Source organism: Paenibacillus lacisediminis (genome assembly GCF_046567315.2).
Genome location: NZ_JBKIAX020000006.1, coordinates 1 through 230,686, shown reverse-complemented (window position 1 = coordinate 230,686; position 230,686 = coordinate 1). Strand labels below are relative to the sequence as shown.

The 230,686-nt window shown below is 55.0% G+C and carries 189 protein-coding genes, 5 pseudogenes and 1 other annotated feature; of the genes and pseudogenes, 130 read left to right on the top strand and 64 right to left on the bottom strand.

Going from position 1 to position 230,686, the window contains the following annotated elements:
- Positions 1–236: 236 nt before the first annotated feature.
- Together ACLD72_RS14040 and ACLD72_RS14035 are read left to right on the top strand one after the other, a co-directional pair.
- Complete coding sequence (locus ACLD72_RS14040) at positions 237–938, top strand: response regulator transcription factor (RefSeq protein WP_410995514.1); 702 nt, start codon at positions 237–239, stop codon at positions 936–938.
- Entirely contained in the window at positions 931–2,022 is a 1,092-nt protein-coding gene (locus tag ACLD72_RS14035; RefSeq protein ID WP_410995515.1) for a sensor histidine kinase, read from the top strand. The genes ACLD72_RS14040 and ACLD72_RS14035 overlap by 8 nt, the downstream gene beginning before the upstream one ends.
- A 142-nt stretch (positions 2,023–2,164) precedes the next feature.
- Here the strand turns inward: ACLD72_RS14035 and ACLD72_RS14030 are convergent, their stop codons facing one another.
- On the bottom strand, positions 2,165–2,377 hold the full coding sequence (locus ACLD72_RS14030) for a hypothetical protein (protein WP_458475819.1): 213 nt from the start codon (positions 2,375–2,377) through the stop codon (positions 2,165–2,167).
- Positions 2,378–2,536: 159 nt separating this feature from the next.
- On the opposite strand from ACLD72_RS14030, the gene ACLD72_RS14025 reads away from it, so the two are divergent.
- The 10 genes and pseudogenes from ACLD72_RS14025 to ACLD72_RS13980 all read left to right on the top strand — a co-directional run bounded on the left by ACLD72_RS14025 (position 2,537) and on the right by ACLD72_RS13980 (position 12,348).
- The gene (locus tag ACLD72_RS14025) at positions 2,537–4,525 is read left to right on the top strand and encodes a BglG family transcription antiterminator (RefSeq protein ID WP_410995517.1); all 1,989 of its coding nucleotides are present in this window, start codon (positions 2,537–2,539) and stop codon (positions 4,523–4,525) included.
- Entirely contained in the window at positions 4,500–4,955 is a 456-nt protein-coding gene (locus tag ACLD72_RS14020; RefSeq protein ID WP_251596712.1) for a PTS sugar transporter subunit IIA, read from the top strand. The genes ACLD72_RS14025 and ACLD72_RS14020 overlap by 26 nt, the downstream gene beginning before the upstream one ends.
- Before the next feature lie 32 nt (positions 4,956–4,987).
- Positions 4,988–5,314, top strand: a complete 327-nt coding sequence (locus ACLD72_RS14015) for a PTS fructose transporter subunit IIB (RefSeq protein WP_128630515.1) — start codon at positions 4,988–4,990, stop codon at positions 5,312–5,314.
- Positions 5,315–5,509: 195 nt separating this feature from the next.
- The gene (locus ACLD72_RS14010; protein ID WP_410995518.1) at positions 5,510–6,610 is read left to right on the top strand and encodes a PTS fructose transporter subunit IIC; all 1,101 of its coding nucleotides are present in this window, start codon (positions 5,510–5,512) and stop codon (positions 6,608–6,610) included.
- A 48-nt stretch (positions 6,611–6,658) separates the two neighbouring features.
- Positions 6,659–7,540, top strand: coding sequence for a ketose-bisphosphate aldolase (locus ACLD72_RS14005; protein WP_410995519.1), 882 nt, complete (start codon positions 6,659–6,661; stop codon positions 7,538–7,540).
- Positions 7,541–7,697: 157 nt separating this feature from the next.
- Positions 7,698–7,806: pseudogene (locus ACLD72_RS14000) on the top strand (winged helix-turn-helix domain-containing protein); the annotation flags it as partial.
- 137 nt (positions 7,807–7,943) lie between these two features.
- Complete coding sequence (locus ACLD72_RS13995) at positions 7,944–8,861, top strand: carbohydrate ABC transporter permease (protein ID WP_410995520.1); 918 nt, start codon at positions 7,944–7,946, stop codon at positions 8,859–8,861.
- Between the two features lie 29 nt (positions 8,862–8,890).
- The gene (locus ACLD72_RS13990) at positions 8,891–9,763 is read left to right on the top strand and encodes a carbohydrate ABC transporter permease (protein ID WP_410995521.1); all 873 of its coding nucleotides are present in this window, start codon (positions 8,891–8,893) and stop codon (positions 9,761–9,763) included.
- 17 nt (positions 9,764–9,780) lie between these two features.
- Positions 9,781–10,941: an efflux RND transporter periplasmic adaptor subunit gene (locus ACLD72_RS13985; RefSeq protein ID WP_458475818.1), complete on the top strand. Its 1,161-nt coding sequence runs from the start codon at positions 9,781–9,783 to the stop codon at positions 10,939–10,941.
- Between the two features lie 72 nt (positions 10,942–11,013).
- The gene (locus tag ACLD72_RS13980; protein ID WP_410995523.1) at positions 11,014–12,348 is read left to right on the top strand and encodes an ABC transporter substrate-binding protein; all 1,335 of its coding nucleotides are present in this window, start codon (positions 11,014–11,016) and stop codon (positions 12,346–12,348) included.
- Between the two features lie 943 nt (positions 12,349–13,291).
- Here ACLD72_RS13980 and ACLD72_RS13975 read toward each other — a convergent pair.
- Together ACLD72_RS13975 and ACLD72_RS13970 are read right to left on the bottom strand one after the other, a co-directional pair.
- Entirely contained in the window at positions 13,292–14,134 is an 843-nt protein-coding gene (locus ACLD72_RS13975) for an aldo/keto reductase (protein WP_410995525.1), read from the bottom strand.
- On the bottom strand, positions 14,112–15,377 hold the full coding sequence (locus tag ACLD72_RS13970; protein ID WP_410995526.1) for an MFS transporter: 1,266 nt from the start codon (positions 15,375–15,377) through the stop codon (positions 14,112–14,114). Before ACLD72_RS13970 ends, ACLD72_RS13975 begins: the two co-directional genes overlap by 23 nt.
- Before the next feature lie 191 nt (positions 15,378–15,568).
- Between ACLD72_RS13970 and ACLD72_RS13965 the strand changes: the two genes are divergently transcribed.
- On the top strand, positions 15,569–15,940 hold the full coding sequence (locus ACLD72_RS13965) for a winged helix-turn-helix transcriptional regulator (RefSeq protein ID WP_128630506.1): 372 nt from the start codon (positions 15,569–15,571) through the stop codon (positions 15,938–15,940).
- Between the two features lie 482 nt (positions 15,941–16,422).
- Here the strand turns inward: ACLD72_RS13965 and ACLD72_RS13960 are convergent, their stop codons facing one another.
- The 5 genes from ACLD72_RS13960 to ACLD72_RS13940 all read right to left on the bottom strand — a co-directional run bounded on the left by ACLD72_RS13960 (position 16,423) and on the right by ACLD72_RS13940 (position 24,065).
- On the bottom strand, positions 16,423–18,309 hold the full coding sequence (locus tag ACLD72_RS13960; RefSeq protein ID WP_410995527.1) for an S-layer homology domain-containing protein: 1,887 nt from the start codon (positions 18,307–18,309) through the stop codon (positions 16,423–16,425).
- 468 nt (positions 18,310–18,777) lie between these two features.
- On the bottom strand, positions 18,778–20,181 hold the full coding sequence (locus tag ACLD72_RS13955) for an NAD-dependent malic enzyme (RefSeq protein WP_410995528.1): 1,404 nt from the start codon (positions 20,179–20,181) through the stop codon (positions 18,778–18,780).
- Between the two features lie 2 nt (positions 20,182–20,183).
- Positions 20,184–21,446 (bottom strand): Glu/Leu/Phe/Val family dehydrogenase, encoded by a 1,263-nt coding sequence (locus ACLD72_RS13950; protein ID WP_410995529.1) that lies wholly within the window; start codon positions 21,444–21,446, stop codon positions 20,184–20,186.
- Between the two features lie 101 nt (positions 21,447–21,547).
- Positions 21,548–23,125: an L-glutamate gamma-semialdehyde dehydrogenase gene (gene pruA, locus ACLD72_RS13945; protein ID WP_410995530.1), complete on the bottom strand. Its 1,578-nt coding sequence runs from the start codon at positions 23,123–23,125 to the stop codon at positions 21,548–21,550.
- Positions 23,126–23,150: 25 nt separating this feature from the next.
- The gene (locus ACLD72_RS13940) at positions 23,151–24,065 is read right to left on the bottom strand and encodes a proline dehydrogenase family protein (protein WP_410995531.1); all 915 of its coding nucleotides are present in this window, start codon (positions 24,063–24,065) and stop codon (positions 23,151–23,153) included.
- 257 nt (positions 24,066–24,322) lie between these two features.
- Between ACLD72_RS13940 and ACLD72_RS13935 the strand changes: the two genes are divergently transcribed.
- From ACLD72_RS13935 to ACLD72_RS13865, 15 genes are all read left to right on the top strand, one after another.
- Positions 24,323–26,209 (top strand): sigma-54 interaction domain-containing protein, encoded by a 1,887-nt coding sequence (locus tag ACLD72_RS13935; protein WP_410995532.1) that lies wholly within the window; start codon positions 24,323–24,325, stop codon positions 26,207–26,209.
- 863 nt (positions 26,210–27,072) lie between these two features.
- Positions 27,073–28,494 (top strand): hypothetical protein, encoded by a 1,422-nt coding sequence (locus ACLD72_RS13930; RefSeq protein ID WP_410995680.1) that lies wholly within the window; start codon positions 27,073–27,075, stop codon positions 28,492–28,494.
- Between the two features lie 105 nt (positions 28,495–28,599).
- Complete coding sequence (locus tag ACLD72_RS13925; RefSeq protein ID WP_410995533.1) at positions 28,600–28,737, top strand: hypothetical protein; 138 nt, start codon at positions 28,600–28,602, stop codon at positions 28,735–28,737.
- A 665-nt stretch (positions 28,738–29,402) separates the two neighbouring features.
- Entirely contained in the window at positions 29,403–30,863 is a 1,461-nt protein-coding gene (locus ACLD72_RS13920; protein WP_410995534.1) for an RCC1 domain-containing protein, read from the top strand.
- A 171-nt stretch (positions 30,864–31,034) separates the two neighbouring features.
- Positions 31,035–31,238: a hypothetical protein gene (locus ACLD72_RS13915; RefSeq protein ID WP_458475817.1), complete on the top strand. Its 204-nt coding sequence runs from the start codon at positions 31,035–31,037 to the stop codon at positions 31,236–31,238.
- Positions 31,239–31,302: 64 nt separating this feature from the next.
- Positions 31,303–32,043 (top strand): hypothetical protein, encoded by a 741-nt coding sequence (locus ACLD72_RS13910; RefSeq protein ID WP_410995681.1) that lies wholly within the window; start codon positions 31,303–31,305, stop codon positions 32,041–32,043.
- Between the two features lie 32 nt (positions 32,044–32,075).
- Positions 32,076–33,308, top strand: coding sequence for a glutathionylspermidine synthase family protein (locus ACLD72_RS13905; RefSeq protein ID WP_410995682.1), 1,233 nt, complete (start codon positions 32,076–32,078; stop codon positions 33,306–33,308).
- A 1-nt stretch (position 33,309) separates the two neighbouring features.
- Positions 33,310–33,954 carry a signal peptide protein gene (locus ACLD72_RS13900; protein WP_410995535.1) on the top strand — a complete coding sequence of 215 codons (645 nt, stop codon included), beginning with the start codon at positions 33,310–33,312 and terminating at the stop codon, positions 33,952–33,954.
- Positions 33,951–34,343, top strand: coding sequence for a DUF350 domain-containing protein (locus ACLD72_RS13895; RefSeq protein ID WP_410995536.1), 393 nt, complete (start codon positions 33,951–33,953; stop codon positions 34,341–34,343). Before ACLD72_RS13900 ends, ACLD72_RS13895 begins: the two co-directional genes overlap by 4 nt.
- Positions 34,344–34,575: 232 nt before the next feature.
- Entirely contained in the window at positions 34,576–35,955 is a 1,380-nt protein-coding gene (locus ACLD72_RS13890) for an ABC transporter substrate-binding protein (protein WP_410995537.1), read from the top strand.
- A gap of 74 nt (positions 35,956–36,029) precedes the next feature.
- Entirely contained in the window at positions 36,030–36,872 is an 843-nt protein-coding gene (locus ACLD72_RS13885) for a carbohydrate ABC transporter permease (RefSeq protein WP_251596502.1), read from the top strand.
- A complete protein-coding gene (locus tag ACLD72_RS13880; RefSeq protein ID WP_251596504.1) occupies positions 36,872–37,705 on the top strand; it encodes a carbohydrate ABC transporter permease in 834 nt (277 codons plus the stop codon). The genes ACLD72_RS13885 and ACLD72_RS13880 overlap by 1 nt, the downstream gene beginning before the upstream one ends.
- Positions 37,706–37,868: 163 nt before the next feature.
- On the top strand, positions 37,869–38,900 hold the full coding sequence (locus ACLD72_RS13875) for a LacI family DNA-binding transcriptional regulator (protein WP_251596506.1): 1,032 nt from the start codon (positions 37,869–37,871) through the stop codon (positions 38,898–38,900).
- A gap of 801 nt (positions 38,901–39,701) precedes the next feature.
- The gene (locus tag ACLD72_RS13870; protein WP_410995539.1) at positions 39,702–40,406 is read left to right on the top strand and encodes an N-acetylmannosamine-6-phosphate 2-epimerase; all 705 of its coding nucleotides are present in this window, start codon (positions 39,702–39,704) and stop codon (positions 40,404–40,406) included.
- The gene (locus ACLD72_RS13865; protein WP_410995540.1) at positions 40,393–41,328 is read left to right on the top strand and encodes an N-acetylglucosamine kinase; all 936 of its coding nucleotides are present in this window, start codon (positions 40,393–40,395) and stop codon (positions 41,326–41,328) included. Before ACLD72_RS13870 ends, ACLD72_RS13865 begins: the two co-directional genes overlap by 14 nt.
- A gap of 422 nt (positions 41,329–41,750) precedes the next feature.
- Here ACLD72_RS13865 and ACLD72_RS13860 read toward each other — a convergent pair whose 3' ends face one another.
- The 5 genes from ACLD72_RS13860 to ACLD72_RS13840 all read right to left on the bottom strand — a co-directional run bounded on the left by ACLD72_RS13860 (position 41,751) and on the right by ACLD72_RS13840 (position 46,029).
- On the bottom strand, positions 41,751–42,956 hold the full coding sequence (locus ACLD72_RS13860) for an MFS transporter (protein ID WP_410995683.1): 1,206 nt from the start codon (positions 42,954–42,956) through the stop codon (positions 41,751–41,753).
- A gap of 256 nt (positions 42,957–43,212) precedes the next feature.
- The gene (locus ACLD72_RS13855) at positions 43,213–44,196 is read right to left on the bottom strand and encodes an ABC transporter substrate-binding protein (RefSeq protein WP_410995541.1); all 984 of its coding nucleotides are present in this window, start codon (positions 44,194–44,196) and stop codon (positions 43,213–43,215) included.
- A 90-nt stretch (positions 44,197–44,286) separates the two neighbouring features.
- Positions 44,287–45,129 carry a helix-turn-helix domain-containing protein gene (locus ACLD72_RS13850; RefSeq protein WP_410995542.1) on the bottom strand — a complete coding sequence of 281 codons (843 nt, stop codon included), beginning with the start codon at positions 45,127–45,129 and terminating at the stop codon, positions 44,287–44,289.
- 210 nt (positions 45,130–45,339) lie between these two features.
- Positions 45,340–45,522, bottom strand: a complete 183-nt coding sequence (locus tag ACLD72_RS13845) for a DUF2524 domain-containing protein (protein WP_410995543.1) — start codon at positions 45,520–45,522, stop codon at positions 45,340–45,342.
- Positions 45,523–45,606: 84 nt separating this feature from the next.
- A complete protein-coding gene (locus ACLD72_RS13840; protein ID WP_458475816.1) occupies positions 45,607–46,029 on the bottom strand; it encodes a MarR family winged helix-turn-helix transcriptional regulator in 423 nt (140 codons plus the stop codon).
- Positions 46,030–46,397: 368 nt separating this feature from the next.
- Between ACLD72_RS13840 and ACLD72_RS13835 the strand changes: the two genes are divergently transcribed.
- Entirely contained in the window at positions 46,398–46,892 is a 495-nt protein-coding gene (locus ACLD72_RS13835; protein WP_410995545.1) for a glutathione peroxidase, read from the top strand.
- 350 nt (positions 46,893–47,242) lie between these two features.
- On the opposite strand, the gene phnE (ACLD72_RS13830) is transcribed toward ACLD72_RS13835, so the two are convergent.
- The 4 genes from phnE (ACLD72_RS13830) to ACLD72_RS13815 form a co-directional block, all read right to left on the bottom strand.
- Positions 47,243–48,049, bottom strand: coding sequence for a phosphonate ABC transporter, permease protein PhnE (gene phnE, locus ACLD72_RS13830; RefSeq protein WP_410995546.1), 807 nt, complete (start codon positions 48,047–48,049; stop codon positions 47,243–47,245).
- Positions 48,046–48,861, bottom strand: coding sequence for a phosphonate ABC transporter, permease protein PhnE (gene phnE, locus ACLD72_RS13825; RefSeq protein ID WP_410995547.1), 816 nt, complete (start codon positions 48,859–48,861; stop codon positions 48,046–48,048). The genes phnE (ACLD72_RS13830) and phnE (ACLD72_RS13825) overlap by 4 nt, the downstream gene beginning before the upstream one ends.
- Entirely contained in the window at positions 48,861–49,661 is an 801-nt protein-coding gene (gene phnC, locus ACLD72_RS13820; protein WP_410995548.1) for a phosphonate ABC transporter ATP-binding protein, read from the bottom strand. Before phnC ends, phnE (ACLD72_RS13825) begins: the two co-directional genes overlap by 1 nt.
- A 199-nt stretch (positions 49,662–49,860) precedes the next feature.
- A complete protein-coding gene (locus ACLD72_RS13815) occupies positions 49,861–50,850 on the bottom strand; it encodes a phosphate/phosphite/phosphonate ABC transporter substrate-binding protein (protein WP_458475815.1) in 990 nt (329 codons plus the stop codon).
- 179 nt (positions 50,851–51,029) lie between these two features.
- On the opposite strand from ACLD72_RS13815, the gene ACLD72_RS13810 reads away from it, so the two are divergent.
- The gene (locus ACLD72_RS13810) at positions 51,030–52,808 is read left to right on the top strand and encodes a bifunctional metallophosphatase/5'-nucleotidase (RefSeq protein ID WP_458475814.1); all 1,779 of its coding nucleotides are present in this window, start codon (positions 51,030–51,032) and stop codon (positions 52,806–52,808) included.
- Between the two features lie 14 nt (positions 52,809–52,822).
- On the opposite strand, the gene ACLD72_RS13805 is transcribed toward ACLD72_RS13810, so the two are convergent.
- Complete coding sequence (locus ACLD72_RS13805; RefSeq protein ID WP_410995551.1) at positions 52,823–53,773, bottom strand: hypothetical protein; 951 nt, start codon at positions 53,771–53,773, stop codon at positions 52,823–52,825.
- A 101-nt stretch (positions 53,774–53,874) separates the two neighbouring features.
- Here ACLD72_RS13805 and ACLD72_RS13800 point away from each other — a divergent pair, with 101 nt between their 5' ends.
- From ACLD72_RS13800 to ACLD72_RS13790, 3 genes are all read left to right on the top strand, one after another.
- Entirely contained in the window at positions 53,875–54,510 is a 636-nt protein-coding gene (locus ACLD72_RS13800; RefSeq protein WP_410995552.1) for a class I SAM-dependent methyltransferase, read from the top strand.
- A 92-nt stretch (positions 54,511–54,602) separates the two neighbouring features.
- The gene (locus ACLD72_RS13795; RefSeq protein WP_410995553.1) at positions 54,603–54,905 is read left to right on the top strand and encodes a hypothetical protein; all 303 of its coding nucleotides are present in this window, start codon (positions 54,603–54,605) and stop codon (positions 54,903–54,905) included.
- Between the two features lie 209 nt (positions 54,906–55,114).
- Positions 55,115–56,161, top strand: a complete 1,047-nt coding sequence (locus ACLD72_RS13790) for a 2,3-butanediol dehydrogenase (RefSeq protein WP_410995554.1) — start codon at positions 55,115–55,117, stop codon at positions 56,159–56,161.
- A 475-nt stretch (positions 56,162–56,636) separates the two neighbouring features.
- On the opposite strand, the gene ACLD72_RS13785 is transcribed toward ACLD72_RS13790, so the two are convergent.
- The 4 genes from ACLD72_RS13785 to ACLD72_RS13770 form a co-directional block, all read right to left on the bottom strand.
- Positions 56,637–57,230: a YkoP family protein gene (locus ACLD72_RS13785; protein WP_410995555.1), complete on the bottom strand. Its 594-nt coding sequence runs from the start codon at positions 57,228–57,230 to the stop codon at positions 56,637–56,639.
- A 35-nt stretch (positions 57,231–57,265) separates the two neighbouring features.
- Positions 57,266–57,802: a phosphatase PAP2 family protein gene (locus ACLD72_RS13780; RefSeq protein ID WP_410995556.1), complete on the bottom strand. Its 537-nt coding sequence runs from the start codon at positions 57,800–57,802 to the stop codon at positions 57,266–57,268.
- A gap of 138 nt (positions 57,803–57,940) precedes the next feature.
- Positions 57,941–59,155 (bottom strand): MFS transporter, encoded by a 1,215-nt coding sequence (locus tag ACLD72_RS13775; protein WP_410995557.1) that lies wholly within the window; start codon positions 59,153–59,155, stop codon positions 57,941–57,943.
- Positions 59,156–59,229: 74 nt separating this feature from the next.
- Entirely contained in the window at positions 59,230–60,363 is a 1,134-nt protein-coding gene (locus tag ACLD72_RS13770) for an MGDG synthase family glycosyltransferase (protein WP_410995558.1), read from the bottom strand.
- Positions 60,364–60,753: 390 nt separating this feature from the next.
- Between ACLD72_RS13770 and ACLD72_RS13765 the strand changes: the two genes are divergently transcribed.
- The 3 genes from ACLD72_RS13765 to rlmN all read left to right on the top strand — a co-directional run bounded on the left by ACLD72_RS13765 (position 60,754) and on the right by rlmN (position 65,906).
- Complete coding sequence (locus ACLD72_RS13765) at positions 60,754–63,324, top strand: DUF2339 domain-containing protein (protein ID WP_410995559.1); 2,571 nt, start codon at positions 60,754–60,756, stop codon at positions 63,322–63,324.
- A gap of 37 nt (positions 63,325–63,361) precedes the next feature.
- Complete coding sequence (locus ACLD72_RS13760) at positions 63,362–64,558, top strand: LL-diaminopimelate aminotransferase (RefSeq protein ID WP_410995560.1); 1,197 nt, start codon at positions 63,362–63,364, stop codon at positions 64,556–64,558.
- A gap of 289 nt (positions 64,559–64,847) precedes the next feature.
- Positions 64,848–65,906 carry a 23S rRNA (adenine(2503)-C(2))-methyltransferase RlmN gene (gene rlmN, locus ACLD72_RS13755; protein ID WP_410995561.1) on the top strand — a complete coding sequence of 353 codons (1,059 nt, stop codon included), beginning with the start codon at positions 64,848–64,850 and terminating at the stop codon, positions 65,904–65,906.
- A gap of 697 nt (positions 65,907–66,603) precedes the next feature.
- Here rlmN and ACLD72_RS13750 read toward each other — a convergent pair.
- On the bottom strand, positions 66,604–68,604 hold the full coding sequence (locus tag ACLD72_RS13750; protein ID WP_410995562.1) for a beta-galactosidase: 2,001 nt from the start codon (positions 68,602–68,604) through the stop codon (positions 66,604–66,606).
- 286 nt (positions 68,605–68,890) lie between these two features.
- Here ACLD72_RS13750 and ACLD72_RS13745 point away from each other — a divergent pair, with 286 nt between their 5' ends.
- The 9 genes and pseudogenes from ACLD72_RS13745 (at position 68,891) to ACLD72_RS13705 (ending at position 82,313) form a co-directional block, all read left to right on the top strand.
- Positions 68,891–69,823, top strand: a complete 933-nt coding sequence (locus tag ACLD72_RS13745; RefSeq protein ID WP_128635213.1) for an ABC transporter permease — start codon at positions 68,891–68,893, stop codon at positions 69,821–69,823.
- A gap of 15 nt (positions 69,824–69,838) precedes the next feature.
- Positions 69,839–70,720, top strand: a complete 882-nt coding sequence (locus ACLD72_RS13740) for a carbohydrate ABC transporter permease (protein WP_128630468.1) — start codon at positions 69,839–69,841, stop codon at positions 70,718–70,720.
- Positions 70,721–70,858: 138 nt separating this feature from the next.
- A complete protein-coding gene (locus ACLD72_RS13735) occupies positions 70,859–72,445 on the top strand; it encodes an extracellular solute-binding protein (RefSeq protein WP_410995563.1) in 1,587 nt (528 codons plus the stop codon).
- A 220-nt stretch (positions 72,446–72,665) separates the two neighbouring features.
- Positions 72,666–74,960, top strand: a complete 2,295-nt coding sequence (locus tag ACLD72_RS13730) for a helix-turn-helix domain-containing protein (RefSeq protein ID WP_458475813.1) — start codon at positions 72,666–72,668, stop codon at positions 74,958–74,960.
- 502 nt (positions 74,961–75,462) lie between these two features.
- Positions 75,463–78,570: an exo-rhamnogalacturonan lyase family protein gene (locus ACLD72_RS13725; RefSeq protein WP_458475812.1), complete on the top strand. Its 3,108-nt coding sequence runs from the start codon at positions 75,463–75,465 to the stop codon at positions 78,568–78,570.
- Between the two features lie 50 nt (positions 78,571–78,620).
- Entirely contained in the window at positions 78,621–79,424 is an 804-nt protein-coding gene (locus tag ACLD72_RS13720; RefSeq protein WP_410995684.1) for a polysaccharide deacetylase family protein, read from the top strand.
- 660 nt (positions 79,425–80,084) lie between these two features.
- Positions 80,085–81,350, top strand: coding sequence for a hypothetical protein (locus tag ACLD72_RS13715; protein WP_410995685.1), 1,266 nt, complete (start codon positions 80,085–80,087; stop codon positions 81,348–81,350).
- Positions 81,351–81,354: 4 nt separating this feature from the next.
- Positions 81,355–81,651 carry a hypothetical protein gene (locus ACLD72_RS13710; RefSeq protein WP_458475842.1) on the top strand — a complete coding sequence of 99 codons (297 nt, stop codon included), beginning with the start codon at positions 81,355–81,357 and terminating at the stop codon, positions 81,649–81,651.
- Between the two features lie 94 nt (positions 81,652–81,745).
- A pseudogene (locus tag ACLD72_RS13705) lies at positions 81,746–82,313 on the top strand (DUF1961 family protein).
- A gap of 12 nt (positions 82,314–82,325) precedes the next feature.
- Here the strand turns inward: ACLD72_RS13705 and ACLD72_RS13700 are convergent.
- Both ACLD72_RS13700 and ACLD72_RS13695 read right to left on the bottom strand, forming a co-directional pair.
- A complete protein-coding gene (locus ACLD72_RS13700) occupies positions 82,326–83,528 on the bottom strand; it encodes an MFS transporter (protein WP_410995566.1) in 1,203 nt (400 codons plus the stop codon).
- Positions 83,529–84,016: 488 nt separating this feature from the next.
- Positions 84,017–84,346 (bottom strand): hypothetical protein, encoded by a 330-nt coding sequence (locus tag ACLD72_RS13695; protein WP_410995567.1) that lies wholly within the window; start codon positions 84,344–84,346, stop codon positions 84,017–84,019.
- A gap of 439 nt (positions 84,347–84,785) precedes the next feature.
- On the opposite strand from ACLD72_RS13695, the gene ACLD72_RS13690 reads away from it, so the two are divergent.
- From ACLD72_RS13690 to ACLD72_RS13610, 17 genes and pseudogenes are all read left to right on the top strand, one after another.
- On the top strand, positions 84,786–85,943 hold the full coding sequence (locus tag ACLD72_RS13690; RefSeq protein ID WP_410995568.1) for an ROK family protein: 1,158 nt from the start codon (positions 84,786–84,788) through the stop codon (positions 85,941–85,943).
- Positions 85,944–85,977: 34 nt separating this feature from the next.
- Complete coding sequence (locus tag ACLD72_RS13685) at positions 85,978–86,982, top strand: asparaginase (protein WP_410995569.1); 1,005 nt, start codon at positions 85,978–85,980, stop codon at positions 86,980–86,982.
- Between the two features lie 56 nt (positions 86,983–87,038).
- Positions 87,039–88,676 (top strand): glutathione ABC transporter substrate-binding protein, encoded by a 1,638-nt coding sequence (locus ACLD72_RS13680; protein ID WP_410995570.1) that lies wholly within the window; start codon positions 87,039–87,041, stop codon positions 88,674–88,676.
- A 110-nt stretch (positions 88,677–88,786) separates the two neighbouring features.
- The gene (gene nikB / locus ACLD72_RS13675) at positions 88,787–89,713 is read left to right on the top strand and encodes a nickel ABC transporter permease (protein ID WP_410995571.1); all 927 of its coding nucleotides are present in this window, start codon (positions 88,787–88,789) and stop codon (positions 89,711–89,713) included.
- Between the two features lie 47 nt (positions 89,714–89,760).
- Complete coding sequence (locus tag ACLD72_RS13670) at positions 89,761–90,678, top strand: ABC transporter permease subunit (RefSeq protein ID WP_410995572.1); 918 nt, start codon at positions 89,761–89,763, stop codon at positions 90,676–90,678.
- Between the two features lie 15 nt (positions 90,679–90,693).
- Positions 90,694–91,704 (top strand): annotated as a pseudogene (locus ACLD72_RS13665) (ABC transporter ATP-binding protein); the annotation flags it as partial.
- 509 nt (positions 91,705–92,213) lie between these two features.
- Positions 92,214–93,200 (top strand): ABC transporter ATP-binding protein, encoded by a 987-nt coding sequence (locus tag ACLD72_RS13660; RefSeq protein ID WP_410995573.1) that lies wholly within the window; start codon positions 92,214–92,216, stop codon positions 93,198–93,200.
- Between the two features lie 383 nt (positions 93,201–93,583).
- Complete coding sequence (locus tag ACLD72_RS13655; RefSeq protein ID WP_458475811.1) at positions 93,584–95,395, top strand: M17 family metallopeptidase; 1,812 nt, start codon at positions 93,584–93,586, stop codon at positions 95,393–95,395.
- Between the two features lie 44 nt (positions 95,396–95,439).
- Positions 95,440–96,126, top strand: a complete 687-nt coding sequence (locus tag ACLD72_RS13650) for a copper homeostasis protein CutC (protein WP_410995575.1) — start codon at positions 95,440–95,442, stop codon at positions 96,124–96,126.
- Positions 96,127–96,151: 25 nt separating this feature from the next.
- Positions 96,152–97,129, top strand: a complete 978-nt coding sequence (locus ACLD72_RS13645) for an ROK family protein (protein ID WP_410995576.1) — start codon at positions 96,152–96,154, stop codon at positions 97,127–97,129.
- Between the two features lie 603 nt (positions 97,130–97,732).
- Entirely contained in the window at positions 97,733–99,202 is a 1,470-nt protein-coding gene (locus ACLD72_RS13640; protein WP_410995686.1) for an FAD-dependent oxidoreductase, read from the top strand.
- An 81-nt stretch (positions 99,203–99,283) separates the two neighbouring features.
- Positions 99,284–99,667 carry a cytochrome-c oxidase gene (locus ACLD72_RS13635; protein WP_410995577.1) on the top strand — a complete coding sequence of 128 codons (384 nt, stop codon included), beginning with the start codon at positions 99,284–99,286 and terminating at the stop codon, positions 99,665–99,667.
- Between the two features lie 419 nt (positions 99,668–100,086).
- Positions 100,087–100,545, top strand: a complete 459-nt coding sequence (locus ACLD72_RS13630; RefSeq protein ID WP_410995578.1) for a MarR family winged helix-turn-helix transcriptional regulator — start codon at positions 100,087–100,089, stop codon at positions 100,543–100,545.
- Positions 100,546–100,808: 263 nt separating this feature from the next.
- A complete protein-coding gene (locus ACLD72_RS13625; RefSeq protein ID WP_410995579.1) occupies positions 100,809–101,441 on the top strand; it encodes a nitroreductase family protein in 633 nt (210 codons plus the stop codon).
- 35 nt (positions 101,442–101,476) lie between these two features.
- On the top strand, positions 101,477–102,424 hold the full coding sequence (locus ACLD72_RS13620; RefSeq protein ID WP_410995580.1) for a ring-cleaving dioxygenase: 948 nt from the start codon (positions 101,477–101,479) through the stop codon (positions 102,422–102,424).
- Positions 102,424–103,041: an alpha/beta hydrolase gene (locus ACLD72_RS13615; RefSeq protein WP_410995581.1), complete on the top strand. Its 618-nt coding sequence runs from the start codon at positions 102,424–102,426 to the stop codon at positions 103,039–103,041. Before ACLD72_RS13620 ends, ACLD72_RS13615 begins: the two co-directional genes overlap by 1 nt.
- Before the next feature lie 429 nt (positions 103,042–103,470).
- Positions 103,471–103,746, top strand: coding sequence for a hypothetical protein (locus tag ACLD72_RS13610; protein WP_410995582.1), 276 nt, complete (start codon positions 103,471–103,473; stop codon positions 103,744–103,746).
- Between the two features lie 165 nt (positions 103,747–103,911).
- Here ACLD72_RS13610 and ACLD72_RS13605 read toward each other — a convergent pair whose 3' ends face one another.
- Both ACLD72_RS13605 and ACLD72_RS13600 read right to left on the bottom strand, forming a co-directional pair.
- Entirely contained in the window at positions 103,912–104,922 is a 1,011-nt protein-coding gene (locus ACLD72_RS13605; protein WP_458475810.1) for a DUF4179 domain-containing protein, read from the bottom strand.
- A gap of 124 nt (positions 104,923–105,046) precedes the next feature.
- A complete protein-coding gene (locus ACLD72_RS13600) occupies positions 105,047–105,649 on the bottom strand; it encodes an RNA polymerase sigma factor (RefSeq protein ID WP_410995584.1) in 603 nt (200 codons plus the stop codon).
- 240 nt (positions 105,650–105,889) lie between these two features.
- On the opposite strand from ACLD72_RS13600, the gene ACLD72_RS13595 reads away from it, so the two are divergent.
- From ACLD72_RS13595 to ACLD72_RS13565, 7 genes are all read left to right on the top strand, one after another.
- A complete protein-coding gene (locus ACLD72_RS13595) occupies positions 105,890–107,434 on the top strand; it encodes a response regulator (protein ID WP_410995585.1) in 1,545 nt (514 codons plus the stop codon).
- A gap of 16 nt (positions 107,435–107,450) precedes the next feature.
- Positions 107,451–109,262: a sensor histidine kinase gene (locus ACLD72_RS13590; RefSeq protein WP_410995586.1), complete on the top strand. Its 1,812-nt coding sequence runs from the start codon at positions 107,451–107,453 to the stop codon at positions 109,260–109,262.
- Positions 109,263–109,264: 2 nt separating this feature from the next.
- Positions 109,265–110,833, top strand: coding sequence for a response regulator (locus ACLD72_RS13585; RefSeq protein ID WP_410995587.1), 1,569 nt, complete (start codon positions 109,265–109,267; stop codon positions 110,831–110,833).
- A 127-nt stretch (positions 110,834–110,960) separates the two neighbouring features.
- Positions 110,961–112,649, top strand: coding sequence for an extracellular solute-binding protein (locus tag ACLD72_RS13580; protein ID WP_410995588.1), 1,689 nt, complete (start codon positions 110,961–110,963; stop codon positions 112,647–112,649).
- A gap of 17 nt (positions 112,650–112,666) precedes the next feature.
- The gene (locus tag ACLD72_RS13575) at positions 112,667–113,629 is read left to right on the top strand and encodes an ABC transporter permease (protein WP_410995589.1); all 963 of its coding nucleotides are present in this window, start codon (positions 112,667–112,669) and stop codon (positions 113,627–113,629) included.
- Between the two features lies 1 nt (position 113,630).
- On the top strand, positions 113,631–114,590 hold the full coding sequence (locus ACLD72_RS13570; protein ID WP_410995590.1) for a carbohydrate ABC transporter permease: 960 nt from the start codon (positions 113,631–113,633) through the stop codon (positions 114,588–114,590).
- Positions 114,591–114,943: 353 nt separating this feature from the next.
- Positions 114,944–115,963 (top strand): endo-1,4-beta-xylanase, encoded by a 1,020-nt coding sequence (locus ACLD72_RS13565; protein WP_410995591.1) that lies wholly within the window; start codon positions 114,944–114,946, stop codon positions 115,961–115,963.
- A gap of 246 nt (positions 115,964–116,209) precedes the next feature.
- Here the strand turns inward: ACLD72_RS13565 and ACLD72_RS13560 are convergent, their stop codons facing one another.
- Positions 116,210–117,445: an anthranilate phosphoribosyltransferase gene (locus tag ACLD72_RS13560; protein WP_410995592.1), complete on the bottom strand. Its 1,236-nt coding sequence runs from the start codon at positions 117,443–117,445 to the stop codon at positions 116,210–116,212.
- Between the two features lie 308 nt (positions 117,446–117,753).
- Entirely contained in the window at positions 117,754–118,359 is a 606-nt protein-coding gene (locus ACLD72_RS13555) for an ANTAR domain-containing response regulator (protein WP_410995593.1), read from the bottom strand.
- A gap of 461 nt (positions 118,360–118,820) precedes the next feature.
- On the opposite strand from ACLD72_RS13555, the gene nirB reads away from it, so the two are divergent.
- From nirB to ACLD72_RS13540, 3 genes are read left to right on the top strand one after another with little or no spacing between them, the layout of a single operon-like run.
- A complete protein-coding gene (nirB, locus tag ACLD72_RS13550) occupies positions 118,821–121,253 on the top strand; it encodes a nitrite reductase large subunit NirB (protein WP_410995594.1) in 2,433 nt (810 codons plus the stop codon).
- 16 nt (positions 121,254–121,269) lie between these two features.
- A complete protein-coding gene (gene nirD / locus ACLD72_RS13545; protein WP_410995595.1) occupies positions 121,270–121,584 on the top strand; it encodes a nitrite reductase small subunit NirD in 315 nt (104 codons plus the stop codon).
- A 15-nt stretch (positions 121,585–121,599) separates the two neighbouring features.
- Positions 121,600–122,508, top strand: coding sequence for a formate/nitrite transporter family protein (locus tag ACLD72_RS13540; protein WP_410995596.1), 909 nt, complete (start codon positions 121,600–121,602; stop codon positions 122,506–122,508).
- Between the two features lie 521 nt (positions 122,509–123,029).
- Here ACLD72_RS13540 and ACLD72_RS13535 read toward each other — a convergent pair.
- Complete coding sequence (locus tag ACLD72_RS13535) at positions 123,030–124,400, bottom strand: right-handed parallel beta-helix repeat-containing protein (protein WP_410995597.1); 1,371 nt, start codon at positions 124,398–124,400, stop codon at positions 123,030–123,032.
- Positions 124,401–124,990: 590 nt separating this feature from the next.
- Between ACLD72_RS13535 and ACLD72_RS13530 the strand changes: the two are divergent.
- Together ACLD72_RS13530 and ACLD72_RS13525 are read left to right on the top strand one after the other, a co-directional pair.
- Positions 124,991–125,917 (top strand): annotated as a pseudogene (locus tag ACLD72_RS13530) (endo-1,4-beta-xylanase); the annotation flags it as partial.
- Positions 125,894–126,406 (top strand): hypothetical protein, encoded by a 513-nt coding sequence (locus ACLD72_RS13525; RefSeq protein ID WP_410995687.1) that lies wholly within the window; start codon positions 125,894–125,896, stop codon positions 126,404–126,406. The pseudogene ACLD72_RS13530 and the gene ACLD72_RS13525, both read left to right, overlap by 24 nt.
- Before the next feature lie 301 nt (positions 126,407–126,707).
- Here ACLD72_RS13525 and ACLD72_RS13520 read toward each other — a convergent pair whose 3' ends face one another.
- Positions 126,708–127,355, bottom strand: a complete 648-nt coding sequence (locus tag ACLD72_RS13520; RefSeq protein WP_410995598.1) for a polysaccharide deacetylase family protein — start codon at positions 127,353–127,355, stop codon at positions 126,708–126,710.
- A gap of 471 nt (positions 127,356–127,826) precedes the next feature.
- On the opposite strand from ACLD72_RS13520, the gene ACLD72_RS13515 reads away from it, so the two are divergent.
- Positions 127,827–128,159, top strand: a complete 333-nt coding sequence (locus ACLD72_RS13515; RefSeq protein WP_410995599.1) for a DUF3139 domain-containing protein — start codon at positions 127,827–127,829, stop codon at positions 128,157–128,159.
- A 99-nt stretch (positions 128,160–128,258) separates the two neighbouring features.
- Here ACLD72_RS13515 and ACLD72_RS13510 read toward each other — a convergent pair whose 3' ends face one another.
- The 4 genes from ACLD72_RS13510 to ACLD72_RS13495 all read right to left on the bottom strand — a co-directional run bounded on the left by ACLD72_RS13510 (position 128,259) and on the right by ACLD72_RS13495 (position 131,923).
- Entirely contained in the window at positions 128,259–129,173 is a 915-nt protein-coding gene (locus tag ACLD72_RS13510) for a copper amine oxidase N-terminal domain-containing protein (RefSeq protein ID WP_458475809.1), read from the bottom strand.
- A gap of 104 nt (positions 129,174–129,277) precedes the next feature.
- Entirely contained in the window at positions 129,278–130,132 is an 855-nt protein-coding gene (locus ACLD72_RS13505) for an SDR family oxidoreductase (protein ID WP_410995601.1), read from the bottom strand.
- A gap of 13 nt (positions 130,133–130,145) precedes the next feature.
- Positions 130,146–131,228 (bottom strand): mannonate dehydratase, encoded by a 1,083-nt coding sequence (gene uxuA / locus ACLD72_RS13500; RefSeq protein WP_410995602.1) that lies wholly within the window; start codon positions 131,226–131,228, stop codon positions 130,146–130,148.
- 14 nt (positions 131,229–131,242) lie between these two features.
- Positions 131,243–131,923 (bottom strand): GntR family transcriptional regulator, encoded by a 681-nt coding sequence (locus ACLD72_RS13495; RefSeq protein WP_410995603.1) that lies wholly within the window; start codon positions 131,921–131,923, stop codon positions 131,243–131,245.
- Between the two features lie 989 nt (positions 131,924–132,912).
- Positions 132,913–133,176 (top strand) — a binding site (T-box leader).
- Positions 133,177–133,296: 120 nt separating this feature from the next.
- Between ACLD72_RS13495 and asd the strand changes: the two genes are divergently transcribed.
- The gene (gene asd / locus ACLD72_RS13490; protein WP_410995605.1) at positions 133,297–134,382 is read left to right on the top strand and encodes an aspartate-semialdehyde dehydrogenase; all 1,086 of its coding nucleotides are present in this window, start codon (positions 133,297–133,299) and stop codon (positions 134,380–134,382) included.
- A 125-nt stretch (positions 134,383–134,507) separates the two neighbouring features.
- On the opposite strand, the gene ACLD72_RS13485 is transcribed toward asd, so the two are convergent.
- The 3 genes from ACLD72_RS13485 to ACLD72_RS13475 form a co-directional block, all read right to left on the bottom strand.
- Positions 134,508–135,338, bottom strand: coding sequence for a carbohydrate ABC transporter permease (locus ACLD72_RS13485; RefSeq protein ID WP_410995606.1), 831 nt, complete (start codon positions 135,336–135,338; stop codon positions 134,508–134,510).
- Complete coding sequence (locus ACLD72_RS13480) at positions 135,338–136,210, bottom strand: carbohydrate ABC transporter permease (protein WP_410995607.1); 873 nt, start codon at positions 136,208–136,210, stop codon at positions 135,338–135,340. Before ACLD72_RS13480 ends, ACLD72_RS13485 begins: the two co-directional genes overlap by 1 nt.
- Before the next feature lie 78 nt (positions 136,211–136,288).
- Positions 136,289–137,617: an extracellular solute-binding protein gene (locus ACLD72_RS13475; protein WP_410995608.1), complete on the bottom strand. Its 1,329-nt coding sequence runs from the start codon at positions 137,615–137,617 to the stop codon at positions 136,289–136,291.
- Between the two features lie 164 nt (positions 137,618–137,781).
- Between ACLD72_RS13475 and ACLD72_RS13470 the strand changes: the two genes are divergently transcribed.
- Both ACLD72_RS13470 and ACLD72_RS13465 read left to right on the top strand, forming a co-directional pair.
- Positions 137,782–139,590, top strand: a complete 1,809-nt coding sequence (locus ACLD72_RS13470) for a sensor histidine kinase (RefSeq protein WP_410995609.1) — start codon at positions 137,782–137,784, stop codon at positions 139,588–139,590.
- A gap of 20 nt (positions 139,591–139,610) precedes the next feature.
- Positions 139,611–141,128: a response regulator gene (locus tag ACLD72_RS13465; protein ID WP_410995610.1), complete on the top strand. Its 1,518-nt coding sequence runs from the start codon at positions 139,611–139,613 to the stop codon at positions 141,126–141,128.
- On the opposite strand, the gene ACLD72_RS13460 is transcribed toward ACLD72_RS13465, so the two are convergent.
- The 5 genes and pseudogenes from ACLD72_RS13460 to ACLD72_RS13440 form a co-directional block, all read right to left on the bottom strand.
- A complete protein-coding gene (locus ACLD72_RS13460; RefSeq protein WP_410995611.1) occupies positions 141,095–142,117 on the bottom strand; it encodes an LLM class flavin-dependent oxidoreductase in 1,023 nt (340 codons plus the stop codon). The genes ACLD72_RS13465 and ACLD72_RS13460 overlap by 34 nt on opposite strands.
- Positions 142,118–142,415: 298 nt before the next feature.
- The gene (locus ACLD72_RS13455) at positions 142,416–143,423 is read right to left on the bottom strand and encodes a carbohydrate-binding protein (protein WP_410995612.1); all 1,008 of its coding nucleotides are present in this window, start codon (positions 143,421–143,423) and stop codon (positions 142,416–142,418) included.
- 367 nt (positions 143,424–143,790) lie between these two features.
- Positions 143,791–144,311 (bottom strand): annotated as a pseudogene (locus tag ACLD72_RS13450) (tRNA-dihydrouridine synthase); the annotation flags it as partial.
- A gap of 181 nt (positions 144,312–144,492) precedes the next feature.
- Positions 144,493–145,323, bottom strand: coding sequence for a carbohydrate ABC transporter permease (locus tag ACLD72_RS13445; protein WP_128630425.1), 831 nt, complete (start codon positions 145,321–145,323; stop codon positions 144,493–144,495).
- Positions 145,323–146,210: a carbohydrate ABC transporter permease gene (locus ACLD72_RS13440; protein ID WP_340922681.1), complete on the bottom strand. Its 888-nt coding sequence runs from the start codon at positions 146,208–146,210 to the stop codon at positions 145,323–145,325. The genes ACLD72_RS13445 and ACLD72_RS13440 overlap by 1 nt, the downstream gene beginning before the upstream one ends.
- 137 nt (positions 146,211–146,347) lie before the next feature.
- On the opposite strand from ACLD72_RS13440, the gene ACLD72_RS13435 reads away from it, so the two are divergent.
- From ACLD72_RS13435 to ACLD72_RS13420, 4 genes are all read left to right on the top strand, one after another.
- Positions 146,348–148,204 (top strand): cache domain-containing sensor histidine kinase, encoded by a 1,857-nt coding sequence (locus ACLD72_RS13435; protein ID WP_458475808.1) that lies wholly within the window; start codon positions 146,348–146,350, stop codon positions 148,202–148,204.
- On the top strand, positions 148,197–149,846 hold the full coding sequence (locus tag ACLD72_RS13430) for a response regulator (RefSeq protein ID WP_410995614.1): 1,650 nt from the start codon (positions 148,197–148,199) through the stop codon (positions 149,844–149,846). Before ACLD72_RS13435 ends, ACLD72_RS13430 begins: the two co-directional genes overlap by 8 nt.
- Before the next feature lie 149 nt (positions 149,847–149,995).
- A complete protein-coding gene (locus ACLD72_RS13425) occupies positions 149,996–151,321 on the top strand; it encodes an ABC transporter substrate-binding protein (RefSeq protein ID WP_410995615.1) in 1,326 nt (441 codons plus the stop codon).
- Positions 151,322–151,471: 150 nt separating this feature from the next.
- Positions 151,472–153,571, top strand: a complete 2,100-nt coding sequence (locus ACLD72_RS13420; RefSeq protein WP_410995616.1) for a glycoside hydrolase family 36 protein — start codon at positions 151,472–151,474, stop codon at positions 153,569–153,571.
- A 304-nt stretch (positions 153,572–153,875) separates the two neighbouring features.
- On the opposite strand, the gene ACLD72_RS13415 is transcribed toward ACLD72_RS13420, so the two are convergent.
- Positions 153,876–154,307 carry an SgcJ/EcaC family oxidoreductase gene (locus ACLD72_RS13415; RefSeq protein ID WP_410995617.1) on the bottom strand — a complete coding sequence of 144 codons (432 nt, stop codon included), beginning with the start codon at positions 154,305–154,307 and terminating at the stop codon, positions 153,876–153,878.
- A gap of 160 nt (positions 154,308–154,467) precedes the next feature.
- Between ACLD72_RS13415 and ACLD72_RS13410 the strand changes: the two genes are divergently transcribed.
- From ACLD72_RS13410 to ACLD72_RS13370, 9 genes are all read left to right on the top strand, one after another.
- The gene (locus ACLD72_RS13410; RefSeq protein ID WP_410995618.1) at positions 154,468–154,950 is read left to right on the top strand and encodes a MarR family transcriptional regulator; all 483 of its coding nucleotides are present in this window, start codon (positions 154,468–154,470) and stop codon (positions 154,948–154,950) included.
- Positions 154,951–155,056: 106 nt separating this feature from the next.
- Complete coding sequence (locus tag ACLD72_RS13405) at positions 155,057–155,506, top strand: SRPBCC family protein (protein ID WP_410995619.1); 450 nt, start codon at positions 155,057–155,059, stop codon at positions 155,504–155,506.
- A gap of 2 nt (positions 155,507–155,508) precedes the next feature.
- Positions 155,509–155,925: an ArsR/SmtB family transcription factor gene (locus ACLD72_RS13400; protein ID WP_410995620.1), complete on the top strand. Its 417-nt coding sequence runs from the start codon at positions 155,509–155,511 to the stop codon at positions 155,923–155,925.
- A 423-nt stretch (positions 155,926–156,348) separates the two neighbouring features.
- Positions 156,349–157,326, top strand: a complete 978-nt coding sequence (locus tag ACLD72_RS13395; protein ID WP_410995621.1) for an aldo/keto reductase — start codon at positions 156,349–156,351, stop codon at positions 157,324–157,326.
- A gap of 99 nt (positions 157,327–157,425) precedes the next feature.
- Positions 157,426–158,286: a GNAT family N-acetyltransferase gene (locus ACLD72_RS13390; RefSeq protein ID WP_410995622.1), complete on the top strand. Its 861-nt coding sequence runs from the start codon at positions 157,426–157,428 to the stop codon at positions 158,284–158,286.
- A gap of 72 nt (positions 158,287–158,358) precedes the next feature.
- Complete coding sequence (locus ACLD72_RS13385; RefSeq protein ID WP_410995623.1) at positions 158,359–158,928, top strand: TetR/AcrR family transcriptional regulator; 570 nt, start codon at positions 158,359–158,361, stop codon at positions 158,926–158,928.
- A 244-nt stretch (positions 158,929–159,172) separates the two neighbouring features.
- Entirely contained in the window at positions 159,173–160,654 is a 1,482-nt protein-coding gene (locus ACLD72_RS13380) for an MDR family MFS transporter (RefSeq protein WP_410995688.1), read from the top strand.
- 234 nt (positions 160,655–160,888) lie between these two features.
- The gene (locus ACLD72_RS13375; RefSeq protein WP_410995624.1) at positions 160,889–161,410 is read left to right on the top strand and encodes a hypothetical protein; all 522 of its coding nucleotides are present in this window, start codon (positions 160,889–160,891) and stop codon (positions 161,408–161,410) included.
- A gap of 209 nt (positions 161,411–161,619) precedes the next feature.
- On the top strand, positions 161,620–163,029 hold the full coding sequence (locus ACLD72_RS13370) for a diguanylate cyclase domain-containing protein (protein WP_410995625.1): 1,410 nt from the start codon (positions 161,620–161,622) through the stop codon (positions 163,027–163,029).
- A 491-nt stretch (positions 163,030–163,520) separates the two neighbouring features.
- Here the strand turns inward: ACLD72_RS13370 and ACLD72_RS13365 are convergent, their stop codons facing one another.
- Positions 163,521–164,030, bottom strand: a complete 510-nt coding sequence (locus tag ACLD72_RS13365; protein ID WP_251591705.1) for a hypothetical protein — start codon at positions 164,028–164,030, stop codon at positions 163,521–163,523.
- Positions 164,031–164,213: 183 nt separating this feature from the next.
- On the opposite strand from ACLD72_RS13365, the gene ACLD72_RS13360 reads away from it, so the two are divergent.
- The gene (locus ACLD72_RS13360; RefSeq protein WP_410995626.1) at positions 164,214–164,408 is read left to right on the top strand and encodes a hypothetical protein; all 195 of its coding nucleotides are present in this window, start codon (positions 164,214–164,216) and stop codon (positions 164,406–164,408) included.
- Between the two features lie 237 nt (positions 164,409–164,645).
- Here ACLD72_RS13360 and ACLD72_RS13355 read toward each other — a convergent pair whose 3' ends face one another.
- Both ACLD72_RS13355 and ACLD72_RS13350 read right to left on the bottom strand, forming a co-directional pair.
- Positions 164,646–164,828, bottom strand: coding sequence for a hypothetical protein (locus ACLD72_RS13355; RefSeq protein WP_410995627.1), 183 nt, complete (start codon positions 164,826–164,828; stop codon positions 164,646–164,648).
- A 596-nt stretch (positions 164,829–165,424) separates the two neighbouring features.
- Positions 165,425–165,553 carry a DUF4023 family protein gene (locus ACLD72_RS13350; RefSeq protein WP_251591710.1) on the bottom strand — a complete coding sequence of 43 codons (129 nt, stop codon included), beginning with the start codon at positions 165,551–165,553 and terminating at the stop codon, positions 165,425–165,427.
- Between the two features lie 222 nt (positions 165,554–165,775).
- Here ACLD72_RS13350 and ACLD72_RS13345 point away from each other — a divergent pair, with 222 nt between their 5' ends.
- Genes ACLD72_RS13345 through ACLD72_RS13330 form a run of 4 tightly spaced genes read left to right on the top strand, consistent with a single transcriptional unit; the run spans position 165,776 to position 169,495 of the window.
- Positions 165,776–166,735 carry an ABC transporter permease gene (locus ACLD72_RS13345; protein ID WP_410995628.1) on the top strand — a complete coding sequence of 320 codons (960 nt, stop codon included), beginning with the start codon at positions 165,776–165,778 and terminating at the stop codon, positions 166,733–166,735.
- A complete protein-coding gene (locus tag ACLD72_RS13340; RefSeq protein ID WP_410995629.1) occupies positions 166,719–167,672 on the top strand; it encodes an iron chelate uptake ABC transporter family permease subunit in 954 nt (317 codons plus the stop codon). The genes ACLD72_RS13345 and ACLD72_RS13340 overlap by 17 nt, the downstream gene beginning before the upstream one ends.
- Entirely contained in the window at positions 167,669–168,430 is a 762-nt protein-coding gene (locus tag ACLD72_RS13335) for an ABC transporter ATP-binding protein (protein ID WP_410995630.1), read from the top strand. The genes ACLD72_RS13340 and ACLD72_RS13335 overlap by 4 nt, the downstream gene beginning before the upstream one ends.
- A gap of 39 nt (positions 168,431–168,469) precedes the next feature.
- Positions 168,470–169,495 (top strand): siderophore ABC transporter substrate-binding protein, encoded by a 1,026-nt coding sequence (locus ACLD72_RS13330; RefSeq protein WP_410995689.1) that lies wholly within the window; start codon positions 168,470–168,472, stop codon positions 169,493–169,495.
- 45 nt (positions 169,496–169,540) lie between these two features.
- On the opposite strand, the gene ACLD72_RS13325 is transcribed toward ACLD72_RS13330, so the two are convergent.
- Both ACLD72_RS13325 and ACLD72_RS13320 read right to left on the bottom strand, forming a co-directional pair.
- On the bottom strand, positions 169,541–170,647 hold the full coding sequence (locus ACLD72_RS13325) for a serine hydrolase (protein ID WP_410995631.1): 1,107 nt from the start codon (positions 170,645–170,647) through the stop codon (positions 169,541–169,543).
- Between the two features lie 561 nt (positions 170,648–171,208).
- Positions 171,209–172,033, bottom strand: coding sequence for an aldo/keto reductase (locus ACLD72_RS13320; RefSeq protein ID WP_410995632.1), 825 nt, complete (start codon positions 172,031–172,033; stop codon positions 171,209–171,211).
- Positions 172,034–172,339: 306 nt separating this feature from the next.
- Here ACLD72_RS13320 and ACLD72_RS13315 point away from each other — a divergent pair, with 306 nt between their 5' ends.
- From ACLD72_RS13315 to ACLD72_RS13305, 3 genes are read left to right on the top strand one after another with little or no spacing between them, the layout of a single operon-like run.
- On the top strand, positions 172,340–173,128 hold the full coding sequence (locus tag ACLD72_RS13315; protein WP_410995690.1) for an ABC transporter ATP-binding protein: 789 nt from the start codon (positions 172,340–172,342) through the stop codon (positions 173,126–173,128).
- A gap of 2 nt (positions 173,129–173,130) precedes the next feature.
- The gene (locus ACLD72_RS13310; protein ID WP_410995633.1) at positions 173,131–174,807 is read left to right on the top strand and encodes a hypothetical protein; all 1,677 of its coding nucleotides are present in this window, start codon (positions 173,131–173,133) and stop codon (positions 174,805–174,807) included.
- Positions 174,804–175,178 (top strand): nitrous oxide-stimulated promoter family protein, encoded by a 375-nt coding sequence (locus ACLD72_RS13305; protein ID WP_410995634.1) that lies wholly within the window; start codon positions 174,804–174,806, stop codon positions 175,176–175,178. The genes ACLD72_RS13310 and ACLD72_RS13305 overlap by 4 nt, the downstream gene beginning before the upstream one ends.
- Positions 175,179–175,195: 17 nt before the next feature.
- Here the strand turns inward: ACLD72_RS13305 and ACLD72_RS13300 are convergent, their stop codons facing one another.
- Positions 175,196–176,191: an ABC transporter substrate-binding protein gene (locus ACLD72_RS13300; RefSeq protein ID WP_410995635.1), complete on the bottom strand. Its 996-nt coding sequence runs from the start codon at positions 176,189–176,191 to the stop codon at positions 175,196–175,198.
- A 301-nt stretch (positions 176,192–176,492) separates the two neighbouring features.
- On the opposite strand from ACLD72_RS13300, the gene ACLD72_RS13295 reads away from it, so the two are divergent.
- From ACLD72_RS13295 to cydC, 4 genes are read left to right on the top strand one after another with little or no spacing between them, the layout of a single operon-like run.
- The gene (locus ACLD72_RS13295; protein WP_410995636.1) at positions 176,493–177,899 is read left to right on the top strand and encodes a cytochrome ubiquinol oxidase subunit I; all 1,407 of its coding nucleotides are present in this window, start codon (positions 176,493–176,495) and stop codon (positions 177,897–177,899) included.
- Entirely contained in the window at positions 177,886–178,902 is a 1,017-nt protein-coding gene (gene cydB, locus ACLD72_RS13290; protein ID WP_410995637.1) for a cytochrome d ubiquinol oxidase subunit II, read from the top strand. The genes ACLD72_RS13295 and cydB overlap by 14 nt, the downstream gene beginning before the upstream one ends.
- Positions 178,902–180,638 (top strand): thiol reductant ABC exporter subunit CydD, encoded by a 1,737-nt coding sequence (gene cydD / locus ACLD72_RS13285; RefSeq protein WP_410995638.1) that lies wholly within the window; start codon positions 178,902–178,904, stop codon positions 180,636–180,638. The genes cydB and cydD overlap by 1 nt, the downstream gene beginning before the upstream one ends.
- On the top strand, positions 180,635–182,398 hold the full coding sequence (gene cydC / locus ACLD72_RS13280) for a thiol reductant ABC exporter subunit CydC (RefSeq protein WP_410995639.1): 1,764 nt from the start codon (positions 180,635–180,637) through the stop codon (positions 182,396–182,398). Before cydD ends, cydC begins: the two co-directional genes overlap by 4 nt.
- Positions 182,399–182,807: 409 nt before the next feature.
- On the opposite strand, the gene ACLD72_RS13275 is transcribed toward cydC, so the two are convergent.
- On the bottom strand, positions 182,808–183,710 hold the full coding sequence (locus ACLD72_RS13275; protein ID WP_458475807.1) for a transposase: 903 nt from the start codon (positions 183,708–183,710) through the stop codon (positions 182,808–182,810).
- Between the two features lie 630 nt (positions 183,711–184,340).
- On the opposite strand from ACLD72_RS13275, the gene ACLD72_RS13270 reads away from it, so the two are divergent.
- The 3 genes from ACLD72_RS13270 (at position 184,341) to ACLD72_RS13260 (ending at position 187,100) form a co-directional block, all read left to right on the top strand.
- Positions 184,341–185,249 carry a LysR family transcriptional regulator gene (locus tag ACLD72_RS13270; protein WP_251591724.1) on the top strand — a complete coding sequence of 303 codons (909 nt, stop codon included), beginning with the start codon at positions 184,341–184,343 and terminating at the stop codon, positions 185,247–185,249.
- A gap of 213 nt (positions 185,250–185,462) precedes the next feature.
- Complete coding sequence (locus tag ACLD72_RS13265) at positions 185,463–185,906, top strand: DUF1641 domain-containing protein (protein ID WP_410995640.1); 444 nt, start codon at positions 185,463–185,465, stop codon at positions 185,904–185,906.
- 15 nt (positions 185,907–185,921) lie between these two features.
- A complete protein-coding gene (locus ACLD72_RS13260) occupies positions 185,922–187,100 on the top strand; it encodes an NAD(P)/FAD-dependent oxidoreductase (RefSeq protein ID WP_251591727.1) in 1,179 nt (392 codons plus the stop codon).
- Between the two features lie 430 nt (positions 187,101–187,530).
- Here the strand turns inward: ACLD72_RS13260 and gdhA are convergent, their stop codons facing one another.
- From gdhA to ACLD72_RS13240, 4 genes are all read right to left on the bottom strand, one after another.
- The gene (gene gdhA, locus ACLD72_RS13255) at positions 187,531–188,904 is read right to left on the bottom strand and encodes an NADP-specific glutamate dehydrogenase (RefSeq protein WP_410995641.1); all 1,374 of its coding nucleotides are present in this window, start codon (positions 188,902–188,904) and stop codon (positions 187,531–187,533) included.
- Between the two features lie 301 nt (positions 188,905–189,205).
- A complete protein-coding gene (locus ACLD72_RS13250) occupies positions 189,206–189,856 on the bottom strand; it encodes a nitroreductase family protein (RefSeq protein WP_410995642.1) in 651 nt (216 codons plus the stop codon).
- Between the two features lie 238 nt (positions 189,857–190,094).
- Positions 190,095–190,775 (bottom strand): CidB/LrgB family autolysis modulator, encoded by a 681-nt coding sequence (locus ACLD72_RS13245; protein ID WP_128630392.1) that lies wholly within the window; start codon positions 190,773–190,775, stop codon positions 190,095–190,097.
- Positions 190,772–191,143: a CidA/LrgA family protein gene (locus ACLD72_RS13240; RefSeq protein WP_410995692.1), complete on the bottom strand. Its 372-nt coding sequence runs from the start codon at positions 191,141–191,143 to the stop codon at positions 190,772–190,774. The genes ACLD72_RS13245 and ACLD72_RS13240 overlap by 4 nt, the downstream gene beginning before the upstream one ends.
- 154 nt (positions 191,144–191,297) lie before the next feature.
- Between ACLD72_RS13240 and cidR the strand changes: the two genes are divergently transcribed.
- From cidR to ACLD72_RS13210, 6 genes are all read left to right on the top strand, one after another.
- Positions 191,298–192,191 (top strand): cidABC operon transcriptional activator CidR, encoded by an 894-nt coding sequence (cidR, locus tag ACLD72_RS13235; protein WP_410995643.1) that lies wholly within the window; start codon positions 191,298–191,300, stop codon positions 192,189–192,191.
- Between the two features lie 113 nt (positions 192,192–192,304).
- Positions 192,305–193,717 (top strand): amino acid permease, encoded by a 1,413-nt coding sequence (locus tag ACLD72_RS13230; protein WP_410995644.1) that lies wholly within the window; start codon positions 192,305–192,307, stop codon positions 193,715–193,717.
- Positions 193,718–193,861: 144 nt separating this feature from the next.
- Positions 193,862–194,620, top strand: a complete 759-nt coding sequence (pdaA, locus tag ACLD72_RS13225) for a delta-lactam-biosynthetic de-N-acetylase (protein WP_410995693.1) — start codon at positions 193,862–193,864, stop codon at positions 194,618–194,620.
- Between the two features lie 613 nt (positions 194,621–195,233).
- Complete coding sequence (locus tag ACLD72_RS13220; RefSeq protein ID WP_410995645.1) at positions 195,234–195,701, top strand: MarR family winged helix-turn-helix transcriptional regulator; 468 nt, start codon at positions 195,234–195,236, stop codon at positions 195,699–195,701.
- 24 nt (positions 195,702–195,725) lie between these two features.
- Positions 195,726–197,453, top strand: coding sequence for an ABC transporter ATP-binding protein (locus ACLD72_RS13215; protein ID WP_410995694.1), 1,728 nt, complete (start codon positions 195,726–195,728; stop codon positions 197,451–197,453).
- Positions 197,450–199,378, top strand: a complete 1,929-nt coding sequence (locus tag ACLD72_RS13210; RefSeq protein WP_410995646.1) for an ABC transporter ATP-binding protein — start codon at positions 197,450–197,452, stop codon at positions 199,376–199,378. The genes ACLD72_RS13215 and ACLD72_RS13210 overlap by 4 nt, the downstream gene beginning before the upstream one ends.
- Before the next feature lie 463 nt (positions 199,379–199,841).
- Here ACLD72_RS13210 and ACLD72_RS13205 read toward each other — a convergent pair whose 3' ends face one another.
- The 3 genes from ACLD72_RS13205 to ACLD72_RS13195 all read right to left on the bottom strand — a co-directional run bounded on the left by ACLD72_RS13205 (position 199,842) and on the right by ACLD72_RS13195 (position 203,602).
- Entirely contained in the window at positions 199,842–201,095 is a 1,254-nt protein-coding gene (locus ACLD72_RS13205; RefSeq protein WP_410995695.1) for an L-lactate MFS transporter, read from the bottom strand.
- A 123-nt stretch (positions 201,096–201,218) separates the two neighbouring features.
- Entirely contained in the window at positions 201,219–201,944 is a 726-nt protein-coding gene (locus ACLD72_RS13200) for a LytR/AlgR family response regulator transcription factor (protein ID WP_410995647.1), read from the bottom strand.
- Positions 201,941–203,602, bottom strand: a complete 1,662-nt coding sequence (locus ACLD72_RS13195) for a LytS/YhcK type 5TM receptor domain-containing protein (protein WP_410995696.1) — start codon at positions 203,600–203,602, stop codon at positions 201,941–201,943. Before ACLD72_RS13195 ends, ACLD72_RS13200 begins: the two co-directional genes overlap by 4 nt.
- 191 nt (positions 203,603–203,793) lie before the next feature.
- On the opposite strand from ACLD72_RS13195, the gene ACLD72_RS13190 reads away from it, so the two are divergent.
- Positions 203,794–204,246, top strand: coding sequence for a V4R domain-containing protein (locus ACLD72_RS13190; protein ID WP_410995648.1), 453 nt, complete (start codon positions 203,794–203,796; stop codon positions 204,244–204,246).
- A 348-nt stretch (positions 204,247–204,594) separates the two neighbouring features.
- Here ACLD72_RS13190 and ACLD72_RS13185 read toward each other — a convergent pair whose 3' ends face one another.
- The 6 genes from ACLD72_RS13185 to ACLD72_RS13160 form a co-directional block, all read right to left on the bottom strand.
- Positions 204,595–205,260, bottom strand: a complete 666-nt coding sequence (locus ACLD72_RS13185) for a DNA-3-methyladenine glycosylase family protein (protein ID WP_410995649.1) — start codon at positions 205,258–205,260, stop codon at positions 204,595–204,597.
- Between the two features lie 16 nt (positions 205,261–205,276).
- Positions 205,277–207,304, bottom strand: coding sequence for a ribosomal protection-like ABC-F family protein (gene abc-f, locus ACLD72_RS13180; protein WP_410995650.1), 2,028 nt, complete (start codon positions 207,302–207,304; stop codon positions 205,277–205,279).
- A 328-nt stretch (positions 207,305–207,632) separates the two neighbouring features.
- On the bottom strand, positions 207,633–208,589 hold the full coding sequence (locus ACLD72_RS13175; protein WP_410995651.1) for a DUF4097 family beta strand repeat-containing protein: 957 nt from the start codon (positions 208,587–208,589) through the stop codon (positions 207,633–207,635).
- On the bottom strand, positions 208,586–209,257 hold the full coding sequence (locus ACLD72_RS13170) for a DUF1700 domain-containing protein (protein ID WP_458475806.1): 672 nt from the start codon (positions 209,255–209,257) through the stop codon (positions 208,586–208,588). Before ACLD72_RS13170 ends, ACLD72_RS13175 begins: the two co-directional genes overlap by 4 nt.
- Positions 209,254–209,580 (bottom strand): PadR family transcriptional regulator, encoded by a 327-nt coding sequence (locus ACLD72_RS13165; RefSeq protein WP_128630376.1) that lies wholly within the window; start codon positions 209,578–209,580, stop codon positions 209,254–209,256. Before ACLD72_RS13165 ends, ACLD72_RS13170 begins: the two co-directional genes overlap by 4 nt.
- Positions 209,581–209,932: 352 nt before the next feature.
- On the bottom strand, positions 209,933–211,501 hold the full coding sequence (locus ACLD72_RS13160; protein WP_410995653.1) for an FAD-dependent oxidoreductase: 1,569 nt from the start codon (positions 211,499–211,501) through the stop codon (positions 209,933–209,935).
- A gap of 143 nt (positions 211,502–211,644) precedes the next feature.
- On the opposite strand from ACLD72_RS13160, the gene ACLD72_RS13155 reads away from it, so the two are divergent.
- The 17 genes from ACLD72_RS13155 to ACLD72_RS13075 all read left to right on the top strand — a co-directional run.
- Complete coding sequence (locus tag ACLD72_RS13155) at positions 211,645–212,040, top strand: Fur family transcriptional regulator (protein ID WP_251591748.1); 396 nt, start codon at positions 211,645–211,647, stop codon at positions 212,038–212,040.
- Positions 212,016–212,834: a winged helix-turn-helix domain-containing protein gene (locus ACLD72_RS13150; RefSeq protein ID WP_410995654.1), complete on the top strand. Its 819-nt coding sequence runs from the start codon at positions 212,016–212,018 to the stop codon at positions 212,832–212,834. The genes ACLD72_RS13155 and ACLD72_RS13150 overlap by 25 nt, the downstream gene beginning before the upstream one ends.
- 147 nt (positions 212,835–212,981) lie before the next feature.
- A complete protein-coding gene (locus ACLD72_RS13145) occupies positions 212,982–213,917 on the top strand; it encodes a sugar-binding transcriptional regulator (RefSeq protein WP_410995655.1) in 936 nt (311 codons plus the stop codon).
- 272 nt (positions 213,918–214,189) lie between these two features.
- Positions 214,190–214,855 carry a deoxyribose-phosphate aldolase gene (gene deoC / locus ACLD72_RS13140; RefSeq protein ID WP_410995656.1) on the top strand — a complete coding sequence of 222 codons (666 nt, stop codon included), beginning with the start codon at positions 214,190–214,192 and terminating at the stop codon, positions 214,853–214,855.
- 32 nt (positions 214,856–214,887) lie between these two features.
- Entirely contained in the window at positions 214,888–215,283 is a 396-nt protein-coding gene (locus ACLD72_RS13135) for a cytidine deaminase (RefSeq protein WP_410995657.1), read from the top strand.
- 269 nt (positions 215,284–215,552) lie between these two features.
- Positions 215,553–216,731, top strand: a complete 1,179-nt coding sequence (locus ACLD72_RS13130; protein WP_251591756.1) for a NupC/NupG family nucleoside CNT transporter — start codon at positions 215,553–215,555, stop codon at positions 216,729–216,731.
- Positions 216,732–216,764: 33 nt separating this feature from the next.
- Positions 216,765–217,946 (top strand): phosphopentomutase, encoded by a 1,182-nt coding sequence (deoB, locus tag ACLD72_RS13125; protein ID WP_410995658.1) that lies wholly within the window; start codon positions 216,765–216,767, stop codon positions 217,944–217,946.
- A gap of 90 nt (positions 217,947–218,036) precedes the next feature.
- On the top strand, positions 218,037–219,338 hold the full coding sequence (locus ACLD72_RS13120; protein WP_410995659.1) for a pyrimidine-nucleoside phosphorylase: 1,302 nt from the start codon (positions 218,037–218,039) through the stop codon (positions 219,336–219,338).
- 1,470 nt (positions 219,339–220,808) lie between these two features.
- Positions 220,809–222,059, top strand: coding sequence for a methyl-accepting chemotaxis protein (locus ACLD72_RS13115; RefSeq protein ID WP_410995660.1), 1,251 nt, complete (start codon positions 220,809–220,811; stop codon positions 222,057–222,059).
- A 175-nt stretch (positions 222,060–222,234) separates the two neighbouring features.
- A complete protein-coding gene (locus ACLD72_RS13110) occupies positions 222,235–223,731 on the top strand; it encodes a spore germination protein (protein ID WP_410995661.1) in 1,497 nt (498 codons plus the stop codon).
- Positions 223,732–223,736: 5 nt separating this feature from the next.
- Positions 223,737–224,936, top strand: a complete 1,200-nt coding sequence (locus tag ACLD72_RS13105; RefSeq protein ID WP_410995662.1) for a Ger(x)C family spore germination protein — start codon at positions 223,737–223,739, stop codon at positions 224,934–224,936.
- On the top strand, positions 224,929–225,141 hold the full coding sequence (locus ACLD72_RS13100; protein WP_251591763.1) for a hypothetical protein: 213 nt from the start codon (positions 224,929–224,931) through the stop codon (positions 225,139–225,141). Before ACLD72_RS13105 ends, ACLD72_RS13100 begins: the two co-directional genes overlap by 8 nt.
- Before the next feature lie 28 nt (positions 225,142–225,169).
- The gene (locus ACLD72_RS13095; protein WP_410995663.1) at positions 225,170–226,243 is read left to right on the top strand and encodes a GerAB/ArcD/ProY family transporter; all 1,074 of its coding nucleotides are present in this window, start codon (positions 225,170–225,172) and stop codon (positions 226,241–226,243) included.
- Positions 226,244–226,326: 83 nt separating this feature from the next.
- A complete protein-coding gene (locus tag ACLD72_RS13090; RefSeq protein WP_410995664.1) occupies positions 226,327–227,145 on the top strand; it encodes a uroporphyrinogen-III synthase in 819 nt (272 codons plus the stop codon).
- Between the two features lie 51 nt (positions 227,146–227,196).
- Positions 227,197–227,505, top strand: coding sequence for a phasin family protein (locus ACLD72_RS13085; protein WP_251591766.1), 309 nt, complete (start codon positions 227,197–227,199; stop codon positions 227,503–227,505).
- A gap of 3 nt (positions 227,506–227,508) precedes the next feature.
- Positions 227,509–229,182, top strand: coding sequence for an ABC1 kinase family protein (locus ACLD72_RS13080; protein ID WP_410995665.1), 1,674 nt, complete (start codon positions 227,509–227,511; stop codon positions 229,180–229,182).
- A 129-nt stretch (positions 229,183–229,311) separates the two neighbouring features.
- Positions 229,312–230,686 (top strand): DEAD/DEAH box helicase (locus tag ACLD72_RS13075; RefSeq protein WP_458475805.1); only part of this gene is annotated, 1,375 nt, incomplete at its 3' end.

Sequence of the window (230,686 nt, the reverse complement as noted above, 5' to 3'; positions counted from 1 at the left end):
ACATCAAGCCTATTTATCCAATTGAGCTTGGACGATGAAGGTGAATCGTGTAAGGCAGCATACAGTTCCACCCACAGCTTGCCTGCAGCGTGAACAGAATAAAGTTTGGATTCGTTCGGTCCTGGAAGCCCGCAGCCTCCAACACAGCCGTAAACGTTTCTGGAATATAAGAACGAACATTTGAAATCGTAGGCCGATCTCGGTTATGCTGTCCATGAAAAGGAGAGGGCCTAACGATGAAACCAATCACGATATTGATTGCGGATGACGAGGCGGAAATCGCCGATCTGATTGAGCTGCATCTGGCTAGAGAGGGCTACCGCTGCATCAAAGTTCCCGACGGGCAGCAGGCGGTTGACGCCGTGCGGACGCAGCCGGTCGATTTGGCGATTCTGGACATCATGATGCCGGGGCTCGACGGGTACGAAGCGACGCGGCAAATTCGCGAGCGGCATCATCTGCCGATTATTTTTCTGAGCGCCAAGGCCAGCGACCTCGATAAAATTACCGGGCTGGTTCGCGGCGCCGACGATTACATGACCAAACCGTTCAACCCGATGGAGCTGGTGGCCCGGGTGAACGCGCAGCTGCGCCGCTTCATGGAGCTCAACCCGTCGGCGGGTACGCAGGCGGGGACCCCTGTGCTGGAGGCCGGCGGGATCGTCATCCATCCCGAGGAGCGGACCGTATTCCTGTACGGCGAACGGGTCGAGCTGACGCCCAAGGAATTCGATATTTTATATATGCTGGCCAGCCATCCGAAAAAGGTGTTCAGTTCGGAGCATATTTTCCGGCAGGTGTGGGGCGAGGCTTATTACGAGGGCGGAAATACGGTGATGGTGCATATCCGAACCTTGCGCAAGAAGCTGGGGGAAGACCAGCACAAAAACAAGCTGATTAAAACCGTGTGGGGAGTAGGTTATACGTTCAATGGCTAAAACCAAATTCCGCAGTTTTCGCTTCCAGATGATCAAGTTGTTCGGGCTGAGTATGATCTTGTCTGCCGGCACTACTTTTCTAATTTACTTGGCGCTGCAGCAGTATTACCATACGTTGTTTCGAGAAAATCCGATGTTCGGAATCCGCGAAACGATCAGAGATATCGGCGATATTAACGTGTTCCTGATCATTTTTTTTCCGATCTCATTTTTCTACTTCTATCTGCTAACCCGTCGTTACGTCGCTTATTTCCGGGAAATTTCCCGGGGAATCAACCAGCTGGCCGGGGGCGATTTCAGCTACCGGGTCCATGTTCCGTCGGGCGATGAACTCGGGGATATCGCGCGGGACATCAACCTGGCCAGCGAAAAGCTGCAGCAGGCGGTGGAACGGGGCGATTTCGCCGAAACCAGCAAAGAGCAGCTGGTGCTCAACCTGGCCCATGATTTGCGAACGCCGCTGACCTCCGTAATCGGGTACCTGGACTTCATTCTACAGGGCAAGGATTTGACCGCTGAACAGATGAAGCATTACACCTCCATCGCCTATACCAAATCGCAGCGGCTGGAGAAGCTGATCGACGAGTTGTTCGAGATCACGCGAATGAACTACGGCAAGCTGAAGCTAACCCGGGGGCCGATTGACCTCGGCGAACTGCTGACCCAACTGGCTGAAGAACTGTACCCCCTATTCGAAAAAAACGAGCTGACCGTCCGCCTCGACCTCGCCCCGCAACTGACGATCTCCGGCGACGGGGACCTGCTGGCCCGCGTGTTCGAGAATCTGCTGTCCAACGCCGTCCGTTACGGCAAAGACGGCGGGTACATCGATATCCACGGCCGGATGGAAGAAAGGAACGCGGTCATCCGTGTCATCAATTACGGGGATTCCATTCCGCCGAACGAGCTGCCGCATCTGTTTGACATGTTTTTCACCGGCGACCGGGCGCGGACGCATCAGGAAGGCAGCACCGGCCTCGGCCTATTCATCGCCAAAAATATCATTGAACAGCATGAGGGCTCCATTTCAGCGCAAAGCGATGTCATCCGCACGCAGTTTGAAGTGCGCTTGCCGAAATTATGACTTAATGAGAGCACTAGCGTTGCATTAAATCTGACAAGATACATTTTCTAGCCACACCAATATTCTAACGGTTGGCACAAGCTTTATTTGTTCCAAAAACGTTGATTTCAAATTGTAACGGTTGCCACAGCGCTTATTTCGCTTAAATCCGGCTATTTTTCAAGCAAATTCGAACCACCTCCCCCAATGCCGGCCGCCGCTCGAAAATATGCCGCCATTCGTTCGTTCCCGAGTCATGCTCCCGCAGCAGCACCTCCGTCAGCTCCCGCACGCGGCGCAGCATGCGTTCGCTCCCCACCCGCTCCAGATGCTCCGGATTGACGCGCCCGTCGGCCCCGGGCGGAATGCAGACCACTTCGCCGATCGTTTCCGCCCAGTATGTCCTACTTAAATAACGAACGGTTTAGAGGAGCGGGGGGCGTATTAATTTGACCGTAATTTACGGACATGATTTAGTATTTCTCGTGATATCGAGGGGGTGTTATGATAAACGTGAGTTAAGGAGGTGATCCTCATGATAGCGCTATCAAGCAGGCAGAAAAGAATCATTAACTTACTCAGCCGGCAGCGGAACTACGTTACCGCCAAATGGATAGCCGACAGGCTCGACTTGTCGGAAAAGACGATTTACCGCGAGCTGCAGGCGGTGGAAGAAAGGCTGGAACGCGAGAGAATCGGGCTGAAAAAACAGCCGGGAAAAGGGTACATGCTGGAATTGCCGGTCATGCCCCGGAATAAGGGATACCAATTCGAAGATCCCCCTGAACCATCGGATCAGTCCACTGGGGCCAGGCGGATTCAAATTCTATCCGAACTGCTGAGCCAGGCGCCGAAAGAGACGTCCATCAGCAGGCTGGCGGCGGCGTATTACATCAGCAATGCCTCGATTGTCAACGATTTGAAATTTATTGAGGGCATGCTGGAACCCTTCCGGTTGCAGTTGGTCCGCAATCAGAAGGGGACGCACATCAGGGGAGCGGAGGAAGATATCCGCAAAGCTCTTATGTACCTCGTCAACGAACTGATCCTCACCTATCCCAAGGAAAGCGGCTGCGCCGAGCAAAACCGGATCGACCGCCAAACCTACCGGGAACTGGAGCGGCAGTTTGAACCGGGAGCCGTCAGGTTTGTGCAGGAGCTGCTGGAGAAAACCGAACACGACCTGAGTTATCCGATTGGCGATCCGTATTATATTAATATGCTGTCCCATTTGCTTATTTTGATCAAAAGGTTTGAAAAAGGTAAGCTTCTGACCGGCAAACCGGATGCCCGGCAAGATTCATCCTTGGACGAAAACGCTTTTAAAATCGCCGCTTCGATTATAAAGCACGTCGAGCAATACGTTGGCGGCAGTCTGCCGGAGGAGGAGACCTATTTTATTTATCAACATCTGATTTCGTCCGGAGCCGGGATATCCGCTTTTAGCCCTTCGGCCACCGAGCTTATCGTGCGGGAAAATCCCGATATCCCCCGGATCGCCGCCCGGTTGGTCGCTTGTTTTTCGACGTTGATCCAAACCGGTCTTACTGGGGATGAGCAGTTGCGAAGCGGGTTGATCGTGCATTTTAAACCGATGATGAATCGGCTAAAATATCGGATCTCCATTAAAAATCCGATGCTTGCCGAAATAAAGCGGGAGTTCCCGGCGGTGTTCGACATCACGGTAATGTCCATGGCTCTGATGTCCGCCGAGTGGCAAGGACGGGAGGTTAGCGAAGACGAACTCGGATATTTAACCTTATACTTCCAGAATTCCATCGAGCAGCAGGTGAAATGCAAGAAAGTTCTGCTGGTCTGCTCAAGCGGGATTGGAACTTCCCATCTGCTGAAAACCCGGATTTTGCGCACTTTTCCCGATTGGAAAATCGTCGATACCGTCTCTTCGGCCAAGGCGGCGGCATCCTGGAAGGACAAAGCCGACTTGATCATTTCCACCGTCAAGCTTAGTGAAACGGATGTGCCGGTGATTCTTGTAAGCGCTCTATTTGGTGAGGCTGACGTCAAGCTTGTTACCGTGCGGATTGTTCAGGAGGCTATAAAGGGGCGCCAAGCCGGCCCAGGCCGGAGTTTTCTGGCAGACGTTCTTGACGATGCCGACCTATTTATCGCAGGCCAGCCTCGAGACCAAGCGGTGCAGTATTTATGGAAACGTTTTAAAATCAGGCTGAATGGTCCGGCCGGATTGCAAGATCTGAACTGCCTTACACTGTCAAGCGGAGACCGATTGTATCTGGTGCCTTCCGGGAGGATCAAGCAACCCCGAATCGGCTTGGTCATCACGACAGGCGGAGAAGGGGAAATCGCCGCTTTGGACTGGATGATCGCTTGCCCGGGCGAAAAGGAGCTGATATGGGTTTTCCGCCAGTTGTATGATTGGTATCACGCGCAAGGCTTTGCCAACCGGCAAGGCATCATCATTAGTTCCGCACAGAAACGAAGGGTTCGCGGACAGTTGAATCTGAACAAGGAGGGGCATCATGGATATCGCCCAAATTCTCAATGAAAACCGGATCAATCTCCATTTGCGGGCCGCCACCAAGGACGAGGTGTTCCGCGAAATGAGCGGGATGCTGCTGCAGGAGGGGGTGTTGTCTTCGGTCGACGATTTTATCGCCGATGTGTACAAACGTGAAGAGGAAGGGCAGACCGGACTGGAAAACCATATCGCCATCCCGCACGGCAAATCCGAAGCCGTCCTGCAAACCGCGCTGGCGATCGGCAGAAGCGAACATCCGATTCCGTGGGAAACCCTTGACGGCAAGCCGGTGCATTGCGTCATTCTGTTTGCGGTGCGGATGACGGACAAAACGACCACCCATATCCGGCTGATGTCGCAGGTTGCATCCGCCTTGGCGGATGAAAAAGTGCTGGATGCGCTGCTGGTCGAACAAGATCCGCGGAAAATAATTTCTCTGTTTAAAGTTCAAGCTTGATTTCAGTAAATATCATCGCGGGAGGGGTATATATGAAAATCGTTGCGGTTGCCGCATGCACGGCCGGCATAGCCCATACGTACATCGCCAGGGAGAAGCTGATTAAAGGAGCGGCGGCAAGGGGGCACGACATTTTGGTGGAAACCCAGGGCACCATCGGCACGGAGAACGCGCTGACCGCTGAAGACATCGAGCAGGCGGATGTGGTGATTTTGGCGACGGATATCAAGATAGGAGGCGAAGAAAGGTTCAAAGGAAAACCGGTCGTTCGGGTCAAGACACAAACCGTTATCAAATCGCCAGTTCAGTTTATCGAGAAGGTGGAGCATTCGCTGGCCTCCAACCAAAACCCCGCATAAAAGGTAGTTCAAAAAGTCGTCTTTCCATGACGAAGCAGTTCAGGGAGAAGACTCGACGTCGAATTTGAATTCAGCCGGGCCTTCCGGTGCTCACGTACCCAAAACGTACGCTCCGCTCCTCAGTCCCTAGCTTCATCCAACCTTCTCGGTCCTGAAAACCAACTTTTTGAACTCGCACTAAAAGGAGGAACGACGATGACTAATAAAGGCAGCCATATCGGCCAAATCATCAAAAAACACCTGCTTACCGGGATATCCTATATGATTCCGCTGATCGTTGCCGCCGGCATTTGTATTGCGCTTGGACAACTGCTTGGAGGAACCGACGTAGCGGAGAAGACAGGGACCATTCCTTATTACCTCAACCAGCTTGGAGGTTTGGGCATGGGGCTGGTCGTCCCGTTGATCTGCGCGGCCATCGCCTACTCCATCTCCGATCGTCCGGGCGTCGCCCCCGGGCTGATCGTAGGTTACGTATGCTCGCAGATCCAAGCCGGTTTTATCGGTGGAATGGTTGGCGGTTTCCTGGTCGGCTATGTGGTGCTCGCCATTCGGAAATACGTCCGTTTGCCCGCATCCATGCAAGGGCTTATGCCGGTTATGGTGATACCGGTGCTGGCAACCATCCTATCGGGGCTGGCCATGTATTTGCTGATCGGGCAGCCCATCGTATGGGCGCAAAACGGTCTGACCCATATGCTTGAATCCATGCAGGGCGGGTCCAAATTCCTGCTTGGCGCGGTCCTGGGGGCGATGGCGACATTCGATTTCGGCGGACCGGTCAACAAAACGATGTCCCTGTTCGCGGACGGCTTACTCGTGCAAGGTGTCTACGGACCGGAAGCGGTTAAATTCGTCGGTTCGATAATTCCGCCGCTCGGCATCACGTTATCTTTCTTTCTCACCCGCAAGAAGTATACCCGTTCGGAAAAAGAAGCGCTGAAAGCAGCTTTTCCCATGGGAATTTGCATGATCACGGAAGGCGTTATTCCGATCGCAGCGCGGGATTTGTTCCGGGTGGTTCTCTCCTGCGTGATCAGTTCCGCCATTGCGGGCGGATTGATTATGACCTGGGGCGTGGAAGCTCCAGTTCCGCATGGGGGATTGTTCGTTGTGCCGCTGTTCACTCATCCCTGGCTGTTTACCGCCGCGCTTTTGATCGGAACGGTTCTTTGCGGAGTCGTCCTCTCTATGATCAAAAAAACGGTAACCGAGGCTGATGAAGAATTCGACGATACGCTTGGCGTAAGTGTGGATGATGACGACATCACGTTTACGCTGGAGAAAGCGCAGTAAAAAGAAGTTGGCTTTTTTGAAGAACATCTAAAAAGGAGCGAATGAGATATGTTGTTGACGATGAAAGAATTGTTGGCCGTAGCCAAAGAGAAACGGTTTGCCGTAGGTGCTTTTAATGTGGCGGACAGCAGCTTTTTGCGCGCGGTTATTGAAGAAGCGGAACATTCCCAGGCACCGGCGATCATTTCCATCCATCCCAGCGAGCTGGAGTTTTTGACGGATGAATTTTTCAGCTATGCGCGGGACCGCGCGGTCAAAAGTCCGATTCCGTTTGTCATCCATCTCGATCACGGCGGCTCGGTGGCTGAGGTGATGCGGGCCATCAAGTGCGGATTCACCTCCGTGATGATCGACGGTTCCCTGCTCCCCTACGAAGAGAACGTCAAATTGACCAAGCAGGTCGTGGAGCTTGCCCATACGGTCGGCGTCTCGGTGGAGGCGGAGCTGGGAACGATCGGGAGCACGGGCAATTCCGTCGAAGGCGGGGTAACGGAGGTAACGTATACCGATCCGGAGCAAGCGCGGGATTTTATTGCCCGGACGGGCGCGGATACATTGGCGGTAGCGATCGGGACCGCGCACGGCATCTATCCGAAGCACATCAAACCGAAGCTGCAGCTCGATATCCTGAAAGCCATCGCCGAGCGGATCGATATCCCGCTTGTGCTGCATGGAGGTTCCTCGAACCCGGATGAAGAAGTGGCGCAATCCGTGAAGCTAGGCATCTGCAAGGTCAACATTTCGAGCGACATGAAACACGCGTATTTCGCCAAGGCGCGGGAAATTTTGAGCCGTGAAGAATGGTGGGACCCCAACGTCATCTATCCGGACTGCATCAGCGCGGCCAAGGAAGTGATCCGCAACAAAATGCGCTTGTTCGATTCCATCGGCAAAAGCGAGCTTTACAACAAGCACCCCGTTCTCTTGTGACCAAAGAAAAACGCTTCTAAACCATCCGGTTGCCCATTTACTGCAATGGGGGCTGACCGAAGGCGATCGCAATCATCGTCTCGGCCAGCCTCTTTACCGCTATGCTGGCGTAAAAGAATGAACATTTGAAATCGCAGGCCGATCTCGGGTATGCTGGTTTGATATTTTGATGTTGCTGGCCAGCCACCCGAAGAAAGTGTTAAGTTCGGAGCATATTTTCAGGCAGGTGTGGGGCGAAGCTTATTTATGAAGGCGGAAACAAAGTAGGTTTTATGAAAGCAGATGCCCCACCCGGCTAAATTCAAGATTCGACATCAAATTAAGAAAAATTTAAGATTTACCCCACTTTTGATTTTAAAAGTCTGCCCTATGCTTAAAGGCATGAATGCAGGAGGACTGGAAGATGAAGAAGTGGGGGTTTTTGCGTGCGCCGAACGGCCTGACCCGGCTGGGCCTCGCCTGCCCGTTGCGCGGGGACGGGGCGGCGGCATGGTTGTTTCTGGCGCCGAGCGCGGCCGGGTTTGCGGTGTTTTATCTGATTCCGTTCGGGATGAGTCTGATGTATTCCTTCATGAACGGCACTTCCGGCGAAAGCTTCGTCGGCCTGGCGAATTACCGCGAGCTCCTGTCCAGCGATTCGTTCCGGAAAGCGGCGGCCAACACGTTTTATTTCAGTGCGCTTGGCGTCCCGCTGATGCTGGTGCTGTCGCTGGGACTGGCGCTGCTGTTGAACCGGCAAATCTATCTGCGAAAGTGGCTGCGCACCTCCTACGTCCTGCCGCTGGTGGTGCCGGTCGCTTCGGTCATCATCATCTGGCAGGTGGTGTTCGACTGGAACGGCGCTTTGAACTATGCGCTCAGCCATTTCGGGATCCAGCGTGTGGACTGGATGAAAACCGCCGCCGCCCGGTATGTAGTCATCGTCGTGTATTTGTGGAAGAACGTTGGCTACAACGTCATTTTGTTCCTGGCGGGCCTGCAGCAAATTCCGCAGGATTACTACGAAACCGCCCGGGTCGAAGGCGCCGGACCCTTTCGCCAGTTTTTGGGGATCACGCTCGTTTACTTAACGACGACGACGTTTTTCGTGGTCATCATATCGATCATCAATTCGTTTAAGGTGTTCCGGGAGACGTATTTGCTGGCGGGCGATTATCCGCATGACAGCATCTACATGCTGCAGCACTACATGAACAACATGTTTGTTTCGCTAAACATCCAGAAGCTGACGGCCGCGGCGGTGCTGATGGTCGCCGCCATCCTGGCGATCGTCCTGGTCTTGTTCGGGCTGGAGCGCCGCTACCGGAAGTTTATGGAATAGAGAACTTGTACGAATAGGAGGTGGACAGCGTGCAAGTGATCAAAGCGGTGCAAAAGGCTCTGCTGACGGCGTTCCTGGGGGTGATCGGCTTGCTGCTGCTGTTCCCGGTCGTCATTACGTTCACCAATTCGCTGATGACGGAACAGGAGCTGAAGATCAATTACGGGGTGATCGGAAAGCTCACGGAGGTGACTTCGACCGGTGCCGGAACCTTCGTCAATCTGAAATGGGTGCCGGACCAGGTCACCTTGGAGCAGTACGGCCGGCTGTTGGTGTATACCCCGAAATATTTGGTGATGTTTTGGAATTCCGCGGGACTGGTGCTGCCGATCATCGCCGGACAAACGGCGGTGGCGGCGATGGCCGCCTATGCGCTCTCCAAACTGCGGTTTCGCGGACGTGACGCGCTCTTCCTGGTCTATTTACTGTCGATGCTGATGCCCTTTCAGGTGACGCTGGTTCCCAACTATATCATGGCCGATAAGCTGGGGCTGCTGCACAGCCCGGGAGCGGTGATCCTGCCGGGCGTGTTCGCCGCGTTCGGGGTATTCATGCTGCGCCAGTTCATGCTGCATATCCCTTACACTTACATCGAAGCCGCCAAAATGGACGGCGCCGGCCATCCGCGGATATTCCTGACGCTGATTCTGCCGATGGTCAAACCGGGACTGGCAGCGCTGGTGGTCTTGCTGTTCGTCGATTATTGGAATATGGTCGAGCAGCCGCTGATCTTTTTGGACCCGCTCAAGCAGCCTTTATCGGTCTTTCTATCGAGATTAAGCGGAGAATGGGGGACGGCTTTTGCCGCATCCATGCTGTACATGTCTCCGATGGTGCTGTTGTTCCTCTACGCAGAGACGTATTTCATCGAAGGCGTGCAGTTATCCGGGATCAAGGGATAAGGGGGGGATGCAAAACGATGGAGTTAACGAAAGAGCAGGCTGATCGTAAACGGAAAAAACTGATTTTTACCGTCTTTATGCTGCTGATGGGGGGACTGCTGTTTTTCACGTTTTTCAGCAACACGCTCCAATCGGTGACCTTACCGAAGGTCCGGACGGTGCAGGCGGCGGCCGGGGGGCTTACATACAAGCTGGAGGGCAGCGGGATCTTGCAGCCGGCAAAGCAGGCGGAGCTGGCGAATCCGGCGGGCTGGAAGGTCCGGGAAGTGCTCGTGAAGGAAGGCGAGGCGGTTAAAAAAGGGCAGAAGCTTGTGCTTTACGACAGCGCCGCAGCCGAGCGTGAGCTTGAGGATGAGCTCGCAGAGCTAAAGAAGCAACGAATCGCGCTGCAAAACGTTCAGGATCAATTTATTCAGGCGACGGTTAGCGGAGACGAATCCGGCCTTCGTACGACTAAACGCGAGTTGGAAACGCGAAAGCTTGATCTCTCGGTGCAGGAGCGGAAAATCGCGGGGCTGCGGGAGCAGTTAAACCGGGAGCGGGAACTCTTGGCCCCGTTTGACGGGGTGATTAAGGAAGTGAATGCGGTGGAGGGCTTGGCCTCGGCGGGACTGCCGGATGTGGTGGTATCGAGCGGCAGCGCGGGATACCTGCTGGAGATTGCCGTCGACGGGCCGCTGATCGGCCGCCTCGGGACCAAGGTCGGGCAGAACATCGAGGTTGAGGTTGCCCAGGCCGCCGATCAGCCGGCGTACAGGCTGGAGGGCACGATCGAAGAAATGGCCGATGCGGGGTCGCGGAACTACGGTTCGCCGGAGAACGGTGCCGGAACGTTGGAGGCGGTGCCGCAAAAGCTGCTGCGCATCCATGTGGCCAATCCCGGCCTGAAAGGGGTTGAGCAGGCTTCGGTCAAGCTGGAGCAGGTTTCCTCCGACAAAGGCTGGGTGCTTCCGAACGAAGCGGTTCATCGCGACGGAGAAAAGCGGTTTATTTTCAAGGTGGAGGAACAGCTGGGCGCTTTGGGCAATGTGTTTGTGGCCCGCAAGGTGCCGATCGAAACGAGCGCCGTGAACGATGGGGAAACGATGATTCCGGCGGATCTCCTGTATGAAGGGGACCTGATTATCCTGGAAAGCAGCGAGCCGTTGCAGGACGGCAACCAGATTCGTTTGCAATAAATTTGATGAAAACCTGACTTTTTGAACACGGACTTTAAATAAAGATGCGAAGAGAACAAGGAGGTATATCCCATGAAAAAACGGTTGGCAATGACAGTAATTGGAGCTTTAATACTTTCGGTGGCGATGACCGCTTGCGGAGCCGGCAGTGGAGGGCCGGAGACGAGCGGAAAGAAAGAGCAGCCTGCCGAGGAAGGGGGCAAAACCCGGCTGACCTTATCGGTTCAGGAAATGACTCCCTTTTATGAAGCGTTGGAGCGTAAGTTTGAAGCGAAATACCCGGACATCGATTTGAACGTCCAGGCTTACAAGCAAGCCGGAGAAGAGAGTAAGCCCGGCGATTTGGAGGAGTACCGGAAGTCGATCAATACGGAGTTGCTCTCGGGGCAAGGAGCTGACGTGTTCGAGCTCGACAGCTTGCCGATGGGCGATTATGTCGGAAAGGGCCTGCTTTTGAACATGGATTCACTGTTGAGCCAGGATAAGACCTTGAAAACGGACGATGTGCAAATGAATGTGCTGGAGGCGATGAAGGAAAGCAGCGGCCTGTACGCTGTTCCGGCCGGCTTTAGCCTGAGAGCGTTTATCGGCGACGGCGAGGTGTTGAAAGACGCAGGCATCCAGGAGGAAACCTGGACCTGGCAGGATTTTGCCAATGTTGCGAAGACGTTGACGCAGGGCAAGGAAGGGATTTATGCAATGGCTGATTACCCGCCGGAGATGCTGACACAGGAAATGGTGGTCGACAGCTACGGGACGTACGTGGATTCGGCGGCGAAAAAAGCGAAGTTCGATTCGCCAGAATTCGTGGCGCTGCTGCAGCAAGTGAAAAAGATGTACGATGACGGCATCATGACCGGGGACACGGCAGAACTTGGCAAGCAGCTGTTCTATTCCGCCGTCTTGTTCGAACCGGCCGATGTAATCAACGTTACGCATACGTACTTCGACCACCCGCAGCTGCTGCAAAAGCCCCACAGCGCGGAGCAATCCGGCGCGATGCGGATCATTCCCCTTACCCAGCTTGGCATCCGTGCGAAGACGCCCGTCCGGGAGGAAGCCTGGAAGCTGGTGAGCTTCCTCCTGTCCGAAGAAGCGCAATCTATACGAGACCGCAGCGGATTTTCGCTGCTCAAATCGGTGAACGGGCAAAAGCTGGACGAGATCAAGCAGCAAATCGGGGAAGGCACCTACAAACTGCCTGACGGAAACGCCGTGAAGGCGGAGGATGAGGAATTCACCCGGTTCCAGCAGCTATTGGATCAGGTAGACCAATATTCGCAGCTCGACGGGAAGGTGATCGCCATCGTGGGCGAGGAATCGCTGGCGTTCTTTAGCGGGCAAAAATCCGCGGAGGAAGCGGCAAAATTGATTCAAAACCGCGCGACGACCTTTTTGAACGAATAAGCCGGCGCCTCCACGCAGAAAAATCCCGCGGCTGCGGATCGGCATTGCCCGACTCGCTGGTCCGCCACAGGTGCATAAGGAACTTACGATCGAACACGTGCTGAACGAACATTTGAGATCGCAGAAGACTCAAAACCGAAAAGGGCGTTTGACAAAACAATAGAAAAGCACGCAAACCACCAGGCTGCCGGAGAAACTCCAGCCACCGGCCAGCGAAAAACATAAGGGCGTAAAAGGGCGTTATTCCGGCGATATCCGTCCATTTGAGAGGAATAGAGGAAAATGATGTCGCTATTCTCTCCGGTCGCAAGTAAATGTACGCGTTCCGGGGCATGCATGGGAAAATAAGTACAAAAAATGCACGCTAATGAGGATGAACATGCCTAGTTCCGGATCATAAGCACATAAAGTTCCGCTATTTTGAAGGTCCAGCTGACGTTTCGCCGTTCCAGCAGCCGGCTTGGTGCGGCTGTAAAGCGCCGATTTCTAGGTTGGGCCAGTAAAATAGAGAAGTAAATGCCTGTTTCCTATCTAAATATTATTCCTTCATAAGCGGCAAGTCCGGCGGCAGTTTCGTCGGCTCGATGGGGATTTTACGGCTGATGCATCAGGAAATACGGTCGGACACGTCGAACAGCCGGACGTTGCTTGGTCCAGCGTCCAGATTGGAAAATGTCCAATTGAATTGGGATTTTACTGGAAAATATGGCGGTCTGATTGGATATTTTCCAATAGATGAGGATCAAGCAGGATGAAAAACAGGCGATAGAGTGAGATCTATTGGATATTTTCCAGTGAAAGCTCAAAATGGCGTTCGATATCTGCCAATCTATTGGATTTTTCCAATGGGAGGAAAGAAGGTCGTAAAAACGGGGGCTGACCGAAGGCGATTGTATCATCGCCTCGGCCAGCCCCAGATCCCTGGTGCAATAAATTCGCCGGTTTAAAAATCAAAGTTGTCCGGATCCGGTCCGACGCGAAGATTTTCGTTCAAAGCGCCGATCCGCTCCATATCCTCCGGGCTCAGCTCAAAGTCGAAGACGGCCGCGTTTTCGGCGATCCGGTGTTCCGTGGTCGATTTCGGAATCGTGACCACGCCGTTTTGCAAATCCCAGCGGATGATCACCTGGGCTACCGATTTGCCGTATTTCCCGGCGATTTCCCGCAGCGCCGGGTGATCCAGCAACTGGCCTTGCATCAGCGGCGACCAGGCCTCCATTTGAATGCCGTGCTCCCGGCAGAAAGCCTGCACCTCCGTTTGCGTCAGACGCGGATGGTATTCGACTTGGTTGACCATCGGCTTGATCTCCGCGTCCTGCATCAAGTCCTCCAGATGATGAACTTGGAAGTTGCTGACGCCGATCGCCTTCACTTTTCCCGCTTTGTACAGCGTCTCCAGCGCTCTCCAGGCTTCGTTGAATTTACCGGCCACCGGCCAGTGAATCAAGTATAAGTCGAGATATTCCAGCCCCAGCTTTTTCAGGCTTGTCTCATAAGCGGCTAGAGTCTTTTCATAACCGAGATCGGCGTTCCATACTTTCGAGGTGACGAACAATTCCTCCCGGGGGATTCCGGCTTCCTTCAAACCTTCGCGGATACCTTGGCCGACCCCCGCTTCATTCTCGTAGATGGCTGCGGTATCGATGCTGCGGTACCCGTGGGTGATGGAGAATTTGACCGCGTTTACCAATTCGGGGCCTTCCGCCACTTTAAATACGCCGAGGCCGAGCCAGGGCATGCTTATTCCGTTACGCAGCGTTGTTTTATCTTGCAGACTTGAAATCATTATGATTGAACCTCCCATTGTAATTGTTGTTGTGCTGTAATTGTTGTTGTGCGTGCGATTCGCGGTGATCCTTTCTTTCCAGGGCGCGGCTCCAGCCCGTCAGGACAACGGCGGCCGCCACCATAAGCGCTCCGATCCAGGAGGTATGGATCAAGCCGATAGAGTCGGTGATGACACCTCCCAGGTAAGATCCGATAGCGATGCCCGCATTAAAGGCGGCGATGTTGATCGCGGAAGCGACATCCACCGCCGACGGGACAAAACGTTCCGCCAGCATGACCACATAAACCTGCAGCCCGGGCACATTCATAAACGCGAGCAGGCCCATGAGCACGATCGTAATCAGACCGGCCGCCTTATATGGCGCCGTAAACATCAGGGCCAGCAGCACGACCGCCTGGATGATGAACATATAAAACAAGGCTTTGATCGGTTGGCGATTAGAAAGTTTCCCGCCGATCATGTTGCCGATCGCTATAGCAATGCCGTATACGAGCAAAATGACGGCGACGGTTCCTTCACGGAAACCGGTAATCTCCTGGAGAATCGGCGACAAGTAGGTAAAGACGACAAAGGTGCCTCCATAGCCTAGCGCGGTAATCAAAAACAACAGCAGCATCCGGCCGTTGGCCGCCAGCTTAAACTGGTCACGGAACTTGGCGGGCGCTCCTTTCCGCAGATCGGACGGAACCAGCATGCTGTTCGCGATAAAAGCCAGCAGGCCAACGGCTACGATCATGAAGAAGGCCGCGCGCCAACCGAACTGCTGGCCAATAAAGGTGCCTAGCGGCACCCCAGTGACCGTGGCGACGGTCAGACCGGTAAACATGATCGAGATGGCGCTGGCCCTGCGGTCCTCCGGTACCAGGTCGGCGGCGATCGTGGAGCCGATCGACATGAATACTCCGTGCGAGAACGCGGAGATCACGCGGGCCGCAAGCAGCATGCCGATGCCGGTAGCCGTGGCGGCCAGCGTATTGCCGATCATGAACACGATCATGATCCACAGCAACAGCGATTTGCGCGACATTCCTGATGTCACGGAAGTTAGGACGGGTGCTCCAATGGTGACGCCCAAAGCATATAAAGAAACGGTTAAGCCGGCGGTGGTCACGGATATGTGCATATCGTCCGCGATGAGCGGCAGCAAACCGACGCTGATGAACTCGGTCGTTCCGATCGCAAAAGCGCTCACCGCTAAAGCCAGCAACGCCAGCGTGCTCCGTTTTTTATCCAGAGTCATTTCTTTCCCTCCCCAAAGATGATGTTGCCATAAAGGATAAGCCTATCCAAAAGGTATACGGCGGACCCGGGCGGCAAATGTTATTATGGAATATAGCGTTGTTAATGAGAAGTACGCACTTTGAAGTAATATAGGTACCGTGTGGTAATATAGGTACTTTGATGTGCCTAAGGCTATAAGGAGAGATGGGAATGAAACAGAAAAAATACAACATCGCCGTGGAGGCCACGCTGGAGATCATCGGGGGAAAGTGGAAATGCGTCATTTTATGCCACCTGACCCACGGGCGCAAGCGCACCAGTGAATTGAAACGCCTGATGCCTGATATCACGCAAAAAATGCTCACCCAGCAATTGCGTGAACTGGAGGCGGACGGCATCATTCGACGGATCGTATATCACGAAATTCCGCCTCGTGTGGAATATGAGCTGAGTGAATACGGACAAAGCTTGCGGGGTATTTTGGACGCGCTCTGCGCCTGGGGCGAGCAGCATATTCACAAAGTTTACGGGAGTTACGAGGTATTAGAAGAGAACGTGCTGAACGAACATTTGAGATCGTAAAATAGCCCAGAACCAAAATGGCGCTTGCAAAACATCAGAAAAAACTGCAAACCACAAAACTGCCGGAGAACCTCAGCCAGCGAAAAACATAAGGGCGAAAAAAGGCGTTATTCCGGCGATATCCGTGTATTTGAAAGAAATAGAGGAAATTTATGCCGCTATTTTCCTCGGTCGTAAAGAAATGCCTGCGTTCTGGTCCATTCATAGGAAAATAAGTACAAAAAATGCCGCTAATGAGGATGAACATGCCTGGTTCCGGATCATAAGCACATAAAGTGTCGCTATTTTGCAGACTCAGTCGACGTTTCGTCGTTCCAGCAGCCCGACTCGGCTGTAAAGCCCCGATTTCTAGATTGAGCCTGTAAAATAGAGAAGTAATTGCCTGTTCTCTATCTAAAAATTAAATTCGGTGAAGCGGAAAGAGGGACAAGAGGCAGCATGGCAACCAGCATTGTCCCCCATTTGTGTTTGTCCGCCCCGCGTTAGAGGAGTTCACCTGGGATATCGATAAAGACAGGCTCTAACAGCTTCACGGGATTCCGGGCAAAATCCCAACCGCCGATTGCGGTGATGCGGAATCTGCCTGGGCTTTGGAGCTTCAGGTAATCAGCCGTGCTGGGGTTCAGCTCGATTCTGAATTCATGTCGGCTGAGCATCGTCACGGTGTAATCTCCGAAGGGATTCAAGTGCTCCGTGTCCTCATCCGTGAAATCGCCGCCGGCCGAGTAATCAAGCGTGATGCCGCCAAAGTCCGGCGAAACCGACAGATCCTCACTGAAGGTTAAGCTAATCGTTCCGTCTTCGTTATAAGTGCTGCCGGTTACGGTTGGCGGCGTTTCGTCAAACGTAATCTTAAGCTCTTGGCTGCCGAGCACGACGCCGTTCTCCCAAAGATTAAAGAACAGGGACGCTTCCGAATTTTCCGCCGCTTCCTTGGCAGGAATCATGATGATCCCGTCACTGCTTTGAATGATAGAAACGAGATCGGAGTATGTGCTCAGCGTGACCGTAGCGATCACGGCATTGGCGGACGGATCGATCACGTTAAAGACGCCCTTTTCCGGATCATATTCGAAGCTTCCGGCTGTTTCACCGCGCTTGATTTGCAAGAGGTCCTTGATATTCCGCTTGTTGTAGGAGTATTCCGCTCCTGCGGATTCGGATATATCCCCGGATGAGATTGTAACGGCGGCCTGATCCGGCAAAAGACCGCTGTTCAGATAAAGCGCGGCTCCCTCAACCAGCTTGATTTCAAGCGGCAGTTCTGGGGCGGCGGTCAATGACACCAACGCTGACGGGGCCGACACATTGCCGGCGGAGTCGACCGCGTAAACCTTATAATCCCCTTCCGTGAGGCCGGAGGTAGGGATTTCGGCCATGCCGTCGGCTGCGGAAACGGCCGCCCGGCTGGCGGCTGCTACGGAGACCAGGGCATCCAAATCTGCTTTGGTCAACGGATTTTTGGCGGCCGGGACAAGGTAAACGTAGCCGGCTTCGCTGGATTTGACGGCAACGGCTTGTCCGATCTTCACCGGTGAAGCGGATACAACCGTGACCTTGGGGGCGGTTGTATCCGGCCGGTTTGAACCACTGCTGCCGCCGCTGCTATTGCTGTTTCCGCGGCCGGCAATCAAAGTTCCGCCGCCGCTGTTCGTGCCGGTTGCCGCAGGAGTTGTTTCAGGCTGCTTGGATGCGTCCGTATCACCTTCGGAAGGTTTCGTGTCCGGGGAAGAATCCTCGTTTTTAAGAGTGTCCAGCGTTTCGATGAATTTGCTGGTGAGCGAAGCCACCTCTTGCCTTTGCGCGCTGCCGTCGGGTTTAAACGTGCCATTGGGATAGCCGGAGATGAGGCCCAATTCAACGGCTACTGCGACCGCATCCTTGGCGTAACCGGAAATGGAAGCCGCGTCGCTGAATTTCAGGTCCGCCGCTTTACCGGCCGCATCAACCCCAAGCGCCCGCACCAGAATAACCGCCAAATCCTGCCGCGATAAATTGTTGCCATTGCCGAAAACACCGTTACCGTAGCCGTTAATCAAACCGGCTTTAACCGCGGCTTCCACGGCACTATAGGCATAATTGGCTGCGGGCACGTCCTGGAAGGTGGCCGACGCCGGGGGCGCCGACACATCCAGTCCCAGCGCTTTGGCGAGGATGATGGCAAAATCCTGGCGCTCAATGGTTCCTGTCGGATCGAATTTCCCGTTGCCCTTGCCGTTCAAAATCCCGGACTCCGCAAGCTTCACGATCGCGTCTTTGGCATAGGAGCCATCGATGTCCGTGAAATTGGTTGCCGCATGGGCCGGCAGCGCGCAGGCGCTAAGCAGGGCTGCCGTGGTCATTACCTTGATATAAAGCTTTTTGCTCAAGAAAGTTCCCCCCCATCAACTTGTAATCTTTCATTTCCCCTCTGGCTGTCTGAAAATCTAGTTAAAGTAAATATATAATAGTTTAAAAAATATGTAATCAAAATTTTATGCATGCGAAAAAGCCCTGCCCCATGACTCACAAAACTATTCTAACGGATGCCACAACCGCTATTTGTCCCAGAAACGTTGATTTCAAAATCTAACGGTTGCCACGGCGCTTATTCCACTGAAACCCGGCTCATTTTGCTTAGATTCAGGCAAATAACGGCGATCACAACCGTTAGAATTCTGAAAAGGGCGTTTTTCGTAAAATAGCCGCTGCTACAACCGTTAGATTTCATGATCATTTCCCCAGGAAATCTGGAATGTATCTGGCTTTCTCAGATAAATAAAGTTGTGGCCGTCATAGTGTCGACAATGACCATTGCCGATACTCTGACGGCCACTTTTGCACCAACCGGCTCCCGCTTACCGGAAATCCGGCGGAATGCGCCGGGCCACTCCGGTCGACATCGCCGCGATCACGATCGCCTTGCGGACCAGGGGAACCACCTGGTCGTTGAAAATGCTTGGAATGATATATTGCTCATTCCGCTCCTCGTCCGTCACGGACGAGGCGATCGCCTCCGCCGCGGCCAGCTTCATCGCCTCGTTGATCCGTCTGGCCCGGCAGTCGAGCGCGCCGCGGAACAAGCCGGGGAAGACGAGCACGTTGTTGATCTGGTTCGGATAGTCGCTCCGTCCCGTGGCGACCACGGCCGCGTGCTTCAGCGCTTCCTCCGGCCTGATCTCCGGCTCCGGATTGGCCAGCGCAAACACGATCGGGCGCTCGTTCATCGCCCGGATATCGGCGCCGGCGAGCAGGCCGCCGGACGAGACGCCGATGAACACGTCGGCCCCGGGCAGAACGTCCTTCAGCGCGCCGGCGCGTGCCTCCACCTGCGGCTGCTCCGCCAGCCACTGCCACATCGGATGCTCGTATTTGCCCCCGAACACGATGGCCCCGGCTCTATCCACCGGAACAAGCCGGGTGACGCCCGCGGCGAGCAGCATTTTGCAGATAGACACGCCGGCCGCGCCGACGCCGCTCACAACAACCCGCACCTCGGACATCCGCTTGCCGACCACCTTCAGCGCGTTGATCAGGCCGGCGGTGACGACGACCGCGGTGCCGTGCTGATCGTCGTGAAACACCGGGATATCCAGCTCTTCCGCCAGCCGCCGCTCGATTTCAAAGCAGCGCGGGGAACTGATATCCTCGAGGTTAATCCCGCCGAAAATCGGAGCAACCGCTTTGATGGTGCGGATGATTTCCTCAGTGTCGCTCGTATCGAGGCATAACGGAAAAGCGTCCACCCCGGCCAATTGCTTGAACAGCATCGCTTTGCCCTCCATAACCGGAGCGGCGGCGTACGGACCGATGCCGCCAAGACCAAGCACGGCGGTGCCGTCCGTAATCACGGCGACGGTATTGCGTTTGATCGTCAGCGAAAACGCCTTGGCCGGGCTTTCGTGAATCGCCTTGCACACTTTGGCGACGCCGGGAGTGTACACCTGCGACAAATCGTCGCGGTTGCGGATCGGCAGCGTCGGCTTGATGGAGATTTTGCCGCCGAGGTGCATCAGGAACGTGCGGTCGGACACATTGATCAGCCGGACGCCGGGCAGCTTGCGCAGCGCGCCTACGATGGCGGCCTCATCACGGTCGCCCGTGTCCACGGTGATGTCGCGGATCGACGAGCCTTTGGCCGAAGAGATGACGTCGATCGACGTAATGTCCCCGCCGGCGTGGCTGACCGTTGCGGCGACATCGCCGAAGCTGGCGTGCTCATGGTCCAGCTCCAGCCGGATAATAATCAGCGTAGTTGCCATAGTTAGACCCATCCCCGCCATTTTACGGCCTCGGTCATTCTTTTCAGGCCAACGATATAAGCGGCCAGCCGCATATTGACGCCCCGCAGCCGCGAGGCCCGGTACACCGTCTCGAACGCGGCGGTCAGGAGGTCGGCCAGCTTTTTGTTGATTTCCTCCAGCGTCCAATAGTAACCTTGATTATTCTGCACCCATTCAAAATAGGACACGACCACGCCGCCGGCGCTGGCCAGCACGTCCGGCACGATCAGGACGCCGCGCTTTGTCAGGATTTCCGTCGCCGCATACGTCGTCGGACCGTTGGCCGCCTCCACCAGCAGCTTCGCTTTGATGTCGGGAGCGTTCTCTTCCGTGATTTGATTTTCGATCGCCGCCGGGATCAGGATATCGCAATCCTGCACCAGCAGCTCCCGGTTTGTAATTCGGCCTGGAAACAGGTGGGACACAGTTCCGAACGAGTCGCGCCGGTCCAGCAGTTCGAGGATATCGAGCCCGTCCGGGTTGTACAAAGCTCCGCGTGCGTCGGCGATTCCGACGATCACCGCCCCGGCGTCGTGCAGGAACTTGGCCAGGTAACCGCCGGCGTTGCCGAAGCCTTGGATAATGACGCGCGAGCCTTCGACGCTCATGCCGGCTTTTTTCACCGCTTCTTGCAGCACGATCGTCACACCGAGCGCCGTCGACGATTCTCTGCCCAGCGAGCCGCCCAGCACGACCGGTTTGCCGGTGATGAAGCTGGGCGAGTCGAACTCGCGGATGCGGCTGTATTCGTCGAGCATCCAGGCCATGACCTGCGAGTTGGTATAAACATCGGGCGCCGGAATATCCTTGGTCGGACCGACGATCTGGCTGATCGCCCGGACGTACCCCCGGCTGAGCCCCTCCAGCTCGCGCAGGGACATGGTGCGGGGGTCGCAGATGACCCCGCCTTTTCCGCCGCCGTACGGCAGGTTCACAATGCCGCATTTGATGCTCATCCACAGTGACAGGGCCTTGACCTCCTCCTCCGTGACGTCGGGATGAAACCGCACGCCCCCTTTGGTCGGACCGACCGCATCGTTATGCTGGGCGCGGTATCCGGTGAACACTTTGACCGAGCCATCGTCCATTTTGACGGGAACCCGCACCGTCAGCGTCCGCAGCGGTTCCTTCAGCAGTTCGTACATCGCCGCAGGCTCGTTCATCGTCTGCAGGGCAGTCCGGATCAACTGCTGCGTGCCAGTGAGCACGTTCCCGCTTTCCGCGTTAATGAGCTTCCCTTTCATGACGTCTATCCCCTTTTCATGTCCATATTTGCACTATATTCACATCGGCAATAGTATCGGCAATCGTATCGCTATTCATATCGGGAATCTTCGCAGCAGCGTTATTTTTTTCGCGAGGTCAGCTTGGCCTGCGTGAACAGCAGCAAATAATCGTACCCTCCCGCTTTCGAGTCGGTGCCGGACATGTTAAAGCCGCCGAACGGCTGGCCTCCCACCAGGGCTCCGGTGCACTTGCGGTTTACGTAAAGATTGCCGCAGTGCATCGTTTCCAGCGCTTCGGAGATCCGGTCTTCATCCCGTGAGAAAAAAGCTCCCGTCAAACCGAACTCGGTGTCATTAAACAGCCGGATCGCTTCCCGCCAGTCCTTCGCTTTGCCGATCGCCAGCACCGGCCCAAAGATCTCCTCCTGCATAATCCGGGCCTTGCCGTCCACGCCGGCAAAAACCGTCGGCTCGATATAAAATCCTTGTGCGCCGGCCACGTCGGCTGGGCGGCCCCCGGTCAGCAGCGTACCCTCCTGCTTGCCAATTTCGATGTAGTCCAGCACCTTCCGGAAGGAGCTTTCGTCGATCACCGGGCCGATGGGAAAATTGTGCTCAGACAGCCCAATCGTCAGCCGCTGGGTTAACTCCACCACTTTTTCCACGACCTCGTCATACACCGCCTCCACAATAAAAGCCCGGGACCCGGCGGAGCATTTTTGCCCCTGGTAGCCGAACGCAGAGGTGACGATCGCTTGCGCAGCCGCGTCCAGGTCGGCAGTTTCGTCCACCACGATCCCGTCTTTGCCGCCCATTTCCGCTACGACCCGCTTGATCCAGATTTGCCCGGGGGCGGTGCCGGCCGCCAGCTTGTTGATGTGCAGGCCCACCTCCTTCGAGCCGGTGAAGCTGATAAACCGGGTTTGGGGATGCGCCGTCAAATAGTCGCCCACCTCCGCGCCGCTGCCCGGAATAAAATTGAGCACCCCGGCCGGCAGGCCAGCTTCCTCCATTAAAGCAGCGAACCTGGCGGCTATTACCGGCGTGTTGGAGGCGGGTTTCAGCAGAACGGTGTTCCCGGTGACGATGGCCGCCGAGGTCATGCCGGCGCAGATCGCCAGCGGAAAGTTCCAGGGCGGGATTATGACGCCGACGCCAAGCGGAATGTACGTCAGCCGGTTTTCTTCGCCAGCCACCGGGGTGAGCGGCATCGTTTCGTTGATTTCGCTCAGCCGGATCATTTCCCGCGCGTAAAAATTCAGAAAATCGATCGCTTCCGCCGTGTCGGCATCGGCTTCGGCGTAGTTTTTTCCGGCCTCGAGAACCATCAGAGCAGAGAACTCGTGCTTGCGCTCCTGCATGATGGTGGCGGCCTTCAGCAGAATTTCCGCGCGCGTTTGCGCCGGTGTTTTTTTCCACGACTCAAACGTCTCCAACGCCGTCTGCATTGCTTTTTCGGCTAGCGCCAGGTCGGCTTTGCTCACTAACCCAATCGTCTCTTCTGTCTGCCCCGGGTTGAAGGAACGGATCTTGTCTTCCGTAAAAATAAGCTCGCCGCCGATGCGCAGCGGATATTCACGCCCCAACTCGGACTTGACCTTGGCGATCGCCTCCTGTATGGCCTGCTTGCCGGGGTCCTGGCTGAAATCGGTAAAAGGCTCGTTGCGGAAAACATCCAGTTTTGCCGTTTTGCTCATAAGGGAAGTCTCCTTTTCAAGGGGATTATTTAAAAAGATTCTTCAAAACAAACCAGACATTGGCCGGGCGCTCGGCGAGACGGCGCATGAAATAGCCGAACCAATCTTGGCCGAAAGGGACGTAGATGCGCACTTTGTAGCCTTCGCGGGTGAGCTGCAGTTGAAGTTCCTCGCGAATGCCGTACAGCATTTGGAACTCGAAGCGGTTAAACGGAATTTTCTGTTGTTTTACGAGTTGTATGGTGAAGTCGATAATTTGCGGGTCATGTGTTGCTATAGCGGTATAGTTGCCGTTCTTGAGGTGAGTGGAGATGAGGCGTTTGAAATTTTCGTCGACGTCCGGCTTGTTCGGATAAGCCACTTCGGGCGGTTCTTTGTAAGCCCCTTTAACGAGGCGCAGGTTGGGCTTCAGTTCTTTGAGGTCTGCGAGATCCTGCACGGAGCGGTACAAATAAGCCTGGATGACGATGCCGACATGGCCGAATTCCCGGCGGAGCCGTCTGTAGATGGCGATCGTTTTTTCGCACTGCGCGTAATCCTCCATGTCGATGCGGACAAACAAACCATGCATGCGGGCGCACTCCAGGATAGCCGTCATGTTGCGTATGCACAGCTCCTCACTGATGCCGAGGCCAAGCGAAGTCAGCTTCAGCGACAGATTCGCCCGGACTCCTGAGGCTGCGATCGCGTCGAGCGTCCTCAGGCACATCTCGGTGGAGCGGCGGGCTTCCGCTTCGTTCGAAACGAATTCGCCCAGGTGATCGAGCGTCGCTTCCCGCCTGGAGCCGTTCAGTTTGCGCACGGTTTCGATCGCCTGCTCAAGCGTTTCCCCGGCGACGAACCGGCTAGCCCCGAAACGGAGGCCGTATCGGCGGGCCAGTTTGCTCACGGACCGGTTTTGGGCCAAGGCCAAAAACACCGTTCTCATTAACGCATCCATGGCATCCATCCTTTTCCATATGTCGTTGTACACAGAATATACAATATTTTAAATAAATGAACAATATGTGTCCGAAAAATAAACAAAATTTTATTATGGAGATCGTGGTTTTGTTCAAAAATGAACAGTTTAAGCCTCCGATTTCTGCGTCTCTTCCCCCTTGCACGTCAATCTAATTTCGTTAAACGAGTATTGAAACGCCGCTTTTTTCATGTTAGATTTACAAATAAATTGTGTCGACGTGTGAGGTAATCGCTATGTTCAATGTTGAACGGGAGTGGCTGATCCGCCGGGATTACGTAGAACTGAAGCCGGAGGAAAAAATTTCTGCGCTGCTGGCGGCGCTGCGGCAGGGCCGGGTGGCCGTTACGGCGGCGGGGGACGGGGGAGTGTGCTTGTTTGCGCCCCGCGACGCCAGCTTGCTCGAGGGGGTGACGGGCCGCATCGGCGAGTATTTGGCTGAGCATGGCGCGGCTTTTGCGGCTGATGTTATTGGTGAGGAGGCGTTGAGCGGTCCGGTGCATGAACTGATCGCCAAGCTGCCTGAAACGGGCAGCCGGGCGGTTATCGTCGTCGCGGACGAGGAAGGGCGGCCGACCGGGTACTGTCCGTTTGGCGAGATGTTGTTGGCGGCGGGGGAGGCTGGGCGGCAAACCTTGGCTTATTTCCGGACGCTGCTGGAGACGGTCAGCGATGCCGTAACGGTCGTGGACCGGAACGGGACCGTGGTCGGCTGGAACCAGGTCGCCGAAGAAGTGTACGGGATTGCCAAGGAGGACATCGTCGGGCGGACGATCGGGGAGCATTTCGATCCGGAGGCACTGGTCGTGCTGAAGATTCTGGACGAAGGCCGGCGGCTTCAGGGGGCGTATCATCGCCCGCGGCCGGACACTCACGTCCTGATCAACGCTTCGCCGATCATGGCGGAGGGTGGCGGCGAAATCATCGGCGGGGTGGCGACCGAGCAGGACATCACGCATCTCGTCAAGCTGAACGACGAGCTGGGGGCCGCGCAATCGCGCCTGCTGAGCCACAAAATGAGCGACCGGGACCCGTTTGCGCTGCTGCACGCCCGCGGCGAAAGCATGGGCAAAGTGGTCAAAATCGCCAAAAAGATCGCCGAAACCGATTCGCCTGTACTGTTCGTCGGCGAGACCGGCGCGGGCAAGGAGCAATTGGCGAAAGTGATCCACCGGGCCAGCCGCCGGAGCGGGGGGCCGTTTCTGTCGATCAATTGCGGCGCCATTCCCGTCGGGCTGGCCGAGGCGGAACTGTTCGGCTATCAGGGAGGCGCTTTTTCCGGAAAGCCGTCTGGGCAGGCCGGCAAACTGGAGGCGGCCGACGGGGGTTCGCTGTTTTTGAACGAAATCGACCGCCTCTCACCGGATGTCCAGGATAAGCTGTGCCGGTTCGTGAAAAACCGTGCGGTTGCGCGGATCGGTGGCGGCGAGGAAATCGCCGTGTCCACGCGGATTTTCGCGGCCACTGCGCAGGATCTGGAGCGGCTGGTGCGGGAAGGGAAGTTCCGGTCGGACCTGTATTACGCCTTGAACGTCGTTTCGCTGCAGGTGCCGCCGCTCAGGGAACGCAAAGAGGATCTGTCCACCTTGATCCAGACGTATTTGCGCACCTTTTCGCTGCAATATCAAAAGCCGGTCCCGGTGGTGGCCCCGGAAGTGATGCTGGCCTTTATGAATTATGACTGGCCGGGCAACCAGACCGAACTGCGGGCGGTGATGGAGCGCTGCGTCATTTTAAGCGAAAATGACCGGATTACGCTTGAGCACTTGCCCGAGGCGCTGCAGCAGCGGCAGGCTCAGTTGGAGCTTGACGGCGAGGGGGGTGGCGGGGAGGCTCGCTTCGCTTCCGGCCGGGTCATGGGGGCTAGCTCCGCTTCCAACCGGGTCGTGGAGGCTCACTCGACTTCCAGTCAGGCCGGACGACAAGGAATGGAGAAGTCGGGAGGATCAGGCTTAGAGCCTTCGGCCAGAATGCTGAAGCCCCGGATTACGCCCGAAGAAGAAATCGAGCTGATGAAGGAGGCACTGGAGCGCGCTGCCGGGAACAAAAGCAATGCCGCCAAGCTGCTCGGCATCTCCCGCGGAACCTTGTACAAAAAAATCAGGGACTACAATTTGGTTTAGATTGAAACAGCTGGTTTTTCAGAAACAGCTTGGTTTAGTCGAAACTAGTTTTTTGTGGAAGTAGCTGCAAGTACAAGCAACTACAAGTACAATCAACTACAAGTACAAGCAACCCCATTTGGAAGCAATCGCATGTGGACCAAATGCAAAAGTGCATCTCATTTCCCGCGAATGCCCCCTTTGAGACGATTCGCCTGCAAAAGTGCAGTTTGTTTGGGGACGTTTCAGAAATTTTTGATGTTTTTGGCGGAATTGAAATGCACTTTTGCATCTCGTTGGCCCATTTCGGGAGGTTGTGACAAAATCCGCATGCACTTTTGCATTTCGTGGAATTCTGCACCTCGCAGAGGGCGCTACTTTATAAGATAATGCTACTTTATAAGATAATGCTACTTTATAAGATGATGCTACATCGCAAGATAATGCTCCTTTTCAGGATATGGCAATTTCGCAGTATGTTACTACCTCGCAGGACGTTACTACCTCGCAGGACGTTATTACTTCACGGGACATTTGACATTCACTAGACTTCACACTTCACTAGAATTCACATTTTGCTGGAAATCACTCCCCTTATCAACTTGCTGTCTTAACTCTTTCACCCCACTAACTACTGTTACCTCATTATCTACTTACCTTAACTAGCAACTATTACCTCACGTTACCTCATTGCCGCCTTTCTGCAACCCCATTCCTATCTCACTCCTGCTGCATTCCTACTTCACTTTTACCTCACTGCCATCTTACTTCGACGCCAAACTTCGACACAAACGAACATCAGTAATCGCCATGGATCGAACTTTTGCTTGGGCTCCTGCATAGCATATAGCACAATATGCTTGGAAAAGGGGCGTGACACCATGATAGGAATAGAACTGTCGGCGATCCATTACGTGTATCTGGCCTTCATCGTGTTCATTTTGGCGCTGATGATCAAGCGGCGGGATACGACGATGATTTGTGTGGCCGGCATATTTGCGCTGGGGCTGCTTGTGACGGGAACGCTCAGCGGTTCGATTTCGGGCATTTTCAATTCGTTTATCTACGCCACTAAAGAGTTGATGAGTACGATCATGATCATTTCGATCATCGTGGCGATGAGCCGGGTGCTGATGCGAACCGGTATTAACGAAACGATGGTGGCGCCGCTGACGCGTTTTTTGCGCACGCCTTCGATGGCATATTGGGGCATCGGCCTCATTATGATGGTAACTTCCTTTTTCTTCTGGCCGTCTCCGGCGGTCGCCTTGATCGGGGCTGTCCTGCTTCCGGTGGCGCTCCGCGTCGGGCTGCCGGCACTTGGCGCGGCCGTCGCGATGAATTTGTTTGGACATGGCATCGCCCTGTCCGGCGACTATATTATTCAAGGCGCGCCGAAATTGACGGCGGATGCCGCCGGGCTCCCGGTCGGCAGCGTCATGACGGCGAGCGTGCCGCTGGTGATCGTAATGGGCCTGGTGAGCACCGTTACGGCTTTTTGGATGATGCGCCGGGATATGCAAAGCGGGGCCTGGAGAGACGGGCTGGCCGCGGCCAAAACCGGCGCGGGCGGCGTGCTGGGGGATGAACATGCACCCGGCAAAGAGGAGCCGGCCGCGCTTCACCCCAAAGCACGCCAATGGCTCGCCATCCTGATTCCTCTGCTGTTCGCCGCCGACGTGGTGGCGATGCTCCTGCTCCACCTTCAAGGCGGCGATGCGACGGCGCTTGTGGGCGGGACGGCGGTGCTGATTTTGATCGCGGTGACGCTGCTGGCTCACCAAAGCCGCGGCCTGGAGAAGGTCACGTCCTACCTGATCGACGGGCTTGTCTTCGGCTTTAAGGTGTTCGGTCCGGTTATTCCGATCGCCGCCTTTTTTTACCTCGGCGATGCCGCGTTTGCGGAACTGTTCGGCCAGGTGCTGCCCGAAACATCGCACGGCATCGTCAATGACCTTGGCGCGGCCCTGGCCGGCGTTGTGCCGCTTAACGGCATCGTCGGCGCGATTACGCTGGCCGTCACCGGAGCGATCACCGGCCTGGACGGCTCCGGCTTCTCGGGCATTTCGCTGGCCGGCTCGATCGCGGGGCTGTTCGGCACCGCCATCGGCTCGGGAACGGCGACGCTGACCGCGCTCGGCCAGGTGGCCGCCATCTGGGTCGGCGGTGGCACGCTGATCCCGTGGGCGCTCATCCCGGCTGCGGCGATTTGCGGCGTCAGCCCGTTCGAGCTTGCGCGGCGCAACCTGAAGCCGGTGCTGATCGGACTCGCCGTAACGACGGTGGTGGCGATGTTTTTGATATAGCTAACGAGCGGTTCTCCCGGTTCTCCCGGTTCTCGTTCGTGTTGCACGACGACTGGTCGGACCGTACCGGTTGTGTCGGTTGGGAAAGACGGGAGAACGCCGGAGATGCCTACATCGATGTTGATAAAATCAAACTCAGGTTTATTTTGGGATCAGGAAGGCGATTTTCATAAAATATCGGGCATGGTAGAGGGCGATGCGCATGTAGAGAGGGGAAGAGAAGAGGAATCTGTGGGGGGCTAAGGGACACCAGAGCCGTTATTTGAGACAAAACGGAGGATTGCAAAATGTAAACGGACACAGATGCCCTTATTTACCTCAAATCGGCCTGGATAAACTGGTTTAGAGCGAAATAAGGCCGCCTGTGTCCGTTAGGCTGGGAAATACCCGGGAAATGGGCGGATAAGTTCGCTGGTGTCCGTTAGAGCAGCGCCCCAAAGTCTAGGAAAAGCCTCCAATCGCTCCAACGTTGAAGTCAGAGCCATTAAAGGACGCCGTCAGGCGTTTTTCTTAAAATTGTGCTTAAAGCTACTGGACGGGGTGACGAAGCTGATCGGGATTCTGACCGGAATTAACACGTTACTTACCGCCCGTAAGCAGGCCCAAGACAAGAAAAACCACCGGGATTAGGTTGGCGCCCATCCGGTGGTTTTTCTGTCCATTTGATTGAAAATCTCGCCGTGGTTGCCCATCGGTCCTTGTCTGCCGCGATCCAGCATCGCGGTATTTTTCATTTTGCGTATGTTCTAAACACATTATACCCACAAGCAGGGGTTACGTAAAAGCTTGATCAACCGCCTCTATGATTTCTGCCTCCGTCAGTTTGTTTGTCAAACATCTCGCATGCAACTTTTACCCGGGAGCGAGTGTTTAATATAAATAGAGCTTTCAAGGAGGCGTAATTAACAATGGTAATAAAACAAAAAAGCAAAACCGCGGTTATTGCATTTCTCACGAGTCTAATTATAGGTTTGCCGCTTGCGGTGGCACCATCGGTCCATGCGGCGGAGGCCTTCCCGGAGGAAGCCAAGCTGCTGTCGGGAGTCACGCAGATTGAAGCCGGCTCGAGAAGCGCTTATGCCACCACGGAAGATGGGACGGTTTGGGCTTGGGGCGGCGGTTACACTTCGCTGGGGAACGGTTCGAAGCTGCCGGCCTATACGCCGGTCAAGGTACATATCGATCAGGTGAAGCAGGTTTCCAGCGGCTATCGGCATACGCTCTTTCTGCATGACGACGGTACGGTGTCGGCGGTAGGGGGCAATGAGCACGGCCAGCTTGGCACCGGCGCCAAATCGCAGGAGCTTGCCATGGAGCCGGTGCAAGTCGCCGATTTAAAGGATATCGTCTCCGTTTCCGCCGGAGATGGCTTCAGTCTTGCCCTTGATAAGGACGGCGCGGTATGGGCTTGGGGAAACAACGAGCAGGGGCAGCTTGGAAACGGTTTGCGGACCAGTGCCTTAAAGCCGATTAAGGTTGAGGGGATTCCGCAGGCGGTGGCCGTCGAGGCCGGGACTTACGTTTCCCTGGCGATCGACAGCGATGGTCAAATATGGGTATGGGGGCTGAAGCGGAATGCCGAGACAGAGGAGATTCGCAAACCGGCCAAACTTCAGGGAAGCGGGAAGTTTAAAGCTGCGGCGGTCGATTTTGAAGACGGTGTCGCTTTGGATACCGATGGCGGCGTATGGACCTGGAAGAATTATTTCTGGATCGATGAAGCGGACAACACGTTAGCTCCTTCGCGAATTCCCGGATTGACGGACGTTGTGTCGGTTACGAGAGATGCGGCGGTAAAAGCGGACGGAACAGTATGGACATGGACAAGGGACGGCGACGGGAAAATTAAAGCAACGCAAGTGAAAGGGATTTCCGGTGCGGTCTCCATTACGGGAGACGTTCGGAATCATTATGTGCTTCTGAAGGACAGCCATGTGATAGCTTGGGGATCCAACGAGTGGGGCCAGACAGGGCTGGGGCTCAGGGACACCGAAATCACTACCCCTCAGCTGGTGAAAAAATCGATCAAAGTTGTTCTAAACGGCACTGAAACGGAGCTGGCCATGCCCCCTTTGCTCATTAACGGCCGGGCCTATGTGCCGCTGCGCGGCGTTTTCGAACAGGCGGGCGTTACCCCGAAATGGGATGTCTCGACCAGATCGGTCATTGCGGAGAAGGGCGAAACGAAGATCGTTCTGAATTCGGTGTCCGGGTCCGTCACCGTTAACGGGAAGGCTATTGTCTCGGAGCAAAAGCCGGTCTTTGTGGGGAACGATAGCGTATATGTGCCGCTGCGTTTGATCGGGGAAACATTGGGAGCCAAAGTCGAATGGTTGGCGGAAGACTATACCGTGCGGATTACTTTCTAAGCGCCTGTAAGCATCTGTGGAATCTAATATGTTTTTGCCGTCCCTTATCCTTGGGTTTTCCTGATCTTTCATGAAACTGGAGAGGCTCCATTACGTATCATTAGATAGTATGTTAAAGAGCTAGTTCAAAAAGTCATCTATACAGAAAGGGTGAGTCGATTGGACCAAGGCATGAGCGTGAAATTATATGAGAAAATGCCGGATGGGGAGCTGCGGGAGCTGGAAGAGCGCACTTGGAGCGCCAATATGGTCGCTGCGCTTGAGCATGTGAATTATCTTGTTGTCGGCAACCGCGAATATGAGGCGGTGGAAGGCCGTCTGAACGTTGACGAGGGAAAATTGGAGCTTCTGCTCATTCCGATCGCGCACGATTAAAGGATGCTTTCGTAAGGAGGGTTCGGATTTGGCGAAAGAAGAGGAAGCAGTAACGAAAAAGCAAATGCAACCGGCAGAGACCATATCGCCATCGTCGCCACCGGAACAGCCGGCGGGTTCTAAGTTTTTCACTCCGGATGGCAAACCGCTGCGCGTATTGTCCACATCGCTGGGGATCGCCCTGTTGGCTAACGCCTTTTTGATTCCCGCTCCCGGGGTTTCGGCCACCAGCAGCGACTCGTCGGGGGACGGACCGAAGCTGGTCGAATGGTCGACGGATGAAGTGAAACAGTATTTTGACAAAAACGTAGACTGGAGCATTCCGCTTCCGGCGGACGAAGAGCAGCAGGGTGGCGCAGAAGCCGGCAGCGATGCGGGGACGGACGGCGCTTCCGGTTCCTCCGGCGGCACCACCGTCGTCAACCATTACAGCTCAGGGTTCGGCTGGGATGACATGCTGTTGTACCATCTGCTATTCAACAACGGTTCGTTTTATTCGTCGAGCCGCTGGTACGACAACCATCGCGGTTATTACGCGGGCACCAATACGCCTTATGCTCCGCGCACGTATTCCAGCGGAACGTTCCAGAACAAGCAGGTGGCCGGCTCCGTCGTGCGTCCGAAAACCTCGACCTCATCCACCGGGTCGATCGTCAGACGCTCCACCTCATCGCCAGCAGGGGGGATCGGCGGCAAATCGAGCGGACTCGGCTCGTCTTCCAGCACGTCCTCGGGTTCCTCGTCGAGCAAAAGCTCGATTTCCGGCTCCAAGTCCGGCGGCGGCAAAGGGTTTTTCGGCGGATGAACGGCGGGATGACCAACGGGGCGACTGGAGGAATGAACGGCGGAACGTACGATGGAACGAACGACGGAACAAACGGCGGCGTGTTCGAAGTGATCGGCCAGCCCCATCCGGACCGGAGCGAACGGGTGAAGCGGCTGCATGAGCTCGGATTTACGTGGGCGGATATCGAAGAAGAACAATACTGGATCGACCAGATCGTCCTGATGCCTAGGGCCGTCTACGAGGAGCTTGAACAAGCGGCGGCCGCCATCTGGCGCATTTTGGACAAAACCGTTCGTTACGTGCATCGCCGCCGCGATTTGTATGAGCTGATCGGGATTCCACCGATCCTATGGAACATGCTCGATGATCTGCCGCTGCCGGAGCCGGGGCTGATCAGCCGTTACGCGCGGTTTGATTTCGCCGTGGCGAATGACGGCACCATCAAGCTGCTGGAGCTGAACGCCGATACGCCGACGGGTTACGTGGAAGCCGCGATCGCCACGCCGTGGGTGCTGGAGCAGGCCGGATACACTTCGCCCAACGTACGGATGAAAGAGCTGGTTAAGGAAGCTTGGTCGCTCGAACGCCCGGATACCGTGGCTTGCATGGAATACGGCCGCCATCTTGAGGACTCGGGGACGATCGAAGCCCTGGGCAGACACAGCGGGCTGGAGCTTTTTTACGAGGATTGCCTGGAGCTCTGGGTGGATGAAGGTGTTCTGAAAAATAAAGACGGCCGTGCAATTGATCGGATGTTTGCTTTGTATCCCAAAGAGTGGATGGCGGTGGACGATGGGGGCGAAGCCCTAAGTTACGCGATCGAAACCGGCCGGCTAACCTTGTTTAATGGGCCGCACAGCATTTTGCTGCAATCTAAAGGCCTGCTCGCCGCCGCTTGGGGGCTGTATGAGCTGGGCCTGCTGTTCGACGCGGAGGAGCGCGAGGCAATCTCTCGCTACGTCCTGCCGACCTATAATAAACCGGTCTTCTCGGGCAGCTTCGTATCCAAATCGATGTTTGGGCGCGAGGGCGGTTCCGTGCGCATGTTTGACGCGGATGGGCGGCTCGAGCTGGAGGACCGGGAGGGCTTTGACAGCAGCGTGCTGTTCCCTTCGGTATACCAAAAAAGAGCGGAACTGGCGCGCATCGAAACGGCGGAAGGCGAACTTCATTTGTTGACCGGCCTGTTCGTCCTGAACGGAACGCCCTGCGGTTTGCTGGGCCGGGCCGGCGGGCCGATTACCGGCAACGCCAGTCATTTTATTGCGTTGGGAGTGAAATAAAATGCAGCTGCAAAACAGAGCCTGGGTCCGGCGTTTCCTGGCGGCGGTCATCGCCGTTTTGGCCGTGCTGGCGCTAAGCGCCTGCGGTGGGCAAAATAGCGTGTTATCCACGGATACCGGAGGGGCGGAAACGAGTTTAACGACGTCGCGCGTGCCATGGGATTACCGGCTCGTCGAGGGGACGGTTGGCGACTTGGTCGGAAGCGACATGACGATTTTACCCGATAACGATCTGCTGCCGAACGACAATAACTATGCGACGGGCGACAAGATTTGGGTGCTCCAGTTTATGGACGCCGAGCTGACGACCGACGAGAACCAGAAAAACGAGGTGCGTTTGTCCTCCTGGACGACGCTGAAGTCTTACCCCGATCAGGCCGCGGCCGAAAAAGACCTGGCCGAACTCAAAGTATCCGTGACGACGGACGTTGACTTGGTCGGCGTGTACAAAACGGAATACAAGGGGCAGACCCGGAATTTTGCCGTGTTGGAGCTGCCGACCGGCAACCGCATTAAGCAGCCGATCGACGACGCGCGGTATACGGCTTTAAAGCAGGCCAAGACCGCATCGGTCGTGCTGGAGGAAGTGCATGATTTTGCCGATTATGATTTGGCGTATGCGAAATTTCGGGGGTGGGCGAATTGACGGTAGTCATTAATCTTGTCGTGAGCGTGGTCGTCATGATTTTGCTCCAGTTGTTGGGGATGATCATTTTTAATTGGATGACGCCCTATCGCGACCTGGAAGAGCTGAAAAAAGGAAATGTGGCCGTGGCTTTGGCGCTCGGCGGGAAGTTTATGGGCACGGCGATTATTCTTGGGATAGCGGCCTATACGAACACCTCGATTTGGCACATGATGTTATGGTTTGCTGTGGGATACGTGTGCCTGATCGCTTCGTATTGGATTTTTGAATTGGTGACGCCCGGGTTCAAAGTCTCCGATCAGCTCAAGAAGGGCAACGTCGCCGTCGGCACGCTGCTTTGCCTGGTGTTCATCGGCATGGCTTTTGCCGTGAGCAGTTTGATTATTTAATAGGAGCTGGCTTCATTTCAGACAAAACGCCGTCAGGCGTTTTTTTGTTTTTTAGAAAATTAGTTATTGCCGACCTCAAGACAAGTGTGCTACTATTGCGTTGTGACTGAAAACGTTACCGATAAGGATGCCGGAACGGTTTTCGGAATCGTTACCGAGAGCGCATTCACAAATGTGCGGAAGCGTATTCATTCCACTAAAATTTATACAATTCTCTCAAGGGGGAACGAACATGAAGGTCGGAAAACTGTGGAGTCTTGTGCTGGCTTTGACTTTGTTCGCCGGACTGGCGGCAGGCTGCGGCGGCGGAAACGGGCAAGCAAGTGACGGCGGAGGCGGAAATTCAGGGAAAGCTGGAGAAATTTATTTCCTGAACTTTAAGCCGGAGATCGCCGCGATTTACGAGAAAATCGCCAAAGATTACGAGGCGGAAACCGGCGTGAAGGTGAAAGTGGTGACGGCTGCCGCCGGCACTTACGAAACGACGCTGAAATCGGAAATCGCCAAATCCGACGCGCCGACGATTTTCCAAATCAACGGCCCTGTCGGCTATCAGAACTGGAAGGACTATGCCCTGGATCTGAAGGATACGAAGCTGTACAGCTATCTGTCCGACCAAAGCCTGGCCGTTACGAGCGATGGAGGCGTTTACGGGATTCCTTATGTCGTAGAAGGCTACGGGATTATTTACAACAACGCCATTATGCAGAAGTATTTTGCTTTGCCGGACAAGGCCGTTTCGATTGCGTCGATGGATGAAGTGAAAAACTTCGATACGTTGAAAGCGGTTGTAGAGGATATGACAGCGAAAGCGGACAAACTTGGTATCAAGGGCGTATTCTCTTCGACCTCGCTTGCTTCCGGCGAGCAGTGGAGATGGCAGACCCACTTGGCCAACTATCCTTTCTACTATGAGTTCAAAGAGGATACGGCCTTCGACAACCCGATTTTGGCGGGAATGTCCAAAACGGAAGTGGAATTCAAATACAATTCAAACTTCAAAAACCTGTTTGATCTGTACATCAACAACTCGGTAACGAAACCGGCGCTGCTCGGTAGCAAATCGGTCACCGATTCCATGGCCGAGTTCGCGTTGGGCCAATCCGCCATGGTGCAAAACGGCAACTGGGCTTGGGCGCAAATCAACGAAGTCGACGGCAACGTCGTGAAGGCCGAGGACATCAAATTCCTGCCGATCTACACCGGGATGTCCGGGGAAGAAAGCCAAGGCCTGGCCATCGGCACGGAAAACTATTTGGCGATCAACAGCAAAGTGTCGCCCGAGAAGCAGCAGGCTTCGATCGCGTTCCTGGAATGGCTGTTCTCCAGCGACAAAGGCAAGGCGTATGTAACGAACGAGCTTGGCTTCATCGCCCCGTTCAATACGTTTAACGACAATGAAAAACCGGCGGACCCGCTGGCCAAAGAAGTTTCCGACTGGATGAACAAAGACGGCATTACCTCAGTGCCGTGGGCGTTTGCGGCCTTCCCGAGCGAAGCGTTCAAAAACGTATTCGGCGATGCGCTGCTGCAATACGCGCAGGGCAACAAAACGTGGGATGACGTCGTCACGACCGTGAAGGACTCCTGGAAAGCCGAAAGAGCTAAATAGTAATAAGCATTGCAAGGCGGCGGCGCTTCCGGCTGGGTGCGCTGCCGCTTTAATCCGGGTAAGGAGAGAGGCCCATGCAAAAATCGATACAAAAATATTTCGCCCTTTTTGCATTACCGACCATACTGGCTTTTACCGTTATGTTTATCATTCCGTTTCTGCTTGGCATTTATTTGTCGTTTACGGAGTTTACGACAGTGACCGACGCCAAATGGGTCGGCCTTAGCAATTATGTCAAAGCTTTTTCCAATCAGGATTTTCTGAATGCGCTTTGGTTTACGGTCCGGTTTACTCTCGTGGCTGTCATTAGCGTGAACGTGTTCGCATTTCTCCTGGCGCTGCTGCTCACCCGAGGGAAGAAGGGCACCAATCTGTTCCGCACCGTTTTTTTTATGCCGAACCTGATCGGCGGCATCGTCTTGGGCTACATCTGGCAGCTCATTTTGAACGGGATTTTGTACAAGTTTGAAGTTACCTTGACCTCCAGCGCAACGTACGGGTTCTGGGGGCTTGTGATTCTGATGAATTGGCAATTAATCGGGTACATGATGATCATTTATATCGCCGGCATTCAAAACGTGTCCAAAGAAGTGATTGAAGCGGCCAAAATCGACGGATGTACCCGTTTCGGCATATTGAAAAGCGTCACTATCCCGCTGGTGATGCCATCCATCACCATCTGCTTGTTCTTGACGCTGTCGAATTCGTTTAAGCTGTTTGACCAGAACCTTGCTTTGACCGCAGGGGCACCTTCCAAGCAAACCTCGATGCTGGCGCTCGATATTTACAACACTTTCTATGGCAGCGTCGGCTGGGAAGGGGTCGGCCAGGCGAAAGCGGTCGTATTTTTCGTGCTTGTCGCACTGATCGCCCTGGTGCAATTGCTGGCTACGAGAAGCAAGGAGGTTGAAAACTGATGGCAAAAACAAAAGGAAGAGACGTGCTGCAATTTACCGTGCTGCTCGTTCTCGCCGTGCTGTTTTTATCTCCGATTCTGATCGTGCTGATGAACTCCTTCAAGGGCAAGTTTTTTATTAGCGATATTCCGTTTCAGTTTCCGAACGGCCAAACGTTCGTCAACCTGAAGAACTATACGGAGGGTGTGGCCAAAACCGGATTTTTCAACGCGTTTGGCATGTCGTTGTTCATCACCGTGTGCTCGGTGGCCGTGATCGTGCTGCTGACGGCGATGACCGCCTGGTATATCACCCGGGTGAAAACGAGATTTACGAAATTGATGTATTATATTTTTGTGTTTTCTATGATCGTTCCTTTTCAAATGGTGATGTTCACCATGACCAAAACGGCCAATATCTTGCATTTGGATAACCCCGCCGGGATTATCGTTATCTACCTCGGCTTCGGCGCCGGCTTGTCGGTGTTCCTGTTCAGCGGCTTCGTCAAGTCGATCCCGCTGGAAATCGAAGAGGCCGACCTGATCGATGGCTGCAATCCGGTGCAATCGTTTTTCCATATCGTCCTGCCGATTTTGAAGCCGATTGCGATTACCGTCTCGATTCTCAACGTGATGTGGATCTGGAACGACTACCTGCTGCCGATGCTGGTCATCGGGACCGAATACCGGACGATTCCGATCGCGATCCAATATTTGAAGGGCGGTTACGGCTCGATCGATATGGGGGCGATGATGGCGATGCTGGTGCTGGCGATTTTGCCGATCGTCGTATTTTACCTGCTTTGTCAAAAATACATTATCGAAGGCGTCGTTGCTGGCGCCGTGAAGGGGTAATCCGCGCTGGGCAAGGGCAAGGGGGTAACGGGCGTACAGGCTTTTTGGGATTGGGGAATCTGAACCGGCCTTGCGCTACCTCTGCCCTCCCTTGTTTTCTACCAAGTATGTTGCTATATTTTGTAGAGAATAGCGGAAATTACGATGTAAGGGAAGATCGGATATGGCTTCAATGACAATTATCGATATTGCCAGAATTTGCGGAGTTGGCGTAACCACGGTTTCCCGGGCAATCAACAATCATCCTGACATCAGCGAAGAGACGAAAGCGATGATTATGAAGGTGATCAAGGAGAACCACTACGTTCCGAACAACAGCGCCCGAAATCTGAAGCGTTCCGCCTCAAAAACGATAGCCGTTTTGATCAAGGGGATCACCAACCCTTTTTTTAACCGGATGATACAAGTCTTCGAAAAAGAAATTCAGCGCAAAAAATATTCGTTTATCCTGCAGCGGGTCGATGAAAATCAGGATGAGATCGAAGTCGCGATCGAACTGGAGAAGGAAAAGCGGCTGAAGGGCATCGTGTTCCTCGGCGGTTATTTCGCCCATGCCAAGGAAAAGCTGGAGCAACTGACCGTGCCTTATGTGCTCAGTACGATCGGCATGACGCCGGAGTACGATCCGCAGGAATATTCTTCGGTCTCCGTCGACGACTTTAAGGAAAGCTACAAGATGGTCGATTACCTGTGCAAGCTCGGCCACCGGAAGATCGCGATCATTACCGCTCCAATGACGGATGTCAGCATCGGCAAGCTAAGATACGAAGGGTACAAAAAGGCGCTGGAGGACAACGGTCTGGAGCTGAACGAAAACCTGGTGCGCACGATGAAGGAGCATATCCAGAGCTATTCGATGGAAAATGGGTACGTCGTGACCAAAGAGCTGCTGGAGTCGGGGGAAGACTTTACGGCGCTGTTTGCCGTCTCCGACAGTCTGGCCGTCGGCGCCTGCCGGGCAATTTTTGAGAGCGGCAAATCGGTGCCGCAGGACTACTCCGTCGCCGGTTATGACGGCCTTGACATCGCTTATTACTACAATCCGTCGATTACGACCATTCAGCAGCCGGTGGAGGAAATCGCCGAAGAAACGATCAAAATCCTGTTTGATCTGATCAACAAAAAAATGACGCACGCCCACAAAATTTTCCCGGCGGAGCTGCTGATCCGCGAATCCACGATCCCTCCTTCATAACGAAGTAGCGGGTATATATACTGTTAAAGATGACTTCTGAATTATTCAGGGTCATCTTTTTTTGTTTCAGATTATAGAATTTATAACCCAACTTTCGCAGAATGAAGACGAACTTAAAGGCTGGTCGCGCATGGATTTAACAATGCTGGAATGTGGGGCTTGTAGCCGCTAAGTAGAGGGGGGGATCCCACGAAAGGCAAAAGTGCAGGCGGTTTTTGTCGAAACTCCTCAAAACCGCTGGTTCAAAGGTAAAAGTGCAGTTCATTTCCGGCCAAAAGCTGCTTTTTTATCCGATAGCCCCGAAAGAGATGCACTTTTGCATTTCAATCGCTCTGAAGTGGTGATTCATGGAAAATAGAATGCACTTTTGCAGTTGATCCCATTAGGCCGTCCTTCTTCCCATGAAAAACGGTAAACTCGGCTTTCAGCGTCAACTCCACCAGTAGATGATTGGCCTTCCCCAATGACATCAAGGCTTACTTGCTTATTTCGTGCTGAGAAAGTTGAGTTATAAGTTTTCAGCGGAGCGGAACAATCGTAAGAATAACTCCCGCTATACGCGGCCTGGATTCCTTAAGGTGCGTCGATAAACGTTTTTCTTATGCTCTAACGAACCTCTTATTAGCTTACCACGTTATTCCCGATTTATCGCGGGCGGTCCCAGCTATGTCTCCAAAACGCTAAGCATATTTATATCTCAAGCCATGTTCAGGACGGAGGACATCGGCCAGGCGGCCGCTTCGTCGCTTAATGGCTCAGGCCAGCAGCAAAAATTCATATTAAAAATTGAAGGAGATGTCTATGTTGATCGACAGTATGAAACGCGGGCTTATCGTCTCTTGCCAGGCGCATTTCGACCACCCGCTCAACCATGCGCCGATGATCGCTGCGATGGCCAAAAGCGCGGAGCTGGGGGGAGCGGCCGGAATCCGGGCGGACGGTCCGGAGCATATCGCGGAAATCAAAAAGCAGGTCGGCTTGCCGGTCATCGGGATTTATAAAGTTCATCAATATGATCACCGCTTTTTTATTACGCCGACCTTTGAGCATGCGCGGGCGATCGTGAAAGCGGGGGCGGACATCGTCGCGTTGGAAGCGAGCGTGCAGAACCGGCCGGACACCGAGGCGCTGGGAACGCTGATCCGCCGCATTAAGGAGGAGCTCCATACGCCGGTGATGGCCGACGTGTCGATCTTCGAAGAAGGCGAGCGGGCCTGGCGGCTGGGGGCCGATTTTGTCGGCACGACGCTGTCCGGGTATACGGAAGCGAGCGCGGGCCGTGCCCTGCCGGACATCGCGCTGGTCAAGCAGCTGACGGAGGCGGGCATCCGGGCGGTATGCGAGGGGCATGTCGGTGCGCCGGAGCAGGCGCTTGCCGCCATTGAAGCGGGCGCCTATTTCGTCGTGGTCGGCACGGCGATCACCGACCCGATCGCGATCACGCTGCAATTTGCCGGCAAGCTGCAACCCTACCGGGCGGGAAGGGATCGCCATGCTCATCGTTAGCGTTGATGCGGGGCAAACGAAGACAGCGGCCGAGCTGCTGGACGAAACCGGCCGGCTGCTGGAGGAGTGGAGGCTGCCGCCGGTCATCCATTACGCCAAGCCGGGCGGGCTGCACAGCTACTCCCATATCGCCGCCGGGGTTTGCGAGCGGCTGAATGAGCGGGCCGCGGGCGTCGGCGCGGGCGTGAGCGTTGGGCCGCCGGTCAGCATTTGCTTTAGCCTGAGCGGCTACCATGGGGATGCGGCGGCGATCCCGGAAGCGATCGGGCAGGCGATGAGCGGCCGCTGCTTTGAGTTGGCGAGCTTAAAAGTGGTCCCCGATTATTGGGGGAACTGGTATGCCGCCACCCGGGGCGGCCCGGGGCTGGTCATCATATCCGGCGGCGGCACGGTCGCTTACGGGAAAAATGCAGCCGGGCGGGAAGTGCGGCTGGGCGGCTGGGGCCATCAGCTGGGCGATGAGGGCAGCGGCTACTGGATCGGGCTCGCAGCGCTGAAAACGGCGCTGCGCGCACAGGCCGGTCTGGAGCCGCCGACCGGGCTGGCCCGCCCTGTTCTGCGCGCCCTGAAGGGCGAGGAGGAGAGTGTGCTGCTGGCCCGCTGCTATTCCGGCGAGATTACGGACCAGGACCTGGCTCTGCTGGTGCCGCTGGTCAATGAACTCGCCGAGAGGCAGGACCCGGCCGCCTTGCGCATCATGAAGGCAGCGGCCGGGCACCTGTGCGAGCTGGCCGTTGCGGCGCGCCGGCAGCTGGGAGACGTGCCCGTGTACTTGTCCGGCGGCGTGTTTAAAGCTTCCCGGCTCATGAGCGAGCTGGAAGCTGCCCTGAGCGAAGCCGGGCTGGCGGGCTGTACGGAGGTCACTTCCGCCCGTCCGGCTGAAGGCATCTTTTTGCTGGCTCTGGAAGGGCTGGAAGGATAGGAGGGCCCGGCTGGAGCTGAGGGCCGTGATAACGTGAGATCATGGGGAAAACCAACTACTGGAACGACGAAGGTTCATCAGACGCCCCGGCGGCCTTCAGCTTCAAAATAACGGTACTTTATGTACTTATCACCAGGAATCTGACTTGTTTATCCTCATTAGCGGCATTTTATGTACTTATTTTCCCAAGAATGGTCCAGAACGCGGGTATTTCCTTACGACTGGGGAAAATAGCGACATAAATTGCTCCTATCTCTCCCAAATGGATGGACATCGCCGGAATAACGCCATTTTTTGTTCTTATTTTTTCACTGGGTTTTTCACTGGATTTTTCACTGGAGTGGCTCTCAGGCAACCCGGATTTCCACAGGTTTCCTCGCGGGCGTAATTTCTGCTCAGCGCATTTTTATCTTGGCGCAATGTTACAGCAGTTCCTTCCGCTTCCGCAAATGTGCGAACAATATGGCGGCGGCCAGGGCGCACAGCAGCGCACATACGCCGATAAAGGCGTATCCGGCCTGGAGGCCGCGCAGCAAGCCGAGCTCCGGGTCGCTGGCGTTCGCAAACAGCTTTTTAATGCCATCGGTGATGGCGCCGATCAAGTAATTGCCGATCACGCTGCCCACCCCCATCAGCGTCACGATAAAGGTGATGGCCGAGTCGCTGCCGGAGCGGTACTTTTGGGCGATCAGGGCCATCACGGTCGGGTAAATCGGGGCGATCCCGATCCCGGCGGCGGCGAACAGGAACGCTCCGGGCTCGCCGGCCCAGATGGCGGCCAGGGTGCATAGCCCGGAAAAGCCGGAGAATAGGATCAGCGACAGGGTGAAGCCGATTTTATCCGTGACCGGTCCAAGCAGTAGACGCGCGAACGTGAAGCATACGAAAAATGCAGACAGCATGCCCGAGGCACTGGAGGTGTTCCAGTGGTAGGCTTTTTCCAGAAAGTTAACCAGCCAGCCGCCGACGGCCATTTCGGAAATGACGCCAAACGATAAGACGAGCACGATCAGCCAGATTGCGGGATCCCGCATCAGTTGCGTTATGGGCACACGCTCGTCGCCGTGCTCATCCTCCCCCGGGAACCGGCTCAAAAACGCCGGAATCATCGGGATGACCGACAGCGACAACATGATCAAATACATGCCGCGCCAATCTAGCGTATAGCCGCCGATCGTCACGCTCATCAGCCCGGAGGCGATCATCGGCGCCACAATTGAACTTAGCCCGTAAAAGAAATGGGCCAGATTCATCATCGTCCCCGTATTTCCGACGAAAATGCGCGCTGCCAGGATGGCGAGCGCGATTTCCAGCATGCCGTTGCCGACGTACATAAAAAAGTAGGACCCGCTTAAGGCCGGGTAGGTGCGGGAAGCGAATATGAGCACGCCGGAGGCGGCCATCGATCCGAAGGCGAGCAGGGTGACCGCTTTTGCTCCCCATTTACGCGCCAGGTAGGCGGTAAACGAGCAGGCCAGCAAATAGCCAAGCGAATTGAGGGACAGCAACGTCCCGACCTGCATCTCGTCGATGCCAAAGTCGGTTTGGATGCGCGGAATCGCGGGCCCTTTAATGTTTTCGGAAAAGCCAAAAATCAAAAAGCCGACAAACACCGTTGCCAGCTGCAAATAATAATTCCGCTTGGCGAAGCGTGGTTTGGCTTTAGCGCGGTTTGCTTCCGCAGGTGTTGTTTCCGCGCCTTGTGCCGTTGTATCAGACTGCGCTTTCAAAAGTGATGCCCTCCCGATGTCGATCCGACAAATAGTGTTATGCATAAGATCATATGCGAACAGAAGAATCGTAGCACACTTTTGGGCGGGCAGCCATATAACAAAACTCCCCTTCTATATAACATTCCGGAAGAGAAGGGGATTTTGGTACTGCTTATTTTTGTATAATTTGCTCCATGACGTCCAGCCCTTTGGATTGGCCCATGGCCAGCGGCCCGACGATTTCCGTGTCGATAACGTAAAGGTTGCCGTTTTTGACGGCCTTCAGCTGATTCCACACCGGGTTTTTGCCCAGTTCATCAAGTGAAAGCTCTGCCGAACCGGTAAAATCCTCGCCGAGAAAAATATAATCCGGATCGATCGCGGCCACGCCTTCCAGGCTGATTTCGCTCCAATCCTGCATGTCCGGGAATTTGGCGAAGCCCAGACGCTCGTAATACGGCTCCATCCGCACGCCGCCGTAGTAATAGAACCCTTTGCCCCAAGTCATCATGAACATCGCGGTCTTCCCTTTTACCCCAGACTTGTCCATATTGGCGGCCAACGCATCCAACTTGGCGTTATAGTCAGCAATATATTGCTCCGCTTTCTCCTCTTCGCCGAGAACCGCGGCCACTTTCGTAATCGTATCCTGCCAGTTCTCGGATTGGTGGATGAGAATCGTAGGGGCGATTTGGGACAACTGGCCGTAGTTTTTCAGATCGTCCTCCCAAGCGATAATCACGTCAGGGTCCAGCGCCAAAATGCTCTCCAAATTGGCCGTGTCGCCCAGGTCGGCGATTTCCCCCTGCTTGGTAAAGCTATCGTATACCGGGAAATTTTGCAGCGACTTCAGGCCGACCACGCCGGCCACCGTATCCTGCTCCCCGATGGCGAAAAGATGCTCCGCATACGGGAAGTAGGTGATGGCGACTTTTTTCGGTTTTTCCTCCAGCACGGTCTCTCCCTTGTCATGATGTATCGTGATCGGGAACTTGGCTCCCGTATTAGCTCCGCCCTGGCTGGAGTTTTGCGCGGCGGTGCTGTCGTTTCCGTTCGGCGGGGTGGAAGCGGATGGCGTTCCGCAGGCTGCCGTGGCGACGATGAATAGGATGGCGATGATGGGCAGGACGCCCCAGCGTTTAAAGGATGCAAGCATCGGTTTTCCCCCACTTCGTTCTGTTGATAATGATTTTCATTTTCAGATCACATTATAATGAACGATTCAAGGGTTTGAAATAGACAATTGTCAAAAGGCAGGTGGATTATTTCCGCTTTGGGAACGGAATTCGCTAGGGGGACAGCCGGTATGCTTTCTGAATAACCTGCTGAAATAATGGGCGTCTCCATAACCGACGCTTTCGGCTATCTCGCTGACGCTGCAGCGGGTGGCGGCGAGCAGTTGGCGGGCCCGGCTCATGCGGTGCTGGATTACATAATCGATGGGAAACATGCCCGCGTATTTGCGGAACGCGTATGCGAATTTTTTGACGTCCATTTCGTATAATCCGGCTAAGGTTTTCAGATTGAGCGGCTCCATATAATGCTCATGGATGTAGCCCAGGGCATGCTCGATCATGTTTCGGCTTCCGGCGTTCAAACGGCTGCGGGCACAGCTTAGCATCTCATAAACCGTCCCGTAAAAAAGTTCCTTGGACCTGACGGCCTGCAAAGGGCCGGGGGTCGTCATGGAGGTTTGCAGCAGCCGCAGCAATTCCATGATCCGGGGTTGTTCACCGGTATCCAGCATATAATGGGTCCGCGTATAAGCAGCGGGGCTGCCCGCCGGTGAATCCAGCGTGTAATGAATAAGAGCGTAGTCGAATCCGCCGGGTCCAACCTCGACCTGCAATGCCATGCCCTTGGGGCCGTGGACGATCAGGCCGGGCTGCAGTTCGTAAGACGTGTCGTCAAAGGTAAAGACGGCCTGTCCACGCAGGGCGAAAACCAGGCCAGCGTACGGCGTCGGGCGGGACCTGGTATGGCCCTTGTAGATGCCGGACTGCAATTGGGTGAGATACACCCCATGCAGGGAGAGCTCTCCTGCGGCAAATTGCTTCGCTAGTTCGTTGAGGTCCACGACCGTCGTCACCTACTTCCTCAAAAATGTGGGTGGCTGCAGCTCTATTTTACCGGAGGAACGGGACTTAAGAAAGGAATGAAACCTGCAAATTTATCCATCATAGGAGCGCTTCGTTTGGGAGTAAATAGCATTGCTGTGCGGATGATGCGGGGAAACTATAGGAAACACCCGCTTGCCGCTGGTATATCAAGGGCGAAGCGGGTTTTTTTTTGAGTACGGCTAGTGGTTAATATCGCATTTGTTCATAATGAACGCAATTTGATTTTCAATCCGGCTGATCTGCTCTTGCGTATGTGGATCGCCTGCACCCGAGCCGCGCAGCTTGGCGAGCTCTTGTTTTAATTGATGGAGATCTTCTCCCGCATGGGCGCAGTCGTAGTTGCTTTCGAGATTTTCCAGCATCAGCGAACCTCCTCCATTTTCTCCGGGGGGACTTCAGGCGGCCCTCCTATGGCTACTTTCCTATTATGGAGGATATGACCGAACTTATTCAGCCGCTCCGATTTTACGCAGAAAGTCGTTAATATGCTGGTGCATCTCCACGATTTCTTCTTTCGTAACCTTGGTGCCTTCGTAAAGCTTAAGCGGCACCTGCGCGGCTTGCTCTTGCAGAGCTCGCCCCCGCTCGGTCAACGCGATGATGACGTTGCGTTCATCCGCCTTATCCCGCGTTCTTGTGATCAGTTCCATATTCTCCAGCTTCTTGAGCAGCGGCGTCAGGGTTCCCGAGTCGAGAAACAGCTTCGCTCCCAGATCTTTGACGGTAACGTTGTCCTGTTCCCACAAAGAGAGAAGCGTAATGTACTGCGTGTAAGTGAGTCCGAATTCGGCCAGCAGCGGGCGGTACAGCTTCATGATCTCCCGGGAGCATGTATAAAAAGCAAAACAGAGCTGATTGTCCAATTTCATCCATTCATGCGGCTGCATGAGAGTATCACCTGCCATTGAATTGTATGCAATTTTATTCGCGTAATTATAGCACCCGAGGGTGCGGCAAGTCAAAACGGCCGGCGGGCGGAAGGCTCGAACGGTTCGGACGGCTCGGATGGCTCGAATGGTAAGGGGGCTAGGCAGGGTGTAGTTTTCCGAATGCTTCGTCCTTCATGAACTACTGTAGACTGGTCCCCAGTGAAGACTTTACCGGAGATAGCCGTCACACTCACACAGGTCGGCTGAGACACGGATTAAAACGGGCAAGAGGGTGTCATTTGACACCTCCAATTAAATTGTATACAATTTAATTATATCATACTTGTAAAAAATGGAGGAGATTCATCATGTCCCTATACGAAATAGAGGTTAAAACGATCAAGGGCGAGGTGCAGACGCTGGAGCCTTATCGCGGGCAGGTGCTGCTCATCGTCAATACGGCCACCAAATGCGGGTTTGCTCCGCAATTCAAAGGACTCCAAAAGCTGCATAACACTTACAAGGATCAAGGTTTTGCCGTGCTTGGCTTTCCCTGCGGGCAATTCGCCAACCAAGAGCTGGCCACCGATGAGGAAGTTGCTCAGTCGTGCGAGCTGAATTTCGGCGTCTCGTTCCCGCTCTTCGCCAAAATCGACGTCAACGGCAAAAATGCACATCCTTTGTTCCGCCAGTTGGTGAACGAAGCGCCCGGCCTGCTCGGTTCCAAAGCGATCAAATGGAACTTCACGAAGTTCCTGGTCGACCGCAGCGGCAAGGTTGTAAAGCGGTTTGCCCCTGCGGAGGAGCCGGAGAAAATCGAAGGCCATATCCGCGAGCTGCTTGGCGCTGGGGTGCAGGCGTAAGCAGGGATAGTAAAACCTCCACTTTTCAGGGTGGAGGTTTTACTGCGTCTGCACCTGATTGGAAAAAATCCAATAGATGGGCGGAAATCGAACGCCATTTCGGGCTCTCATTGGAAAATATCCAATAGAATTCGCTCAAATTGCCCGTTTTACGCCCTCCCGAACCTCATCTGTTGGAAATATCCAATCAAGCTTTTGTATTTGCCAGGGAAATTCCAATTCTATTGGATATTTCCAATCTGATACTAGTCTGATTGCCGGTCTAACTCCAAATTAAATCCAAACTGACTAACTCGCAATTCTACCCCCCCAACTAACTCCCCAACTAATATCCAATCTGCCCCGGGCCGTTACACCAGTTTTTTGCGCAGGGCACCGGAGATTAGGTCGATGATCGTGATCATCACGATAATGCCGAGCATAATAATACCGACGCGATCCCAGTCGCGCGAGCTGAGGGCGAAAATCAGCGGAGTGCCGATGCCCCCGGCGCCGATCATCCCCAGAATGGTGGCGGAGCGGAGGTTGATCTCGAACCGGTACAGCGTATACGACAAGAACCCAGGCAGCACCTGGGGCAGCACGGCGAACCAGAGGACTTGCAGGCGGCTCGCTCCGGCCGCGATCAGTGCTTCGGTCGGCCCGTGATCCATGTTTTCAATCTCATCGGCGAACAGCTTGCCGAGCATCCCGACCGAGTGCAGCCCAAGAGCCAGCACGCCGGCGAAGGAGCCGGGGCCCACCGCCTTGATGAACAACAGCGCCATGACGATTTCCGGAAAAGTCCGGACAAAGCTCAGCAGCATTTTGCCCGGACCGGAAATCCAGCGCGTGCGGCTCATGTTGGCCGCCGCCCAAAAGGCAAACGGAAAGCAAACGACGGTGGAAATCACCGTGCCCAAAATGGAGATCGCCAGCGTATCGAGCAGCCCCCGCAGCAAGTCCTCACCTTCCGGCAAATAGACGTAACCCCAATCCGGCGAGAACAGACCGGCAAAAATCGACTTCGTAATCTGGCCGGCGGTTTCCTTAATGCCGTCAAAAGGAATGCCGGCAAAAGCCCAAATATAAACGAGGACAAGCAAAACGTAAATTAGCCAGCGGTAGCGGCTTTTTTTCGGTTTGGCCACTTTTTCGCGCCATGTATTCGTCGTCATAACAATTTCTCCCGCACTTTCGCACTTAAATAGTCAATGATCAACACGACCGCCAGCGTAAACAGGATGATCATGCATGTTTTGTCATATTCCAGAAAACCTAATGTTACCTCGTAATAATGCCCGATACCCCCGGCGCCGACCAGGCCGAGTACCGCCGCCGCGCGTACGTTGATTTCAAAGGCATACAGCACGTAGGAGATGAAATGCGCCTGAATTTGCGGAACGACGCCAAAAATAATGCGCTGCGCCGGCGTGGCCCCCACGGCCGTCATCGCCTCCAGCGGCCCGCGGTCGATCGTCTCCAGCGCTTCGTACACCAGTTTGGCGATCAGGCCAAGCGAGAAAACGGTCAGCGCCAGGATGCCGGCAAACGGACCGAGGCCAAAGATGGCCACGAAGATGGCAGCCAGCAGCAGGTCGGGAATCGTCCGCACCAGGTTAAGCATGAAGCGGACGGGCTGGCGGATCCAGGCGCTTGGGGTCAGATTGCCGGCGCACAGCAGCGCAACCGGGACGGCGAGAATAGCGCCGAAGGTGGTGCTGATCAGCGCCATGCGGATCGTCTCCAGCATCGCCGGCACGATGTTGTCAAAGTAGCTCCACTTCGGCGGGAACATTTCCCGCAGCAGGTCGAGCATGTTGGGGGCCCCTTTGACGAGCTCGCCGAGCGTCGCTTCCGTTTTCACTGCGCTGCCCCATAGCAGCAAAATGATGATTACGGCCGTCAAATAATGCTTCAGCTTACTTGGGGCCTTCGGGCGGCCTGCGAGCGCGGCAGCTTGGGGTTGCCGGTTTGCGTTCGTATTCATCAGGCCCGCGCCTCCAATACCGCTTCGGACGGAAGCTGGCTGGCGAGCAGCTCTTCCCGGTCGATCGGCCGGCCGTAAATTTCCGCAAACCGCGCGTCGGTCGCCTCCGACACCGGGCCGTCGAAGACGACCCGGCCTGCTCTTAAGCCGATGATGCGGGTCGCGTACTGGCGGGCCAAGTCGATAAAATGCAGATTGACGATCGTGGTGATGCCGAGCTCGAGATTGATGCGCTTCAGATCGTCCATCACCTGTTTGGTCGTCAGCGGGTCAAGCGAGGCCACCGGTTCGTCGGCCAAGACGATTTTCGCCTCCTGCGCGAGCACGCGGGCGATCGCCACCCGCTGCTGTTGTCCGCCGGACAGCTCATCGGCCCGGGCGTACGCTTTTTCCACGATGTTTACCCGATCCAGCGCTTCAAAGGCCAGCTCGATATCCTCCTTTGGAAACAGGCCGAGCAGCGTGCGTAAAGTGGAGTGGTAGCCCACCCTCCCGGCCAGGACGTTGCGCAGCACGGTGGAACGTTTGACGAGGTTGAAGCTCTGAAAAATCATGCCGATGTCGCGGCGGATCGTCCGCAGCTCTTTGCCTGCGGCCTTTGTGATCGATTTGCCGCCGATGAGGATATCACCTTCGGAAATGTCGTGCAGCCGGTTGATGGAGCGGAGGAGCGTCGATTTCCCGGCGCCGGACAGCCCGACGACAGCCACGAACTCGCCCTTTTCAATCGTCAGGTTGATATTGTCGAGCCCTTTGGTGCCGTTCGAATAATTTTTGGATACATTGCGAAGTTCTATCACGTGAGAATCATCCTTTAACTAAATTATCTAAAAAAACGCATAGCCAGCACGGTGCCCGGAGGGGGCACCGACTGGCTTGCACATTGGCTTGGAGACTTGATTGTTGTTGGTTGATGGAAACTTGATTGCGGCCGGCTTGCCGGTCCGCTATTTTTTCCGAAAGGGGATGCCGCAGCGATTGCTACGGCGGTATCTTAAACTACTCGGTTTTTACTTTTTCATTGTACTTGCGGACGATGTCGAACACGCTGTCGTTGGATTCAACGTAGCCTTCATGCGTGTAAATGTCGGCGATGATTTTGTGGCCTTCGGTGTCTTTGCCGATATCGATGAAGGCGTCCTTCAGCTTTTGCACCCATTCGGCGCTCATGTCGGAACGGACGGAAATCGTGTCGTTCGGAATCGGCTCCGTAAAGGCCAGCACGCGGGTGTCTTCAAACACGGTCGGATAGTCCTTTTTCACGGTGTTGCGTGCATCCTGGAAGATCGCGGCGGCGTCCACGTCCCCGTTCAGGACGGCGATCACGCCTTGGTCATGGCCTTTGACCGTGATCGGCTCCACGTCGGACAGCGGGTCGAGACCGGCATCCTGCAGAGCTGCCGCCGGCCATACGTATCCGGCCGAGGAGGTCACGTTTTGGTAAGCGATTTTTTTGCCTTTCAGATCGGCGAGCGTCTTGATGGCAGAGTCTTTTTTCACGATAATCATCGATTTGTAGAAATCAACAAGTTCATTCGTAGGGGCTCCGGTGGCGTCGTCAACCCCGTAACGCTGTGCCTGCAAAATAACTTCCGCGGCGCCTTTTTCCTTCGCCAGCACGTAAGCGGTCGGAGGAAGGAAACCAACGTCGACCTGTTTGGAAGCCATCGCCTCAATGATCGTGTTGTAGTCGGTCGACACGCTGACTTTTACCGGAATGCCGAGACGGTCGGACAGCAGTTTTTCGAGCGGCTTAGCCTTGGCTTCCAGCGTATCGGCGTTTTGCGAAGGCACGAACTGCACGGTTAGCGTCTCCGGAACATAACCGGTGTCGGCGGGTTTCGCGGTGCTATCCGTCTGGGTATTTCCGCCGGCAGCTGCGGAGTTGGCCGATCCGCTACCGTCCGCGGAGGCGTTTCCGCTGGTGTTCGCCGGGGCGTTGCTGCCGCAGCCGCTGATGAGGGCAACCGTAAACAATAATGGCAACATAAACTTGGCAAGATTTTTCAAACGTATGACCTCCACACATTCTATTTTTTTTCGATTCCTTGTTTAATATATAAGAGGTTTATTAACGGTCCGTTAGGGGATAGGCCGAGTTTTGTAAATTTTTGAGCGACAATTTTTAACATTGCCCTAAAAATAGCTTGCTAGAATGGATCACGTGCATGAGTTGGCTGGTGCTGGATCATATGCGCAAAAGGGAAAATTTCGAAAAAGGATGGACGCAAATGATGAGCAAGCATATGGAGTGGCGGCAGATAGATGGGGAAACGAGGCCGGATGCCGGGGCGGACTTGCCGCAGGCCGGCAAAATGGAGGGGAGCAATGCGGAGGACTGCCAAAAGGGCAGCCTGGGTGACGATACGGTTTGCGAAGCGGCCTGCGAAATTCTCGTCACAAGCGATGTGCACGGGCATATTTATCCGACCGATTACCGGACGCACGAGGAGCTTCCCCTAGGCCTGGCCAAGCTGGCGGCGATGATCCGCCGGGAACGGGAGCGGACGCCGGACCTGCTGCTGGTGGATAACGGGGATGTCATTCAGGGAACGCCGCTTTGTTCTTTTTATGTAAAACAACGTCAGGAAAAGATGCATCCGGCGGTAACCGTTATGAACGAGCTGGGTTATGATGCGGCGATCCCGGGAAATCATGAATTCAATTACGGGCCGCAGATGTTGCGCCGGGTGATGGAGGATTCGCGGTTTCCCTGGATGTCGGCGGGGATTGTGGACGCGGAACAAGGGCAGCCGGCCTTCGGCCAGCCTTATTTCGTCAGAACGACCGAGGCTGGCGTCAAAGTCGCCGTCTTGGGCGTGACGACGCACTATATCCCGCATTGGGAAAATCCGCGGCATATCGAAGGCTGGGAATTCCGGGACGCGCTGGAGACGGTAAAAACCTGGGTGCCGCGCATCCGCGAACAGGAGCGGCCGGATCTGATGGTGGTCGCTTATCATGGCGGCTTCGAACGGGACTTGCTTACCGGGGAGCCGGCCGAGCGGCTGACCGGGGAAAACCAGGGGTACGCGATGTGCCTGGAAGTGCCGGGGATCGATGTGCTGATTACCGGGCACCAGCACCGCTTGATCGCGGCGGAGGCCGGCGGGGTTACGGTGATTCAGCCGGGCTCGGGCGGACAGGCGCTGGGGAAAATCTCCGTACGTTTCCATAAAAATATAGACGGGGCATGGACGATTCAGGAAAAAAAGGCGGAGCTGCTGACCCCGGATGAAACGATACCAGCCGACGGCAGGGTGTTGGATTTGGTCCGCGGACTTGAAGCGGAAACTCAAACCTGGCTGGATCAGCCGATTGGGGAGGTTAGCGGGGATATGGAAATCCCCAGCCCGTTTGCCTGCCGGCTGGCGGATCATCCTTTTATGGAATTCGTGAACAAGGTGCAGATGGAGGCTGCCGGGGTGAGGGTGTCGAACGCGGCTTTGCTCAGCAATGCCTCGAAAGGTTTTCGCGGGAGCATTACGATGCGTGATGTGCTGACCAACTTCATGTATCCGAATACCTTGGCCGTGTTGCGGCTTAAGGGGGAGGATATCCGGGAGGCTCTGGAGCAGACGGCAAATTATTTCATCGTCAAGGAAAGCGGGGAAATCGCCGTGAATCCGGCTTACGTGGAGCCTAAAGCGCAGCATTACAACTACGATATGTGGGAGGGCATCGAGTACGTGCTGGACGTATCCCGGCCCCCTGGCCGGCGCGTCGTGCTGTTGACTTACGGCGGCGAACCCTTGCGGGCCGACGCGGAGGTCGATGTGGTGATGAACAACTACCGCGCTGGCGGGGGAGGGGATTACGACATGTACCGGGGCAAACCGGTGGTCAAAGAAATCCAGATTGACATGGCCGAACTCGTGGCGGAATATATCCGGGAGCGCGGTACCATCACGGCAACCTGCAACCATAATTGGCAGGTCACCCGCTAACGGCCAATCAGCGCCTACTCATCCAGGCCGGGGCTAAACGGAGCAAAATCGGATAATTTTTCCGTGCTCAGCGCAGTTATATCCGTAGTCGTGTTTTTTTCAACATCGTACCGGTACAGATGGTATTCGTCGGATGGCTGTTCGCTGATATAGTCTACGATGCTGCCGTCCTTATGCCATAATGCATATGCGGTCGTGATGTAATTTTTATCGCCGCCGACTTTGTGCAGGGAGTTTTCTTCCGGGTCGTACAGCGCCGGGATGGCGCTGCTGGTGTCGCCAAACGACAGCGCCAGCGTATGGCCGTCGGGCGACCAGTTATAAGCATGGACCGTTTCGACGACCGGCTGGCCATATTCCTTTTGCATGGAGCCGATTTCGGCGTTGATGTCGATTTGTTTGCCGCTTTCGAGGTTCACCGCAATCAATTTATCTCCGACATTACTATAAAACAGGTTTATGGCCAAATACCGGTCATCGGCGGACAGAGCCAGCGAACGAATCTCCTTTGGGTCCGGATCGAACTTAACGGTATAGCTCTTCTGGCCTTCCGTTTTGACGGCTATGGAAGCGATAACGGGGGTTCCGAACTCCCCTTTCTTTTTGTCCGCCGTAAGGGTGACAGCGCCGGCTGTCCAAGTGAGTTTGCTGTCATCTTCGCTAAGTTTCGCGGCTAAATCACGGGCATAATAAACGGATAAGTCGACCGGACTGCCTTGATTGCTTGGACTGCTGAGGTCGCCTTGGCCGTTTTGGCTGTTTTGGCCGGTCTGATCGCTCGGATTGCCGCTTGTATTGGCGCTTTGGTTTTCCGGTTGCTTTGCGCCGTTTTCCCCTGTGGAATTTGTAGTTTGACCTGGCGTTTGTGATTCGCTTGATACGCTCCCGGGGGTGTTCGTATTTCCGCAGCCGGCAATGGCCGCGCAAACCAAACCTAATAATAGGACCATGGTCATTCGTTTCATGTTGCAGCTCCTTTGGGTTTTGAATAAAAACATTTATAATTGTATAACGCAATGAAAAAAGAGGAAGTTACATGAAGTTGAGAAGTTGAGGGGAAATTTTCATGCCTGTGCCGGTTAGCACCGTTCTGTCCGCTTTGTTTCTTTTTTTCGCGCTACTGGTCATGTTGTCCATCGTATATAAAAGCTGGCGAAACGGGATATCGCCGATGCCCGCCTCGGCGGAGGTGCGCAGGGCCGTGGCTGCGGAGCTTAACCGGCTGACCGGGCAGGCAGGTGGCCGGGGGCCAACGAGCGGCTGGATACCGGCAGGTGGTCGAAAGCAGGCGGCCGCCGAACCGGTTGCGCCGGCTTCCGCTTATACTATCGTCGAGGCTGGTTCCGGGTGGGGGACGCTCGCTTTGCATCTCGCCAAAAGCCGCCCGGACTGGCGGATCACCGGCATCGAAAACTCCTGGATTCCTTGGGCGGTTTCCCGTCTGACTTTGCGTTTGAGCGCCTACGGGAATATCGTTTTTGTTCGGGGAGACCTGTATGAATACCGTTACGAACATGCCGATGCAGTAGTCTGTTATCTCTATCCCGGCGCCATGAAGCGGCTTGATCCCCTGCTGCGCCGGCAGCTTCGCACGGGGGCGAGGGTCGTCAGCGTTTGCTTTGCCCTCCCCGGTTGGCAAGCGGAAAGGGTCATCACCTGCCGGGACATGTACCGGACTAAAATTTACATCTATGAGAGGTGAACATCATTAAAAGGAGAGAATAAACCCGATGTGGTGTTTCTGCCATAAACGGCTTAATCAGCCACGAAGACGAATGACGGGAGTTGAACTTGATGAGTGAACGCATGAATGACCAAGCCAATGTACAGGTGAACGAACAGGAGCTAGTCCAGTATATCGCCGCCCGGACGAAGGCGGATACGCAGCAGATCCGGCTGGTGCTGAAGCATGAAGCCGATTATATCGAACGCGCGCATCAAAACGCCAAGGATGAGGTCGAGATCGACGGGGACGAGCTGGTGGATTACGTGCTCCGCCAACGCGATGTCAAGCTGGACGAGCTTGCGGTCGAGTCGATTCTCGATTTGGAGATGGATTATTTGATGGAAAAAGGCCTCGCCGGTTATGTCGATTAGCTTTACGGGGAAAATCCAATCAAACTGCTGCGTCCCCCATTCCATTTTAGTTCTATTGGATATTTCCAAACACAACGTCAGGTTAGGCCGCAGATTTGATTATCAACAAAATAAAATAATATATTTTAATTAATCAACTTTAAAAATATTTAAATTAGGAGTACCCTAGTAGATGGAAGTTCCATAATTCTACTAGGAGATGAGTGCAAGTGAAAGCTTTGAGATGGCATGGTGTCAAGGACTTGAGACTGGAGAACATCGAGGAGCCGAAGCCGGCTAAAGGCGAAGCGAAAATAAAGGTGGAATGGTGCGGCATTTGCGGCAGTGATCTGCATGAATATACGGCGGGGCCGATTTTCATCCCGCTTGAAACCCACCCGCTTAGCGGAGACAAAGCTCCGGTCGTGATGGGGCATGAATTTTCCGGACAGGTGGTGGAAGTTGGCGAAGGGGTGACCCGGGTGGCCGTCGGCGACCGTGTTGTCGTGGAACCGATCTATGCCTGCGGAACCTGCGAGGCTTGTAAACAAGGCAAATACAATCTTTGCGATAAAATGGGCTTTTACGGCCTGGCCGGCGGAGGCGGCGGATTTTCCGAATATACGTCCGTGCCGGAAGGAATGCTGCATAAAATCCCGGATTCGATTTCCTTCGAGCAAGGCGCTCTGGTCGAACCGTCAGCGGTGGCGCTGCATGCGGTGCGCTCCAGCAAACTGAAAGTCGGCGACAAAGCGGCGGTGTTTGGCACAGGGCCTATCGGTTTGCTTGTGATCGAGGCGCTGAAGGCTTCGGGGGCTTCGGAAATCTACGCGGTTGAGCTGTCGGAGGAACGGAAACAGAAAGCCGCGGAGCTGGGAGCGATCGTTATCGATCCGAAGGAATACGATGCCGTTGAGGAAATTCATAAGCGCACGCAGGGCGGAGTGGACGTAGCCTATGAGGTTACAGGGGTTCCGCCGGTGCTAACCCAAGCGATCAACTCCACCAAAATCGGCGGAGAAACAATGATTGTCAGCATTTTCGAAAAAGAAGCTTCGATTCATCCGCAAAACATCGTCCTGAAGGAACGCACCGTGACCGGCATTATCGGGTACCGCGACGTATTTCCGGCAGTGATCAGCCTGATGGCACAAGGTTACTTCCCGGCGGACAAGCTTGTCACCAAACGCATTAAGCTGGATCAAGCCGTTGAGGCAGGCTTTGAAGGGCTGCTCAAAGAGCGGAATCAAGTCAAAATTTTGGTGAAGGCCGAGTAAGAAGGCTTTCCACTGGCGGGGATGGATTATGTCCGGTAAACGGCAACTCCCCGCCATTCAAAATAACCTTGCTTTGGAGATGTTTTTGGGCCAACTTGTTCTTTTTGGAAGGATCAAATGCAAAAATGCATCTTATTGGCCGTTCTTTTCCCGTTCAAGGCGCTTGGCCTGCAAAAGTGCAGTTGAGCAGAGTGAATGTGGAAAAATATGGGTGTTTGGCTAGAGGTGAACTGCACTTTTACATTTCGATAGGCATTTTCGGGGGCCTTCGACATAAATCGCCTGCACTTTTGCATTTCGTCGGGGGCGTACCGTGATGAGGGTCTGCGGCTGATGCGTGGCTGTTTCCCCGAAGATGCGTGGCTGTTTCGCCGAAGATGCACGGTCCAGTTCACAGAAGACGTGTGTCTGACGTCGTGCAGCCGAAATCCAGTCGTAGCGCAGCCTATGTGCCATCCCTCCCCCGGGCTGCCCTCTAAACGGCGGGGTTTTGCCCGGAAAACCGCCGGATCAACGCCGCGCGGGTCATCACCAGCCGCATTGGCACAAGCTTTTCCGCGTGGGGGACGACGCGGCGGCGGTTGCTCGGGTGGAAAACCGCCAGCAGCAGGCGCAGGTACGAAGTCGTCAGCGCGCGGAAGGTGCGGTTTTCCATCTGATACGTTTCAAAGCCCAACCCGTGCGTGATGCCGCGATGCAGTAAAGTTACGCCCTGCAGCGCCTTGACTTGGCTCAGCTGCGGGTTTTTCACCATTTCCGCGCAAATCTGCCGCATGGTGCCCCGCATCAACCGGGCGATCATGAGCGCGACCCGGTTTTCTTCATGGGACTGCAGCAGCTCGAGGATTTTCCGGTTATCCAAATGCAGCTCCCCGATCCAGTCTCCGTCATGGATCCACGTTCCATCCTCGCACAACATACACTTGCCGTGATACTTCGTGATGAACATTTTGCAGATGCCGTATTCCCCCGCATGTTTGGAGCGCAGGCGGCTAAACCCTTCGAATACCTGCTCCCAGCCCATCCAACCCCATTGGATGGCCCGCTTAAAGATCGAAACCGAGCGCATTTTAACTATCTCCTTCCAAAACTAATATTATTAATTCAAACAGTTCCCGCAAACAAAACGACAAGCAGCGCGGTCAGCGATCCGATCAGACCGCCGGCGAGGCAGTCCGAAGGATAATGAACGCCCAGATAAATCCGCGACATGCCGACGATAAACGCAAGCGGCAGCAGGATTTGAGCCAGGCCGGGGGCGGCGAATAAAAACGGGACAGCGGTGGAAAACGCAGCCGTCGTATGCCCGGACGGAAAGGAGTAATCCTTAAGCGGGCGAATCGAGATCCGGGCGCCCTGCAGCGCCGCGTAGGGCCGTGTCCGCTGAAACGTCCTTTTGACCAGGACGGCTGCCAGATGGCTGAGCGCCAGAGCGCACAAGCTTTTCCAACCGGCTTTTTGCCAAGGCCCTACCGCAAACAGGATGACCGAAAGGGTGACGGCAATCGTGAACGCCGCGCTGCCCAAATGGGTGATTCCCTTCAAGACCAGGTCGAGCGCGGGATGGCTAAGCTTATGATTGCACCAGAAAAACAGCCGGTTATCGTATTCGCGCAGCCGCTCATAATAGCGATGCATCATGTAAAACACTCCACTCCCCTGAAAAAATAACGCGTCATTCGTAGTGTGCCGTTTGGGAGATCCCCGCCCGTGCCGGATCTTCCAATGAGCCCGCTATCTACCGGAAGGCCCGGTTTAGCACACGCTTAAACGGATGATTTAATGCTCTTGCCCATAACGTTCCAGCATTTGCCCGGCTTGGTACCGGATCGGCCGTATCCAGTAGAACAGCATAATGCTGAACAACAGCAAAGCGCTGACGCCAACCGTTACCGTTTCCCCGAAACTTTCGGCCACCCATCCGCCTAAAATCGGACCGATGATCACCCCGATTCCTTCAATGCCCGACAAGACTCCCCAGCCGGTCGCTTTTTGCTCGGCGGGGACGAAGTAGGACAGAATGGCGTTCCAGGCGGGAAGCACAGCGGCATAAGCCGCGCCGAAACCCAAGGCGAGCAGCATTGTGCTGAACATCTGCCGGGAATAAATCAGCAGCCCCAGGCAGGCGGCCAAGGCGCCAAAGCCGACGACGAGCAGCCATTTGTGGCCCCATTTGTCGGCCAGGCGGCCCAGGGGGATCAACAGCAGCACCGTCATCAACCCTCCGCCGAGCAGCACGATTGAATACGCCGAATAATCCAGGGCCAGATATTCGGAAGCGAAGCTCGGCAGGACGGGCACCAGCAGCCCGGCGGCCAGCGTCTGCAAAATCATGCCGGGCACAAGCGGCTTCATTTGCACCAGCTTGTTCCGCATTTGGCTCATCTGCTGTTTAAAGGGGATGGCCGCGATCAAGTCCTTGGACCGGAACACGCTGCCCTTCACGGCCGCCAGCGCCCAGCCTCCCGCCCACAGCCCGGCCAAAAGCCAGAACGACACAGAGTAGCTGCGGTCAAGCAGAAAATTAACGGCAACCGGCCCGAGGCCAAGCGACATGAGCCAAATCGTGTATACCGCCCCCATTTGCGAGCCCCGGTGGTCCTCGCGGATTTCCGAGAGGCAGAGCAGCCAGATCGGGGAGACGCCTATCCCGAGCAGCCCGGAGCCGATGATGATCGCCCAGGGAGCGCTGATGCCGAAGGATACGAGCAGCCCAAGCAGACCGAGCAGCAAAAACGCATTCAAGATCAAGCGTGCCGGAAACCGGTCAAGCACATATCCGGCGATAACCTTGATCAGGGTGTCGGCCAAATAGTGGATCGATATCGCCGCTCCCACCGCCGCCAGGGTGATTTGCCGGTCATTGGCATAGGCGGGCAGGAATGAAATCAGAAAAGCGCTGCGGGCCATTTCGGTCAGGAACAAAATAGCGGAGCAATGCAGAAATGAAGGGGGCAGCTTGCTCCAAAAGCCCCTTTGCGCGGAATTTTTCATCTTTTCAAACCCCCATACAATGGAATTGGTTTCGCATGGTTGAACGCCCGGCGGTCAATGGCCGGCTGCCACCGTCAGCCGTTGGCCGTGGCGGGCAGTCCGTGTACCAGCCGCAGCACGTCCTTGACGATCGTGTCGGCGGCATGCCCGGCGGCGAGCGCGTCGCATTGCCGCATCATTTTGTCCCGGGTAGCTTTGGAGTCGAGGATTTCGCTCACCAGCGGGAGGAGCTGCCGTACATTTTTGGCCACCACCGCGGCGCCTTTCCGTTCCAGGTAACGGGCGTTCTCGCGCTCCTGCCCGGAGAACGGCTTGTAAATGACGATCGGCGTGCGGATTTGGATCGCCTCGGATAAGGTGATGCCGCCGGCCTTCGTAATGATGCAGGAGGCGCGCCGCATCCGGTCGTGGACCGCGTCCACGAACCCGAACAGCCGCAGCCGGGAATGCCCGCCGAACCGGCGCTCCAGCTTCCGCCGCAGCTTGTTGTTCCCCCCGCATACGATGTCGATCCGGACATCCGGCAAAGCCAGCAGGCTGGCCGCCAGCCGCTGAATATCCGGCAGAGGCACGAGGGCGCCCATCATGACAAGGATGGAACGGGCAGGCTGCTGCGTACCCTGCGGCTCCGGAAAGGACGGCTCGTAAAACGGTTCCCGCAGCGGAATGCCGCTGACGGTGATCGTTCCCGGCCGTACTCCGCGGCGGATCATTTCCTGCTTCAAGTCACCGGTGGCCACATAAAACCGGTCCGGACGGTTATGCAGCCAGCGGCTATGCAGGCTAAAGTCGGTAACGACGGTAAATAGCGGGATGTGAATGCCATGCTTTTGCAGTTGATGCGAAATTCCCCCGAACGGGAACGTGCTTACGACGGCATCCGCCTTCCGTTCTTTCAGAATGGAGATCAATTTCTTCATCCCAAGCACGCCGGCCCATTTGGCCAGGGCGCTGGTCTCCTCGATATTCCGGGTGGCGTAATACGTCCAGCCGTAATAGTCCAGACCGTAATTGGAGAAAAAAGGGCTGCATATATACAAATAACGGGAAATGGAGTTCATGCCGGGGTGGGCTTCCTGATACAAGTCGAGGATGCTGGCCGATCCGATGCCGAACCGGTTGAAGGCTTGCTGCAGCGTTCGCGCCACTTGAATATGACCGTTCCCGTATCCGGCGGTCAGAATGACGATGCTGATGTCCTGCTTCATGGTTTATACCTACCTTTTTGCCAAAATCGTTCGCTTCTATCCGTTCCGTTATTGCGCTTCGGTATCCAGTATAAGGGAAGCGCCGGGGGGACCGAACTGGCCGCGCGGCGTGATTTCATTCCCGACTTAAGTCCAGTAACGCTCTGGACTGGCCTGTGAACAGGCCGCCAAATCGCCCCGCGCTGAACCACTTCCACTGTATTGTCCCAGTGTTTTCACGGTTTCAACAGAGCGCCTGATCTTTGTTAACATAGGGGCGTCCTGCGGTCGAATCATTGTTTTGAGTCTTTTTGCACTAGCTTGCAATGGAATTTATTAGGTATAATGGGAGGCAGCTTTTTATTAATCTAGTTATTTGGTTGCAGATGAGAATCGGGTTTGGAGGTTGCGATGAAGGAGTTTAGGGATCGCCTGGTTCAACTCCAGGAGGATCAGGCCAGGATGCTGAAAGAGTATCAAGCGTTGATCGCGGAGTATGAATCCTATGATTATATTCGCGAAAACGAAACGCTTCGCCGGCAATACGAGGAGCTCAAGCAGCGGGCTGACGCGCTGGAGGAACAGCTGGGGCGGCTCGATCATGAGAATCGGGAGCTGCGCCAGGCGCTGTCCGAGCAGATGCTGGATGAGAAGCTCGGCTTGCTGGCCTTATCGAGAAAGAAGCTGTACACCTATTTTTCGGAGAAGGTGATCGGCCAGGGGAACCGGCTTGAAAGCTTGGAGACTTTTGCCAAACAAAGAATCGATCATTTGATCCACCAGACGGACAGACAGCTGGACGCCGACCGGGAAGGAATCAAAGCCCGCTTGCAGCAATTTCACGAGGAATTGGAGCAGTGCATGGCGGAGTACCGGAAGCGGCTGCTCGTAGAGGAGCACCACATCCGTCAGGAGACCTGGGCCGGGTACGAGAAGCTCGCCGCGGAAGGCGTCGATGAGGAAACGATGCAGCGCCGCCAGAAACAAAACCGGATCGAAATGAAGATCGGATTGAACTGGATCAACAAAATCGGCATTTTGCTGATTATTCTGGGGGTAGGCGCGGCGTTCAAGTATTCCTATACGACCTGGTTCAGCGGCTATATGAAGGGGCTGGCTTTTTTTCTGCTGGGGGCGCTGATGATCGCGGGCGGGGAATGGCTGTTCCGCAAAAGGAAAAAGATTTTCGCCTTAGGCTTGCTGGGCGGCGGGATTTCGGTGCTGTACGGCTCGGTTTTTTACAGCTACTTTTTATTACATATTATCAGCTTATACGCGGGGTTTGCCGTATGCGTCCTGATCACGGCGGCTGCCGTGTTTCTATCGCTCAGGTACAGGTCGCGGACGATTTGTTCCCTGGGCCTGATCGGCGGTTATCTGCCATTACTATCATACATAAGCGCGTTTGGCCTTGAGGGCGGCGCCGTTTATGCGACTATGGGGTATTTGCTGCTGCTGAACGGCTTGATTCTGCTCGTCTCGTTCCGGAAGCGGTGGCCTGCCGTCACCTATATCAGCTTCCTGCTTCATACGCCGTCCATGATCGCCCTGGCAGCGCTGGCGGAACAGGCTTGGATCGCGATGCTGTACACCGTTTGCCTGTTTTTGATGTATTTGGGGATCACGCTCTGGATTCCGTTTAGGTCCAAATTGAAGCTAAGCTGGTGGGACTTCTCTTTGCTTGCGCTAAATACCATCGTCAGCTGCGGGACCATGTACGGTCTGATCGCAAAAGCGGAGCTCACCGAATTCAGGGGGCTGCTGGCCCTGCTCTTCTGCCTGGTCTACACGGCGTTGGGACGGTTTGCGCAAAAGAAGCTGGCGCAGGAGAAGGCCGCACGCATTCTGTTTTATGCCACGGCGCTGACGTTTGCGGTTCTGATGATCCCGTTCCAGCTCGATGTCCGCTGGGTCACCATGGGCTGGCTTGTCGAGGGGATGGCGCTTGCCGTCTTCGCCGGCCGCAGCCGGTTGAAGCCGCTGGAGCGCGCCGGATGGGGCATTGTGCTGCTCTGTGCAGCCGCGTTCTTCTGGGTGGATTTTATCCGCTATTTATTTGGCGTCGTCCGTCCGGGCGATTTCAATCTGCAGTACAGCTCCGTCTCTTTGGGGCCGCTGCTGTTGATGCTGTATTACGCGCTGCGTTTCAGAAACCCGGAGGAAAACCGCCGTTACCTTGCTTGGGAACACTCGTTTATCTCCTGGGTAAAATACGTCTCGCTGAGCAATTTATGGCTGTATCTCGTTTATGAAGCGGGCTTCGTATACGATCGGCTCGTTCCGGTCTCTATGAGCCACGGAGAGCTGTACAAATGGCTGCTCATCGCGGCGGTAACGATGGTGCTGGCCTATGCCTTAACCAAATTCGCCTTGCTATACGATAAGTTTATAAAAATTTATACCCTGGTCTTGTATTCGCTCAGCTACTTCATTGGTTTCATCGTTACGATGGCGTTGCCTGCGCTGCAGGAAGACGCGGCCCGGAACGGGGCGGCGGAGTACGTTGCACTGATCGTGCTGATCGCCTTTAACATCGTCGTTTTCTTTAGCGGCAAAGACGTGCTGTTTGCGGCGGTGCGCCGCGATTTCCGCAGCACGGAATGGTATCCGGTCATCATGGGGGCGTACCTGTTTGCCGTCCTCACCGCCTTTTTGGCCGTGCAGTTTCAGCTGGGAGACGCCGGTTTATGGTTCAGCCTAGTGTACCTGCTGCTGGCGATCGGTTACATCGTTTACGGTTTCCGCTACAGATACGTGTACATTCGGCGGGTTGGCCTGGGGCTGACGCTGCTGTCTACCGGGAAAATGCTGCTGTACGATCTGTCGTTGTTGACGACGGGCAGCAAAATCCTCGCCTTTTTCGCGTTTGGCGTGGTGTTGCTTGCTATCTCCTATATTTATCAGCGAATCTCCCTCCGGCTGGAGGGCGCGAAGGAAGAAGGAGTTTCGGAGGAAACGACAGTATCAAATTCGGCGGAGTAATTGGTATAATGGGTTAAAAATCTGAAGGAGTTTGGCTATGGAATTTACCCCATCGGATAAAGTGCAGCAAATGGCCACCGGTATTTTTACGGAGTTAGCCCGGCGCAAACGGTCCGCTTCCGGCCAGGGGATCGAAGTCATCGACCTGAGCGTTGGCAGTCCCGATCTTCCGCCGCCGCCGCTGGTCGTGGAGAAACTTGCCGCCTCGGCGCAGCATGCAGAAAATTACGGATATGCGCTGGGAGGAACCCGGGAGTTTCATGAAGCGGTATGTCATTTTTACCGCAGGCGGTATGGAGTGGAGCTTGATCCGGAGGAAGAGGTGCTCCAAACGATGGGCTCGCAGGACGGGCTCGCCCATCTGTCTTTGGCGGTCATCAATCCCGGAGATTACGTATTGATTCCCGACCCGGGTTATCCGATTTATGAGGCGGGGGTGGTCCTGGCCGGGGGCAAGGTGCATCCGCTGCCGCTTCGCGAGGAGAACAGGTATCTTCCGCAGCTGGAGCAAATTCCGGATGAAATATTGGCGCGGACAAAAATGATGATTCTCAGCTATCCCGGCAACCCGGTACCGGCCATGGCGGACGCCGCTTTTTTTGAGGAAACGATCCGGTTTGCGAAGCGGCATAACATTTTGCTTGTCCATGATTTCGCTTATTCCGAATTGATCTTCGACGGGCGCTCCCGGCTAAGCTTTATGGCGGTGCCCGGCGCCAGGGAAGTGGGCATCGAGTTCAACTCGCTGTCCAAAACGTTTAACATGGCCGGCTGCCGGATCGGCTATGCCGTGGGTCATCCTGGGGTTTTGCGGGCGCTCGGCATGCTGAAATCGAACATCGATTACGGCGTGTTCCTTCCGGTTCAGCAGGCGGCTGCGGCCGCGCTAATGGCGGACGATCGTTTGCTCGAAACGCAGGTGAAGGAGTACGAAGCGCGCAGGGATACGCTGATTTCCGGGCTGACGCGGGTTGGCTGGGAGGTGGCGAAGTCCCCGGCAACGATGTTTGTGTGGGCCCAAATCCCCGCAGGCTGGACTTCGCGCGAATTGGCGTTTGCGCTGATCGAGCAGGCGGGCGTGGCGGTGGTGCCGGGCGATGCGTTTGGCCGCCAAGGGGAAGGGTACGTGCGGATCGCGCTCGTACAGCCTTCGGACCGGCTTGCCGAGGCCGCCGAGCGGATCGGCCGTTTTTTGCGGCAGCAGCACGATCCGCGCAGTCAAAATCAACCATAGGGCGGAATATCCTCGAACATGTGTTAGAATAGGTGAAGCACAAATTTTTATAAGTTGAATTTGAGAATATGGACAGATTAGGCAAGAGGAGGAAATGATTCTGAAGAAGCGGAGCGTTCGCCTTTGTGAGCGGATTTCTACCTTATCTGAATCTACCTTATCTGAATTTAGTTCAATCAGAGAAATCCGGGAACAACAGCGATCGTAAGAACATTTCACCCGGCTGCCTCATCCGTACATCATTAGTCGACTTATAAAAATTCAAAATATAGCGGAAGAGGATATTACGATGAATCAACGACATTCGATATATGGATTGACCAAAGACCGGCTCGCCGCCTGGCTGCTGGATCATGGACATAAAAAAGGGCGGGCCGAACGGGTTTGGGATTGGCTGTACCGACAGCGAGTCACCGATTTTCAGGCGATGGACGACGTGAACGCCGAATGCCGGGCGGTGCTCGCCGAGCATTTTGCGGTTGAAACGCTAAAGGAGCATACCCGTCAGGAATCCGTCGACGGCACGATCAAGTTTTTGTTTCAATTGCAGGACGGCAACCTGATCGAAACGGTGCTGATGCGCCATAAGTTCGGCCTGTCGGTATGCGTGACAACGCAGGTCGGCTGCAATATCGGCTGCAGCTTCTGCGCAAGCGGTCTGCTCAAGAAAAGCCGCGATCTGACGAGCGGGGAAATCGTGGAGCAGGTCATGAAGGTGCAGCTTCACCTGGACCGCAAGGGCCGGGGGGAGAAGGTCACCCATATCGTGGTGATGGGAATCGGCGAGCCGTTCGACAACTACGACAATATGGCCGATTTTCTGCGCGTTATCCAGGATCCGAAAGGGCTGGCCATCGGGCCGCGGCATATCACCGTATCGACGAGCGGTCTGGCGGATAAAATCATCGAATTCGCCGACTCCGACCTGCAGGTCAATCTGGCGGTGTCCCTGCACGCGCCAAACAACGAGCTGCGTACCCGGATCATGAAGATCAACCGGGCGATTCCACTCGAGAAGCTGCTGGCGGCGATCGACTATTATCTGGAGAAAACAAACCGGCGGATCACGATCGAATACATTTTGCTGAAAGACGTGAACGACGGCACGGAGCACGCTTTGGAACTGGCCGAGCTGATGGGCGGCCGGCTCGTCAACGTCAACCTGATCCCGTACAATCCGGTGGACGAACACGCCCAGTATCAAAGAAGCTTGCAGGAATCGGTGCTGGCTTTCTACGATGTGCTGAAAAAGCAGGGCATCAGCTGCAGCGTCCGGCTGGAGCACGGCACCGACATCGACGCGGCATGCGGCCAACTGCGCAGCAAGCAGCTGAAGCGGCCGAGCTGAGGGGGCGGAGTTGAAGGGGCGGAGCTGAAGCGGTGGACGGTGTGGCGCCGGGCTAATCATGCAGGACTTGGAGCGGGGCTCCAAGTCCTTTTTTGAGCCGTTGAAGGCAGCACGACTTGCCGAGGGGCGGTCGCTTAGCCGGGCCAATTGCAAAAGTGCAGTTGAAATGAGCTGAATTCCGGCTATTAGAGCGATGAGATGCAAAAGTGCATTTGAAAATGGCGCGTAGAAACAAATTTGCTCAAAATGGCGAAACCGGCCTGCACTTTTGCATTTGACGGGTCATTTTCGGGCCATTTCGACGAAAACCGCATGCACATTTGCATTTCATGGAATTTGGGAGTAACCGCCGCCTGATGCTGCAAGAAAAACTAGTTTTAAAACAAAACCTACCACTATATGCGGTCCAGCTTGCTTAGTATATGCGGTCCAGTCTGCCTAGTATATGCGGCCCATGCTGCTTCAGGGACCCTACTCCGATAAAATAGCGGAACTTTATGGTCCTATTTTCCAGAAGGGGCGTGTTCATCTCCATTAGCGGAATTTTTTGCTCTTATTTTCCAATGAACGGTGCGGAAAGCGGCCATTTCCCTGCAACTGGAGAAAATAGCGGCATAAAATTCCTCTATTGCTCTCAAAATGGGTGATAACGCCGAAATAGCGACATTTTTTTCCTTTATATCTTCGTCGGCCGGAGTTAACTAGAGAAACGGATCACTCGGTACTCATAAGCTCCTACGGTAAGCGTTCCTGCCGGCACCTTTCGTCCGGTTAAGGCGTCCGTGCCTTCGCGCTCCAGGCGGACGCTTCCTCCTTGGCCGTCCATGTTGACGACGACCCACAGCTCGCCGCCCTCCTCCCCGAGGCGCGGGACGACAAGCGTGCCCGGGGTCGCCTCGCCGCGCAGGGCAACTCCCGCTTCGCCGGCATAATGCCCGATCAGCTTTTGCAGCAGCAGCTCGCCCGCCTCGCCGCACGGCAGGGAGCCGAGCATGACGATTTTGCCGCGCCCATGGCGGCGTTCGGTCGCAAAAGCCATGCCGGGAGTCAGGCCCGCGGCGATGGTGCCGATGACGGCGGTATCCTGGCCGGCCGGCTCAAAAACGGCGCTCCACATGGAGAGCGGAGCGGCGACGCCAAAAGCTTCCCCAATCGCTCCGGTTCCGTCCAGCGGATACGTATACACCGTTTTGACGCCGGCCCAAGCCTCCAGTTCGCTAAGTCCGGCCTCCGTCGGAATCGTATGCTCCGCCGTCCGCCCGCCGGTCAGCGGCCCGGCCACCCAGACGCCGCCTTCCGCAACCCATCTAAGCGCCCGCTGCAAAAACTCCGGAGACACGTACGGGAGGAAGGGGGTGAACAGCAACTTGAACCCCGTCAATTCGCCGCCTTCGGGAACAACATCGCGATATAGGCCCAGCGCTAAAAACCGCTTGTAAAAATCGTTCATCAACCCGCGGTAATTCAGCTTCCGGTGCGGCTCCGTCTGCAGAAATGCCTTGGCGCGGTCGGAATACGTGATCGCGACCTCGGCGCGCGCTGGCCGGCTCGCCAGCAAAACCGGCTCCAGCTCCCGCCGGGCCGCCTCGGCTTCCAGCACGCTGCGGTAGCCGATCGTCGGCTCGCCCCAGGCGCTGACGACGGAGCCGTGCGGCTGCTCGCTGCCCGAACGCTGCTGCCGCCACAGCCAATAGCAGAACCCGCCTGCCCCCAAGGCATAGGCGGCCACCGCTTCCGCTTTGACGTACCCGCTCGGGTGCGGCATGGCGTAGCTCTCCAGCGACGCGGCGAATGACGGGCTCGTCTCCATCACCCAAAAGGCCTTTCCCGGCTTCAGATTCCGCCACAGATCGCAGTTGAACAAATAGGCGTGGGCGTTCTCTTGGGAAGCGTACGAATCGAAGGAAGCGAAGTCGAGATTCTGGAACAGCCTTTCGTTGTCCAGATGAAACGGAATGTTGCTGTTATGGGTGATCGGCGCAGCGGAGTAACGGCGGATGATGGCCGCCTGCTCGTCGGCGAATTCGGCGATCTGTTCCATGGTGAACAGCCGGTACATGGTGCGCAGCGACGAGTTGTGCAGAAACGGCGTTGGGCCGGGCTGCGGCACCTCCTCAAAACGCCGGTACGTCTGGCTCCAGACGTTGGTGCCCCACGCCTCGTTCAGCGCCTCGATTGTACCGTAGCGCTGCTCCAGCCAGCGCTGCCACCGCTCCTTGCAGGACGTGCACAGGCAGTCGGCAACATGCGCCTTGAACTCGTTGTCGAGCTGCCAGGCGATCACCCCGGGCAGCCGGCCGACGGCCTGGGCAATCCGCTCGGTAATCAACGCGGCCCGCTCGCGGAAATAAGCGTTGTTCGTGCAGACATGCTGCCTCGCCCCGTGGTTCATGACGGTTCCCTGCTCGTTCACGTGCATCCGCTCCGGATGGCCGTGGCTCATCCAGATGGGCGGCGTCGGAGTCGGCGTGCACATCACCGTTTCAATGCCGTTCTCATAAAGCACTTCGATCACCTCCGCAAAAAAGCCGATATCGATTCGGCCCTCCTCCGGCTCCAGCACGGACCAGGCGAATTCGCCCATCCGCACGACATTGATGCCCGCCTCCTTCATGGCCGCGATATCCCGCATCAGCACGTCCCGGCTCCACAGCTCGGGATACAGGGAAGCCCCGTGATAAAGTTTTCCGTTTGTCATCTAAACCACCTCTCCCCGTCAGTCTGCGCCAGTTGCGGGGGACCGTGCAATAGCAATCTTTTGCCGGGTTCGCACTTTCTTGAAAAAATAAGACCATCCTCAGGCGGCAGGCGCGTTCAAGAAAGTCCAATTGCCGGAAAGGAAGGGCCGCTTCATAATGAGACTACATCGGTCGCAAACCGGCGGAGCAGCCCGTAGCCAAATGGCGGCGAAGCCGGCTTGACGATTCGGCAGAACGTTTTGGGAGGTGAACGGGGTGAAGCAAACGGCTGCGGCAAGCATCCGAATGAATCAACCGCCTATAAAAAGCAAACGGGAAACGAAATGGAGACGCCTCAGGCGCGACAAGTGGCTGTATCTGCTGCTGACGCCCGGGGTCCTGTATTTTATCATTTTCAAATATGTGCCGATGTGGGGCGTACTGCTGGCTTTCAAAAACTATCAGCCGTTCCTCGGATTCTGGAAAAGCGAATGGGTCGGGTTCGAGCACTTCAGGGTCTTTTTCCAGAACCCCGACTTTTTTATGCTGCTGCGCAACACGCTGGTGCTGTCGCTTTATAACCTGATTTTTTTCTTCCCGGCGCCGATCATTTTGGCTCTGCTGCTGAATGAAATCCGCCGGTCCTTTTTCAAACGGACGATCCAGACGATGATTTACGTTCCTCATTTTATTTCGATGGTCATCGTGGCCAGTTTGTCTTACGTGTTTTTGACGACCGAGGGCGGCATGGTTAACGAATTTTTGTATGCGTTTACAGGTGAAAAGGTCGATTTTCTGTCCAGCCCGGACTGGTTCCGGCCCCTGATCATTTTGCAGACGATTTGGAAGGAATGCGGCTGGGGGACGATCATCTTCCTTGCGGCGTTGGCCGGGGTGGACGTGGAGCAATACGAGGCGGCCATCGTTGACGGGGCAAGCCGCTGGCGGCAGCTGTGGCACATTACGCTTCCATCGATCCGCAGCACAATCGTAATCCTGCTGATCCTGCGCATGGGGACGATCCTCGATAACGGCTTCGAGCAGATTTATCTGATGATGAACGCGCTGAACCGCGAAGTGGCCGAAGTGTTCGACACATACGTGTACACGCTTGGGATCACCCAAGGGGCGTTCAGCTACAGTACGGCCGTCGGCTTGTTTAAGTCGGTCATCGGCGTCACCCTCGTGCTCGGTACGAACTGGCTGGCCAAAAAATCCGGGGAATCGGGACTTTATTAAAAAGGAGGCGCAGCTATGGCCAAACAATACAAAAGCACGGGCGAAAAAGTGTTTGACGTGTTCAATTACGTCTTCCTCAGCCTCTTCGGGCTGCTGGCGATTCTCCCGTTCATCTTCGTCATCTCCGGCTCCTTCGCCACCGATGCGGAAATTACGAAACGCGCCGTGTTTCTCATTCCACGCACGTTTTCATTGGACGCGTACAAGTTTATTTTTTCGACGGACACGATCGTCCGCAGCATTGGGGTGTCCATCTATGTCACCTTGGTCGGTACGATCGTCAATTTGTTCTTTACGGTGACGATGGCTTATCCGATGGCCCGGCGCAACCTGATGGGCCGGAACTTGATTTTGAACCTGGTCATTTTTACGATGCTGTTCGGCGGCGGCATGATTCCCACGTACCTGGTCATCCGCGACCTCCAGTTGCTGGACACGCTGAACTCGCTCATCCTGCCCGGGGCGATCAGCGCTTTTAACCTGATCATCGTCAAAAATTTCTTCCAGGAGCTCCCCCCGGAGCTGGAAGACGCCGCCAAAATCGACGGCTGCAACGAGCTGGGCTTGCTGTGGCGCATCGTGCTCCCCTTGTCCAAGCCGGTGCTGGCGACCTTTACGTTGTTTTACGCCGTCGGGCATTGGAACAACTTTTTTTCGGCGCTGCTGTACATCAACGATCCGGCAAAATGGCCGCTGCAGGTGATGCTGCGCCAGATCGTCATGCTGTCCCAATCGGCGGGGGACATCAATTCCATGGATCCGACTTTCGTGCAGCCGCCGGAGCAGTCGATCAAGATGGCCGTCATCGTCGTCGGCACGATCCCGATCCTGTGCGTGTATCCGTTCCTGCAAAAGCATTTCGCCAAAGGGGTGCTGCTCGGTTCGATCAAAGGCTGACCGGCTGCCGCGATCGCCTCAACATTCTGCATCGTTGAAAAACTTTGTGTAAATTCATGGACTTTTCCTGGAAGGTCCGATGATTTTGCAATATATGCAAATACAAACTCATACCATTAGAAGGAGGTCAAAACGTATATGACTGTAAAATCGAGTTGGAAGCGCTGGGCCGCTCTGCCGTTGGCGGCGGCGCTGATGTTCGCGGCAGCCGGATGCGGCGGGGGGAACGGCGGAAGCGGGGGACAGGGAGCGTCTCCGGCCGCCACCTCGGACGGGGGAGGGAACGCCTCGTCGGAAGGGCCACTGAAATTGTCGATCATGCTGCCGGTTTTCAAGACCAATTATCCGAAGGACGACGGACTGGTCGTCGAGGAGATCGAAAAGCGGACCAATACGCAAATTCATTTCGAATGGGTGCCGAACGCCTCCTACGCTGACAAGTTCAACATTACCCTTGCTTCCGGCAAACTGCCGACCATCATTTACGTCGGGGACGTTAAAGGCCCGAGCTTCGTGGGCGCGGCCAAGTCCGGGGCGTTTTGGGAAGTAGGCCCATATCTGAAGGACTATAAGAACCTGAGCGGCGCGAACCCGATCATCATGAAAAACTCGTCCATCGAAGGCAAAAACTATGGGCTTTACCGCGGACGGGTGCTTGGGCGCAACGGAATCGCCTTCCGCAAGGATTGGCTCGATAAGGTCGGGCTGCAGACGCCGCAGACGACAGACGATTTTTACAATATGCTGAAGGCGTTTAAGGAGCAGGATCCGGACGGGAATGGAAAAGACGACACGTACGGCATGGTTTTGGTCAAATGGACCGGTCAATGGGCCAGCGGTTTCGATACCATCAAACTGTGGTTCGGCGCGCCAAACAAGTGGGGGATGAAGGACGGCAAACTCGTCCCCGAGCACGAGTACCCCGAATATCTGGAAGCGCTGAAATTTATGAAAAAGCTGTACGACGAGAAGCTGATCAACTCCGACTTTGCCGTCATGGACAGCGCGAAGTGGGTCGATCCGGTGGTCAACAATAAAGCGGGCGTCATCGTTGATGTCGTGGACGTGGGAGCACGGATCGACGACAAAATCCATGCCGCGCTGGCCAAGGAAGGCAAAGACGAGCCGGATCAGCATTATATCGACGTGACCGGCGGCGTCACGGGTACGGACGGCCAGCTCCACACCTTGCCCACCTCCGGTTACTCCGGCATGTTGGCGATTCCGAAATCCACGATCAAAACCGAAGCGGAACTGAAGCGGGTGCTCGCTTTTCTGGATCAGCTGAACGAACCGGAGCTGCAAACGATGCTTAACTTCGGCCTGGAAGGCGCCCATTACAGCCTGGTGGACGATTATATCGAGCCGATCAAAGATACGGCAAAGCTGGAATCCGAGGTTGAAGGCTTAAATCAAATGCTCACGTTTATTCCCGAGGACCGTGCCAAAAAAGTTAAACAAACGCCCTTGCGGGTCAAGCAGGCGGAGGTGCAGAAGGCGAACGAACAATACATCGTTTCCAACCCGGCGGAGCCGTTTATCTCCACGGTATATTCGCAAAAGGGGCAGCAGCTCGACAACATCATCAACGATGCCCGCATTAAGTTTATCGTTGGCCAAGTCGACGAGGCCGGCTTGAAATCCGCTTTTGAGTTGTGGAAAAAGTCCGGCGGAGACGACCTCGTCAAGGAAATGAATGAGCTTTACAGCAAGGAGAACCCGTAAGCATACCAAGCACAACAAGCACAACGAGCACAACGAGCACAACGAGCGCACCATAGAAAGATCATCGGATAAAGGCATGGGATAGCAGCTGCCCCGAAGGTTCATGATGAACCTTGCGGGCAGCTTCCTGTACTTATATTCCCAAATCATGTAACTCGTATTGTATTTTACTATGTATGCGTTTACATTTTGAATATACCTTAATTCGGTTGGTGAGGAAATGAAAATGGGGAAAGGGCGGTATTATCGCAAAAACCTGATCTTAATGCTAGTGGTCTCCGCCATTCCGGGAATCATCACCGGGGCGCTTGTCTACGGCATGATCGGCGCGCGGATGGAAAACGAGCTGCTGCAGATGCATCACCGGCAAATCGAGCAGCGGGCCGGCAACATCGATGAGCAATTGACCAATCTGGAGCTGATGCTGTCCCATTGGGCGTTTGATCCGAAATTCGATTACAGCCTGGACGGGCTCGATTTCACCATCGATTTCGAGCGGGCGCGGGACATTACGAAAACACTGGTCGTCATGCAGGGCTCCAATACGATGATCAAGCAGGTGGAGCTGTATTTGGGCGGGGATGAGCCGGTCCTGTTTAATCCCGAATACGGGGAGATCAAGTCCGCGGCGGTGACCGGCCTGTACGACAAGCTGATCGGGACACGGCAGAGCACCTATTGGACGGAGTGGGCTTTTGACCCAAGCCATCCCGGCGAAAAGGAGCTGACGCTGGTACATCATATTCCCGGCGGCAGCCAGGAGCCGTTTGGGGCGCTGCTGATCCGGATGGATACCGGGAAAGTGGCGGATATGCTCAAGACGATGACGCCATATAACGTGGGGGAAACGTTTCTTGCTCGAACGACCGGCGGGCTGTTCGCCTCGGCCGGCGGCAGCGCGCCGGATTCGCCGTTCGTGAAGCGGCTGCAGGCCGAAATCCGCGAGCGGGGAAGCGCAGATAAAGCTTCTTTTGTCTTCGCATGGGAGGGGAAAACCTATGCCGTCACGTACGGCGCGTTTTCCCGGATCGCTAATGAATGGGTGTATGTCTCCGCTTCGCCGATTTCCAGCATCACGGCGCCGGTGATGTTCGTGTCCAAGCTGATTTTCACCGTGAGCTTCAGCGCCTTGATGTTGGCCGCTTTGCTGTCCTGGCTGGCGTCCTGGCGAATGTATTCGCCGATTCGCCGGCTGTTCAAGACGCTGCTGCCGGAGCATGCGGCTGCGGCGGGCCAGGAGGACAAATTTGCGCTGATCGAGCGGCAGTGGCTGAATTTGCACTGGGAGAGCCACGACCTGCAGCGGAAGCTGGCGGAGCAGCTTCCCCATGTGAAGGAGAGCTTTCTTCACCAGCTGCTGCACGGTCATTTGTATGCCTATTCCGAGCAGGAGCTGCGCCGCCGGATGGAGCGGTTTAAATGGGAGGTGGAGAACCGCCGCTTTGTTTTGCTGTATGTTCAGTTGACGGGGATCACGAGCTTGGGCGGGAAATTCAAAAACGGCGACGAAGGGCTCGTATCCTACGCGGCGGCGAACATTATCGGCGAGCTCGCCGCGCAGCGCTTCAGCCAGAGCGATACGATTCATTTTCACGATTTGTCGACCGGAATTATGCTGATGGTGCCCAGCGATGTGTCCTACATGCCTGAAGTTCAAGCTTTTAGCGAAGAGTTGATCCGGACTGTGAACCTGATTTTGAAGATGCGCGTCACAGTGGCGGTCAGCCGGGCCGTGGGCCAGGTTACGGACATTCCGTTCGCGTTTGAGGGGGTGCGGCAGGCGGCGAGCTATCGCCCTGTCGAAGGCGGAAACCAGCTCATCGAGATGGAGAAGCTGGACCGCGAAGGGGCCGGGGAGGGGGAGCCTGCTTATTCGTTTACGCTTGAGCGCGAGCTGATTCAGGCGATGCGCACCGGCCAGGAGGAAGAAGCGTACCGGCTGCTGGGCGAATTCCTCGCCGCCTTGAGCGCCAGAGGCGCCAAAACGATCGACGTGCAGCAGGGGATGCTGCAGCTGCTCGGCCATACCCAGCACGCCATCATGCAGTCCGGCATTCATCCGAATCGCCTTTTTAAAGGCGTCAATCTGTATGAGGCGCTTTCGCAAATCCGCGAGCCGGAGCTGATCCTGACCTGGTTCCGGGAAAAGGTACTGGCCCCCTATCTGAAAGAGCTTTCGCTCCGCGCGAATGCGGGGGTCAAGCTGCTGATCGAGCAGGCGATGATTTATTTGCAGCAAAACTACATGAAGGACATTTCGCTCGACAGCTGCGCTGATCACATCGGCACGAACCCGTTTTTTCTGAGCAAGTCGTTTAAGCAGGTGACGGGCCATAATTTTATCGATTACTTGACCGGGCTGCGGATGGAGAAAGCCAAGGAGCTGCTGCGCGACACCGGGCTGCGGATTTGCGATGTCGCCCGGCAGGTTGGGTACCAGCATAGCTATTTCAACCGGATTTTCAAGAAGCTGGAGGGGATGACGCCGACCCGGTACCGCGAGCTTAGCCAGTAAAACGGCACTAGCGTTGCATAAACTCTTGCACAAGACAAGTTGTAGCCCTGATACTTTCCGGATTTCCACATTTGCTCAGGTTCTCGAATCGAAATTGGGGCTGCCGGAAATCTAACGGTTGCAGCAACTGCTATTTTACGAAAAAGGGCCTTTTCTAAATTCTAACGGTTATGAGCGCCGTTATTTGCCTGAATCCACGTGGAAATGGCCGGGTTTAGGTGAAATAAGCGCCTTGGCAACCGTTAGAAGTTGAAATCAACGTTTTTGGGACAAATAGCGGTTGTGGCAACCGTTAGAATAGTTGCGTGCAACGCTAGTGGTAAACGCTAGTGGTAGAACGGCGAAATTCCGGGGGCGCAACAAAGTCCAAACCGGAGAAAAATGTGCAATCCGCCTAATTCCGGCGGGCAAGGGCGCGGGGAAGCGCGGGCAAAAATGTCTCATTGCCGGCAAAACCGGCCTGGGCCTACAATCAGGGCATGTTGAAAAGGAGATGATTGCCTTGGCTGGAACTGTGTCTGGAGAAGAGCCGATCCATTTGCGGTGGCTAAGCGAGCAGGGCGAACCGGAGCTGCCTGTCGGCACGACCTGGGGCGTCCCCTGGAAAAAAGGCGTGCTCGCCCGGGAGGAGGTGGCGGGGTTTAGGCTGGGCTGGCTTGGCGGGTACGCTGGAGGCGGCGGGGCCAGCGGATCAGCCGGGCCTATCGCGTCCAACGGGCCTGCCGAGTCTACTGGGCGCGGCGAGTCTGCCAGGTTTGCTAAGTCTACCAGACTTGCTGAGTCTGCCGGTTCTACCGAGTCTACCGAGTCTGCTGATTCTACTGATTCTGCCGAGCCCGCTGTATCCGTCGAATCAACCACGTTTACCAGGTCTACCGGGTCAGCTGGTTCTACCATGTTTGCCGGTTCTACCGAGCCTGCCGTGTTTGCCGGGTCTACGGGGGCCGGGCTTGTGGGCAGTGCGGACAACGCAGGCAGCACCGCGGGCGGCACGGCGGAAAGCGTGGTTGGCTTGCCGGTGCCGGACGTGGCTCTGGGGGCTGTTTTGGCCCGGGAGCATACGGCGCGGGCGGAGCTGATCCCGGACGTGGTCCCGGGTGAAGAGCTTGTTCCCGTGCAGAGCTGGCCCACGGCCTTTTGGCCGGACGGAAGCGTGAAATGGACCGCCCATGCGGCGGTATTCGGAAGGGGCGAGAGCGGGGCGGAAGCGCCGGCGACGGCGGCGGGAAGTTGGCCTTCGGGCGGTACTGCCGAGCGGCTTGTCCCGGCCGGAAACGAACACGCCTTCGCGGCAGGAGGGGCGGTTTCCGTCGAAGAGCAGGAGGATGTAATCCGGGTGGATACGGGGGTCATCACCTGCCTGATCGGCGCCCGGGGCCAAAAGGTGATCCGCAGCATCATGCGGGACGGCACGGAGGTGTGCAGCGGCGGAACGCTCGTCTGCCTCCGCGAAACGGAAAGCACGGCAAGCGGGGTACGCGTCCGGCGCGAGGAGCCGTTTGCCGGCCGCATCCACCGGACCAAGGTGGAGCAGGCCGGCCCGGTCCGTGCGGTGGTGAAGCTGGAGGGCCGGCACCAGGCGGCAGGCGGGGGCAGGGAGGGGCTTCCGTTTACGCTGCGGTTGTATTTTTACGCCGGGCTGGAGTCGATCCGCTTCGTCTATACGTTCCACTATGACGGCAACCCGCATCAGGACTTTATCAAAGGGCTGGGGATTTCCTTTACCCTGCCAATGCGCGGGCCGCTGTACAACCGGCATGTGCGTTTTGCCGGCGAACGCGGCCTGTTCAGCGAGTCGCCGAAAACGCTGCATACACGCCGCACGAAGGGCCGTTATCGTGAGCTTTTTGCCGGGCAGACGGCGGGGCGGAAGGTTGAGTTTGACCCGGATCAGGACGCTTATTTTCTCGGCTTGCTGGACGATTCGGCGACCTGGGACGCCTTTAAGCTGGTGCAGGATTCCTCTGAACACTACCGAATCGCCAAACGGACCGGGGAAGGCTGCAGTTGGGTGAAGGCGGCGGAGGGCCGGCGGGCACGCGGTTTGGGATATGCCGGGAGCGAGGGCGGAGGATTTGCCGTCGGACTTAAGGACTTCTGGCAAAAGCACCCTTCCGGGATGGAGATCTCCGGCATAGCCGGAGAGGAGGCGAAGCTCACCGTTTGGCTCTGGTCGCCGGAAGCGGGGGTCATGGATCTGCGGCATTATGATACGAAGACGCATGTGGAGTCTTCGTATGAGGGCGCCGAAGAGCTGCGGGCCACGCCTTACGGCATTGCGAATACGAGCGAGCTGACGATCTGGTGCACCGGAGATACACCCGATGCCGGACTGCTCGCCCGCATGGCGCGCGAGGCCGGAGCGCCTTCCCGGCTGGTTTGCGAGCCGGAGTATTATTATGCGGCAAGGGCGTTTGGTATATGGAGCCTGCCCGACCGCAGCACGCCGGCCAAAGCTTATCTCGAGGACCGGCTGGACGGGATCATCGCTTTTTACCGGCGGGAGATTGAGCAGCGGAAATGGTACGGCTTTTGGGACTACGGCGATTGTATGCACAGTTACGACCCGGTCCGGCATGTGTGGAATTATGATCTGGGCGGCTGCGCCTGGCAAAATACCGAGCTCGCCCCGAACATGTGGCTGTGGCTGATGTTTCTCCGCACGGGCCGGTCGGACGTATTCCGGATGGCTGAGGCGATGACCCGGCATACGAGTGAAGTGGACGTTTACCATTTCGGTGAATACGCCGGACTGGGCTCGCGCCACAACGTTGTCCACTGGGGCTGCGGCTGCAAGGAGGCGCGGATCGCGATGGCCGGACTGCACCGGTATTACTATTATTTGACCGCAGATGAGCGGATCGGGGACATGATGGATGAAGTGAAGGACGCGGATTACTCCACCGTAATGCTGGACCCGATGCGGGCTTATTTTCCGCAGGACGAACACCCTACCCATATTCGCGTCGGACCGGATTGGGCGGCCTTCAGCTCAAATTGGATGACCCGCTGGGAGCGTCATGAGGACGAAGCCTATCGCGACAAGATCATCACGGGGATAGGCTGCCTGAAAGCGGCCAACTTCCGGCTCATTTCCGGACCAACCTACGGGTACGACCCGCGGACCGGCGTGCTGACCGGCATGGGTGACGACAACTGGGGGCGGCATTTGGCGATTTGCATGGGCGGACCGCAGGTATGGTTTGAACTGGCCGGGATGCGGGAGGACCCGGAGTGGGAGGAAATGCTGGCGGAGTTTGGCTTGTTTTACAATTTACCGCCGGAGGAGAAGCTGGCCCGTACCGGCGGGGCGATCGGCGGCGGCCAGCTGCGTTTTGAGCACCCGGTGCTAAGCGCCGCAATCGCCGCTTACGGGGCGTATTACCACAATGACGCGGCGACGGCGGCGTTGTGCTGGTCGATTTTGCTGGACAATGATTTCGGGCGCACCGATTTGAGCCGGGCTGAAGTCCGGGCACTGCATGCGGAAGAGGTGTTGGAAGTGGATTGGATGAACACGAACGAGGCTTCACAGTGGTCGATTAATACGATCATCAGCCTGGAGCTGATCGATCAGTTTTTGCCGGAGCAAAGTCGGATGGGCGGGTAAACGCGGTAACATAACGAACAATAGGCCAAGGGGTGGATGAAGGCATGGGGATGCCAAACATCTATTTTTGCTTTCCGGGCGGGAAGCACAAGGCGCTCACGATGAGCTACGATGACGGGCGAAGGGCGGATGAGAGGCTGGTCGGCATTTTTAACCGCTTTGGGATTCGCGGGACGTTTCACATCAATTCCGGGCTGCTCGGGGGTGAAGATCGCCTGACGGCGGAGGAGGCGGTGACCCTGTACCAGGGGCATGAGGTTTCCGCGCACACGGTATGGCATCCGACGATAGCACGTTGCCCGAGGGTGCAGATCGTCGATGAAGTAATGGAGGATCGCCGGAATTTGGAGCGGCTGTTTCGGACGACGGTGCGGGGAATGTCGTACCCGAATGGCTCATACAGCCAGGAGATCAAGGAGCTGATGCCGCATCTCGGCATCGAATACGCACGGACGGTGAAGACGACTCACGGTGGTTTTGGCCTGCCGGGGGATTGGCTGGAGTGGGAGGCGACCTGCCACCATAAAGACCATTTGCTGGAGCATGCGCAAACCTTCACGGAGCTGCACAAAACGCAATATTTGTATTTGATGTACGTGTGGGGGCACAGCTACGAATTCGACAACGACAACAACTGGGAATTGATCGAACGGTTTTGCGAAATGACCGGCGGACGGGAGGACGTTTGGTACGCAACCAACATCGAAATCGTCGATTACATGAAGGCCTGCAAATGGCTGCGGTTTTCCGCGGGGCGGGAGTTTGTGCAAAATCCGGGCGCGGCCCCGGTTTGGCTAAGCGTCGACGGCGGCATCGTTGAGGTGCCCGGCGGAGGCCAGGTGGAGTTTCGCTGAAAGGTTGTTGGGGTGCCCGGAAGGGCGGGGCCAAGTGGAGTTTCGCTGAAATTTGTTGGGGTGTCCAGTGGGGGGGCGGGGAGAGCTGCGCTGGAAATCTGGCGCGGTGTTCGGCGGCCTTCAACTTCAAATAGCGGTACTTTATGTACTTATGATCCGGGGCCAGGCATGTTGATACTCATTAGCGGACTTTTTTGTACTTATTTTCCTCTGAACGGTCCGGAGCGCGGGCAATTCCTGGTGATTCGAGAAAATAGCGCCATAAAATTCCTCTATTGCACTCATAGCGGGTGATATCGCCAAAATAGGGACATTTTTTGCCCTTATATTTTTCGCTGAAGTTTCTCCGGCAGCCTGGATGTTACGGTTTTTTTCTAAATTGTATTGTCAAGTGCCGTTTTGGGTTTAAGCCGGAATTTGTGGTGAGAACTTGTGGTGTAAGTTTGTGCAGGAACGATTTTTAATTGGTGCGGAGGTGGAGTAACGATGGGACTGGAACCAGTGAATCAGAGAGCGATGGATGCGGGGAGGGCGAGTAAGGTGGATAATGCGGCGAATACACACTTGGAGGCAGAAAAACGGAGCGAAGGGGAAGCGGCCTGTCCAGAGGCTTGCCGGTTAGCGGAAATCGACATCTCGGCGGCCGGCCCGCGCTGTAAAATGCTACTGGGCGATTTAAACGACGATGGCCGGATGGAAATGCTGCTCGTCCAGCCCGATAACCGCCAGGATGTGCGGTATATTCCCCACCAGGTGCAGTGCCTAACGGCGTTTGACCTGGACGGGCGGCTGCTGTGGCAGCACGGTAAACCCGATCCCGGGGCGGGCAGTCAGGGTTCGGATTATCCGGCCCAAATTTATGATTTGGATGGGGACGGCAAGCTGGAAGTGCTGTGCGTGATGGACGGGCGTGTTTATGTGCTGGCTGGAGAGGACGGTTCGGTAAAAAAGGTTTTCGATTTGCCGGATCCCGAAGCGCATGACTGTATCGTTATCGCCAATTTGAGCGGCGGGGAGCGGGCTTCCGATATTCTTTTGAAAGACCGTTACCGGCACATATGGGCCTTGAACCACGATTTCGAGCTGCTGTGGACGCATGAGGGGAACACGGGGCATTACCCTTGGGCTTGTGACTTGAACGGGGACGGATACGATGAGGTCATGGCGGGGTACGAGTTGCTGGATCACCAAGGCCATGTGTTGTGGAGTTGCCGGGATTTGGAGGATCACGCGGACTGTATCTGGGTCGGGGACGTGAACGGCGACGGGGCTCCGGAGCTGGTGATCGGCGGCAGCGTGACGGTGATGTACAGTCGGGACGGCAAAGAGCTGTGGCGGTACGAAGGCTCGATCGAGTCGCAGCACATCGCGCTTGGCAAGTTCAGAAACGACCAGCCCGGCCTGCAGATTGCCGGATTGGACCGCATGGTCCGGGAGGATGACGGCAAAGGCTTAAAAGGCAAGGACGCCTTGTTCATGCTGGATAGCGAAGGCCGGGAATTATGGAAAGAAGAGCGGCAAACGAGCGGATGGCTGACAATCGCCGAAACGCTAAGCAACTGGTATCCGGGAGCGCCGGACTATATTTTGGCGTACCGCCGCGGCGGCGGCGTATTCCCGGCCCTTTATGACGGGGAACAGCGGATCGCCGCCCAATTTGACCATGAAGGGTACGTGGTGCATGGCGATTTGCTGGGGCAGGGTGCGGAGCAGGTAATCATTTATGATGATGAACTGGCCGTTCTGTTTGCGAGTGGACCGTTGGAGCTAAGCGGAGCTTTTGCCACAGGTTCGGAAGGCTTTGATTCGCTTGAAGGGGAAAGCTTGTTTGAGAACACCCAGCCGCCTAGTCCGCTGCCGCAAGTGAAACGCCTTTACAATTCCACCTTGTACCCGGGAGGAGAAATCGATTGGAGAGAGGGGTGAGGATTTGGTGTCGTCTTATTTTCACGAATACGATGCGATGGCGCGTGTTGCGGCGGGCCGGGTAGAGCCGGTGTTGTCCGCCGTGGCGGGCAGGTATGTTGGAGCGAATCCCCCGCGGCCCCCGGTGTACCGTGTCCACTCCCGGCGCGGGTCCGGTTATTCTTATAACAAATACTACTACAAGGATGAATTGACGTGGCAGTTGAACGATACTCACGGAATCGGCATCGTGCTGCTGGCGGGGATTGAGGTCGCTCAGTTGCTGCGCGGAAGGGAGGTTGCCGGTTTTGGCGAATGTTGATCCTCCTGTGGAGAGCCGTTCCCTCATCCCCGAAGGTTGGCGCTTATTGTACCGCAATCCACTGCAGTCTTCGCAGGATACGGCGGGGTTTAGGATGGAGGGGGACGGAGCCGCGACTTTCCCCCTCGGGCGGCTGCGCCTGGAAAGCAAGCGGAGTGCGGAGGAAGGGCAAAAGGCCAACCTGGTGTACTGGTGCCCGGAGGAGTTTCCCGCAGATATGGCGGTGTCCTGGCAGTTTCGGCCGATTCAGGAGCCAGGGCTTGCGATCTTGTTTTTTCAATCCGGCGCTGCCGCCGCGCACGGGCGAATACGACCAATACCACCACGGGGCGATGGATGCCTTTCATGTTTCTTATTTTCGCCGCATGTGGGCCGAGGAGCGCAGCTTCCATACCTGCAATTTGCGCAAAAGCTACGGCTTCCATCTGGTCGCGCAGGGCGCCGACCCGCTGCCTGGGGTTGCCGATGCTGCCGGCGCGTACCGGATGCTGATCGTCAAAAAAGGCCCGTCCATCACGTTTGCGATCAATGAATTGATCGTGTTTTCGTGGCTGGATGATGGGCTTTCTTACGGTCCGCTGCTGGCCGGCGGGAAAATCGGCTTCCGCCAGATGGCCCCGCTGATCGCGGAATATGCGGATATGGCGGTGTATGGGCCTTGACTTAGGCCGGAGTCATTCCGCCCCTTGCTTCCGCTCCTGTGCGTAGCTGACGGCGCCGATCACCAGCGCAAGGACAACGATCAGCGAGCCGACCCAAGGCAGCGACGACAGGCCGATATGGGTAATGACCAGGCCGCCGATAAAGGCGCCCATCGCGTTGCCAAAGTTGCCGGCCGCGTGACTGGAAGTGGAGGCCAGCGCCGGAGCTGCTTTGGCGAGGTTCATGATCCGCACCTGCATCCCCGGCATAACGCCAAACGAGGCCATGCCCCACAGGAAGATAGTAATGACGGCCAAAGCGGGGCTGTGAACGGTGAAGGTGAAAATGCCCAAAATGACCGCCACGGCCAAAAACAGTCCGAGCAAGGACGGCATCAGTTTCCAGTCGGCGAGTTTGCCGCCGATCATGTTGCCGAGTGTGACGCCACAGCCGAAAATGACGAGAATCCAGGTCACGTTATGCTCGGCAAAGCCGGTGATGTCCTGCAGCAGAGGCGCGATATAGGTGAAAACGGCGAACAAGCTCGTATTTCCCAGCGCCGCGATCAGCAAAAACAGCAGCAGCTTGGGGCGGAGCAGCGCGCGGATCTGCCGGGCCACGCCGCTCGGCTCCTCCTGGCGAAGGCGCGGAACGAAGCGGAGGATGCCGCCGAGGGCGATCAGGCCCATCAGGGCAATGGCGCCGAAGGAAGCGCGCCAGCCGAGCTGCTGGCCGACAAACGTGCCAAGCGGAACCCCGACGATGTTCGAGATGGTCAGCCCGGCCATCATGATCGATACCGCGCCGGCGCGTTTTTCCGGCCGGACGAGGCTGGCGGCGATAACGGCGCCGACGCCGAAGAAGGTGCCGTGCGTTAAGGCGGTCAGAATCCGCGCGGCCATAAGCACCTCGTAGTTGGGCGCCACGACGGAAATACCGTTGCCAAAGATGAAGAGAAGCATCAGCAGGCAGAGCAGTCCTTTTTGCGGGATCCGCTGAGTCAGCAGCGTCAAAATCGGTGCCCCGATCGCCACGCCCATGGCGTAAGCGGTAATCAACTGCCCGGCGGTGGAGATGCTGACATTGAGGTCATTCGCCACATTCGGCAGCAGCCCCATAATGACAAATTCGGTCATGCCGATGGCGAACGAGCCGACGGTCAGGGAAAGGAGTGCGACGGGAAACGGTTCTTTAACGGCCGTGGCTTGTTTGCGTATTGCCGGAGATGTATTCATGCTGTACAACCTTTCTGAAGTACAAGTCTTCGAATGGATTCGATTAAGTCCAGTTTCCTATTATTAGGGGTCGGCGGATGAAGATCAAGCACTTTTTTCTGTAACCGTTTCCGCGAAAAAAGCCTCCAAAACCGCTTAACGGCGGTACTTGAAGGCTTTTCCAATGTAACTTGATGCGTTCTGATGCTACGGCTGCTATTGATGCCACGCCCGTTATGAAGCTACATCTGTTATTGATGCTACATCTTCTATTTGATGGTATGTCTGCTATTGAAGCTGCATCTGCTATTTGATGGTACATCTGTTATTGATGCTACCCCTACTGTTGATGCTATATGTACTGCATGATGCACAACGGCAAGTATCTCGCCTGTTCCTTCTTCACAGCAACTGCAAAAGTACATTTGATTTCTCTTAAAATTCCGTTTTTGGGCGGTTGAAATGCAAAAATGCATTTGAATATCAGCGTTTTGATAAAAAAGTGACTTTTAACCGGAAATGAACTGCACATTTGCATTTAAGCCGTCCGTTTCGGGGATTTTCGACGAAATTCGCATGCACTTTTGCATTTCGCGGGGAACGTGGAAGCAGCGTAAGCCCCGCAAGCCCGCAAGCCCGCAAGCCCGCAAGCCCGCAAGCCCGCAAGCCCGCAAGCCCGCAAGCCCGCAAGCCCGCAAGCCCGCAGGCCCGCAGGCCCGCAGGCCCGCAGGCCCGTAGGCCCGCAAGCCCGTAAGCCCCGCAAGCCCCGCAAGCCCGAAAGCTCTGCAAGCCCCGCAAGCCCCCGTTTGTCCGTCTTTGACAAAACCGGGGATAAGCACGCATATCCCAGACGCCCCCCTTTTTTTCGCCCTTTCTCGCTGCCCCCTCGATTTGATAAGCCGCTAATTAGCCGCCATTCGCGGCTCCCTATGCAAAATCAGCCCTCCAAAGCTTATTCTCAATTCACTTTCCTGAGTTTATCATTTTCACTCGCCACCTTATGTTATATACATGTAAGATATTTAAGGATTTTATTATATATTTTCAATATATAACCATATCAAGCGTTTGCACAAAAATCGCGATAGAAAAATAATGTCATTTATATTGACACTCAGGAAAAGAGTCTATTATATTAATAACATCATTGGAGAATATAAAGCGGAAAAAGCAGGAATTACACGTTCTTTGAAGCAAAAATTTAGCATTATTTTACTAATTTATTTACCTGAATCCACAAGTTATTAAACCCGAGAAAATAATTCGAGGAGCTCGTTCATGAAAAAGCATGACCAGGATTTTATCAAACGGCAAAACCGGCTGACTGTATTCGAAATTATCAAAAATGAGCACCCGATCTCCCGGGCTGCGATCGCCAAGCGGACGGGGATGAGCGCCACTACGGTAAGCCGTATTGTCGGAGAACTCGCGGAGCAGGGCTATATTTCGGAATCGGAGCAGGTATCGTCCGGGCTCGGCCGGAAGTCGACGCTGCTGGACATTGCAGCCTCTTCGGTGCTGTCAATCGGAATTGAACTGGACACGCATCAAATCGGCATCGGCGTTGTGGATATGAAGGGCGACGTCGTGTTCAGCGAAGCTTACCCGCGGACGGCCGACGAAAGTCCGGACCATACGATCGTGCGCCTCGAAAGCATCATCGCTGACGGTTTGAAACGGCATGAAATCGATCGTTCGAAAGTGGTCGGTATTGGGGTGGGATTGCCCGGGATCGTCAATCATGAACAGGGCATCGTCATGTTTTCAGTCCAGCTTGGCTGGAAAAACATTCCTTTGGCGGAGCGGCTTAAAGTGCTGACCGGCTTCAACGTGGCTGTGGATAACGAGCTTAAGGTCAAAGCGCTGGCCGAGCATTTGCGGGGGGCGGCGATCGGCTCCAGCCGGACGGCGTTGCTCGGTTTCGGCAACGGGGTTGGCTCATCGCTGATTTTGGAGGGCCAAATCTACCGCGGGGACTGGAATAGCGCGGGGGAAATCGGCCATACGACAATGGACCCGAACGGTGCGCTGTGCGAATGCGGAAAAGCGGGCTGCCTGCAAACTTACATCAATATTAGCTCCTTGCTTGGCGAGGCGGGCAAAATCCGCCCGATCCGCACGATCGACGAGCTGTTTGAGGCCAGGCGCGCGGGCGAGGGTTGGGCGGTCCATTTGATCGGCCGGGCGCTGGAATACATGGCGATTACGGTGAACAACATCGTCTGTATGTATAACCCTGACAGCGTCATTTTAAGCGGAGAGCTGATCGACAGGTTCCCCGGCATTTACGAAGAAGTCGAAGCGCTTTGTAGGACCCGGTTCGTGTGGGAGCCGGTGCGCGGCTCGTTCCATATTCTTAGATCCCGGCTGAACGAGCGGGGGGTCATCATCGGTTCGGGAATCTTGGCGCAGGACTGGTTTTTTGAGCTGGATTGATTTTAACATTTGACGAAAAAAAGGAGGGCTTCATGTGAGATTTACGCCACTGGTTGAAGAGTATCGCGGCGGGGTGCTGGAGAACGTGCATTACGGCGCGGTCAGCATTGTGGACGAGCAAGGCCGCATCCTGTACCGGGCCGGCGATCCGGAGCATATGACTTTTCTGCGCTCGGCAGCTAAACCGTTTCAGGCCATTCCGGGAATGAAGCGGCGGATCGACCGGGTGTACGGTTTATCGCCGGAGGAGGCTGCGCTATTCGCGGCGTCCCACCGGGGGGAGGATTATCATATTGCGGCGCTGGAATCGATTTTGCAAAAAACGGGCGTCCGCGAGGAGCAGCTTTATTGCTGCATGACGTATCCCTTGAACGAGGAGGCCAAAGCGCAGCGGCAGCGGGCGCATGAGCCGAAGCGCAAGCTTTTCCACAATTGCTCGGGCAAACATGCCGGACTGCTGGCGCTGAGCAAGCATATGGGCTGGGATGAACAAACCTACTATTTGCCGGAGCACCCCGTACAGCGGGAAATCATCAGTACCATGGCGGAGATTGCCGAGGTTCCGGCCGCTACGATTCCGATTGGGGTGGACGGCTGTGGACTGCCGATTTTTGCCCTGCCTCTTCATAAAATCGCCTTTTCTTACCTCAAGCTCGCTTGTCCCGATTTGATCCCTGACCTGGAGGCCCGCAAGGCGGCCGCCGTGGTTGCCGCGCTGATGAACGCCAATCCCGACATGATCGCCGACCGGAAATTTGTATGCTCGGCGTTGCTCAAAGACCCCAACCTGATCGCCAAAGGCGGCGCCAAGGGGGTTTACGGCATCGGGCTGCGCAAGCAACGGCTGGGCATTTCGCTGAAAGTTTCCGACGGCTCGGAACAGGTCTGGCCCTGCATCATCGCTTCGATTTTGGAGCGCATCGGCTACGGCAACCAAGCGACGATCGACCGTCTATACGCCCTGGAACCCAACATCATCGTCAATGACGGCGGTACGGAAGTGGGCTTGCGGCGCGCGGTTTTTACCCTTGAGTCTTAAGACTGCGCGCGGCATTTTACCATAAATTTTACATGATTCAAAAGGGAGGAAATGAAATGAAGTCCAAAGGAAAAGGGTCGATCCTCATCATGCTGCTGGCCCTCGCGCTCATGATCGCGGGCTGCGGAGGCGGCGGAGGTGGTGGAGGAAATCAGGCGGGAAGCGGAGGCAACGCGGCCGGCAATGGCGGCGCACAGACCGGGGAAGGAACAACCGGAACCGCAACGCCGAAAAACGGCAACAATATCGTTATCGCCACCAACGCCAATTTCATTACACTGGATCCTCATAATACGAGCGACACGAACTCCATTACCGGAGAAAGAACGATGTACGAAGGCCTGATGGGCTTCAACGAGAATATGGAAGTCGTGCCGGTGCTCGCCGAAAGTTATAAAGAAAGCGAAGACGGCCTCATTTATACGTTCACGTTGAAGGAAAACGTCAAGTTCCATGACGGCACCGATTTTAACGCCGCGGCGGTTAAAGCCAACTTCGACCGGATTCTCGACGAAAACAACAACCTGCGAATGCGCAGAAGCTTTACGAAAGTAGCCAAGGTAGAGACGCCGGACGCCAAAACGGTTGTGGTCACCTTGACGGAGCCATACAGCGCGTTCCTGAACAAAATGGCGATGCTGCTGATCGTCAGCCCTAAAGCGCTGGAGCAGTACGGGGAGGACATTTCCCAGCACCCGGCAGGCACGGGACCGTTCAAGTTCAAGGAATGGGTACAGGGCGACCGTCTGGTCGTCGAGAAAAACGCCGATTATTGGCAGGCCGGCTTGCCGAAGGTCGACAGCGTCACCTTCAAGCCTGTGCCGGAAAACGGCTCCCGCGTCGCGATGCTAAAAACGGGAGAAGCCGATTTTATCTACCCGATGCCCACCGAGCAGGTCGCCGAAATGGAAGGCTCCGCAGACAACGTCATCGAACGGATCGATTCGACGATCGTGCGTTACGTCACGTTGAACACGCTGAAAAAGCCGTTTGACGACATCCGGGTACGCCAGGCGATCAACTATGCGCTGGACAAGGAAGCGTACATCAAGGTCGTCAAATCCGGGGAAGCCTCCAAGCTCGACTCGACGATGTCGTCCAAAACCCAGTATTACACGCAGCAAACCGGTTACGATTACGACCTTGAAAAAGCGAAGCAGCTGCTGGCGGATGCCGGTTATCCGGACGGTTTTGCCGCTGAAATTTGGGGCGAAAACGACTCCGAAACGATCAAAGGCATGCAGTTTATCCAGCAGCAGCTGGCGCTCGCCGGGATCAAGCTTGACGTGAAATCGATGGAAGGCGGCACGCTTTCCGAGCAAATCAACTCGGCGGCCACGCCGGAAGAGGCCAAAATCCAAATGTGGTACGTCAGCTGGTCGCCTTCTTCGGGTGATGCGGACGGCGCGACGAGAGGCCTGTTCAGCAGCGAAATGTTCCCGCCGGCCGGCTCCAACACGGCGTATTACAAAAACGACAATGTCGATCAGTGGATCAAAGATGCCAACAAAACGGTTGACGCCGAAAAGGCCAAAACGATCTATGCCGACATTCAAAAGACGATCTGGGAGGACGCTCCTTGGGCCTTCCTTGGCGTGGACCAAATCGTCTCCGGCAAGAAATCTTATATTGATGGCGTGAAAATGTTCCCCGACGGTTCCATCAACGTGCTGAATGCCGAAGTGAAGCAATAATTCGATTTTGATTCATCATCGGAGGTTTGGGGATGACAAGACGGGGGCTGCTTCTCAAGGTTCATGGGAAGCGGCCTTCGTTTCATTCAAGCTAAAGGAGGGCTAGGCAGGTGGGAAGATACGCGCTGCAAAGGCTCATCGGGGTAATTCCGCTCATGTTCGTCGTTTCCGTGCTCGTTTTTTTGTTTATCCACTTAATTCCCGGCGACCCGGCCCGGCTTATTGCCGGCAAGGAAGCGACGCTTGAGGAAATTCAGGGCATCCGGTCCGAGCTCGGCCTCGACCAGCCAATTTGGAAGCAGTATATCGATTACTTAGGCGATTTGCTTCGCGGTGACCTGGGCAAATCGCTGAAAACCGGACAGCCGGTTACGGACATGCTGAGCAGCCGGTTTATGCCGACGATTTGGCTGACGCTCTTCAGCATGGTTTGGGCGCTGATCATCGGGATTTTGATCGGTATTATATCGGCGGTAAAAAGAAATAAATGGCCCGATTACGCCGGAATGCTGACGGCCATATCGGGGATCTCCATTCCCGGCTTTTGGCTTGGCCTGGTGTTGATCCAGATTTTTTCGGTGGAGCTTGGATGGCTTCCGACCGGAGGCGTCGATTCTTGGAAAGGTTACGTGCTGCCGTCGATCACCTTGGGCGCCGGGATTATGTCGATGCTGGCCCGTTTTTCCCGGTCATCGATGCTGGAGACGATGCGGGAGGATTACATCCGCACCGGCCGGGCCAAAGGCCTGCGGGAATTCGTTGTCGTCGGGCGCCATGCGCTGCGCAATTCGCTGATTCAGGTCGTTACCGTGGCCGGGCTGCAGTTTGGCTTCCTGCTGGGCGGTTCGGTGATGGTGGAGACGGTGTTCAGCATCCCTGGGCTCGGACGGCTGCTCGTCGATTCCATCCAGTTCCGCGATTACACCGTCATTCAAGCCGAGCTGCTGCTGTTTGCCGCGGAGTTTATTTTGATCAATCTGATCGTGGATTTGCTGTACGGCGTGTTGAATCCGAAAATCCGCTACGCGGGGAACTAGGGCGGTTTCGTATACGGAAATGAGCAAAAGATTCGGGAGGGGATTCCATGAACGACCAATTGCAACCGGCGAACGGGGCGTCCGTTTTGACCGCGCCGGCCTCTCCGGCCGCAGAACGGCCGCCGAGAGGCCGCGCCGCCGAGTTTTGGCGCAAATTTTGCCAGCAGCGGATGGCGCTGGCGGCGGGCATTTTCATTATTTTGCTTTTTATCGTGGCCCTTTTTGGCCCTTATTTGACGCCGTACGATCCGGATGCGCCGAATTACGACGAGTTGACGCTTGGTCCCTCGGCCCACCACTGGGCGGGAACGGACGAATACGGCCGGGACATACTCAGCCGTCTGATCGCGGGAACGCGTTTGTCGCTGGCGGTCAGCTTAAGCTCGGTGTTTATCGTCGCGGTGATCGGGACGTTTCTTGGGCTGCTTAGCGGCTATTACGGCGGCTGGCTCGACCGGCTTATTATGAGAGGGAGCGATGTGCTGTTTTCGTTCCCGGATATTTTGCTTGCGATCGGAATCGTGGCGATTTTGGGACCCGGTCTAACGAATGTTGTTATCGCGGTCGCTGTCTTCGGCATCCCATCGTTTGCCCGGGTGATCCGCAGCGTAACGCTGGCGGCCAAAGAGTCGGTGTTCGTCGAGGCGGCCCGGTCGATGGGGGCGAAGCACCGCCGGATCATTTGGCGGCATATTTTTCCCGAAACTTTGCCCAGCGTGATCGTCAACTTGACGATGAAGATCGGGACGGCGATTTTGGCCGCGTCTTCACTGAGCTTTCTGGGCATGGGCGCGAAGACGAGCGAGCCGGATTGGGGCGCCATGCTGAGCATGGGCCGGGATTATTTGAGCATCGCTCCGCATATCGTGTATTTTCCGGGGGTGGCTATTTTTTTGACGGTGCTTGCCTTTAATTTGGTCGGGGACGGGTTGCGCGACGCTCTGGATCCCAAGATGAAAAACTAATGGGGGTGAAGGGCTGTGACGCAGACATTGCTTGAAGTAAAGGGGCTGAAAACGGAGTTCCGGCGGGAAGGTGGTGGTGTGTTGGCGGTGGCTGGGATCGATTTTTACATCGGCAAAGGAGAGGTGCTGGGGCTGGTCGGCGAGTCCGGCTGCGGAAAAAGCGTAACCTCGCTGTCGATCATGCGGCTGCTCAAGGATACGCCGGGCCGGATTGCCGCCGGCGAAGTACGGTTTGAAGGAACGGATCTGGTTTCGCTCAAAGAGCAGGATATGCGGCGGATTCGGGGCAAGGAGCTGGCGATGATTTTTCAGGAGCCTATGACGTCGCTGAATCCGGTGCTGCGGATCGGAAAGCAGCTCGAAGAACCGATCCGGCTGCACCTCGGGTACGACCGGAAACGGGCGCGCGAGCACGCGGTCCATATGCTGAACCTGGTCGGGATTCCGCGGGCGGAGGAAGTGATGAACGACTACCCCCACCAGTTGTCCGGGGGCATGCGGCAACGAGTGATGATCGCGATGGCGATGTCGTGCCACCCGAAGCTGCTGATTGCCGACGAGCCGACGACGGCGCTCGACGTGACCATTCAGGCGCAAATCCTCGATTTGATGCGGCGGCTGAAGGAGGAGCGGCAGATGGGTATGCTGCTCATCACGCACGACCTTGGCGTTGTGGCGGAAATGTGCGACCGGGTCGTCGTCATGTATGCCGGACGGGTGGTCGAGCAAGGCCCCGTGGAGGAACTGTTCGAAAATCCGCAGCATCCTTACACCCAGGGGCTGATCCGGTCTGTGCCAAAGCTGCGGCAAAAGGTGCGCCGGCTCGACTCGATTCCGGGCAACGTCCCGGACCTGGCGCATATGCCGGCCGGCTGCAAATTTGCGCCCCGCTGCCCGCATGCGGCCGAACGCTGCCTGACGCAGGAGCCGGAGTTGCTTCCGGTGGGCGGGGCGTACAAGGGCGAGGCCGGTATGGGCCGCTTAAGCCGGTGTTGGCTGGTGGAAGAGGGGAGCGCATGGAATGGCGCTGGCCCCGGGGCCGGGGACGGTAGGAGTGTCCCGGATGCGGAAAGAGTTGATGATGGAGGAGCGAAGCCGCTTGGCGGTGCTGCGGATGCGGTAAGAGCCGGTGATGCAGGTGCAAAGCCGCTTGGTGGTGCCGCGGAAGCGGTAAGAGCCGGTGATGCAGGTGCAAAGCCGCCTGGCGGTGCCGCGGAAGCGGTAAGAGTCGGTGATGCAGGTGCAAAGCCGCTTGGTGGTGCCGCGGAAGCGGTAAGAGCCGGTAATGCAGGTGCAAAGCCGCCTGGCAACGCCGCAGAGACGGCAAAAGCTACGAGGCTTGAAGAGGAAGGAGTGGATCGGTGATGATGGGATCGACAGAGCTGCGGAAGGAGCGGGAAGCAGGGGCGCGGCTTGCTGCCGGAAGCACGTTCGAGGCACAGCCCGCATCCGGGAGCACGTTCGGGGACATATCCGAGAGCTCGTCCGGGTCGCAGCCCACAGCTGGGAGCACGATCGGGAGCATGTCCGGGAGCATGTCCGGGTCGCAGCCCACGTCCGGGACGCCGCTCGTTGAAGTGAAGGAGCTGCGGAAATCTTTTGCCGTCCGTAAAGGCTGGTTTGGGACTAGCCGCGAATTATGGGCGGTCGATGGCATCTCGTTTGCTATCCGCAAAGGAGAGACGTTCAGCCTGGTTGGGGAAAGCGGCTGCGGCAAATCGACGACAGGGCGGCTGGTGAACCGTTTGCTCCGGCCGAGCGCCGGCGAAGTCTGGTTTAACGGCCAGAACATCGGCGGACTTAGCGAAGACAAGATGCGCCCGCTCCGTAAGGAGATGCAAATGGTGTTCCAGGACCCTTACGCCTCGCTGAATCCGCGCATGAAGGTGAAGGAGCTCGTCGCCGAACCGCTGCTGATTCATACCAAGCTAAGCGGTGTGGAGCGCGACAAGCTGGCCCGCGAGCTGCTGGAAACCGTCGGGCTGAACAGCTACCATGCCGAGCGGTTCGCCCATGAATTCAGCGGCGGGCAGCGGCAGCGGATCGGCATCGCCCGCGCACTGTCGGTGCGACCGAGCCTGATCATCGCCGATGAGCCGGTGTCGGCGCTCGATGTGTCCATCCAGTCGCAGGTGCTGAACCTGATGCAGGATCTGCAGGAGGAGTACGGGCTCACGTACCTGTTCATTTCCCACGATCTCAGCGTCGTCGAGCATATCAGCGATCGGATCGGCGTTATGTATCTCGGGGCGCTTGTGGAAACGGCGGCCAAGGACGATCTGTACGACCATCCGCTGCATCCGTATACGCAGGCCCTGCTGTCCTCCGTGCCGGTGCCCGACCCGAAGCTGAAAAAGGAGCGGATTATTTTGAAAGGCGATTTGCCCAGCCCGGTCAATCCTCCATCAGGCTGCCGCTTTCACACGCGCTGCTCGGCCTGCATGGAAATCTGCAAGCAGGCGGTACCCGAGTTCAAGGAAGTGAAGCCAGGCCATCAGGTGGCCTGCCATTTGTACAACTAGTGGAATGGCCAGGAAACCTGGAAATAACGTATTGAGGCGGATATAGGCGAAGTCGCAACATTAACAGTAACTGGAGCACGAACAGCAAATAGCAACTGTAATGGCACCCTAACCGAAAAGCGAATGTGGCCGGCTGGCCGCACAAATCAAATATGGTTGGCCCAACGCCGGCATGCCGCTCTAACGGACACCAGCGCCCTTATTGGGGTAAAATCCACGGGTTTTAAAATGTAACGGTCACCACAGACCTTATTTGGCATTGATGCGTACGTTTCCGGCTTTTTTCGAGCAAATAGCGACTCTCCTGTCCGTTAGAAGTTAAAACGGCGGCTTTTCAGGCGAATAAGGTCGTTTGGGTCCGTTAGGCACCGACGCGGTGGGATTTGCCCTACGTTCGTGTTATTCAGGAGCCAACTACTAATTTGTCCGGTGTAAGAGGAATTCGAGCATTATTCAAACATTATTCAAACACCCGTAACCGCAATCAGATCCATAGTGATGAAGGAGGGGTAGCGATGCAAATTACGATAGACACCGGGAACCGGCGGGCGGGAGAAACGCTCGTGTGCCCGGCTTATGAGGGCGAGCCGTTTGCTTTGCCGCTGCGGGACAAGTACAAGCACCGCGGCGCCGCTACATGGCTGTATGCCCGGCAGGACGGGGAGGCCGACATATTTGCCGTCGGCCTGGGCCAGCGGGGCAGCGAAACGCTGGAGGCGGTGCGGCGCGCCGGCGGGACTGCGGCCCGTGCGCTGCTGCGCGAAGGGCGTGCTGCCGCCGTGCTGGTGCGCGGGGCCAGCGGCGCAGCGGGCAGCGCGGTGGCTGGTGCTGAAGCAAGCGCGGCAGAAGGCGGCGAGGTACACACAGCGACGTCGGACAGCCACGCGTCAAACACCGCGCCAATAACGGTGGAAGGCACCGTGACAGACGCAACAGTCAGCCCTACTTTAAGCGCCGCATCACATGCTGCCGCTACAGGGAGCGGCACCACTCCCGCCCCCAAGCACGCCGCCACAAGTGCTGCAGCCACCGCTGCTACCTCAGCCGCAGCCTGGCTGCAGGCCTGGCTCGAAGGCTGGCTGCTTGGGCTCTACCGCTTCGACAAGTACCGCGGGCACACCCGCTCCGGTGCCAGCGTAGAGCTGATTGTGCGCCACGCAGATTGGCCCGAGTTGTCTTTGCGGCAGCTGGAAGACACACGCGAAACGGCACAGATTCGGGCGGAAGGCGCGATGCTGGCCCGCGACCTGGTGAATGAGCCGCCCGACGCCTTGAATCCGGAGCGCTTCGCGGCCCGGGTGCAAAGCCATTTTGCGGGGACGCCGGTACGCATCCGCGTGTACAAAGGGCAGGAGCTCGCCGGCCGCGAGATGAACGGGCTGCTGGCCGTGGGCGCGGGAAGCAAGCAGGCGCCCGCGCTGATTGAGCTGCTGTATGAGGGCGGATCCCCCGATTTGCCGCTGCTCGCCCTGGTCGGCAAAGGCGTCACCTTCGATATGGGCGGCATGAACGTGAAGACCGGCCGCGACATCAGCGACGCCCGCATGGACATGGGCGGAGCGGCCGCCGTCATCGGTGCGCTCGACATCCTCGTGCGCCAGCGCGCCGCCGTCCGCGTCGCCGCACTGATCGCGGTCGCGGACAATTTACCGGACGCTCGCGCAATGTTGCCCTCGTCGGTCATCCGCTATCCGAACGGCCTGACCGTGCAGGTGGCCAACACTGACGGCGAGGGCCGGCTGATCCTCGCCGACGCACTGCTTCACGCCGCCAAGCTGGGCGCGGCGGAGGCGATCGATATCGCCACGCTTACCGGCAATGTCGGTCAGGCGTTGGGCTTGGGCATCGCGGCAATTCTGGGCGATGACGGCATGAGCCGGGCACTTGTGGACATCGGCGAGCTTAACGGGGAGCGGTTGTGGCCGATGCCGCTGATGGACGAGTACGAAGCGGAGCTGCGCAGCGATTACGCCGATTTGCGCAACGTCGGCACCTCGGGCATGGCGGGGGCGATCATTGCCGCGTTGTTCATCCGCAAATTCGTTGACCCATCGATGAAGTGGGTTCATATCGATATGGCCGGAACGGTCCAGTATAAGCAGGAGGTCGGATACTCTGCGGCGGGAGCGACCGGTTACGGGGCGCGGCTGCTGGCGGATTACGCGATGCGGCGCTTCAGCCCAGAGTTGCAGTGAACCGCAAACGGATTCCAAGGGCCGAAAGGAGGCAGCAGATTCAGATGATTTTAGAGGTAATTGCAACATGCGTGGAGGACGCCGTCGTGGCCGAGGCAAACGGGGCGAATCGGATTGAGTTGATCACCGCGATGACGGAGGGCGGGCTTACGCCCGGCATCGGCATGATCCGGGAAGCGGTTCGTGCGGTCCGGATTCCCGTGCACGTCATGGTCCGGCCGCACAGCCGTACCTTTGTGTACGGCGAGCCGGATCTAAGGACGATGGAAGCGGAAATTCGAGCGATTGCCGAAGCAGGAGCCGCCGGCATCGTCATCGGCGCCTTAAACGCGGATCACACCATCGACGAAGCGGCGCTGGAACGTTTTCTGCTCCCGGCGGCAGGGCTTCAGGTGACCTTTCATCGTGCGTTCGACGAGCTTACGGACCAGCAGGCCGGCCTGCGAACCCTGATGCGCTGCCCGCAGGTCACCCGTGTACTGACTTCGGGAGGCCCGAAGCCCGCAACGGAAGCGATGCCCACCATCCGGGAGCTGGTGCGGGAATCGCGCGGCAGTTCGTTAACCATCCTCGCGGGGCATGGGCTGAACCTGGAAACGATCGAAACGTTTGTGGCGGAGACGGGCGTCACTGAGGTGCATTTCGGCTCCGCCGTCCGCAAGAACGGGAACGGACTGGCCCCGCTCGATCCGGTCAAGCTGCGAGCGCTGGCCGATCATCTGCATCATTAATAAACATATCGACATAGCGGAAAAGGTGAACTTATTGCATACATCACATCAATATGTTGTTGGCATCGATTTGGGCGGGACGAAGATCGCAGCCGCGTTGTTCGATCCTGCGGGAGCAATCATTTCACGAGAGCAGATGGAAACGTCCGGCGCCCGTACGGCTGAGGAAGTTGTGCAGCGCATGGTCTCAATGATCCGGACTGTCTCAGCGGATTACCCGTTGGCCGGCGTCGGGCTGGCGTCTCCCGGGGCGGTTGATAGCCGGGAAGGCATTGCGTTAAACGGAACCAACCTTCCGGAATGGAATCATGTTCCCCTCAAAAAATGGATGGAAAAAGACCTTGGCGTAGAGGTCAAGGTGGTCAATGACGCGAATGCCGCCGCCTGGGGCGAATATGTCCACGGCGCCGGCAAGGGCGCGGAGAATATGGTTTACATCACCTTCAGCACCGGCGTGGGCGCCGGCATTGTGCTGGACGGGAAGCTGCTGCTCGGTTCCCGCTCGTTTGCCGGGGAGCTGGGCCACACCGTGATCGACCCCAGCGGCGCGCCCTGCAGCTGCGGTAACCGCGGCTGTTGGGAGACCTTTGCTTCCGGGACGGCGATTCGCGATTACGCCCTCTCCTTAATGCGGGAGCGTGAATCCCTGATCAGGACCCTGGCCGACGAGCAGGGTGAAGCTATTTCGGCCAAGCATGTTTTTGAAGCGCAAAAACAGGGCGATGCCGTAGCGATCGACGTTATCCGCCGGGCCGTTCATTATATGGGCCTGGGGTTGGCCAATGTCATCCATATCTTTAACCCGGACCGGATCGTGATTGGCGGAGGAGTGAGCCGTGCGGGCGATCAGCTTTTTCCGGCGCTAAGGGCGGAGACGGAGCGCTTTGTGATGGCGCCTTACCGCCAAAGCTACACCCTCGTCCCGGCGGGCTTAAACGACGATGTGGGATTGATCGGCGCCGCCGCGTTGTTCCATACGAATCCGCCGCAATCCGCAAATTGAATAGACTCCTTGTGTTATTTTCCCTGTGGCGAATGCTTGCTTAGGAAACGACAAGCTCTTGAGGAGCTTTTCGGCAATCGCTGCGGGGAATTTTCACATTGGGTCAAAATATTGCATGGGTTAATGATATAATCTGGATATCTATTTTTCGAAAGAGATAAAATAGCAGCATATGACTAGGATTGCTCTTGAATTAACGAGTGCGTTGATGGTGGCAGAGCCGACCGAATGAAGGCTAACGGACCTGAGCGACCTTATTTGCCTGAAAAAATGCCAATTTCATTTCTAAAGGACAGGAGAGCCGCTATTTGCTCGAAAAAGGCCGGATAATTGCATGTAAATGCCGAATAATGTCGGTGGTGTCCGTTACATTTTGAAAGCTGCGAATTTCACTCAAATAACGGCGCTGGTGCCCGTTAGGACTGTAGGTCGGCGGTCGGCAGGCCACACATTCACTTTACCCGTCCTGTTCGCCACATCGGATTTATGCGTTCATTCAATCATATAAGCTTTACGCGTTCAGATGGCCGCATTAGCTTTGTGGTTATGCTATACATGTTATCTTCGGATCGTTCTACTAGGTGGGGGGAGAATTGTCGCTTGATGAAATTTAGGTTGCCAAAGTACATGCGAATTGTGATGGCTGTGTTGATCGCCGCCATCGTCCTTCAGGGGACAGATCCTTTGATGGGGGCTTCCTCGGCTTCCGCACAAACCGGGACTCCGAAATGCGGACCGGGCTGCAGCCGTTATGACGTCGTTCTGATCGGCAGTGAAATTGAGGGGGTATTGCTGGCCAAGTCGGCCCATGATTTGGGATTAAGTGTACTCATTCTTGATCCGCGCGGCAAGCCGGGCGGCGAATTAATCCAGGGGCAGATGCTGGTGCTGGACGAGCCGAACGACAACCGGAAGCGCAGTTTGGTGCAGGGCGAGCTGAAGCCGCTGTACGACGGATACAAAGCCGGGAAAATCCGCAAGCTGCCTGCCTTTGAACGGTTTTACGGTCAGTTGATCCAGGGCATCCCGCTGCGCAGCGGCATCGCGATCGAAGGGGTGGACATCGTTCCCCAAGGGAAGGGGAAATCGCTCAAATCGCTGACGTATCGGGCGAGAGATGGAAAAAGGTATACGGTGCAGGCCGGTTATTTTGTGGAAAACACCGATTTCGCCGCCCTGGCCAGCAAGCTTGGAGGCAAGCGGATTCCCGGCATGGAGAGCATCTATGACGGCAAGAAGCCGGATTACATGGCGGCTACTTACATGCTTCCCGTCAAAAACGTCAATTGGAACAAGCTGCATCAAGCTGTGCTGGAGGATTATCCGCTTACCAACGTACAGAAGAAATACGGCCCCAACACTTATGTGGATTGGCATTTCGCCACGGGGTTCAGCAATCTGACTTTTAATTATAAACCGCACGACTCGCAACTCGTGCTCCGGGGGCTTAATGCCACGTATCAAAAAGACGGCGAGGTGATCATCAACAGCCTGCTGATTTACGACGTGAACCCGGCGGATCCTCAATCGGTAGCGTCGGCCGTCAGCCGGGCCAAGGCGGAAGCGCCCGATATCGTCAAATATTTGCGCAAGCATATTCCCGGTTTCGAGAAAGCTGAGTTAAACGGGTATCCGGAATATTTGTACATCCGCGACTTCGACCGCTATGAAACGGAATACGTGCTGGATTACCCTGATTTGCAGTCGAGCCGGATGTTTTGGGATAACGTCAGCATCGGTGGATATCCGATCGATTTGCAAGGCACCCGCGCCATTGCGAAGGGGATCGGCTACGGCAAACCGGACCGGTACGGGATCCCGCTGCGTTCTTTTGAATTGAAGTCTTACGACAACATACTGGTAGCCGGGAAAAATATCGGGGCCAAAATTAAAGCTTACGGCAGCGCCAGGGTCATTCCGACCACCGGTTTGGCCGGGGAAACGATCGGCATCATTCTCGGGCATGAATGGAAGCAGAACCATAAACGCTTGAATCAGCTGACGGCGGCCGATTTTGAACGGATCCACGATTATTTGGCCAAAGATTACGGGATCGCCCTCACCGGAAAGTGACGGGCATCTTCACGAATATTCCTGCCGATTGGGACATATTTTTGAACATGCAAAAAAATTGACCAAGCAGGGGGCATGGCTGTGGGGATCGCGTATATTAGGATTTCCGTCATTTATTTTATCGCCGGTGTATTGTTGGGCATGTATATGTCGATGGGGCATGCACATGAACTGGAGAGCGTGCACGCGCATGTCAATTTGCTGGGGTGGGCTTCGTTTGCGCTGGCCGGGCTGATTTATGTGCTGTTCCCGAAGGCCGGAGAAAGCTTGCTTAGCAAAATCCAATTCTGGACCTATTCGCTTGGCCTGCCGATCATGATGATCAGCCTCGCCTTCCTGGAGTTGGGTTCGGAGCAATTTGAGCCTCTGGTGGCGATCGGCGGAATTCTGGTCGTGTTCAGCGTTGTTTTGTTTGCCGCCAATGTATTGCTGCACGTGCATCCCAAGCTGCCCGGCGGCAAGTAGTGATGCTGCTGGACTCCTTTGGGGAAAGCAGGGCAGTGGACGGTATGGGGCAGGACAGGAAAGTTGGACCAAGTGCAAAAGTGCATGCGAATTTTGTCAAAACCTCCCGAAACTAACCGGCGAATTGCAAAAGTGCAGGTCAATTTCACCATTTTGAGCCAATTTGTTTCTAAGTCCCATTTTCAACTGCACTTTTGCATCTTATCGCCCTAATAGCCGGAATTCGACTCATTTCAACTGCACTTTTGCATCTCGCGGCAATGCTTCTGCTTCTTTTCAACATAAAGGCTTGACATCATCAAAATAATATCTTAATATTAAGACAAATAGATTTAAGATTCTTAAAGACTTATGGAAACCGTCGCGTATCATCTAAGAAAAATGTAACTACATGAACAAATGTTTGGAGGTGAACCATCGTGGATAGAGTGCAAAACGAGGCTTTGTATCTGTTGGTTGTACTATCCCGGGCAAGCCAATGGGTGCATGCTCACAGCGACAAATCGATCCGTGAGTACGGGTTGACCCGCACCGAATTCGGCGTGTTGGAACTGCTGTACCACAAGGGGCGCCAGCCAACCCAGCAGATCGGCAACAAAGTGCTGATGAGCAGCGGCAACATTACGTACACGGTCGACAAGCTGGAGAAGAAGGGATTTGTGGCCCGTAAAACCTGCAAGGAAGACCGGCGTCTGGTGTATGCGGAAATTACTGAGCAGGGTAAGCAATTTATCGAAGAAGTGTTCCCCCGGCATACGAAACTGATTGAAGAGGTGATGGGCGGGCTGTCGCCGGAGGAAATGCAAACGGCCGCCAAACTGTTGAAAAAGCTGGGCAAACATGCCGAAGAAAGCTACAAGGAAGAGGGCTTCAAATAGACAAGAATCGGCCGATAGGTTTGATGGCAAGGTGAAACGATAGGTTCGTTGGATAGAATCGCTGAATAGCTGAATAGGAACGCTGAATCGCTGGATAGGTTTACTGAATGGGAGCGTTGAATAAGGTTTGCTCGACAGGTTCGTTGCATAGGATTTCTGGGGCGTCTTTTGGATGACCCCGACCTGCTGCCACCCAAATATCTTAATATAGAGATTCTTTAAATGCTTATATTTTATGTTTCCAAGGTGAAGGAGGAGCAATTATGACTGATCATGATTTCGCATCATTAGTTAAATCCCGCCGTTCGGCGAATAAATTTATCCCGGGTGTGGAAATGGATAACAAGGAACTGGATGAGATGTTCAATCTTGCTAAATATGCCCCGTCGGCGTTTAATCTGCAGCATGCCCATTATGTGGTCGTAAAAGACCCCGATTTGAAGGAAAAAGTATACGAAGCGGCGGGAAAACAATACAAAGTCCGGACCGCTTCGGCAGCGATCCTGGTGTTGGGCAAACTCGACGCCCACAAGGACGCCGCGGCGATGAATGAAGGGCTGCTTAATCTGGGCGTGCTCAGCAAGCAGGAATACGATCAACTCGTCTCGTCCACGATCGGTTTCTATGAGAGCCGGGGCGAGGAATTTATGCGGGATGAAGCGATCCGCAGCGCCAGCCTGTCGGCCATGCAGTTTATGCTGATCGCCAAAGACAAGGGCTGGGACACATGCCCGATGATCGGCTTTAACCCGGACGAAATGCGCAAGCTGCTGCAGGTCCCGGACAATTACGTCCCGGCCATGCTTATCGCGATCGGCAAGGAGGATACTTCCAGCTTCCGTCCGCGCGGTTACCGCAAACCGGTTGGGGAATTTGTCAGCTATAACAAGTTTTGAAACGAATATTACCCACAAAAAAGGAGAGATCAGTCATGATTCAACCGACGACAGGGATTCACCATATTACCGCTTTTGCTTCCGATCCACAGAAAAATGTCGATTTTTATACGGGTGTGCTCGGATTGCGTCTGGTTAAAAAAACGATCAATTTCGACGCGCCGGAAGTTTACCATCTGTATTTTGGCGATGAGGCAGGCAGTCCGGGATCGATTATGACCTTTTTCCCGACGGCGGGAGCCAGACGCGGCCGGGTCGGAGCCGGCCAGGTGGGGATTACCGTGTACGCCATTCCGGAGGGCGCGATGCCGTTCTGGCGGGAACGGCTGCGGAAATTCGGCATTTCCACGACCGACACGCACCGCTTCGGCGAAACGTATTTGCATTTCCGCGATGGCGACGGGCTGCAGATCGAGCTGGTCGAACGGGCGGCCGGACCGCTCAGCACCTGGTCGTTCGGCGGCGTTCCGGCGGATAAGGCGATCAAAGGCTTTGGCGGCGCAGTGCTGTACAGTGCGACTCCGGACAAAACGGCCGGACTGCTGGAGCAAGTGATGGGCCTGAAAAAGCTCGGCGAAGACGAATTTTATGCCCGCTTTAAAGCGGAGGGAGACCTGGGCGACGTCATTGACGTCAACGTTAAGCCGATGGAATACGGCGCGGGCGGCGCCGGTACGGTGCACCACATCGCCTGGCGGGCCCGGGATTTCGCCGAGCATGAAGCGTGGAGAGAGCGGGTCGCCGAGCATGGGTACCGGCCGACGCCGATCGTCGACCGGCAGTATTTTCACGCGCTGTACTTCCGGGAGGAAGGGGGGATCCTGTTCGAAGTCGCCACGAACCCGCCGGGCTTCGCAAATGACGAAGATCCGGAGCATTTGGGCGAAAAGCTGATGCTGCCGGCTTGGTACGAGCCGCAACGCGAGGCGATCGAGCAAATCTTAACCCCGATCGAAGTACGGGTGCTTAAGGAGGACCTGTGATGAAGCATATTTTTAAGCCGGGTACGGGGAGCGGCGGGCCGGCGGCTCCTCCGTTGCTCCTGCTTCACGGTACCGGCGGGACGGAAACCGATCTGCTGCCGCTGGCCGAGATCATTTCGCCCGCGTCGCCAGTGCTTAGCGTCAGAGGCAATGTGCTGGAGAACGGGATGCCGCGGTTTTTCCGGCGGCTGGCGTCTGGCGTCTTCGACGAGGAAGATCTCGTGCTCCGCACGCGAGAGCTCAATGACTTCCTGGACGAAGCGGCGGAGCAATACGGCTTTGACCGGCGCGCCTTGGTCGCGGTTGGTTACTCCAACGGGGCCAATATTGCGGCCAGCCTGTTGTTTCATTATCCGCAGGCGCTCAGCGGAGCGATTTTGCACCACCCGATGGTGCCGCGCCGCGGCGTGGAGCTGCCGGACATGACCGGGCTGCCGGTCTTTATCGGGGCGGGACGTTACGACGCCATGTCCCCGGCGCGGGAAACCGAGGAACTGGAGCGGCTATTAAGCGGGGCAGGGGCCGATGTGCATGTCCACTGGGAACCATACGGCCATCAGTTGACGCCAACCGAAGTAGACGCAGCCGCCGCCTGGTTCCGGCAAAACTTTTCATAATTGATATCAATTTGATCCTCTTCCTGCTTGGGAGAGGATTTTTTTCACCTTATAGAATATTATAAAACTTCGGCATGGTAGGTAAAGGGCGAAGCGCAGGTAGAGAGGGGAGGAGAAGAGGAATCTGGGGGCTAAGGGACACCAGAGCCGTTATTTTCGAAAAAACGGAGGTTTGCAGAATGTAAACGGACACAGAAGACCTTATTTACCTCAAATTGGCCCGAATGTGCTGGTTTTAAGCCAAATAGAGTCACGTGGGTCCGTTAGCCTGGGAAATACCCAGGAAATGGGCGGGTAAGGTCGCTGGTGTCCGTTAGAGCGGCGTCCAAAGTTTAGGAAGAGCCAATCGCCCCAAAGTAGAAGTTAGAACTATTAAAGGACACCGTCAGGCGTTTTTCTTATTTTCGGGCAAGGAGGGGACGCGCGGTTATGATTGCGGATGCTGCCCGGAACCGCAGCAATAGCGGTAAAAAAGGGCGTTATTTTCGGCGAAAAAGGAGTTCAGGGAAAATAGGGGAACTTTTTACCGCTATCTTGGGTGATGAGCTGACAAAGGCGCCCATTCCCATGCTTGGCAGAAGAATAGGGACAAAAAGTTCCGCTATTTCGCGAGTGAAGGGCGAATCTCAAGAAATAGGCACACAAATTACCGTTATTTCCGTGCGCCGACAAATTTCCGTGCGCTGGCGAGCCTCAGTGTCATAGCAGCGGGCCCCTCCATCGGAGGAGCCGTGATTGAGGCCGGATACAGCCTTACATCATCTTTATGGGTGGGCTTTATTTTTGCTGACAAAGGGATTCCCGTCCCAAAAATGCAAAGGCCCGGCGCCTATGTAAGGGCCGAGCCTTCGCTAATATACGGATTTGCCGCTATTTTACATCCACCTGGAATTCCAACTCGCTGAGGTATTTCTTTTCTTTGTATTTGCCGGAAGATTTGTCTTGGTTCAGCACATAAGGCTTGATCGTAATCGATTTCGGCGACTCTTTAAACGGTGTGAAATTGTAGTCGAATACATATTGTTCGCCAATAAAGTTCATATGGTTACCCGGAAGTTCTTCCAGCAGGTTGTTGTTCTCATCGCAGATATCGAATCCAAACCAATGTTTGCCGGCATACAGATCTTCAGATGGAAGTTTGTATTCATCCCCGAGGCTGGCAAGCTCCCCGCTGCCGGTCATGGTCAAACGCGTCGTGATCGGCGTCAATTCCAGCTTGTCCAGAGCAAAGCGGAATCCGTCATGCGATTTAGCCGCTTCCGGCTTCAAAACAAGGTTTTCGGTGTTTTTCTTCACCGGAAACGTCAAAACGTAAGGTTGGTCAGCACCGGTTAAGGTCGCTTCAAGCTTCAAATCGAAGGAATCGTTCAGCGGTTCAGGCCGTCTCACATCATCTGGATCAGCATTAGGCAAAGTGATAGGGAGGGAGTCGTTGAATTCCAAAATGACTGTATCCCGGGTATCTCCGTCCTTTATGGTATAACCTCCATTAAAGTACTTCTCACCGTTAATGTATATATGGACGTCTTTTAAGACCCCCTTGCCGCTGTTGTCCGTGTCACCGTTGTCCATGCGCTCGCCAAGTAGTTTGGCATCTGCTTGACCGTCTCTCTTTAGGGCGATGGAGATGCGGGTTCCATCATAGATATAACCGGTACCTTCAAGGGTCATATCATTGTGGCTGTCCTTAGCTTGGACAGGCTGATACAATCCGTTGGCTACACTTGCCTGCAGCCCCGGATCACCATACTGCTGAAAGATGTTGCCGATGAGCGGAACTTGGCTCAGCGCGCTGGCCATGACCGGGGATACGAACCCGCTGCCGATGATCCCAAAACCTAAAGCCGCGGCTATCCCCGAGACCGCCACCGTTCTTTTCATCCGGTTGCTTTTACTGCGGCTGCGACGACTCAACTCTGTATTTGTATGGTTCATTTGTTCAACAATCCTTTCACCCAAGTTTAGTTCCGGAACTTCCGTATTTTGAATCATATATTCCAGGTTGTCAGTAACCTGCTTTGCTGGATCGGATATTGGCTTCAATTTTTGGGCCTCCTTTATTCCGTTTGTATTGGACTAGTTTGTTGCGGATGCGCTCATATTGTTTCCGTAATGTGGCCGGCTTGCAGTCCATAATTTGCCCGATCTCTTCGAAAGTGTACTGCTCCACCGCTTTTAACAGCACAAGATTTCGTTCGCTGGGAGTCAGCGGATCCAGCAATTCCATGACGGCGGATTCCTGTTCGGAGTAGGTGAATAATTTGGCTTCGTTTTGGTATCTGTCCGCAATTCGTTGATACCGTTTTTTCTTTTTCAGCACATCCATGCTGTGATTGTAGGCGATTCTGTACAGCCATGCCGAAAATGGGGAGTCCCCGCGGTAATCGCCTATATTGCGATAGGCCCGGATAAAAATGTCCTGAAGCGCATCCTTGGTTTCCTCACGATCTCTAATCAGGTAGTAACAATAGGTATACAGCTCTTTTTCGAAATGGCGGGTGATCTCGATAAATGCTTCCTGAGAGCCTGTTTGCGCCTGGCGAGCCCATTCGTCAACCATAGCTCTTCGCTCAGCCCGGTTTATCGAAGTCGCTGTTTTGTTATCCAATTCATCACCTCCCAGTGTTTTAACTTCGCTTATACGACTGCCGTTTCTTAACGATTTGTGACATGAAATATAAAAAAATGCAAGCTTATAACCGGAAGGCTGGCGGCCGCTGTGGGATTTTTTGGTTTCCACCTTCCGGGAGTTATGCTAAATTATTTCATGAACACGCTTACAAGCTAGTCTGATCAGCATTGACATAAGAAACAAGAAACGTCCGAAAAGAAGAAGGAGCGATGCGAGATGCTGCAGGTACTTCTTGTGGATGATGAGCCATGGGTGCTGGAGGGGCTGCGCACAATGGTGAACTGGGAAAAACACGGTTTCCGGGTTTGCGGGGAAGCCCTGGACGGCCCGGGGGCGCTGGCGATGATCGAGGAGCTCCGGCCGGAACTGGTTTTCACGGACATCCACATGCCGGCGATCACCGGGCTCGAATTGATCGAACGGAGCCAGCAGGCGCTGAACAGGCCGCCCCAATTCGTCATTTTAAGCGGCTACGACGATTTTAATTACGCGCTTACGGCCATGCGCCAACGCGCTGTGGACTATTTGCTTAAACCGATCGACGAGGAAGAAATCGAAGCCCTTCTGGCCAAGCTCGGGCAAAAAATTACGGATGAGCTTGCCGTGGAGCGCAGCTTGCCCCGGAAGCGGTCTCTGTTCGTGAACAATCTGTTCAACCGTTTGATTCAAGGGGAAGGCGGCGAGGCGCTGCAAAGCGAGGCCGCAAAGTCGCTTGGCCTACCGGGCGAGCCGGAGCTGCGCTGCGTGCTAATCGATGCCGGGGCCGATGCGCATGGCTTAAGCCAGCGGGTCGGCGCCTTTTTCGCGCGGGACACCTGCCGTTTTTTTCGGGACCGGGCTGGACGGACGGGCGTGATCCTGCGCGCGGAGGACATGGCGGATTCCCGTCTGGAGGAAATCGGGCTGGCCGTCAACCGTGAGCTTGTGGAGTGGAAGGAACGGGCCCTCGTGACGGTGAGCGGCATCGGGAATGGGATCGGTTCAATTCGGGAGCTGTATTTGCAGGCGCTCGATCTGAACAGAGCAAAACGCAGCCAGGGGAAAACGGGGCTGTTTTTGCATGGCGGCCCTGCTGCTGCCGCGACTCGGCAGAATGCCACCTACAAGGGCCGGCTCCGCCATCTGCCCGGGCTGGTGGAAGCCGGCGAGCCGGAGATGATCGGTTCCGCGATCGAGGAAGTGTTCGCGGCGCTAATCTGCGGTCAGGCGGACATCGCAGCGGTGCAAGCGGACGCCGCGAATCTGGAACTGACCCTTTGCCGGCAAATGGCCGGATTCCACGGCGACCCCGATGGTTTCATGAAGCGCATGCAGACGGAGTGCGGGAGCCTTGGTGGCTTGGCCGATTACGCAGCTTTGAAGCGGTATGTACATCGGCTGTGTCTGGAAGCGGCGGTTCGGATCGGCGAGCTCAAGCGCCAGAGCGAAAGCAATACGATTTTTCAGGTGATCCGGTACGTGGATGGAGCGTACAACAGCAAGCTGCAGCTGCAGACTTTAGCGCAAAAGTTCCACATGAACCCGGCCTATTTGGGGCAATTGTTCAAAAAGGAGACGGGCAAACCGTTTAACGAATATTTGAACATGAAGCGGATTGAAGAGGCCAAACGGCTGCTGAAGCGCACTCCAATGAAAATTTCCGAGATTGCCCTGCGGGTCGGATATCCGAATACGGACTATTTTCTCAGCAAGTTCAAGCAGGCGACCGGGGTGCTGCCTTCGGTTTACAAGCAGGAGCCCGACCGCAAGCGGGCGGACTAATTAGGGGACGGTGCACATGGCAAGATTGAAATTTCGGGGAAAAGTGAACGATATTCCACTCAACTACAAGTTTTTGCTGATTTATCTGGTTGGTGTGCTGCTGCCGATTTTGGTGATCATTTTGCTGTTTATGACCCGGATGTCCGATTTCATCATGGAGCGGGAGGAGCAGAACCTGGAAATCTCAATGGAGCGGGCTCGAAAAGACATCCACGATTTTATCGACGGAGGCGTCGCCGTCAGCCATGCGCTGAATACGGACAAAGCGCTGTACGAAATGCTCGACCGGGAATACTCCGGCCAGCTTGATTTCTACGCTACGTTCGACGAGCAGTTGCGCAACCGGGTGACCAGCTACATTCCGGTCAACAACCAGATTTTGCGAATCGGGATTTATACCGCCAATCCGACCATCGTTCCCGGCGGCAATTACCATATCATCGACGAGCAGGTGAAAAACAGCGACTGGCATCGTCTTTGGCAGGCCTCCGGCGATAAGGTCTTCGTCGCGGCGTACCGCGCGGCCCAGGCCAGCAACTGGTCGAACACAGAGCCGTATTTGAGCGTCATCGAACGCATGGATTCCTACGATTCCTACGACCGGTACGATAAACTGCTGCGGATCGATATCGACCTAAGCAAAATTTATGACGTCATCATGCGGGAGCAGGATTATCTGGACTTGTATCTGGTCAACGGGGAGGATGAAGTCATCATGTCTGCAGCCAGCGGCTACCAAAGCGGGGGCGCGAACGGTTACACCAAGTTTGCATGGACGGAGGAGATGCGGGAAAAAGGCGTCAAAACCGTGGCCATTGGAAGCGCGCGGTATGTCAAAGGTTGGCGGCTGGTCGGCATTCCGCAGGGTGTAAGGGTCACAAACGCAATGCTCGACATGCGGATTTTTGTCGGGATATTGGCGGTTGCGGCGGCCTTTTTTACGGCGGTGTTTATTTACGTCATGCTCCGCTCCTATCATTACCGGGTTAAGCGGCTGGCCCGGCATATGCAGAAGGTGACCAACGAGAAGTTCGACCTCATCCGGATCGATGAGGGGCGCGACGAAATCGGCGGGCTGATCCGCCATTTCAACCGCATGACGGCGCGGATCAATACGCTGATCAACGACGTATACAAGCTGGAAATCCAGAAGAAAAGCCTGGAGATGGAACGGGTGCGCGCGGAGCTGAATTTTTTGCAAAGCCAAATGAACCCGCATTTTCTGTTCAACACGCTTAATGCGCTCCTGGTCGTCTGCACGAAAAACAATTATTCCGACGTGACCGACATCATCAAAAGCTTGTCCAAGCTGCTGCGGCGGCTGCTAAGCTGGAAGGAAGACCTGGTGACGCTGCAGGAGGAAATGATGTTTATCGACATGTATCTGAAAATCGAGAAATTCCGCTTCCGGGACAAATTCGAATACCGGTTCGAACTTGCGGAGGAGGCGCTGCACTACAGGATTCCGAAAATGAGCATCCAACCGCTGGTCGAGAACGCCTGCAAACACGGGATTCAAGCCGTGCAAGGGCTCGGGCTGATCGGGATCAAAGCGTACGTGGCCGACGGCCGGCTGTGCATCGTCATTTCCGACAACGGCAGGGGAATCGAGCCGGAGCAGCTGAGGGCAATGCTGGTGGCTGTACGCAGCGAAAACGCCTCCGGGAGCAGCATCGGCATCCGCAATGTTTACCGCAGGTTCGAGCTTTATTATCGCGATCAGGTTCGCTTTGACATTAGCAGCAAACCCCATCAGGGAACGGAGGTGTCCTTCGAAGTCCCGATCAAACTTCTGGAGCGTCAAGACGACTTGGACAGGGAGGCGTGAATATGGTTTTTAAAGTGCTGTTGATCGACGACGAGCCGGGCGCGATCGAAGGGATGCAGCTGTGGATCGACTGGCGCGGGCTCGGCTTCACTGTGTGCGGAACGTGCGGTAATGGCGCGGAGGGGCTCGAAATGATCGAAAAGCTGCAGCCGGATCTCGTCGTGACGGACGTGCGGATGCCGGTGCTCGACGGGCTCGGTATGATCGAGGCGTGGCAGCGGGGAAGCTCCCGCCCGGTGCGGTTCGCCATCGTCAGCGGGTACAGCGACTTTCAATATGCGCAAAAGGCGCTGCGGTTTGGGGTTACCCATTATTTTCTGAAACCGATTGATGAAGCAGCGGCCGCCAAGGAACTGGCGGTGATTTACGGGGAGCTTCTGCAGGAACGTGAGCTGCAGCGTATCAGCCGGATCGCGTCCTTGGAGGAGATGGTATCCCGGATCAAAGAGCTGCTGACCGAACCGCCCGGGGTTCCGCTCAAGCTTGAGCCCGAAGGCGAAGGGTTTGAAGAGCTTTCCTCCTCCGGGGGGCTTGAAGCTCTCTCCTCCCTGCGGGAGGCCTGGAATATCTGCCTGATCCGTACCGTGCCAGGCAGGCGCGCGGAGCTGCGGGAAATCGCGGCTTCGCTGGCCGCCGGGGAGGAAGCGATGGTTTTGGTCGATCTGGAGGAGAGCGAGTTTGGTCTGGTATTCGGGTATACTCCAGGCCTGGACGGGGAAGACGGGTTCGCCCGGATAAGAGAGCTGGCGCGGCGGTACGCCGGGCAGTCCGCGCTCCTCGCGCTGGGAGCCGGCGCGCCGTCCCTTGGCGGGCTCCATGCCTGTTTCCGCAGCGCCTGTGAGGCGATGCCGCATAACTTTTACGCCCAGGCATACCCCGCGATCGCCCGGTACTGGCAGGTACGCCTTCGTCCGTTCGACTCCCGCTACGATCAGGCGGATTGGATCGACCGCGTTCTGGAAGCCGTCCAACTGCTCGATCAAGCCGGTTTGCGGAAAGCCGCGCAAGAGGCGGCCGTCCGCTTTCGCGAGCGGTACACCGACCCGGAAATTGTGATGAAGCTGGTGATCCATCTTTTTTACAATATTGCCGATCAGCTGCGGGAAGCCTTGGGAGACAAGGCCAATCCCCTTATCGACCGCTGCGGGCCGCCCCGGGCTCAGGAGGCGATGACGGTGGAGGAGCTCCTGGCGGCGTTGGTATCTTTTGGCGCGGAAAGCATCGATTGGCTGCTTGAGGAGATCTCCCGGAGCTCCCAAGGCATTGTGCAGGACATCAACCACTACATCGGCGAGCATTACCGGGAAGGGCTGACGATCAAAAAGCTGGCCGAAGTTTTTTACCTTCACCCGGTGTACCTCGGTCAATTGCTGATGAAGAAAAACGGGGTTCATTTCAACGGGATGATTCATAATCTCCGCATCGAAGAGGCGGCGCGGCTGCTGCGGGAAAACAAGCTGAACAACAGCGAGGTGGCGGAACGGGTCGGGTATGCCAACTACGGGCAGTTTCTCAAGCAGTTCGAAAAGCGGCTAGGCGTGTCCCCCAATGAATACAGAAGCAGGAACTGAAATTTTGAAGGGTAATCCTTTAATTGTGATATAGTTCGGCCGTGGCAGCGCTTTTACAATAAAGATGAGTTCTTGTAAGGGCTTCCAAACCTTAGCAAGCAACTAAAACTTTACGGAGGTGCTTTACATGGGGGGCAAGTCAAAGTCGATGCTCCGGCTCGGCATTCTGCTGCTGCTGTCGCTTAGCGTCATCCTGTCCGGGTGCGGTGGGGGCGACCGGACCGCAGGCTCCGGAAACAGCAACGCTGATAACGGGTCCGGAAATGCCGGAGACAAGGCGGGGCCGTTTGAGATCACCGCTTTTATTGGCGAAGCGGGACAACAACCGACGCCGGACAACAAGATCTACAAGAAAATCAAAGACGAGCTGGGAGCGACGTTTAAATACGAGTTCCTGGCGGGCGATATCAATCAGAAGCTGGGCGTGATGATCGCCGGCTCCGATTACCCGGACCTCATGACAGGGAACACCAAGCTGACCGCGGCGGGCGCCTATATTCCGCTGGAAGATCTGATCGAAGAGCACGCGCCTAATTTGAAGAAGCATTACGAGAAATACTGGAACATGATGAAGGATCCGAACGACGGGCATATCTATATTTTGCCGAACTATGGAGCTTACAACGGCGAAGTCAGCAGCACCTGGTACTCCGGCCCGGCTTTCTGGATCCAAAAAGCAGTCCTTGAGGAGTTCGGTTATCCGCAGGTGAAGACGCTGGACGAGTATTTCGATTTGATCGCCAAGTACAAGGAGAAATATCCGACGATTGAGGGCAGCCCGACGATCGGCTTTGAAATATTGAATTACGACTGGAAAAACTGGGGGCTCTTTAACGCGCCGCAGCATCTGATCGGGCACCCGAACGACGGCGGCGTCGTCGTGAACGACGGCAAAGCCGAGATTTTTGCCGACAAGGATTATGCGAAACGGTATTACCAAAAGCTGAACGAAGTGAATCAGCTCGGGCTGATCGACAAAGAGACGTTTACGCAAAACTTCGACCAGTATTTGGCCAAAATTTCCAGCGGCACCGTGCTCGGAATGTTCGACCAGCACTGGAACTTCCAGGACGCGGAGGACGCTCTGATCACCCAGAACAAGCATGAAAGAACTTATGTTGGGCTCCCGCTCGTTTACGATACGAGCATCAAGGATCATTACCGGGACCGTGCGGCGCTGAACCTGAACAACGGCTTCGGCATCAGCGTTAACGCCAAGGATCCGGTCAAGATCATCAAGCTGCTCGACCGTTTGATTCAGGAGGATTGGCAAAAAGTGCTCGCCTGGGGCATCGAAGGTGAGGATTATATCGTCAATGAGGAAGGCCGGTTTATGAAGACGCAGGAACAACGTGATAAATTTACCGATGCCACCTGGAAATTGGCCAACAAAGCGGACACATTGTATGGCTTCATGCCGAAAATGGAGGGTTACTTCAGCGACGGCAATGCGACCGATGCCGCCGCGCAGCCGGAGGAATACCAGGCCGGTCTGAAGGAATACGATAAAAAATTCCTCGCGGCTTACGGTTACGAGAGTTACGTCGATTTCTTCAGCGATCCGCCGGAAAACCCGATATACTACCCGGCCTGGTCGGTGGACCTGGTGGAAGGCTCGGAAGCGAAGATCGTCAACACGAAGCTGAACGACCTGTCGACCAAGTATTTGCCGCAAGCGATCCTGGCGAAACCGGGAGAGTTCGACAAGGCCTGGGAGGCGTATACCTCCGAGATCCACAAGCTGAACGTAAAAGCTTACGAGGGCCGGATCAATGAAGTGCTGCAATGGAGAATCGACACCTGGACCGTCAAATAAGCAGGGAGAACAACTTTATGAATGAGACCTTAACGGAACGGAGCGCCGTCCGGAAAACGAAAAAGGGCAAGCAGCGTATCACGTGGACCCTGATCAAAAGCCAGAGACAACTGATTTACATGTCGGTGCCGCTGCTCGCTTACATTGTTTTGTTCGCGTACGTGCCGGTGTGGGGCTGGACGATGGCATTTCAGGATTACAAGCCGGCGCTGGATTTCAGCGAACAGAAATGGGTTGGCTTCAAGCATTTCAAGTTTCTGTTCGAGGACGACAATTTTTTGCGTGTGCTGCGCAACACGCTGGGCATGAGCATCATCAACCTGATCCTCGGATTTGCAACTGCGATCATTTTGGCGCTGCTGTTGAATGAAATCAGGAAGGTGTTCTGGAAAAGAACCGTACAAACCATTTCCTATCTTCCGCATTTTTTGTCCTGGATTATCGTTACGGGGATCGTGGCCACTTCTTTGGCTTCCGACGGGATTGTCAACGATCTGCTGATCAAGCTGCATCTGATCGATGAACCGATTCTCTGGCTCAGCGAAGGGAAATACTTCTGGGGCGTCGTCGGGGCGTCCCACGTCTGGAAGGAGGTCGGCTGGAATACGATCATTTACTTGGCGGCCATGGCCTCGATCGATCCGGCACTATACGAAGCCGCGGACATGGACGGGGCCAGCCGTTACCGGAAAATGCTGCACGTGACACTGCCGGGAATTAAACCGACGATCGTCATCCTGTTGATTATGTCGATCGGGCATATTTTAGAGGCGGGATTTGAAGTCCAGTATCTGCTCGGCAACGGACTGGTCGTCGACTGGGCGGAAACGATCGACATCTTTGTGCTGAAATACGGGATTGCCCAAGGCAACTATTCGCTTGCTACAGCCGGCGGCATCTTTAAAACGGCCGTGAGCGTCATCATGCTGCTCATCGCGAATTGGACCGCGAAGCGGCTAGGGGAAGAGAGGCTGTTATAGCATGGCAAATCAAACGGTAAATCCGCAGCGGGTTCCTGTTGCGACCGTGAACCGGCGGCTGGGGAAAGGCCGCATTGAGCCCGTTCTTTTTCATACCATCAATACGATATTTATGATATTTCTCGTTGTCGTCACCCTGTATCCGTTCCTTAACACGATCGCCGTGTCGCTGAACGCGGGCAACGATACGATCCGGGGCGGGATCTACCTGTGGCCAAGGCAATTTACGCTGCAAAACTATAAGGCCGTCTTTGTGTCGGGGACGATTTACGACGCTTTTTGGATTTCGGTGGCGCGTACGGTGCTGTCCACGCTGCTGAACATTTTCCTGACGACGATGCTGGCTTATACGTTAAGCCGCCGGGAATACGTGTTCCGCAAGCCGATTACGTCTATTTTCGTACTGACCATGTACTTTAACGCCGGTTTGATTCCGGGGTATTTCCTGATGAAGGATCTGCACTTGATCAACACGTTTTGGGTGTACGTTGTTCCTTCGATGATCAGCGCGTTTAACCTGATCGTTATTCGCACCTACATCGGCACGATCCCGGAAAGTCTGATCGAGTCGGCCAGAATCGACGGGGCCGGGGAGTTCAAAATCTTTTGGCGGATCATTTTCCCGCTGTGCAAACCCGTGCTGGCCACGATTGCGCTGTTCGTCGCCGTCGGCGCCTGGAACTCCTGGTTTGACGCGTTTCTGTACACCTCCTCGCGGCAGGAACTGAGCACCCTGCAATACGAGCTGATGAAGCTGCTGTCTTCGAGCATGAACGCGAACAGCAATCCGGCCGTGGCCGCGGGGGCGGGAATGACCAAGGAGTCGGCGGCCTCCATGGTAACGCCGCTGTCGATCCGGGCCGCAGTGACGATCGTGGCCTCTGTGCCGATCCTGCTGGTGTACCCGTTTATGCAAAAATACTTCGTCGTCGGTCTGAACGTGGGAAGCGTGAAAGAGTAAGGGCGAAGCATGCGCGTTTGCATGGGCCGCTTGCATGGGCTGTTGGTGTGCAGACTGTTGCGTGTGCAGGTCGCCGAGCTCGCCCGCTTTGAAATCTAACGGTTGCAGCAGCCGCTATTTTGCGAAACAAGCCCTTTTCTGAATTCTAACGGTTGTGAGCGCCGTTATTTGCCTGAATCTGGCCCCCAATGACCGGATTTTAGCGAAATAAGCGCCATGGCATCCGTTAGAAATTGAAATCGGCATTGCTGGAGCAAATAGCGGCTGTGGCAACCGTTAGAATGGCATTTGCGGAAAAGGAATGTACCACTACAGTAGCAAACAAGACGTAAATAATGAGGGGGAAGGAAACAATGCGGGAACATGTGGAGCCGACGCCGGCACTTAAGGAATTGTTTGCGGACGATTTCAAGATCGGGGCCGCCGTTAATCCGCTTACGATTCGCACCCAGGAGCCGCTTTTGGCCCGTCACTTTAACAGCATTACCGCAGAAAACGAGATGAAGTTCGTCAGCCTGCATCCGGAAGAAGGGACCTATGCATTTGAGGATGCCGACCGGCTGGTAGACTTCGCCCGTGAGCACGGGATGGCGATGCGCGGGCACACGCTCGTTTGGCATAACCAAACGAGTGACTGGCTGTTTCAAGACCGCGGGGGAGCCCCGGTAAGCAACGCGGTGCTTCTGGAGCGGATGCGCGAGCATATTCATACGGTCGTGGGCCGGTACAAACACGACATTTACGCCTGGGACGTGGTCAATGAGGCAGTTGCCGACGAGGGCGGAGACTTGTTGCGCGCCTCGAAGTGGACGGAAATCGCTGGGCCGGATTTGGAGTTCATCGTCAAAGCGTTTGAGTTTGCCCATGAAGCCGATCCGAGCGCCGTGCTGTTTTATAACGACTATAATGAATCCCATCCGCTAAAGCGCGATAAAATTTATGCGTTGGCGAAAGCGCTGCTGGAACGGGGCGCGCCGATCCACGGAATCGGGCTGCAGGCGCACTGGAACCTGTTCGATCCATCCCTGGACGAGATCCGGGCGGCGATCGAGAAATACGCTTCCCTCGGGCTGCAAATGCAGCTCACGGAGCTGGACATGTCCGTTTTCCGTTTCGACGACAGACGGGCAGATTTGGCCGCGCCCGAACCGGGAATGCTGGAACGCCAGGCCGGACGGTACGAAGCTGTTTTCCGGCTGCTTAAGGAATACCGCGACGTCATCAGCGGAGTCACCTTCTGGGGAGCGGCGGACGATTATACGTGGCTGGACGATTTTCCGGTCCAGGGGCGGAAGAACTGGCCGTTCCTGTTCGATGAGCAGCACCACCCGAAACCAGCGTTTGACCGCGTGGCGGGGATAGCGTTAGGGTAAGCCGTATAGTTCGCACATCCGAAACATATGGACATACCTGCTTCCGCGCTACAGCCTGATATTTTGGCGAAAAATAAGGGGCGGGTCAATTACGCCCGCTGCTCCGGTGGGAGCGACTGTCCCTATTTAGGGTAAACAGGGGGGCGGATGGGAAGGCGAGTAATTCCCCGGGGGAAGGAGTCGACAGCGCCAGCGCCGTGAGGCTCGGTCCCGAGGAAATAGAAGAAAAGCCTTAAGCCGGGGGATTCAGGCCTTGCGGGAGATTTGCCCGCGTTCGGCGGCGGCCGTTTGCGTCAGCCGCATAGCCTCCTGCCAGAGGCAGTAGGCTTCCCAGGCTGCGCCGCTGTCGAGCAGCGCTTTGCAGGTGTAGACGCCCTCCTCGACGGAACTGACCCGTTCGGCCAACTCCAGGCGCACGGCTCCGTTCAGCAGCACTTGGTTGACGAAAGCGGGATGGGCTTCGCCGCGCAGCACGGCTTCCGTGACGCGCAATTGCTGCTGCGCCGACCATGGCGTGTTCATCTCCGGGAGCGGTGTATCCAGCCCGTACGTTTCCGGGTCGATCACGTGCAGCTTGGCTGTCCCCTGGTCCACAACGTATGTCCGGGTCGCCCGGTCGATAAACAGGTCCTCCGATCCCTGCGTCCCCTGGACGATAAGCGCCCGGCGGTAGCCGAGCTCCTGAACGAGCTGGGCCATCCGGTCAAAAACGGTGTTGTGGTATACACCATAAACCAGATAAGGGGATTGGCTGAAATCCAGCAGCTTTTCGATCGTATTGAGGATTGACCGCAGCCCAAGCTCTTCGCGGATCGGCCGCAAACGGGCCAGCGGCGGGCACCAGACTTCCGCCGGAACGAACCGGACCCTGGCCGCCTCGACCGCGCCGGATGGGCGGTCCCCGGTCGCCGCGACTGCTCCAACTGGGTGGACTCCGGCCGCCTCGACCGCACCGGCTGGACGGACTCCGGCCACCTCAGCCGCATCGCCTGGGCGGACTCTGACAACCTCAGCCGCACCGGTTCGACCGGCCGCACCGGCTGATTGGGCCGCGGCGGGCGGCTCCATCTTTTCAGCATGAATGCCCATTTCACCCAGCAGGTCCGGGAGCGTAACGCCCCATTTGGGGGGCAGCGATTTGGTCCCGTGCAGCGTCACCGGCAGGTCGCATGCGGCCAGCAGGAAGGACGTAGCGAAAGTGGCTATAAAGGAATTGGTTCTCCCGTCGTAAGGGCCGGCGCAGTCAAGGCCTCCCGGTACCTCAGACCTGTGCGCATGGCGGCGAAACACGGTCACGAACGCTTTAAGCTCATCCACGCTTTCCAGCTTGATACGCTGCGCCATAAAAAACGCGCCGATTTGCGCCGAAGTCGCCTCGCCGTTCACGATCAGCTCCGCAGCGGCCAGCGCCTCCTCATAGGTTAAATCTCGGGCGCCTCTTTTTCCCCGGCCCACTTCTTTCAGAATATCCGTCATCAACATCAGCAGCCCCTCCTTTTCTATTAAATTCAGTTCAAAAACCGGCTTTCAGCACTGAAGCTTGTGCTCCTGGACGGCGTCTCTTTAAAAATAACGGAACTTTATGGTCTTATTTTCAGGAACTAAGCCTGTTCATCATCATTAGCGGAACTTTATGGTCTTATTTCCCGATCAATGGTGCCCAAAGCGGTCACTTTCCTGCGCTCCAAGTAAATAGCGACATAAAATTCCTCTATTTCTCTCAAAATGGGTTATCTCACTGAATTAGCGCCACTTTTTTCCCTTATATGACTGGCCCAAATATGACTGGCTCAAAATTTTAATTGCTGGTGCGCTTTGACCACCGAGGTTGCCACATCCACCATCCGTTTTCGTTCATTCATTGCCCGTTTGCGCAGCATATCGTAGGCTTCCGCTTCGGACACCTTGTTCACGTCGCATAAAATGCCTTTGGCCATGTCGATCCATTTGCGTTCTTCCAGGCGCGAAACCAGTTGCGCACGTTCATCCATCCATGTCTGGCGCTCAAAGAAATGCTTGGCGCCGATTTGCAGCGCCCAGTGCAGCTCCTGTGCGGACATCGAGGGAGTCAGGACGCCGTCGATCGGGACGTCGGTTTCGCAAGCCTCCAGGGAAGCGGAGGCGGCTTCCGCACTGCACCACCACAAGAGCGGCAGGGCCTTCCATTTCAGCAATTGCCCAGCCCAACGCCGGACCGCATCGATCGGCATATCGAGAACGGCGGCGTCCACCTCTTTGATCCGCTTGCGGATTTGCAGTTCCTGGCAGGAGGCGAGGACGAGATAACCGCTCGTTTTCAGCTTTGACCCGGGATCGGTCAGCGGTGAAGACATATCCGGCGCCTTCAGCCCGGTATCGACATCAGAAGTATCGCGTATGATCAATAAAAAGCGCATCGAGTGGCACTCCCCCCTATCCATGACGAACTTTTGAACACGCACTTATTAAGAAGACACAAGGGCGCCGGCGGCCAGCAAGGAGCTTGGCGAATGGAGCCCATCAGCGACGGAAAGAAAACTGACATGGAAACGAGGTGTGAAAATGATACATGTATTTTCTCGTCTTTTCTCCAAAAAATCAATATAAATGTTAAAAAAGCTAACATTAAAAAATAATTTATTAAATTTTATGTAATAATTATTGACATCGTCACAAAGCTTTTATATAGTAAATGTCAATCATCACATTTTTAAATTTTGCTCAATTCAATATTAAGACGTTGGGTACAATGGGGTACCCGGAAAGAAGCGGCAATGGAGCCTGTCTTCGCAATCCGTGCGAAAAGCGTTTGTTTTTCTGCGGGCGAAGCGGGCTTTTTCTGTTTTTTAGGGCGATTTCGCGAAAGGGGAGAATGGAGATGAACCACAAGAAAAAAATGGTGCTCGTGGGCAACGGGATGGCGGGGATGCGCACGATCGAGCATGTGCTGAAGCTGGCCCCGGAGTCTTATGAAATTACAGTGTTTGGCGCGGAGCCGTACCCGAACTACAATCGGATCATGTTGTCCTCGGTGCTCGCCGGGGGAGCCGATCTGAAGGAAATTATCATTAACGACCTTGAATGGTACGCGGAAAACAACATCAAGCTGCATCTCGGCGACGCGGTGACCAAGCTTGATACGGCGAACAAACGGGTCATCTCGGCGTCCGGCGTCCAGGCGGAATATGATGCGCTGATTTTGGCGACGGGTTCCGATCCGTTTATGCTTCCGCTCCCGGGCGCGCAAAAGGAAGGCGTGATCGGCTTCCGCGATATCAAGGATTGCGAGTTGATGATGGAAGCTTCCCGAAAATTTAAAAAAGCGGCGGTGATCGGCGGCGGACTGCTCGGTTTGGAAGCGGCGCGCGGGCTGCTGCATCTGGGGATGGACGTCTCTGTCGTGCACATCAATCCTTACTTGATGGAGCGGCAGCTTGACGAGCCGGCTGCGCGGATGCTGCAGCGCGAGCTGGAGGCGCAGGGGATGAAATTCCTGCTGCAAAAGCAGACGGCGAGCATTTACGGCCATCGCCGGGCCGAAGGGCTGGAATTTGCTGACGGCAGCCGGCTGGAAGCCGACTTGGTCGTGATGGCTGTCGGGATCAAGCCGAATGTGGAGCTGGCCAAGTCGGCCGGGCTGGAGGTGAAGCGGGGCATTGTCGTAAACGATGATTTGGAAACGAGTGCCCCCGGCGTGTACGCGGTCGGCGAATGCGCCGAGCACCGCGGCATCGCTTACGGTCTAGTGGCCCCGCTGTACGAGCAGGGCAGCGTCCTGGCCAAGCGTCTGGCCGGCGTGGAGACGGCCGGCTACGAAGGGTCCGTCACCTCGACCAAGCTGAAGGTGTCGGGGGTGGACGTTTTTTCCGCCGGTTATTTTAACGATGCACCGGGAACGCGTTCGCTGCGCATCCAGGACGAACTGGAAGGCACCTACCGCAAAATCGTTCTGCAGGACGACCGGCTTGTCGGCGCGGTGCTGTTCGGGGACACGACGGACGGCGCATCGTTGTTCGCCAAAATCAAAAGCGGGGAGTCGGTGGCCGGAAAAGAAAAGGAACTGCTGCTCGGCTACGCGCCGGGGCAATCCTCCGCGGCCTCCCCGAACGCCAGGCTGGCCGCGATGGCGGATGACGAGATCATTTGCGGCTGCAACGGCGTTTCCAAAGGAACGATCGTCGACGCGGTGAAAAACGGCTGCACCAGTGTCGGTGAAATCAAAGCCTGCACCAAGGCGTCGGGCTCCTGCGGCGGCTGCAAGCCGCTTGTCGAAGGGCTGCTGCACTTATACGCCGAAGGCGATATCGGCGAGCCGGCCAAAGAAGGCATCTGTGGCTGCACCTCGCTCAGCCGCGACGAAATCGTCGGAAGCATCAAAACGATGGGCCTGAAAAGCGTCAGAGAGGTCATGAACGTGCTGGAATGGAAAGAGCCGGAGGGCTGCTCCAAATGCCGGCCGGCGCTGAATTACTATTTAGGGATGCTCTGGCCGGCCGAATACGCCGATGAAAAAGAATCCAGGTTTGTCAACGAACGTTACCACGCGAATATTCAAAAGGACGGAACGTTTTCCGTCGTGCCCCGGATTTACGGCGGCGTGACTTCCCCGGCTGATCTTAAGCGGATCGCGGCGGTGGCGGAGAAATACAACGTACCGATGGTGAAATTCACCGGCGGACAGCGGCTTGATCTCCTCGGCGTCAAGAAGGAAGACCTGCCGAAGATCTGGGAGGAGCTCGATATGGCGTCCGGCCATGCCTACGGAAAGGCGTTGCGCACGGTGAAAACCTGCGTCGGTTCGACCTTCTGCCGCTTCGGCACGCAGGACTCGATTGCGATGGGGATCCGTTTGGAAAAAGCGTTCGAACGCCTGAATACGCCAGGCAAGGTGAAGCTGGCTGTTTCCGGGTGCCCCCGCAACTGCGCGGAAGCGACGATCAAGGACCTTGGCGTCGTCGCCATCGACGGCGGCTGGGAGCTTTATATCGGCGGCAACGGCGGCGTGAAGGTGCGGGCGGCGGAGCTGCTCTGCACGGTAAAAACGGAGGATGAAGTGATGGAGTGGACGGCGGCCTTCCTGCAATACTACCGCGAGCAGGCGAGCTGGAACGAACGAACCGCTCAGTGGGTGGAGCGGGTCGGGCTGGACGCGATTAAAGTGGTGCTGGAAAATGCCGAGGAGCGTCAGGCGCTCGCCGCGCGCATTGAGGAGACGCTCAGCCGCACAACCGATCCGTGGAAGGAGATCATTCACAACGAAGAGCTGCGCAAAAACTTCGAACCGCTGCAAAGCGCACAGCTGCAGAACTGATAGGGGGGAAACGACCATGCTGACAAAAATACAGGTTGCCCGGCTGGACGAGATCGACCGGCTGGGGGCGCGGACGGTAACGATCGGGGATACGGAGGTCGCGATTTTCCGGCTTAGCGACGGCACGGTACGGGCGATCGAAAACCGTTGCCCGCACAAGGCGGGACGGCTGTCGGAAGGGATGGTGTGCGGCGCGGCCGTACATTGTCCTCTGCATGACTGGAAGATCGATTTGACCAGCGGGCAAGTGCGTGAGCCGGATCATGGCCAAGTGACTGTATACGAAACCGAAATCGATGAAAAAGACGGAGCTATCTATATTTCGCTGTAGAAGGGGAGACGCACCATGGACTACGTAAAACCCGGTGAAGTGCTGAACGCGATGATTGAAACGGGAGAGAACAAGGCTCGCCTTAGCATCCTGCAGATGCTGGCGAAAGGATTTTTGGGCGGGGCGATTCTCGCTTTCGCCACAACGCTGGCTTTCACGGCCACGCAGCAAACGTCGCTGGGTATCGTCGGCGCGCTTGTTTTTCCCGTCGGCTTCGTCATCATCGTGCTGCTTGGGCTTGAGCTGGTGACCGGCAGCTTTGCTTTGATTCCTTTGGCCGTGCTGGAGCGGCGGGTCCCGCTTTCCCGGATGCTGGCCAATTTCGGCTGGGTGATCCTCGGGCATCTGATCGGCTGCGCGGTGTATGCGGTCCTTTACGGGCTGACGATTACGAAAATGGGTACGGATTTTAGCCACCCGCTGATCCAAACGATCATTCAGACCAGTGAAGCCAAAACGCTCGCCTACAAACATATGGGCGGCAGCGGGCTTGCCCTCGTCACCATCAAAGCGGTGCTGTGCAACTGGATGGTCACCCTCGGGGTGGTGATGGGGATGACTTCGCGTTCGACGGCGGGAAAAATCGCGGCGATGTGGCTGCCGATTCTGATCTTTTTCGCGCAGGGGTTTGAGCATGCCGTCGTGAACATGTTTGTCATTCCGGCGGGCATGATGCTGGGCGCGGACGTCAGCTTTGCCGACTGGTGGGTGTGGAATCAGATTCCCGTGCTGATCGGCAACTTCCTGGGCGGCGTTGTGTTTACGGGACTGCTGCTTTACGTGTCGTTGCAGAAAGGAAAAGGCTTAGCTGCGCGAGGAGACGGGAGTGTGCCGTCCTCGGCGTCCCCACCGGTATTTGCAGCGGACGAGCCCAGCCGCCGCACGGTGCCGGCGACGTCGGCCGGAGCAGGTAAAAGCCTGTGACCGCCCCGTGGGAAGGGTACGCGTCGTCGGCGCCGGCCCGGAGACCCGAGCTGATCACCGTCAAGGCGCTGAAACGGCTGCGGGAGGCGGAGGTCATCCTGTACGACCGTAGTCCAAGCCGATATTGCCTGCCGGGGCTCCTGCGCCCTGATATAACGTTCTGATTGGAAAATATCCAATAGAGTTGGAAAATAAATGGCAAGTACAGCAGTCAGATTGGATATTTTCCAATAGATTGGGCTTGGCGGCGGGCAAAACGGGCGATTTGAGCGAGTTCTATTGGATTTTTTCCAATGAGAGCTCAAAATGGCATCCGATTTCCGTCAATCTATTGGATATTTCCAATGAGCCTCGCGAATTTGTTGAGGTCGATGTAAGAAAATCGCCGGATGCAGACGCTCTTCCGCATCCGGCAAATTTTGCGTGCATAAATCAAGTCGCATTTACTTATTTACTTAAAGGACCCGTCAGACATCTTCCTTTTACTCAAAGTGAATTTCGCCGCGGCGCTTGCTCTACCATTATGGCATTGTTGCGCCGATATTCTTACCGCTGGGCGTTCCCGACCCGATCAGGTCGCTGCCGGCGGCCAGCTTCAAAAAGTTCCCGAGACTAAAGGAACCGTCGGCGTTTCTGGTGACGGACGGGGTCAGGGAGACGAAATCCGCATCACTGGCCACCAGCCCTTTGGCGTTGTTGCTTTTTTTGTTTTTCCACCAGACGTTGCTGCTGTCGACATCGGTTCCGCTCGTTTTGTCGCTGGCTCCCCCGGAGTACGACAGGTTGTTCGTGAACACATGCGTGCCTTTGTCGAAGGCGAAGTTGCTTTCCCCGTTGCTCCAGGAAGTATTGTTCGTGAGTGCGATAGAACCTGGGTTGCTGTTATAGGTGAAGCCGTGTTTTTTGTTCTGGAAGGCGACGCTGTTTTGCACAATATGATTGACGGCGATTTTATCCCCGCCCAGCTTAAAGCCGTTGCCGTCGCTATCCGACGTTGAATTGCCATCTGAGGTTTGGCCGTTTTTGTAGGCGATGCTGTTCTTGATCGTAACTGTTCCGATCGCTCCCGTTTCGGACTTGGTGTACAGATCCCAGCCGTCGTCGGTATTCCAGGCGGCGATGCAGCTGTCGAATACATTGCCCGGGCCGATCGTCAGCTTGGCGGCAAAGCCGTCCGCGTCTTCGCCGTTGTCGGGGTCGAAATTGTCATGGGAGTATACCCGAATGATTTGGTTATAGCTCGGCCAATCGGCGATATTCGACAGGGAGGAGGAATAACGGCTGATCTGCAGCCCGGAGTCGCGGTTATGATGGGTTTCCACGTTTTCGATGATGTTGTAGTTTCCGCCGATGAAAATTCCGTTATCTCCCGCTCCCCGCACTTCCAGCCCCTTGACATGCCAGTAGTGCCCGAAAATTTGCAGTCCGCGTTGGTCGGAGGCGAAGGCTTGCGCATAGAAATCCAGCACTGGTTTCTCAGTCCCGTACGCCGCGATCGTTTTGTATTGGCCCGCGCTGCCGCTGTTGTTCCGTTCGATGGTTACCGGAGCGGAAAAGTTGTAGGTGCCTCCGCGCAAGTATATGGTGCCGCCGGGCGAAACTTTGGTGATGGCCGCAGCCAGCGTGGTTGGACTATCGATTGTCCCCGAATTACCGCTCGAGCCGTTAGGGGAGACATAAATGGCCGCCGCTGCTGCTGTTACGGACTCTTCGCTCTCGTCAGCCGTAAAGTCCTGGATTGCCGGTGCAGCGGACTCTTCAATCCCGGCAGCGCCGGATTCGTCATTCACCGCCAGCGAGGACGGTAAACCCCAAGTCAGCGATCCGCCCAATACAAGACAAAATGTAAGCGCGACCATTATTCCGCGTGAACCTAATTTCGATTTTTTCATACAAACAGCTCCTTCATGGGAATTTTGTAAACCATAAACAAACAGGTTAAAACTTACGCAGAAACCAAGGTTTGAACAAGGTTGAAAATAACGGCAGAGTTCGTAAGCGAGGTTTGGTATTCGTGCTAAAAAGGGCTTGTCCGGTCAACCAACAGCGGCACATTTTGGAAGTTAAATCCGTTCATGGCATACCCCCCGTCGCAAAAAAATTTCAGGGCGTCATACCTCAAACCTGGGAGAAAGAGAGTGGAATTATTTCTAAAGTGGCGTCCTCAAATTAACTATATAGTAAATAAATGTAATGTATCAATGAGTCTTTTCGACTATTTTCCACAAATTTCTTTATTTATTGGGTGATAGGAAGTGGAGATCCGTAATCAACATCTAAATTTTTCAAGGTAAAAGCTTTAATTTGGGTAATTCCAGATATTACTAAACAATTATAATATGGAAATGTAAGCGATTGCATTAGTGGGTTTGAAGGAGGTGACTGATCCCGATCATCAGATTAAATACCACGTGTCGTCCAGGTGAGGATTTCTAGTAAAAATAATCAAGGAGGAATCATGATGCTTAAATCAAGGTTCATGATGGGGCTTGCCGCTTTTGTGCTGCTGGGCTCCGTGCTATCGACCGCGTTCAGCGGGGAAGCCCGGGCCGGAATGGCGAGCGGGAGCAAGTTTTTGGGCAATATTGTGGCAAACAGTGTCCCCTCTAATTTTTCAACCTACTGGAATCAGATTACACCGGAAAACTCGACAAAATGGGGAGCGGTTGAGGGAACAAGGAACAGCATGAACTGGAGCGCTGCTGATACGGCTTACAATTATGCCAGAAGCAACAACATGCCGTTCAAATTTCACACGTTGGTTTGGGGCAGTCAAGAGCCCGGCTGGATCAGCGGCCTGTCGGCCGCAGAGCAGAGGGCGGAAGTCACGCAGTGGATTCAGGCGGCGGGGCAGCGGTATGGAGGTGCGCAATTCGTTGATGTCGTTAATGAACCGCTGCACGCCAAACCTTCTTACCGGAACGCAATCGGGGGAGACGGAGCTACGGGCTGGGATTGGGTTATTTGGTCTTTTGAACAAGCCAGACAAGCTTTTCCCAACTCTAAGCTGTTGATCAACGATTATGGGATCATCAGCGATCCAAATGCGGCGGCCAATTATGTAAAGATCATCAATCTGCTGAAAGCGAGAGGCCTGGTCGACGGGATCGGTATCCAAGGCCATTATTTTAATATGGACACGGTGTCGGTGAGTACGATGAATTCGGTGTTGAACACGCTGGCCGCTACCGGATTGCCGATTTATGTATCGGAACTGGACATGACCGGCGACGACAGTACACAGCTGGCCCGATATCAACAAAAATTCCCCGTACTTTGGGAGCATTCCGCGGTACAAGGGATCACGCTGTGGGGCTATATTGAGGGCCAAACCTGGGAAGCGGGCACGCAATTGATCACCAGTTCGGGCACCGAACGGCCGGCGCTGCAATGGCTCCGGCAGTATCTTGGCGGAGGCGGGGGCAACCCTGGCGGCGGTACCGACGGCGCTTATGCCGACTTTGAAACGGGCATCGACGGGTGGAGCGGGGGCAATATAGTCGGCGGGCCTTGGTCCACCACGGCCTGGAGCGCCAAAGGCTCGAGATCTTTGCAGGTCGACATGGCAATGTCGAACGGAAGCCAGCACTATATGTACAAGAGCGGCAATCTCGATTTCTCGGACCATTCGCAGCTAAGGGCTACCGTGAAGGGGGCGAGCTGGGGAAACTATGGGTCCGGACTCGGGGTCAAGCTGTACGTGAAGTACGGCGACAACTATACGTGGAAAGACAGCGGCTGGCGGACGATCAGCGCCGGTGGAACTTTGGACTTGAGCCTGGATCTGTCGGGAGTCGATAAGTCCAACATCAAAGAATACGGCGTTCAATTTATCGACGCCAGCAACTCCTCGGGCCAAACCTCGGTATATGTAGATAACGTATATTTGCAGAATTAAGCGAAAAAGGCAAGAGAGCCGCTGGTATGCACGGTTCTCTTGCCTTTGCGTATTTTGCGCCTTTCGCGTTTTGGGGGCGTAAAGTACGAGCGGTACCGGCATGGGCTGTAAGCCGATAAAATGCGAGCTGTGCCGGCATGGGCTGTAAGCCGATAAAGTGCGAGCGGTGCCGACATAGGCTATATGCCGATATAGTCGGGTGGCGGGTTACTGTGGCCGTGGGGCAACATGACGTTCTGATTGGAATTATCCTTCTGATTGGATATTTCCAATGAGAGCTCCCAATAGCATTCGATTTCCGTTAATCTGTTGGATTTTTCCAATCATGCTCGCTCATTTCAAGCAGTTCACTCACCGTCACGAGCCGATATCTTTCCTGGGTTAGCTTGGAGACGAGAATCCGTACGGCCTCCACCGTTTGTGAGCGGTCATCGAAGCCGTCGTGGAACAGCAGCACGCTGCCCGGCGCCAGCGCTTCCCGCGTTTTATCGACGATGTGCCGCACTCCGGGCATCTCCCAGTCGGTGGCCGCGCCGTTTACCGCCCCAATCACATGGTAGCCGAATTCGCCGGCCGCAATCGCGGCCACTTCGGCGTTGGTGGCGAAGTACGGTGGCCGAAACGTGCGCGGTTTCGAACCGGTCACCCCCATGATCAGCTCTTCCGATTGCGCCAGTTCCCGGCGGCATTCATCGGGACTGACTTCAGGCAAAGCAGGGTGCGTGTAAGTATGATTTCCGATCTCATGGCCCTGCTCATGCACGGCCTGCGCGGTGCCAAGGCTTTTTTCCATTTGCGTGCCGATCATAAAAAAGGTGGCCTTAGCCCCCGCTTCCCGAAAAATGTCGAGAATCTGCGGCGTAAATTCCGGGTTGGGGCCATCGTCAAACGTAAAGGCGACGGCCTTCTCCCGGACGGCAATCCGAGAAATCACTTCGTGACTTGGCATGTCAGGACCTCTTCTCCGGGTTAAATTCGTTAACTATGTCAATATTCTATTCGTGGTTTGAGAGTAGGGTCCTTCTTTAAGATTAATTTAAAAGCTTTCGGTAGGGTAGAGGGCGATGTGCAGGTAGAGAGGGGAGGAGAAGAGGAATCTGGGGGCTAAGGGACACCAGAGCCGTTATTTTCGGAAAAACGGAGGTTTACAAAATGTAGCGGACACAGATGATCTTATTTACCTCGAATTGGCCTGGATGAACGGGTTTAGAGCGAAATAGGGTCGCCTGTGTCCGTTAGGACGGGAAATACCCGGGAAATGAGCGGATAAGGTCGCTGGTGTCCGTTAGAGCAGCATACCCATCCCTCCCCTTGCACTAAGCGTATGGGCTTGCACCACAAAGGACTTCGCCAGCTGCGAGATTTTTCTTAATTGTTAGTCTGCCAATATGGTAATTTTTATATTAAAAGGAGGTGAGTTATGAAAGTCAAAAAAATTGCACTATTGATTGTTTGTCTATTAGTTATCGGTATATACTCTGTACTTTCGGTCTTTAAAATTATACAGACTTCCCAAGTCAGACAATACTTATATTCACAGGGGTATAATAATGAAGATATTAAGTTCATCAGAACAAAAGTTGGGAAAGCACCTCTATTTAATACAATGGTTATATTCAAAGACGAGCCTGAGGCGTCGTATTATTATAGAGTTAGGGACGGGGAAGTTTTACAATTTACTCATTCGGTCGTTGAAGGGGTATCTAATCAAAGAAAACCCGAAGGGGAGTACAAACATATCGACAAGAGGTAGAACAGTTATAGATCAAGGTATTTGACTTGAAGAAAAAAACGGGCTGGTTACAAGAAAAAGTCTCTTGGAACCAACCCTCTATTTATGCCCGATGCCCCGTCATTTTGCCTCGCTAGTCCCCTCTAGGCGCAGAGGCGAAACTCCCGCGTTCTCTTCTTCAATAGGAAACAGTTCATCCAAATTGTTCATCTCTTTTGTACCCAGCTGTTTCACCGTTCCATCCGTATGGATGCGGCCGTATTGCGCTTGCCCGGCGTGCGTGGAGATATCATAAAAGATTAAATTTGTTTTTATTTCCGGGCGGGTTCCTTGCTCTTTAATGATCCCTTTAGCGTAAAAAGTCGATTCCTTGCTTTGCTTGGCGTTAAGGGCCGCCTCCCAGATTAACTGAGCCGCGTTATCGGTAATCCGATAGTAGCTGATGACTTCGTTCGAGACGGTGAAGAAGCTTTTATATTCTCCCTCAGGAAAATAAATGCTCCAGGTCCCCAGGCTATCACCGGAAAAATCAAGGTCAGGCAAAGAAGATATTCTCGGCAAGTTCAAAGCCGCGAGCCGTGCAGCCGTCAAATCCCCGCTGTGCAGGCTTTTTTTCTGCTGCTCCGTGGTTTTGGCTACGTAAACCGTCTTGCTGTCCGGATTCCAGGCAACATCAGCATCAAATGCTTCGGCAACAAATCGCAACGGGACCATGACTCTGTTATTTATGACCTGCGCAGGTTGAGACATGCCGATCGTTTGCGATCCCTTTTTGGCGCTTTTTTCGCCGACTTTCAGGGTAAGCGCGGCATCCGTTCCGCGCTGGGCGATCGTCAAGGTTTTGGACGCATTGTCCCAACTGCTGATCGTTAAGCCTTCGATTTCCTCAACAACACGAATAGGCACGTACACCGAACCGTCTTTGTTTACGGGTTTGGCGGACGTCTCGGCAAGCTTTCCGTTGAAGTCGAGTTGGATGTTTTCCGCGGCAAGCGCAGCCGGCACCATACTTAAAAACAGAAGCAAACCCAACAAAGAAACTTTGAACCTCATGAGACCATCCTTTCGTCGCCATAAATTATTACGGTTCTATACTAACCCAGCCAGGGCAATCTTGGCAAAAATACCGCGTTTCCCCGCTACACCCCCGAATAAGCCATAAATCCGCCGTCAACGGGGATCACAGTTCCGGTCACGAAGCTGGAGGTGTCGGCGTCCGCCAGCCACAGCAGCGTACCGAGCAAATCCTCGGGAACACCAAACCGGCGCATCGGCGTGTGCGTGATGATTTTGTGCGAACGTTCGGTCAGCGATCCGTCGGGGTTCGTCAGCAAATTCTTGTTTTGCTCGGTCAGGAAAAAACCCGGAGCGATCGCGTTCACGCGAATTCCCGATTCGGCCAAATGCACGGCCAGCCATTGCGTCAGGTTGTTGATTGCCGCTTTGGCCGCGCTGTAGGCCGGCACTTTAGTCATCGGGCTCACCGAACTCATCGAGGAGATGTTGATCACGACCGCCCCAGGCTGGCCGATCATCGCTTTGGCAAAAACCTGCGTCGGAATCAGCGCGCCGGTAAAGTTGAGGTCGAGTACCCCGCGAACACCGGTCAAGCTAAGATCAAAAAAGGTCGTCACATCCGGGTTTTCCAAATCCTCGGGGCGAAAAGTCTCGTTTGTCGTGTTGGCACTGGCCTGGTTGCCGCCCGCGCCATTGATGAGAATGTCGCAGGGGCCGTATTTTTCGCGCACGGCGGCTTCGGCGGCCTTAACGCTCTCCGCGTCCGTGACGTCGCAGGCGATGGCCGTGGCTTCTCCGCCGTCACGGCGGATTTGCTCGGCGACAGCCTCGCCCTTAGCCACGGTGCGGTTCAAAATGGCGACGCGGACCCCTTGGCGGGCCAACTCATGGGCCATCGCTTGGCACAGCACCCCGGCTCCGCCGGTAATGACCGCGGTTTTGCCCGCCAGCGACGGGTGTGACGGTAGTGGATTCATCGGGTTTTCCTCCTTATTGATTGGACTCTGCTGTTTGCTTGGCCTTGGCATAGGCATCCCATAAACCCCACAAATACATAATGCCGAGCGCCCGGTCGTAAAGCCCGTACCCGGGGCGGCACTGCTCGCCCCAAATATGGCGGCCGTGATCCGGCCGGGCATAGCCGTTAAAGCCGTTATCGAAGTAAGCTTTCACGATTCCGGCAATGTCTACCGTGCCATCCGCGGTGCGGTGCGACGTTTCGATGAAATCGCCGTTGTCAAACACGCGTACATTGCGAATATGGGCAAACGGAATCCGCTCATGGAACTCATGGATCATGGCGATAATGTCGTTTTCCGGATTGGCCCCAAGCGAGCCGCTGCACAGCGTAATTCCGTTGGCCGGACTGTCCACGAGCGACAAGAGGCGGCGCAGATTTTGCCCACTCGTAATGATGCGCGGCAATCCGAAAATCGGCCACGGCGGATCGTCCGGGTGAATCGCCATTTTGATGCCGTTTTGTTCCGCAACCGGAATGATCGCTTCCAGAAAATATTGCAGATGCTTCCACAGATCCTCTTCGGTCACATTCCGGTACGCTTCAAACAGCTTGGTCAACTGCGCCAGCCGTTCCGGTTCCCAACCCGGCATCGTTAATGCGCTGTTCTCGTTGATCGTCCGCACTAGCTCAAACGGGTCGATGTTGTGAATTTTCGCTTTTTCGTAAAACAGCGCTGTCGATCCGTCTCCGGTGGGTTTATGCAGATCGGTGCGCAGCCAGTCGAAGATCGGCATAAAGTTGTAGCAAATGACCTTCACGCCAACCTTGGCCAGTTTTTCAATGGTGCGCTTGTAATTTTCGATGTACCCGTCCCGGCTTGGCAAGCCCAGCTTAATATCCTCATGTACATTAACGCTTTCAACCACTTCGAGATGAAGCCCGTAGCGATCGGCCTGCCTGCGGACTTCCGCGATTTTCTCCATCGGCCATTCGTCTCCGGCCGGCACGTCGTGGAGCGCCCAAACAAGGCCTTCCACGCCGGGAATCTGCTTGATCTGTTCCAGCGAAACCGTGTCATTGCCTTCGCCGAACCAGCGAAATACCATATGCATGTAATCACCGCCATTTATTTTTTAAAATAATCCGGATACCTCTCCTGCAGCACAGGCAAATTGGCTATGCTCAAATTCAGATGTTCCTTCATCAATTGGTCGGCGCGTCCGGCATCTTGAGCCAGAATCGCTTCGTACATCGCTTTGTGCTGTTCGTATAAAAGCTCCCAATGCGGATCAGTGGTCAGCCAAAGGACGCGGGTACGGTTGAGGTGGGCGTTCATCTGCTGAATCACGTTCCAGGTGCCCAGCTTCCGGCAGCCTCCAAACAGGATGCGGTGGAACTCCTCATCCAGCGCGAACATCGCGTGATTATCGTGCCGCCGGATGCTGTCCTGTTGACGGGCCAGATTGTCTGCAAGCGCGGTTAGGCCATCCCCCGGAAACTGCTCGCAGGCCAGCCGGATCACGGCGCGTTCCAACTGTTCCCGCATAAACCGCGCTTCGAGCACAAGCTCAGGGTCGATCAGCGAAACGCGCGTTCCGCGCTGCGGCAAAACGACCACCAGCTCCTCCTGGGCCAGCCGGACAAAGCTTTCCCGGACAGGCGTACGGCTGACGTTGAAAGCCGCGGCCATCTCTTTTTCGGAAAGCGCCGTCCCCGGCGGCAGCTCCAGCGTAACGATCTGCTCCTTCAATTTGGCGTAAACCGCGTTCCCGGCCGACCCCGGCTGCGTGAGCCATATGTCGATCATTTCATCACCTCCTGAAAGTTTTGCTGGGAATACTGCCATGCAACAGTTTCGAGCAAAACTCGCATCGAAAGCATGGGCTTAGTTTTTCGATAACAACTACCATACTTGTATGGTAGTATGGTAAATGCTGATTTGCAAGAACATTTTTTAATTATTAAAATTTTTCTTTATGCGAAAATAGCTGCGTTTATTTTTGGCTCAACCAATAGATTGGGGCTGGTTGCTGCTACGCAGCAGCATCAGATGATGAAAATTCCCTTTCTATATGCCAGAGCTTCCCGCAACCCGACGCTCCCTCTATCTCTCAATTGGACAAATCCAATAGAATGACTAACACCGAACTCTATTTTGGACTTCCATTGGAAAAATCCAATAGATTTCGCTCAAACCACCTGTTTGGGGTCCTGTCAAGGTGCATCTATTGGAAATATCCAATCAAACTGTTGCACTTACCACCCGATTTTCAATCTAATTGGATATTTCCAATCAGAGCATCGTATCGGGATCAAATACCAGCTACCACCAGCCAACTACTGGAACGACGAGGACTGTTGGCCCTCAAAATAGCGCCACTTTATGTTCGTATTATCCGAACCCTAGCCAGTTCATCCCCAATAGCGACGTTTTTTGTACTTATTTTCCATTGAATGGTCCAGAACGCGCGCGTTTCCTCGCGTTTCGAGAAAATAGCGACATAAATTTCTCCTATTTCTCTCAAATGGACTGATAGCGCCGGAGTAACGCCATTTTTTGTCCTTATTTTTATGATAAGTGCCTTCCGCCGACTATTATTCGATTGCACAAGTATATCCGGGCCCCCCGTGCGCGTCTGCTTGTTTGGATTTTTGAGAATGAGGTAACGCCCGCCTGGGAATTTGTTCAATCCTGTTTACGTTCCGGCTAATATTTGATAATATAATTTCAACATTGAAATGTGGCATACGATATCGAATACGTAATTTCGAATATGTACATCGAATACGTAATAGTGAAACGCGATGAAGAGAAGAGTAGATAAACGAGATCTTTTCCAGAGAGCCCCGCTTGCTGAAAAGGGGTAAAGGGTTGTTTATTGAAGAAAGTCTCAGAGCATCACATTGGAACCCGAACAGCGGGGGATGGTGTGGCAGGAGCTCCTGTTACAGAGCTAGAGTATACGCGTCGCCCGGGGCGATGCCGTACTTGAAGAGGCTGAGATGGCGACATTTCGGCGAATTTGGGGTGGTACCGCGAGCGTAAATCTCGTCCCTAAGACCGGATCGTCTTGGGGGTGGGATTTTTTTTATTGCGCATATGGCCATACACCAACGCAGCCGGGTTGAATAGTTATTTATCAATATGTGAAAAAGACATGGGGAAAGGGTTGATACCGGATGATGCAAAAGTTGAAAGTGGGGATTGTCGGAGGAACGGGCATGGTCGGTCAGCGGTTTGTGCTGCTGCTGGACCAGCATCCTTGGTTTGAGGTGACCGCCATCGCGGCCAGTGCGAGTTCGGCGGGGAAAACGTACGAAGAATCCGTGCAAGGCCGGTGGAAAATGGCAACACCCATTCCGGATGCCGTCAAAAACATCGTCGTGCAGGACGCTTCGAAAGTGGATGAAGTGGCCGATCAGGTTGATTTCATTTTTTGTGCGGTCGATATGAAAAAGAATGAAATTCAAGCGCTCGAAGAAGCGTACGCAAAAACCGGCACGCCCGTTATTTCCAACAATTCGGCCCACCGCTGGACCCCGGACGTTCCGATGGTCATTCCGGAAATCAACCCGGGGCATATCGAGGTGATCGAAGCGCAGCGCAAGCGGCTTGGCACCAAAACCGGATTTATCGCCGTGAAACCGAACTGCTCCATCCAGAGCTACGTACCGGCCATCCATCCGCTGCTGGATTTCAAGCCGGCTCAAGTGGTCGTCTCCACGTACCAGGCGATTTCCGGCGCCGGCAAAAACTTTACCGATTGGCCGGACATGCTGGACAACGTCATTCCTTACATCGGCGGCGAGGAGGAAAAAAGCGAACAGGAACCGCTGCGCATCTGGGGCAGCATTGCAAACGGCGAAATCGTCAAGGCCAGCGCGCCTTTGATTACGTCGCAGTGCATTCGTGTCCCGGTGACGGACGGCCATCTGGCTACGGTGTTCATCTCCTTTGAGAACAAACCGTCGAAAGAAGAAATCCTTGCCCGCTGGCAGCAATTCAAAGGCCGGCCGCAGGAACTCGAATTGCCAAGCGCGCCGAAGCAGTTTATTACCTATTTTGAAGAAGAAAACCGGCCGCAAACGAAGCTGGACCGTGACATTGAACGCGGCATGGGCATTTCGGCGGGCCGCTTGCGCGAAGACTCCCTGTACGATTACAAATTCGTCGGACTGTCGCACAACACGCTGCGCGGCGCGGCGGGCGGCGCCGTGCTGATCGCCGAGCTGCTGAAAGCGGAAGGGTACATTCAAGCGAAATAAAAGAGGCAGTTTAGCGTCTTAACAAGAACAAACGGCAGGCCGGACTTCAACGGAAGTTCCTGGCCTGCCGCTTTTATATTGGGGGATGTTAACAAATTAACCGGCAAAAGGCAGGCAGCTTATCCTTATCCCTTCACCGCGCCGGCCGTGAGGCCGCTGACGATGTATTTTTGGCCGAATAAATACAGGATGAACACCGGCAGCGAAGTCAGCACAAGATTGGCGAAAATCAGGTTCCAGTCCCGGCTGTATTTGCCGTAGAAATTGTAAATCGATAAGGGCATCGTCCAGGTGGAGCTGTCGGTCAGGAAATACACCGGAATCGTGATATCGTTCCACACGGACATAAACACCATGATGGCCACCGTTGCGTTCACGGGCAGGATCAATGGCGTGACAATCCGGAAGAACACACCGAATACGCTCGCTCCTTCGAGAAAAGCGACTTCGTCCAGCGCTTTCGGAATCGTTTTGATGAACCCGCTGTACAGGAAAACGCTGAACGCCGTGTTGAGCGCGGCATAAATGAGAATCACGCTCATGATGCTGCCGTAGAAGCCCATCCACTGCACCACCCGGATCGTCGTAATGACGGACATCGGCGCAATCAGCCCCATGAAGAAGTACATGTAAATCGTACCAGCGACTTTCGTCTCCCGGCGCGCCAGAATAAAGGAGGCTGCCGAGGAAGCGACGATGTTGATGATGGACGAAATCCCGGTAATCCAGACGCTGTTCAGGAACGCCCTGGACAATCCGCCTTCCTCAAAGACCCGCACATAGTTCGCGAACTGCCATTTCTCCGGCAGCTTCAAGGAAAAGCTGAGCACTTCAGCGCTCGTCTTAAACGAACCAAAGATCAGAATGAGCAGCGGCAAAATGATCAGCAGCGAGGCCAGGATCAAGATGCCTTCCACAATATAATTGCGTATGGCGAGTTTGCGCGTGTATCCCATTATTCTGCGACCTCCTTACGCCGCATGAAGATCAGCAGCGGAATGGCGATAATCGTCACGGCCACGAACAGCAGCGTGTTGACCGCAGTCCCCAGCCCCCAGTTGCCTTCCCCGAAGGCCCGCATAATGATCGTGCCGACGACCTGCGAAGCGTTGCCCGGGCCCCCGCCCGTCATGACGTACACTTCCGAAAATACTTTAAGTCCGCCGATCAGCGTCAGCATCAGGTTGATATTGATCGCCGGCAGCAGGAGCGGCAGCGTGATTTTAAAGAAGCTTTTCCAGGAGCTGGCCCCATCGATTCTGGCCGCCTCGTAATATTCCTGGGAAATCGACTGAAGTCCGGCCAAATAAATGGCCATCTGAAACCCGGCGCTTTGCCAAATCGACACAACGGCGATCGTCCAGATGACGAGCTGAGGATTGGTCAGCCATGCCTGGCTTAACGAGTGCAGCCCTAACGCTTCAAACATCTGATTGACGGTGCCTTCGGTGCGCAGCATCGGCGTGAACAGGATGCTGATGACGAGAATGCTGAGAATGGAAGGCGAATAAAAAAGCGCGCGCAGCAGGTTTTTCGTTTTCAAGCGCATGTTTAAAGCAACCGCCAGCAAAATGCCGATCACGTTTTTGCCGACAACGGTGGCGACGGCGAAGATGACCGTGTTTTTAAGCGCAAGGGTAAGCGTTTTGTCGGAGAAAATTTTGCTGAAATTTTCCCATCCGATAAAGTGAATATCCAGCCGGTCCAGACGCCAATCGGTAAAAGAATAGTAAAACCCTATCACCGCAGGGATCACGAAAAAGACCGTGTAAATCAGGATGGCCGGCAAAATCAGATAATACGAGTATAGGTTTTTCATGGTTTTCATGTTCTCACACCCCCATCCATAGCCTGGGGCAGCATAAAATCCCCCGGATTCTATGCTGCCTGTTTATATCGTCGTCCCTTAGAAGCCGGGAACCTCTTTATCTTTCATCAGTTGGCTGAATTTTTCGTCCCAGGCTTTAAGCACTTCTTCCGGCGTCAGGCCGCCCGCGAATTGATCCTGCAGCAATCTGTACAGCTCGCTGCGGTCGACCAGCATGTAAGCATCCGACGTCAGCACGGTTTTCTTCGGTGTAATGTAATTGTCGACGATTTCCTGTTTGTATTCCGGCAGTTCCGGCGTCGTAACGTCGCTGAGGTTGGATACGTAACCTTTGGAATCGACGATTTTTTGCGCGACTTCCTTCGAGGCCATGAAGTCCAGGAACTTCTTCGCTTCCGCCATATGCGGGGCTTTCTTCGGAATGAACAGCTGACCGCCGAGCGGGCTTGCGCCAAGGCTGGCGTCCTGCGATGACGGGATCGGGAACACGCCCAGCCGCATGGAAGGATCCTGTTCGGCCACCCCTTCGATCAGCCAATCGCCCATAAACATCATCGCGACTTCCTTGTTCAGGAATTTGCCGACCGCCATATCGTAGCTGTCACTGAGTACGTCGGCGTTGGTGTAGCCTTTTTTGTACACTTCGTACTGCTGCTGCAGGAACGTTTGGAATTCCGGAATATCCGACCATTTCCGCTTGTTGCTGTTCAGATCATCAAAGAAGGTCGGATCGTTTTTGGCTGCGAAATCGGCAAACGCGGCGGCCGGCCAGATGTTAGCTGCCCAATTGTCTTTGTATGGCATAAATACCGGCGTAACTCCGCTTGCCTTGATTTTTTCGCACACGGCCAGGAATTCGTCGAAGTTTTTCGGAATTGACAGGCCCAGGTCTTCAAAAATCTGCTTGTTGTAAACGACCCCCTGCATGCCCGTGTCCTGACTGACATGGAAGCTGTAAAGATGGCCGTTGGCAGAAAGCACGTCCTTGTTGACGATCCGGCTGGCCCAAGGCTCGTTGTCGAGAATTTCGAAGTTCCGCTCCAGATTCAGGTCGGTCGTGGCGCTCGCCAGGTTGTACTGGATAATGTCCGGCGTCTCCTCGACGGCCAATTTGGTTTGCAGCACCGTCGTCGTCTGCTCGGCAGGGATGAGCTGCAGGTTGACGTGAATGTTCGTTTTTTGCGCAAATTCGTCCAGCAAATCCTGTTGGATAAACGCCGAATCCTGCGAGCTTTTGGAAATGGCCAATTCGATCGTTACTTTTTTGCCGCTGGCCCCGTTGCCGCCGTTCTCCCCGCCCGCTGCGCTGCCGGAACCGTTGCCGCCCGATCCGCAAGCCGCCAGTGAGATGGACAGCAAGCTTGCTATGGCCAGTACCGTGATTTTTTTCTTGCGGTTGCTGTTCATTTGAATCCCCCCGTAAAATCGTTGGTTATGAATCCGTTTACAACTAGATTATAAATTTTGACCGAGGTAAGGTACATGTCTGTAGATGACAGTTGATGTGTAAAATTCTGAACTTGAAACCGTTGTCATTTTGCAAGCGAACATGGTACAGTTAGGACGAGTCTATGAACATCACGAGCTGCATCCTGGCGGATGGAGGAGGCGAGCCGGCAGCCATGATCGGAAAAATCGTACCGCGCAAATATCAGTTCAGCCTGCAAACGAAGGTGTTTCTCACGTTTGTCGCCTTGCTTCTGTTTGTGCTTGGCTGCTTTACCGTTTACGTCAATCTGATTGTGGTCAAGCCGCTGAAAGCGAAAACGGTCGGCGAAACGCGGATGACCGCGGCCAAAGTCGGCGAGCAGGTGGATGCTTACATCGACGGCCAGAACCAGCTGTCGCAGCGTATTTTGTCCAGCAAGGATATTTTTACCCTGTTGGATAAAGACCCGGCGAACGGTGTTGAAATGTTAAACCGCACGCGAAAGCTTAAGGATACGATGTTTCAGGCGATCGGGCCAAGCATGGCGATCAAAGACATGATCATTTACGACAGACAGGGCAACCTGCTCGTCTCTTATATCGGCTCCCAGCGCAGTCCGCTTTCTCTGGAAACCTATCTGGGCAAAAGCGGGCGGGGCGGGTGGTGGAGCGGCAGCGGATTTATGTTGACCCGCGAGGGTGACACGGTATCGTTTATCCGCGCCATCAACAACCAAAACGGCAAAGTGTTCGGTTATCTTTCCATTCAAATGGATCAGCCTTATATCGAAAAAATGACCAAAGGGGTCGCCGGCGGAGCGGTGTATATCCTTGACGGGCAAGGTGTGGAAATTACCCGCACCAGCCCGGATACGGATCATGCCGTACTGACTGGAGGGTTGACCGGCGCCGGTGTTTACGTTGACAAATTCAACAACTATGTGGCTTATTCCCAGTCGCCCAAAACCGGGTGGACCACGTATATCGTAACGCCCAAAAAGGCGGTGCTCGGCCCTGTCAATTCGGTGCAATACATTTCGATGCTGCTGATTACCTCGCTGGTGGTGGTTTCCTTCGTCTATATTTTTCTGTCGACGCGCAATTTGCTGCTGCCGATCCGCAAGCTCCGCAGCCAGATTTGGCGCATTAACTACAGCAATATGAAGGTCAAGGTTGATAGCCGGCCGCAAAACAACGAGCTGATCCTGCTGAACGAAGCTTTCCAGGACCTCATGGAGCGGCTGCAGGATTCGATCGAACGGGAGAAACTGGCCTTGCACGAAGAGGTGAAGGCGCGCCATTCCGCGCTGCAGGCCCAGATCGCCCCGCATTTCATTCATAATGTCCTATATTTGATCAGCATCGCCGCCCAGGAGGGCAAAACGGAGGTCGTATCCGATATGTGCAAACACCTTTCGGACAGCCTGCGTTATATCGTGTCGTCGCCTTACGCCCATGTGACGCTGGCCGACGAGCTGGAGCATACGAGACACTACTTGTCCCTCGTTCAGCAAAAATATGAGGATGACTTGGAATGGGAGATTGAGGCGGACCAATTGTCCCGGGAAGTCCAACTGCCGCGGCTGGTTATCCAGCCTTTTGTGGAGAACTGCATCGAGCATGCCTTTACGAACACGGATCCTCCCTGGCGGATCAAAATTACGGTTAAGCAGTTTAACGGATTGTGGGCCGTCGAAATCAAAGACAATGGGGACGGCTTTCCGCCGGACAAAATCCGCGAAATTTTGGACAACATTGAGCAGTCCGCTGCGGGCGTAAGCGAGATTCAAAATCATCGGTCGGCCATCGGAAACATGGGGATCGTCAACAGTGTGGGCCGGCTGAAGCTGATGTATCAGAACCGGCTGTTTTTTAATATTTTCAATCATTCCGACGGGGGGACGGGCGCTACGGTGCAAATCATCGGATCGCTGACGAAGGATTTCTATTGAGCATAAGGGAGGGACGGGCGATGTATAACGTGATGATCGTGGAGGACAGCAAGCCGATTTTGCGGAATCTTAAAACGCTGCTGGAGTCCATGGATTTGCCGATCCGCATCGCGGCAACGGCAACCAACGGGGAAGAGGCGCTGGAAACGCTGCGGCGGGAGCCAATCCACCTGATGCTGACCGATATCCGAATGCCGAAAATGGACGGGCTTGTGCTGATCGAGCAGGCTAAACTGATCAGTCCGCAGTTGAAATACGTGCTGATCAGCGGGTACAGCGATTTTGAATATACCCGCAAGGCGTTGAACCTTCAGGTGTTTGACTATTTGCTGAAGCCGGTGGAGCGCGTGCAGCTGGCGGAAGTGATGGACCGGGCGATCGGGGAGTTGAATAAGCGGATGCCCGGCGATACGGCGATGTTAAAAGACATCGTGGCCCCAGGTTATTACGCGGACTTGCGCCTGGATGAGGATTTTCATCATTTTGCAAAGATGATGCTGATCCTGCGCAGGCAGCCGTTTACGGTGGAGGCGGCGCGTTGGACGCAGGAGGAGGCTCAGCAGAGCTTAACGGAAATTTTCGCCCCGCATCGCTGCTGGGTTTTCCCGGCGCAAACACCGAAGCAGTTCCTCGTTCTGCTGAACAGGTCGGTGCTTGACATGTACTCCTCGGTTTATGAATGCCTGGAATCGGCCCGCCGCCATTTGCACGCCCGCGGCATGGACGTGATGCTTGGAGGGCAGGTGCTGGCCCCCGAGCCGGAAAAGCTGCCGGAGCTGTACCATCGGGTGTCAGCCATCTTGAATGAGCGGCAGCGGATCATGAAAGGTACGGTTTTGGATACCGGGCTTCCCGTTGCTGAACTGGAGCCGGGGGAAGGCGGCATGGAACCCCATGTGGTATCCGGTTTCGCGGATATGATCCGCGGGCGCCGCCAGGAGCAGTTTGCGCTTAAACTGACGGAACAACTGGCCAAATGGGGAGAGGAGAACGTCCGGCTTGCGGATCTGGAGCGATTTGTCGGGCTGCTGGTCGATACGTTCGCTCATTTGTATGAGGAGCGGGGCACGGCCCTCCGGCTTGGCCTGGAGGTGAAAGCGAAGCAGCTGTTTGAGGCGGAGAGCTACGGCGATTTCGGCCGCGAGCTTTTGGAGTGGACCAGGCAGTGTTTTGAGATGCTGCAGGCGCATAGCCGAAAAAGCGGTGAGGAGCTGTTTGCACAGATGGATGAGTACGTGAAGATGAACATGTATTCCCAATTGTCGATTAATGACATCGCGGCGAAATTTCATGTGAGTCCTTCCTATATCAGCCGGGTGATCAAAAAAATGACCGATACCACGTTTGTGCAGTACTATACGGGCCTAAAAATCAAAGAGGCCTGCAGGCTGATGGCCTGCAAGCCGGAAATGAAATTCAAGGAGCTGTCGGACCTGCTGTCGTTTACCGATCAACACTATTTCTCCAAAGTGTTTAAGGAGTATACGGGATACAGCCCGACAGATTATAAAGAGCAAATTTCCGCCAGCAGCTCATAGGAGCGCAAACGGGCCTGATGATCGTAAACTTGCGCGGCCACGATGATCTCGTCGGCATTCGTTTGCTCGAGGATCAGCTTCAGCTGATCGCGCACCGTGGACGGCGAGCCAATCGCGGAGCAGCTGAGCTGCCGCTCGATCAGCGCCTGCTCCTGCAGCGACCAATCGAGGTGGTCGACCGGCGGGTTCAGCTTTCCGGTGCGGCGGCGGATCAGATTCAGGAATTGCTGCTGCTGCGACGTTGCGAGCCGCCGCGCTTCCTCGTCGGTATCGGCCACGATCACGTTGACGCCGATCATTGCGTAAGGCTCCGCCAGCACTTCCGAGGCGCGGAAGTGGCCGCGGTACAAATCGAGCGCCGGGAGCATATAATCCGGCGCGAAATGGCTGGCGAAGGCAAACGGCAGACCGAGCTGGGCCGACAGCTGCGCGCTGAAGCCGCTGGAGCCGAGCAGCCAGATCGGGATGTCCAGGCCTTCGCCGGGAACGGCCCGCACCGCCAATGAGGAGCCGGGTGCGGGCTGGAAATAATTCCGGAGCTCGGCGAGCCGCTCCGGGAAGTCCTGGCCGTCGCTGCCCGGACCGCGGCGCAGCGCCTGCGAGGTCGCCGGGTCGGAGCCGGGCGCCCGCCCCAGGCCGAGATCGATCCGCCCGGGATACAGCGACTCCAGCGTGCCGAACTGTTCCGCGACGACGAGCGGCGAATGGTTCGGCAGCATGACGCCGCCGGAGCCGACGCGTATCTTCTTGGTGCCGCCGGCGATGTGGCCGATCGCGACCGCCGTCGCCGAGCTGGCGATGCCGGGCATGCTGTGGTGCTCCGCCAGCCAGTAGCGGTGATACCCCCAGCCTTCCGCGTGCTGGGCCAGATCAAGCGAGTTCTGCAGCGACTCGGCGGCCGTGCTGCCGACGGTAATCGGGGCGAGATCCAGAATGGATACGGGAATATCGGATAAACGACCTTTCCGGTCACGAGATGAATTGGACATGAGGCAAGTCTCCCTTCATATTCGGATAACAAGCTTCGCGTATAAGTTATTGAGCGAGGCTTAATTTTTATTATAACGAATTTGAAGGAAAAGAGCACAAAGGCCCATGCGGGAAACGCATGAGCGGTATCAGACTAGTTTAAAAACGCAGTATTAGCGAACCTATAACAAAATGGCTGTAAATTGGCAGGTTACTAGGTTACTAGGTTACTAGATTCGATTCCATCCCATTTACCAATAAAAAAACAAGATCCACCTTAACCTTACGTTTGGTGGATCTTGTTCTATCATTTACGCCTTAGTTCCTGCCGCCATAGCCCTTATACGTAGCGTAAACTGCATTTGCATATTGATCGGCCAGTATAGGACGACCATAAGAATCCGTAGCTCCCGGGTACCAGTTATCTCCTCCGTTATAGTGCAATAAGCCGTTATAGATGTTGCCGAATCTAACAATCTTTTCATTCAGAATCAGTGCGCCCAAATATACCTGATCCTGTTCACTGCCGTGATTATAAGCATGACCAAATTTAGCGCTAAATTGGGATAAATACGCATTGCGTGTGTTTGGTTCAACCTGCATCAAACCGTCGCCGGCCGAGGGGCTGCCCGGTAAACCTGCTCCAAAGCTGCTTTCCTTTTTGATCACGGCACTCAACAATAAAGCAAAATCTCCGCCTTTACCATAGGCATTGTCCGCATTCACCACATAGTTCCAGATATGACTGGGAACCTCGGCAGGCTTCGTTACTGTAGAAGGTGAACCCGTATAGATCTTGACCGATGACATTTTGTCATTGATGGCATCGCCAACCCAGGAAGAACTTGAAGTAAAGGTCCATCTGGTGCCTCCAAAGTTATCATTCTCGTAAACTTCAACCGTCCAGCCGCTTGGAACCTTCAGAGACGACATCCAGTCATTCGGAATTCCGTTTGCATTCAACTGAGACAATGTATAATTTCCTGTTCCAAGAGTTACTGCTTTTCCGCCATAGTTTATATCTGCATAAAATGTTACTCCGTTTGTTGCTGGTGGTGTGGTGGGTGGTGTTGTTCCGCCGCCGCCTTTCTGCCATAAAGCAGGAACATTGGACGGTTCCCAACCTACGAGAGAAGTATGCGCCTGAAGACAGGTATACGTGCTTCCACTATAGGTTACAGTGTCATTTACTGCATAGGCAGTATTGGGAGCCCATGCTCCTCTTGCGGCTGCGCTCACCGGAAGAACTGCGCAAAATGTGGATAGGAATACGGCTAAAACTACCATCAATGATGTGGCTTTAAAAGAGACCTTTCTATTCTTCATTTTCATGCCTCCTTGGATTTATTATCTATGGCTCACCCATGAGACGAACCACAGTTTGTAACCGCACCATCTCCCAAACTTTTAATATATTGATTGATAAAAACAAATTATTACAATTTTGATAATACAGAAGCACAAGAATAATTCCAATAGTGCCTAAGTCCCGCTTTTCTTGAAGTTTTTTTGAATTTTTTGATAGAGTATGATCGTTTCCACTTGAGAGGGAATACACGAAGTGCAAGGGTTGCCGAAAAAAAACGAGCTCGGTACAATACCGAAACTCGTTCCACGAAGAATGCGAAAAAGCTGCTCCATCTAACTGTCTGATGCCTCGTCCATCTGTTGGGCAAATTCATCCCAAAGCGCCCTCTTTTTCAAAGGCAAATGGATTCTTAAAAACACCTCGTCCGATCATGATTCCTTCCACCCCATACTGTTCAGCCAACTTCAGGCCCGTTTGCCGGTCCGGAATATCGCCATTAATCGTAAGAAGGGTCTGCGGTGCCACACGATCGCGAAGCGCTTTAATTTCAACTCATCAACTTGATGGAAACCAAGTCTCGTCTTGACACTTACGGGGAATCCTCCTGCTTTTGCGGCTTGGATGATTTCAGCGGCCACCTCTGGACGGAAGCCTAACTTCGCCATATCGATACTCATCTTTGCAAAAAACTCCGGCTTATCGCCCCGGATATGGGCCACCATGGGTTGTTCGTCCTCGGTAAAGAGCAACCGCCCACGTACGTTATGATTTCCCTCCGGGTGACAATAGCTTTCCGTATTGGCAAACTCCGTAAAGAAGACATCCGGTCTACCCGCTTTACTCACGACATGACGAAACACGACGTGCGTCACATCAAACTCCAATCCACTCGTTGTCCCTAATATTCTATTTTACAAGGGCTCCCCCTCGCTTAAGCATCCCCAGTTTCCTCCAATCCGAACGCTGGACCATCGCTTTGGAGTCTTGGATGAGATGGAGCGAAGGAATTAATGTGTTATGGTCCCCATCCCTTCCGGTAAACAAACCCCCGGAGCCATCCGCTCCGGGGGTTCTTATCAACAACATTCAGCCCTTCACCGCGCCGGCGACCACGCCTTTGACGATGTATTTTTGCAGGAAGATGAACACGATGATCGAAGGCAGCACGGCCATCACCATGGCGGTCATCGCGTATTGCCAGTCGGAGGTGTATTGTCCGACGAAGGTGTACGCGGCCAACGTCAGCGTTTTGGTCGTCGGCGAGCCGTTGACCATAAGCAGCGGGAGCAGGAAGTCGTTCCAGATCCACATCACGTCGATGATGATGATCGTGGTCGTGACCGACTTCAGCAGCGGGAAGATCACGCTGAAGAACAGCCGAAAGCCGGAGGCGCCGTCAATCGTGGCGCTTTCGTCGATTTCCTTCGGAATCCCCTTTACGAAGCCGTGGTAGATGAACAGGGCAAGCGGGGCGCCAAAACCCCAATACAGAATGCCCAGACCCCAGGTGCTGTCGGATAGGTGGAAGCTTTTGGCCATTTGCAGCACCGTCAGCATGATCGACTGGAACGGAATCAGCATCGGCATAATGCAGAGCATGTAGATGATCGAACTGGCTTTTGATTTCGTGCGGGCCAGTTTGTAAGCGGCGATGGAGGAGATCAGGATGATCCCGGCCAGGCCAAGAATCGTGATGACCGCATTGTTCAGGAACAGCCGCGGATAGTTGATGAACTCCCATACGTAGCTGTAGTTCTCGAAAGCAAGCCGTTTCGGCAGGGCGATGACATCGGTCATGACCTCCTGGAAGCTTTTCAGCGAGTTAATGATCGTCAGGAACAACGGGTACAGGAACAAAATGGACAAGAGGACCATAACGATTTCCAGGACGAGGCGTCCTGCTCTATTTTTGGTCATTATGCCTCAACCTCCCTGCGTTTGAAGAGCGTTAATTGAATAATGGTGATGATCAGCACCGCCACGAACAAAATCAGCGCTTTGGCCGTACCGTAACCGTACAGATTGTTCTGGAACGTATCACGGTAGATGTCGTAAGCGACGCTGTACGTGGTGCCGCCGGGACCGCCGCCCGTCAGCGATAGGATGACATCGAATACCTTGATCGAGTTGGTCAGCGCCATGAATACGGAAATGGTGATCGACGGCGCGAGCAGCGGCAGCGTGACGTTGAAGAAGCGGCGGACCGGTCCGGCTCCGTCGACGGTGGCCGCCTCCTTCAAATCGTCTGGAACCGATTGCAAACCAGCGATGTAGATCACCATGTAGAAGCCGATCGATTGCCAGATCGAGACGAACAAGACGGAGATAAAGGCCAGTCCGGGTTCACCAAGCCAGCTTAGCGCGAAGACGCCCCAGCCGGTGCTTTGTCCCAGCGATTCGAAACCTTGCATGAAAATGAACTTCCAGATAAAGCCGACGATTACCAAGCTGAGGATGTAAGGAATAAAAAACGCGGCTCTCAGCCAGTTGGTCGATTTCAGCTTCATGTCCAGCACGAGCGCCAGCAAAATTGCCAGCACATTAATCAGGACGATGTAAAGAATCATGTATTTGACCGTAAACCAGGCGGCGTGCGTAAAGTTGGCGTCACCCATGAAGATCTGTTTAAAGTTATCGAGTCCGATAAATTTCGGATGTTTCGAGATCCCGTTCCATTTGGTCAGGGAGTAGCGAATGGTCATAATGAACGGATAGTAGAACACGGCGATGACCGAAATGAGGATCGGTAGTGTAAAAATTCCGAACTCCAGCTTCTCGGCCCGTTTTCTCCCTAGTCTCAACATAAAGCACCTCTTTTTCGCAACAATAGTTTATATAAGGTGATTCGGCTATAATGATTATAAATCAACCGTTTTCACGCCAAAATGGATTTAAGAAAACAGTTAAGGGTAAAAACGTGAACTGGCGTTAAGCACGGGTCATGACTAGTCATAGAAAAGAGGCCACCATGTTCAGCCAACTGAAACGTTTGGCATTGTCGCTTAAAGACCGGGTTTCCCGCCGATTGGTCAATAAGCTTATTTTGCTGTTTACGACGATTATTATTCTTGTGGTAGGCTCGCTGACCGTCATCTCCTATCAAATGCTCGAAAAAGAATCGGTCGATCACAGCATCGCCAGCACAACCAACAATTTGAAGCTGGTGAACCAGAACCTCGAGGATTATTTGTCCGGGATCGAGCAGTTGTCCCTGCCGCAAATCCGCTATGACGAGATCATCCGGGCGATTAAGCTGGAGGAAAACGATTATTCATCCAAAATGTATCTGGAAAATTATTTGCGGAGCCTGTTCTACTCGCGGGACGATCTGGAGAGCATTTATCTCTACCTCATCGATCAGAAAAAATATTATTCGATCACCCGCGAAGCCTATAACATCACGGTCCGTGTCAGCTACCAAGAGGGCATTCCCGATCAGCCGTGGTACAAGCAAGCGATGGAGAGCCCGCACAACCGGTCGTTCCAATCGTTTATTGTTCCCGGGGCCAAATCGGGGTACGCCATGAACGCGGAGCCCGGCTTTATGGGGTATCACCGCGTGCTGCGCTCGCTCGTCTCCCGCGATCCGAAAGCAGTCATCTCCTTCTATATAAAACCGACCGGCAAGAACGAAATTTTGCAGGATATCCCGTTTGAAGAAGGGGAGCATCTGCTGTACCTTGATGCCAACAACGTGCCGTTTCATGTCGACGATCCGGAATTTCTTAAGCAGGTGGAGCACGCTCCCTGGCTCAGCCAAATCGGCAAGGACGGCAGCACCCAGCCGCTGACCTGGACCAGCGAGGACGGTACCAAGTATCTTATTGTATACAACGTGCTACAGGACGAAGGCTGGAAACTGGTGAAGCCGATTCCTTACCGCAACATTTATGCCGCGGCGACGACGACAAGGGATTTGAGTTATCTTATCGGAGGCATTTTTTTGCTGATTTCGGTCGTCATGGTCACCCTCCTTTCAAGCGCGATCACCAGACCGCTAAAGGACTTGTCCTATGAGATGAGGCGTTTTAGCGAAGGTACGTTCGACGCGGAAATCCCGGTCAAGGGCAGGGATGAGATTGCCTATTTGTCCAGGCATTTCAACCGGATGGTGCGGCGGACCAACGATTTGATCAATGAACGGTATAAGATGAAGCTGGTGGAGAAAAACGCGATTTTAAAAGCGCTCGAGGCGGAGATCAATCCGCATTTTCTGTACAATGCGCTCCAGGCGATTTCGACCAAAGCGCTGAAAAGCGGGGACGACGAGGTCGCCGATATGGTGGATGCCTTGGCCTTGACGCTCAGATACTGCATAAGCGGGAAAGATATCGTAAACGCTAGGGAAGAACTCAAACATATCGATCGTTATCTGGCGTTGCAAAAAGCTAGATTCGGCAGCCGCCTTCAGGTAACGATCGAGTGGGACGAATCGTTGATGGAGCTGCAAATTCCCAAGCTGTCCATCCAATCCCTGGTGGAGAATTCGATCAAGCATGCGTTGGAAAAGGTGTCGAGCGCCATCACTATCGTAATTCGCGCGGAGCTGGCCGACACGCATGCGATAATTTCCGTGCAGGATAACGGGCCGGGGATTTCCCAGGAAAGACTGGAGGAGATCCTGAAATCGTTTCACGCCGAATGGGAGGACCACGAGGGCGAAAACATCGGGCTCAAAAACCTGTACACGCGCCTCAGGCTGCTTTATGGCGAAGACGCCGATCTGTTGGTCCGCAGCGGCGACAACGGCGCGGAAATGCGAATGATGATACCGCGGGGAGGCAGCAGCCATGTATAAAGTATTGATAATCGACGATGAAGAACCGCTCCGTGAGGCGATCCGGATTTTAGGGGATTGGGGAGGCCTGGAAGTTGACGAGGTGCTGGAGGCGACGGACGGCAAAAGCGGACTGGCCATGCTGGAGCAGCACAAGCCTGACCTGGTGATGGTCGATATGAAAATGCCCGAGCTGAACGGCGTCGAGTTCTTAAAAATCGTGGAGCGCGATTACCCGGAGCTGCTGACGATCGTGATCAGCGGCTATAACGATTTTGAGTTCACCCGTCAGGCGATTCACTCCAGGGTGTTGGACTATTTGCTCAAGCCGATTAACCGGCATGATCTTAACCAGGCGCTCCGCAAAGGCATTGATTTGCTAAACGCCAAGCGGCAGCTGCAAACCGAATCGATTACCCGCAACATTGCGTTTAATATGTCACTGCCGAAGCTGAAGGAGAAAATTTATTTATCGGTCATCGAACGTAGCTTCAAACAACATAGCAACCGGGCGTTCCTGCCGCTGATCGGGGCGGACGATTCCCTGAATCGTTTTGGCGCGCTGGTGCTGCGGATCATGAATATGGAAGCCGTTCGTGACAGCCGCTTCAACAGCGATGCCGAGCTGCTTTATTTTGCTGTAGCCAATGTGGTGAGCGACGTGGCCGGGGGCGACTTGCTCTGCTTCAGCTTTGCCAATCCGAAGCAGGAGCGCGAGATTATTGCGGTGTATACCGCCGGCGGCGGTTATCCGGAAGAAGTCGCTTTTCGCGCGGAAAAGATGATGCGCAAGATCATCAATACCCTAAGCGAGCTGTTTGGTGTGTTGTCGGCGGGGGGGATCGGCCCTTCGAGCCCAAACATCATGGAGCTTGCCGATTCCTATGAGGCGGCGGTCGCTTCGATTCTGGCCATCGATCTGTTAAAGCTGAAAGGGAAGGCCGTCATCGGCGACAAGGGCAAGGCTGCCGCGAAGGATATCTACTCCTTCACCAGCCGGCTGCCGCTTCTTCGCGGGGCGCTGGAAGCCGGCAACCTCCATCAGGCCAAATCGGTGATGGGGGAATTTGCCAAGAAAATTAAAGACGCAGACGCGTTCAGCATCGGAGCGGCCGACCGGACGCTACGCGAGATCGTCGTCCTCTTAAGCGATATGGCTTCGGGTCTTGGCGTGCCGGGGGACGCGCTGCCGCGTTCCGGCGACGAAAGGGCGCTGCGCGCGTTGGGGCTGCGGACCGATTTTGCCGCCTTTGACGAATACGAAGAAGTACTTCTGCGGCTGACGGAGTACTATCATGAGCAAATCCGCCGCTCGCTCGCGGCCAACCGCCCGTTTCAAGTCGATGACATTAAGGAGTATATCGACAATCATTATTTTGAAGACATTAAAATTTCCATGTTTACCGAAAAATATTTCCTAAGCCGCGAGTATTTAATGAAGCTGTTCAAACAGCAGTACGGGTACGGCATCCACGAATATGTGCAGAAGGTCCGCATGGACAAGGCCAAGGAACTGCTCGACGATCTTTCCCTGAAAATCCAGGAGATTTCCGAAATGCTCGGCTATAAAGACAAAAATTATTTCAGCAAAGCGTTCCGCAATTACTACGGGTTATCGCCGTCGGAATACCGTTTGAAGGAGGAGGAAGGGGTCAAAAAGTGAACGGGACGATCACTCCACTTTTTTACCCTTAAGTCACCACTTATCTACATTTTTATCGCTGTACCTTTTCTTTAGAATAAGGAGCATAGAAAGTGTGCAAGTGCTTTCAAAAAGCAATCTACAACTATAAGAAAGTGGGGGCGTTACGAATGAAGAAGAAAATCTTGGCCCTGTCGTTCAGCCTTGTGCTGCTCATGGGTCTGCTGTCCGCTTGCGGCGGAGGTGGCGGCAATGCCGCGGGGGGCGGAGCGAATGGCGCGGGTGCAGGAAACGGCGGCGCAACGGACGATTCCAAACCGGTAACGATCAACATGTTTACGGCTTCTCCGGAATATACCGACGCTTTTAACGCCTATATCGCTGAATACAAAAAAGTGAAGCCAAACGTGACGATCAACCTGGAAATCATGCAGTCCGACTATAATACAGTGTTGAAATCGAGAATCGCCGCAGGCAGCACGCCGGACGTATTCCAAACGACGGCCGGCGGAGACATCGACACGTTTGCCGAATACAGCGCCGATTTGACGGATCAGCCGCTGGCGGCAGCGATGACGGACGCCGTTCGCGCCAACATGACATCTTCCGACGGGAAAGTGCTGGGCCTTCCGGTTAAAGGCAATCTGTTCTCGCTGATCTATAACAAAGATCTGTTTGAACAAGCCGGCATCACGACCTTCCCGAAAACGACGGCCGAGCTGGACGACGCTATCGCGAAGCTGGAAGCGAAAGGCATCAAGCCGTTTGCCAACGCCTATAAAGAATGGTGGGTATGGAAACACGTATTCCAGCATTTCGTGAACGCGGCGGCTCAAGACAAGGGCGTAACGTCGAAGGACCTGGTGAACAGCTTTATCGCCGGCGACGCCAAAATCAAGGATTATCCTGTGCTTTACAATAACTTCTTTGACTTCATCGACAAAACGGTTAAACATGGCACCGATAAACCGCTGGAACGCGACAGCAATGCGCAAATCAGCGACTTCGCCACCGGCAAAGCGGCGATCATGGTAGGTAAAGGCGCATGGGACGAAGAAGCGATCAAGAAAATCAGCCCGGACATTAAAATCGGCATCGCCGGATATCCGGTCAGCGACAAGCCGGAACAAGCCACGATCATCACCGGTGCCGACCAGGCGCTGCGGATCAACAAAGACTCCGCCGTCGTCAACGAAACGATCGAGTTCTTCAACTGGCTGTACACTTCGGACTACGGCAAGAACTGGTTCTCCACGGTAGCGAAGGTCATTCCGCCGATCAAGGACGCTCCGCTTCCGGATCTGGATATGCCGAAGCAAATGAACGAAATTTTGCAATCCGAACCATCGGGTGACCTGGCGATCAACTACTCGCTGGATACGTTTCATCAAAAATTCGGTGAAATCATGCAAGCATACATCGGCGGAAGCAAGACAAAAGACCAAGCTGTAACCGAAATCGAACAAGCGTGGGTGCAATTGGGCTCCGCTCAATAAACCGGTAAAATCGGTGATCCCATCCTTCTTAACTCAGCACCGGGTGGTGCTGAGTTAAGTTTTTTTGGGGGAGAACACCCCGCGCCGGAGAATCTATAAAAACGGTAATTCGCAATCATCGATTTTTAATATAAGGAGGTACTTATTCTCATGTCCCAACTTATTCATATTCAGGAAAACGGCCTTCACCTGGTGTTGGAGGTCACGCCGGAGCAAGACGTACGGCTGCTGCATTTCGGGGCGGGCGAGCTGGGAGAAGGAACGATTGCAAGCGGGCAAAAGCCGGGCTTTCGGCTGATGGAGCTGCAGCTCACGGGCGAGGACCGCGCGGAATATCACGGGCGGACGCATCGGGCGACGTTCCCGGGGCTGCGTTTGCGGTACGAAGCGCATACCGATACGCGCAACGGGGCTGGCCGCAAGGTGGAGATCACGCTGCGCGATCCGGAAACATGGCTGCGGGCGGTGCAGCATGTTCAATTTTACGTCGGCGTCCAAACAGTCCGGGCCTGGGTGACATTGAGCAATGAGGGATCGAAGGAGTTGGGCGTAGAGTATGTTTCCTCGTTCGCCTTAACCGGCCTCGATAAGGAAGGCGCACTTGACCGCGACGAAAAAATGGGGCTGTCCATCCCGCACACCGGCTGGCAAAGCGAACTGCAGTGGCGGACGAACAGCCTGCCGGAGCTGGGCATGTCGCATTTGACCGACCGCAGCTCCAAACGGATTTCCTGCAGTAATACCGGCTCGTGGTCGGCCGCGGAGCATATTCCGATGGCTGTGCTGGAGAACCGGGAAGCCGGAAGCAGCTTGTTTTGGCAGATCGAGCATAACGGCTCCTGGCATTGGGAAATCATTGATCAAAGCGATTACCTGACGCTGCTCATTAGCGGGCCGACAGAGCACGATAATCATTGGTGGGTTTCGCTCGCGCCGGGCGAGGAGTTCGTCAGCGTACCCGTCGCGGTGGGCGCCGTGATTGGCGGTTTCGAAGAGGCGATTGGGCAGCTGACCGCGTACCGCCGCCGGATTCGCCGCCCGAACGCGGACAACCGCGATTTGCGGATTATTTTTAACGATTATATGAACTGTCTCTGGGGTTCGCCGACGACCGCCAAACTGCTGCCGCTGATCGACGCCGCGTCCGAAGCCGGTTGTGAATATTTCTGCATCGATGCCGGCTGGTACGCGGCAGGCGAATGGTGGGACGGCGTGGGCGAATGGATGCCGTCGCCGGAACGCTTCCCGGAGGGCATCAAATACGTGCTCGATTACATTCGCGGCAAAGGGATGGTTCCGGGACTGTGGCTTGAGCTGGAGGTGATGGGCATCAACAGTCCGAAGCTGGCCGACACCGATGACAGCTGGTTTTTCATGCGCCACGGCCGGAGAGTCAAGGACCGCAGCCGCTACCAGCTCGATTACCGGAATCCGCAGGTGGTCGCCCATGCGAACGAGGTGATCCGCCGCCTAGTGGAGGATTACGGGGTCGGTTACATCAAAATGGACTACAACATCAACGCCGGGATCGGTACGGAAACGGATGCCGACAGCTTCGGCGACGGCCTGCTCCAGCACAACCGCGCTTATCTGGCTTGGCTGGACGGTATTTTTGCCCGCTACCCGGAGCTTGTGATCGAGAACTGCTCGAGCGGCGGGATGCGCATGGATTACGCGATGCTCAGCCGCCACAGCATTCAGTCGACGAGCGACCAGGAAAACTACGTGAACTACGCGGCCATTGCCGCCGCTTCGCCTTCGGCATTAACGCCGGAGCAGTCGGCGATCTGGTCTTACCCGCTGCGGGAGGGCGACGATGAAGAGGTCGTGTTCAACATGGTGAACGCGCTGCTGCTGCGGGTACACCAGAGCGGACATCTGGCTGAGCTCAGTCCGCGCCGGCGGGAGCTCGTGAAGGAAGCGTTGGATTACTACAAGACGATCCGCAAGGATATTCCCCAGGCGCTGCCGTTCTGGCCGCTCGGTCTGCCGAAGCAGCAGGACGATTGGATCAGCCTGGGGCTGCGCTGCGGCGACTCGGTTTATTTGGCCGTGTGGCGGATTGCCGGCGATTCGCCTGATCGGACGCTGCCGCTCCCGGCGCTGCGGGGAGAGCAGCTTGATATCCGCTGCGCCTACCCGCAAGGGTTCGACTGTTCGTGGAACTGGGACGCCGAACAGGGTGAACTGCAGGTGACTTTGCCAAATGTGAAATCCGCGCGTCTGTTTGAAATTCATCCGAAACGCTAGATCTAAGGATTAGGTGTGTAAGGCTAAGGGACACCAGAGCCGTTATTTGAGGGAAAACGGAGGCTTGCAAAATGTGACGGACACAGAAGACCTTATTTACCTCAAATAGGTCTGGATGAACGGGTTTAGAGCGAAATAGGGTCGCCTGTGTCCGTTAGGCTGGGAAATACCCGGGAAATGGGCGGATAAGGTCGCTGGTGTCCGTTAGAGCAACGTCCAAAGTTTAGGAGGAGTCTCCGATCGCTCCAAAGTAGAAGTCAGAGCCACTAAAGGACGCCGTCAGGCGTCTTTCTTATTTGCTTTATCATGAACGCGGCCCTGGCGGCATCTCCTGGATTCGGCAATTATGGAAAGCGGCAATAAGCCATTTATCACCCTGTCTAACGATAACATTCGTATTGATGGACCCTCTGTCGTTAGGATCCTGTGCGGGGTCAGCCAGCTTTACTTCCCCGATCCCGTGGACAACGGCGATATCAGGCGTAATATAACGAGGCTGAAGATCGGATGTAAAGTTTGATTCCAATTTGGATTCGCGAAGCGGACCGTTAAACAGCCATTGGTGAACTTCGGTAATTTGTTTTCTGCCTTTTAAATGCTGGCCTATGAACGTAACATAATCGGCGTCTTCCGTAAAGCATTCCCCGTAAGCGGCTCCGTTGCCGTTGTTCCACGCCGCGTTAAGCGCTGTGAAAAGTTCTCTGATTGCACCCAGATCTTTTTCCCGATTTTGCATACTTGATCCTGTCCTTTCCATTAGGGATTGATAATCGATTGGTTAAACTCAGGAGCTATGATATACTGTTGCCGAATAAAATCTTAACCATCATGATATCTTAATTTAATAATTATCTTAATCAATTAAGATAAATGAATCATACAATGGAGGCTTCATTATGTCAAGCGACAACCATCAGCCATTGCCCAACCTAACGACGCTGCAACGGGAAATTGTTCTGGAATTGCGCGAAAACGGGACCCGAGCCGTGATGCTGCATCAGACGATTTCTGAAAAGATCGGCCTAAATGCGACCGATCACAAATGTCTGGATTATTTGCTGAAAGCCGGCCCAGTAACGGCAGGACGTCTGGCCGAATTAACGGGGTTGACCACCGGAGCGGTTACGAGCGTGATTGACCGCCTGGAGCAAGCGGGATTTGCGACCAGAGACAAGGACCCGAACGACCGGAGAAAAGTGCTGGTCAAAGCTGTTTCCGAAAAAGCGGAGCTGATCTCGTCTCTATTCGTTTCCGTATTAAAGGCCACTCAGGAAATTGCAGCTCGTTATAATGAACAGGAGAGCCGGATCATTCTTGATTTCCTCAAACAATGCAACGCCATGACATTAGAAGAAATGGACAAATTAAAAATAGAATAGCTTTTCTTGATTTTGAAACATTGACATGAAACCAAAAAGTTTCTTAAAATAGTATTAAGAAACCTTTGGGTTTCATTAAAAATTAAAATGCGAAAGGACGAACATCATGGATCAAACCAACAACCCGAATCATCAAGCCGGTGGAAGCGGAGCGCTGCCGGATATTCGCCATACGATTATGTTGAACGCCCCGATCTCCCGGGTATGGGAAGCGGTAGCCACCTCGGAAGGGATCGCGGCCTGGTTTATGCCCAACGATTTTCAGCCGGTCGAAGGCTACGAATTTCATTTGAATGCCGGGCCGTTCGGCAACTCTCCATGCAAAGTGACGCTGCTGGACCCGCCGCATCGTTTGTCGTTTAACTGGGGCAAGGACTGGACGCTGTCCTTTGAATTGAAGGAACAAGGCGATCAGACGGAATTTACCCTGATCCATGGCGGCTGGAGCGCGGATCAAGTGACCGAATTCGGCGAAGCCCATGGGCTGGTGCGCGGCCGGATGGATCAAGGCTGGGCTGGACTGGTTCAGAAGCTGGCCGCTTACGTCGGAGCGTAACGATGGAGAGCGCTGCCGCGAAGCATGACGTATTTCAGGCGATCGCCGATCCGACGCGCCGGGAGTTGCTGCGTTTGCTCGGCGACCGGGAGCTGCCGCTCAAGGACATCACGGGCCGCTTCCCGATGAGCCGCACGGCGGTCTCCAAGCATCTGCGCGTGTTGGCGGAGGCGGGCCTCGTCCAAGAGCGCAAGGTAGGGCGCGAGACACGCTACCGGTTGGACGCCGACCCGCTGCTGGAGTTGAAGCGCTGGCTGGACTACTACGAACGCTTTTGGGAGAACAAACTTTCCATGCTCAAGCATTACGTGGAATCGGAGCCTGGGCAACCGGCGGAAGGACCTAAACTGGTGGAAACGAGTGAGCATAAGCCGGGACAAACAGAAGGGGAAAAGCCAGGACAGGCGGACGGGCTTTAGCTAGCGCGTAGGGAAAGCGAATAAACGGGGCCGTGCGCTGAAATGGCGGTAAAAATGGGCGTTATTTTGGCCGGACATGCGAAAATGGCACGAATAGCGGAATTTTATGTCGCTAATCTTTGCAACTGCCTGTCGAGAGAGGCAAAAAGGAAGGTCACTCTAGAAATAGGGACAAAAAATTCCGCTAAGCCTCGAAAATGAGGCGAAAAGGTGCGGATAGCGCCATAAATTACCGCTATTTTTTGGAGGAGGGAAGGGTAGCCGATTACGAGCACCGAAGGGCATCCCCAAAAGAAAACTGCCGCTTTTTACCGGTTCGGCTTATGGTATATAATGGGTATGGACTTCATACACCTAGAACAGTTTTGCGCAAACATGTCCGCTAGAGCCATGCTACCAAAACGCCTTAGGAGGTTGTAGTCAATGAAGTATGCCAGTTTGGGAAGAACCGGGTTGAAAGTGAGCCGCCTGTGCCTGGGTACGATGAATTTCGGGCCGGCGACGGAGGAGCAAGAGGCGTTCAAAATTATGGACGCGGCGCTTGATGCCGGGGTGAATTTTTTTGACACGGCCAATGTGTACGGTGGGGTTGAGCACCGGGGGCGGACCGAGGAGATCATCGGCCGCTGGTTCGCGCAAGGCGGGGGCCGCCGGGAGAAAGTGGTGCTCGCCACCAAGGTGTACGGCCCGATGGGCGATCCGCTGGACGGACCGAACGGCGAGGCCGGCTTGTCGGCTTATAAAATCCGCCGCCATCTGGAAGCTTCTTTGCGGCGGCTCGGTACGGATCATATCGAACTGTACCAAATGCATCATATCGACCGCAACGTTACGTGGGAAGAGCTTTGGAACGCTTTTGACATCGCGCAAAAACAGGGGAAAATCGGCTATGTCGGCTCGAGCAATTTTGCCGCCCGGGATTTGGTCAAAGCCCAGTATGAGGCCAAAGCGCACGGGGCGTTAGGTCTCGTTTCCGAGCAGCACAAATACAGCCTGCTATGCCGCCTGCCGGAGCTGGAGGTGCTGCCTGCGGCCGAAGAGCTGGGCATCGGCGTGATCCCCTGGAGCCCGCTGGACGGAGGTATCCTTGGCGGCAACCTCAACCCGCAGCTGGGCTCCCGCACCGAGAAGCAGGCCGAACGGGTTGAGAAGCTGCGCCCGCAGCTGGAGCGGTTCAACAGTCTGTGCAAAGAGCTGGGCGAATCCGCAGCAACGGTGGCCTTGGCCTGGACATTGGCTAACCCGGCCGTCACGGCGCCGATCATCGGGCCGCGCACGCTGCAGCAGTTCGAAGAGACGCTGCGGGTCGTCGACGTGGAGCTGAGCGAAGATACGCTCAAGGCGATCGACGAAATTTTTCCGGGCCCCGGCGGGGATGCCCCAAAAGCGTACGCCTGGTAATCTGCGGTTTTTCATAACATGCAAAGAGGCAGTCGGATGATCGGCTGCCTTTCGTTTAATTTAGCGGACTCGCGTGCGTGGATCTTAGGGAGGTGTGAAATGCTTCGTTATGCCAGAGGCTCCGAAGTGGGGACGGATGTATTGTTCGCCGCTTTTCGGCGCGGTTTTTCGGACTATATCATTCAATTCAAGCTGGACGAAGCCGATTTTGCGGCCAAATTTTTTGGCCCGGAGGGGAACCAAAGGGAGCATTCCTTCGTCGCTTTGGACGGGGAGGAAGCCGTCGGGATCGTTCTGGGCGGGGTCAGAATGTACGAATCGGTCAAAACAATGCGCTGCGGGGCGCTGGCCGTAAGCCCGGAATACCGGGGCAAGGGCGTCAGCGGGAAATTGCTGGACCTGCACCGCGAGGAGGCGGAGAAGGCGGGGTGCCGGCAGCTTTTTCTCGAGGTCATCGTCGGCAACGACAGAGCAATCTCTTTTTATCAAAAACGGGGGTACCGCAAAGTTTACGACCAGCACTATTACACGTTGACCGATGCGGCCAGACTTGGCTCCCCGCCGGTCCCGGAGGGCTGCCATGTGCGGCGGCTGGCGTTTGAGGAGTTTGCCGAGGCGGTTAACGCCCGCAAATATTTTCACGTGAACTGGCAAAATGATCTGGAATATCAGCGGCTCAGCGAGGGAAATGTGTATTACGGCATCTGCCGAAACGATGAGCTGGCGGGTTGTCTGAGCGTAAACGGCTCCGGCAAAATCAACATGCTGCTGGTGGATCGCCGTCATCGCGGCAGAGGGATCGCCTCCCATTTGCTGGCGGCCGCCCGCGATGAGCTGGGGATCGCCAAATTTACCGCGTCCACCCCAAGCAATGCGCTGCTGGAAGGTTTTTTGGAGCGGACCGGGTTTGTCCGGGAGAGTTTGCGTCAATATGAAATGTACCTGCCATTGGGGAGTTGACACTCCCCTCGGTTATCGTTTATGATGTAGACCGATCGGTCTAATCCCAGAAAGAAAGGTACATGATGTTGGATGTCAACCCGCAATCACACTCGCCAAATGCTGATCGAAACGACGGCAAAACTGCTGCAGAACCAGGGGTATAACGCTACCGGGCTGAATCAGATCACACAGCTGAGCGGCGCCCCCAAAGGATCGCTGTATTACCACTTCCCGGAGGGCAAGGAACAGCTCGCCTGCGAAGCCGTAAGCCATACAAAAAACGTTACGCTGGCCAACCTGCGCTCGGTTCTGGATTCGAAGGCGGATGCCACCCAAGCGGTTCAGGAGCTGCTTACGGTGCTTGCCGAACAGGTCGATCGCGAGAACGCGGAACTCGGCATCCCGATTGGCGTTATCGCCCATGAAACGGCAGGAAACAACGAGAACATCCGAAAAGCCTGCTGCGGCGTATACAACGCCTGGATTGCCGAATTCGAAAACAAATTCGTCGCCTGCGGATACGCTCCTGAAGAAGCGAAGGAAATCGCCGTGTCGATCAATGCGCTGATCGAAGGCTCTATGATTATGTGTTTGACCCAGCGGGACAGTACCCCGATACGCACGGCTGCCAAGCTGGTACCACGGCTGCTCCAGGCGTGATGAAAGAAAGGCGTAATGGACTGGCTAAAAAAGGACGGTGACAGAAGTAACGGTAATGTTTTAAATTTTATATATAGAACGGTCTAGAAAAAACGCTTTCAACAAAAAACGAAAGACAAAAGACGCTCACGCCCCAAGGAAGGCCCTGGAAACCATACTAATGATCTTGGGTCATCCTTGTTTATATATAAAAAATACAAAGAGAAAAATCCAATTCCGGATAGTATGGAGGTTACCGAAAAAAATGAATACAACGACGCTTAGCGCTGTCAAGGAGGCCGGCGTAGAAGGGATCAGGCGGCTGCCGATAACGATCGCCTTGATCATCGGGGCCTTTGTGTCCATTTTGAATGAAACCCTTCTGAACGTGGCTTATACGGATTTAATGCATGAGCTCGGGGTTGGAGCTTCCACGATACAATGGCTGTCGACCTCATATATGCTGGTGATCGGGATCCTCGTGCCGATTACGGCGCTGTTGATTCAATGGTTTACGACGAGGCAAATGTTTTTGTCCGCAATGATTTTGTTTCTAATCGGTACCGTTGTTTGCGGGATTTCCCCGAATTTTGGGATGCTGCTGTTCGGCCGGGTGATTCAGGCCATTGGTACGGGCCTGCTGCTGCCGGTGATGATGAACACGATCCTGACGATTTACCCTCCCGAAAAAAGAGGAGCGGCCATGGGCACCATCGGTCTCGTCATCATGTTCGGTCCGGCGATCGGCCCAACGTTGTCCGGCCTGATTCTGGACGCCCTGAACTGGCGCTGGCTGTTCTTTTTGGTCGTGCCGCTGGCCCTGTTTTCGATCCTGTTTGGAGCCGTTTATCTGCGGAACGTTTCCGAACCTACGAAGCCGCGGGTGGATCTGATTTCCATCCTGTTGTCTACGGCCGGCTTCGGCGGCATCGTTTACGGCTTCAGCCACGCCGGGGAAGGCGAAGGCTGGTCAAGTCCGATCGTCTACATCTGCCTGATTGTCGGGTTCGTGGCACTTGCCTTATTTGTTTGGCGCCAGCTAGTCGTCGCCGAGCCGACGCTCGATGTCCGCGTCTTTAAATATCCGATGTTCGCGTTGTCCGCCGCGCTGCTGACGGTGATGATGATGACGCTGTTCTCTACGCTGATCCTGCTGCCGATGTATTTGCAGGGGGCGCTGCTGCTCGCACCGTTTGTCGCCGGGCTCGTACTGCTGCCGGGCGGGGTGATCAACGGCCTGATGTCGCCGGTGGCGGGCAGGCTGTTCGATAAATTCGGGCCGCGCGCGCTGATCACGCCGGGGCTGCTCATCGTCATCATCACGCTTTGGTTTATGCGCGGGTTGGAAACGACCACTCCTACCGGGGTCGTCATTGGTCTGCACATCGCGCTGCTCGTCGGCATCTCGCTGGTGATGATGCCGGGCCAAACGACCGGGCTAAACCAGCTGCCGCGCCAGCTGTATCCGCACGGAACCGCGATCATGAACACGCTCCAGCAGGTATCCGGGGCGATTGGCACGGCGCTGTTTATCAGCATCTATTCCTCCGGTCAGGCCCGTTATCTGGCTTCTTCCGCCAATCCAAAGGACCCGGGGGAGCTTGCCCAGGCTTTGGTCAGCGGCCTGCACAGCGCTTTTACGATCTCGATGTTTGTCGGCGTCATCGCCCTCATTCTCGGTTTGTTTCTGCGCCGGACGGAAGCGCCGGCCGAAGCACACGGCTTCGGGGCGAAGCAGGGCTCTTAATCCTTGGCCCCAAGCCGGTTTAACCCAGGTCTGCCCGTAGGATCATCTTAGAATGGTCCCGCGGGCAGCCTTTTGCGTTTAAGAGGCCGCAAACGTACACTATAAACAATTTGTAACCCGTTTTAACTTAGCTGTGACCCTTTTTCGCAGCAGCCGTCATATAATGAACGTGCAAGGCATATTAGTAAGCTTGAATGCTGAATTTGTGCTGACAGGGAAAGGCGGATTCGAAACATGAGAAATTGGTTTGTAGCAGTGCTTCCTTTGTTGTTGATCGTTGCAACTTCGTTTACCGTGCCGGGGGCGGTAAAGCCCGGAACGGCCGCAGTATCGGAATCCGAGCAGGGGCCGCATACGGTCACCGTGTATGTGAACCGTCTCGAACTTGGAGCCCAAGGCGGCAGGCTCGCGGCGGATCCGATCCGCTGGTACGAGGGCGAGGCGGCGGCGGCCGCATTTGCCGAGCATGAGCCGGATGCGGGAATCGACGGGCCGCTCGACGGTTACTACATTGTGAATGACGTCAAAGAGACGGTTGAGTATCCAGTAGCCAAAGATGCCGGAGTGCTGATGCAGATTTATGATCGCACCGGACGAATCGAGGATATTCAAGTCAAGTGGAACGAGCCGGTAAGCCTGGAGAAGTTCAGCCGGTTGCTCGCCGCCAACGACTTGATCGATCTGAGCCGGTTCCCGTACCACCTCACCATCGAAAACGGGCAAGTGGTGCGAATCGTCCAGCAGTTTATCCCCTAGGAACAAAACTTATGACGCGGGTTGCGGGGAGCTTAGCCCCTTTCGACCCTGCGTTTTTTTAGTTTCTCGGCCGGTTGCTACTGCATAAAATTAACGTATTCCACATTTTATACTTTGTAGTATAATAATTCCTTAGGCATAGTCCTTTGTACCTACGCTAAATTCCCAGCGAAGTCTGCTGCTGACTGCAAAGCAAAAAGGTGGTAGAAATGAGTAGAGATGCCAAACTGATTCATCAAAAAAACGTATGGATGCTGGTGCTGCTGGGGTGTTTTTTTGCGGCAGGCCTGTTTATGAACATATTGATCAACCGGAACGTTATGGCGGTGCAGCCGCTGTTTGGCCTTGTTCTGCTGCTCATTTTGGCCGGGTTCGTTTGGAACGGACGTTGGCCGAGGGCCACGATGCTGCTCGCGATCTTTCTGCTGTTTATCTATCTTTTCGTGATAATATGGAACGAGCGTTCTTTTACAAGTTATATTTTTCTCGGGCTGCTGCCTCTGCTGAGCCTGTTTTATCAAAATTACGTGGCCGTGGCGCTGGCGGGCGCGCTTTATATGTCCTCAGGGGTATACTTCTTCTACAAACTGCATGACACGATGTTTGCCGAAAGGACCAACGTGTCCGATACGGCCTACATTGCCGTGTACGGATTGCTCATCCTGACATTCTCCCTCATTACTACCATGATTACCAGAAAATTGTCGAATCGGGCGGAGCATAGCGAAGGGCGGCTCAAGGCGATCCTTGAAAGCGTCGCTGTTGGCATTTGGACGTATGATTTTGGCGAGATGAAGCTGACGGTGTCCGACGGATTTGAGCAAATTACCGGGTATCCCGCCAGTTTGTTTGAGCAGTCCCCGGAACGGATCACGGATATGATTCATCCGGAGGATCAGCATATGTTTTTCGAGTCCCAGCAGGAGATGATCCTCGGCCGGACAAGCTCGGTGAAGGAATGCCGGATTCTGCGGCCGGACGGCGAGGTGAGATGGGTTCAAAGCCGCGGCACCCCTCATTTTAATGCGATGGGTCATCTCGTCCGTTTGGAGGGCATCATTATCGAAGTTACGGATCGGAAGCAATTGGAAGAGACGATTCATTATCTGGCGTATCATGATGAACTGACCGGCTTGCCTAACCGGACAAAGTTCGGGGAGAGGTTTGCGGAATGCGTGAACAAAGGGGACTACCCCCTGGCGCTGCTGTTTCTCGATCTGAACAATTTCAAGGACGTTAATGATACATACGGCCATGAGGCCGGAGATCATTTGCTGAAAGCTATTGCCGTCAAATTGTCCTCCCTGATCCGTGAAGACGACATGGTGTGCCGTATGGGCGGCGATGAATTTGTCATCCTGCTGACCCATCTGGACACCGATGGCGTGCTGAAAGTCGTGGAGCGGATTCTGGCCAACCTGTCCGAAGGCTGCGAGTACCGGGGCGTCCGCATCGGAATCTCGGCCAGCGTGGGAGTCAGCTTCTCCCCGGATGGGGCCAGCAGCTTGGAGGATATGCTGCGGCAAGCGGACGCCACAATGTATGACGCCAAGCGGGGGACCTCGGGCGATTACCGGCTATACGGCGACAGGTGGAGCGAAACCGAACGTGTCCGTTAAATACCTGCTAGCATTGTTGCGTAAGCTTTGTACCGCTGGCAAACGGCCTTAGCAGAATGATCCAGAAATAATATGGCTTATCTGCGGACAAGGACCATGGATCACTTTGTTCTATATTAGTCTTGTGCTAAGTATCGTCTGTCCCCATAAAATAGAGGAACTTTAAGGTCTTATTTTCCGAATTTGAGCCTATTCATCACCATAGGGGAACTTTTGGGTCCTATTTTTCGATGAACAAGCCCAAAGGCGGCCTTTCGCCACCAAATCGTGAAAATAGCGCCATAAAATTCCTCTATTTCACGCATTATGGGGGATATCGCTGAAATAGCGCCCTTTTTTTCCTTTATGTTGTCACCCGAGATCTTCAATAGACTAATTTTACGCCGTCACGTTATTTCCAGAAACGTCTACTAGTACCGCCGAAAGCAACAAACGCTTCCCCCGAATGATTCGGAAGAAGCGTTCTGTGCGGAAGCGAGATTAGTTTTTGTCTACAGCCTTCTTTTCGGGGCGAGCATCACGCCGGCGCCGATGGCGATGAGCGCAATCGCCAGCACCGGTTGGCCGAAGATCAGGCGGTTATACAGGTTGCCGAGTGAAAATACAGCAAAAAACAGCAGCGACAGCACGGTCAAAATGTTGATCGGAATGAGCAGATATTTGTTGCGGTCACCGAACCAGTAGAACTCAAACAGGCCGACGGCCGGAGCCAAAATAAAGCCGGGCCACAGGTATTGCCAGCTGTCGAAGAGAGTGGCGAGCTGACAGACGAGGCCTGCCGTGAACAAAATGCCTCCGGGAATAAGCAGCCCCGTCGCTCTCCGGTTCGTCATCGAGAAATACATCCAGTGGAAAAACAGTCCGACCGGAATGACGAACAAGGTCGGCCAGAATTGGCCGAAAATTGTGCCTGCGCTGATCGCTTCCTTGCGGAAAAAGAGCAAGCAAATGCCGACCAGAACAAGCGCCGGTCCGATTAGTGATTTTTTATTCAAATTCATACCAAGGTCTCCTTTGCCTATGTATTCATTATCTACAGCATACAATAAAATCACCGCCCGAATCTTCGGACTCTGGGGAAGTTGCGAACTGGACTTAGGTCCAGTCAGAGGTATAAAAACGCCGGGCAGATGGCACGCTAACGCTAGAAACGGAGTAATTCGGGCGAATAGGAGGCTACACACATGGCAAACGAGAAAAATCGCGGCCGGCAAGTTGGCAACGGGAGCAGCAACGGGCAAAATGATACGACCGGGGACGGCGGGGAACGCCGTAACGGACGCCTTGCCCAAATCAAAAACCACAGCACGACGGGCGTGGGACCGCTGGATGAGTATGTCAGCGGAAAAGACAAGGACGAAGGATCACCTCTGACTTGAAAGCATCTTTTGCCGGGTTGAAGACAAAAAGAGGTAGGCCTTTGATTGAGCTGAAGGTTCTATCTCTTTTTTTGTATCGATCTTCCATATATTTACTTATACAGGCAGTTGATTTCGGAGCCAAACAAATTGCATGTGTTGACGGAAAAATACAATGGACAGTCTGGATACCCGCGCGTGATTCATCAATCTATGATCCTCGATGAATTGATTAATCAGTATGGGGAACCACAAGCTCTATCTAAAGTATAAGAAAAGAAGAAGTCCTACAATGATGACAATGGTGGTCAAACAACCGCCCTTTGCTAAGACGTTCCAATCACCGATTTCAGCACGATTCATCGAATCAGCAAAATTAATGAAAGGCTTGCGTTTATACTCTTCAAACTTATCCTTTTCTTGTTTTTCCCAGTTGTCCATTGCAATTCCCCCCCCATAATTATGTGTGCAGCTCTTTAAATTCTTACATGCACTTCAATATTATAATACGCAGTCATTCCATTAACCCGTATGGTTGCCCATGAATCTGCACCTGTACCAGAGTATGCAGTGCTGGGATAATATTGAACGTATCCCCAATTAGGGGAATAGTTAAGCGGGCCCTTATTGTGGAACGGGCCGAAAGAGAGGACGGTGACGCTTCAGGTTGTTGCGTTGGCATTAAGATTTATTAGGGTGCACCTTGGAATATGATAAAGCGAGAAAGGCGCGTCCTCCAAAGCTTAGCAAGAAAGCCGCTGCACAGCGTACTGTGGGCGGCTTTTTAAATAGCCCTCCTAGCGTGGGGCTGCTGAAATAGCGGCAAAAAAGGGCGCTATTTCCGCCGTTGTAGGAAATTTGAGCCTAATAGAGTCGTTTTTGGGCGTTATTTTTCGGGCGAAGGCTGCAAAAGGGCGTTCTCCTTGGGGAAGGCGAAAGGATAACGCCATAAAAGTTCGTTATTTTCCGGGCGAGAGGCTAACTCGGTGAAATAGCGGTAAAAATTACCGCTATGATCCGGTTGACACCATAGACTCTTACTTCTGCGTGCCGTGCTGTTTCGTCGACAGTTGGCCGGCGGGGTTGCCTTTGCCGCGTTTCTTGTTTTTCTCCTGTTTTTCCTGCTGATCATGCACCTTTTCCACGAACTCGTGCAGATTTTCCATAACCTCGTGTGTCTCCTTTGCAAAAGATATATGTTTCCTGCGTTACTATGCCCCGTTTGGGCGCCTTTCATCACCTTGGGGTTGACAGTCCGGAAAATGAGACGATATAATTCAAATTAATTGATAATGAATATCATTATCAACATTATAACATCTGTCCTGCCGGCAGCGGGCAAACTTGAACTTTCCTCCCGGCCAGAGGAAGGGGAGCAAGGACGAAATATGAAAACAAGATATTTAGCAACTATGTTGATTGTCTTATCCTTGGTCTCCTTGTTTATTGGAGTCAAGGGTGTCTCTTTGCCGGGTCTGCTTCGGCTGGACGCCGACCAGTGGGAGATCTTCCGCATCAGCCGGATTCCCCGGCTGATCAGCATCATCATCGCCGGGGTTAGCATGAGCATCGTCGGGCTGATCATGCAGCAGTTGACCCGCAACAAATTCGTGTCCCCGACGACGGCGGGCACGATGGATTCCGCCAGCTTCGGAATCATGATCTCGCTGCTGCTGTTTTCGGCGGCCGGGCCGCTGGCGAAAATCGCCGTGGCCTTCGTGTGCGCCTTGGCCGGCACTTATATTTTCATGCAAATACTGGATCGCGTGAAATATAAGGATACGATTTTCATTCCGCTGGTCGGCTTGATGTTTGGCGGAATCGTCAGCTCGGCAACGACGTTTTTTGCCTATAAATACAATTTGATTCAAAGTATGTCCGCCTGGCTGCATGGCGATTTCTCGATGATCATGCAGGGGCGTTACGAGCTGCTGTACATCAGCGTTCCGCTGGTCGTGGCGGCTTATGCCTATGCTAACAAATTTACGGTCGCAGGGATGGGCGAGGAGTTTTCCGTGAATCTGGGACTGAATTACAAGCGGGTCGTCAATCTCGGCCTGATGCTGGTGGCGCTGGTGACTTCGGTCGTCGTGCTGACGGTAGGGTCGATCCCTTTTCTCGGGCTTATTATTCCGAACCTCGTCACGATGTACCGCGGCGATAACCTGAAAAACAATCTGTCCCACACGGCGCTGCTGGGGGCGGTCTTTGTGCTGGCCTGCGACATTTTGGGAAGGATCATCATTTATCCGTATGAGGTTTCGATCGGTCTGACCGTCGGGGTGATCGGGAGCGGCATCTTCCTGTATCTGCTGATGAGGAGAAACGCCTATGAGCCTAAGTCATAAAACGAAACTAGCGATTCTCGTCGGAATCGGCATCCTGCTCGTGGTCGTGTTTATGACGATCGACGCGGGCGGACACTGGGACTACATACTGCCGAGGCGCGGCAAAAAGCTGCTTGCGATCCTCCTTACCGGAACGGCGGTCGCTTTCTCCACCGTGGTGTTTCAAACGATTACGAACAACCGGATCCTGACGCCGAGCATTATCGGGCTGGATTCGCTTTATATGCTGGTGCAGACGTTCATCGTCTTTCTGTTTGGCGGAACGGCTTTGACACTGATGAGCAAAAACCTCCGCTTTCTGCTGGCGGTCGGGTTCATGGTGCTGTTCGCGGGGCTGCTGTATCGCTTGCTGTTCCGCAAGGAAGGGCGCAACATCTACCATTTGCTGCTGATCGGGTTGGTGTTCGGGACGTTTTTCTCCAGCTTGTCGTCGTTTTTGCAAAAACTGATCGATCCGAACGAATTTCTCGTCATCCAGGATAAAATGTTCGCCAGCTTCAACAACGTGGATACGGATCTGCTCTTGATCTCGCTGGCCGGCGTGCTGCTGATGGGGTGGTATTTCGCCCGTTTTGCCAAGTATCTCGATGTGCTTGCTTTGGGCCGCGATCACGCGGTGAATCTGGGGATCAGCTACGAATTCGTCGTGAAAAGAATGCTGATCGTCGTGGCGATCCTGATTTCGATCTCCACGGCATTGGTCGGGCCGATCACGTTCCTGGGCCTGCTGGTCGCCAACGTCGCCTACCAGTTTCTGAACACCTACCGCCATCACACGTTGATTCTCGGCGCTTCCTTGATCAGCTTCATCGCCCTGATCGGCGGGCAGTTGCTCGTGGAACGAGTGTTCACGTTCTCCACCTCGCTAAGCGTCATCATCAACTTTATCGGCGGCGTCTACTTCATTTATCTGATGCTAAAGGAGAATAAGTCGTGATTAAGGTCAGGGGAGTATCCAAACGATACGGCGGCAAAAAAGTGGTCGACAGCGTTTCGCTCGACATCGCGGAAGGGAAGATCACGTCTTTCATCGGCCCAAACGGCGCCGGCAAAAGCACGCTGATGTCGATGATCAGCCGTTTGATCGCCAAGGATGAGGGCGAAATCATGATCGGCGGCAAGGAGATCGGGGGCTGGAACAGCAGGGAGCTGGCGACAAAAATCTCGATTTTAAAGCAGTCCAATCATATCAACCTGCGGCTTACGGTCCGCGACCTGGTGGCATTCGGGCGTTTTCCTTATTCGCAAGGGAAGCTGACGAAGGAGGATCAACGGTACGTGGACGAAGCGATTCAGTATATGGATCTGGCGCCGATGCAGCACAAATATTTGGATGAACTCAGCGGCGGGCAAAAGCAGCGGGCTTTTATCGCCATGGTCATCGCCCAGAACACGGAATACGTGCTGCTCGACGAGCCTTTGAACAATCTGGATATGAAGCATTCGGTGCAGATCATGAAAGTGCTGCGCCGGCTTACGGATGAACTCGGCAAAACGGTCGTTCTGGTCATCCACGACATCAATTTCGCCTCCTGCTACTCCGACTACATCGTGGCTTTGAAGAACGGGACCGTGGTTAGGGAAGGGACGAAGGATGAGATCATCGATCCCGCGGTTTTGGGGGAAGTGTACGACATGGATATTCCGATCGAAAACATCGGCGGGAACCGGATTTGCGTGTATTTTGCAGGATAGCGGCTTTTGCTTTTGACAATTAAAGAGGGGGATTTAACAATGAATCGAAAAATATCAATGCTGCTGATGACGGTATTCTTGGTGGTATTATTGGCCGCATGCGGCTCGAATCAAGGCGGAAGCGCGGCGGGGAACGGGGGCAACGGCGCCGCCGGGACAGCTGGCGAAGCAAGCACGAATACGGCCGAACCGGCGGCCGCGGCTGCGACGGAGTCGGAGGAACTGACGATCAAACACCAGCTGGGGGAAGCCAAAGTTAAGAAAAACCCGGGCAATGTCGTTGTATTTGACTACGGCGTGCTGGAAACGCTGGATAAGCTGGGCGTGGAGGTAGCGGCGATACCGCAGGGGAACTTGCCGGCGCATTTGAAAAAATACGAAGACGCCAAATACACGAACGCCGGCACGCTGTTCGAGCCGGATTTCGAGAAGCTGAACGCGCTTGAGCCCGGGGTGATCTTCATTTCCGGCCGGTCTTCCGAAGCGTACGAGGAACTGAACAAAATCGCGCCAACGATCTTTATGGGCGTCGATACGAAAAATTACCTCGACTCGTTTACGGAGAACGTGAAAACGCTGGGGCAGATCTTCGGCAAAGAAGCCGAAGCCGAGCAGGAGCTGGCGGCGATCAGCGATTCGATTCAGGCGGTGAAGGAAACCGCGGCGGCCAGCGGCCAAAAGGGGTTGGTCATCCTGACAACCGGCGGCAAGGTGAGCGCGTATGGTCCGGGCTCGCGGTTTGGCTTGATTCATGATGTGTTCGGCGTGCCTGCCGTGGATGACACGATCGAGGCTTCGACACACGGTCAAAGCATCTCCTTCGAATATGTCGCCGAGAAAAATCCGGATTATCTGTTCGTCGTAGACCGCGACGCCGTTGTCACCGAGGAGGGCAAGCAGGCCGAGCCGGCCGCCAAGCTGGTCGAAAACGACCTGGTGAAGAAAACGAACGCCTATAAAAACGGCAAAATCATTTATCTGGACGCGAGCTACTGGTATCTCTCCGGCGGCGGTCTGCTGTCCATGCCGGAAATGCTGAAAGAGGTCCATGAAGGGATAAAATAAAGCGAAAAGAGCGGGATTCCGTGGGGAGTCCTGCTCTTTTTTTGCTTAACCGGTGCCGCCAAGCGTTAGGATGACCTGCTGCTTAAAATGATCGTCAGTTAAGTATTTTTGTAAAAACAAGTCCAGCTTCTTCTCTAGCCAGATGATTTCCAAGCCCTGAGGTTCGTGGATGAAGAGGGCCAGTTGGATTCGGTTGTCTTGTTTGTCTTCGCAGTAGAGGGTCTGGTTCAGAATGCTCAAGCTTGAGCCGCCCTTGGATCCGATGGTTATGTATTTGGATTCCGGTTTTGGCTTACGCTCCATAATCTCCTTGACGATGCGGGTTGCTTCCGGCGAAAGCGATTCGCCTTTTTGGATGTTTTGCAGCAGGACGGCATATTCTTTGGCCGTGGCGCCCGGCAGCCTGGAGGACCAGATTCGCTGAACCGGTACAGGGTTGCTGCGGTCGTGCAGCGACGAAACCGCCTCTGGATTTTGCCGGATCCAATCGAAAATGAGCTGCGCTTTGGCGGCGTATTCCCGGTCCGTCAACCCTTTCATCGCTTGCTCCGCCTGCCCGCGCGACATATGCTCGTATTTGGTCATATACCCGTACATCAGCATGGCCGACGATACCGGAAAAATCGGATCGTGCCGGGACAGGCCAAGTTTTTGGATGCGGGCGTTGATGTTGTCCAGGCCAAGCCGCTCCATAAAATACTCCGTATTGGCATTGGAGCTGTAATGGATCATGCCTTTAGCGGCTTCCAGCAAGGTAACCGTGCCGTCCGCGGTTACGGCAGGGTCCAGCGCGTCCAGCCAGCTTGGATGCGCTCCTCCGTCCGTTCCCGGAATGTAAAAACGGCGGAGAGAGTCGAGAAGCACGGCTTCGTTCACATCGATACGCGCTTCCGCTGCCTGTTCGGCCAACTCTATGGCCACTGCGATTTTGAGTACGCTGGCCAGCGGCCGCTTGACATCGGACTGAAAATCGATCACCACTCGATCATTTTCCATGACATACATTGAGGCGAGCTCCGGATGATCCGCCAGTAACTGCAGCACATCCTTTTCCGTTTTGCGCTCATCCTTCCGCTTGGCGTAGAATACCATCAGCCCAAAGGACACGGCCATCAAAACAAGCACCGCTACTACGATTATAAGTATTATCAATGGGAACCTCCTTATCGGCGATAAAAATCTCTTATTCTTTCTACGCATGCGTGATCGCGCAGGTTCCATAAACGATGCTCGGCAATGGATCGGGGCGGACTCGGGGCAGAATGTAACGGACTGGAGTAGCCGTAACGATTCTCGTGGTTCTTAATGATTCTCGTGGTTCGTAATGATTCTCGTGGTTCTTAATGATTCTTGTGGTTCGTAACAATTCCCGTGGCCCGTAATGGGTCTAACGGACAGTAATGACCTTATTTGCTCATTTCCCGGGTATTTCCCGCGCTAACGGACTCAGCAGACGTTATTTGGCTTCAATTGAGGCCATTTATGCTGATTTGATGGAAATAAGGTCACCTCAGTCCGTTACAATTTCTCCGCTTCTAATTTGGAGCAAATAGCGCCTCTGGTGTCCGTTAGCACTAGCAGCATTGCCTTCATAGCACCGCCGCTTGCGTTATTGCAGTCTGTCTTTAATCCACGCTTCCGGCGTCCCGAATCGGCCTCCCCGCGGCAAAACAAAAAGGCCGCCCTTGCAGGCAGCCTTGACCTTAACGCGAATTAACGCACGTGCATTTCGTTCGGGTTCGAACCTTTGCGGCGGTTGATGTTGAGTTTGCTGATCTGCTCCATCTCGCTGTCCGCCAGCTTGAAATCGAACACATTGAAGTTCTCTTCGATTCGCACAGGGGTGACCGATTTCGGGATGACGATGGTGTTGTTTTGCAGGTGCCAGCGCAGTACAACTTGAGCCGGGGACTTCCCGTGCGCTTCGCCGATGCTTTTGACAACCGGGTCTTTCAGCACTTCGCCGCCTTGCTCCAGAGGGCTCCATGCTTCCACGAAAATATCATGTTTCGCGCAAAACGCCTTCAGCTCGTTTTGGGTCAAATGCGGGTGGCACTCCACCTGGTTGAGCACTGGCTTGATTTCCGTTTCGTTCAGCAGGCGCTCCAGATGCTCGATTTCGAAGTTGCAGACGCCGATCGCTTTGGTGCGTCCGTCGCGGTACAGTTTTTCCAGCGCTTTGTAGGTGTCCACATACTGATCGAATTTAGGCGTCGGCCAGTGGATCAGATAGAGGTCGATGTAATCAAGGCCAAGCCGCTCCAGGCTTTCGTCGAAAGCACGCAGCGTATTATCGTAGCCTTGGTCGGCGTTCCACACCTTGGTCGCAATAAACAGATTTTCGCGGGGAACGGATGACTGTTTGATCGCTTTGCCAACTCCAACCTCGTTGCGGTAAATCATCGCTGTATCGATCGAAGTGTATCCGACTTCCAGCGCTTTGGCTACCGCCGCGGTAGCTTCCTCGTCTTTTACCTGCCATACGCCAAACCCGAGTTGCGGCATCTTTACGCCGTTGTTCAAAGTGACAAAATCCATATGTAAATCCTTCCTTTCTCGCTTTGGTATTATTGCTATTAAAGTAAAGTGTTTCCGTTATCGCTCTGGCCGATGGCATCGGCTTAATTTCCAGTAAAAGTATATCACGATTAAAATTTGTTTAGCAAATAAGGATAATCAGCTCTACTCCTTATCCATTATGGATAATTTGGCGTAAAGCTTAGAGATCCATACCGGCATCTGTGTGCGATATGACCGACTCGCCAAGGAAGAGTATGGTAGAATATTGGAAAATAGGATTGCATAAGGGAAGACGTAATTTTGGACGCGGAAAGGGTGGAGAAAATGGTCGGTAACAATGAAACTGTCATCACGCTAAGGGATTTGCGCATGCGGTTTGGAGATAAGTTTGTATTAAACGGGATTGATCTGGATGTGTATCCGGGGCAAATCATTGGTTACATCGGTCCAAACGGGGCGGGCAAAAGCACAACGGTTAAAATCATGCTGGGACTGATCGAAGGGTATACCGGCGAGGTCCGGATTTTGGGCGCCAGCCCGCAGGATGAAAGCGTGGAGTACAAAAAGCGCATCGGTTATGTGCCGGAAGTGGCGGAAATTTACGATACGCTGACGGCCCGGGAATATTTGACGTTTATCGGCGAGCTTTACGGTTTGCCTGGGGATGATGCGGAAAGCAAAGCGCGCCGGCTTATGGAGCATTTTGGCCTTGCGGATGTTTTCGATGTTCGCATCGCCACTTTTTCCAAAGGGATGAAGCAAAAGGTGCTGCTCATTTCCAGCCTGCTGCATAACCCGGACATTTTGTTCCTGGACGAGCCGCTCAGCGGGCTTGACGCCAACAGCGTCATGGTGGTGAAGGAAATCCTCGCTTTGTTGGCAGCGCAGGGGAAGACGATTTTTTATTCCTCGCACATCATGGACGTGGTGGAAAAAATCAGCGATCGGATCATCCTGCTGGACCGGGGGATCGTGGTGGCCGACGGCAGCTTTGAGCAGCTTAGAGGCCAGTTTAAGGAGGGGTCCCTTGAGCAGGTGTTTAACCAGTTGACCGGATTTAACGAGCATCAAAGCATCGCCGAACAGTTTGTGGCGATCGTGCAAGAGGTGTAGCTATGAACGAGATGAAGTCGCTGAAGGTGTTGGACCGGTTCCGCGGGCTGTTCGAACGATTGGGGGTGGACTATCCCGTCATGCGCCGCATCCTGCAGGTGAAGCTGACGATGGATGCCCGGCGGGTACCTACCATTGTCGGGAAATCCCGAAAGGAGGCGGATCGGGCGAAAGACCGCTTCGGGCGGGAGAAGGAGAAAAACCAGTTTTTTGGCTCCTTGTGGCTTTACTTTATTTTTGGCGCGCTGGGTGGCATCATCGTGGCGGCCGGAGACAACTACCTGTTTCAGGTGAGCATGTTGTTTGGCATTATGATGTTTATAGTCATGACCTCGATGATTTCCGACTTTTCTGCGGTGCTGCTGGATATCCGGGACCGGAGCATCCTGGCGGTCAGGCCGGTGAACCGCAGGACGATCGCCATGGCCAAGGCGCTGCACATTTTCTTCTACCTATTTTTTCTGACCGGCGCGATTGCGGCGGTGCCGCTGGCCGTCGGGCTGTTAAAGCACGGGGCCGGGTTTGCGCTGCTGCTGCTGTTGGGGCTGGTGCTGATGGATCTGCTCATTGTGGTTATTACCGCTTTGTTGTATTTGGGAGTGCTGCGCTTCTTTGACGGCGAAAAGTTGAAGGACATCATCAACTATGTGCAGATCGGGTTGACGATCGGCATCACAGTCGGGTATCAGCTGGTGGTCCGGCTTTTCGATTTTACCGCCTTGAACATCGTATTCCAGCCAAGATGGTGGCAGTATTTCATCCCGCCGATTTGGTTCGGAGCGGCGTTCGAGACGGTGCTGCATCCGGGGAACGGAAGGCCGTACACGGTTTTCGCCCTGTTGTCTCTTCTCGTGCCGCTGGCCGCCTTTGCCCTGTATCTGAAGCTGGCGCCTGCCCTGGAAAGGAATTTGCAGAAGCTGGCGGAGCCGGGACGGCGGCACGGACAGCGGACGGGAACCGCGTTGAAGCGGCTGGCCGAATGGCTGTGCCGGGACCCGCAGGAGAGAGTATTTTTCCGGTTTGCCTGGACGATGCTGGGGAATGAGCGGGAGTTTAAGCTTAAAGTGTACCCGACGCTGGGGTTTTCGATCATTTTCCCGTTTATTTTTCTGTTTACCGACGGCTTCGAAAACGGACTTCAGGGGCTGGCCGGAACCCGCAAATATTTGTTTATTTATTTCTGCGGTTTGATGCTACCTACCGTCATCATGATGCTGCGCTATTCCGGCAAACACAAGGCCGCCTGGATTTACCGGGTGCTGCCGATCCGGGAGGAGGGGCCAATATACAAGGGGGCGCTGCTCGCTTGTCTGGCTCGGCTGCTGCTGCCTTTGTTTGTGCTGGAAAGCCTGATTTTTGTGCTGCTGTTCGGGGCGCACATCATTCCCGACCTGGTTGTCGCCGGCCTGGCGATGCAATTGTTCGCCATCTTGTGCTTCGCCTATTTGCGCAAAGGGCTGCCTTTCTCGGAGCCGTTTGAGGCCACGCAGCAAAGCGAAGGATTGAAGTTGCTGCCGCTTATGTTCCTGCTTGGCGGCATGGGACTTCTGCATTGGGCGGCGACCACGGTTCCGTTTGGTGTTATCGTCTATGCGTTATTGCTGATTATCGCGATTTGGCTGGGGTGGAGAAAGGTGTTTGCTCCCGGAACGCTCGCTAAAGGGAGGGCGGAGTATTGAAGGTTGGAAGGATGCAAGCGGAAAAAGAAGGGCCGCGAATTCACCGCGAGAAGACGACGGTGGCGCTGATGATCACCCTTTATTGCCGGCAGCGGCATGGGGATCGGGAACGGACCAGCCGGGACGAAGCCGCGGGCGGGTCCGAACCCGGCTTGTGCCCGGAGTGCGCGGAGCTGCTCAGGTACGCCCGGGAGCGGCTCGCCCGCTGCCGGTTCGGCGAAAACAAAACGACTTGCCGGGCGTGTCCGGTCCACTGCTATGCGCCCAAACAGCGGGACAAAATCCGCAAAATCATGGCTTACGCCGGGCCGAGAATGCTATGGCGGCATCCGGTACTGACGGTCCGGCATCTGTTGGACGATAGGAAGTGAGTATTATTACGGTAAAATTATTGCGGTAAAATACTGCTTAGCACATCGTCAATCATTTTTCCGTTGGCGATCACGCCGGTGTACAGCCAACTGGAGTCGGCGCCGAATTCGTATACATGCCCGCTCTTCACCGCCGGAATCCCCAACCATATCGGATCATTCCGCATTTCTTCCGTAGTGATGCCGGTGCTTTTAATGATAAACAAATAATTCGCATCGAGTTCCGCCAGCTTCTCTTTGGAAATCGGATTCCAATTGGCGGTGGCGGACGCGGAAATCTCCTTCACGGCCGCCGGCACTTGCAGGCCAAGGTCGCGGTAGAGCACATCGCCGCTCGACAGCTGTTCATGTACAACATAGGTATTTTTGGCGGAGACCCAAAGCACGGCCGCCGAGGCCTCCCCAACTTCGTGACGGAGCTTCGCTTTGGCGTCGCTTGCCTTCTGTTCATATTCATCCAGTACCTTGCGGCCCTCTTCCGGTTTATTCAGAACATCGGCTACGGCAAGCAATTCCTGACGCCAATCGTTGTTTTCTCCCGTACCGATGACATAGGTGGGTGCAATTTTGGCGTACTGCGCATATTTGTCCCCGCTGGCCATCTCCGCGCTGTCCATCATGATCAGATCGGGCTCAAAGCTCATTACGGCTTCATAAGGAAGCTCGGAAGGAATCGCAGGAACATCTTGCAACGCGTATTGCAGATAGCTTTGTACCGATTTGCCGTTGCCCGCGGACCATTGTGCTACCGGCTTGACGCCCAGCGCGACCAGGTGATCCTCCAGGTACGAAGCGAGGATGCGCTGCGGATTTGCCGGGACCTTGACTTCATTGCCCAAGGCGTCCGTGAGCAGGCGTTCGCCGGACTGATTTTGCGGTTCGGACGTGCTGTTGACTGCAGTTTGCTGACCTCCGTTCGTCGTTGCCGGAGCGGATTCTCCTGCACAAGAGCTTAACAGCAAGACCAGGCTAAGCAGGACCGGTGCTAAAGCGTATTTCGTGTGTTTGTTCATCTTCTAAAACCCTCCACAACTCTTTCCATCATTATGATAATGATTATTATTATCAATCAAAACCATCTATGGCGCAACCTTTTTCCAAAAATAAAAGTGCGACAAGTATGTCACAGGAATGTCAAAAATAAACTCCCAGCAAAAAAACGAGCAATGGAGCGGGTTTACGGGCCTTCATTCGCCTTTGTGACATACATCATGTGATTTCCGTCACAAAATTATTACATTTTACAGCGTTTGTTTTCATCAATGAGTGCTAGAATTCACATTAGATAATAATTATTCGAAAGTAGGGGATGAAATGTTGGATCCGATTCTGCTTGCACGCCTTCAGTTTGCGGTGACGACGATTTTCCATTTCTTCTTTGTGCCTCTGTCCATCGGTCTGGTGCTGCTCATCGCGATCATGGAAACGATGTATGTCGTGAAGGGGAAAGAAGAATACAAACGGATGGCCAAGTTCTGGGGCAAACTGTTCCTGATCAACTTTGCGGTCGGGGTTGTAACGGGGATTCTCCAGGAATTCCAGTTCGGCATGAACTGGTCGGATTACTCACGGTTCGTAGGGGATGTGTTCGGCGCGCCGCTCGCGGTTGAAGCGCTGTTCGCCTTCTTTATGGAATCGACCTTTATCGGACTGTGGATCTTCGGATGGGATCGCTTGTCCAAGAAAGTGCATCTGCTGTGCATTTGGCTGGTGGCTTTGGGGACGACGGTATCGGCGTTCTGGATTTTGGCGGCCAACTCGTTTATGCAAAGACCGGTTGGTTTTGAAATTAACAACGGCCGGGCGGAAATGAACGACTTCTTCGCGTTGATCGGCAACGGGCAGCTGTGGGTGGAATTCCCGCATACCGTGCTTGGCGCGTTTGCCACGGGCGCGTTTATGATCGCCGGGGTCAGTGCGTATAAGCTGCTGAAACGCCAGGATACGTCCTTTTTCAAAAAATCGTTTACGGTCGGCATCATCATTGCTTTAATCGCTTCGTTCGGCACGGCGCTGTTCGGTCACCAGCAAGCGCAGTATCTGGTCAAAACGCAGCCGATGAAAATGGCCGCATCCGAAGGCCTTTGGGGCAAATCCGGCGACCCTGCACCTTGGACGCTGTACGCGCACATTGATTCGGGCAGCGGGAAAAACGATTTTGAAATCAAAATCCCTTATCTGCTCAGCTTCCTGTCTTACAGTAAATTTTCCGGCGAAGTAAAAGGAATGCACGAGCTTCAGAGCGAATATGAACAATCATATGGGCCTGGGGATTATATTCCGCCAGTGCGGACGACCTTCTGGAGCTTCCGGATCATGATCGCCGCCGGCTGTCTGATGATCCTGCTTGGACTTTACGGTACGTATCTGGCTTGGCGCAAAAAGCTGGACCGTCCGAACAAATGGTTTTACCGCGCGATGTTGTGGTCGATCTCGCTGCCGTTTATCGCCAATACGTCCGGCTGGATCATGACGGAAATCGGCCGTCAGCCGTGGACGGTATTCGGCCTGATGCAGACGAAGGACAGCGTATCGCCGAGCGTCACCGGCGGGCAAATTTTGTTCTCCCTGATCGCGTTTACGCTGATTTACGCGGTGCTTGGAGCGGTGATGGCCTACCTGTTCGTTAAGGTTATCAAGAAAGGGCCGAATGAGGACGGCGCCGGTGCCGACCATTCGACGGATCCATTCGGTAAGGAGGGTTATCATGCTGTCTCTTAATGAGCTGTGGTTTATCCTTGTCGCGGTGTTGTTCATCGGTTTCTTCTTTTTGGAAGGTTTTGATTTCGGTATCGGAATGAGCACCCGGTTTTTGGCAAAAAATGATATGGAGCGCCGGGTTCTGATCAACTCGATCGGACCGTTCTGGGATGCCAACGAGGTTTGGCTGCTGACGGCGGGCGGCGCCATGTTCGCCGCTTTCCCCAACTGGTACGCCACGATGTTCAGCGGATATTACACCCCGCTCGTCGTGCTGCTGCTGGCGCTGATCGCCCGGGGGGTTGCGTTTGAATTCCGCGGCAAGGTCGGCAACGAAAAATGGAAGTCGACCTGGGACGGCGCGATCTTCCTCGGCAGCCTGCTGCCTCCGTTCCTGCTCGGCGTAGTGTTCGCGGGTCTGATGAAAGGCCTGCCGATCGACGGGGACATGGAAATGAAGGCCGGCCTGTTCGATATGGTGAACATCTACACGCTGGTTGGCGGCATTACGGTCGTCATGCTGTGCCTTGTGCACGGCCTGCTGTTCGCCTCGCTGCGCACGACGGGGAGTTTGCAGGAGCGGGCCCGCAAGCTGGCGGGCAAGCTGTTGATTCCGCTCGCGGTGTTGTTTGTCCTGTTTGGCGTATTGACGTACTTCCAGACGGACGTGTTCCAGGTTCGCGGCTTGGTGCTCGGGCTGGTAGGGGTGCTCGGCGTTATCGCCTTTGTGCTGGGGGGATGGTTTATCTCCAAGCACAAAGACGGCTGGGCGTTTGGCATGACCGGAACGATGATCGCCCTTTCGATCGCGGCGGTGTTTATCGGGTTGTTCCCGCGCGTCATGGTCAGCTCGATCAGCGAGACGTTTTCGCTGACGATCCAGAACGCGGCTTCCGGGGCATACTCGCTGAAGGTCATGACGATCGTGGCATTAACTTTGCTGCCGTTTGTGCTGGGATATCAAATTTGGAGTTATTTCGTTTTCCATAAACGCGTACACGAGAAGGAGCATTTGGAATATTAATGGGACGCGGTTTGATGAAATTTCCAGGGGTGCGGCCGGTCATGGCGATCATGGCCCTGCTGACCCTGCTTCAGAGCATAGCTATCATCGGGCAGGCTAAATGGCTGGCGGAGATCGTCTCCGCCCTGTTTGCCGGCGCCAAGCTGCAGGAACAAGCCGGCGGGGCCGGTTTGTTCCTGCTTGCTTTTATAGTGCGGCAAATTTGCGCGCTGACGATGCAGAAGACGGCCTACCGCTTTGCGGAAGAGACGGGGCGGGACCTGCGGGGGCAGGTGCTGGAGAAGCTGTTCCAGTTGGGTCTGCGGTTCACCGGGACTGAGGGCACGGGAAATCTGGTGACCCTGGTGCTGGAGGGCGTCACCAAATTCCGCAATTACCTGGAGCTGTTTCTGCCGCGGATGCTGGCGACCGGGCTGACGCCGGTGCTGATTTTGGCTTACGTGTATAAGCTGGATCTCGCTTCCGGGATCATCCTGACGATTACGATGCCGATTTTGATCGCGTTTATGATTTTGCTCGGGCTGGCGGCGCGAAAGCAAACGGAGCGGCAGCTTAAATCGTACCGCGTGCTGGCGAACCATTTCGTCGATTCGCTGCGCGGCCTGGAGACGCTAAAATTCCTCGGGCGCAGCAAATCGCATCAGCAATCGATCGCCCGGGTGAGCGATTCCTATCGCTCGGCAACGATGCGCACGCTGCGGGTGGCCTTTTTGTCCTCGTTTGCGCTCGACTTCTTTACGATGCTATCGGTCGCTTCGGTGGCGGTCAGCCTTGGGCTGCGGCTGGTGAACGGGGAAATGGTGCTGCTGCCCGCGTTGACCGTGCTGATTTTGGCGCCGGAGTATTTTTTGCCGGTGCGGATGGTCGGGGCGGACTTCCACGCCACCCTGGACGGGAAGGAAGCGGGCGAGGCGATGCAGGCGATCATCACGGCAGCGGAGGAGGAGGCGTCCAAGGCGGCACAGGTGCCGGAAGGCGTGGCCTGGGCGTGGACGCCGGACAGTACGCTGGCCTTGCATGGCGTGGGCGTAATCCATGAGCGGGAGGCCAAGGCCTCGCTGGAGGACGTCCGGCTGTCGCTTCGCGGCATGGGCAAAATCGGCATCATCGGCGAAAGCGGGGCCGGAAAGTCGACGCTGATCGACGTGTTCGGCGGGTTTTTGCGGCCGTCGTCCGGCAGCTTTGAGCTGAACGGCAGCGCGCTGGGTGATTTGACGGCCGCGGGCTGGCGGGAGCAAATCACTTATATTCCGCAGCGTCCGTATATTTTTAGCGGCAGCTTGGCCGATAACATAAGCTTCCATGCGCCCGGGGCGGCACGCGGGGACGTGGAGCGGGCGGCGGTGGCGGCCGGGCTCGGGGAATTGGCGCGCAGCTTGCCCGGCGGGCTGGACGAGCCGATCGGCGGCGGCGGGCGGACGCTGAGCGGCGGCCAGGAGCAGCGTGTGGCGCTGGCCCGGGCTTTAGTCAGCAGGCGGCCGATCATTTTGCTTGACGAGCCGACGGCCCATTTGGACATCGAGACGGAATACGAGTTGAAGGAAACGATGCTGCCTTTGTTTGAAGGGAAGCTCGTATTGCTGGCGACGCACCGGTTGCATTGGATGCGGCAGATGGATCGCATCATCGTGATGGAGCAGGGCCGGGTGGCGGAGACGGGAACGCATGACGAGTTGATGAAGAAACGAGGCGCTTATTACCGCATGGTTGCGGCGCAGCGGGAGGAGATCGGATGAAGCGGGAGTCTTGGATTGGCCCTTATTTTCGCATATACAGCGGACGGTTTGTCCTTTATTTGCTCCTCGGCGTGCTTACGCTGCTTTCCGCCGGCATGCTGATGTTCACCTCCGGTTTTCTGATCTCAAAGTCAGCGTTGCAGCCTTACAATATTTTGCTGGTGTACGTGCCGATCGTTGGCGTGCGCACATTTGGGATCGGCCGGGCGGTCATCCACTATGTCGAGCGGCTGGTCGGCCATGACACGGTGCTGCGGATTTTGGCCCGGATGCGGGTGCGCCTGTACCGGATTTTGGAACCCCAGGCCTTGTTTATCCGCTCCCGCTATCGGACGGGGGACATACTCGGAGCGCTGGCCGACGATATCGAACAGCTGCAGAACGTATATATCCGCACCGTGTTCCCGAGCCTGGTCGCTTTGATTTTGTATGCTGCGGCTGTGATCGCGATGGGATTTTTCGATATGACGTTCGCTTTGCTGCTGGCGGGGTACATTTTTGTTCTGGTGGCCATACTGCCCTATGTGACGCTGCGGCTGACCCGGCGGACCAATGAGGAGGTCAAACGCGAGCGTAATGGGTTGTACCGGACCTTGACCGACGCCGTTATGGGCATCGGCGATTGGGTTATCAGCGGCCGGGCGAACGAATTCCTGGCCTCGTACGAGCGGGATGAGGCGGCCGTGGCCCGCAAAGACCGCAAGCTGCGGGCGTGGGCGCGCTGGCGGAGCCTGATCGGCCAGTCGGTCGTCGGCTTCGCCGTCGTGTCGATGGTGTACTGGGCCGGCGGACAGGCCGCGGCCGGGCAGATTGACGCCACGTTGATCGCCGCGTTCGTGCTGATCGTGTTTCCGCTGGCGGATGCGTTTTTGCCCGTCTCGGACGCGGTGGAGCGCATCCCGCAGTACGGCGTGTCGCTGGCCCGCCTGGCGCGGATCGAGGACGGCTCGAGCGCGGCTGCGGCTGCGGCTGTTGGGGCTGACGCCGTATCCGCGGCCGGCCGCGACACGGCTCGGCAAGCCGCTCAAGCCGTCCATATTCGGCTGCAGAGCGTGCGCTTCGCGTATGCGGCGAACGACGCCAATTCCGTGGACGGCGTGTCGCTGGACATCCCGCAGGGCAAGCGGGTTGCCGTGATAGGCCGCAGCGGTGCGGGCAAGTCGACGCTGCTGAAGCTGGTTCAGGGGGCGCTTGCCCCCAGCGAAGGGACGGTGACGTTTAACGGCATCCCCGCCGCGGCCTTAGGCGAACGGATGCCGGAGTACGTGTCCGTCCTGAATCAAAGCCCCCACCTGTTCGACACGACGGTGGCGAACAACATTCGGCTCGCCCGGCCGGAGGCCGCTGACGAGGAGATCCGCCGGGCCGCGCAAGCTGCGCAGCTGGGCCCGCTGATCGCGGCGCTGCCGGAGGGCCTAAATACGCCGATGCGCGAAACGGGCCAGCGTTTCTCCGGCGGCGAACGGCAGCGCGTGGCGCTGGCGCGGATCTTGCTGCAGGACACGCCTGTGCTCATTCTTGATGAGCTGACCGTAGGGCTCGATCCGCGTACGGAGCGCGAGCTGCTGTCGGCGATCTTCCGCACTACGCAGGGCAAAACGCTGATTTGGGTGACCCATCATCTGGTTGGGGCGGAGAAAATGGATGAGATCATTTTTATGGAGCATGGCCGCATCCTGATGCGGGGCACTCACGCCGAACTGCTCAAGTCCGAACCGCGCTACCGCAATCTATATCGGTTGGACCGGCCGGAGGATTAAACAACCGTTAGAATGTTGGCTAACTCAAGGGGTGGCTAATCAGTGCTTGAACAGTCAAGCCGGCAACCGATCGTGGCAAGAAATATCGGAAGGGCGTTGAAAGCTTGAGGACAGGGAAGGCCGGTGGGTTGGTCGGCAGGATCAACATCCGCTGGCCGGACGCTTTGCACGATTATCCCGTTTGATCAGGAAGCAGAGAAGAAGATAAATTTAGAAGAAGCAGACATGTTTAGGAGAAGCAGACATGTTTAGGAGAAGAAGATATGTTTTGGATAAGAAGATGTATTAAGGATAAGCATACATGTTCGAGATTTTTAGACAAGTTTGGGAGGAGGGGGTTTAGGAGAAGTGAAGCAGACCAGACGGAAGGGATGGGGGCAAGACACCGAGAAAAATGAAAAAATCGTGATCAGGCTGCAGCCGCAAGGGGCTGGTTCGGATGGCGCGCGATCAGTCGGCGGTAGGGGATCGCCGGAATCGCCACACACATGCGCAGCAACTTCTGCTGCATCGTTTCTTCCGCTCCGGACAGGCGCAGCCGGCGGCGTCCGGTATACTCGTTTAGGTACGCCTGCAGATGCTTCAGTCCCAAGGCTATATATGTACTCTTTAGCGATTCCCACGCCTCTCTCACCACTTTCCGCAAAGGCGCATACAGCCGAAAGGCTAAAGGGAACGACTGTACCGCCGATGTACGGACATCCACATGCCCGTTGATGAACGCAGCGAGTTCGAGACGGTTTGCCCTTTTTCCGTCTCCTCTCTTATGTGGCACCAGACGGATTTTGACCTGCTCCGGCTCGCCCGACTCCGTGACCGTGCATCCCGCTACGACCGCCGTGGCATATGGATGCGAAAGCTGACACCGGGACGGGTTACGCCCATACATATCACTGTTCACCTTCACGTCTCCGCAAAGTAGATCTCGGGCATCGAATTCCCCGACGGCATGGCGTATTTTGTGCAGTATTAACCAGGCGGTCTTGTAGGTGACCTCAATCACCTGGCTCAGCCGCATCGCCGAGATACCGTCCTCAAGCAGAAATAAATCCAGGGCCTTGAACCACTTGAGCAGGGGCAGATGCGTTCTTTCAAAAATCGTACCGACCAAAGCCGACGTTTGATGCTTGCACTTTCCGCACTCGAACAAGGGGATATGCCGGGAGGTCAGACGGCTGCACCGGGTGTGATCGCAGCGCGGGCAGACGAAGCCGTTTGGCCACTTCATCGCGATTAGCGCCTCCATGCAGTCCTGCTCGCTATGGTAACGGCTGCTGAATGGTTGAAATTCCGTTCCCGCATTGGCTTCCATATCCGCTCACCTCCCGAATCAAGAATTTACGTACAAACGTTCGCCCTCCTTTATTATACCAAACGTATGTTCCCTTATCAAGCCAAAAATCTCACCTAAACCGCTCATTTTTTTCTTATCTCTTTTCTTTCTTTAGCCCGTACACTAGCCCCCGCCCCCTGCCCCCCTTAAAGAAAGGGATAATCGTGCAAGGCAGCATGCAGAGACACCAGGACACGAACGCTATAGACAGCCACCGCAACCACTTACCTCAGCCACCTCAGTCCGGCATCCTGGAATCGATAGAGTCAAAATCATAATTTATTACGTCGCACTGATCTCGGTTTTGAGCCTTTTTTGCTCTTATGTTTTTTGCTGGAATTCGCCAGAGTTTCTTGGGCAGCCTAGCCTGCTTTATATGCCTGTAAATCATGCAGCCATTTTCTTTATATTTCCAGCTCCATTTCCTGAAGTCTATACTTCCGTTTCAGACACTTCCCTTATATAATGGAGATTAATATATTTACACGGAATGTAAGGGATAGCGCTGGGCAACAACGTCAAAGGCTGCTGACGGCCAAAGAGAAGGCTGTATCACGAAACGCGTGGATTCGGCTTTTCTGGAGGCGTCTGGAATAGGGAGGGTGTGGCATGGAACTGAGGCAAATCCAATACTTCATCGAAGTGGCCAAACTTGAGCATGTGACGGAGGCTTCGTACGCTCTGCACGTTTCGCAGTCGGCGGTAAGCCGGCAGATTTTCAAGCTGGAAGCGGAGTTGGGCGTGGACTTGTTTATCCATGAAGGGCGCAAGGTCAAGCTGACGCCGATCGGAAGGCAGTTTCTAAGCCATATGGAGCATTTGATGAAAGTCATCGACCATGCCCGTCAGGGAATCGAAGAGTATTTGGATCCCGAGCGGGGGACCGTGCGCATCGGCTTCCCCAGCAGCTTGGCGGCACGGATGGTTCCGGCGGTTGTTTCGGCTTTCCGCAAAAAGTACCCGTACGTGCATTTTCAACTGCAGCACGGCTCGTACAAAGAATTGATGGACTGGGTCATCGAAGGGGAGATCAATCTGGCGGTGATGGGGCCGGTGCCGCAGCAGGAACCGCAAATCAACGGCGAAATTTTGTTTCGGGAAAAATTCGTGGCGCTCCTCCCCGCCGGACACCCCTTGGCCGACCAGCCCTCCTTAAAACTAAGCGATTTGAAAAAAGATGTGTTCGTTCTGTTCCCCAAAGGTTTTATCCTGCGCGATATCGTGGTGAAGGCTTGCGCCAATTTGGGTTTTCAGCCCAAGGTTGCTTTTGAAGGGGACGATCTGGATGCCATCAAGGGGCTGGTCTCAGCGGGTCTTGGCCTGACGCTGCTGCCGGAAATCGCGTTAAGCGAGCAGATTCCGCCGACGATCGTGACGGTGCCGATCAATGAACCGCAGGTCACCCGGGATGTTGGGGTGATCGTTCCGGCGGGGCGCGAGATGGCGCCGACGGAAAAGCTGTTTTACGAGTTTCTTAAGGAGCTATCGCCCCAGGCGCTAGGTTATATTTTTCCTTGATCATCGCGAACCGAAAAATTTTTAATAATCGAGGGCCGTGAAAATTATCACTTTCAGGGTCCTTTTTTGTAGAAAATGTGGTACAATTTACTGGGACTGTTGAAGGTTGAGATGTGCCTTTTTTCACTAATCGAAAATGGTTGGAGAAAGAAAAGGTTGGAACACTAAGCAACAAGCAAGTCATTCAAGACCTATTGCAAAGGAGAATCGGAAATGTCAGAAACAATTGCAGAAACGAAGACGGAACAAGGCGGCGCCTTGTCTGCCGGGCAGCGGGAGCGTGAACTTCTGGAGCAGCTGTTGAAGCCGGAAGTTCAAGAGTCCTTGAACGCGCTGGTTGAGCAGCTTCCTAAATTAACGGAAATGGTCGGCGCGATGACCAAATCGTATGATTTTTTCAAATCGCTGTCCACGGACGAAGTGCTGAAAAACGATATGATCGGCGGTTTCGCAGAGGTGGCCGGACCGGTGGTAGGCACGGTGAAGAACGTCGCCGCCAATGTCATCGAAGCCAAAGAACGGGCTGATGAAAGCCAGGAGGTTATCGGCTTGTTTGGTCTGCTTAAAATGCTCAAGGATCCGCAGGCGCAGAAGCTGTTTCGCTTTGTAAACGCCTATCTTCAAGTCTCTGGTGCACGGGACAGTCAACAAAAATAACGGAGGACAACAACCATGGCTAAAGAAATTGTAATTTTAGGTGCCGGTTACGGCGGTGTGCTTACTGCCTTGACCGTTCGCAAATATATGGACAGATCGGAAGCACAGGTGACGGTGGTTAACCAATATCCGACGCATCAGATTATTACGGAGCTGCACCGCCTGGCTGCCGGCAGCATTTCCGAGCGGGCGGTGGCGCTGCCGCTGGACAAACTGTTTAAAGGAAAAGACATCGATCTGCGTATCGCCACGGTCAAGAGCTTTTCGGTAGATAATAAAGAAATTAAGCTTTCCGACGGTTCGACCCTGACTTATGACGCGCTGGTGGTCGGGCTCGGCAGCAAAACGGCTTACTTCGGCATCCCGGGACTGGAGGAGCACAGCATGGTGCTGAAATCAGCTGACGATGCCAACGCGATTTACCAGCATATCGAGGAGCGGATCAGCGAATATGCCAAGTCCGGCAATGAGGCGGACGCCACGATCCTGATCGGCGGCGGCGGTTTGACCGGCGTCGAGCTGGTTGGGGAAATCGCCGACCAACTGCCGAAGCTGACGAAGAAATACGGCGTGGACCGCGAAGCGATCAAGCTGCTGCTTGTTGAAGCGGGTCCGAAAATTTTGCCGGTACTTCCGGATGACTTGATCGAACGGGCGACGGCGAGCTTGGAAAAACGCGGCGTGAAATTTTTGACCGGATTACCGGTGACGAACGTGGCAGGCAATGCGATCGATTTGAAGGACGGCCAAAAAATCGTGGCCAACACCTTCGTCTGGACCGGCGGCGTGCAAGGCAATCCGCTGGTAGGCGAGTCCGGTTTGGAAGTAAACCGCGGACGCGCTTCCGTCAACGAATTCCTGCAATCCGTTTCCCATCCGGACGTGTTTGTTGTTGGCGACAGCGCGGTATTTATGGGACCTGACGGCCGCCCGTATCCGCCAACGGCGCAAATCGCCTGGCAAATGGGCGAGCTGACCGGCTACAATTTGTTCGCATTCCTGCGCAGCAAGAAGATGGAAGGGTTCGAACCAGTCAACTCCGGTACGCTGGCCAGCCTTGGCCGCAAGGACGCCGTAGCGACGATCGGCGCGAACAACACCAAGCTGCGCGGCATGACGGCTACAATGATGAAAGAAGCGAGCAATATCCGCTATTTGTCGCACATTAAAGCTTTGGACGCCTTGGCTTATTAATTTAGCCGGGCTTTGACGAAAGAAAGCGCCCGGGACTTAAGAGTCGGGCGCTTTTTTGAGATGAAGCGGGGGGGAAGTATGCTTGTCGGTGCTACTGGCACTATTGGCGGAAGTCATACTCCACTCCAGGTGCAGGGGTTCAGGATTCTAACGGACATGAGCGACCTTATTTCGGCAAAATCAACAGTTTTCAAAGTGTAACGGACACCACGTACCTTATTCACGATGAATTGGACCTGTTGGGTGCGTTTGGAGCTGAATAACGTCCGTCGTGTCCGTTAGCTTGGGAAATAGCCGAGAAATAAGCAGATAGCGTCATCTCAGTCCGTTACGGGGTTAGAATGGGTGTCGAGTCCGGTTGCTAGGGGGCGGCGAACGGCCAAAACCAAAAACCGTCCGAATCCCGGACGGTTTTTGGTTTTTATCTTAATTAAACAATCCCGTGCGCCAGCATCGCGTCGGCGACTTTCAGGAAACCGGCGATATTGGAGCCGACCACCAGGTTTCCGGGATGCCCGAACTCTTCGGCCGCTTTTACGCTATTACCATAAATATTTTTCATGATGCCTTTGAGTTTGGCGTCCACTTCCTCGAAGGTCCAGGACAAACGCGCGCTGTTTTGCGCCATTTCCAGGGCGGAGACGGCAACGCCGCCGGCATTGGCCGCTTTGGCCGGACCGAAGTAAACTCCGCTGTTCAAATATACCTCGATCGCTTCCAGCGTTGAAGGCATGTTGGCGCCTTCGGCGACGAATTTCACGCCCCCGGCGACAAGCTGCTTCGCCGCAGCTTCATCGATTTCGTTTTGCGTCGCACATGGCAGGGCGATATCGCAAGCGATGCTCCAGATGTTTTGGCAGCCCTCATGATATTCGGCGCCCGGATGTTCGTTCACATATTCCTTGATCCGTTTTCTTTCCACTTCCTTCAACCGTTTGACCGTTTTCAGGTCGATGCCGTTCGGATCATATACGTAACCGTTCGAATCGCTGCAAGCGACCACCTTGGCTCCGAGCTGCTGCGCTTTTTCGATGGCATAAATCGAAACATTGCCAGAACCAGAAACGACGACTGTTTTGCCTTCAAAGGTTTCGCCTTTGCTTGCCAGCATTTCCGCCGTGAAGTACACCAGACCGTATCCGGTTGCTTCGGTGCGCGTCAGGCTGCCGCCGTACGTCAGGCCTTTCCCCGTCAACACGCCGGTTTCGCTGCCGTAAAGGCGTTTGTATTGTCCGAACATGTAGCCGATTTCCCGTCCTCCTACGCCGATATCTCCGGCGGGCACATCCATGTCGGGACCGATGTATTTGGCCAGCTCAGTCATAAAGCTTTGGGTGAATCTCATGACCTCCAGCTCCGATTTGCCCTTGGGATCGAAGTCCGAGCCGCCTTTCCCGCCGCCGATCGGCAAGCCGGTCAGGGAATTTTTGAAAATTTGTTCGAATCCGAGGAATTTAATGATGCTGGCATTTACCGACGGATGGAAACGAAGCCCGCCTTTATAAGGCCCGATCGCGCTGTTGAATTGAACACGGAAACCGCGGTTAACCTGCACTTTGCCTTGATCGTCCACCCACGGCACGCGGAAGCTGATCAAACGCTCCGGCTCCACGATTCTTTCGAGGATGCCGCTTTCCTGATACTTCGGATGTTTGGCAAACACCGGAATCAGCGAATCCAAAATCTCCTTCACCGCTTGATGGAATTCGTGTTCTCCCGGATTGCGTTTTTGCACGGTTTCATAAACTTCAGCCACGTAACGGCGCGCTTGCTCCAAAGCCTCGTTTTGCTGTGTAATCGTCACTTGGATCCACCCTTTCTCCCTAAAAACATGTTCTACTTTTCACGATTTTTATGACCCTAATTGTAATATCTATGTCAGCTTTAAACAAAGCTAAATATAGATCAACTTCATGATCAATTGAGATCAACTCGCCGTGCGGCCGCTTAAGCCGGGGATTTTTGCAGAAAAAAGGCAAGTGCCGGATATAGTATGCGCAAAACGACGGCCGCACCGATTAGGAATTTCGAAAAAAGGAGGGCGGTTGATCCGAGGCATGAAAAAAAGCGGAAGAACTTTTCGGTTTCCTCCGCTTTTTGTCTTATTAGGATTGGAACGAGTTCCAGGACGTCACTTGATCTATGCCCAAGCGTGGTGTGGCGTGAGCCGGTTTGGCCGCTTTGCCGATGGCGATGAGGACAATCGGTTTAAGCGTTTCAGGAACCTTGAAAACCTCGGCGAATTTTTCCGGGTTATAGCCGCCCATCGGTACGGTGTCGTAGCCTTTCGCTTTGGCGATCAGCATCAGCTGCATGGAGATCAGGCCGGCGTCGAGCAAGTTGATCTGATGGAGCCGCTCGTCTCCCAAACCGCCATACATTTGCTGCAAACGTTCGACGAAATTGCTTTTTACCTCTTCTGTCATCGCGCCCATCGCTACGGCCTGGCTGTAAATCGCATCAGCCTGCTCGTAGGATTTCAGATCGCCGAGCACCGCGATTATGGCGGAAGCTTCCACGACCTGCTGCTGATTGTTGGCGATCGGCAGCAGCTTTTGCTTCAGCTCGTCTTCATCGATCACCAAAAACCGCCAAGGCTGCAAGTTCGAGGAGGAAGGAGCGGAAAGCGAAAGCTCCAGCATTTCCTTCAGTTCTTCCCGGGGGATTTTCACCGCTGGGTCGTATGCACGAACCGAATGTCTTTCTCGAAGTACCGTATAAAAATCGTTTAGATTTACTGTCTCTGCCGTACTCATATCCAAAATCATCCTTTCTTTATAAAATGATCTCGATCACAGTATAAAGCCTAACTGTTAGTATTACAAGTACAGTTCGAAATAAAACCGTCCAAATTCTGGAACTGCATAAACAGGGAAAGCCGGCAGCCGCGAAGACCGAGGGGCTTTGCTGCCCATAAAAATACCCCCGCCAAGGCAAAGGGCCAAGGCGAAGGTTCAAGAGAAATCTATATGTTGAATTCGGAGGAACCTAAGGTTATTGCAGCAGCGTGATCAGCATCGGGGCCACGCCCAACGTGAACAAGGCGGCCAAAATCATGGAGATGCTGGAGATCGTGCCGGTCAGCGAGCTCAGCTCAAACGCTTTGGACGTTCCGGTCCCGTGAGCGCTTGTGCCGAACAATACGCCGCGGGCCACTTCGTTTTCGATGCGGAACAGCTTCACGACCAGCGGCCCGAGCATCGTTCCGAGCAGTCCGGTAATAATGACGAAGACGGCTGTGATATTGGGCACGCCGCCGATGACTTGGGAGACGTTCATGGCGATCGGCGTCGTGATCGAACGGGGGATGAGACTCGTGATCAGATCGTTGTCCAGATGCAGCCACTCGGCCAGGAAGGCCGAAGAGAACATCGCCACCACCGAACCGGTCAGCACGCTGATGAGAATTTCCACCGCATGTTTTTTCAGGACATTGTAATATTTGTAAAGCGGCACGGCAAAAGCGACTGTGGCCGGCTGCAGCATCGTGCTGAGCCATTTTCCCCCGGCCTGGTAAGTTTCGTAAGGAATTTGCGCCCACATCAGGCCGATGACCAGAAACAGCGGCGTAATCAGCAGCGGGGACAAATAAACTTTAGGCCGGATTTTATACAGCCGTTTGGCCAGGTAATAGATCACCAATGTAAAAACAAGACTAAGCAAACCGGCGATCATGAGCTCTGATGCTCCTTTCGTTTGGAAATGCGGGAGGCGACAAGCCCCGAGCTGATCATGACGATCAAGGTGCTGAAAATGACGACGATCAAAATCCGCACGCCTTCACTTTCCAGCAGCGGCATATATTTCATGATGCCAACGGCGGACGGAATAAAGAACAGCAGCAGCTCGGCAAGCAGCCAGTTTGCGCCTTGTTCGATCCACGCCAGCTTGACGATGTTGGTTTTTAATAAGGTAAACAATACGAAGATGCCCAAAATCGAACCGGGAATCGGCAGATGGAGCAATTTCGCGATTTCGTTCATGGCAAAGGTAAATAAAAATAATATCGCTACTTGAAACACGCCCTTGCCTATCGTTTTCATCGTGTTCATGGTAAATCGCAGCCCCTTTCCGTCGTTTTCTGCATCATTGGTAATGAAAATACTACACTGATTGTTTTCATGAGTAAAATGAATATACTGAATGAATAACATTCCAATTGGTTATCGATAGAAATCTGAAAGGAGAGGCTGAAATTTGGACATTCGGCAAATGCAATATTTGATCGAGGTTGCCCGTCTCAAAAGCTTTACGAAAGCGGCCGAGGCGCTGTATATTACCCAGCCAACCATCAGCAAAACGATCAAAAGCATGGAGGACGAGTTAGGCGTTGTTTTGTTCGACCGGGTCGGCAAAAAAATCGAGCTCACCGATGCCGGTCAAATTATCGTAGGACAAGCACAGCAAATCGTCACCTCGTTCCAAAACCTGATGGCGGAGTTGGACGACCTGCGGAATTTGAAAAAAGGGCATATCCGGATCGGGCTTCCGCCGATGGTGGGTGCCAGTTTTTTTCCGAAGGTGATCGGGCAATTTCATCAAAAATATCCGGACATTACGATCCAGCTGTTTGAGGACGGGGCCAAAAAGGTGGAGTCGGATGTGGTCGGCGGGGCGCTTGATGTCGGTGTCATTGTGCTGCCGGCGACGGCGGAGGAGTTAAGCAGCTTTCCGTTCGTGGAAGAGAAGCTCAACCTGGTCGTGCACCCATCCCACCCGCTTGCGGAGCGGAAGGCGGCGGAATTGTCCGAGCTGTCCCAGGACGGGTTCGTCCTGTTCCGGGAGGATTTTACGCTGCATGACCGGATCATCAACGAATGCGCCAGGGCCGGGTTCCAGCCTCATGTGATTTATGAGAGCTCGCAGTGGGACCTCATCAGCGAAATGGTCGCGGTCGGCTTCGGCATTACGCTGCTGCCGGAAACGATCTGCCGCGAGGTGGATGACGAGCGCGTAAGGATCATTTCGCTGGTGAAGCCGATCATCCCCTGGAAGCTGGGCATCGTCTGGCGGGACGACCGCTACTTGTCCTTTGCGACGAGGGAGTGGATCCGGTTTGCGCAGCGGGAGTTAACGGATATTAATCCCTAAAATTTTTGTAATTAAATGGAATAATCTGTGATATTTGAACTTGTCCGTACCGAACCCGGGACGTTATAATTGCCTGATGTGTTTCGCAAATTTGAATTAGGGGACAGAACCTAATGCATTTATTCAGAAAAAAATCGATAACCTCCATGCTTGCGGAGAAAAAAGCGGCCGGCTCCACGCTCAAAAAGGAGCTTGGCGTGTTTGATTTAACCATGCTTGGCATCGGATGCGTTGTGGGTACAGGCATCTTCGTCCTCACCGGCGTTGCGGCGGCGCAGCATGCCGGACCGGGACTTATCCTTTCCTTTATTCTGGCCGGGATCATCTGCGCCTTTTGCGCCCTGTGTTATGCCGAATTCGCTTCGATGGTCCCCGTGTCGGGGAGCGCCTACACCTATAGCTACGCCACCTTCGGGGAAATCGTCGCCTGGATCCTCGGCTGGGATATGATGTTGGAATACGGCTTTGCCGCTTCCATGGTGGCGAGCGGCTGGTCGGGGTATTTTCAGGGCCTGGCCGCCGGGTTTGGCATTAACCTGCCGCACGCGCTGAGCAGCGCCTTCGATCCTAAAGCCGGGACCTATGTCGACGTTCCCGCCATTTTGATCGTGCTGCTGCTCACGTTTATCGTATCCCGCGGATCGAAAGAGTCGTCACGGCTGAACTCGATTATGGTCATTGTCAAAATCGCCGTGATCGTGCTGTTTGCCGTCGTCGGCGCCTTTTACGTGAAGCCGGGCAACTGGACGCCGTTTATGCCGTTCGGATTCAGCGGCGTCGTTACTGGGGCGGCGACGGCCTTCCTTTCCTATCTGGGCTTTGATGCCGTCGCCACGGCCGCTGAGGAGGTGCGGAATCCGCAGAAGGATCTGCCGCGCGGCATCCTTTGGTCGCTGGCGATCTGCTCGCTGCTGTACGTCCTCGTCACGGCGGTGCTTACCGGGATCGTTCCGTATTCGCAGCTGAACGTCAAAAATCCAGTCGCCTTCGCCCTGCAGTACATCGACCAGAACTGGGCGGCCGGGTTTATTTCGCTGGGGGCCATCGTCGGCATAACGACCGTGCTGTTTGTGCTGCTGTTCGGCCAAAGCCGGCTGCTGTACGCGATCGGGCGGGACGGCTTGCTTCCCGGAAGGCTGGCCCGGCTTCACCCCCGGACCGGGGTCCCCTCCGTCAGCACCTGGACGACCGGCATTGTGGTCGCGGTGTTAGCCGGTCTGGTTCCGCTCGGCAGACTCGCCGACTTGGTCAGCATCGGCACGCTTTTTGCTTTTATTACGGTATCGCTTGGGGTTGTCATTTTGCGCCGGACCCGTCCGGATCTGCCCCGTTCGTTCAAAGTGCCGCTGGTGCCCCTGATCCCGCTGCTGGCCGTGTTAACCTGCGGCTATTTGCTGGTCAGCCTGCCCCGGATCACTTGGATCGCCTTCGTCGTTTGGATGATTTTCGGATTAGGCGTGTATGTGCTGTACGGTTATAAGCACAGCAAACTGTCCGGCGAGACAGGCGGGCAGGCTGACAACTGAGATACGATGCAAGGTGCCTGACCGGCCAAAATGCACGCCGTATATTTCCCGCAGTACAGGCAATAGTAAACGAGAGCGTTGCAGCTAGGATTTTGGAGAATAAGGAGAGAATGCTCTGTGAGATTGGCCTTGATCTGCACGGTAATGATCGGTATGCTGCTTGGCCCCGCGGCATCGCAAATCGTTTACGCCGATTCGCCCCACCATTTCGGGTTCAAAAAAAGCGTGGACGGAAGTCTCCCTTCCATTAATGAGGAGGGGTTCAAAGAGATCGTCGATAAACACGGGGCTATTTTTCTCGGGGATACCTCCCGGAAGGAACTGTTTCTCACGTTCGACAACGGCTACGAAAACGGGTATACCGCCCCGATTCTAGACACGTTAAAAGCGAAGAAAGTGCCGGCGATCTTTTTCGTCACAGGACATTATGTGAAAGATCAGCCCGAACTGCTGAAGCGGATGGTTGCCGAAGGGCACCTCATCGGGAACCACTCCTGGAGCCATCCGGATATGACCACGATATCCGACGAGCGGATCCGCGACGAACTGGAGCGCGTCAAGCAGGAATCGGCAAAGGTGACCGGCCGGCAGGAGATGAAATATCTCAGGCCGCCCCGCGGTATTTTCAGCGACCGAACGCTGCAGGTGACGAAAGAAGCGGGCTATATCAACGTATTTTGGTCGGTGGCCTACAAAGATTGGGATGTAAATGCCCAAAGGGGCGCCGACTACGCATATCGGCAAGTGGTGTCTCAGCTTCACCCCGGTGCGGTGATCCTGCTGCATTCCGTGTCCAAGGACAACGCCGCGGCCTTGGGCTCCATCATTGATGAAGCCCGGCGCCAGGGCTACGAATTCAAAAGCCTGGATGAACTCCGCCGGAACGGCGAGGCTGGGCAATAAATGAAAAAGATCGTAACGGTGAAGGGGACAAGCCCGCCGGTACGATCTTTTTTTGACCTAATTTAGGGCATGGCAGAAGGCGAAGCGCAGGTAGAGAGGGGAGGAGAAGAGGGACTTGGGGGCTAAGGGACACCAGAGCCGTTATTTGAGGAAAAACGGAGGATTGCAAAATGTAACAGACACAGAAGACCTTATTTACCTCAAATCGGCCAGGATGAACGGGTTTAGAGCGAAATAGGGTCGTGTGTGTCCGTTAGCTTGGGAAATACCCGGGAAATGGGCGGATAAGGTCACTGGTGTCCGTTAGAGCAGCGTCCAAAGTTTAGGAAGAGCCTCCAATCGCTCCAAAGTAGAAGTCAGAGCCATTAAAGGACGCCGTCAGGCGTTTTTCTTACTGGAGTCTAGGGAAATAGCGGTAAAAAGCCTTGTCTAAGTGTAACAAAGACGCCAGCACCCGGTAGGTCTACCCCGGCAGGCATCTTTTCCTTTCTAATATATGGAAGCGTGAGCTCGCTTGACTTTCATCATGAGCGAAATTATAATTAGCTTTGCTAATAGATAGGTATCCTAATTATTAAATCATGAAAATAAATGGAAGCTGAGGTGATCATCGGTGCATTCCAGCGATAATTCGCAGGCGCATAAGCTTATGCTGGCGCTGCACCGCTTGCGGAGACTGGATATGAATAAAATGGCGCCGTTAACGTTCAAACCAAGCGAATTCAGACTGATGTATTCTATTCTTCAAGGGCTTGAACAGGAGCCGCGGGGCATTACCGTCTCCGAGCTCAGCACGAGAATGGGAGTGGCTTCGCCCACCGTCACGCCGCAAATTCGCAGCCTGGAAGAACAAGGGCTGGTACATCGCTATAACGATCAGGAGGATCGCCGGGTCGTGCGCGTCAAGCTGACGGAGCAGGGCGAACAGGCATTTCGCACGGCAGCGGAGCATCGATCCAAACAAATTCAAAATTTATGCGATTTTTTGGGCGAAGAGAAAAGCAACCAATTGATCGAACTGCTGCACGAGGTACACCGGTATTTCGAATCGCAGATCAATCAAAATAAAAAAACCGAGTGACTCGGATATGTGGAGATGATGGAATTGATCAAACTTTTCCGCTATTTGAAACCATACCGCTGGCTGGTCGCCGGAGTGCTTGCCCTCGTCTTTCTTCAGACGTTGTCCGAGCTGTATTTGCCGACACTGATGGCCGATATCGTGGATGTTGGGGTCGTCAATGGAGACACACTGTATATCTGGCGGGTGGGCGGATTTATGCTGCTTGTGGCGCTGGGCGGGATGGCCTGCTCGATCGGAGCGAGTTACTTCTCGTCCAGGGCGGCGTCGGGATTCGGCAAGCGGCTGCGCGCCAAGATGTTTAACCATGTGTCCAACTTTTCGCTGGAAGAGTTCGACAAAGTGGGCACCGCTTCGCTGATCACCCGGACGACAAACGACATTACCCAAGTTCAGCAGGTGCTGATTATGATGATGCGGATGATGGTGATGGCGCCGCTGATGTGTTTGGGCGGGATCATCATGGCCGTATCGAAAAACGCTGAATTGTCCCTGGTGCTGGTGGTCGTGCTGCCGGTGCTGGCCGGGGCGATCTGGTTGATCGCCAGCAGAGGGATTCCGCTGTTTAAGGCGATTCAGAAAAAAATCGACAAGCTGAACCTCGTCATGCGCGAGAGTTTGACCGGCATCCGGGTCATCCGCTCGTTTAACCGGACCGATTACGAAAGCAAACGGTTTGACGCGGCCAACCTCGATTTGACGGATACCTCGATTCGGGTCAATAAAATCATGGCCTTCATGATGCCGATTATGATGCTGGTGATGAACCTGTCTTCGGTGGCGATCATTTGGTTCGGCGGGATGCGGATCGATGCCGGGCAAATGCAGGTAGGGGACCTGATGGCTTTTCTGCAGTATGCGATGCAAATTATGTTTTCGCTCGTCATGGTCTCGATGATGTTCGTCATGGTTCCGCGTGCGTCCGCTTCCGCCGTGCGGATCAATGAGGTGTTGGACATGGTTCCGGAGATCAAGGATGCCGACGTGGCAGCGGCGATGTCCGAGCAAAAAGGTTATGTGGAATTTCAAAACGTCTCCTTCAGCTATCCCGGAGCGGAACAGCCGGCGGTGCAGGACATTACGTTCAGCGCCAAGCCGGGCGAGGTGACCGCGATCATCGGCGGGACGGGTTCTGGGAAATCGACGCTGATCAGCTTGATTCCGCGGTTTTACGACGTTGGTGAGGGGCGCGTGCTGGTGGACGGCGTCGATGTGCGGGAGATGAAGCAGGAGGAGCTGCGGCGCAAAATCGGCTTCGTTCCGCAAAAAGCGGTGTTGTTCTCCGGCAGCATCAATGACAACATCCGCTACGGCAAGGAGGACGCCACCGACGAGGAGATCCGGTACGCGGCCAGGATCGCCCAGGCGAGCGATTTTATCGCCGAGATGGAGCAGGGCTACGAATCGGTGATCGCCCAAGGGGGCACCAACGTGTCGGGCGGGCAAAAGCAGCGGCTTTCCATTGCCCGGGCGCTCGTGCGGAAGCCGGAAATTTACATTTTCGACGACAGTTTCTCCGCCCTCGACTTTAAAACGGACGCGAAGCTGCGCGCCGCCTTGAAGCAGGAGACCAGGGAAGCGACGGTCATTATCGTGGCCCAACGGGTAAGCACCGTGCTTGACGCCGACCGCATCATCGTCATGAACGAAAGCCGGATCGCCGGCATCGGCAATCACCGCGAACTGATGGAAACCTGCGACGTGTATAAAGAGATCGTCTATTCACAGCTTTCGGAGGAGGAGATTGCATGAGTCAGGAGCAAAAAGGCGCGGGCGCCTCTGGGCGGCCTGCCGGCAGAACTCCGGGGCTGAGAGGACACGGTCCAAGACACCCCGGGCCGGGCGGACCCGGCGGACCCGGCATGAGCATGCCGGCCGAGAAAGCGAAGGACTTCAAAGGGACTTTAAAGCGGCTCATCCGTTATTTGCGGCCGCATAAATATCAATTGACAGCCGTGCTTATCATGGCGGTTTTAAGCACCGTGTTTAGCATCGTCAGCCCCAAGGTGATGGGGAAAGCGACGACCAAGCTGTTTGAAGGGATCATGGGGAAAATTCAAGGGGTTCCCGGGGCGACGATCGATTTTGCGTATGTATGGCAGATCATCATGGTCCTGGTGGGACTTTACGTATTAAGTTCGCTGTTCAGTTATGTCCAGCAGTACCTGATGGCTGGCGTCGCGCAGAAAACGGTGTACGACTTGCGCAACGATGTTAACGCCAAGCTGAACCGGCTGCCTTTGAAATATTTCGACGCTCGTACCCACGGTGAAATTCTCAGCCGGGTCACAAACGACGTCGACAATATCAGCAACACCTTACAGCAAAGCTTAACCCAGTTGATCACCTCGATCTTGACGATTATCGGCGTCATCGTGATGATGCTGTCGATCAGCCCGCTCATGACGCTGATTGCCGTGCTGACGCTGCCGCTCAGCGTGTTGGCGATTACTCAGGTCGCCAAACGCTCGCAGAAACAGTTCGTCCGTCAACAGGCGGAACTGGGCCAACTTAACGGTCATGTGGAAGAAATGTATACCGGCCACAAAATCATCAAGGCGTTTGGCCGCGAGAAAACGTCGCTTAAGCAGTTTGACGACATTAACGAACGGCTGTACACGGCAGGCTGGAAGGCGCAGTTCATCTCCGGCGTCATTATGCCGATCATGAGCTTTATTGGCAACATCGGTTATGTGCTTGTGTCCGTGGTCGGCGGCATCCTCGTTACCAAACGGACGATCGAGATCGGCGATGTGCAGGCCTTCATCCAATACGCCCGCCAGTTTACGATGCCGATTACGCAAACGGCGAACATCGCCAATATCATTCAATCGACGGTCGCTTCGGCGGAACGCGTTTTCGAAATTTTGGACGAAGAAGAAGAAGTGGCGGAATCCGCTCAGCCGAAGGTGCTGAAGGAGCCGCATGGCGATGTGGCCTTCAATCACGTGAAGTTCGGGTATGATCCTCAGCATCCGCTGATCGAGGACATGAACATCAGCGTATCGCAGGGGCAAACGATCGCGATCGTCGGACCTACCGGGGCCGGCAAAACGACGCTGATCAACCTGCTGATGCGGTTCTATGAAGTAGGCGATGGGGCGATTACCGTAGATGGCGTCAACATTGCGGAGATGAAGCGCGGCGACCTGCGCAGCATGTTCGGCATGGTGCTGCAGGATACGTGGCTGTTCAACGGCACGATCCGCGACAATATCGCCTACGGGCGCGAAGGCGCGACCGAAGCGGACGTGGTGCGTGCGGCCAAAATGGCCTACGCCGATCACTTTATCCGCACGCTGCCGGACGGGTACGATACGATCTTGAACGAGGAAGCTTCCAATATCTCGCAAGGTCAGAAACAGCTGCTGACAATCGCGCGGGCGATTTTGGCCGATCCGGCCATCCTGATTTTGGACGAAGCGACGAGCAGCGTCGACACCCGGACCGAGGTGCAGATCCAGAAGGCGATGAACGAGCTGATGAAGGGCAGAACAAGCTTTGTCATCGCGCACCGTCTTTCGACGATCAGAGACGCCGACCTGATCCTCGTCATGAACCACGGCTCGGTCATCGAAAAAGGCACGCATGAACAATTGCTGGCCCAAAAAGGCTTCTACGCCGATTTGTACAACAGCCAGTTTACGAAAGGCAGCTTTGAACCGGAGGCCGTGTAAAGAGGCAATAATATAAATATTCTATAAACTAGTAGACGATTCTGGAAATAACGTTAGCATGATGGCAAGTGAAGACATGAGAAAAGGGCAAAACTAGTCCATTGAAGAAACTCGGGTACAACATAAAGGAAAAAAAGGGCGCTATTTCAGCGACATCCCTATGTTGCGTAAAATAGAGGAATTTTATGGCGCTATTTTCACGATTTAGTGGAGAAAGACCGCTTTTAGACCTGTTCATTAAAAAATAAGACCCAAAAATTCCGCTATTGGTGATAAATAGGCTCAAATTGGAAAATAAGATTCAAAAGTTCCGCTATTTTATAGGGGCGATACTGAGCACAAAACTAATATAGAACAAAGCAATCCATGGCCCCCGTCCGTAGATAAGCCACATTATTTCCGGATCATTCTACTAGCAAAAGCCGGGCGCACCGCAAAGCAGTGCGTACCGGCTTTTTATAATTTAAGCCGCGTGCCTGAAAGGCTTCAGGTGCAGCCCCTTTTTCTTCATGTTTTCAACAGGTGGCTTTACGAACACCGCGATGACGACCGCGGCCAGGCAGAGCAGGCCGATGACGATGAACGCCGGCTTGAAGCCGCCCAGCATCACGGCGATAAACGAGCCGGATAGCGCGCCGATGCCGAAGCCCTGATAGATGAGGCCGTAATTTTTGCTGTGGTTGGCCAGGCCGAAGAAGTCGCCGACAATCGCCGGAAAGATCGTGATATTGCCGCCGAAGCAAAAGGCGATAACCGCCACGCAGGCGAAGAACAGACTATAATTCAGCTCAGCGAAGCTCAGGGTGAACACCGCGGCCGCCGTTACCGCCAGCGATCCGCCGATCAGACCCAGCCGGCTCATCTTATCGGACAGCGAACCAAGCACCAACCTGCCCGACGTGTTGAACAAAGCGATCAACGCGACCGCGTTGGCCGCGGCGGCCTCGTTAAGCCCGGCAAGCTGAATGCCGATGTCCTTCACGATGCCGATCAGATAAAGTCCGCTCATACAGGCGGTAAAAAAGATCGCGAACAGCATGTATGCCTCTTTTGTGCGCAGCATTTCACCCACGGTGTAATCACGCTGCCCCACGCCTGCAGCCTTGTCCGCGCCATGCGGCCGTGATCCTGCGGCCGAGACGACGGGCGAATTCTGCGCCTCGCGCACCAGCAAGGAACCGGTGGCAATCAGCGCCATGACGATCAATCCCCAGTACAGAAAAGCTCCGGAAACGCCGGCAGATTCAAGCAAAGCGCCGTTGATATACTTGAACAGCAGGCTGCCCGTGCCGTAAGCCCCGACGGAAACGCCGGAGATGAGACCCTTGCGGCCGGGAAACCATTTCAGCAGATTGGATAGTGAGGTGATATAAGCCGTCCCGTCCGCAAAGCCAACCACCACGCCGGCGAGCAAGTACAACATCGGAAGGGAACTTGCCTGCGAACTTAACATCAGGCCCAGCCCCAATAAAATGCCTGCCGCCGCCGTCAGCCTGCGCAGACCGAAGCGGTCTTGCAGTTTGCCGGCGAACAATGTGGAAAAGGCGAGCGCGAAACTTGTAATGGAGAAAGTTGTGGAAACGGAGCCAAGCTCTAACCCCAATTTGTTCGCCAATGGCTGGTTAAACAGACTCCAGGTATAGATGGTGCCAAGACCCATCTGCATAATAATGGTACCCAATACGATCGGCCACCGCTTTTCGGATCTTCCGTTCATCGCCATTCCTTCTTTCTCTCTCGATTGCGCATGAACTCTCTCACGCACCCTTATTGTAAACGAGTACGCGCGGAGCTTGGCGGGAACGGGAACGAAATGACGCGAATACGGAATGAACTGCGGCTACAGACGCATGAGCTGCCGGAATTCCTTCGCTTTGCCGCGGCTGACCGGCACTTCAAAGTCCAGATCGCGCAGCCGCAGCAGATAGGTATTGTTGAACCATGGGATGATTTCTTTGATTTTGCCGAGATTCACGATGTAGGAGCGGTGGCAGCGAAAAAAATGCTCCCGCGGCAGACGCGCCTGAAAGTCGCTGATGCTAAGCGCCATCGTGTATTCTCCGCTCTTCGTCATCACGCTGGTGCTCTTCTCCTGGGCGGCCGCATAATAAATGTCGTCGATTTCCACGACAATAATTTTCTCGTTTTTCCACAGATTGATCTTGCCGAAGGCGCCTCTTCCTTCCCCCGCGCCTCCGCTTCGGGCCGTGTGGGCCGCCTCCAGTTTGCCCAGCATATTCTGAATCCGCGCCTCGCTGTAAGGCTTGAGAATATAATCAAAAGCCTCCAGCTCGAACGCTTCCGCGGCATGCTCCTTGTAAGCCGTAGTGAACACTATAAACGGTCTGGCGGAAAATTTGCTAATCGTCTGAGCCAACAGCAGGCCGTCAATCGAGGGGATATTGATATCCAAAAACAGTACATCAACCTCCCGGCTTTGCAAGAATTTCAACGCCTCCAGCCCGTCCTCGAAACAGGCTTCGACCGTGATCGCGCTGTAGCGCTCGATCAAGTAAGCCAATTCCCGGCGGGCCAGTTCTTCATCTTCGATGATGATTGCTTTCATGAGTTCTCCTTCTTGAGGTTAAAATAAATCGCCGTTCCTTTGTCCAGCCTGTGAATCTCCAAGCCTTCTCCGTAGATCAGCTTTACCCGGCGGTGCACATTGTAGAGCCCGATCCGGTTCTCTTCCATGGAGCCTTCGTATACCTTCCGTATCGTCTCCGGCCCGATGCCGGCGCCCGTGTCGACAATGCCGATACGCACGGTGTCTCCGCGGTCTTTGACCGATATCGTGACCGTACCCTTGCCTTTTCCCTTCAAGATTCCGTGGACGATCGCATTCTCCACCAGCGGCTGGATGATCAGACTCGGAATTCGCACCTGCGTATCGTCGATATCGTAGCGCACCTCCAGCCGGCTGCCGAAACGGGCCTGCTCGATCTCCACATACTGCCGCACCTGCTGCAGCTCCTTGCTGAGATCGATCATCTCGTCCTTAAGCTCCAGATTGTAGCGCATGTATCCGGATAAATTGACGATCAGTTCGCGCGCTTTTTCCGGATCGACACGGATGGAGGAAGCGATCGCGTTGAGCGCGTTGAACAGGAAATGCGGGTGAATCCGCGTCTGCAGCGCCTTGAGCTCGGCCTTGTTGGCCATCTGCTTAAGGTCCTCAATGCGCGATACCTCCATCAGCGTGGAGATCATCTGCGATAGCCCAACCGCCATCGCCTGCAGCGAGTACGTGATTTTATGCGCCTTGGCGTAATAAATTTTCAGCGCTCCCGTCACCTCGCTCTTTTCCTTGAGCGGGATAATGATCTGCGACTTGATCCGGGGGTCGATATGGGCAGCCTCGTTATTGCGGATTGTAATTTCCCCGCTGGCCAGCGAACGCTTCGTCTCATCGCTCACAATTTCATGCCGCTTGGCATAATGTTCCTCCCCCAAACCTACGTAAGCGAGAATATAGCGGGTATCGGTGAGCGCCACGGCATCCGCGGCGATTTCGGCCTGGATGATGCGGCAGATCGTCCGCAGTGATTCGGGCGTGATGGAGCGAAAATAAGGCAGCGTTTTGTTGGCGATATCGAGCGCCAGCTTGGCCTGCCGGGCGGCGATCCGCTCCTTTTCCCCTTCCACGCTCTGCACCAGCATTACGATCAATCCCACGCAGACCTGACTGGCAATCATCGGCAGGGCGATCTGCGAAACGATGTTCAGCCCCAGCGAATACGGCTCCGCCATCCAGAGGATCAGCAGCATCGTCAGCGCTTCACAGCCCATGCCGGCGGCGATGCCGACCACCCATTTCCGCTCCGCGGTCGTGCGGATATATATGATGCTCGACACGACGCCCGCGATAATGCTCGTTAAGAGGCAGGGCAACGAGGTTACCCCGCCGATGTCGATCAGGAAGCGGTGCACGCCCGACAGGAGCCCGGTGATCAGACCGACCGCCGGACCAAAAAGTATGCCTCCCGCCATGATCGCGATAATCCGCACATTGACCAGCGAGCCTTCAACATTGATGCCGCTGTACGTTCCGAAGATCGCGAACAGACTGAAAATGGCCGTAGCCAGCGCCAGCTCCTGGCGGCTGTATTCTTTCTTCTGAAACAGCTCTTTAAAGCGCGGCAGGCGGGTCAGCACAAACAAACACATTTGCAGCAGCGCCGCCCGCTCCAGCAACTGCAGCAAAATAAACAAAGTGTGTTGCATTAATTCATCCAACCTCCTGGAATCGGGAAGAGCAAAAGGGTGCTTATTTTTACCCTATCAAGGATATGCGCCATATTTCGTGATGTATATCACATTTACAGCCGCGTATTTTTGATCTCAATCAAGGAATCGAATTCATGCTAATGATAAATTAAAAATATCTAAATTAACGAGGAAAAGAGGCATGGACGATGACAAGCTTTACATTTGAGGATTTGCAGCGGATCGATCGCGTCCGTTTGGGGGACCAGGTGCCGCTGGAGCTGTTTCGGGCGATCCGCTTGATCGGCATGCAGCAGGGGCTGCCATTGGAAGGCAAAGGAACGACGGCATCGATCGGCCGCAAAATCGGCGAAAGCCTGCCCGTGGGGACGTTGGAGGAATTGCTGGAGTTGTTCGCCAAGCTGCAAATAGGGCTGCCGCGCGTTTTGCAGCGGGATGAGCGGCTGATCCGGATTGCGGTAGACGATTGCTTCTGCAAAGGGCTGCCTGTGATCGAAGAGAAGAAGGTATGCGACTTGGAGGGGGCGATTCTGGAAGGGGCGCTTGGCAGCATACTGAACTGCAAGGTGAGCGTCCGGGAGACCAAATGCAACGTATCGGGCGACGAGCACTGCGAATATGGGATCAGGATTTATGGGTGAGGGGAGGAGTGGGTTGCGGGAGCGCATGGTGAGAGGGTAGGAGGGACGAGCGCACGGCTAACGGACACTGATGACGCTAAACTGGCGAAAATTCGCGTCCGAAAATTGTAACGGACCGAGGAGACGTTATTTCGGTCAAATCCGCCTCGATCACCTTATTTCCGGCCTAATAACGTCTGTGGAGTCCGTTACAGTGGGAAATAACCGGGAAATGAGCGAATAAGGTCATCTCGGTCCGTTAGAGGTGGTAGGGGCTACGGGCGACAGGGGGGAGCACCGGAATCGGGAGCAATTCCGCAAGCGCTCGCCCCTGTATCACCGTTTAGCAGACCGGCAACGGTAACGCAATCATAGGCGTTTACTGCGCTCTTCGAAGGTCTCTCCGGAATCGACATGCCCTTGGTTGATCGCTTCCCATAAATACAGGGAAGCGATCGATCCGTAAGGGGACCATGGCGCGGCAACCTGTTGCAAATATTTGCGGTCGTCCCGGTCCTCCATGGCGTAAAGCCATTTGGCGGCCCGCTGCAAACCGGCATCGCCGAACGACACGATGTCTTCCCGGCCCAAGGCGAAGATCAGGAACATCTCCGCCGACCATTTGCCGATGCCTTTGACGGATACAAGCGCACCTGCGACGTCTTCATTGCTCATTTCCTCCAGCTTTTCCAGCTGGAGTTCGCCGGATAGAACTTTGCCGCATAAATCGCGGATATAAGCGACTTTGGCGGCGGAGAGTCCGGCGGCCCGCAGGTCGGCGTCCGTTTGCGCCGAGAGAGCGGCCGGGGACAGCTCCCCGGCAAGCTCGATGACTCGGCCGCGAATGGTCGCCGCTGCCTTGACGGAAATTTGCTGGCTGATGATGGAGCGGGCCAGTTCGGCAAAGTGAGGTCCCTGCGGTTTGGTTGCCAGGCCGCCGATCAGCGCCGTCAGGCGCCCCATCCGCGGGTCGGCGGCGGCCAGCGCCCGGACACGGGGGTCTTCAGAATGAAGCTGGAATTTGGGGGGATTCATCGTGATCGCTCTCCTTTTATTCGGCGGATTCTTCAAGCAAGGCAAAATACTCCTCCATCATCTCGTCGAGACGTAGCTGAAGCCCCTCCCGCTCATGCTGCAACGCGATTAAACGCGCAGCGTCGCAGGCCGTCTCCGGGTCGAGCATGGTGTTATCAATCGCCGCCAGTTCAGCTTCTGTGGTGGCAATATCGACTTCCAGCTTGCGCAGGTAAGCCGGATTTGCCCGGGGCTTGCGGACGGTTTTTGCCGCTCCCTCCGCAGATCCTCCCGCATTATCGGCGGCTTTGGTTACTGTCTGGACCGCGGCGTCCGCATGGGCGGGAAGGGCGGGGGTCATCCCCGCGGCCTGAACCGAAGCGGAAGCCCAACTCGTGCTTTCGAAGCGAACCCCCGCGGCGTCCGAGCTGCGGGACAATTCCTCCCGGTAATCTTCATAGTTGCCGAGAGTAACACTCATGCGGCCGCCCTCCAATGCCCAGATCTGGCCCGCTACTTTGTTGATAAAGTAACGGTCATGCGAAACGACGAGCAGGGTGCCAGCATACTCTTCCAGCGCTTCCTCCAGCGCTTCGCGCGAGTCGATGTCCAGATGGTTGGTCGGCTCATCGAGCACAAGCAAATTCGGCTTGCGGTGCATGAGTACGGCCAGCCGCAGCCGGGTCCATTCCCCGCCCGACAGACTGCGCACCTTCTTGAACACGTCGGCGCCGTAGAACAGGAACCGGGCCAACTGATGGCGGGCCTCCCCGGTTTCGATGCCGATCTCGTCGCGGAAAAACTGCAGCACCGTTTCCTCGTGATCGGCCGGGGCCGACTGCTGCGCCAGATAACCGGCGTCGATCCGGGCGCCGAGCCGGGCTTCCCCCTCCTCCGGGGGTTCGAGGCCAAGCACGTTTTTGAGCAAGGTGCTTTTGCCGGCCCCGTTCTCTCCGATCAGGACGGCGGCTTCGCCGTACCGCAGCGTGTGCGTCAGCCCGGAATACAGCCGCCGGGCGCCTCTAACGCAGCCGACCTCGCGCAGCACGATCGCGTCATTGCCGGACCGGTCGGCCTGCTGCAGCTGGAGGCCGATCTTTTTGCGCTCCAGAATCGGACGTTTCAGCTTCACCATGCGGTCCAGCGCTTTTTGCATCGAAGCGGCGCGCCGGTGGAACGAAGGGTTCGGCGGATTGGAACGGTTGCCCCATTCGATCAGCTGCTTGATCGTTTCCTGCATTTTTTTGATCTTCTTCTGCTGCTCCTGGTAGTCGGCAAATTGCTGAAGCAGCCGCCGCTCTTTTTCCTCCTTGTACGTGCTGTAGTTCCCATAGTAGGTAAAGGCTTCGCCATCCTCCAGCTCGATGATTTTATCCGCCACCGCATCGAGAAAATACCGGTCATGGGAAATAATGACGACGGTTCCGGCAAAAGACCGGATGTAATTTTCCAGCCATTCGATCGCGGCCATGTCCAAATGGTTCGTCGGTTCATCGAGAAGCAGCAAATCCGGCTGTTGCAGCAGGATAACCGCCAGCCCCACTTTGGTTTTCTCGCCGCCGGAGAGGGAAGAGAAGGGGCGGACGAATTGCTCCGCCGGAATTCCCAGTCCGCCGGCTATCCGATCGATGGAGGCATCGATTTCATAGCCGCCTCCGCGCTCGAACGCCTCCTGCAGCTCGCCATATCGGCGGAGCAGGCCGTCCATGCCGCCTGCAGCCCCCGAATCAGCCCCGCCCGCGGACATTTCCGCCTCGAGTTGCTTCATTTCCGCCAGCATCAGGCGCAGCTCGGCAAAAGCCTCCAGCAGCACGCCGCGAACGGTTTCGCCGCTTTGGTAATCGGGAATTTGCGCCAGCGCGCCGATGCGGGCATTTTTGCGGATATGCAGCTGTCCGCGGTCGGGCGGCTCTTTGCTCGTCAGCAGCTTCATCAAGGTCGTTTTGCCTGTGCCGTTGCGGCCGATCAGGCCGACGGTCTCGCCCGTTTTGATTTCAAACGTAACATCGCTCAGCACCAGTTCGGCGCCGTAATATTTCTGTATATTTTGACATTGGATCATCATGGGTAAATTAATCTCCTTCGTTCCATGCCGTCCGTTGCCTTAAGCCTGTATCTTCAAAAAAAGAAGGCAGCAGGAAATCCTGCTGCCTTCGGTACGCACGTTAAACGTGAGGTTAAGGTAGGAGCGGCATTTCGCATTTTGGTATGGATATCGAATCGTTAAAATTGGACAGACCTATCCCGTTCACGGCTGTGCCAAAGATAATGCCAGACATTGCCAATGGCAGCTGGCTAATCCGATTCCATACAAGCTTGCGATCCACTCTACCCACCTCCTTAAATATTAGTTATGTGAATTATATGATTAATGATCTGAAAAATCAAGGGGGTTACCGAATCCGGATATCACCGGACGTTGCCCGCACCTTGATGACATCCTTCGTTTGCTGCGGTGCCTCGGGAGCTGTGATGCTGCCGGATTTCGTCTTAAGGTCGTAAACTCCCTGGAACTGCGGGTCCACGGACAGTTTTACGTTGCCGGATTGCACGGTGATGTCCAGGCTGTCCGAGCGTTGATTCTCCAGCGTAATGTTGCCGGAGGTCGCTTTAAACTTGCCATTCCCCGTGAAATCGGTGAATTTGATGTTGCCGGAACCCAACGAAGCCTCGACTCGTCCTTCCACGCCGCTCGCCGTGATATTCCCGGAAGTCGCTTTTGCCGTCAAAGCTCCCTGCAGTTCATCGATTTTGATGTTGCCGGAGGTTAGCTTGATTTCCGCGTTCCCCTGAACCTGAACCCGCTCGGCGGTAATATTCCCGTCGCTGGCCGTAAGCTTTAGGTTTTCCGCTTGAACGGAATCAGCGCGGATTTTGCCCGAGGTAACGGAAAGCTCGATATTTTCAGCCCTTAGACCGGTGAAACTGCCGCTCCCGTCGCCCGACTTGTAGCTGATCGCCTTCAGTCCGCTGTCCTTGGCCAGGGCCACGGTAATATGCTGTTTGGTCGATTGAAAATTGAGGCTGAAGAAGGACCAGTCCCATGAGTCCTGAAATTCCAGCTTAAGCGTTTGTCCGGAAATCGCGGCCGATTTTATTTTATCGATCGGTTTCTGCTTCATGTTGCCGCTGGCCTCGATATAAGCGGACCCGTCCGGGCTGTCGATAAACTCCACATCCACGTCATAATCGCCTTCAATGTGCAGATTTTCCAGCTCGCCTTCGCTGAAGGTCCACTTTTGCTGGTAGGCGGGAAGCTTCTCGCCGAAGTCAAACCGCTGGTAGGCCATGCCGGCCAGCCCGAGGACGATCAAAAACAATCCAACCAGCGTCCATTTTTTGCTGTTCACGCTTCATTCCTCCCTTTTGCCATTCGTACGTTCCAATTCCAATAACCGATGCTAACACGCCGTATTCCGGCAAAAAGATAGCGCAGACCTACCGCCAGCAAAATGCCGATCCCAACGCAGGCGACCGCGGCAAAAAGCTTGCCCAGGTTAAACTGGTGATGCACCGTAAATTCCAACCCCAAGGCGAGCGGACTAAGGATGAAGCCGAGCGCGCTGGCCGCGAAGCCGGCCAACACCGACCAGAAGGAAAGGAGCAGCGGGACGGCAACGATATTCAGGAAAAAAAGTCCGATATACACCATTACGCTGGCAAATTTCCCGCGGCGCTTGACGGCTGCCAAGCCCGGTCCGGCGTAGGAGGGCGCGGCTTCCGTCGGACGTTCGGCTCCCCCGCGCGCGGCGGGGTTCGGCTCGGGCGATCCGGCGCGGCCCTCCGGATCAGGCCCATACCAATACACATGATCCTGGGGGATGTAGCGGTTTCCGAGCGCTTCCTTGGCCAGTTCCGCCGGTTCGCCCAGTTCCAGCACGATTTCTTCTTCCGTCTTCCCGCTTTGCAGGCCGAATTCGAAATGAGCTTCGTAGTCTTCCAGCAATTCGTTTTGTTCTTCCGGCGGAAGGGCGGAGAGATGAGCTCTTAGAAGCGCTATAAATTCATTTTTATTCATAAATGGCTTCCTTTCTCGATTAATGTAGATACGCTCCGAACGAACTGTTTCCACTCGACCACCAGCCTGTTCGTATAAATTTCACCTTCGGGCGTCAGCTTGTAATATTTGCGCGGCGGGCCGCCGGTGGATTCCTGCAGGTACGTCGTGCAGTAGCCTTCATGGACCAGTCTTCGCAGCAGAGGATAAAGCGCCCCTTCGGCCACTTCGATATGCTTGGAAACGGACTGGGCGAGCTCGTAACCGTAACGGTCCCGCTGCTGAATGAGAACAAGCACGCAAAGCTCCAAGGCGCCTTTCTTGAATTGGATGCTGATGTCCATACGGTGTTCTCCTTTAGAGGTAGTTCAAAAAGTCCGGTTTTGATCACGAAGTGAATTAAGAAGTAACCCGGCATCAAATCTTCAATTCAGCCGGGCCTTCCGGCGCTCACGTACCCAAAACGTACGCTCCGCTCCTCAGTCCCTAGCTTCATCCAACCTTCTCGGTGCTGAAAACCGGCCTTTTTGAACACGCATTTATAATAGTTCTCACACTACTGAACAATAATCAGTATCGCTGAAAGCATAATATCATACAGTACTGAACAAAGCAAGGTAGTGAATAAAAAAAAACATCCGCCGAGGCCCTTCTTTCTAGTTGAGAAGTAAGTACCTTAGCGGATGCTGCGCTATCCTAGCTTTTCATTTGCTCGGGCTGCCGGTGCAGCCGAGGTAGATCTTTGGTTGCCGGCCCTTCGATCACCGCGCCCTTATAATCAAACCGTGAGCCGTGACAAGGGCAGTCCCATGAGCGTTCCGCTTCGTTCCATTTGACCTCGCAGCCCATGTGCGTGCACGTCGTGTCCACCAAATAGAGCAGGCCATCGTCATCGCGGTACGCGCCAGCTCTTTTGCCGCGGTGCTTGACGACGGCGCCCTGGCCGGGAACGAGATCCTCGGGCTTCAGGTGAACAAGCTCCACCTTGCCGGTCACCCACTCTTTGGCCACATCGGCGTTTTGCCGGGCCAAATTTTTGATCGCGGGGTCCGCCTTGAAACGCGAAGGCGTAAATAAGCGCTCGTACCGGTTTTCCTTTTCCAGGATCAGGTCCCGGATGAGGTGCGCGGACACCGTGCTGTTGGTCATCCCCCATTTGGCAAAGCCGGTCGCAACGTAAATGTTGCGGCGGTCTTCCGTGAGGCGGCCGATATAAGGCACGTCGTCCATCGTCATCAAGTCCTGCGTCGACCAGCGGTAGGGGATCGATCTGATCCCTAATACCGACTGTCCGAATTCCGCCAGTGCTTCGTAACATTTGATCGTGCAGTCGTTTTTTCCGGTTTTGTGCGATTCCCCTCCGGCGATCACCACCGTTTTGCCGTTCAGCTCGGCGGAGCGCAGCGAGCGTTTAGGGTTCCCGCAGTTGATGTACATGCCTCCGGGGTACGGCTGCTCGGGCTCGAAGGCGACCGCGTAGGATCGCTCGGAATAGAGGCGGGAAAAATACAACCCTTTGCCGTCGATGAACGGGAAGTGGGAAGCGGAAACGGCATGGCGGCAGATGACTGTATGCCCGTCTTCGGAGGCCAGCTTGAGCCGGCCATCGTCCAAGTCCTCGGCGGGATCTCTCATGGTGGTGTTCTCGTAAAAAGTACCGCCGTTCTCAGCCACGAACTCGGCCAAATCGCGCAAGTAATGGAGCGGATGGAACTGGGCCTGGTTTTTCAGCAAGATCGCCCCTTTGGCGGATAGCGGTAAGGATAGGTCATCGCGCCATTCGGCAGGCAGGTCAAGCTCCTCGTAAGCCTTCCATTCGGCCTCCAGCTGCTGCAGCTGTTCATCCGAATCGGCGTACAGACAGGCATCTTCGCGGCGGAATTGACAGTCGATTTTCCGCGTTTTAATCGTGTTCGCAATAAAGCCAAGCGCTTCCTCGTTGGCTTCGTAATACAGCCGTGCCCCTTCTTTGCCAAAATGGTTAAGTAGCTTGTCGTAAATCAGCCCGTGCTGGGCCGTGACTTTTGCCGTCGTATAGCCGGTTGTTCCGTCGAGAATTTTTCCGGCGTCGATAACGGCTACTTTCAATCCGGCCTGGACCAGTAAATAGGCGGTCGTAATGCCGACGATGCCGGCCCCCGCAATGAGCACATCGGTTTCAATATCGTTTTTCAATGGTTCAAAGGCAGGCAGAGCGGTCGTTTTCCGCCACATGGATTCCGGCAACTGCGGCAATGCGCCGGATGGGGAAGTATGGTTTGACATGCCTTGTTCCTCCTTGGGTTCGTCAGTATGGTTTCATTATTTCCATCACCGGCTGGTTAAAAACGAATAAAATAGGATTTGACTGGAACTAAAATAAGACTTATACTAATTCTAAAAATAAAAACAACAGGGATTGATAATAGATGAAAACTTTAAATCTAACGACGCAGCGCAAAGCGGTGTATGATGTCGTGCGCAACGCGAACGATCACCCGACGGCAGCCGAGGTTATGAACCGTCTGGTGGAGCAGGGCTATAACTTCGCCTACGGCACGGTGTACAATTCGCTGCGTTATTTGACCGAAAAGGAACTGATCCGCGAATTGAAACTGGGGGAGTCCGCCAGCCGTTACGACGCCAAGATGGATGACCACCAGCATATCCTGTGCGAAGTATGCGGGCGCGTTGATGAAGTGATGTCCGGGTTGCCTGAGGAATGGAGCAAAACCGTTGCCAAAGAAACGGGGTATGATGTCCATCATGCCCATGTCGTATTCGGGGGGGTGTGTCCATCATGTCAGCAAAAGAAGTCAAACTGAAAGAAATCGCGAGTACGGTAACGCCGTTCCGCAGACCTTCCGGTCTGGAGGCCGCCGTTCATGAGAAGGAAGGGACGATGGGGCGGGAGGTTTGCCCGATTACCCAGCGGGTCATTCTGATCAGCCCTTTCCCCAGCGATGTTCACGAGCTGGTGAGGGATTTGTCGGAAGGCTGCTTTGACGTCCTGGTGTTCCATCACTGGGAGCAAGGGATTCGCAATGCGATGACCGCGGACTTGCTGATTTTCGATTTGACCTCTTATAAGGAAGGCGAGGAGTCTGCGGCAATCAGATCCGTAGTCCAGCAGGAGTCCGGGGACATCCCTTCCCTCCTGCTGATCAAAGAGTCGATGCTGTCGCGCCTGGATCAAGGGCTGATGAATCAGGAGCTGCTGGTGCTGCCTGCGCGCCCGATGGAGATCGTCTACCGCGCGCAGCGGATTATCCAAAGCAGCGGCGCGCGCAAAGTTGCCACGCGTCTGCTTCCCGGCAGTTCTCCGGCGATCTTCAAGGATTTGTGGATCGACCGCAAGAAGATGGCCGTTTACCGGAACGGCGCCCAAATCGAGCTGACGAAAACGGAATACGAGCTGCTGATCAAGCTGCTGGAGCAGGAGGGCGGAGTTCTGTCCCGCGAGGAACTGCTGGCGGAAGTATGGGGAACATCGTTTCTTGGCGGCAGCAACGTGGTCGATGTTCACATCAAGAGCCTGCGCAAAAAACTGGGCGACCGGGCCGCCAACTCGACGTATATCGCCACTGTACGGGGCGTCGGTTACCGCTTGGCCGATTAACTTGCGTTTTATTGGACTGTTCATCCATGTTTGGGTGACGGTCCTTTTTTTCGCGGCTTGTGCTTCTATCCGTGGGGGCTATAATAAGGGAGTAGGGGACCGAGGTCTCCCGGGAACGGAAAATTAACAAGAAGCGGGTTGGAAACGATGGATGATGAGAAACAGCGGTTAAGCATCGAAGCAGCGAGGCTCTATTATCTCTCCGATTATAGTCAGCAGGATATCGCGACAAGGCTCGGCGTCTCCCGTCCGACGGTTTCCAGGCTGCTTCAGCATGCCAAAGAACGCGGCTACGTCCGTATCGATATCGTTGACCCTCTTGAGGATTTGAACACCTTGGGCCATGATTTGAAAATAAAATATATGCTGGATACGGTACTTGTCTGCTATTCGCCAACGGTGGAATACCAGGAAATTCAGAAGCATATCAGCCGGAGGGCCGCGGAGTATCTGTATGAGACGGTGCAGGATAAAGATATCATCGGGGTCACCTGGGGAACCACCATGTACTCCGTCGCACGGCAGCTGCAGCCGAAGCAAGTGAAGGGCGTGGAGGTCGTGCAATTGAAAGGCGGGGTGAGCCACTCTCATGTGAATACGTTTGCCGCAGAAACGGTCAATTTGTTCGCCGAAGCGTTCCATACGGCTCCCCGTTATTTGCCGCTCCCCGTCATCTTCGACAATATCGCCGTGAAAGAGATGGTGGAGAAGGACCGGCATATCTGGCGGATCATGGAGCTAGGCCGGCAGGCCAACATTGCGGTGTTCACGGTAGGGACCGTCAAAGAGGACGCGCTGCTCTTCCGTCTCGGCTACTTCAGTAAAGAAGAGCAGGAGATGCTTCGCCGGACCGGTGCTGGAGACATTTGCTCGAGGTTCTTCGATGCCGAGGGCCGCATTTGCAGCGAAGAGATCAACAACCGTACCGTAGGAATGAACCTATCGGACCTGCGGAACAAGGAGAAGTCGATTCTTGTAGCCGGCGGACAGCGGAAGATCGACGCCATTCGAGCAGCATTGACCGGCAAATACGCCAGCATTTTGGTAACGGACCAATATACGGCTCAAGCATTGCTAAGATAAGCTACGCTTGGAGTTGATGTTCATGAGCTTCCATCCTTTCGGAAACAAGCCTGCCGCGGCTGCGGCAGGCTTGTTTCGTGTTCGGACGACGTACGAATGAAGTATGCCGCTATTTTAACCATGTTATGACTGAACATAATTTCATTTACCATTTTACATTTGTTCAGACTCGTGCTATGATGGTTTTGCAGTCATCCATGGAGTGATTTGAAAACGTATTTTTGCGGGCAAATGCAGAAGAATGAAAGAGATATAGGGGAGTGGGATGTAACATGAATTTAGCGGGAATGATCGACCATACTCTGCTAAAGGCAGATGCGAGCAAGGCGGAGATCACGAAGCTGACGGAAGAGGCGAAGAAATACTCGTTCGCTTCGGTTTGCGTCAATCCGGTCTGGGTGGCCTATGCGGCCGAGCAGCTGTCGGGGACCGGGGTAAAGGTGTGCACGGTGATCGGATTTCCGCTCGGAGCCTCAACATCGGCCGTCAAAGCGCTTGAAACAAAGGACGCGATAGCAAACGGTGCCACCGAGGTCGATATGGTCATTCATATCGGGGCGCTTAAAGACGGGAACAACGAGCTGGTCGAGAAAGATATCCGTGCAGTTGTCGAAGCAGCGGCAGGCAAGGCGCTGGTGAAGGTCATTATCGAAACCAGCCTTTTGACGGACGAAGAGAAAATACGTGCCTGCGAGCTTGCAGTCAAGGCCGGCGCTGATTTTGTGAAAACATCAACAGGCTTCTCCACGGGCGGAGCGACGCCGGAGGACGTAGCGCTCATGCGCAGAACCGTCGGCGAACGGACCGGCGTCAAAGCCTCCGGAGGCGTGCGCAGCCGGGAAGACATGTTAAAAATGATCGAAGCGGGCGCTACCCGGATCGGGGCCAGCTCCGGTGTGAAAATTATGGAAGGCGGCCAATCCACCGCTTCATACTAAGCCTCACACTATAGTCCAAGGAGGTAACAAGGATGAAAGAGCAGTTGATTAGGCAAGCTATCGAAGCCCGGAAGCAGGCTTATGCTCCTTATTCCCGCTTTCCGGTAGGTGCCGCACTCTTGTCCGGCGGGAAAGTTTATCTGGGGTGCAATATTGAGAATGCCTCCTTCGGTTTAACCAACTGCGCGGAGCGGACGGCCGTCTTCAAGGCGGTCTCCGAAGACAACCGCAGGATTGAAGCGATTGCGGTCGTCGCCGGCACGGACGGGCCGGTGTCTCCCTGCGGGGCCTGCCGCCAAGTGCTGGCGGAATTTTGCGACCGGGATACCAAGATTTATTTGACGAACCTGCAAGGGAATACCGAGGAGTGGACGATGGAGCAGCTGCTCCCGGGGGCGTTTCAAGCAAAGGACATGAAAGAGAATTAATTCCGGACTTTTTTCTTACACGCGCGTTGTAAGCGCTTAAAGTGCGTGTTCAAAAAGTCGGATTTTCAGGACCGAGAAGGTTGGATGAAGCCAGGGACTGAGTAGCGGAGCGTAGACAGATCTACGTGAGCAACGGAAGGCCCGGCTGAATTCAAGATTCGACGCCCGATCCACTCCCTGAACTACTTCGTCATGGAAAGACGACTTTTTGAACAACCTCTTAAAGAGACAAGGCTTAGAATACATTCACTGTGGAGGAATACACCATCATGAGATATTTAATTGCGATTCTGGGTGTGCTGGTCGTATTTGGCCTGACGTATGCGGCAAGCAGCGATCGCCGGAGTATCCGCTACCGGCCGCTCATTGTCATGATCGTTCTGCAGGCGCTGCTTGCCTTTGCCTTGCTGAATACCAGCGTCGGCGAGTTCCTCATCGGTGGCTTCGCATCGACATTCGAGAAGCTGCTGTCCTATGCGGGAGAAGGTGTCAACTTTGTGTTCGGGGGTCTCATCAATCAAGGTCAAACGACCTTCTTCCTGTCGGTTCTCCTCCCGATCATCTTTATCTCCGCTCTCATAGGGATTTTGCAGTACACCAAGATCCTGCCTTTTATTATTAAATATATCGGTCTTGTGCTCAGCAAAATCAACGGAATGGGCAAGCTGGAGTCCTACAATGCGGTCGCATCCGCGATTCTGGGGCAATCGGAAGTTTTCATATCCGTGAAAAAGCAAATCGGCATGCTGCCGAAGCACCGCCTTTACACGCTTTGCGCTTCTGCCATGTCCACGGTTTCGATGTCGATCGTCGGCGCGTACATGCAAATGATTAATCCGAAGTATGTTGTTACCGCCCTGGTGTTAAACTTATTCGGAGGCTTTATTATTGCTTCGATCCTTAACCCGTATTCCGTTTCGAAAGAAGAGGATATTCTGGAAGTTCATGATGAAGAGAAGCAGTCGTTTTTCGAGATGCTCGGCGAATACATTATGGACGGATTCAAGGTGGCCGTTGTCGTTGCGGCGATGCTGGTTGGCTTCGTTGCGCTGATCGCGCTGATCAATGGGATTTTTACCGGCATTTTCGGCATTTCCTTCCAGCAGCTTCTGGGTTATGTCTTTGCTCCGTTTGCTTTCGTCATGGGGGTGCCGTGGAAGGAAGCGGTGGAAGCGGGAAGCATCATGGCGACGAAAATGGTTTCCAACGAATTCGTGGCGATGCTGGATCTCGGCAAACATACCGCGCTTTCCGTACGTACGACCGGCATCGTATCGATATTCCTTGTATCGTTCGCCAATTTCTCGTCCATCGGCATTATTGCCGGTGCGGTGAAAGGACTCCATGAGAAGCAGGGCAATGTGGTGGCTCGTTTCGGTCTCAAACTGCTTTACGGGGCCACGATGGTCAGCGTATTGTCCGCTACGGTAGCAGGATTGTTCTTGTAATTTCAGTAAACCTGACTAAGGAGCGAAGTAACCATGGCTCAATTTAAACGGATTCACTTGATTGTGCTGGATTCGGTAGGGATCGGAGAAGCTCCCGACGCTGCCAAGTTTGACGACTTTGACGTCGATACGTTAGGACATATCGCCCGCGAGCGCGGGGGATTGAACATGCCGAATATGGCCAAGCTGGGCTTGTCCAACATTCGTGAGATTCAAGGGATTCCCAAAGCGGACAAGCCGCTCGCCTATTATACCAAGATGCAGGAGGCGTCCAGCGGCAAGGATACGATGACCGGACACTGGGAGATTATGGGGCTTCGCATTGATACGCCGTTTCGGGTATTCCCTGACGGATTTCCGGAGGAGTTGATCTCCCGGATCGAGAAAAAGACCGGCCGCAAAGTCATCGGCAACAAGCCGGCGAGCGGAACGGAAATTATCGACGAGCTCGGAGAAGAGCATATGAAGACGGGAGCGCTGATCATTTATACCTCCGCTGATTCCGTGCTTCAGATCGCGGCGCATGAAGAGGTCGTTCCGCTGAAGGAGTTGTACGAAATCTGTGAGTATTGCCGGAAAATCACGCTGGAGGATCCGTACATGCTTGGCCGGATCATCGCCCGTCCTTTCGTCGGGGAGCCAGGACATTACACCCGGACGGCGAACCGCCATGACTATGCGCTGAAGCCGTTCGGCCAGACTACGATGAACACGCTGAAGGATGCGGGTTACGACGTGATCGCGCTGGGCAAAATATCCGATATCTATGACGGCGAAGGTGTAACCAAGGCGGTCCGCACCCTCTCCAATATGGACGGGATGGATAAGCTGGTCGCCACGATGGATGAATCTTTCACCGGACTCAGCTTCGTCAATCTCGTTGACTTCGACGCCCTGTACGGACACCGCCGCAACCCGCAGGGGTACGGCCAAGCGCTGGAAGAATACGATGCGCGGCTGCCGGAGGTGTTCGCTAAGCTGACGGAGGACGACCTCCTGATCATCACCGCCGACCACGGCAACGATCCGACCTATCGGGGGACGGACCACACCCGGGAGTATGTGCCGCTTCTCGTTTATTCGCCGCGGTTCCGGGAAGGCGGCAGAGAGCTGCCGCTCCGCAAGACATTTGCCGATATCGGGGCGACGGTGGCCGACAATTTCGGCGTTACGATGCCGGCGCACGGCACGAGCTTTTTGACGGAATTGAACTAAGATTGATCTGGAGAAACAACGACATGATGGAAGTGGCACTGGATACGGCCGTTTCCTTGTAGATAAAACAAAAGTGAGGAGAGACCAGACATGAGAATGGTGGATCTGATTGCGAAGAAACGCGACGGTGGGGAATTGACTACGGAAGAAATCAACTTCATTATCGAGGGCTATACGAAAGACGAGATTCCCGATTACCAGGTCAGCGCCCTGGCCATGGCCATCTACTTCAGGGATATGACGGAGCGGGAGCGGGCGGATCTGACGATGGCAATCGTCAATTCCGGGGACACGATCGACCTGTCGGCCATTGAAGGCGTGAAGGTGGACAAGCATTCCACCGGCGGCGTAGGCGATACGACGACGCTGGTGCTGGCGCCGCTCGTTGCTGCGCTCGACATCCCGGTCGCGAAGATGTCCGGCCGCGGACTCGGCCATACCGGAGGGACGATCGATAAGCTGGAGGCGATCGCCGGTTTCCACGTGGAGATCAGCAAGGAGGAGTTTGTGGAGCTGGTGAACCGGCATAAAATTGCGGTTATAGGCCAATCCGGCAATTTGACACCGGCCGATAAGAAGCTTTACGCTCTCCGCGATGTCACGGCAACCGTTGATTCGATTCCGCTCATCGCGAGCTCGATTATGAGCAAGAAAATTGCGGCAGGCTCCGACGCTATCGTCCTCGATGTGAAGACCGGGGCAGGGGCCTTCATGAAAACGGCCGAGGATGCCAAGGAGCTGGCTCAAGCGATGGTTCGCATCGGCAACAACGTCGGCCGCAAGACGATGGCGGTCATTTCCGACATGAGCCAGCCGCTGGGCTACGCGATCGGCAATGCCCTGGAAGTGAAGGAAGCGATCGATACGCTGAAGGGTAACGGGCCGAAGGATCTGGAGGAGCTTTGTCTCGCCCTTGGCCGCCAAATGGTGTTCCTAGCGAACAAAGCCACATCCCTTGAGGAAGCCGAAGAGAAGCTGAGAGAAGTGATCCGCAGCGGCAAGGCGCTGGAGAAATTCAAGGAATTCATCACGAATCAGGGTGGCGATCCGTCCGTCGTGGATCATCCCGAGAAACTGCCGCAAGCCGCTCACCAAATCGAAGTACCGGCTAAAACCGACAGCGTGGTGGCGGAAATAGTGGCCGATGAGATCGGTACCGCCGCCATGTTGCTTGGCGCGGGCCGGGCTACGAAGGAATCCGGCATCGATCTTGCCGTCGGCCTGATGCTGAACAAAAAAGTTGGCGATCCGGTCAAAGCCGGAGAATCCTTGGTGACCATTCACGCGAACCGGGAAGACGTGAAGGATGTCTTAGAGAAAATTTACGCCAGCATCCGGATTGCGGACCATGCGAAAGCCCCTGTACTTGTGCACGACATTGTAACGGAATAATTAAAGCTTAGTTTGACTAATCCCGAATCCTTTGACGGATCCGGGATTTTTTCAACCGTATAGAATTTATAACTCAACTTTCGCAAGGGTTCGTGTCTTGGTGTCCCTGCCTGCTGCTTGCCTTTGCACGATTATCCCTTTCGTTCAGAGAGCAGGGGGTGGGGGGCTAGAGCAAGGGTTTCAAAAAAAGAGGGAAGAAAAAAACAAAAAAAGATGAGGAAAAAAATGAGGCGGTTCAGGTGAGATCTTCGGCTTGATAAGAGAACGTATGTTTGGTATAATATAGTAAATCGAACATACGTACGTGAATTCTTGATACGGGGGCGAGCGAACATGGAGGTCAATGCAGATGGAAGGGCTCAGGCTGCAGCAAAATCATGGTCTTTTCGTCTCCCTCGCGTCTTGTCATTGATCTCCTGTCCTGATCTCTTGTCCGGTCTATTTCACCTCCCCTAAACCTGATTCCTTCTCCTAAGCCCGTCTAAATGATCTCGAACCTATCTGCTTTTCCACCAAATATTTTCTTCTCCCGAGTTTGTCTGTTTCTCTGCTACCCTGATCAAACGGGATAATCGTGCAAAGCGTCCGGACAGCGAATGTTGATCTGCCACCCAACCCAACCCACTCCACTCCCCTATCCTCAAGCTTTCAAAGCCCTTCCGCGTTTCTTGCCACGATCGGTTTTCGGCTTGACTGGCAAGCAAGGATTATAAGGTTGAGCCAGAAAAGAATACTTTAATTCGTTTGGCAGTTGATTTAGGTCGGGCTGATGGTCTACAACAATGAAAGACACCTCTTCAGTCTGATCGTAGAAGCTCGTCACTCTTCGCTTTACCAAACGAAGCAGTGTTTTTCTCTTTTGTCAGCCGCCTATCTTAATTTTTTGAAAACCTTCAACTCAAGGACTCAAGGTAATTTTTGCTCTGCGGAAAGTTGAGTTATAGCTTTTCGGACATGGTAGAGGGCGATGCGCAGGTAGAGAGGGGGGAGAAGAGGAATCTGGAGGCTAAGGGACACCAGAGCTGTTATTTGAGGAAAAACGGAGGATTGCAAAATGAAACGGACACAGAAGACCTTATTTACCTAAAATCGTCCTAGATGAACGGGTTTAGAGCGAAATAGGGCCGCCTGTGTCCGTTAGGCTGGGAAATACCCGGGAAATGGGCGGATAAGGTCACTGGTGTCCGTTAGAGCAACGTCCACTGGATGTAGACTGCAGATTGAAAGGGCCGAGGTACTCGACGCTACTGTTCATGAAAGAAGCTTTTACATTTGGCGAGTCACTTTCGGGGAATTCGGGCGAAAATCGCCTGCACTTTTGCATTTCGCGGGAGTTGGGCGCTAAACGCGGTTTACTTCCTTGGAGCGTACGTGCGATAAATGTTTTTCGTACATAGCAGGAAATGCGGTGAGAAACTATAATACAGTTATATACATACCAAATTTTGATAGAGAGAGGGTCTGTTTCTTATGGCAAAGCGTGTTAGGTTAACTTTGCTGATTACGACAGTGCTGGCGGCGATCGTTCCGTGTGTGCTGGATCAGGTACTAAGGGGCATCTTTGACTCCACTTCCTTGCTGATCGCCGGAATTTCCGTGGCGGTGGCCATTGCGGCCGCTTGGGTTACGGTCCGGATGATCGCCGTTCCGCTGGACCGGCTGAGCGAAGCGACACAGCGCATTAGTGAAGGGGATCTTACAAGACGCGTGGAATTCGTAAACCGGAAAGATGAAATCGGGGTGCTGGCCAATCATTTTCAGCGCATGGTGGACAACCTGAACGAGATGATCACCAGTGTGCGGGAAACGGCGAACCAGGTTACCTTCTCTGCGGAGCAGCTGTCGGCCGGAGCGGAGCAAACGACCAAGGCGATTGAGCACGTGACGGTGGCGATTCAGGAGATGGCGACCGGCAGCGAGCAGCAATTGCAGAAGGTCGAAACCGGTGCAGACGGCGTGGAGGAAATGTCGCGCCAGGTGATCACGATTTCCGACCACATCCGGACAGTCACGGAAACGATGGAGCAGACGAACGGTGTTGCCGAGGAAGGGAACGCCTCCGTACTTAGCGTGGTGGAAAAAATCGAGCATATCCAGCAAACGGTTGAAGAACTAGGGTCGGTCATTCATACCCTGGGCGAGCAGACGCAAAATATCGGAGGAATCGTAGAGGTCATTGCAGGAATTGCCCAGCAGACGAATTTGCTGGCGCTGAACGCCTCGATCGAAGCGGCCCGGGCCGGTGAAGAGGGGCGGGGATTTGCCGTTGTCGCCTCCGAGGTGCGGAAACTGGCCGAAGGTTCGGAGCAATCGGCCCAGCAGATTGCGGAGCTGATCGCCGGCATTCAGGGTGAAATGGGGCGTGCGGTTCAATCGATGGAGAACGCCAAGCAGGGGGTCGAGGAAGGAATCATCGCTGTCGACACCTCCGGGCGCTCCTTCTCGCGGATCCGCAAAGCGGTTCGCGGCGCCGCCGCGAAGATGGAAGGCGTGGCCGGAGCCGCCAAGGAATTGGCGGCAGGGGCCGGCAAGGTCACGGAATCGATCAAGGACATCCGGCTCATTTCCGAGGAAGCGGCCGGAAATACGCAGACGATTTCGGCAGCCGCCGAACAGCAGCTCGCCTCCATCGAGGAAGTTGCCTCTTCTTCCGCCGATTTGACCCGGATGGCGGAGCAGCTTAAGGGGCAGCTGGACAAGTTTGTTGTCCGTAAGCAATAGAGGTAGTTTGAACTTGCACTAAATAAGGAATTGCGTTTGAAAAAGTTGTCCGAAAGGTCATGCCAAGACCTTGGGGCAACTTTTTTTCTTTCCTTGCGGCTACATATTATTCCGGGAATGGTACATTCTACATCTTGTTAACGATCAACAGTTGACCGCAGGGAGTGGTGTTGCAGTGAAGGAGAAAGTCAGCCGCGATCTGACGAAAAACACAAAAACCATCAAAAAAGTATTCCAGGACTGCTCGGACGTCATTTACCGCGAGGTCCAGTTAACGGATTACATTAAGGGACTGCTCGTTTACATCGAAGGGATCATCAAAGTAGAGGACGTGCAGGAGCATATTCTTCGTCCCGTCATCCAGGGGCTGGCCGGCGTCTTGCCGGACAACCCGTACCCCCTTTCGTTTAAGCGGGTTTCCATTAGCCAAACCGATGCGAGCTCTGACTGGGAAAAAGTGATTAATGCCGTCTTGACGTCGAACGTGGCGGTTTTTATTCAAGGGATGGATGAGGCGCTCCTGTTCAACGTGAAGGGCGGTTCGCGCCGGAGCGTTCAGGAGCCGCAGACCGAGGCGGTGATTCGCGGACCGCGCGAAGGCTTCACCGAATCGCTGCGGATCAATACTGCGCTGATCCGCTTTAAAATCAAAACGGAGAAGCTGAAGCTGATCGACATGGTGATCGGCAAGGTGACAAAAACGGATGTAGCCATCGCATATATCGAAAACATCGCCGAAGAACAGTTGATTAACGAGGTGAAGCAGCGGCTCGAGGCGATTGATATCGATGGGATCCTGGAGACGGGATATATCGAGGAATGGATTGAAGATAATCCGTCGTCGCCGTTTCCCCAATTGCAGTATACGGAAAGGCCGGATACCGTAGCCGCCCAGATCCTGGAGGGCAGAGTGGCGATCTTCGTGGACGGTACGCCGTTTGCGCTGATCGCGCCGGTTACTTTGTGGCAGATGCTGCAGGCCAGCGAGGACTATTACGAGCGGTTTTTTATCAGCAACATGATCCGCTGGATCCGTATTTTTTTCCTGTGCGTAGCCTTGTTTCTGCCGGCATTGTACATCGCCGTGACGACGTTTCACCAGGATATGCTGCCGTCGACGCTTATTTTAAGCGTTGCCGCCGCCCGGGAAGCGATACCGTTTCCCGCCCTGGTCGAGGCCTTCATTATGGAAATTTCGTTTGAAGCGCTGCGCGAAGCTGGGATTCGGCTGCCGAAAACGGTGGGACAAGCCGTCAGCATTTTAGGGGCGCTGGTCATTGGCCAAGCCGCGGTTCAGGCGGGGATCGTCTCGGCGCCCATGGTCATCGTGGTGTCGCTCACCGGCATCGCCTCGTTTACGATTCCGCGGTTCAGCTTGGCCGTCACCATCCGCATGCTCCGCTTTCCGATCATGATATTAGCCGGCATTTTCGGATTGTTTGGCATCGTGGTCGGCATGGTCTGGGTTGTCGTGCACCTGACGCAATTAAAATCGTTTGGCGTTCCTTATATGGCCGGGGTTGCTCCTTACCGGCCCGAGGCGATGAAAGATATCTTCAGCCGCGTCCCGATGTGGGAAATGAAAAAACGGCCGCCTTCCGATGCCCCGGACAATCGCCGGAGAATCGGAAAAACCCGGCGGCTCGGCAATGATACCACCGAGGGATGGTGAGCAAGGTGAGCCGAAGAACACCATGCTTTTTATTGACGTTGGTGCTGATTCCCGTCCTGCTGACCGGCTGCTGGGACCGGATTGAAGTAAACGATATCGCTTTCGTGCTCGGGTCTTCGACCGATAGGGAAGATGGTCTCATCCGTTCAACGGTTCAGATCGCCCTCCCCAGCCAATTGGGCGGGGCGGGAAGCCAGGGCGGCGGCGGGGGGACATCCGGGAGCAAAACATTTCTGATGCTGTCCAGAAGCGCCGAAACGATGTATGTGGCGAACAAGGAAATGCAAAACAGCCTGTCCCGGGTGCTCAACTATTCCCACCGCCGGATAACGTTGTTCGGCGAGGAGTTTGCCCGGTCGGGAATCGGCGAACAGATCGATACGTTGGCCCGTTTTCCGCAAAACCGGCTGACCACCTACGTCGTCGTTACCCGCGGCCCCGCCTACAAAGTGCTGGACGCAGAAGCCCCGATCGAGCAGGTTCCCGCCGAAATGATTCGGGAAATCGCCAAGTCGGGAATGAAGGCCCCGATGAGCGTGCAAAAACTGTCCAATCAACTGCTGACGGAAGGGATCGACCCGGCGATTCCGGTCGTTACCCTGGGCGAAAGCTTACCGAAAAAAGTCGGCAATGGCCAAACCCTCGTTCAACTGGACGGGCTTGGCGTCCTCCGCACAGATAAACTGGTCGGCTTCTTGGACGTGAATGAAGCAGCGATGGCGCTGCTGGCCATGAACGAAGCGCTCAACCCAAAAGTCAGCGTTCCGTATGATGGCGGCGGCCCCAACCAAATGATCAGTATAAGCCTTAACGAAACGAATACCAAGATCCGGACTCGCCTGAAGAACTCCCAAATTACTGCGGACATCTATATCCAGGCGAAAGGGCTGCTCGTAGAAAATACGTCGAACGCGAACCTGGAAGCCACCATGATGGGCAAATTGGAAAAGCAATGCAATGACTTCGTGGCGAAACGCGTTTACGAGGTGGCGAACAAACTGCTGAAGGAGTATCGTTCGGACGTATTCGGACTGGGCAACACCTTCCATAACACCTACCCGTCGGAATGGGAAAAAGTCCATAACCGCTGGAACGATGTGCTTCCGGAGATCGAAGTTCGCGTGCACTCCCATGTGCATCTGGAAAATACCGGCGAATTGATCAATTCGCTTGGCGTAAGGGAGGATCGGCTCCGCAATGATTGAGATGCTGCTGCTGATGCTTATGGCCCTCAGCGTATGGCGGGACAAAGAAGCAATGAGGGAAGAGCCCCCTATAAACCGGTGGTTTTCCTACGGCATGATGGCCGTCTCCCTCGGCATCCTGCTCTATACCACGCTGTCGCCCCAGCTCTTTTTCCCAAGCGAGTGGCTGGGCAAGGTTCTTCGTCCGCTTGTGCCTTTCCCTTAAAGAGAATTTGGAAGGAGTGAGCATTCTGGTGAAAAAAATAACGAAGCGGCAAATCACGCTGCTCGGCATGCTGTATATCAGTTCCCTGACGTATCTGCAGACGTTTTCTCCTATGGCGAATGTGGCCCGGCAGCATGCCGCTATCTCCTTCATCCTAAGCGGCGGGCTTTGCGTGTTGTCCCTGTGGCTGCTGTCGGCGGCGTTGAGGCGATTTCCCGACAAAAATCTGATGCAGGCGATCGTTGAGCGGTTTCCGGTGAGCGGCAGGGTTCTGTTGGCAATGTACCTCCTCTTTTTTCTGTTCATTGCCGCCAGAGATATCCGCATCCTTGCCGATTTTACAAATTCGGTGCTGCTGAACCGGACGCCGATTTTGATTTTGGGGCTTATGATCACCGCCACGGCCGTTTATATTTCGCAAGGGGGGATCCGGGCTTTCCTTGGGATTAGCGAGATCTACGTGCCTATCATGATCGCCATCCTGACAATCGTCAGCATCGCCATGTTAAGGAATATACATATCAAGTACATGATTCCTTACTTTTCCTTCGATTGGTTGGGCATCGCTAAAGGGGCATGGTACGCGGCTCCCTATTTGGGAGAGATCATCGCGTTGCCGTTGGTCATTTCGGGAAAATCTTATCGCGTCTCGGCCGGGCTTGCCGGGTTGATCACAACCGCGTTGTTTCTCCTCGGTATCCTGCTTCTGACCGAACTGGTCATGGGGGTGCCGCTGACCGGCAAATTGACGCATTCGGGATACGAGCTTATTCGGCAACTGCAGATCACTGATTTCATGGACCGCTTCGATCTGCTTGTTGTCGGGCTTTGGTATCCGACGGCGCTTGGCAAGATCGGCTTTGATATCTATGTGCTGTGTTATTTAATGCAGATGGTCGTGCCGAAGCTGTCCGGCCGTCTCATGACGGCTCCCGCCGGCGCGCTGGCGTTTGTGTGCTCCATCTGGTTTTTCAAAAACGCCCTGCAGCAATTCAACTTCAATTACGTATGGCCGCTGGTGGCGCTGATCTTCGAACTGTTGCTGCCGGTGGTGTTGTTCGCCGCGTTATGGCCGCGAAAAGTCAAACCGGAATCGGGCTGACGCGCAGGTCATGGGATTTACTTCCTCTCCCCGGTCGTATAAGCTGGAAATAGAATGATGGGCTGATTTTGGGGAGGTAAACTATGGCGCGGAGATTGGAAGGGAAAAGAATCGCATTGACGGGCCCTCGCCGGGCGGAGGAGTTGGGCAAGCTGGTGGAAAACCTCGGCGGGATTCCACTTTACCGGCCGGCGCAGGGAACGGTCCTGCTGGACGACGTGGACCTTCGAAACGGGATTGCGGCTTGGGTGGAAAATCCGCCGGACTGGTCGATTTTCACGACCGGCATGGGGCTGGATGCCGTGTTTGACATGGCCGAGGATATGGGGGTGGCCCAGCAGCTATGGGATAACCTTAGCATGAATTCCATTGCCGCCCGGGGGTACAAGACGGCCAATACCCTCAAAAAGCGGCAACTGACGCCGCTCGTCCGCGATGACGACGGCAGCACGGAAGGGCTGATCCGCGGACTGGCGGCCCATGACTTTACGGGGAAAAGCGTGATGCTGCAGCTGCACGGCGATCCCGCCCCGCGGCTGGTTGCCTGGCTGGAGGAGCAGGGGGCAAGCTGCCGTCAGGTTTTGCCGTACCGCCATATTTCGCCGCCGGAAGAAGCGTTGGAAGAGCTGCTCGCCGACATTGTGGAGGGAGAGGTGGACGCCGTAACGTTTACGAGCGGGCCGCAGGTCCGTTTTCTCATGGAGCATGCGGAGAAGCGGGGGAGGCTTCAGGCGCTGATGCAGGCGCTGGAGGGGCCGGTGCTGGCCGTTGCCGTAGGCAAGGTGACGGCCGCCGGGCTGCGGGAAGCCGGCGTTCCGCGGGTGCTGGCTCCGAAGGAGGAGCGAATGGGCAGTATGATCGTCGAATTGGCGCGGTATTATGCCGGAGAAGCCACGCCATGATACAGTACAGATAAGCAATATCCAAACCTATGAAGGAAAGGATGATTGGTTATGAGCGATTTGTTGAAAAAGGCGATTTCCTTAGGCTGGGGCCTTACCATCGTGAGCAAGGAAAAGATCGAAGGGGTTGTGGACGAGTTGGTGAAGCGCGGCGAATTGGCTCCTTCGGAATCGAAGCAACTGGTGGAGAAGCTGATCGATAAAGGCGCCGAGGAGCAAGGAAGATTTAAGGAGCTTGTTAACGAACAAGTGAGATCCGCGCTTCAAACCATGGGGCTCGCTTCGGCCAAAGAGGTAGAAGAGTTGACCCGCCGGGTGGCCGAACTGGAACTGAAGCTCGCCGAGCTGCAGCAGCCGTAGCTCATGGGCAGCTTTGTCCGTCATAACGGGAGGTACCGGGAAATTGCCATGGCGCTGGTGCGCCATGGCTTTGGGTATATGGCCGAAGAGATCGGACTAACCCGGCTCATCCGGGTTCCGCTGCGGCGGTTTGGCAAGGCGGAGCCCCCGGAAATCCGGACTTTGGCCGAGCGGATCCGGCTGGTGCTGGAGGAGCTCGGGCCCACCTTTATTAAGGCCGGGCAACTGGCCAGCACGCGCTCCGATTTGCTTCCGGAACCGATCGTCGAGGAGCTTGTCAAGCTTCAGGATCAGGTGCCGCCTTTCTCCGCCGAAGAAGCGAAGGCGATTTTGGAGCAGGAGATGCAGATGCCGATCGAGGAACTGCTGGCCAGCTTCGACGAGACGCCGTTGGCCGCCGCCTCGATAGGGCAGGTTCACCGGGCGCGGCTGACAAGCGGCGAGCGGGTTGCCGTCAAAATTCAACGTCCCGGCGTTATTCCGGTCGTCGAACGCGACCTGGACATTCTGAAGCATTTGACGGCGCTGGCGAATAAACGGTGGTCCTGGGTTTCCCAGTATCAAATCCCGCAGATGGTTGAGGAATTTTCCCGGTCGATCCGGGCCGAACTGGACTACAGCCATGAAGGGCGGAACATGGAGAAAATCCGCCGGCAATTCAAGGAAGAGGAAGGGATCTATATCCCCGGGGTTTATTGGCACTACACGACGTCCAAGGTACTGACGATGGACTTTGTTGACGGTGTGCATTTGAACCGGCTGAACGGGCGGGCGGAAGTCCGCTTCGACCGGAAGACGATAGCCCAACGCCTTGTGGATGCTCTGCTTCGGCAAATTTTTGAAGGCGGCTTCTTTCACGCGGACCCCCACCCCGGCAATTTGCTTGTGACGGAGCGAGGGGATTTGGCGTTTATCGATTTCGGCATGGTCGGCCGGCTCAGCAGTGATATGAAGGACCATCTCTCCTCGCTGGTGATCGCCTTGATGCGGCGCAGCACCGAAGGCATGGTGCGGGCGATCTTACGCATGGGGCTGGTGGATGACGCCGCCGATACGGCCGGGCTGCGCCTGGACCTGGAGCGGCTGCGGGACAGGTATTACGATATCCCTTTTGCCGAAATTCAGGTCGGTCAGGCGTTAAACGATCTGTTTATGACCGCCAGGCGCCACCGGGTGACCCTGCCCGCCGATCTGCTGCTGCTCGGGAAAGCGCTGCTCACGGTGGAGGGCGTGGCGCTAAGCCTTGATCCGAACCTGCGCATTCTCGACATGGCCGAGCCGTTTGGGCGCAAGCTGCTGCGGGAGAAGTACGGGTCGCGCCGGCTCACGAAGAAGCTGATCGAAGGGGTGACCGAATTGACCGATTCTTTGGTCGATCTGCCGCAGCAGGTACGCCGGTTGTCGGCGATGTTCGCCAAAGGGAAACTCAAGATGGAGATGGACATTCCGGAGATGGAGCAGTTCCTCCGCAAGCTGGATCAAATCAGCAACCGGCTGTCGTTCAGCATCGTTCTCCTTTCGTTCAGCATCATCATGGTCGGCTTGATCGTCGGCTCATCCCTGACGAGGCGCCCTACGCTGCTGTGGAACTTTCCGGCCATCGAAATCGGCTTCATCGTGGCGCTGCTGATGTTCCTGTGGCTGCTTTATTCGATCTTCCGTTCGGGGAGGTTTTAGCTCGCCGTTCCGCGGATCGTCTGTTACAATAAGAAGGCTGTTGCCCCAAACCGGCAACTGTTAAATCGTTATTGAACTGGATATGGGATTAACCGGATGGCTTTATCCTAGGAATATGAGGTGAATTTGTTGACGACTTTTGAAAACCTGGGCCTTTCGCCCGCCCTGCTTAGCAGGCTGCAGGAACAAGGCATCGCTAACCCGACCCCGGTGCAGGCGGCAGCGATCCCGGTGCTGATGGCCGGGGAAGACGCGATCGTGCAGGCGCAGACCGGCACGGGCAAAACGCTTGCTTTTCTGCTGCCGATTCTGGAGAACATCCGCGTAGACAAGCCGGAAGCCCAGGCGCTGATCATCACCCCGACCCGGGAGCTGGCGCTGCAGATTACGGCGGAGGCCCGCAAGCTGGCGGCAGCGCGGGAAGGGTTATCGCTGCTGGCCGCCTACGGCGGGCAGGATGTGGAACGGCAGCTGCGCAAGCTAAAGGGCGGCGCCCAGCTTGTCATCGGAACCCCCGGCCGGCTGCTCGACCACTTGCGTCGCGGCTCGCTGACGCTTGGCGCCGTGCGGATGCTGGTGCTTGACGAGGCGGATCAAATGCTGCATATGGGCTTTTTGGCCGAGGTGGAAGAGATCATTTTGCAGGTGCCGCGCAGCCGTCAGACGATGCTTTTCTCGGCGACGATGCCCGATCGTGTGAAGCGGTTGGCCCGCACGTACATGGACCGTCCGCAGGATATCCGCGTTGCGGAAACGCCGCGCGTGACCTTGGACAGCATCCGGCAGATTTTGGTGGAGTGCACGGACCGGACGAAGCAGGCCGCGCTGATCGAGCAAATCCGCGGGGATCGGCCGTATTTGGCGGTGATCTTTTGCCGGACGAAGCGGCGGGCGAGCACGCTGAACGAAGCGCTGCAGGAAGCCGGGTTTAAATCGGACGAACTGCACGGTGATCTGTCGCAGGCGAAACGCGAGCAGGTGATGCGGGCTTTTCGCGAGGCGAAGCTGGAGCTGCTGGTGGCTACTGATGTGGCGGCCCGCGGCATCGATGTCGAAGGAGTCACGCATGTGTTCAACTACGACATCCCGCATGACGTGGACAGCTACATCCACCGCATTGGGCGGACCGGCCGCGCCGGGCAGGAAGGCGTGGCCGTCACGTTTGCGGCGCCGAAGGACATAGAGGCGCTGCGCCTGATCGAGCGGGGCATCGCCCGCAAGTTGGAGCGGCAGCGTTATGCTGCGGGCGGCGCAGGCAGCGGCGCTGCCCGGGACTCCGCCGGCGGCCGGCAAGGCGCGGCCATGGCGGAGGAAACGGCGCGCCGCGCGAAGCACGGCGGCGCGAAGCGTGCGCCCGCCCGCCCGGGCCGCGAAGCGGCGGGCGGGCGCGGGCGCGTGGCCGGCGACGGCGGGGCGCCGGCCCGGGGAAGCCGCGGCGAGGGGAAACGCCGCGGCGAGAAGGCGCACGCGCAGCGCGGCTCCGGCGGAGGCGCTGCGCGTGCGC

What these genes read in the sequence shown, in the direction of transcription:
- ACLD72_RS14040 (WP_410995514.1), top strand. Translation starts at nt 237, where the DNA reads ATGAAACCAATCACGATATTGATTGCGGATGACGAGGCGGAAATCGCC.
- ACLD72_RS14035 (WP_410995515.1), top strand. Translation starts at nt 931, where the DNA reads ATGGCTAAAACCAAATTCCGCAGTTTTCGCTTCCAGATGATCAAGTTG.
- ACLD72_RS14025 (WP_410995517.1), top strand. Translation starts at nt 2,537, where the DNA reads ATGATAGCGCTATCAAGCAGGCAGAAAAGAATCATTAACTTACTCAGC.
- ACLD72_RS14020 (WP_251596712.1), top strand. Translation starts at nt 4,500, where the DNA reads ATGGATATCGCCCAAATTCTCAATGAAAACCGGATCAATCTCCATTTG.
- ACLD72_RS14015 (WP_128630515.1), top strand. Translation starts at nt 4,988, where the DNA reads ATGAAAATCGTTGCGGTTGCCGCATGCACGGCCGGCATAGCCCATACG.
- ACLD72_RS14010 (WP_410995518.1), top strand. Translation starts at nt 5,510, where the DNA reads ATGACTAATAAAGGCAGCCATATCGGCCAAATCATCAAAAAACACCTG.
- ACLD72_RS14005 (WP_410995519.1), top strand. Translation starts at nt 6,659, where the DNA reads ATGTTGTTGACGATGAAAGAATTGTTGGCCGTAGCCAAAGAGAAACGG.
- ACLD72_RS13995 (WP_410995520.1), top strand. Translation starts at nt 7,944, where the DNA reads ATGAAGAAGTGGGGGTTTTTGCGTGCGCCGAACGGCCTGACCCGGCTG.
- ACLD72_RS13985 (WP_458475818.1), top strand. Translation starts at nt 9,781, where the DNA reads ATGGAGTTAACGAAAGAGCAGGCTGATCGTAAACGGAAAAAACTGATT.
- ACLD72_RS13980 (WP_410995523.1), top strand. Translation starts at nt 11,014, where the DNA reads ATGAAAAAACGGTTGGCAATGACAGTAATTGGAGCTTTAATACTTTCG.
- ACLD72_RS13975 (WP_410995525.1), bottom strand. Translation starts at nt 14,134, where the DNA reads ATGATTTCAAGTCTGCAAGATAAAACAACGCTGCGTAACGGAATAAGC.
- ACLD72_RS13970 (WP_410995526.1), bottom strand. Translation starts at nt 15,377, where the DNA reads ATGACTCTGGATAAAAAACGGAGCACGCTGGCGTTGCTGGCTTTAGCG.
- ACLD72_RS13965 (WP_128630506.1), top strand. Translation starts at nt 15,569, where the DNA reads ATGAAACAGAAAAAATACAACATCGCCGTGGAGGCCACGCTGGAGATC.
- ACLD72_RS13955 (WP_410995528.1), bottom strand. Translation starts at nt 20,181, where the DNA reads ATGGCAACTACGCTGATTATTATCCGGCTGGAGCTGGACCATGAGCAC.
- ACLD72_RS13950 (WP_410995529.1), bottom strand. Translation starts at nt 21,446, where the DNA reads ATGAAAGGGAAGCTCATTAACGCGGAAAGCGGGAACGTGCTCACTGGC.
- pruA (WP_410995530.1), bottom strand. Translation starts at nt 23,125, where the DNA reads ATGAGCAAAACGGCAAAACTGGATGTTTTCCGCAACGAGCCTTTTACC.
- ACLD72_RS13940 (WP_410995531.1), bottom strand. Translation starts at nt 24,065, where the DNA reads ATGGATGCGTTAATGAGAACGGTGTTTTTGGCCTTGGCCCAAAACCGG.
- ACLD72_RS13935 (WP_410995532.1), top strand. Translation starts at nt 24,323, where the DNA reads ATGTTCAATGTTGAACGGGAGTGGCTGATCCGCCGGGATTACGTAGAA.
- ACLD72_RS13925 (WP_410995533.1), top strand. Translation starts at nt 28,600, where the DNA reads ATGCCTACATCGATGTTGATAAAATCAAACTCAGGTTTATTTTGGGAT.
- ACLD72_RS13920 (WP_410995534.1), top strand. Translation starts at nt 29,403, where the DNA reads ATGGTAATAAAACAAAAAAGCAAAACCGCGGTTATTGCATTTCTCACG.
- ACLD72_RS13915 (WP_458475817.1), top strand. Translation starts at nt 31,035, where the DNA reads ATGAGCGTGAAATTATATGAGAAAATGCCGGATGGGGAGCTGCGGGAG.
- ACLD72_RS13910 (WP_410995681.1), top strand. Translation starts at nt 31,303, where the DNA reads ATGCAACCGGCAGAGACCATATCGCCATCGTCGCCACCGGAACAGCCG.
- ACLD72_RS13905 (WP_410995682.1), top strand. Translation starts at nt 32,076, where the DNA reads ATGAACGGCGGAACGTACGATGGAACGAACGACGGAACAAACGGCGGC.
- ACLD72_RS13900 (WP_410995535.1), top strand. Translation starts at nt 33,310, where the DNA reads ATGCAGCTGCAAAACAGAGCCTGGGTCCGGCGTTTCCTGGCGGCGGTC.
- ACLD72_RS13890 (WP_410995537.1), top strand. Translation starts at nt 34,576, where the DNA reads ATGAAGGTCGGAAAACTGTGGAGTCTTGTGCTGGCTTTGACTTTGTTC.
- ACLD72_RS13885 (WP_251596502.1), top strand. Translation starts at nt 36,030, where the DNA reads ATGCAAAAATCGATACAAAAATATTTCGCCCTTTTTGCATTACCGACC.
- ACLD72_RS13880 (WP_251596504.1), top strand. Translation starts at nt 36,872, where the DNA reads ATGGCAAAAACAAAAGGAAGAGACGTGCTGCAATTTACCGTGCTGCTC.
- ACLD72_RS13875 (WP_251596506.1), top strand. Translation starts at nt 37,869, where the DNA reads ATGGCTTCAATGACAATTATCGATATTGCCAGAATTTGCGGAGTTGGC.
- ACLD72_RS13870 (WP_410995539.1), top strand. Translation starts at nt 39,702, where the DNA reads ATGTTGATCGACAGTATGAAACGCGGGCTTATCGTCTCTTGCCAGGCG.
- ACLD72_RS13865 (WP_410995540.1), top strand. Translation starts at nt 40,393, where the DNA reads ATGCTCATCGTTAGCGTTGATGCGGGGCAAACGAAGACAGCGGCCGAG.
- ACLD72_RS13855 (WP_410995541.1), bottom strand. Translation starts at nt 44,196, where the DNA reads ATGCTTGCATCCTTTAAACGCTGGGGCGTCCTGCCCATCATCGCCATC.
- ACLD72_RS13845 (WP_410995543.1), bottom strand. Translation starts at nt 45,522, where the DNA reads ATGCTGGAAAATCTCGAAAGCAACTACGACTGCGCCCATGCGGGAGAA.
- ACLD72_RS13840 (WP_458475816.1), bottom strand. Translation starts at nt 46,029, where the DNA reads ATGAAATTGGACAATCAGCTCTGTTTTGCTTTTTATACATGCTCCCGG.
- ACLD72_RS13835 (WP_410995545.1), top strand. Translation starts at nt 46,398, where the DNA reads ATGTCCCTATACGAAATAGAGGTTAAAACGATCAAGGGCGAGGTGCAG.
- phnE (WP_410995546.1), bottom strand. Translation starts at nt 48,049, where the DNA reads ATGACGACGAATACATGGCGCGAAAAAGTGGCCAAACCGAAAAAAAGC.
- phnE (WP_410995547.1), bottom strand. Translation starts at nt 48,861, where the DNA reads ATGAATACGAACGCAAACCGGCAACCCCAAGCTGCCGCGCTCGCAGGC.
- ACLD72_RS13815 (WP_458475815.1), bottom strand. Translation starts at nt 50,850, where the DNA reads ATGTTGCCATTATTGTTTACGGTTGCCCTCATCAGCGGCTGCGGCAGC.
- ACLD72_RS13810 (WP_458475814.1), top strand. Translation starts at nt 51,030, where the DNA reads ATGAGTTGGCTGGTGCTGGATCATATGCGCAAAAGGGAAAATTTCGAA.
- ACLD72_RS13805 (WP_410995551.1), bottom strand. Translation starts at nt 53,773, where the DNA reads ATGAAACGAATGACCATGGTCCTATTATTAGGTTTGGTTTGCGCGGCC.
- ACLD72_RS13800 (WP_410995552.1), top strand. Translation starts at nt 53,875, where the DNA reads ATGCCTGTGCCGGTTAGCACCGTTCTGTCCGCTTTGTTTCTTTTTTTC.
- ACLD72_RS13795 (WP_410995553.1), top strand. Translation starts at nt 54,603, where the DNA reads ATGAGTGAACGCATGAATGACCAAGCCAATGTACAGGTGAACGAACAG.
- ACLD72_RS13785 (WP_410995555.1), bottom strand. Translation starts at nt 57,230, where the DNA reads ATGCGCTCGGTTTCGATCTTTAAGCGGGCCATCCAATGGGGTTGGATG.
- ACLD72_RS13780 (WP_410995556.1), bottom strand. Translation starts at nt 57,802, where the DNA reads ATGATGCATCGCTATTATGAGCGGCTGCGCGAATACGATAACCGGCTG.
- ACLD72_RS13775 (WP_410995557.1), bottom strand. Translation starts at nt 59,155, where the DNA reads ATGAAAAATTCCGCGCAAAGGGGCTTTTGGAGCAAGCTGCCCCCTTCA.
- ACLD72_RS13770 (WP_410995558.1), bottom strand. Translation starts at nt 60,363, where the DNA reads ATGAAGCAGGACATCAGCATCGTCATTCTGACCGCCGGATACGGGAAC.
- ACLD72_RS13765 (WP_410995559.1), top strand. Translation starts at nt 60,754, where the DNA reads ATGAAGGAGTTTAGGGATCGCCTGGTTCAACTCCAGGAGGATCAGGCC.
- ACLD72_RS13760 (WP_410995560.1), top strand. Translation starts at nt 63,362, where the DNA reads ATGGAATTTACCCCATCGGATAAAGTGCAGCAAATGGCCACCGGTATT.
- rlmN (WP_410995561.1), top strand. Translation starts at nt 64,848, where the DNA reads ATGAATCAACGACATTCGATATATGGATTGACCAAAGACCGGCTCGCC.
- ACLD72_RS13750 (WP_410995562.1), bottom strand. Translation starts at nt 68,604, where the DNA reads ATGACAAACGGAAAACTTTATCACGGGGCTTCCCTGTATCCCGAGCTG.
- ACLD72_RS13745 (WP_128635213.1), top strand. Translation starts at nt 68,891, where the DNA reads ATGAATCAACCGCCTATAAAAAGCAAACGGGAAACGAAATGGAGACGC.
- ACLD72_RS13740 (WP_128630468.1), top strand. Translation starts at nt 69,839, where the DNA reads ATGGCCAAACAATACAAAAGCACGGGCGAAAAAGTGTTTGACGTGTTC.
- ACLD72_RS13735 (WP_410995563.1), top strand. Translation starts at nt 70,859, where the DNA reads ATGACTGTAAAATCGAGTTGGAAGCGCTGGGCCGCTCTGCCGTTGGCG.
- ACLD72_RS13730 (WP_458475813.1), top strand. Translation starts at nt 72,666, where the DNA reads ATGAAAATGGGGAAAGGGCGGTATTATCGCAAAAACCTGATCTTAATG.
- ACLD72_RS13720 (WP_410995684.1), top strand. Translation starts at nt 78,621, where the DNA reads ATGCCAAACATCTATTTTTGCTTTCCGGGCGGGAAGCACAAGGCGCTC.
- ACLD72_RS13715 (WP_410995685.1), top strand. Translation starts at nt 80,085, where the DNA reads ATGCTACTGGGCGATTTAAACGACGATGGCCGGATGGAAATGCTGCTC.
- ACLD72_RS13700 (WP_410995566.1), bottom strand. Translation starts at nt 83,528, where the DNA reads ATGAATACATCTCCGGCAATACGCAAACAAGCCACGGCCGTTAAAGAA.
- ACLD72_RS13690 (WP_410995568.1), top strand. Translation starts at nt 84,786, where the DNA reads ATGAAAAAGCATGACCAGGATTTTATCAAACGGCAAAACCGGCTGACT.
- ACLD72_RS13680 (WP_410995570.1), top strand. Translation starts at nt 87,039, where the DNA reads ATGAAGTCCAAAGGAAAAGGGTCGATCCTCATCATGCTGCTGGCCCTC.
- ACLD72_RS13670 (WP_410995572.1), top strand. Translation starts at nt 89,761, where the DNA reads ATGAACGACCAATTGCAACCGGCGAACGGGGCGTCCGTTTTGACCGCG.
- ACLD72_RS13660 (WP_410995573.1), top strand. Translation starts at nt 92,214, where the DNA reads ATGTCCGGGTCGCAGCCCACGTCCGGGACGCCGCTCGTTGAAGTGAAG.
- ACLD72_RS13650 (WP_410995575.1), top strand. Translation starts at nt 95,440, where the DNA reads ATGATTTTAGAGGTAATTGCAACATGCGTGGAGGACGCCGTCGTGGCC.
- ACLD72_RS13640 (WP_410995686.1), top strand. Translation starts at nt 97,733, where the DNA reads ATGAAATTTAGGTTGCCAAAGTACATGCGAATTGTGATGGCTGTGTTG.
- ACLD72_RS13625 (WP_410995579.1), top strand. Translation starts at nt 100,809, where the DNA reads ATGACTGATCATGATTTCGCATCATTAGTTAAATCCCGCCGTTCGGCG.
- ACLD72_RS13620 (WP_410995580.1), top strand. Translation starts at nt 101,477, where the DNA reads ATGATTCAACCGACGACAGGGATTCACCATATTACCGCTTTTGCTTCC.
- ACLD72_RS13615 (WP_410995581.1), top strand. Translation starts at nt 102,424, where the DNA reads ATGAAGCATATTTTTAAGCCGGGTACGGGGAGCGGCGGGCCGGCGGCT.
- ACLD72_RS13610 (WP_410995582.1), top strand. Translation starts at nt 103,471, where the DNA reads ATGATTGCGGATGCTGCCCGGAACCGCAGCAATAGCGGTAAAAAAGGG.
- ACLD72_RS13605 (WP_458475810.1), bottom strand. Translation starts at nt 104,922, where the DNA reads ATGAAAAGAACGGTGGCGGTCTCGGGGATAGCCGCGGCTTTAGGTTTT.
- ACLD72_RS13595 (WP_410995585.1), top strand. Translation starts at nt 105,890, where the DNA reads ATGCTGCAGGTACTTCTTGTGGATGATGAGCCATGGGTGCTGGAGGGG.
- ACLD72_RS13590 (WP_410995586.1), top strand. Translation starts at nt 107,451, where the DNA reads ATGGCAAGATTGAAATTTCGGGGAAAAGTGAACGATATTCCACTCAAC.
- ACLD72_RS13585 (WP_410995587.1), top strand. Translation starts at nt 109,265, where the DNA reads ATGGTTTTTAAAGTGCTGTTGATCGACGACGAGCCGGGCGCGATCGAA.
- ACLD72_RS13580 (WP_410995588.1), top strand. Translation starts at nt 110,961, where the DNA reads ATGGGGGGCAAGTCAAAGTCGATGCTCCGGCTCGGCATTCTGCTGCTG.
- ACLD72_RS13575 (WP_410995589.1), top strand. Translation starts at nt 112,667, where the DNA reads ATGAATGAGACCTTAACGGAACGGAGCGCCGTCCGGAAAACGAAAAAG.
- ACLD72_RS13570 (WP_410995590.1), top strand. Translation starts at nt 113,631, where the DNA reads ATGGCAAATCAAACGGTAAATCCGCAGCGGGTTCCTGTTGCGACCGTG.
- ACLD72_RS13565 (WP_410995591.1), top strand. Translation starts at nt 114,944, where the DNA reads ATGCGGGAACATGTGGAGCCGACGCCGGCACTTAAGGAATTGTTTGCG.
- ACLD72_RS13560 (WP_410995592.1), bottom strand. Translation starts at nt 117,445, where the DNA reads ATGTTGATGACGGATATTCTGAAAGAAGTGGGCCGGGGAAAAAGAGGC.
- ACLD72_RS13555 (WP_410995593.1), bottom strand. Translation starts at nt 118,359, where the DNA reads ATGCGCTTTTTATTGATCATACGCGATACTTCTGATGTCGATACCGGG.
- nirB (WP_410995594.1), top strand. Translation starts at nt 118,821, where the DNA reads ATGAACCACAAGAAAAAAATGGTGCTCGTGGGCAACGGGATGGCGGGG.
- nirD (WP_410995595.1), top strand. Translation starts at nt 121,270, where the DNA reads ATGCTGACAAAAATACAGGTTGCCCGGCTGGACGAGATCGACCGGCTG.
- ACLD72_RS13540 (WP_410995596.1), top strand. Translation starts at nt 121,600, where the DNA reads ATGGACTACGTAAAACCCGGTGAAGTGCTGAACGCGATGATTGAAACG.
- ACLD72_RS13535 (WP_410995597.1), bottom strand. Translation starts at nt 124,400, where the DNA reads ATGAAAAAATCGAAATTAGGTTCACGCGGAATAATGGTCGCGCTTACA.
- ACLD72_RS13520 (WP_410995598.1), bottom strand. Translation starts at nt 127,355, where the DNA reads ATGCCAAGTCACGAAGTGATTTCTCGGATTGCCGTCCGGGAGAAGGCC.
- ACLD72_RS13515 (WP_410995599.1), top strand. Translation starts at nt 127,827, where the DNA reads ATGAAAGTCAAAAAAATTGCACTATTGATTGTTTGTCTATTAGTTATC.
- ACLD72_RS13505 (WP_410995601.1), bottom strand. Translation starts at nt 130,132, where the DNA reads ATGAATCCACTACCGTCACACCCGTCGCTGGCGGGCAAAACCGCGGTC.
- uxuA (WP_410995602.1), bottom strand. Translation starts at nt 131,228, where the DNA reads ATGCATATGGTATTTCGCTGGTTCGGCGAAGGCAATGACACGGTTTCG.
- ACLD72_RS13495 (WP_410995603.1), bottom strand. Translation starts at nt 131,923, where the DNA reads ATGATCGACATATGGCTCACGCAGCCGGGGTCGGCCGGGAACGCGGTT.
- asd (WP_410995605.1), top strand. Translation starts at nt 133,297, where the DNA reads ATGATGCAAAAGTTGAAAGTGGGGATTGTCGGAGGAACGGGCATGGTC.
- ACLD72_RS13485 (WP_410995606.1), bottom strand. Translation starts at nt 135,338, where the DNA reads ATGGGATACACGCGCAAACTCGCCATACGCAATTATATTGTGGAAGGC.
- ACLD72_RS13480 (WP_410995607.1), bottom strand. Translation starts at nt 136,210, where the DNA reads ATGAAAACCATGAAAAACCTATACTCGTATTATCTGATTTTGCCGGCC.
- ACLD72_RS13475 (WP_410995608.1), bottom strand. Translation starts at nt 137,617, where the DNA reads ATGAACAGCAACCGCAAGAAAAAAATCACGGTACTGGCCATAGCAAGC.
- ACLD72_RS13470 (WP_410995609.1), top strand. Translation starts at nt 137,782, where the DNA reads ATGAACATCACGAGCTGCATCCTGGCGGATGGAGGAGGCGAGCCGGCA.
- ACLD72_RS13465 (WP_410995610.1), top strand. Translation starts at nt 139,611, where the DNA reads ATGTATAACGTGATGATCGTGGAGGACAGCAAGCCGATTTTGCGGAAT.
- ACLD72_RS13460 (WP_410995611.1), bottom strand. Translation starts at nt 142,117, where the DNA reads ATGTCCAATTCATCTCGTGACCGGAAAGGTCGTTTATCCGATATTCCC.
- ACLD72_RS13455 (WP_410995612.1), bottom strand. Translation starts at nt 143,423, where the DNA reads ATGAAGAATAGAAAGGTCTCTTTTAAAGCCACATCATTGATGGTAGTT.
- ACLD72_RS13445 (WP_128630425.1), bottom strand. Translation starts at nt 145,323, where the DNA reads ATGACCAAAAATAGAGCAGGACGCCTCGTCCTGGAAATCGTTATGGTC.
- ACLD72_RS13440 (WP_340922681.1), bottom strand. Translation starts at nt 146,210, where the DNA reads ATGTTGAGACTAGGGAGAAAACGGGCCGAGAAGCTGGAGTTCGGAATT.
- ACLD72_RS13435 (WP_458475808.1), top strand. Translation starts at nt 146,348, where the DNA reads ATGACTAGTCATAGAAAAGAGGCCACCATGTTCAGCCAACTGAAACGT.
- ACLD72_RS13430 (WP_410995614.1), top strand. Translation starts at nt 148,197, where the DNA reads ATGTATAAAGTATTGATAATCGACGATGAAGAACCGCTCCGTGAGGCG.
- ACLD72_RS13425 (WP_410995615.1), top strand. Translation starts at nt 149,996, where the DNA reads ATGAAGAAGAAAATCTTGGCCCTGTCGTTCAGCCTTGTGCTGCTCATG.
- ACLD72_RS13420 (WP_410995616.1), top strand. Translation starts at nt 151,472, where the DNA reads ATGTCCCAACTTATTCATATTCAGGAAAACGGCCTTCACCTGGTGTTG.
- ACLD72_RS13415 (WP_410995617.1), bottom strand. Translation starts at nt 154,307, where the DNA reads ATGCAAAATCGGGAAAAAGATCTGGGTGCAATCAGAGAACTTTTCACA.
- ACLD72_RS13410 (WP_410995618.1), top strand. Translation starts at nt 154,468, where the DNA reads ATGTCAAGCGACAACCATCAGCCATTGCCCAACCTAACGACGCTGCAA.
- ACLD72_RS13405 (WP_410995619.1), top strand. Translation starts at nt 155,057, where the DNA reads ATGGATCAAACCAACAACCCGAATCATCAAGCCGGTGGAAGCGGAGCG.
- ACLD72_RS13400 (WP_410995620.1), top strand. Translation starts at nt 155,509, where the DNA reads ATGGAGAGCGCTGCCGCGAAGCATGACGTATTTCAGGCGATCGCCGAT.
- ACLD72_RS13395 (WP_410995621.1), top strand. Translation starts at nt 156,349, where the DNA reads ATGAAGTATGCCAGTTTGGGAAGAACCGGGTTGAAAGTGAGCCGCCTG.
- ACLD72_RS13390 (WP_410995622.1), top strand. Translation starts at nt 157,426, where the DNA reads ATGCTTCGTTATGCCAGAGGCTCCGAAGTGGGGACGGATGTATTGTTC.
- ACLD72_RS13385 (WP_410995623.1), top strand. Translation starts at nt 158,359, where the DNA reads ATGTCAACCCGCAATCACACTCGCCAAATGCTGATCGAAACGACGGCA.
- ACLD72_RS13380 (WP_410995688.1), top strand. Translation starts at nt 159,173, where the DNA reads ATGAATACAACGACGCTTAGCGCTGTCAAGGAGGCCGGCGTAGAAGGG.
- ACLD72_RS13375 (WP_410995624.1), top strand. Translation starts at nt 160,889, where the DNA reads ATGAGAAATTGGTTTGTAGCAGTGCTTCCTTTGTTGTTGATCGTTGCA.
- ACLD72_RS13370 (WP_410995625.1), top strand. Translation starts at nt 161,620, where the DNA reads ATGAGTAGAGATGCCAAACTGATTCATCAAAAAAACGTATGGATGCTG.
- ACLD72_RS13365 (WP_251591705.1), bottom strand. Translation starts at nt 164,030, where the DNA reads ATGAATTTGAATAAAAAATCACTAATCGGACCGGCGCTTGTTCTGGTC.
- ACLD72_RS13360 (WP_410995626.1), top strand. Translation starts at nt 164,214, where the DNA reads ATGGCAAACGAGAAAAATCGCGGCCGGCAAGTTGGCAACGGGAGCAGC.
- ACLD72_RS13355 (WP_410995627.1), bottom strand. Translation starts at nt 164,828, where the DNA reads ATGGACAACTGGGAAAAACAAGAAAAGGATAAGTTTGAAGAGTATAAA.
- ACLD72_RS13350 (WP_251591710.1), bottom strand. Translation starts at nt 165,553, where the DNA reads ATGGAAAATCTGCACGAGTTCGTGGAAAAGGTGCATGATCAGCAGGAA.
- ACLD72_RS13345 (WP_410995628.1), top strand. Translation starts at nt 165,776, where the DNA reads ATGAAAACAAGATATTTAGCAACTATGTTGATTGTCTTATCCTTGGTC.
- ACLD72_RS13340 (WP_410995629.1), top strand. Translation starts at nt 166,719, where the DNA reads ATGAGCCTAAGTCATAAAACGAAACTAGCGATTCTCGTCGGAATCGGC.
- ACLD72_RS13330 (WP_410995689.1), top strand. Translation starts at nt 168,470, where the DNA reads ATGAATCGAAAAATATCAATGCTGCTGATGACGGTATTCTTGGTGGTA.
- ACLD72_RS13320 (WP_410995632.1), bottom strand. Translation starts at nt 172,033, where the DNA reads ATGGATTTTGTCACTTTGAACAACGGCGTAAAGATGCCGCAACTCGGG.
- ACLD72_RS13315 (WP_410995690.1), top strand. Translation starts at nt 172,340, where the DNA reads ATGGTCGGTAACAATGAAACTGTCATCACGCTAAGGGATTTGCGCATG.
- ACLD72_RS13310 (WP_410995633.1), top strand. Translation starts at nt 173,131, where the DNA reads ATGAACGAGATGAAGTCGCTGAAGGTGTTGGACCGGTTCCGCGGGCTG.
- ACLD72_RS13300 (WP_410995635.1), bottom strand. Translation starts at nt 176,191, where the DNA reads ATGAACAAACACACGAAATACGCTTTAGCACCGGTCCTGCTTAGCCTG.
- ACLD72_RS13295 (WP_410995636.1), top strand. Translation starts at nt 176,493, where the DNA reads ATGTTGGATCCGATTCTGCTTGCACGCCTTCAGTTTGCGGTGACGACG.
- cydB (WP_410995637.1), top strand. Translation starts at nt 177,886, where the DNA reads ATGCTGTCTCTTAATGAGCTGTGGTTTATCCTTGTCGCGGTGTTGTTC.
- cydD (WP_410995638.1), top strand. Translation starts at nt 178,902, where the DNA reads ATGGGACGCGGTTTGATGAAATTTCCAGGGGTGCGGCCGGTCATGGCG.
- cydC (WP_410995639.1), top strand. Translation starts at nt 180,635, where the DNA reads ATGAAGCGGGAGTCTTGGATTGGCCCTTATTTTCGCATATACAGCGGA.
- ACLD72_RS13275 (WP_458475807.1), bottom strand. Translation starts at nt 183,710, where the DNA reads ATGGAAGCCAATGCGGGAACGGAATTTCAACCATTCAGCAGCCGTTAC.
- ACLD72_RS13270 (WP_251591724.1), top strand. Translation starts at nt 184,341, where the DNA reads ATGGAACTGAGGCAAATCCAATACTTCATCGAAGTGGCCAAACTTGAG.
- ACLD72_RS13265 (WP_410995640.1), top strand. Translation starts at nt 185,463, where the DNA reads ATGTCAGAAACAATTGCAGAAACGAAGACGGAACAAGGCGGCGCCTTG.
- ACLD72_RS13260 (WP_251591727.1), top strand. Translation starts at nt 185,922, where the DNA reads ATGGCTAAAGAAATTGTAATTTTAGGTGCCGGTTACGGCGGTGTGCTT.
- ACLD72_RS13250 (WP_410995642.1), bottom strand. Translation starts at nt 189,856, where the DNA reads ATGAGTACGGCAGAGACAGTAAATCTAAACGATTTTTATACGGTACTT.
- ACLD72_RS13245 (WP_128630392.1), bottom strand. Translation starts at nt 190,775, where the DNA reads ATGATCGCCGGTTTGCTTAGTCTTGTTTTTACATTGGTGATCTATTAC.
- ACLD72_RS13240 (WP_410995692.1), bottom strand. Translation starts at nt 191,143, where the DNA reads ATGAAAACGATAGGCAAGGGCGTGTTTCAAGTAGCGATATTATTTTTA.
- ACLD72_RS13230 (WP_410995644.1), top strand. Translation starts at nt 192,305, where the DNA reads ATGCATTTATTCAGAAAAAAATCGATAACCTCCATGCTTGCGGAGAAA.
- pdaA (WP_410995693.1), top strand. Translation starts at nt 193,862, where the DNA reads ATGATCGGTATGCTGCTTGGCCCCGCGGCATCGCAAATCGTTTACGCC.
- ACLD72_RS13210 (WP_410995646.1), top strand. Translation starts at nt 197,450, where the DNA reads ATGAGTCAGGAGCAAAAAGGCGCGGGCGCCTCTGGGCGGCCTGCCGGC.
- ACLD72_RS13205 (WP_410995695.1), bottom strand. Translation starts at nt 201,095, where the DNA reads ATGAACGGAAGATCCGAAAAGCGGTGGCCGATCGTATTGGGTACCATT.
- ACLD72_RS13200 (WP_410995647.1), bottom strand. Translation starts at nt 201,944, where the DNA reads ATGAAAGCAATCATCATCGAAGATGAAGAACTGGCCCGCCGGGAATTG.
- ACLD72_RS13195 (WP_410995696.1), bottom strand. Translation starts at nt 203,602, where the DNA reads ATGCAACACACTTTGTTTATTTTGCTGCAGTTGCTGGAGCGGGCGGCG.
- ACLD72_RS13190 (WP_410995648.1), top strand. Translation starts at nt 203,794, where the DNA reads ATGACAAGCTTTACATTTGAGGATTTGCAGCGGATCGATCGCGTCCGT.
- ACLD72_RS13185 (WP_410995649.1), bottom strand. Translation starts at nt 205,260, where the DNA reads ATGAATCCCCCCAAATTCCAGCTTCATTCTGAAGACCCCCGTGTCCGG.
- abc-f (WP_410995650.1), bottom strand. Translation starts at nt 207,304, where the DNA reads ATGATGATCCAATGTCAAAATATACAGAAATATTACGGCGCCGAACTG.
- ACLD72_RS13170 (WP_458475806.1), bottom strand. Translation starts at nt 209,257, where the DNA reads ATGAATAAAAATGAATTTATAGCGCTTCTAAGAGCTCATCTCTCCGCC.
- ACLD72_RS13165 (WP_128630376.1), bottom strand. Translation starts at nt 209,580, where the DNA reads ATGGACATCAGCATCCAATTCAAGAAAGGCGCCTTGGAGCTTTGCGTG.
- ACLD72_RS13160 (WP_410995653.1), bottom strand. Translation starts at nt 211,501, where the DNA reads ATGTCAAACCATACTTCCCCATCCGGCGCATTGCCGCAGTTGCCGGAA.
- ACLD72_RS13155 (WP_251591748.1), top strand. Translation starts at nt 211,645, where the DNA reads ATGAAAACTTTAAATCTAACGACGCAGCGCAAAGCGGTGTATGATGTC.
- ACLD72_RS13150 (WP_410995654.1), top strand. Translation starts at nt 212,016, where the DNA reads ATGTCAGCAAAAGAAGTCAAACTGAAAGAAATCGCGAGTACGGTAACG.
- ACLD72_RS13145 (WP_410995655.1), top strand. Translation starts at nt 212,982, where the DNA reads ATGGATGATGAGAAACAGCGGTTAAGCATCGAAGCAGCGAGGCTCTAT.
- deoC (WP_410995656.1), top strand. Translation starts at nt 214,190, where the DNA reads ATGAATTTAGCGGGAATGATCGACCATACTCTGCTAAAGGCAGATGCG.
- ACLD72_RS13135 (WP_410995657.1), top strand. Translation starts at nt 214,888, where the DNA reads ATGAAAGAGCAGTTGATTAGGCAAGCTATCGAAGCCCGGAAGCAGGCT.
- ACLD72_RS13130 (WP_251591756.1), top strand. Translation starts at nt 215,553, where the DNA reads ATGAGATATTTAATTGCGATTCTGGGTGTGCTGGTCGTATTTGGCCTG.
- deoB (WP_410995658.1), top strand. Translation starts at nt 216,765, where the DNA reads ATGGCTCAATTTAAACGGATTCACTTGATTGTGCTGGATTCGGTAGGG.
- ACLD72_RS13120 (WP_410995659.1), top strand. Translation starts at nt 218,037, where the DNA reads ATGAGAATGGTGGATCTGATTGCGAAGAAACGCGACGGTGGGGAATTG.
- ACLD72_RS13115 (WP_410995660.1), top strand. Translation starts at nt 220,809, where the DNA reads ATGGCAAAGCGTGTTAGGTTAACTTTGCTGATTACGACAGTGCTGGCG.
- ACLD72_RS13100 (WP_251591763.1), top strand. Translation starts at nt 224,929, where the DNA reads ATGATTGAGATGCTGCTGCTGATGCTTATGGCCCTCAGCGTATGGCGG.
- ACLD72_RS13090 (WP_410995664.1), top strand. Translation starts at nt 226,327, where the DNA reads ATGGCGCGGAGATTGGAAGGGAAAAGAATCGCATTGACGGGCCCTCGC.
- ACLD72_RS13085 (WP_251591766.1), top strand. Translation starts at nt 227,197, where the DNA reads ATGAGCGATTTGTTGAAAAAGGCGATTTCCTTAGGCTGGGGCCTTACC.
- ACLD72_RS13080 (WP_410995665.1), top strand. Translation starts at nt 227,509, where the DNA reads ATGGGCAGCTTTGTCCGTCATAACGGGAGGTACCGGGAAATTGCCATG.